The sequence below is a fragment of the Flavobacterium davisii genome (genome assembly GCF_042182265.1).
Classification (GTDB): Bacteria; Bacteroidota; Bacteroidia; order Flavobacteriales; family Flavobacteriaceae; genus Flavobacterium; species Flavobacterium davisii.
The window spans coordinates 2,822,227-3,052,912 of record NZ_CP097869.1; the positions used below are offsets into that span (position 1 = coordinate 2,822,227).

The following is a 230,686-nucleotide window of genomic DNA, read 5'->3' on the forward strand; positions in this document are numbered from 1 at the left end:
AAAAATTTTTTAGCATCATCAAATGTTTCTATTCCTCTTTGTATTAAAAGAGTGGCCACTATAGCATCTACTTGGAGTACATCTTGTAAAGCTTGTATTTTTTCTAATTCTGGCTTAGATTTTAATGTCCAACGCATAACTATAGATTATGATATTAAAACGGTATGCAGTTCCTTTTGTACTTTAAAAAGTCCTCTTCTATAAAATTAATAAAAATAAGCGTTTATTTAGTCGAATATAACACAAAAAAAGGCTATTACTTCTTTACTATTTTAAAGAAAGTGCTTGTTTTTCAAATTTAACACCATCCCAACCAAATTTAATAAAATTTCGTATATTTTGATGATCTTGTTCTTCTGGTTTTGCTAGTACGTCATAGTAAAATTTCCCGAAAAGCTTTAACGTTTGTTCTTTATTTAATTCATGTAAAAGGGCAAAAGAAAATATTTTACAAGAACCATTATTTTCTCCTATTTGATTCATTTGATTTCCGTTTTTGAAAGCTACTGGAGTAAACACATAATTTACATCAATATGGGCTATTACTTCTTCAAAAGAAATATTTTCTTCTTTTATTATTTTTTGAATTAAAAGATCCATTATTTTTTATTTTTTAATTGAGTTAAAGATAAAAAAGCTATTCGAAAAAATGGTCATTTTATCATTTTGACCATCGGAATTTAATTAATACTTATCTTAACAATCGGCCATATTTACGGCAACTGCCAATCCTCCTTCCGAGGTTTCTTTATATTTATTATTCATATCTTTAGCTGTTTCCCACATGGTATTTACAACTTTATCTAATGGAACCTTTGCATTTTTAGGATCTGTTTCTAATGCTAATTCTGCGGCATTAATTGCTTTAATAGCGCCCATTGTATTTCGTTCTATACAAGGAATTTGAACAAGTCCACCAATAGGGTCACAAGTGAGTCCTAAATGATGTTCCATAGCAATTTCTGCTGCCATTAAAACTTGTTCGGGTGTACCTCCCATTAGTTCGCATAAAGCACCTGCCGCCATAGCTGAAGAAACGCCTATTTCCGCTTGACATCCTCCCATAGCTGCTGATATAGTAGCTCCTTTTTTGAAAATAGAACCAATTTCACCCGCTACCATCAAAAATTGTTTAATTTGACTGTCATTAGCTTGATGATTTTCGATAACCATATAATACATTAATACCGCAGGAATTACCCCTGAACTTCCATTGGTAGGGGCTGTAACAACACGACCTAGTGAAGCATTTACTTCATTTACTGCTAATGCAAAGCAAGAGACCCATTTAAGTATTTGTCTAAACTTTACTTCTGTGTTACGAATCGTTTCTAACCATTCTTGCGGTGAATTATAACTGGAGTTTCTGATGAGATTTTGGTGCATATCATAAGCTCTTCTCCTTACATTTAATCCGCCTGGTAAAATACCTTCTGTATGACAACCAATATACATACATTCTAACATCGTATTCCAAACTCTTATCAATTCGTGATGTATTTGATCTTCTGTACGAATTGATTTTTCATTATCATAAACTATCTCAGATATTTTCCTATTTTGTTGTTGACAATAGTTTAATAATTCTGTTGCATAATTTATAGGATAAGGAAATGTTTTTTTCACTTCTTCTTTTTCTTTAGCTGAGCTTCTTTCTTCTTTCACCACAAATCCGCCTCCTATTGAATAAAAAGTGGATTCATATTTCCCATTTTCATAAAAAGCTGTAAAAGTCAAACCATTAGCGTGAAAAGGTAAGAAGTTTTTATTAAATATAATATCTAATTTTGGATTGAATTTTATGGCAAATTCATTCGCTAATTTTAATTCATTTGCAGTATTAATCTGATGAATAATGCCCTCAATATCTTGAACTGGAATATATTCTGGATCTTGTCCGCTAAGACCTAACATTACAGCTAAATCTGTTGCATGTCCTACTCCTGTTAATGAAAGTGATCCATATAAATCAACTTGTACCTTATTCGTCTTATTTAGAATGTTTGCTTCTTTAACTTCATTTAAAAATTGTTCAGCCGCACGCCAAGGACCTAAAGTATGCGAACTTGAAGGCCCTACTCCTATTTTTAACATATCAAATACTGAAATACACTCTTCCATAATTTTCTAGTTTAGCCCACAAAGATAAGGTTCCTATTCTTTACAAAAAAGCGTTAATTTTTTAAAAAATATAAATAGAGATATCATATTATGGCCTATTTTTGTGGTAAAAAAACACCATAATGATCAAAAACATTAGAGTTCAAGAATATAAAGCACTAGCTTACAGAATATTACTTGTATATACTTTTTACTCCTTAGTTCGAGTTCTTTTCACTCTTTTCAATCTAAAATTTTTAAAAATAGATTCATTAGAACAGTTTTTTAAATTAGCATTTCATGGGTTGATATTTGATACTACTGCTATATTATACGTAAATTCCTTGTTTATATTACTCTCCATATTTCCTTTATGGATCAATACAAACAAAGGCTACCAAAAACTATTATTTTATGTCTATTTTATTACTAACTTAATAGCCTATGCCACTAATTTTATTGACTTTATATACTACAAATACATCTACTCAAGAACCACTATTGCTATTTTAGATATTGCTAAGCATGAATCGAATAAAGGAAATATGTTTTTCAGATTTATTGTAAGTTATTGGTATGTTTATCTACTCTTTTTTATAACGGCTTTTATCTGGATTAAATTATACAAGTTAGTTAAAGTTCAAGAAGAAAAAGTTCAACATAATTGGAAATACTTTTTAACTTCAAAAATTGGAGTGATAATTATTTTAATCTTATCAATAGGAGGAATACGAGGAGATTTCAAAAAAAGTACTCGTCCTATTAACCTTATAGATGCCAATCAATACGTTAGCAAACCACAACATGCGGATATAATTTTAAACACACCTTTTGCTTTAATTAGAACATTCCGTACAACAACTTTTCAAAAAGTTAATTACACAATTAATGATACTATATTAAATAGTCAAATACAACCAATCAAACAATATCACAACTATAATCCTTCCAAACCTAATATTGTCGTATTTATAACAGAAAGTTTTGGTCGTGAATATTGGGGATGTATGAATAAAAACACGCGTATCCCTCATTTTAAAAGTTACACCCCTTTTTTAGATGAATTAGCTAAAGAAAGTTTAATCTTTACTAATGCCTATGCCAATGGGAGTAAATCCATCCATGGAATGTCTTCTGTTATTGCAGGAATTCCATCCTTTAGAGATGCTTTCACCTCTTCCCCTTATCCTAATCAAAAAATTCAATCCTTAGTTTCTTGTCTAAAAGAATTAGGTTATGATACTTCTTTTTTTCATGGAGCACCTAATGGATCTATGGGATTTCTTGGATTTGGAAATATTTTAGGTTTTGATCATTATTACGGAAAAACGGAGTTTAATGATGATACGCAACATGACGGAGTATGGGGCATTTGGGACGAACCTTTTATGCAGTTCATGAAAAAAACATTAGATCAAAAGAAAACACCTTTTTTTAGTACCATATTTACCGTTTCATCGCACGAACCTTATATAGTTCCTAAAAAATACGAAGGTAAATTTCCTAAAGGAACCATTCCAATACACCAATGTGTAGGATATACAGATTATGCTTTTAAACGTTTTTTTGAGGAAGCTAAAAAACAACCTTGGTTTAAAAATACACTATTCATTATAACCGCAGATCATACTAATCTTACAGCATATCCTGAATATGACAAAATTGTAAATAGACAAGCTGTACCTATCCTTATCTACAAGCCAGATGGAAGTCTAAAAGGCGAAAATAATGATTTTGCTCAACAAATAGATATTTATCCTACTGTATTAGATATGATTGGATACTCAAAACCTTTTAGAAGCTGGGGAAGAAGTTTAGCAAGTAAAACAAACATATCTCCTTTTACAATAAATTTTAATGGTAATAGCTACCAATTACAAAGAGGCAATTATATTTGTACTTTTGATGGTAATCAAGGTATTCATTTTTACGACAAAAATGATAAAGCACTAGAAAAAGAACTTACCATTAAACCCAATCAAGAAATGCTAGAAACGGCAGAAATTTGCAAAGCATTAATTAAAGATTATTTTGATAGAATTATAGATAAAAAATTAGCACAATAATGAAAAAGAAAATAATATTATTCATAGCAATATTAGGAGGAATTATAGGTGGAAAATACGTATATGACATGCACCTCAATCACAATTTTGAAACTATTACAGAAGGAAAAGTATACAAAAGTGGTGTAATACCTCCCGATGAAATAGAAGATTATGTAAAAAAGTATAAAATAAAATCAATTGTAGACTTACGATTTCCAGGAACTGAAGATTTAGAAAACAACCCAGAAGTCCCTTCTGAATTAACAGCAGAAAAAGAAGCTATTACAAAAATACCTGGTCTTAACTATTACAATAACGGTTCTGATCAAGTTCCTACACAAGAAAATCTACAGACCTTTTATAAAATCATGGATAATCCTAAAAATTATCCCGTTTTAATTCATTGTTATCACGGTGTAGGTAGAGCTGAGTTATATTCAGCACTTTACAGAATAGAATACGAAAACTGGGATAAAGATAAAGCCCGTACTTCCACTAGAATGTTAACCAAATATTCTTCTTTTGATTTAGGAAAACCAAAAGGTGATTTTCTTCACAATTACAAAAAAAGAAAAGATACAATAAAATAATAATTTACATACTCAAGTCCTTTAAAAATCAGATTCGTAAATCAATTTTATTAATAAAATCAAGGTTAGAAACTTATTTAACTTTTCTATTTAAAACCTCGTTTTTAAAACTGTTGTTCTAAAAAACGGGGTTTAATATTTTTTAAAATATTCTATAAAGACAGATTTACAAATAAAAACATTATTTACATAATTTCAGTATTATTTCTTTTCCTTGCTTCTCTTGATTAAAACTTATTTCTTTAAATTCTCTTTTTTTTGTTTTTTCATTATAAAAACCATACCAATAAAATTTTACAGTTTTATCATTTATCATTTTTATATATGCTATTGGCTCATCATTTAAATATTCTTTCCAATTTAAATTACGTCCAATATTTCCAATATCTTCAGGGATTTCTTTTAACTTATAAGATACCCCATTTTCAATATCATTTTTTTTAATTTCTGACATATCAATATATATCTGATTATAAAGAACTACTAAAGAAGCCTCTTTATCTTTTATATTTAAATTTCCAAGCCCATTTTTACAATCAACTTGCCATTTTCCATTGATTGAATATTTTTTGTTTAAATTTTTATTTTGATAAAATGTAAAAAAATATTCCTTCGAATTAAAGCTTTGTTCTTCATTAGCATTTTTAATTTTTTTATCAATTAAAAATGACCAATTTCCTTGTTCTTTTTTATAGTATTTTTGTATGAAAGGGAATCCAATACTAAAATCTTCTTCACTTTGAATATTTATATATTCTTTAGGGATGAATGTACTTATTATTAAAAAATCGTTTTCAAATTTTACTTTAGCTTTGAGTATTTGATCAATTTTTTTTTCATCACTTGATGAATAATAATTAACTGAATTTAATTCTTCATATAAGGGTTTAATATTGTTATTTACTTCAAATTTATCGTAATAATCAATGTTTTGTTTAGAAATAGGAAGATAATAAATTGTGAATTTTCCTAAATTTTTAATGAATGTAGTTGAGTATATAACTTTTTTCTCTGAATCAAAATGAAGTTTTTTTTCTGCATTAAAATTATCTACAATAGATGATTTTGAACTTTCTTTTTTTGACTTTATTTCAGAAGTTTTTGTTTGTCCATTGCAACTAATAAAAGTAAGCACGACTAATAAATTTTTGAAAAAGTTTTTTATTTTCATTTTACATTACCTTTTCTTGTTTAGTCAAATTTAATTTTTATTCAAATTAATATTCAAAACTTTATTCTTAAAAGCTTTCTGCTTCATTTTAATTTTTATCTAGAAATCAGATATGATTCCCAAAAAGTTATGGCTATTAGTTATTTAATATCATCTAACTTAGAATACGTTTCTTTCCATTTTCCATTAGATTGAATCTTGATAACAAATGTATTTATTTTGCAACATCCAGAAGGATGACCAAATTTCAAATTTCTCCCTTTATTATTAATTTCTATAGGAAATAATCTAATATCATCAGTTAGCTGTAAATCCAATTCAAATTGTCCTTTAGAGTTTTGTTTGTAATAAGCATATTGAGGACCTCCATTACTTCCTTCATAATTTATTATTGCAAAATCTTCTAGACCATCAAAATTAAAATCTAGTAATATAAAATCGTGATATTGTTCAATCCCTTCTGAAGTTTTTATCAATTCCTGTTTAGGATTAAAATAGGAATGAATTGAAGAGTTTAAATTGTTCTTTTTTGTATATAACATCTCTGGTACAAAATCAATTTCTTGATTTTTATTTGTTTCGATATTTTTTATAGTAATATTAATTTTTTGTTTTTCATTGTCTTCGTCATTATTGATTGTTGAAACTTGAAACTTAAATTTGAATTTTTTAGATATTGAAAGATTTTCAATATCATTATTTCTTGATTTTGAAACAATATTTGAAGAAAATAATTGAGGAAACTGTTTATAAAAAAAATCATATTTGCCGATTAAAGGACTATTTGTTTTTAATTTTTTTAGAAAATTCCATTTTTTCTCTGAAAGATTATATTGATAAAAATAAATTTCGGTATTTTTTTTAAAAAACATTGCTTCTTCCGATTCTCCATTTGATACATCTAAGTATATTTTAGGTATATAAACTGCAAAAATGTTATATAAATTCAATTTTTTTGTGACTATTTTTTCAATTTCTGAGCTCTTTCCAATTTCATTTGTATTAGGATCTTGAAGATAGTTCAACCAATAATTGCGTAAACTTATGTCTTTTGGTACATAACTTATGGCAAACCATTGTACCTCTTTATTTCTATAATTATAATAATAACGATATGGATGCTCAGATATATCAGAATCACCAAATGAAATCATATAACCATTAAAATATTTTTTATCAAAAAAATCAACAGGCACTTGTTCCTTATTGGTATTTTGATTTTGTGTATTGTCTTTATAGGTTTTCAGTTTTTTGCTATTTGTAACTTGGCCGTTACAAGCAGTAATCAAAAAGCTGAATAAAAGAATTTTAATTATTTGTTTCATCACTCTATATTTTATCTCCATTGCTATCAAATTTTGTTTTCATATAATTCAGGTTCAACCTTTTTCTCAAAAAAAAGATACTATATCTATTTTTGTAAGCCCACTCCATTATATGTTGTATTTCATAGCAACTTCAAAATAAGATCAAATTTTTTTCAAAAATTCTCCTTCGTGTTTTTAGTGTCGTCTTGGCTTTCGGGTTAATCTCTATCATCTAAATTGATAATTCCTGCTGATTCTATTTTGGTGTTTATAGGCATTTTTAAAAGTTTATTATTTTTATCTAATATATAAATAGCACTTAATTCATTGTTTTTAGCAGTCCTTAAACAAAACGCTTTTTTATTATTATCTTTTTTAATTATGATATTTGTATCAATAATTAAATTTTTGTTGATTTTAAGTGTATCGCATAAGATTTCATCTTTCTTTGACAAAATATATACGTCTTTAATTTCATTTGTTTTAATATCGATAATGTTTATTGTTTCCAATTGATATTTGTAATCAATATTTACATAAGTTTTTCCTTGCGAATAAGTTGCTCCATTCAAATTGAATAAATTGTCTAAATTTTTAGAATGATATAAATCTTCTTTAATTTTTATTCTGTCTGTCTTAAATGTTGTTCCTAAAGAATTTGTTTTATTATTATTTTCAAAAGAAAATAAATCTGGAAATAAATTTGAAAAATAATTATTGTCGTGATAAGCAGGAAGGGTTTGAGACTTTACATCTCTTAGTTTTTTCCAAACTTTATTATTTTGATCAAAAATATAAATTTCTGCAATTGTATTACTTTTAAGATATACAGCTTCTAATGAACAAGGATTACCTGTCAAATATTCTTTTTTTACTGTGTATGAAAAAATATTATACGATTTAAGATTGTTATCCAAAAGATTGCTAATATTTTTATTTTCTGTTTCTGCATCGTCATATTCGTATTTGTATTTTTTAAAATACCCCTCTGTCCAAAAAAAACTCAATGAATCTGTTCTTGGCACAAAATGCAGTGTAAACAATCCTTCTTTATTGCAATCAAGATAACTCATTATAGGATGTTCTGATAAAGATGATCCATCAATGTTTAAAGTATATCCTTTTAGATACTTTTTGTCTAAAAAATTAATATTTTGTTCTAAATTATCACCTTTATTAGTTACTTGTCTGATTTCAACTTTCTTATTATTTTGTCCATTACAAGAAATAATCAAAAAACTAATTATTACAAGTTTTATTATTTGCTTCATACTTTTAAATTTTATTTGTCATACAGAATCACTTATCATCATTGATATTTGTTTATAAAAAACTCGTTGATAGTTGCGATTTCATAATACTAAATTTTATTACCATTTTCATCAAATTTTGTTTTCATATAATCTTCAGCTTTTACTCTATAACTTCCCAAATTAAAAAAATTATTTGAGCCTTCACCTTTTGTAGCTGCTTCTATATGGCAATGCCAATACTCTTTCTCAATACCATGTCCTTTAACCCCATTTGGCAACCCGCTATAAGAAGCATTGCCTGTACTTCCAGATTTCGCTACTCTTTGCCCATGCTTTACTTTATCTCCTTCTTGTACATAAATCTCATCTAAATGACAATATAAAATAAAAATTTCGTTGCCATCCTTATCTTTAGATTTTATCATCAGAGTATTTCCTAAACTATGCTCTTTGTATTCATTTGTTTTAAATGTATCAACAATTTTTCCCACAGTGCCACACATTAAAGAATGTACATCTTTATATATAGGACCTGACAAAATATCTATCCCTTTATGACCACGAGTTGAATTATAGCCATAACGGTTGTTATTTTTACCTCCATTATCACTACTTATTTCTGGATTATCCCAAACATCTGCATAGTTAAAACATTGTGAAAAATCATCAGGACAAGTATCATTATTACAACCACAACTATATCCAAATTCTTTTAGAAAACCTTTTTTAATATGTAAATCTGATTTTTCTTCCAACTCTTCTTTAAGAAACTTTTCATAATTCGCTTTACAATCTTCTTTTGTTTTTGTAGGCTGACCATAAGGAGAATCGGGAAGACTTGCCCAACAAAGAGCTGACAACAAAACTGCTTTTTCATAATTATTATCTAAAATCATTTTAATAATGTCCCCATTTTGTCCTTTAAAGCGTTTTCTTCTTTCTTTTGCTATGTTCTCCTTTTCGTAATCTCTAATTTTTTTTTCTTTATCTTTCCAATATGTTGGATTATAAAAATTATTAGGCCTCTCATCTTGGTAACTATGTTTTAAAATTACTACACATAATTTGTCTTGAGATTCTTGATTGAAATTTGGAATATTATATTTGGTTCTATAAGTGGCTAGACCATCATAAGTGTCAGCCACTATTTGATAAGCTCCAGCAGCAGAGGAAGAATATTTTCCAGAAGTTATTACCTCATGTGGATGGTCATTCATATCAGAAAACTGTTTACCACTGTATTGTCTTGTATAGCCTTTTTCTCCATCTGTTCCTTCACCAACTCTTAACATCCTTAAAAAAGCCCTAATCTTAGCTTCGCACTCACATTTTTTCCCTATCTCAAAATACTCCCCATCTTTTTTCAAAAATTCCCCTTCGTGTTTTTTAACGTTACCTTGGCATTCTGCCTGTAGCCATAGGTATTCGGTCGGTACTTTGTAGGTGTCGAAAGTGATTTTTTCGCCTTTTTCATACGAGGCATTTGCTAATGCTTTTACAATATCCTCAGCTTTAGAAAATTTTTTATTTTTAGCTAATTCGTCTTTTATTTTTTTAATAATTACGCCAGCAACCGTTTTTTTCTTGGCATCAGTACTAGTGTCATTTTTACCTCCAAAAGTATATGTATACTGTCCGTCTTTTATTCCAGCCAGTTTTTCTTTCCACTTTTTTAAATCCTCATCAGATTTAGGACGGAGTTTAATTTTTATTTTAGCTTCTCCTTTTTCTACTGTAGCTTTTAATGTGGTTAGTTCTGCACCCTCTTTTTTCGCTTCTTGAACGGGTAAATCCGCAACTTTAGCTATTAAAATTTCTTCTTTTTCTTTTATTTTAATGTTTACTTCTTTCCCATCTAGCAATACGGTTTTTGCTACTACATATATTTCTTCTTCTAGTGGGGCATTCTTGATTTTAACAAAATTAGCCCCTAGCTTATAGAGGGCTTTTTCCCTCCGGGATTTCAATGGTGTGGGGTTTGTCTCTTAGGGCAGTTCCTTGGGTTTCTACCCAATCCCATATTTCACCTAAGGTTTCGGAAATAGGGTTTAATAAGCCACTTTCCTCTTTCTTGCTTTTTGGTTTTTCTTCAGCTGGAGAACCTTTGGCTTTTTTTATTTCTACGTTTACTGTTGCGTATTTTTGTTTTGTAATATTACTTCCTTTTTTTTGTACAAATCCTTGTCTTGTCTTTTGGGTTATATATAAGTGGAGCAAAGCAAGAGGCATATTATAAGAGGCTGTCCAAAAAGACAGCCTCTTACTTATTTTGATACAATTCTAGATTTGTGTACGTAACCTTTTTTGCCATCTTTTGTCTCAATGTAATACCAGTCTATATTTTCTTTTTCATCTTGCTCAATAGGTTTAAGGACTTTAATATGTTCACCAGAATTAATTTTTACTATTATGTCTGAATTTGAATTTGATTCACTCCTTAAATTAGTATATCCATCTTTGTCGTAAATTACATAATTTTGATAAGCTTTATTTATTAAATTAAATATTTTTTCGATATGTGAATAAGAAGGGTCATAATAATTTTCAACATCTATTTTCCCATTTAGACTTTTAAAATATTTTAATTGTTCCTTTGACGATTCTAATTCTTCTATATTAAATATATAACCATTTTTGGCAAGTGTTTTAACTGCGCTGAAATCTTCTTGTTCTATGGCTTTAGACATTAGTGTTTGTAAATTTGATACATCCAATTTATATTTTTTTATAAAATAGTCTAACCATTCTCCATTTATGAAACTTTCCGAATTTGTAAAAGTTTCGTTATTAATTAAAGTTTCTAAATTTTCAGAATCGAAATTTTCAGGATTTGAATTTTCAAATAAAATAAGCTTTGATTTGAATTCTTTTATTTCAGTTATATCCTTACTAAGGTCTTTTGGAGTAAAATCAATATTGCTACCTTCGTTAAAAAGTTCATTAAAATCAATTTTTGTATTTGTCATAATAGTGTTTTTTGTATTTAAATTTTCACATTTAAGAAAGAAATCAAAATCAGATGGATTAAATTTTAATTCAACTGGATTTTCAATATCATTAGTGATGTCAAATAGTCTTCTTTTAGCTACATCAATAATCAACCAGCCAATGCTATTTTCTTTATTAACTCCAGATTCTGACTCTACAAATAATCTAACAGTAATTTTGTTATCTTCATTTTTGTCAATTTCTGCTTTTATTTTTGATTTAAAAGGATTTGATATACTAGAGTTTTTGATAAGTGTAACAAGTATATTATCACAATTTATGCCTTTTTCAAAACCTTGTTTGATACCAGTTGATTCTTTTTTTACTTCGTTCCTACAAGAAAGTAGAAAAAGAATGATTACTAAATGGGTAAAAAAAATTCTTCTCATTTTAAAATTTATTTATTTGAAAGTTTCAACAATTCTTGCTTTAATGCCTTTTAATTTTTCTTTGTAAATTTCTTGTGCATCAAGATCATTTGCATTATACCACCTTGCATAATTTCCATTATATCTTTTGATATATTCTGCTTTGTATTCCATACCAGCTAATACTGAAGGAAGTTTTACAAATGTTTTTGGTTTATCCTTTTGTTGTTTGTTTCCTCCCTCTTCACTTAAGGCTTTGCCTTCAAACGAACTCCAAGTTCCAATAGGTGTATGTTCAGGATGATTTTTAAATGTAGTTGAATCCCAGCCGTAATATGGAGCTTTGCCAAATACTTCCATACCCCCAGTTCCACAATGTTGATATTGACCAGAGGTAAAATGAGTGGTTTCTAAACGATACATTTTTTCAACGATTGTAGCTATATCTTCACCATAATTGTCATATATGACACGTAAAGCTATTTTTGCATCTTCAATATCGAATAATTTTAATTCAGGTAGCTTATCCACTAATACAAAAACTTTTATTTCTTCTTTGTAGCTTGATTCTTTAACTAACACGGTTCCTGAAGAGGTGGAAAAACCTCTTCTTCCATAAACGCCTGTTAGTTCAGGAATAATCTCTTCTAGATAGTTGTTTATTGAGTGATAAATATATTTATAATTTTCTTTATCTTGATTAGGGTACATATTTTTACAATTAGGATGAACTATACCCTTTTCTCCTCTGATACCAATACACCCAACTAACCCAGCTGAATTCCAAGGGTCTATAGATATTGAACTTCTTGTACCAATATTCATTGCCCCTGATTGATATTCTTTTTTAAGATCTTTAACAGATGGAAGATTACTCGAATTATCTTCTACAATTCGATAACGATAACTAGTTTTTCCTTTATTCGATCCAATTTTATATCTAAGTCTGTAAAGATTTCCGGTGCTATTTGGAGGGGTTGGACCTTTGTCACCATAGTTTTTATTGTTTCCTAGTGTATGCCTTGCAACTTCTAAAACCGTAGGTTCAGCATTTTCGTGAGTATTGAATTTTATATCTTGTTTAAGTTTTTTTACTGCTTCTCCAACTGTATTCCCTCTATAAATATAGGCTTTGTACGTAGGGAATGCACTTTTTACTTTTCCTTTTACTTTAATTTTTTTACAATAAATTTTATTGTTTATTATATACTCCTCTATTCCATTATACCCTCCGAAATCGGGATAAGAAACAATATCACCATTTTTATCCACTTCGATTTCTGTTGCTATTTCACTGGTTATGTATATTACTGCTTCTTCACCATTACCAATCACAGGTTTAAATTTCTCTTTTTTCACCCCCTTCGTTTTCCCCACAATAGCGGGGCTTTTTCCCTCTGGGATTTCAATGGTGTGGGGTTTGTCTCTTAGGGCAGTTCCTTGGGTTTCTACCCAATCCCATATTTCGCCTAAGGCTTTGGAAATAGGGTTTAATAAGCCACTTTCCTCTTTCTTGCTTTTTGGTTTTTCTTCAGCTGGAGAACCTTTGGCTTTTTTTATTCCCGTAGACTGAGAAGGGGGTTTATTTTCTGTAGGTAATGGATTTTGTATATCTACGTTTGCTGTTGTGTGCTTTTTATTTTTGTAATATTCTACTGTTACATAAAACTCTAGTTCTCTTATATCTGCTTCTCCTTGCATGGCTTTCTTCATCAAGGCTTTGGTTAGCATAAAGTCTACTACAACATTACCATATAAATCTACTTTTGCCTTCTTTGTATCAATGAGTTTGTTAGAGGCATTGTGTCCGCTGCCTTTTGCGTCGTCTTCCCATAAGGTAAATAAAATTTCTTTGTTAAACATATTTACACAATGCGCTTTGGCTCGTAGTTTTTCTGTAAAACTAAAAACACTTCCTTTACTATCGTCTACATAGGTTAGGTCTACTTTGCATATTTTGGGGATTCTGCTGGCTTTGGGGGTTATGATTAATCCGCCTCCTTCGGGTTGGTATAAATAGGCTTCTAATCGGTAGGTTTCTCCTGCCGAAGATTCGCCAAAGGTAAAACTGCTGTCTCCTTTTTTCTTAACATGGGTGGTGGTAAATCTTCCATCGCTTCTTTTTTTGAATAGCTCCCAAGTAACGTTGGCTTTTTCTCTTTCGGATAAGGGGGTATTGGGGTACCATTCGGATATGTGGTAGGTCATTTTTTCGCCTACTGTGGGCGAGGTTACGCCTGATATTACAGATATTCCTTTTTTCATTATAAATCTGTTTTTTAGTTAGTTTTCAATGTTTAAAAATATTTTGTTAAACATTTGGTTGTTTTGTCAAATTTAAATATTCTTATCAATTTTTGTGCTTTTTATTTATTATTATTTTGATATTTGTGTTATTGTGTAGAAAATCAATCTCATTTTAATTGATAAGGAATTGAAGAAAATAAAATAGTGGAGGCTTTTTTTTATTTATAAAAAAGACGGAATGATATTATGATATTATGTCTTTTCTATTTCCTTTATTTTATCTCAGATATGCCTCCTTTATTTTTTAGTTTGTCAAGGAACATTTAGTAAAAAAGAATTGACAAACTACGATTAGATTAAGGCTTTTGCTCCCTATCTTCAAGAAAGTTTTTTGTCTTTTCATCTCGCACATAAAGTCTAATGCGGAATTTGGAACTAAATATAAAGAAGTCTTCTTTAAAATAGATTCAATAAAAAAACTCCAAAATAGCTAATGCTTTTTTGGAGTTATTATTTTAGTAACTAATATTTATTAAGATAGAGCTACTTTTACTTGATCTGCTGCTTCTTGGAATTGAACTGCTGATAAAATCGGCATACCTGAATTATCAATTAGTTCTTTTGCTATTTCAGCATTAGTACCTTGTAAACGTACAATAATAGGAACATTAATAGCATCTCCCATATTTTTATAAGCATCTACTACACCTTGTGCCACACGATCACAACGAACAATACCTCCAAAGATATTAATTAATATAGCTTTTACATTCGGGTCTTTTAGAATAATACGAAAAGCTGTCTCTACACGTTTAGCATCTGCTGTACCTCCTACATCCAAAAAGTTTGCTGGCTCATAACCTGCATATTTAATTAAATCCATAGTAGCCATTGCTAAACCAGCACCATTTACCATACATCCTACAGTACCATCTAAATCAACATAATTTAATCCTGCTTCTTTAGCTTCTACTTCAATTGGACGCTCTTCAGTAATATCACGCATTTCAGCTAAATCAGCATGACGATATAATGCGTTATCATCTAAAGACACTTTTGCGTCCACAGCCATTATCTTATTATCTGATGTTTTTAAAACAGGATTAATTTCAAACATTGAAGAATCCGATCCAACGTACGCTTTGTATAAAGCATCAACAAATTTCACCATTTCTTTGAATGCTTCACCTGATAAACCTAAGTTAAAAGCAATTTTTCTAGCCTGAAAACCTTGTAAACCAACAGCTGGATCAATTTCTTCTGTAAAAATTTTGTCAGGAGTATGCTCTGCTACCTCTTCTATATCCATACCTCCTTCAGTAGAATACATGATCATATTACGACCTGTTCCTCTGTTTAGTAATACAGACATATAAAACTCCTTCGTTTCACTTTCACCTGGATAGTAAACGTCTTCTGCCACCAAAACTTTATGAACTCTTTTTCCTGTTGGAGGTGTTTGAGGAGTTATCAAATCCATTCCAATGATTTGACCTGCTAATTCTTTTACTTGATCTAAGTTTTTAGCCAACTTAACACCACCACCTTTACCACGACCACCCGCATGGATTTGTGCTTTTATCACATGCCATCCTGTACCTGTTTCATCTGTAAGTTGTTTTGCTTTAGCAACCGCTTCTTCAGCATTATTTGCTACATAACCACGCTGAACACGTACTCCGTAGCTTGCTAATATCTGTTTCCCTTGATATTCGTGTAAATTCATAATATTTCTTTTGACTTTTATAAAGTGCCACAAAAATAATAATTTTAAAAAGAAAAATATAATCCAAATCAACTTTTATTTAAAGTTATTAAATATTAAGTTTACTTCATTTCTAATCTTTAAATTCATCTTTTATTTAAGGATCCTATTAAATAAAAATGTTACAAAAAAAACATTTTGTTGTAATTTTATTTTAAATCCCTATTTATTTTCTTCAAAAAAAAGAACTTTATACTTTTATCAAAATTTTAAAAATGGAAGAAATTAATTTATTACAAATCGAACAGTCATACGGAGCTCCTTTATATATTTATCATGCAGAAAAAATTGAAAATCAGTATAACCGACTAATCAATGCTTTTAACAAAGTAGAAAAGCTTCAAATAAATTATGCTGTCAAAGCCTTATCAAACCTTTCCATTTTAAAAGTATTTAACAAATTAAATTCAGGACTTGATACGGTTTCTATACAGGAAGTTCAACTTGGACTATTAGCTGGCTTTACACCTGAAAAAATAATCTTCACCCCTAATGGCGTTTCTTTACAAGAAATAGAAACTGCTTCTGAATTAGGTGTTCAAATCAACATTGACAATTTATCTATTCTAGAACAATTTGGCAACAAACATCCAAAAACTCCTGTATGTATACGTATAAATCCTCATATTATGGCTGGAGGCAATGCTAATATTTCGGTTGGACATATTGACAGTAAATTTGGAATATCTATACATCAATTACCTCATATTCTTAGAATTGTAAAAAATACTGGCATGCACATTAATGGATTACACATGCACACAGGTTCTGATATTTTAGATATAGAAGTTTTCTTAGAAGCAACTGAAATATTATTTGAAATAGCCAAAAATTTTAATAAATTAGATTTTATAGATTTGGGAAGTGGTTTTAAGGTAGCTTACAAAAAAGGGGACATAGAAACAGACATTGAGGAATTAGGAAAAAAATTAAGCAAACGTTTCAATACTTTTGAAAAAGAATATGGAAGAGAATTAACTCTAATGTTTGAACCAGGTAAATTTTTAGTTAGCGAAGCTGGAATCTTTTTAACAAAAGTTAATGTAGTTAAACAAACTACTTCTACTGTATTTGCAGGAGTCGATTCTGGTTTTAATCACTTGATACGCCCAATGCTTTATGGATCTGAGCATCAAATTATAAATATATCCAATCCAAAAGGGAAAGAACGTTTTTATACCATAGTAGGATACATTTGCGAAACCGATACTTTTGCTACCAATAAAAAAATATCAGAAATTAAAGAAGGGGATATTTTAGCTTTTAAAAATGCTGGAGCCTATGCTTTCACGATGGCCTCTAACTACAATTCTCGCTTTAAACCTGCAGAGGTATTATGGAAAGATCAAACTGCTTATTTAATACGTCAACATGAGACTTTAGATGATTTGATACGAAATCAAATTGTAATCGAATTTTAAAACAACGATCAACATTTTACAACATCTTTTTTTATAAAAGATCAATTAAACTTGAATTTATTGAAAAATTTTGTTTCACAACGAAGTCTAATGCGGAATCTGGGTTTAATTAAATTATACTAAAAAGGTCGCAATTCAGCCATTCGACCAAAAGGAAACTCAAATGAAATGAACGGGCAAAGCTAAGTCACACAATGTTAACAATACGACTTAGCTTCACTTGTTCGAACAAAAGGTTTAAATACCCTACCCCAACCTTTAACTTGGCAAGACTAACGATATTTTATTTAAGCATACTTGCTACAAATGAACAATTGTTACTTTTTCATATATCTTTATTTTTCTAATCAAAGAATATAAAATCCAAAAGAGCCCCTATACAAAAGAATACTCTTTGGGTATGCTATATGATTTTTTATTACTTTTGTAAAAAAAAGTATGTATAAAATTTTAGCAAAAATCAATAAAATCATTTTACCTAGTTTTAGCAAACAACAACTAGATCCTGCTAAGGCTAAAAAATGGCAGTTAGCTATATTAGCTTATCGTTACTACATAACAACAAGAGCTCTTACTAATAAGCAATAGCGGAGAATATTGGTTTACCTGCTAATTTCTTACGTCCATCTAAAAAAGTCAATTCCATAAGAAAATTACACTGAATAACCTCCCCTCCTAATTTTTCTACCAATTCACAAACCGCTTTAGCAGTACCTCCTGTTGCTAACACGTCGTCATGTATTAAAACTTTATCTCCCTTTTCAATAGCATCAATGTGCATTTCTAAAACATCTTGCCCGTATTCTAACTCATAACGAGCAGAAACGGTTTTATAGGGTAATTTATTTTTTTTCCTTACAGGAACAAAACCTACATTTAACTCCTGAGCTAACATCATTCCAAAGAAAAACCCTCTAGACTCTACTCCCACTACTTTATCAATTTGAATATTTTTTAATTCTAATAAAAGTTTTTCAAGAACTTCATGTCTTGCTGAGGGATTTAATAAGAGCGGCGTAATATCTTTAAACAAAATACCTTCTTTCGGAAAGTCCTGAATATCACGAAAATACTGATCTAAACTCATTTTTTACAAATTTTATTTTGCAAGATAAATAAAATTTTCTACATTTGCACCCGCAATCAGGAAGTTTAATAAATGATCTGATTGATTTAACGGCCTCGTGGCGCAACTGAATAGCGCATCTGATTACGGCTCAGAAGGTTACAGGTTTGAATCCTGTCGAGGTCACAAAAAACAAATACTTATATTGGCCTCGTGGCGCAACTGAATAGCGCATCTGATTACGGCTCAGAAGGTTACAGGTTTGAATCCTGTCGAGGTCACAAAAAAACAAATACTTATTATTGGCCTCGTGGCGCAACTGAATAGCGCATCTGATTACGGCTCAGAAGGTTACAGGTTTGAATCCTGTCGAGGTCACAAAGCCCACTTTAAGTGGGCTTCTTTATACATATACTTCACTGTTTCTATAATTTTAGAAAATCAAATAAAAAACTCATTTATCTCTAAAATCTTTAACAAATTTTAAAAAGTGATTAACCCCCTCATTTAATCCAAAAAAACTACATTTGTATTTTGCTTAATTTTATGCAACATACAGAGGAAAATATTGAAATTATAGGTGCTCGCGCGCACAATCTAAAAAATATAGACATCAGCATTCCACGAGAAAAACTAGTTGTCATAACAGGCTTATCTGGTTCTGGAAAATCATCACTAGCATTTGACACTATTTATGCAGAGGGTCAGCGTCGTTATATCGAAACATTTTCAGCCTATGCTCGTCAATTTTTAGGAGGATTAGAACGCCCTGATGTAGACAAAATAGACGGACTTTCACCTGTTATTGCTATTGAACAAAAAACAACCAGCAAAAGCCCCCGTTCTACTGTAGGAACAATTACTGAAATCTACGATTTTCTCCGTTTACTTTTTGCTCGTGCAGGCGACGCTTACAGTTATAATACTGGTGAAAAAATGGTTTCTTATTCTGATGAACAAATCAAAGATTTGATTCTTAACAATTTCAACCAAAAGCGAATAAATATCTTAGCACCAGTCATTCGAGCTCGTAAAGGCCATTATGCTGAATTATTTCAACAAATAGCCAAACAAGGCTTCTTAAAAGTACGCGTAAACGGACAGGTTCAAGACATTGTAACAGGAATGAAATTAGATCGCTACAAAACTCACGATATAGAAATTGTTATTGATCGATTGGTTGTAGATCATTCCTCAGATAGTGAAAAGCGATTAACAGAAAGTATAAAAACAGCTATGTATCATGGAGAAAATGTACTCCTTATTTTAGATCAAGATTCAGGAGCAATCAGATACTTTAGCCGAAACTTAATGTGCCCTTCTACTGGAATTTCTTATCAAAATCCAGAACCCAATTTATTTTCTTTCAACTCACCCAAAGGAGCCTGTGACCATTGTAATGGATTAGGATTGGTAAATGAAATTAATTTAAAAAAAATCATTCCCGATCCAAAAAATTCAATCAAAAACGGAGGAATTACAGCAATAGGCGAATATAAATCCACTTGGATTTTCAAACAACTAGAAACTATAGGTGAAAAATTTGGCTTCAAACTGAGCGATCCCATAGAAAAAATTTCTTCTGATGCCATGAATATGATTTTGAATGGTGGAAATGAAAAATTTACTATCACTTCAAAAACAGCAGGTGTAACAAAAGAATATAAAATAGAATTTGAAGGAATTGCTAATTTCATCAAAAACCAACACAACGAAACAGAATCTACCTCTATAAAACGTTGGGCTAAAGATTTTATGGATGAAGTAAACTGCCCAGAATGCAATGGATCTCGCTTAAAAAAAGAAGCACTCTATTTTAAAATTAACGATAAAAATATACAAGATTTATCAAACACAGATATAACCGATTTAAGTCAATGGTTTAACCAATTAGAAAACCATTTAACAGAAAAACAAAAAACAATCGCTTCTGAAATAGTAAAAGAAATCAAAACACGTTTACAATTTTTAGTTGATGTAGGTTTAAATTACCTTTCTTTAAGCAGAAGCTCCAAATCTCTCTCAGGAGGCGAAGCGCAACGTATTAGATTAGCCACACAAATTGGATCACAATTAGTAGGGGTACTATATATTTTAGACGAACCAAGTATCGGCTTACACCAAAGAGATAATGAAAAACTAATCCATTCCTTAGAACAACTACGTGATATAGGCAACTCTGTTTTAGTCGTAGAACACGACAAAGACATGATTGAAAGAGCAGATCATGTAATAGATATAGGCCCTAAAGCCGGACGTTACGGTGGACAAATCATCAGCCAAGGAACACCACAAAACTTACTAAAACAAGACACCATTACGGCTCAATTTATGAGCGGTAAAATGAAAATAGAAATTCCTGAAAAACGTCGTGAAGGAAATGGAAAAAAAATCAAGCTCACAGGCGCAACAGGCAACAATCTAAAAAATATTTCCGTAGAATTTCCATTAGGCCAATTAATCTGCGTAACAGGTGTATCTGGATCAGGTAAATCAACCTTAATTAACGAAACCCTCTACCCTATTCTAAACCAACATTTTTTCAATGCGGTAAAAAAACCACAACCTTATAAAAAAATAGAAGGGTTAGAACATATAGATAAAGTAATAGACATTGATCAGAGTCCAATAGGCCGAACTCCCAGATCTAACCCAGCCACTTATACTGATGTTTTTTCAGAAATCCGATCTTTATACACCCAAACCCCTGAAGCACAAATAAGAGGATACAAACCTGGTCGTTTTAGCTTTAATGTAGCGGGTGGACGCTGTGAAACTTGCGAAGGAAGCGGTGTGCGTACTATTGAAATGAGTTTTCTTCCTGATGTATATGTAGAATGTGAAACTTGCCAAGGAAAACGTTTTAACAGAGAAACTTTAGAAATTCGATATAAAAGTAAATCTATTTCAGATGTACTAGACATGACTGTAGATGAAGCCGTTGTTTTTTTTGAAAACATACCCAAAATATATCGAAAAATCAAAACAATTCAAGATGTAGGACTAGGCTATATTACACTAGGACAACAAAGTACAACCCTTTCTGGTGGTGAAGCACAACGAATTAAACTAGCTACCGAACTTTCCAAAAAAGATACTGGAAATACTTTTTATATAATGGATGAACCTACTACTGGCTTACATTTTGAAGATATCCGAGTATTAATGAATGTAATTCAAAAACTAGTTGACAAAGGAAATAGTGTATTAATTATAGAGCACAACCTGGATGTTATAAAACTGGCTGACTACATTATAGATGTAGGATATGAGGGCGGAAAAGGAGGAGGCGAAATCATAGCAAAGGGAACACCCGAAGAAATAATTAAAAATAAAAAAAGTTATACTGCTCAATTCTTAAAAAAAGAATTATCTTAGTCGGCTGATTTTTTTAAAAATTGTAACAATAATAATTGAGTCTAAAATCAAAAAAGACTCACAATAACAAGACGATGAAAGAAATATTTTCAAATGAAGACGAAAGAATCCAAGACAAACTAAAACAAAAAACTTGGAACGAAATACGCTCAAATGATTCTTGGGCTATTTTTAAAATCATGTCTGAATTCGTAAATGGTTACGAAACAATGGCACGTATAGGGCCTTGTGTATCTATTTTTGGTTCAGCAAGAACAAAACCTGAAGACAAATATTATCAATTAGCTGAACGAATTGCTTATAAAATTACCAAGGCTGGATATGGCGTTATCACGGGTGGTGGCCCAGGTATTATGGAAGCAGGTAACAAAGGAGCACATCGTGGAGAAGGGATATCAGTTGGCTTAAACATTGAACTCCCTTTTGAACAACATTACAACCCTTATATAGACAAGGATAAAAATTTAAATTTTGATTATTTCTTTGTTCGCAAAGTAATGTTTGTAAAATACTCTCAAGGTTTTGTTGTAATGCCTGGTGGCTTTGGCACTTTAGACGAACTTTTTGAAGCTATTACCTTAATTCAAACCAAAAAGATCGGTCGTTTTCCCATTATCCTTGTTGGAACAGAATTTTGGAGTGGATTACTTGATTGGATTAAAAATACCATGATAGACAAACAAAAAAATGCAAATCCTGAAGACATGAACTTAATAAAAGTTGTTGACTCAGAAGATGAGGTAGTAGAAGCTTTAGATAGCTTCTATAAAAAATACGATCTATCTCCTAATTTTTAAACGAAAAATATTCACTCTTAAGTAATATTACAAATAACAAGGCTGCCCGAAAACAAACTAATAATTGCCCACCTCCTTCCCTTCCTTAGAAGAAGTTCTATTATCAAAATTTGTTTTTTTATCAAGCTGTTTTGTAAGCAAAGGAAGCCTGTCCAAATTCATTTACAGAACTTTGACAGGCTACCATTTTAGAATAATTGTGGTATGTTTATTTAGCCGCTAAAACGTCCAATTGCTCAATAGATGGTGGAGAAGCTAATAATTCAGGTGCATTTTCCATTAGCGCCTTTGCAATCTTACCACCAAGATGTGCTTGTCTGCCTTCTTCATCTGAAAAAGTGTCAAAAATTCCAAATGTAGAAGAGTCAATGCGGAACGCATACCACGTAATAGTACCGGCTTCTTCATTAGCAAGTGGTAACGCACTTGTAATAAACTCTTCAACATTTTTTTCATTTCCTGCTTTTGCTTCCAGTCGAACTAATAATCCTAACTTTTTCATGTCTTATTATTTTTAAATTAAACTAATTTTGTTTTAACAAATCTAGCTCATTTAAGCTTGTGATGTTTTTTTATTTAGCTCAAAAACTTATGAAAAAAGGTCAAGTTTTCTTCATGTTGTTTGGACTGTAACCAAATTCATTTTTAAAGGCTGTGCTAAAATTTGATAAGCTGTCATAGCCAAAGTCCATATAGATTTCTGATGGTGTCGCTTCATTATTAAGCAATAATTTTTTGGCTTTGTTTAGCCGTTTTAGTTGAAACCATTTTCCTGGAGACTCTTGATATAATTGTATAAATTTTCGCTTAAAAGTAGACAGACTCATATTACATAGAAAAGCGATCTCTTCAATATTCAAACTCGTGTACAGATTTTCTTCAATGACCATTTTAAAAGATAATTCTCTTTCATTGATTAACAATGAATGTAGATAAACAAAAAAACTTTGCCCATATTTATCAACCAGATACAACATAATTTCTTTAAATTTCAATTCCAGAATCTTTTGAGAGATTGTTTGATTCAAGCCATAAATTTGTTGAATAGAATTAATAAAATGGATAATAAAATTGTCTTTTTGTATAAGGAAATAGGGACTACTGGTAGGTGTTTTATTAAAGTCCCTTGGGTTGAATAAATGTCCATATTTCAGTAAAAAATCATTAATGTTTTTTTGAGAAAAGAAAAAGAGAAGGCAACTATAACTATTTGTCCCTACAAGTTCTGTTGTTAAAAAATTCCCCGATGCAAGGAGTAAGGATTGTGTATCATCTATCGAAACGATGTCATTCGAAAAGTGAATGTCCTTTTGTCCGTCCAATAAAAAACTGAATACATTTTTGTTTAGTTTAATTTTATTTTTGGAAACATGTTTATACACCTCGTAGTTAGCAATTTGCAGATCTGAAGTGTCCGTGTAGTTATTTTCAAATAAATCTCCTGGAAAATTTGTAACATCCATAATAGTGTTGTCTTAAAAAACATTTTGGCATGGCAAAAATATGAATTTTCTATTTCAAAAATTGTTTGCTCAAGTTTGGTTGAAGAGGTCGTTTAGCCTTGCACACAACTACTATATGTATTCCATTTTATAAATCCCTAATAAAACAAACACTTTACATCATGAATATTCCTAAGTACACTCAATTGTATCGGAATGAGTTGAAGTTGAAAAACTATTCCGAAAATACTATTAAGAACTACAGCTGCCAAGTTGAGTTGCTTTTAAGAAACCACAACGGACAATTTACAGAGCCTTCAAAATTAACGAGCAATCAATCAAAAATTGGTTGCTCCAATTTAAAACCAAAAACACAATGTGTCACGCGTTATCTGCTTTGAAGTTGTTTTATCAAAAAGTTATAAAACAACCGATGAAATTCAAGTACATTCAATATCCACGCTCGGAGCGTAAACTTCCAAAAATTATGGATAAGGATTTTTTCTTTTTAAAAATAGCACCTCTACAAAAGCAACAAAAATGAGTGTTGGTTCTCGATGCGCTTCGCGCTCAATGTCATTAAGTTAAGCCTCTCGTTTCATCCCGACGCAAGGAGAAATCACATAAAGTAAACAACACAGCAGGCTCAAAAATTGAATTAGATTAAGCGACTCCTCCTTGCGTCGGAGTGACAAACAGAAAGGTGATTTATTCAAGAAAATTTTCATAATCTTGTCATTTCGACGTAAGGAGAAATCACATAAAGGAAACAACACAGCAGGCTCAAAAATTGAATTAGATTAAGCGACTCCTCCTTGCGTCGGAGTGATAAACAGAACGGTGATTTATTCAAGAAAATTTTCATAATCTTGTCATTTCGACATAAGGAGAAATCACATAAAGTAAACAACACAGCAGGCTCAAAAATTGAATTAGATTATGCGACTCCTCCTTGCGTCGGAGTGACAAACAGAACGGTGATTTATTCAAGAAAATTTTCATAATCTTGTCATTTCGACATAAGGAGAAATCACATAAAGTAAACAACACAGCACGCTCAAAAATTGAATTAGATTATGCGACTCCTCCTTGCGTCGGAGTGACAAACAGAACGGTGATTTATTCAAGAAAATTTTCATAATCTTGTCATTTCGACATAAGGAGAAATCACCGCTCGTGCGCGAATCCTTTCGCGTTCGTTTGTCAGTAATGAAATATCTAAGAGAAGCTGAAATCAAATATTCAACAAAGTGAAACGAATTTAGCTAGACAGATAAAAAATTAAAAAAAGAAACTATCCCATAAAATGTGTAAGTCAAAAAATAAAGGCTCAGATTGAATGTCTGAGCTTTTTTCATATAACCACTCATTTTAAACAGATTATTAGACTGTTTTAGATTCTTTTAGATTCTTTTAGATTCTAATTATACCTTCTGAGGTTCTAATTAATCCCTTTTAGATTATAATTAATCCCTTTTAGGTTCTAATTATACCTTCTGAGGTTCTAATTAATCCCTTTTAGATTATAATTAATCCCTTTTAGGTTCTAATTATACCTTCTGAGATTATAATTATACCTTCTGAGGTTCTAATTAATCCCTTTTAGATTATAATTATACCTTCTGAGGTTCTAATTAATCCCTTTTAGATTATAATTATACCTTCTGAGATTCTAATTAATCCATTTTAGATTCTAATTAATCCCTTTTTGATTATAATTATACCCTCTGAGGTTCTAATTATACCATTTTAGTTTTGAAATTACCTAAACCAAAACTCACTACAGAATATACGAATCAAGAGATATTACACGATATTATTACAGTAAATTTGAACCTTAAATGATATTACTTCGTCTATTCGCTACGCTCGGGTCTAATGCGTAATCTGGGTTTAAAAATAGTACCTCTACAAAAACAACAAAAATGAGTGTTCGTTCTCGATGCGCTTCGCGCTCAATGTCATTAAGTTAAGCCTCTCGTTTCATCCCGACGCAAGGAGAAATCACATAAAGTAAACAACACAGCAGGCTCAAAAATTGAATTAGATTAAGCGACTCCTCCTTGCGTCGGAGTGACAAACAGAAGGGTGATTTATTCAAGAAAATTTTCATAATCTTGTCATTTCGACGTAAGGAGAAATCACATAAAATAAACAACACAGCAGGCTCAAAAATTGAATTAGATTATGCGACTCCTCCTTGCGTCGGAGTGACAAACAGAAGGGTGATTTATTCAAGAAAATTTTCATAATCTTGTCATTTCGGCGTAAGTAGAAATCACATAAAGTAAACAACACAGCAGGCTCAAAAATTGAATTAGATTATGCGACTCCTCCTTGCGTCGGAGTGACAAACAGAACGGTGATTTATTCAAGAAAATTTTCATAATCTTGTCATTTCGGCGTAAGGAGAAATTACATAATCTTTTTAAAATCATCAATATAACAAAGTGATTTTTGAATTAAATTTCCTTAACTTAACGACATTGGCTTCGCGCTCAAACTAGCGGTGATTTCAATTATAGACAACCCGCTGTTCGAGTTGTTTTTAAAATGAAAAAAACGTATAGAGAACTTCCTTTTTTAATCCAGTATATTTTAAGTCTAAATGGTATTATTTTATGAAATGTTTCTCATTATGATTCTTTTTTTGATATTGATTGTGTGACACCTCCTTACCTAGCGACAAACAAGAGACTAAAAATAGAACCAAAAAGGTGCTTCTTTGAACCAAAAAGGTGCTTCTTTGAACCAAAAAGGGTCTTCTTTGAACCAAAAAGGTGCTTCTTTGAACCCAAAAGGTGCTTCTTTGAACCAAAAAGGGTCTTCGTTGAACCAAAAAGGTACTTCGTTGAACCAAAAAGGGTCTTCATTGAACCAAAAAGGTTCTTCTTTGAACCCAAAAGGTTCTTCGTTGAACCAAAAAGGGTCTTCATTGAACCCAAAAGGGTCTTCATTGAACCAAAAAGGGTCTTCGTTGAACCAAAAAGGGTCTTCGTTGAACCAAAAAACTAATCTATGGAACTTTTATGCTTATGGGGAATAAAATATAATAATATAGAACATCAAGGATTTAATACCATTTAAACCTCTGGTTTAAATGGTTTTTCTTTTAATAGTCATAATTGATTAATATTCAGTTGAAAGGATTCATAATTATTTCGAAAGTCTATTTTTCACGATTTATTTTCTTAAAAGCTTCTTTGGCTAAAAGTTCCGTTATGGTCTTATTAAAATCTTTTTCCTCCATATACCTGGCAAAAATATCTTCATTTTGATCGATGCGTTCAACAAATAATTGTTGCAAAACATTTTTAAACATCAAAGTAAATTTATCTTGTGGATTGGATTGTGCTGCTTGAATAATATCCTCATTTTGAATAGCCGATTCTACAATTTGATCAAAGAAATATTGATCGGCTTGGGTAAAATCAGTCCCGTAACGTTCATTTACTACATCTACAATTCTAGATATAGGAGTATATTCTTCTCGTACCATTCCTGTCGCAACATCCGTTGGGCCATCAAGTTGGTATTGCTTAGGGGTTTTTAAACTTATAGAGCCTTCACTAATTTTTTGTAAACGATAATATTCTAAACGAACTGTATCATCAAAATTATAGGCTGCCCCTGTATTTCGTTTGGGTAATTTGTTTGATAAATGTCTTAAGAAAATAAAAAGTTTTTCTAAATCTGAATCTTGATAAGGAATAATTTGACTTAAAAAAGCATACAAGTTTTTATAGGCTGTTATTTTACCTCTCCATAATTCTGCTTCTTCTTCTTGCTCTTGTAAAAAGTGTCTGAAATTTTCAACCGGAATATCTAAGATATGATTCATATCCTCGTGATCCTTATTGCTTTGTTTTTCCTTAGGTTTAAAATAGATTTCTGTAAAATGGTTTATATCATTATATGTAAATATATCTTCTACTAATAATTCTTGTTGAATGCGGTATAAATTATTAGGGTCTGCTTCCTGACCTAGTACAGCACCTTCATAATAGGTTTTAAAAGCGGCTTGAATTTCCTCGCGGTCATTTACAAAATCAAGTACAAAGGTGTCTTCTTTAAGCGGATGGGTACGATTTAAACGCGATAAAGTTTGTACTGCTTGAATACCCGACAAACGTTTATCTACATACATGGTATGCAAAAGCGGTTGATCAAACCCTGTTTGGTATTTATCGGCTACTAATAAGATACTGTATTCTGGAGTGGCAAAATGTTCGGGTAACTCTTTTTCTTTGATGCCCTTATTCATTTCCACTTCTGTATAAAGGGTATCGGGTAATTTATCGTCTTTGACTTCTCCCGAAAAAGCTACTAATGATTTTATATTATAGCCTTTGGCTTTAATTACTTCGTCAAAACTTTGCTTGTATCGAACCGCTTCTAATCGAGAACCAGTTACGACCATTGCTTTTGCTTTGCCTCCTATTTTATGGCGAGTCGATTGGTAAAAGTGCTCCACCATTACCTCTGTTTTTTGTGCAATATTGTGTGGATGCAAACGCATAAAACGACCTAAGGCTCTAGCTGCCTTCTTGCGTTCTACTTTAGGATCATCTTCAGAAGCTTTAATCAATTTGTAAAAAGTAGCATAAGACGTATAATTTTCTAAAACATCTAAGATAAAGCCTTCTTCAATGGCTTGACGCATGGTGTATTTGTGAAGCGGTTCGCCATTGGTAGCAAATAATTTTATGGTTTTATGTTTGGGCGTAGCCGTAAAAGCAAAGAAACTGATGTTTTTTTGTTGTCCGCGTTTTGCCATATTACGGTAAAGAGCTTCTAAACCTTGGGCTTCTTCCTCTTGTGCTTTTTCTTGCGCTTCTTGTGCTAAGGCTTCGCCACCCAGTACCTCTTTTAAATCGGCGGCGGTTTCTCCTGATTGTGAGCTGTGGGCTTCGTCAACTAAAATGGCGTAATTTTTTGTTTTTAATAAGCCTGTTGTTTCTTCTCCACGTTCTTCGGCTAGTTTTCGTAATTGATCGGTTACAAACGGAAACTTTTGTAAGGTGGTTATAATAATAGGAATACCATTTTCTAGAGCTTCGGCTAATTGTTTGGAGTCTTTATCTATTTTTAAAACAACGCCTTTTTTATGTTCAAACTGGTAAATAGTATCTTGTAATTGTCTGTCTAAAACCACACGATCTGTAATGACTATTACCGAATCGAACAAACGGGTATTATCTGCTTTATGTAAAGAAGATAAACGATGCGCTACCCAGGCTATGGTATTACTTTTGCCACTTCCTGCGGAATGTTCTATTAAATAATTAGTCCCAACATTATCACTCAAGGAAGTTGCAATCATACTGCGAACGGCTTGTAACTGATGATAACGAGGGAAAATCATGGTTTCTTTTTTTAATTTTCTTCCTTCGTCTGTGATTCTTTCCTCTACTTGCAAATGAATGAACTTTCCTAAAATATCCATTAGGCTATCTTTTTGCAAGACTTCTTTCCAGAGATAGGCTGTTTTATAACTCAAGCCTTCTAGATCTACAGGATTGCCCGCACCGCCTTCGTTGCCTTTGTTAAACGGAAGAAAATAAGTGGCCTCTTTAGCTAAACGCGTGGTCATTTCGACCTGATCTGTATCTACAGCAAAATGAACGAGTGTTCTTTTTTTAAACTCAAAGAGCAGTTCACGCGGATCCCGATCGTGACAATATTGTTTTTTAGCGTGGGTTATGTTTTGATGGGATAGTTGATTTTTAAGTTCTAAGGTTACCAACGGAATACCGTTTACACTTAAAACAACATCGATTGAATTTTGATTACGATTACTATAATAGAGCTGTCGTGTAATCCCGAATCTATTTTTATGATAGCGTTCTAAAACTTCTTCATTCATAGAATGCGAAGGTTTATAATATGCCAAGTGCAATTGTTTGCCATAACATTTAAAACCGTGGCGTAAAGTGGCCAAAATACCGTGAAGCTCAATCCATTTGGTTAAATCATATAAAATTTGATTCCCAGTATTGTCGCCTAAAATAGTTTGCAACTTTTCCCAGGTTGTAGGCTGGGTATCTTGTATAAAAGCGAGTGTCGTTTCAGGAAAAAAAGCTTTGTCTTTGTCGTAACTGCTGCTCGCTATCGTTTTGTAACCTGTAGCAAGCAATACGGTTTCTATACTTTTTTCAAAGGCTATTTCTTTAGTTTGGGTATTTCTCATACTTTACCTGAATGATTTAAATGATTGTTTGGTCTTGGTGTAATGGGATTTGTATTTACATCAAAACAGTTTGTTTCTGTACCTATAAAAGTATTAATTAATTCTTGTCGTACAGCAGGAATTCCTTCAAACGCGATAAAGCCAAAACCAAAGCGTCTAAAATGGCTGTTTTCCCTTTTCCGTTAACACCTGCAATTAAAGTAATGTTAGAATTGAATTTAAAATAATGGTCATCTTCTAATGCCCTGAAATTTTTTATACTTAACTCTCGAATTCGCATATTAATCTAAGTTTATTTTGCCATTAATTGCAGCAGATATAATGGTAGTTCGTTTTTCTTTTAATAATTCAATAGAACTTAACAACCTATTAGAAAGTTCCTCATTTTTAGTTAACATTATTTCTAAAAAGTCAGTGATATTTTGTTGTTCATCTATGGAAATTAATGGTATATCTATATGTTTAATAAAATCTTCCCAACTTGCTCTGGGCATTTTAGCTCCTGTTGTTGAAGAATTTACCAAATCAATAAAGTTTGTGCTAATCATCACATAAAACAAGAATTTAGAAACTAGTTTTTCATTTGGTCTTAATACAAGTAATTCTCCATAAACGCCACCTTCTTCTTTTGCTAAATATACTTTTCCTAAATATGGTCTCAGTTTGTTAAAAATTATATCATTCTTTTTAAATTTAGTTGTAATACCTTCATAGTTGAAACTTTCTAAATTGGTTAATTTACCACTAAAACCTATGATATTTTCAACAGCGATTTTATGTTCTACATCAGCGTAATTAAGTTCGTCAATTTTATTCACAAGGTACTTCAACTTCACTACTTCCCAATGTTCAGGAATTTCCCCCAGCCATTCTATGCCCGAATCCTTCATAGCTACAGTAGTATCTAAGCCTTTGGTTACCGCTTGATTGATAACGGCTTTTTTCTTTTCTTCAAGTAGCGCGATTAATTTTGTTTTCTTTTCAATTAAGGCATCTATTTTGGCAATTTCGCGGTCTAAATAGTTTACAATTTTGTTTTGTTGTTCGAGTGTTGGTATTGGTAATGGTAAATTGGCGTATTTCTCTCCATTGATATTACCTATTGTAGCTTCGATTACTGAATAATTTAACCATCCATTAAATTGACTCGTTTTTGTACAGTAAAAAATAAATTTAGGATTAACAATTAGTTCATTTAAGGAGTATTTAATTAAATATCCAGCATAACTACAGTTACCATCAAGTTCATTATATAAATATCCACGTCCTAATGTTCCACTTCTTGATAATAAAAAATCCCCTTTTTTTAGTTTGTATTCTAAAGCAAGATCTTCATCAATATAAACCCCATCAACAGAAAGTTTACCATCTTCGTCAATATCTGAAGTTCTTATAAACCTACTTCCATCGGTTGAATAATTTTCAGCTGAAAGATTTGCACCATATTTAGAAAAATCATTACAAATAAATTTAAGTGCGATAATATCCCCCTCTTTGGGTACATCAAAAAAAGAATCTTCTCGGAAATATTGTCTACTATTATTTGACATTAAATAACTTGATTTAATAATTCTAAAATTTCTTTTTCAACCTCACTCAATTCTTTATTAATCACATCTAACGAACGATTTTCACTCATTGTAAAGAAATAACGATTAAAATTGATTTCGTAGCCTACTTTATCTTTAGTACGATCCATCCAAGCATCCGGCACAAAAGGTAGTACTTCATTTTTAAAATAGTCTTGTATGTTTATTTTTAAAGGGATGTTTTCAAAATCACGTAAATCGACATCGGCTTCGTACTCGTTTTTGCCTTTAAGTACTTTTTCGGCTTCAGGATCTTTGGTCGTAAATACACTTCTAAATAAACTGAGTTCTCTAGCAGACCATTTTAGTTGGTTGATTTTTTTGATTTCTTTTAGTGTTTTATTCCAATCGAGTAAAGGTGCACGCCCTAGTTTTTTATCGATAGCTTGTACATCATCTAACAAATGAGGGCAAGCATCTAAGAAAGCCGTTTTAGCTTCTAAACTCATTTGGTATTTTAAACGCAAAGGACGCTCTATGGTTACTCTCGTAAAACCAAAATCGTCGTTGTCAAAAATTTTAGAATGCTCGGTATTAGTATGTAAACCGTATTCTTGGGTAATCATAGCAATATGATCGGGTTCCATTACCTGTATGATACCATCATTTACATCACCTTCTCCTATTTTACGGCGTTTGCTTCCTTGACTTTTACGCATAGGAATATAAAAATCGCGGGCATCAAACAACTGGATTTTACCTTTTCGGTCGTCTTTTTTTCTATTGGTCAATACCCATATATAGGTGGTAATGCCTGTGTTATAAAACATTTGTTCGGGTAAGGCAATGATACTTTCTAGCCAATCGTTTTCAATAATCCATTTGCGTATATCGCTTTCACCAGAGCCTGCTCCACCAGAAAACATAGGCGAACCACTAAACACGATTGCTAAACGCGAACCATATTTTTTATCTTGAGGGGCATACGGTTCAAACTTGCTAATCATGTGTTGCAAGAATAATAAAGCACCATCATTTACGCGGGGTAAACCTGCTGTAAATCGCCCAGTTTTGTCACGGCCTATTTGATCTTTTTGTTTTTTCCAATCTACCCCAAAAGGCGGATTGGCAATTAGGTAATCAAAGTTTTTATCAGGAAACTGATCTTCTATTAATGTATCACCATATTTTATGGTGTCTTCAAATTTTGAATTGGAATCGTTTTTAATCAATAAATCGGCTGCCGCTGTGGCAAATGCTCTTTTGTTATAGTCTTGTCCGTAAGCGACTAATATAGCATCTTCATTGAGCTCTTTTACGTGATTTTTAGCTTCAGATAGCATACCGCCAGTACCGCAAGTAGGGTCCATAATTTCGCGAATCACCGATTTGCCTTGTAGGAAGTTATCATCATCAATGAATAAAATATTCACCATCAGCTTGATGATTTCACGAGGTGTAAAGTGGTCCCCCGCAGTTTCATTTGCTAACTCATTGAATCGTCGAATTAAGTTTTCAAAAATCAAACCCATATCGCGGTTAGAAACCATAGTAGGATGCAAATTGACTTTAGCAAATTCGGATATGATTAAGTACAAAATATTAGCATCGTTCATCGCAAATATTTCTTTTTCAAAATCGAAAAACTCAAATATCTGCCTTACGTTGGGTGAAAACCCGTTAATGTAGCTTACTAAGTCTTGTGCGATATTATCTTGTGCGCCTTTTAACTTTTCGAACGTAAAGGGTGAGGTATTGTAAAATTTTTGCCCTGTAATTTTTTCTAGTTTAGAGGTTAAAATAGAAACCGGAATATCGTTGTTATATTTGGTTTTTAGGCTGTTGTATTCGTTTATTACTTCCTCTTTAGTGCTTTCTAACACCGAATCAAAACGACGTAATACGGTCATAGGTAACATCACACGTTCGTACTGTGGTGGTCTGTAAGGTCCACGTAATAAATCGGCTATATCCCAAATGAATTTTATATGTTGTTGGTGTGTGGTCATTGTTTTAAATGTAATATGTTTTTGGAAAAATCATTATTATTTCAAAAACATATCTTTGCTTTTTTTTGAAATAAAATATTTTAGCTTTTTAAAGTCCCAAATTTACAAAACATAGCTAGTAAAAAGCTATTGTAAAATATAAAAAAACTTTCAATTATACTTGATTCATATTATGGGACTTCTCCCTTGGGTCGAAGGGACAAAAAATGGGTTGCATTTTGATTGTTTTTTCCATCTGCAAGACAATTTTTTGTTCCTTTTTTGGTCTTTTTATCTCGCGCATAAAGTATAATACGCATTGGGAATTAAAGCCGATATCTTATCATTTATAGAGGAGAGACCATACAGACTATTACTTATGGGACTTCTCTCTTGGGTCGAAGGGACAAAAAATGGGTTGCATTTTGACTATTGTTTCCATCTGCAAGACAATTTTTTGTTCCTTTTTTGGTCTTTTTATCTCGCGCATAAAGTATAATACGCATTGGGAATTAAAGCCGATATCTTATCATTTATAGAGGAGAGACCATACAGACTATTACTTATGGGACTTCTCTCTTGGGTCGAAGGGACAAAAAATGGGTTGCATTTTGACTGTTGTTTCCATCTGCAAGACAATTTTTTGTTCCTTTTTTGGTCTTTTTATCTCGCGCATAAAGTATAATACGCATTGGGAATTAAGGCGTAAAAGGGCTAAAGATTTCGTTTCAATTTACTAATAGAAGGAATAAATTAAAGCAGATTCGTTTCTATTATTTTATAAAAATCATCAGGATTAAATGGTTTCGTAATAACATCCGTCATTCCATAAGATAATAGCATTTCTCTATTTTCATTTAAAGAAATAGCTGTTAGTGCAATAATAGGGGTTTCTTCATCAAATTTTCTAATTTTTTCTGTAGCAATTGTTCCATTTATACCTGGTAAATGAACATCCATTAAAGTAATATCATATTGATTTTTACGCATCATTTCAATAGAATCCTCACCAGTTTCACATAGTGTAACTAGCATCTTTTTCTTTTCTAGGATTTTCTTTGTAATCATTTGATTGATTTTATTGTCTTCTACAAGTAAAACTTTTTTGCCAATAAATACTTTATTATTTAATGTTTGATCTGATGTTTCTATTTCTTTGGTTCCTTTTTCTAATGTTAGGTCAAAATAAAATCGAGAACCTTTATCTACGGTACTCATTACTTTTATATCTCCTTTCATTAGAGCTACTAATCTTTTTACAATGGTAAGTCCTAATCCTGTTCCTCCATATTTTCTATTTATTTCTACAGAACCTTGTGAAAAACTTTCAAAAATTTCTTCTTGTTTATTTTCTGGTATTCCGATACCTGTATCCTTAATTTCGAAATGAATATCACATAAATTTTCACTTTCAGAAAGTAAGTTGGCAATAAATACGACCTCTCCATTTTTTGTAAATTTCAAGGCATTGTTTATTAGATTGATAAAAATTTGTGATATTTTAGTTGTATCCCCTATTAAATTTTGAGGAATTTTTTCATCTATTTCTAGCTTAAATAAGTTATTATTTTGGTCTGCTAATTCTTTTAAGGATTTATGTATATTATTAATTAGTTCTCTAAAATTAAAATTAATTAATTCTATTTCTATATTATTTGATTCAATTCTATTGATTTCTAGGATTTCATTTATATAAGTTAAAAGATAATTTCCAGAAAATTTTAAAGATTTTAAATATTCTATTTGGCTTTTTTTGGGGTTTTCTTCTAATAATAAATGGGATATACCATTTATAGCATTTAATGGGGTTCTTAATTCATGACTTACTGTAGACAAGAATTCTGTTCTAGCTTTGGATGCCTTTTCTATTCTTTCTTTTGCTATTTTTAGCTCATTATTTTTTTCTCTTAATAATTCATTAGATTTATTACGAATTATATTGTTTTTATAAAGGGAAAGGCTTAATAAAGAAAGAATTGTGATTAAGGCTATTGCTAAAATATTTATCAGCTTAGAAAATTGAGTTGCTTTTTCTTGACTTCGTTTGTCTTTGTCCATTTTTTCTATGGATTTCATAAGATCATCAACTTTTACCTGCTCGTTGATCAAATGCTGATTTTTAAGCTCTCCTACTCGTTCTAAAGAATCTTTTATACGAAGATGTTTTTTTAAAAATAGTAAAGAATTATTAGTTAAAGCATTTAATTCATAAATTTTACTTAATTCTTCTGTAGATCGTAATTCTAAACAAGCATTTTTTTCTTTTCTACTTAATAAATAGGATGTTTTTAAATATTCTAAAGCATCTACATATCTTCTTTCTTGACTTTTAATAAGTCCTAATTGAAAAAATATTTCTGATTTATTTCTTCTGATTTCTTTAGAATGAGGACTATTTAATAATTTTATCAAATTAGCTTCTGCTAATCTTAAATTATTTTGTTTGATATAAATTTTAGCTTTTTCTAAAAGTAAAACAACTTTAGCTTCTGGTAAATCAATATTATCGTAAACAGAATTTGCTTTGCTAAAATAAGCTTCTGCTTTTATATTATTTGCTTTATGTAAATGACAAATACCTATTTTAAAATAAGAAGAGGCTAATTTGGTAGACGGTTCTAAAGTATTATAAACAGAAATTGCCCGAATAAATTTTTCTATTGCATCATCGTATTTTTCGAAATCTAAATAAATGATTCCTAAAGTATAATATCCATTTGCAAGTGATGCGCTGTTTGCTCTTTTTTTAGCAAACACAATAGATTTATTGGCATTTTCTAAAGCTCTATCATAAATCTTAAACTCTTTAAATCGTATTGCTTTTTCAGAATAATAATAAGAACTGTCTACAGAAGTATTATCTGCACCACTATAAAATCCTAAAATTTGCGAATTAATAAAAAGGAATATATATCTAAATATTTTGTTCATAGGGAGTTGAAAAAAACTCTCTAAATATAATTATTTTTTGATAATATATTCAATTAAATTAATAATTCTTGATGAATAACCTATTTCGTTGTCATACCAGCCTACTACTTTTACCATTTTATCTATAACAGATGTTAATTGGGCATCAAATAAACAGGAATGAGGATTACCTAAAATATCAACGGATACAATAGGATCTTCTGTATAGGCTAAAATATTTTTCAATTCATTTTTAGAAGAATTAAGAAATGCTTTATTAATTTCTTCTATGCTTACTTCTTTTTTAACATTAAAAGTAATATCAGTAAGGGATCCATCAGGAACAGGAACTCTAATGCCACACCCTCCTATTTTTCCTTCTAAATCTGGAAATATTTTAGTTAGGGCTTTTGCAGCTCCTGTTGTTGTGGGTACTATAGATTGTGAAGCTCCTCTAGCCCTGCGTAAATCTTTATGTGGTTGATCATGTAAACTTTGATCTGTTGTAAATGAGTGTACAGTGGTAATATAAGCTTGTTCTATACCGCATAATTCTTGTATTACTTTTATCATGGGAGCGGCATTATTGGTAGTACAACTTGCATTAGAAACAATAATTTCACTTCCATCTAAAATATGTTCATTTACACCTAAAACTACTGTTTTAATTGTTTCTACTTCAGCTGGTGCTGATAATATTACCTTTTTAGCTCCTGCTTCAATATGCTCATATAGAGCTTCGTAGCTTTTAAATTTACCTGTACATTCAATAACAAAGTCTATTTTTAGATCTTTCCAATTTATTTTTTTTATTTCTTTCTCATGAAAAAAAATAAATTCTTTTGCTTCTACAAAGATTGATTTCTCACTATAAGATACATCAAAGGGTAAAACACCGTGTATGCTATCATATTTTAATAAATGAGACATGGTTCTATTGTCTGCGATATCATTAATAGCTACAACATCTATTTGAGGGTGATTGAGTAATAATCTAAATAGATTTCTACCAATACGACCAAAACCATTGATTGCAATTTTTATTTTTTTTTCAGATTCCAAATTCCAAATTGTAAGATTAGTAAACTAATTTTATTGTATCCTATTTTAAAGTATATGTTTTTCTGCATGGTAGCTAGAACGAACTAAAGCTCCACTTTCTACATGACGAAAACCTAATTCTTTCGCATATTTTTCATAATTCGCAAATTCTTCAGGAGTAATATATTGTTTTACTGGCAAATGTTTTTTACTTGGTTGTAAATATTGACCAATAGTAATGATATCCACATTTTGATTACGAATATCTCGAATCGTTTCATAAACTTCATCTTCTGTTTCTCCTAAACCAAGCATAATTCCTGACTTTGTTCGTCTAATCCCTTGATCTTTTAAATATTTTAAAACGGCTAAACTTCTATCGTATTTAGCTTGTATCCGAACTTCTCGGGTTAAACGACGAACTGTTTCCATATTATGAGACACAACTTCTGGATTTGCCTCAATAATCCTATCAATATTACGTTCCACTCCTTGAAAATCGGGAATTAAAGTTTCTAAAGTGGTTTCGGGGTTCATCCTACGGATTGCTTTAATTGTTTCGGCCCAAATAATAGACCCCATGTCTTTTATATCATCTCGATCAACACTTGTAATAACTGCATGCTTAATTTTCATGATTTTTATAGAACGCGCTACCTTTTCTGGTTCATCCCATTCAATATCTTCTGGGCGTCCTGTCTTTACTCCACAAAAACCACATGATCTTGTACAAACATTTCCTAAAATCATAAAAGTAGCCGTCCCTTCTCCCCAACATTCACCCATGTTAGGGCAACTTCCTGAAGTACAAATAGTATTCAGTTTATACTTATCTACTAAACCTCTGAGTTCGGTATATTTTTGACCAATAGGAAGTTTTACTTTAAGCCATTTAGGTTTTCCTGATGGGAGTATATTGGAAGTATTTATTGTATCCATTCTTTATTTATTTCGGTACAAAGATAATCATTGTTATAAATAATAAGATTTGATTTTTGTGTTAAAATAAGCTAAAAAAATAGATTTTTATTAAGATTTATCATTCTATAATAAGGCTCATTAAATCGAGCATTCTTTTCTGAATACATCTTTTCAAAATTATTATCAAAGACTTAAAACTCTATTTTTTATTGAGCAACTGACTATTAGTCTCTTTCTTTATTGTATGAGTATTTAAATATTAGAATTCTTTTGTTTTAAAAAAATTAGTATTTGTCATATACAAGAAAACATATTTAATAGAGAATTTTTTAAAAACAATCAAATAAAAACTTGGATATTTAAAAAATAATTGTATAAATTTGTGGTATAATTTAAAGCAGATAAATCAAAAATGAAACATATACTAAACAATACTTGGTGGTGGAATAACTTACGTCGAATATCGTGAGCAGCACCAGCTATGTAAAAGTTTAAGGAAACATATACAAAAAAGGCTTGTCAAATCACGACAAGCCTTTTTTTATTAACTGAATTTTAAAAAGCACAATAGAATTATGAAAATCTATTCATTAAAAACATCATTTAAACAAGTACTTGCCGATACTATTACACCTGTTAGTATTTACTTAAAGCTTAGAGATAAATTTCCGCATAGCATTTTATTAGAAAGTAATGATTATCATGCTAACGATAATAGTTTCTCATATATTTGTTGTAATCCCATTGCTAGCATAACGGTAAAGAATGAAAAAATCATTACTTCTTTTCCTGACGGAAATTCAGTTACACGATCTATTAATGATAAAAAGGATGTAATTATAGCTATTCAAAATTTTAAAGATAGCTTTAAAATAGAAAAAAACAATTTCAAATTTATCTCCAACGGTCTTTTTGGCTTTACCACTTACGATGCCGTTCGTTACTTTGAAAAAACAGAAATCACCCCTAAAGAAACCAATTTAAACTTACCCGATTTACATTATAGCGTATATCAAAATATTATTGCTATCAATCATTTTAAAAATGAGGCCTATTTATTTTGCCACAATATCAACGGTACAAATAATTTAGATGAGATAACGCAATACATTCAATCTAAAACTTTTGCTTCATATAATTTTACTCGTGAAGGAGAAATTACTTCTAATCTAACTGATGATTTTTTCAAACAAAATGTAACCCTAGCAAAAAAGCATTGTGCCCGTGGTGATGTATTTCAACTGGTATTATCACGTCGTTTCTCTCAAAAATTTAAGGGTGATGAATTTAATGTTTATCGAGCCTTACGAAGCATTAACCCCTCCCCTTATTTATTTTATTTTGACTATGGAAATTTTAAAATTATGGGATCCTCTCCAGAGGCTCAAATCATTATTCAAGACCGTAAAGCTGAAATTCATCCTATTGCTGGAACCTTCAAACGTACAGGTGATGACGAAAAAGATGCTATTCTGGCTAAGGAACTTTCTGAAGATCCAAAAGAAAACAGTGAACATGTAATGCTTGTAGATCTAGCTCGTAATGATTTAAGTCGTAATGGAAACAATGTACAAGTTGAAAAATATAGAGAAGTACAATACTTTTCACATGTTATCCATTTAGTATCAAAAGTAACAAGTCAATTACACGAATCAGCAAACACCATGCAAGTTGTAGCAGATACTTTTCCTGCAGGCACGCTTTCAGGTGCTCCTAAACACAAAGCCTTACAATTAATTAACGAAATTGAAAATATCAATCGTTCATTTTACGGTGGTGCAATAGGTTTTATGGATTTTGAAGGCAATTTTAATCACGCCATTATGATCCGTACATTCATTAGTCAAAATCATGAACTTCATTTTCAAGCTGGAGCTGGAATTGTAAATGATTCTATAGAAGAAAATGAAAAAAATGAAGTGTTTAATAAATTAGGAGCATTAAATAAAGCATTAGAACTCGCTGAAACAATATAAATAAAAATCTACCATTACATTAAAAATAGTAATTGTTCTTAAAATTAAAATAATATGAAAATAGTAGTCATAGATAATTACGATAGTTTTACCTATAACCTCGTGCATTACCTAGAAGATTTAAACTGTGAAGTTATAGTATATCGTAACGATGAATTTGAATTAGAAGAATTAGAAAAATTTCAGAAGATTCTTCTATCTCCTGGACCTGGTATACCTGATGAAGCCGGCTTATTAAAAAAAGTAATTGAAAAATATGCTGCTACTAAAAGTATTCTAGGAATTTGTCTAGGACAACAAGCTATAGGAGAAGTTTTTGGCGGAACATTAATAAACTTAGAAAAAGTATATCATGGTGTTGCTACAAAAGTAAAATTAACGGACTCAATAGACGAAGTTCTTTTTAGAGATTTACCTCAGGAATTTGAAGTAGGACGTTATCATTCATGGGTCGTATCTAATGACAATTTTCCAACAGTTTTAGAGGTTACTTCGATAGATCAAAACGGACAAATAATGTCTTTAAAACATAAAAAGTATGATATTCGTGGTGTACAATACCATCCTGAAAGTGTATTAACACCATTAGGTAAAAAAATATTAGAAAATTGGGTTAATTGGAAAGAATAACAAATAGGAAACCTATTTTGTGTTGTTCTATCCTTTATTCATAAAAAACAAAAAAGATCCTATCCAATTTTAAAAAAATATGAAAACAATCCTTAACAAATTATTTCAACACGAAACCTTATCAGCAACAGAAGCTTATTCTGTTTTAATCAATATTTCGAATGGAATTTACAATTCCAGTCAAATTGCTTCATTTTTAACTGTATTTATGATGCGTCCTATTACCATTAATGAACTTGCCGGTTTCCGTGAAGCGTTGTTAGAATTATGTATTTCTATTGATTTTTCAGATTATGAAACCATTGATTTATGCGGAACAGGTGGCGATGGCAAAGACACTTTTAATATTTCTACCTTAGCTTCTTTTATCTCTGCAGGTGCTGGTATTAAAGTAGCAAAACATGGGAATTACGGTGTTTCTTCTATTTCGGGATCAAGTAACGTGATGGAATATTTAGGTGTAAAATTTAGTAATAAAAGAGATTTTTTAACGAAATGTATAGAAGAAGCCAATATTGCTATTTTACATGCTCCTTTATTCCATCCTGCCATGAAACAAGTAGCCCCTATACGTAAGGAATTAGGTGTAAAAACGTTCTTTAATATGTTAGGTCCAATGGTCAATCCTAGTTTCCCTAAACATCAAATGGTAGGTGTTTTTAATTTAGAATTAGCTCGCATGTATGCCTATTTGTATCAAAGCACAGATACTAATTTTACAATTTTACATGGATTAGATGGTTATGACGAAATTTCTCTAACCAATGATACAAAAATAATTTCACGCGAAAAAGAGCAAATTCTTAAACCAGAAGATTTTAAAATTTCCAAATTAAATCCTCTTGACATTATAGGAGGAACAACCATAGAAGAATCAGCTAATTTATTTTACAAAATTATAGCTGGTAAAGGAAGTGATGCTCAAAACAATGTAGTCTGTGCAAATGCTGCTCTTGCCATTAGTACAATTAAAAATTGTTCTATTAATGAAGGATTTGAATTAGCTAAAGAAAGTCTCTTAAACGGAAAAGCATTAGAAAAATTAAAAAAAATTCAAGCTATTAGTGAAAACGATTTATCATAATTATGACTCAACCCACAATGAATTTGAAAATTTAATTATAACCAAAAAAAATTTTATTAATTAATCTTTGACTTGAAAAATAATAATGAATATACTAGATAAAATTATAGCTGATAAAAAAAGAGAAGTTGAACTTAAGAAATGTTTAATTTCAGCAAGTCAATTAGAAACTTTTCCTTTATTTGATTCTGCTACAAAATCATTAAGTAAAAACCTAAGAAATAATATTTTAGGAATTATTGCTGAACACAAGCGCAGATCACCTTCAAAACCTGTAATTAATCAAAATCTTTCCGTAGACGAAGTAAGTATAGGTTATCAAAATGCAGGCGCATCAGGGCTTTCTATTTTAACCGACGGGAAATACTTTGGAGGTTCTTTAGATGATTTAATTTTGGCAAAAGCCGCCACTTCTATACCTATTCTCCGCAAAGAATTTATTATTGACGAATACCAATTATTAGAAGCTAAAGCTTATGGTGCTGACGCTATTTTGTTAATTGCAGCAGTATTAACTCAGGAACAAATTAAACATTTATCCGAATTTGCACAATCTCTAGCTTTAGAAGTATTATTAGAAGTACACAACCAAGAAGAATTAGAAAAATCAATTATGCCTAGTTTAGATATGATTGGTGTAAACAATCGTAATCTAAAAACATTTGAAGTAAACCTAGATTACAGTAAAGAATTGGGAACTAAAATTCCAAATGAATTTGTAAAAGTTTCTGAAAGTGGAATTAGTCATATTGAGGCTATTAAAGAATTACAACCTTATGGATATCAAGGTTTTTTAATTGGTGAAAATTTCATGAAAACAGATAATCCAGGAGAATCATTACATCAGTTTATTAAAAATTTTAACTAACATTATAAACCTAATCATTTTATAACTCTTTTTTTAAAAAAACAACACAATGTCTATAAAAATTAAAATATGCGGCATGAAAGACTCCGAAAATATTCAGGAAATAGCCTCATTAAATCCTGACTACCTCGGTTTTATATTTTATGAAAAGAGCGAAAGAAACATTCAAATTAAGACGCTGCCTATTATTCCAGAAACGATTCAAAAAGTAGGTGTATTTGTAAATACACCTTTGGAAGCAATTATTAATAAAATACATCAATACAATTTAAACGTTCTTCAATTACACGGAAACGAATCTATTGAATTTTGCAAAACATTAAAAAAAGATTTACAAAAAATTTCAAGAAAAATCACTATTATAAAAGTCTTTTCAATTGGAGAAACATTTGATTTTAATCTTTTACTTCCTTATGAAAAAATATGTGATTATTTTTTATTTGATACCAAAGGCAAACAACATGGAGGTAATGGAATTGTTTTTAATTGGCAACTTTTAGAAAACTATCCATCCGAAAAACATTTTTTTTTAAGTGGAGGTATCGGAATAGATGAAATAGACTTAGTTCAAGAATTTTTAAAAACAAATATTGGAAAAAAATGTTATGCTATAGATGTAAATAGCAAATTTGAAAATAATACAGGATTAAAAGACGTTACTCGATGCAAACAACTGATTAACAAATTGAGATAAGTAATTGAATTATTCACTAAGAAAATATTTCCAATTTTCATCTATCATTTTAAAACTTTAAACTACAAAACATGAAATATACAGTTAACGAAAAAGGATTTTATGGCCATTTTGGAGGTGCTTTTGTCCCTGAAATGTTATATCCTAATGTAGAAGAATTACGCAAACATTATTTAAACATCATGGAGAGTGATGAATTTAGGTCTGAATATATTACACTATTACAAGAATATGTAGGCAGACCAACGCCTCTATATTTAGCTAAAAATTTATCCAAACAATACGGAGCCAAAATTTATTTAAAAAGAGAAGACTTATGTCATACAGGAGCTCATAAAATAAATAATACAATTGGTCAAATTTTATTAGCTAAACGTTTAGGTAAAAATCGAATCATTGCCGAAACAGGAGCAGGTCAACACGGAGTAGCTACTGCTACCGTATGCGCCCTAATGGGTTTACAATGTATCGTATACATGGGTGAAATAGACATTCAGCGTCAAGCACCTAACGTAGCTCGAATGAAAATGTTAGGTGCCGAAGTTCGTCCAGCTACTTCGGGTTCTAAAACGCTAAAAGACGCTACAAATGAAGCTATTCGCGATTGGATTAACAATCCACTCGATACATTTTATATCATAGGCTCTGTTGTAGGCCCTCATCCTTACCCAGATATGGTAGCTCGTTTTCAAAGTATTATTTCAGAAGAAATTAAAAAACAATTAAATGAAAAAGAAGGCGTTGAAAATCCTAATTATGTAATTGCTTGCGTAGGTGGAGGAAGTAATGCTGCCGGTGCTTTTTATCACTTTTTGGAAGATGAAAATATTCAATTAATTGCAGTAGAAGCCGCAGGAAAAGGTATTCATTCAGGAGAAAGTGCCGCTACTTCTATATTAGGCAAAGAAGGAATTATTCACGGGAGCAAAACTTTATTAATGCAAACAGAAGACGGACAAATTACTGAACCATACTCAATATCAGCTGGATTAGATTATCCAGGAGTAGGTCCCTTACATGCTCATTTATTTAAAAGCGGACGTGCCATCTTTATGTCTGCTACTGATGACCAAGCCATGAAAGCTGGATTAAATCTTTGTAAACAAGAGGGTATTATACCCGCCATTGAAAGCTCACATGCTTTAGCTATTCTTGATCAAAAAAGTTTTAATCCCGAAGACATAATTGTTATTAACCTTTCTGGACGAGGTGATAAAGATTTAAATACGTACATCAATTATTTTGGATTATAAGAACAAATTAATAAACATTTTATATTCTTCATTAAATTAAAACTATTAATAAATCGCAACCTTTTTATCTTAATTGAGGTTAAAAAAAATAAAAATGAATAGAATACAACATAAATTACAAGAAAACAAAAAAATATTATCTCTTTATTTTACAGCAGGTTATCCTAATTTAAATGACACCGCAAATATCATTAAAACCCTAGAAAAAAATGGAGTAGATATGATTGAAATTGGTTTACCTTTTAGCGATCCTCTAGCTGATGGTCCTACTATACAGGAAAGCTCTACTCTTGCATTAGAAAACGGAATGACTTCTGCTTTACTTTTTGAACAATTAAAAGATATACGCAAAACAGTATCCATTCCTTTACTTATCATGGGATATTTTAACCCAATAATGCAATATGGAGTAGAAAATTTTTGTAAAAAATGTGCTGAAATAGGAATAGATGGTCTAATTATTCCCGATTTACCATTAGAAATTTATGAACTAGAATACAGTTCTATTTTTGAAAAATATGATTTAGCAAATATCTTTTTAATTACTCCTCAAACTTCTGAAACTCGTATACGAAAAATAGATGCTTTGTCTAATACATTCATTTATATGGTCAGTACAGCTAGCGTAACAGGAAGTCAATCAGGTTTTGGTACTGAACAGATGAAATATTTTGAAAACATTGCCTTAATGAATTTACAAAATCCTCAGATCATTGGTTTTGGTATTTCTAACCACGAAACTTTCCAGCAAGCTACGACCTATCAAAAAGGTGCAATTATAGGCAGTGCATTTATTAAACATTTGAAAAAAAATGGAGTAAATACTATTGAAAATTTTGTTAATAGTCTGAATATATAATTTTATTGAAGAGAGATTCGATATTTTATGATAATTTTCTATTTAGAATAAAAATTTATTAATGTCCAAAAAAATCTTTTTTTAAATCAATATAATTCAAACTAAAGATTAAATCAGAAAACTGTGATTTAGTCAATCAAGTCCTCGTTTCTCTAAAAATGAGAAACGAGGGATCAAGAACCATCTGTAAATGGTGTTTTTTTTGGATCACATATTTTTTGGGAATGTCGATAACACTAATGCTGTCATTCAACATGGTTTACTTGAATTTGATTCAGCGTTTTAAGCGCAACATAGCATTTATATTTTCCATCCATTTTTAGTTCTTTCAAATAGTATTTTCTCCATCTATTTCGGTTACATTATCTAATATTTCAAAGGATTTTAAACCCAGATTACGCATTAGAAAAAATAAATTTTATAACTTACTGAAATAGAATGGTTTATTTATTTGATAATTCTAGTTCGTAATTTTATATAGTACTAACAATCAATAAAATATGTTTTTTTTAAAATCTCTAACGCGTGTAATCAGGGTTTAATTCAATATTTTCCCTAAAATAAATTGATTCCCGATATATAGTTTTAGAATTGTAATATTTTCTTAAATACGTTGAATTTAATTGAATCGTTAATTTAAATAATCTGCTAGATTTTAAACCTTATCTCTCTTTTAATTTCTGACATAAATAGAGGATAAAATGGTTGTATTTATTTAAGAATTTTAAAATAATAGGAAGTATCGTGGGCGATAAGGGATTCGAACCCCTGACCCCCTCGGTGTAAACGAGGTGCTCTGAACCAGCTGAGCTAATCGCCCGATAATTTTTTGAACGTTGTCTTGGACTGTTGTGGGCGATAAGGGATTCGAACCCCTGACCCCCTCGGTGTAAACGAGGTGCTCTGAACCAGCTGAGCTAATCGCCCGATAAATTTTTGAACGTTGTCTTGTGACTGTTGTGGGCGATAAGGGATTCGAACCCCTGACCCCCTCGGTGTAAACGAGGTGCTCTGAACCAGCTGAGCTAATCGCCCGATAAACTTTTGAACGTTGTCTTGTGACTGTTGTGGGCGATAAGGGATTCGAACCCCTGACCCCCTCGGTGTAAACGAGGTGCTCTGAACCAGCTGAGCTAATCGCCCGATAAATTTTTGAACGTTGTCTTGTGACTGTTGTGGGCGATAAGGGATTCGAACCCCTGACCCCCTCGGTGTAAACGAGGTGCTCTGAACCAGCTGAGCTAATCGCCCGATAAACTTTTGAACGTTGTCTTGTGACTGTTGTGGGCGATAAGGGATTCGAACCCCTGACCCCCTCGGTGTAAACGAGGTGCTCTGAACCAGCTGAGCTAATCGCCCGATAAACTTTTGAACGTTGTCTTGTGACTGTTGTGGGCGATAAGGGATTCGAACCCCTGACCCCCTCGGTGTAAACGAGGTGCTCTGAACCAGCTGAGCTAATCGCCCAATAACTTTTAGAAGAATACCTTCTGTTATTGTGGGTGCAAATATAAGATACTTTTTTTGTAAAACAATAAAAAAGTAAAGAATTTTACACAATTTCTGCTACTACAAATGTACTTCCTCCTATATAAATAAAATCATTCGCTTTTGCTAACTCCTTAACACGAATATAAGCATCTGAAACAGAATAAGCTATCTCATTAAATAGTAATCCGTAAGATTCAGCAACCGTTTTTAATTTTTCTGCATCCAAACCACGTGGTACATTGGGTTTTGTAAAAATATAATATGCTTCTTTAGGAAAAAGCGGTAAAATATCATTTAAATCCTTATCATTAACCACACCTAAAACAAAAAATAGACGATTATAAGTTTCTTTTTCTATTTGATTTAATACTATCTTTAATCCATGACTATTATGGGCGGTATCACAAATAACTTTGGGTTCTGTTTCTAATTGTTGCCAACGTCCTAACAAGTTCGTATTTTGTATTACATTTAGTAATCCTTTTTCTAATTGTGTATCTGTAATAGTAAAATATTCCCGAAGAATTTCAATTGTTTGTAAAACGGTCTTTATGTTATGTTTTTGGTAATCTCCCAATAATCCGCAAGGATATTCTTTAAACACTCGATCTGAAGCAAAATAAATAGCAGATTGCATATTTTTTGCTGTATTCAAAAAGACTGCCTTAGTTTCAGGTAAATATTCTCCAATTACTACAGGGATACCTGACTTGACAATACCTGCTTTTTCGGTCGCTATTGCCTCTAATGTAGTACCTAAAAACTGTACATGATCCCAACCTATATTTGTTATAACAGAGACTAAGGGTGTAATTATATTAGTAGAATCCAGCCGTCCTCCAAGACCTACTTCTATAACCGCAATATCAACATTTTCATCTGCAAAATATTGAAAAGCTAATCCTACTGTCATTTCAAAAAAGCTTAAGTGATTTTGTTGAAAAAAGGGTTTATTTTTTTGTATAAATTCAACCACATAATCTTCCTTTATCACTATTCCATTTATTTGAATACGTTCTTTATAATCTTTTAGATGAGGTGAAGTATACAACCCTACTTTATAACCCGCTTCCTGTAAAATAGACGCTAACATAGAAGAAGTAGATCCTTTACCATTAGTTCCGGCAATATGAATCGTTTTTATTTTTTTTTCGGGATTTCCTAAATGATTAGCTAATAAAATAGTATTTGTTAAGTCTTTTTTATAAGCTGTTGCTCCTTGTTGCTGATACATAGGAAGCTGTTCAAACATCCATTCAATCGTTTCTTGATATGTCATAAAAATCTAATGGGATTTATTGCCCTACTTCAAAATTAAAAACTATAAAACCTATTTGTCTTTCAGGAGCTTGTTGGTCTGCCTGCCATTTAAATGTTCTTGAAGCTTCTAAAGCTGGATTTACTAAACAAGGATGTGTATTGGTTGTTCCTTTTACATAACTAGCATTAATAACTTGACCATTCCTATTTACAGTAACTTGCACAACGACTCTTCCTGTTTCATTACAATCTTGCACTTTACGGGATTTAGAGGCTAAATTTCTTCCTTTTAACCCCCATCCGGCCCCTCCTATTCCTGAACCCGATCCATAAAATGAATTAGCGTATCTACTTCCATTTAAATCACCTTTATCCCCTGGTATATCATTATCTCCATTACTCTCATTGACACCTTTTGTTTTAGGTCCATTAATTAAACTAGATAAAGCGTCATCTGTTGACTTATTAGGCCGTTTGGATTCTTCTTTCTTTTCTATTATTGCTTTTTTTATAAGTGATTGCTTAATAACGGGAGCATCACTAGATTCATTATTTAAAATATTTTCTTCTTCATCCATAGCTTTTGATTCTACTATTTTAGGTTTTGATGAAGAAGCTATTATTTCTTTGGGTTGTATTTGCCCCTGTCCTACTTCGCTCGTTCCAAAATTAATTGTTATTCCATTTTCTGGTGGAGGATCTACATAAGTTAATCCAAAAAACAGAAACAAAAAGAGTAGGATAACAAAAATCACTGTAGTAATAGCAAATGATTTTTTTTCCTCTGGCGTTTCTAAAAACAACATATTATTTAGGTCTTACTGCTAAAACAATTTTTATCTGATTACGATTAGCTATATCCATAACATAAACTGCTTTTTCTATAGGTACTCCTTCAGCTACACGAAGCACAACTGATTTATTCTCTTTATTGAGAATTGTTAGCAATTTAGTTTCTATTTCATTTTGAGCAACAGGTTGTTTATCTATATAGTATTCTTTATCCTTATCTATGCTTATAGATATACTCTTATTATTGTCTGTTTTGCCTTTTGCTTTTGGCAAAACTAAATCTAGAGCATTTGTAGTAACCATAGTAGATGTTAACATAAAGAATATCAATAACAAAAAAACAATATCTGTCATGGATGACATATTAAACTCAGCCGAAACTTTATTTCTTCCTCTTAAATTCATAATTATCGTTCGTTTAACAAATCTAAAAATTCAACTGCATTTAATTCCATTTGATGTACTACTTTATCTGTTTTTACGACTAAATGGTTATAACCTACATAAGCTATTAAACCAACTATCAAACCTACTACTGTTGTCATCATAGCGGTATAAATACCTTCGGCTAACATTCCTACTTCTATTTGTCCTCCTCCACTTGCCATTTTATGAAATGCCATTACCATTCCGACAACCGTACCTAAAAAGCCCGTCATAGGTCCTGCTCCTGAAAGTGTAGCGAGCATACTCACATTTTTCTCTAATTTATAAACTTCTAGCTTTCCTGCATTTTCTATTGCTGTATTAATATCTTCTAAACGATTACCTATTCTTGAAATTCCTTTTTCAATCAACCGAGCAACTGGTGAATCAGTAGCTACACATAATAATTTAGCTGCATCTAACTTACCATTAGTAACATGATCTTTTATTAATAACATAAATTTATCATCTATTTTAGAAGCTTTATTAATAGCCATAAGTCGTTCAAAATACAAATACAATGCAAAGAACAACATAACAAATAAAGATAACATGATAATTTGACCAACTAATCCTCCAGAGGTTAATAATGCCCATATAGACAACGTTTTTTCTACTGGTATACTTTCTTGATTAACTTGATTAATACTTGTGGCAAGTGAATCTATTTGAAAAAATAAGCTCATATATTTTTTTTATTTTAAACGATTTTCTTTTGAAATAATTGTTTGGTAAATATAGCAGATTTTGATTTAATGTAAAAAATGATTCTAAAGAGTCTATTTATTGATTGGAATAATGTTTTATTTTTTGTTTCCTAATCTTGGTGTTTGAACAAAATAAATTGTTACAATAATTATAAAAAGAAAATTTACGACTATTTTTAACTATAAGTCTTACATGACATTAAACAATACTTAGTAATACATCCTAAAACCTAATGACTGACAAAGTGCATATTGTTTTTCAAATAAGGTTTCTGTTAAATCTACCACATCGTCTATCTCTTCTATTAGTGAAAAATAGAGATTATCTAACATAGTACTCAAAATAGGAACACGGTTAATGTATCCTGAAAGTGCTTTGGCTCCTGTAATATCTAAAAAATATTGAAAAGTTTCTTCCTCTAAATCCAATGGAAAGGTATTAGCAAAATGAATTATTTTACCTTTTAATTTTCCCTCAAAGAACTCCGCTATTTCCTCAAAAGTATAATAATAACTATCTATTTTAAGTTCGTTGGCTCTCCCTTGCATTACTAAATAAATAACAGTATAGTCTTTAAAATGCCTATCTTCATATAATAAGGTACTGATACTTTCTTCAAAACTTTCTATACTGTCAAAAGTTTTATATACATTCGTTATTCTATATTGAAAAGCAAGATTTTCCAATGAAGTTAGAATAATACTTGCTTTTTCTTCTGTTACGTCTTTAACAGATTCTAGGCAATATATCTGATTTTTTTGAGGCATAGCTACCATTATTTTATATATAAATCTATTTTATTTTCTTATTTTTTTCAATTCTAATACTAAAAGAATTGTTTTATTGTCTATAAAAGATGCAAATTTACTTAAACCATAAAATAATTCTATTTTTTCATATATTTTGATTTTATCTTAGTTCAATATTTTCAAAAAAGGATTTTTTTTAAATGATTTACAATAAATTGAGGTGCTTTTTTTTAAATCAGATTATACGTTACGCCCTGATTAAGCATTATACCATTTAAGGTTCAAATTTACTGTAATAATATCGTGTAATATCTCTTGATTCGTGTATCCTGTAGCGGGTTTTGGATTAGGTAATTTCAAAACTAAAATGGTATTAGTTTATTTTTAAGCAAATTTTAATGTGGATCTGGGTTTAGATATAGAACAAAAATCTTTATTTTTTGGGTAAATCAAAAAGTTTAACCCAGATTACGCATTAGAAAAAATAAATTTTATAACTTATTGAAATAGAATGGTTTATTTATTTAATAATTCTAGTTCGTAATTTTATATAGTACTAACAATCAATAAAATATGTTTTTTGAAAATCTCTAACGCGTAATCTGGGTTTAAATCACCTTATTAATAAGAAACGTATTAACTTCGTTATTAAATAAGAAAAGAAATTTACAAGTATTTTATGGCTCACATATTTTTTTTGGGGATTAGTTTGATTTAAGCAAATAATTTTTCCAGTCTAAATAAGAAAAATTTAATATCTGTAACACCTCTAAGATTTGCTCTAAAGAGTTTTATTTTAGAATTAAAAGATTCTGCATTTGCATTAGTATTTCTGTTGTTAAAGAAGCTTATAATTGTATCTAGATGGTTTTTAATACTATTTGAAGCAATATTAAAATGAGTAAAATTCAGTGATTTAGTTTTTCCAATCCATTGTTCTATTTTTTCCTTTGCTATGATTTTTGAAGTTGTTTCATATATCGCTCTAAACTCCATACAATGCTTGTAAGCCTCTTCTATTTTTGGATAAGATTCAAATAACAACTTAGCTCTCGCTCTTTGATTTTTTGTCCAGTCTGTTGGCAATTTGGTTATTATATACCTACTTCTTGCCAAAAGTTGTTTTGGGCTATCTCCATTTTCAAAGGTAAATGGCTTGTATTTTTCATCTTTATCTTTCGTCTCTTTTATAGCTTGATTTTCTTTCTTTATTTCTTCCCAACGATATTCTATTCTAAGATGTTGTAATGCTTGGGTTACTAATTTTACCACATGAAAACGGTCTGTAACGATATTGGCATTAGGAAAACAGATTTTTGCAACGAGATTCATATTACTAGCCATATCCAAAGTTATTTCCTTAACTAACTGTCTTTTTTCTAATGGGATTTTAAGAATGACATCTATAATATCCTGACTTTTTGTGCCTGATATCGAAGCAATAAGAGTTCTTTTTTTACCTATTCCTTTTTTATTGGTTAAGTAAGTATAGAGTTCTCCTTTTGACAAACTAACTTCATCTATACTGATATATTGACCAATATTTTGAGGATAAATCAAATAATCCTCAGCATGATTTTTTTGTTCCCATTCATTAAATCCGCTCACTTTTTTCTTATAGTGTCGTTGAAGAATGTAGCTCTTTACACCATAGTAACTAGCTATATTACTTATCGTATCTTCTCGGGTCTCGACCTGTACCTTTTAAAAAACCGGAGAGTTCAGTAGTTAATTTTGAACCCTCAGCTACAAAAGAATAATCGTTTTTCACCTCTTTAGATTTATTCACTTTTTCTCGCCAACGTCTGGTTCGAATTCCTAAATACACTGCCTTTCCACGAATAGGGAAATCTTGAACTAGCGTTCTCTCATTAAAACCTTTTGATTCATATTGAACAGGATTATCAACTGAATGTAGAGTATTCTTTTCGTCTAAATAAATAAAGAAACACTCTTTTTGAGTTGACAAATCGCCTAACTCTTTAAAATCTACAATATCAAAATAATCAAGTAAACCCTCAGGTAAAAAATGCTTTATAAATTCCAAATCCATCGATTAGATTGCTATTAATTAAAAAACAAATTTAATCAAATCCCCTGAAAATGTCTCTGACCCTATTTTATCTTTTACTTTGTTGAATTATTTTTAATATAAAACCATTTTAAAATCGTATCGCCAATTTTGTCATCTAATTTATCTCCATCAAAAATATTAATTTTACCTAAATAGCAACTGTTTTTTTCTCTATTGGTATATTTTCCAAAATCATCCTGTTTTATTTCGGTTGAATTACCACTTGTAGGATATAATAGCATTGCTTTTTGACTATCCCAATATTCATTATACGCGTACATTTGACGCAAATCTTGAACGGAAGGAAGTACATTATCTATATTTTTCCATTTTGTGTCAATTATAGCCATTTTTCCACATTTTTCAATAATTATATCTGGATGAATAGATTTTTTTTCCAGAAAAGGCCTAGCCTTTTGGCCTTTTATAATAATACCTTTCTTTTTAGCTGTTTGTTGTAAACGAACATATATATACTCTTTCCATAATAGGTTTATATCAAAGAGTAATACTAATATTTTTTGATTTTGATTTGTAATATTAGCATAATTTAGGATAATTGAACGAGCAATCGTTAATGCTTTTTCATAAGGTTCTGTTTTTCTATTACTAGGTATTTCATTAAAAACATTAGTAATATCTTGAATTTCTGTAATTTCAGGGAAATTAAGCTGAATCATTTTACATCTGCTATTTATGTATTTTCCAGGGGTACTTGAATTTATAATTTCTAAGGCTTGAGCTAAAATTTGATAAATCAAAAGGTCTTTATCATATACTTGATGAGTTGTGTATAAACGTTCTTTCTTGATTAAATTTTTAGCAATATGTCGCGCAAATTTCAATTTTCCTCTTAACTCTTTTATTTTACTAGTTTCCTTATTATAGGGTTTAATGAGTCCTTGATGAATAAGTATTTGTACTTCATTTAAAAACCATTCAAAATAAATATCTAATAAATCTGTTGTTTGTTTTGTTATGTTGGCTTCATCTATTTGTTGTATATTTAATTTACGGGTTAAACGAAGCATTTCTACTAAAGCTTTTTGCCATTTTTGTTTGTTAGCTTCTTCTTCTAATTCATGCTTATCTATTTTGGGCAAAATTTCTATTATCAAATCACAAACTTGAATTACTCCTACAAAATTTTGAAACGTGACTTTTTTTAATTCAATCTTAAAATATTTATTTTGATGTAGTTCGTTGAATTTAGCTAAAGCTTGAAAATGAGATTCTTCAATTTTGCAACCATCGTATTCTTGACCACAAATTAAGATACTATCTTCAAAGATCTGTATACTTTTAAATTTATTCATTTGTTCAAACTTTATTTTTCAGTGATATGATATATTAGCTTTTTTAATCATTTTATTTAATAATACATTTCTGTTTTGAAACGACTCGTTTGTGTGATTTAGTATTAATTCAACAAAGTATTACAACCTTTTGATTATTAAAATCTTTTTGGAGACTAAAAACAGTTTGAGAATTTAGACTTTTGAGTCGTGTAAATAATTTAGTTAATAAAATAGAGCGAGATTTCCATTTTTTTATTATTTCTATATTAAAAGGTAATATGTAATTTTTTGGTGGAATTTGATATGATGCTGTAAAAACAGACTTTATTTCTTCTGAATTAAGATCTAATTCTTGATTTTTTATTAAATCGCAAAAGTTTTTATAGGGTGTAAAAGAAAGCGAGTGGTTGTATTGTATTGAAGAGGTTCTTTTTGTGAAATTTATATTTTTTTCTGGATTTACACTTGATTTAATGAATAATATCATTTTGATTTTAGAAATAAAAATAGGCTTTGTTGCTACTATTTTTTGTAATACATTATACCATTTAAATAAGATAATAAGTATTGCCCCTTTTTTATCATTTAATTTTATTTCTTCATTTTTAATAATTAAAAAAACATATTTTATCTTGTTCTTAATAACCTGAATAAAATTCTTATAGAACATATTTTGATAAAATATGGTAAATAGTATTTGCTTATTAATTAATAAAGAGTCCAATTCTTCTTTAATATCTAGGTTTATTTTTATTAATAATTTCTATTGTTTTATCAATGATAGGATCTATTTTTTGGATACTTTAACCTATCGTATAAAATGAGATCAATTCTGATAGTTTGATTTTTTGTTTATGTTACTTTTAGATTACTTTACATTTCAAATAGAAAACAGTCAAACAACAATGCGTATATATTTAACTTTAAGTTAATTTATTCAAAAATACCTATAAAAAAACACTTTTGCAATTTTTAAAGCAAAGTATTTTTTTAAAACAAACAATTAATCCCTTCGAGATGAATTGAATATTTTATTATGTTTATTATAGTTCGTTTGTTCTTATTTCTCTGAAGAAATAAGGTCTTGTATTTATAAAATATTCAACAATAAAAAAATAGGAAATAGCTCTAAATACAAATTTTATACATTTAAAGACGAGTGCATAATCCATTTTTATCATAACTACATATACTATATCAGCCATTGCAGAAAAAACAATGGCTATTAAGATATTATTAAAGCAGAGGTTATTTATCACTAAATAATTATAGGTGCAAATTGAAATTAAGAAAGTTAGCACAGTTCCATACACAACAATAGCAATAGAATATTTCATATCTTCAAAATCCAATCCATTTAGTAAAAAATAGGTTAAAATCATTAAAAAAAAGGTTCCTAGTAACGAGAAATTAAAAGCTTTTTTATTAAAACCTATCTTCTTTGTTTCTTTAATTGTTAAAAAAAGAAGTAATAGATAGGGAAATAAATCCAATCCCATATTAAAGAATTGAATAAACTCTAGGTTAAATAACGTGAGTGCATCTGTAAAAAAGTAAACTATAAATATAAGTGATACGTATAATATATTTTGCTTTTCTTCTACAGCTAAATAACGAGCTATTAAGGCAGGTATAATGATTGGTCTACAAATAATTAATAAAAATTCATTATCTAATACCATGGCTATAACGGATAAAAAACAAGCTACTAGATATACATATAATGGTGCATTCTTTAACATAACATTGTATTAAACTCTTCTTCTGATAAAATAGTGATTCCTAATTGTGTTGCCTTTTCTAATTTGGCAGGTCCCATATTATTTCCTGCTATTACATAATGCGTTTTTGATGAAATACTACTTCCTACTTTTCCTCCATTATTTTCTATTAACTGTTTTAATTCGTCTCTTGAAAATTTTTCAAATACTCCTGATATTACAAAAATTTTTCCTTTTAGTAGATCTGATATTATCTCGGAGTCTGTTTCTGATAATTCTAGTTGTATTCCATAATTTTTTAAACGATTTAAGATCGTTAAATTATCTTCATTTTCAAAAAATTCTATTACACTTTGCGCTATCTTAACTCCTATTTCATCTACAGTAATCAACTCTTCTAATGTTGATTTTTGAAGATTTTCGATTGATTTATAATGTTTTACTAATTTTTTAGCTACTGTTTCTCCTACGTATCGAATGCCTAATGCGTATAATACTCGTTCAAAAGTAGTTTCTTTAGATTTCTGTATACCTGCTAATAAATTATCTGCTGATTTCTCTGCCATTCTATCCAAAATAATTATTTGATCTTTTTTAAGATCATATAAATCGGCATAGTTCGTAACTAATTTATTTTTGAATAATAATGCTACGGTTTCTCCTCCTAGACCTTCTATATCCATGGCTTTTCGGGATATATAATGTTGGATTCTTCCTATTATTTGAGGAGGACATCCATAATAATTAGGACAATAATGTTGTGCCTCTCCTTCTTTTCTAATTAATTCGGTTTGGCATTCTGGACAGTGTGTTATATAGATTGTTTTGTTTGAACTTGGGGATCGTTTTGATTCATTTACACCTACAATTTTAGGAATAATTTCTCCTCCTTTTTCTACAAAAACTTCGTCTTCTATTCTTATATCTAATTTTTCTATTTGATCTGCATTATGCAGAGAGGCTCTTTTTACAATTGTACCTGCTAATTGTATTGGTTCTAAATTAGCTACTGGTGTAATAGCTCCCGTTCTACCTACTTGATAGGATATTGAATTTAGTTTTGTTTTTACTTGTTCTGCTCTAAACTTATAAGCTATTGCCCAACGTGGCGATTTGGCAGTATAACCTAGTTCTTCTTGTTGATCTAAATTATTTACTTTTATTACGACTCCATCTGTTTCATAGGGCATTTCGTGACGATGAATATCCCAGTATTCTATAAAATCAAAAACCTCTTGCATAGAGAAAGCTAATTTGGATTGTACAGGTACTTTAAATCCCCAATTTCTTGCTTTTTCTAAACTTTCAAATTGTGTTCCGATAGGTAAATTATTGCCTATTAAGGAATATAATAAGCAATCTAATGGTCTTTTTGCTACTTCTGAACTATCTTGTAATTTTAAACTTCCTGAAGCTGTATTTCGAGGATTTGAATAGGGCGTTTCTCCTATCTCTATTAACTCTTGATTCATTCGTTCAAATCCAGCAAATGGCAAAATAATTTCGCCTCTGATTTCAAACCTATCAGGAAAGTCCCCTTGAAGCGTTAAAGGAACTGTTTTAATCGTTTTAATGTTGTGGGTTACATCATCTCCCTGAAAGCCATCACCACGTGTTACTGCACGCAATAGTTTTCCATTTTCATAGGTAATACTTATTGAAGCTCCATCATACTTAAGTTCGCATGTATACTGAACAGGAGTGTTACCTAATATTTTTTGTATTCGAGTTTCCCAATCTAAAAGATCTTCTTTTGAATAAGAATTATCCAAAGAATACATACGATATTCATGCTGAATCGTTGTAAAATTTTTTGTTATAGATCCTCCAACACGTTGAGTTGGAGAACTTGGATCATTATATTCGGGATGTTTTTCTTCTAGATCTTGTAGTTTTTTTAGTTTTATATCAAAATCGTAGTCTGATATAGTGGGATTATCTAAGATATAGTAGTTATAATTATGTTGATTTAGTTCGTTTCTAAGGGCTTGTATTTCTGAAAAAACATCCATAAAAAAAGGCTATTAAAGTAATAAAATACTAAAGTAGCCATTTAATTATAGTAAAGCAAAAAAATTACTCAATGATCCCATTTATTTGCATATACAGCTGTCCATCACTTAATATGGCTCCTTGTTCTATTAACTCAAATAATTCGTTATTACGTTCTTTTGTATATTCTTTTTTTCCACGCAGGAGCTCTACTTTTTCTGTAAATAAATGATCTCCTAACCATTTTAATCCTTCATTAGTTAAAAAATCCACCTCTATGTTGAGAGCTTTAATTACAATGGTTTGCATAAAGTATTCTTGGCAATGAAACAAAAAGATATGTCTTTTTGAAAAATGTTCTATAAATTTAGCATTTTTCAACACTCCTTCCCAAATTAGATCGGAAAAAACATCTAATTCTTGTTCTGCCACTTCAGTATTATTTACTTTTAACTGATCCCATTCTACTTTATCAATTTGTTGAGTAGCCAAAAAATTGGCAAATTCCTGATGTAGGGAATCAAATTGTTCTTTGGTAAGTCTCTTATATTTCAAATTAATAAAATTTAGTTATTTATAATAAAAATAAAAAAAAGTCCCAAAAGGGACTTTAAAAATATTATTTTTTTTTAAAATTAAGCTTGTTCAGCTATAATTTCAAATGGTAATTCAACGATAACTTCGCGGTGTAAACGAACAGTAGCGGTATATTTACCAATTCTTTTAACTACACCAGAAGTAATGAATTTTTTCTCGATAGCCTGACCATTTTTTTCTAAAACTTGTGCTATATCAGCATTTGTTACAGATCCGAATAATTTTTCACCACCTGCTTTAGCTGTAATTTTAATATCTAAAGCTTTAATAGCTTCTGCTTTAGCTTTAGCATCTGCTACTATTTTAGCTTCTTTATGAGCTTTTTGCTTTAAGTTTTCAGCTAAAACTTTTTTTGCAGAAGGAGTAGCTAATACTGCAAATCCTTGAGGAATTAAGAAGTTACGACCATAACCAGGTTTAACTGTTACGATATCATCTTTAAATCCTAAATTTTGAACGTCTTGTTTTAAGATAAGTTCCATGTTGTTGTCCTTTTTGTTTTAGAAGTTAGGTTCCTTTCGGAAACCAACAACTTTTTTGTTAGTTATTATTTTAATAAATCGGCTACGTATGGCATTAAAGCTAAATGACGAGCTCTTTTTACCGCTACAGACACTTTTCTTTGGTATTTTAAAGAAGTTCCTGTTAAACGACGAGGAAGGATTTTACCTTGCTCGTTTACAAATTTTAATAAGAAATCAGCATCTTTATAGTCTATATATTTGATTCCTGATTTTTTGAAACGACAATATTTTTTTTGTTTGTTCGTATCAATGTTTAAAGGCGTTAAATATCTGATATCTCCGTCTTTTTTTCCTTTTGCAGATTGTTCAATTGTAGACATATCAATTAAGCTTTTTTAGTTTTTAACTTCTCTCTTCTTCTCTCAGCCCAAGCTACAGCGTGTTTATCTAAACTTACTGTTAAGAAACGCATAACGCGCTCATCACGTCTGTACTCGATTTCTAAACCTGCTAAAACTTCACTAGAAGCTTCAAATTGGATTAATTGATAAAATCCAGATTTTTTGTTTTGGATTTCATACGCTAATTTTTTTAATCCCCAATCCTCTTTAGCAACAATCTTAGCACCTTTTGAAGTTAAAAAATCTTCAAATTTGCTTACTGTTTCCTTTACCTGAGTTTCAGATAAAACGGGATTCAAGATGAAAACAGTTTCATAATGATTCATAGTAATAAAATTTATTTGTTATAAAATTGGGTGCAAAATTAGTGATATTATTTAAAACAGCAAATATTTTATTACACTTTTCGACGAAATGACTGATTTTCACGAAAATAATTTGACATTTAAAAAAAATAAACTATTTTTAACCGTCCAATCTATTTTAAACTGTTTCCCATGAAGTTGAATTGTATTGTCGTAGATGACAGCTCTATCCAAAGAATTTTAGTTACGAAACTAGTAGAAGCTCACCCAAACTTAAATTTAGTTGGTGAATTTTCTAACGCGGTTGAAACGAAAGGTTCTTTAGCTATAAATGAAGTAGATTTATTGTTTCTAGATATAGAAATGCCTATCATTAATGGTTTTAACTTACTAGATGGTTTAAAAGAAAAACCACAAATTATTTTTATTACAGCTAAGGCAGAATATGCACTAAAAGCTTTTGATTATGAAGCTACAGACTATCTACAAAAACCACTCACCAAAGAACGTTTTAACATTGCTGTAAAAAGAGCTATGGATTTACACATGCTTAGAAAAGATCATAATGCTGAAGAAGAAGGTGAACATATTTATATCAAAAGTAATTTAAAAAAACTAAAAGTATATACTGCTAAAATAAAGTGGATTGAAGCTTTTGGTGACTATGTAAAAATAGTTACAGAGGAAGACAGTCATCTTGTTCTGTCTACTATGAAATCTTTTGAAAAAGATCTTTCAAGAGAAAAATTTGTTCGTGTTCATAAATCATTTATTATTAACATTGATAAAATAGAGAAATTCAATAGCAAATTTGCTGAAATTGGCGTTACAAAAATCCCTTTAAGCCGTAACAAAAAAGAAGAGTTAATGCGTGTACTAGAAGCATAATACTTAATTTACATCTACATTAACTCCTACCTTTATGGCTTTATAAATAGGAACTGCTTCAAAACTATTCAGTATCTTCTGAATAGTTTTTTTTGTATTACCCAAATGCTTGTCCTGCGGAATCTTTACTAAAATAGTTCTTATATATTCATTTCTAATTTTACCAATTGGAGGTTCTTCAGGACCTAACACAGGCATTTCTAAATTTTGTTTTATTACCTGATATAGCCACATAGACCCTTCTTTTAATTTTTCAAAATCCTTATGTTTTAAAGTTAACTTTATTAATTTATAAAAAGGCGGATATTTATATATATGTCGTTCATACAACTGTTCTTCATACATCCCTAAATAATTATGATCTGTAACTTGTTGTATTGTATTATGCATAGGATTATAACTTTGTATAACTACTTTTCCTTTTTTTTCGCTTCTACCTGCTCTACCTGCTACTTGCGTCATCATCTGATAACTTCGTTCATACGCTCTAAAATCAGGAAAATACAACATGTTATCCGCATTTAAGATCCCTACCAATGATACATTATCAAAATCTAATCCTTTAGCTAACATTTGAGTTCCTACCAAAATATCAATTTCTCTATTTTTGAAGCTGTCTAATAAACGTTCAAATGAATATTTACCCCGAGTTGTATCTTGATCCATTCGTTTGACATTTTTAGTTGGAAATAGATTTGCTAATTCCATTTCTATTTGTTCTGTCCCAAAGCCTTTAGAAGTTAGATCAATACTTGAACAAGCATGGCAGTTGGTTGGTTTTGCTATATTATAACTACAATAATGACAGCGCAATTGATTTTTAAATTTATGATACGTTAAACTCACATCACAATTTGGACACTGTGGAATATGTCCACAAGTCATACATTCTAAAACAGGAGAATATCCTCTTCTATTTTGAAAAAGAATAATTTGTTCTCCATTGTACAATGCTTCTTGTATTTTATCAATCAATATTTGGCTAAAATGCCCTGTCATTTTTTTTCGAAAATAATTATCTTTTAGATCCACTAAAATAATTTCAGGTAAAACGGCATTTCCAAATCGTTCAAAAAGTTCTACTATTCCGTATTTTCCTTTTTGCGTATTATAATAACTTTCGATACTAGGCGTAGCTGATCCTAAAACAACTTTAGCTTTTAATTGATGGGCTAAAACTATAGAAGCATCTCTAGCATGATAACGCGGTGCTGGATCTATTTGTTTATAGGTTTGCTCGTGTTCTTCATCTACAATAATGAGTCCTAATTTTTGAAAAGGCAAAAATAAAGCGGATCTAGCGCCTATTACTACTTGTGCTTTTTCTGAATTTACGAGTACATGATTCCAAACTTCTACTCTTTCATTATTTGAGTATTTAGAATGATAAACAGCTACTTTATTTCCAAAATGTTTGGTTAATCTTCCTACCAATTGAGTTGTTACTGCTATTTCAGGTAGTAAATAAAGAACTTGTTTTTCTTGTTTTAAATATTCTTCTATAATTTTTATATAAACTTCTGTTTTTCCTGATGCGGTTACACCATGTAACAAGCTAACTTCTTTGGTTTCTAAACTTTCTAAAATGTTTTTATACGCTTCTTCTTGAGCATCACTCAAATTAATCTGCTTTTGTTCTGTTTCAACAAAAGATATTCGATCTTGTTTTAAAAAATATTCTTCAAAAATTTGTTTGTCTACTAAAACTTTTAGAGTATTGGCCGTTATTCCTGAAAACGTAAGTAAATCTTTAGCAGCAATTGGTTTTTTTTGAGTCGCCATGAGTTGAAAATAACTCAAGACCAATTCTTTTTGTTTTTGTGCATTTTTAAGGATTTGTAATAATCCTTCTAACTGACTAGGTTCATTATAGTGTGCTATTAAACGGACGTATTTAATTAATTTGGGTTTATATTCTTCAATCATTTCTTCTTGAAGAGTTAAAATACCCTTATCCAATAGAGATTGGATAACAGGAAAAACTTTCTTTTTATTAAGAATTGCGGTGACTTCTGATATTTTTAAAGCCGTTTGATTGGAAAGTGCTTCTACGATCAAAAATTCGTCATCTGATAAATCCGAAGTATTCAGAACTTCTTTTTTTGCAGTAATTATGGTTTCACTTTCTAATATTAATGCAGATGGTAATGCTGCTTTGTATACTTCTCCCAAAGAACACATATAATAACTGGCTATCCATTTCCAAAATTCTATTTGAATAGTTGTTATAACAGGATTTTCATCTATAATTTGATGAATTTCTTTAGCTTCGTATAAAGTTGGTGCTATATGATTTTTACCAATTGTCAGACCTGTATAGAATTTGGTTTTACCGAAAGGCACAGCTACACGCATACCTATTTTTATAAAAGAAAATTCCGCTTCCGAAACTTCATAGGTAAAAGTTTGCGGAAGCGAAATAGGTATAATAACTTCTATAAAGTAACGCATGAATTAGTTTCTTATCCAAGTTTGGGAACGTCCGATAAGAGAAATTCCCATATAACCTCTTACGGTTAAACGATCTTTACCATTTAATTTTATAAAACATTTATAAATATTTCCTGATTCTGGATCTGTAATATTTCCTCCATTATACTCCTCTCCGTCTTTCTCAAGACCTTTAATAATCAACAAACCTAAAATGGGTTTATTTTTGTCAGAACCCTCACATTTTTCACATTTTCTATCGCGTTTTGCAGGATCTAAGATTTCAATTACTTTACCAAATACTTTCCCATTTGATTCAAAAATTTCAACTACCGACTTTGCCTTACCTGTTTTATCATCAATGGTTTTCCATTTTCCAAAAACAGATTGAGCGTTCATTTGTAAACAACTTAATAATAAAGTTAAAAGTGCAATTTTTTTCATTTTATTTTATTTTTTTTAGTTTTCGTATGGAGGCATCTAATTCAAAACCTAACAATAAGACCATACAATTGATCCAAAGATAAAAAAGGAATACTAAAAGTGTACCTATTGAACCATAAAGTTCATTATATTTTGAAAATTTAACAACCCATATACCAAAAAAGTAAGAAGATACTACAATTAATCCTGTTGTAAAAACAGTACCAATTGTAATAAGTCTCTTTTTTTTAGACTGTTTAATACCATATTTAAATAAAACAGCGGTTGCTAACAAGATCATAATGATGACAAAAGAATATCGTCCCATTTCTATCAACGAAATTTTATCAGAAACCCTTGAGCTCAGAACATCTTGTATAATGGTTTTTTGAATAATTATTTCTAAAAATACAATGGCTGATATTGTTATAATTAAAATAGTAGTAAGTATTAATGAAATAAGAAGTGCTACAAAATATTGTCTAAAATAAGCTCTTTTTACGGTTACATGTAAGGATGTTTCAAAGCCACTCATCACTGCATTTACTCCATTAGTCATTAAAAAAACAGATAAAAACACCCCCCAAGATAATAATCCTGTTTGACTATTATTAAGAATATCTTTTATAATATTTTCAATTGCATCAAAAGTTGTAGGCGGTACATTATCCCTTACAAACAATAAAAAATCATGTTGAAATCCTTTTATAGGGATGTATGGAATCAAGTTTAAGATAAATAAAGCAAAAGGAAACAATGCCATAAAAAAACTAAATGCAATAGCTGCTGCTCTATAACTGATTCCTCCTTGAAGAATCCCTACTAAGTAAAACTCTATTAATTCATAAAACGACAACCCGTTAAGCCAAGGTAGTTTTACATTATCTAAAACAACTATTAATTGTTTTATTAATGGGATTTTCAGAAGTGTTTCTTTCGTATTTTCCATTTTTTTATTTTACAGAAGCGTTATTCATTTATCGGAATTCAATATTATTAGCTATCAAACTGCTTTTAGAGATAAATCCATATTGTATACGGAATGTGTTAAGGCTCCTGAAGAAATATAATCTACCCCACATTGAGCATATTCTCGTATGGTTTTTTCATTAATATTACCTGATGATTCTGTTAAACATTTACCATCAATCATTTGAACTGCCGTACGGGTATCTTCAAAATTAAAATTATCAATTAAAATGCGATACACGCCTTCTGATTTTAAAATTTCTTGAATTTCTATCAGATTACGGGCTTCTACTATAATTTTCAAATCTAGGTTATGGGTTAATAAATAGTCTTTTGTTTTAGCTATTGCTGAAGTTATACCTCCTGCAAAATCAATATGATTGTCTTTTAACATAATCATATCATACAAAGCAAAACGATGGTTTTCTCCTCCTCCTATTTTCACAGCCCATTTTTCGCAAGCTCTAAAACCAGGAGTGGTTTTTCTTGTATCTAGAACTTTAGTCTTAGTTCCTTTTAATAATTCTACATAATGATTTGTTTTAGTCGCTATTGCGCTCATTCGCTGCATAGAATTAAGCACTAATCTTTCTGCTTTTAAAATAGATTGAGAATTACCTGTAACGTATAAAACAACATCTCCAAATTTTACTTGAGCTCCGTCTTGAATCAAAACATCTATTTTTAAATCTGGATCTATATGATTAAAAATCATCTGAGCAAACGCTACTCCTGCTATAATTCCTTTATCTTTAACTAAAAGTTTTGCTTTACCCACTTCTGTAGTAGGAATACAAGCTAAAGAACTATAATCTCCTGGTCCTATATCTTCTTTTATTCCTTTAGCTATTATATCTATAAGTTCCTCTTGAAACTGCTTTTCTGAAATCATATTAATCGTATTATAAAGAGGCTAAAAATAATGCAATTTTTGAAAAAAATGAATTAAAAATGAATGTTTCCTTTTTATTTTTAAATAGATTTCTATAGGACTCTTTCATTATCAATTATTTAATTCTTGATTTACTTTATACTTTTATGAATCTAAAATTAAGCTTAAAAGTTTCGTTCTTGAAGTGGTTTAAACTTTTTAAATGTTTTTTGCCTCCTATTTTATCTTTTTATTGATTTTGTAGTCCTCTATATTGTATAAAAAAGCTGAAATATGAAACAAAAGTCTTTATTTTTACTTCAATAAAAAAAGTTTAAATTACTTCATTTTAAATATTCTTATTTTTTATACTTTTTATAGATAAAAATAGTATATCTATATTTTTTTATAAAGTTTAAAAGTATATTAGCTCCATGAAAAATTACCTTTTTAGAGTTGCATTATTTTTTGTAATATTAAAATCTCATTCGCAGTATATTGCTGTCAATGATCAACATGATGCTAATGAGCTGGTATCCATTTTTTTAGGCGGTATAAAGTGCGGCACTGTTTCAAATGTTTCAATAAGTGGTGGTGAAAATTTTGGAATCAAAAGCATTGGTTACTTTGATCGTAATAACACTACTTTTCCATTACAAAACGGTATCATTTTAAGTACAGGTAAAGTTCTAAATGCTATGAAACCTAATACTGGTAACTTATCAGATGGTTCTATATCTTGGCAAGGTGATAATGACTTGATGCAAACATTAAATATTAATAATACATATAATGCTTCTATATTAGAATTTGATTATATTCCTTTTACCAACAAAATTTCATTTGATTATATTTTTGCATCCGAACAATATCTTTCCTCTCCTTCTGCAAACCAATGTGATTATACGGATGGATTTGCTTTTTTAATAAAACCAAACAATGGTAATCAAAGTTATCAAAATATAGCGTTAGTCCCTGGAACTAATATACCCGTAACTGTTCAAACTATTAGAGGTTCTGGAACAATTTGTCCAAAAAATAACGAGTCTTATTTTGATACTTTTAATGGTCTTGATGCTCCAATTACTTTTAACGGTCAAACCAAAATTTTAAAAGCAGAATCCTCTGTAGTAGCAGGTAATTCTTATCATATTAAATTAGTCATTGCTGATCAAGGAAATGAGAAATATGATTCTGCTATTTTTTTGGGAGGTGGTACTTTTCAGAGTGAAACGTTCTTAGGTAAAGATCATACAATAACTACCCAAAATCCTTATTGTAAAGGAGAAAAGGTAGAATTGGATGCCTCACAATACGGAACTAATAATACTTATACTTGGTACAAAAATGATATAGATACAGGAGTTCATACCCCTAAATTCTTAATTACTGATAATACGAATACAAACGAGGTTGAATATCGAGTTGACGTGATGATTAATGGAATTTGTACTTCTAAAGGCCGTATTAAAGTTCAATTTATTAATCTACCTTCTTTAACTCCTCAAAACTTAATAGAATGTGATCTTGATAAGGATGGCAAAGCTTATTTTGACTTAACAAAACTAAATAAAATAATAACTCAAAACGATCCTAATTTAGAAACTGTTTTTTCTGAAAGTGCGAATGGAATCTCTATTACAGATCCAACCCATTATCTTTCTTCTCCTAAAACTATTTTTGTTAAAATAAGTAACTCTTACTGTTCAATTGAAACAACCGTAAATCTTCAACTTTCTTCAATTACTTATACAAACAAAAGCTATACGAAATGTGATGAAGATGACCAAAAAGATGGCTATACTAATTTTCTATTAGATCAAGAATTAATTCCTATTATTTTTTCAAACTCTAACAAACAGGCACCTGTCTTTTTTTATACGAATGTAAGTGATGCTGAAAAAAAGCTTTTCCCTTTAAGCAATATTTTTTTTAATACAATAAAAGATGAGCAAAAAATTTATGCCCGAATAGAACAAAACAATTCTTGTGATGATATAATAGCGATAACCTTGAAAGTAAATTATATCAATCCTGATATTGTAAAAGATACTTATTTAACCATTTGTAAAAATGAAGCGGTAAAAATTGAAGCTCCTACAAATTTTACTCATTATCTTTGGAACACTCTCGATACCAATCCTGATATAACAATCAATAAAAAAGGGATCTATACTGTTACACTTACAGACATACAAGGCTGTCAATTCATTAAAAAATATTTAATTCACGAGTCAGCACCTGCTACTAATATAAATGCGATTATTAACGATTTTTCGGATCCTAATTCGTTAGAAATTGTTTACACCTCTAATGGAGGTAATTACGAGTTTTCTATAGACGGGGTCCAATATCAAAATTCTAATTTTTTTACTAATCTAGAACAAGGAGAATACCATATTTCGGTTAGAGATAAGAATGGATGTGAACCTACACTTTATAAAACAGTTTATATATTAGATTACCCCAAATTTTTCACCCCTAACAATGATGGGTATAATGATACGTGGTACGTTAAAGATTCTAATTTTAAAAAAAATATTAAAGAAATAGAAATTTTTGATCGTTATGGTAAACTCTTAAAACAATTAAATCCTAATCAAGCATGGGATGGAACTTATTTAGATAACAATTTACCTGCTGATGATTATTGGTTTACTATAAAACTATATAATAATAATACTATTAAAAATCATTTTAGCCTTAAACGATAAATGATTAGCTTTGTGGGTTTTTTATTCAATCCCAATGAAGGCAAAATTTTTAATATTATTTCAATTACTTACATTTACAGTAGTCGCTCAATTTAGTAAAACTCATTATTTACCGCCTGTTTCATCTGGTGAAGTAATTGCTGGTGAACAATATATGTATATTTCTACACCGAGTACCTCTCCTGTTAGTTTTAACATTACAGCCTTAGGAGGTAATGTTATAACTGGAACTGTTACAAGAAATTCACCTTATATCCATAAAATAGGTTATGGTAATAATACTCAAGCTCATGTAAGTTCTTCTTTTGCGCATACCATTCTTAAGAATAAAGGTTATATAATTGAAGCACAAGACTTAGTAGCTGTTTCTATAAGAATACGATCAGAAAACAGTTATCATGCTAGTTCTATCGTTTCAAAAGGGATTGCTGCATTGGGTAAGGAATTTAGATTAGGTGCATTTTTAAACGATCGTGTACCGACTTATGATAACTCTCATTATACATTTGCTTCTATTCTTGCTACTGAAAATAATACTCGAATTAAATTTAGTAACATAAAACCGAATACAAGATTAATTAACAATAACGAAGGAAACACCCCTAGTGATATAATTTTAAATAATGGTGAAAGCTTTGTTATTGCCCTAAAAGGATCTAGTTTTCAACCTCGTAATGCTCTTATTGGTACATTAATATCTGCGGATAAGCCTATTGCAGTTAATACAGGTTCTTTTGCTGGTTCTAATGGCGATTCTCAAAATCTAGATATGGGATTTGATCAAATTGTTTCAGCTGAAACAATCAATAGAATTTCCCCTGAAATTATTAATGGAACAGCAGCCAATCCAACAGAATATATTTTTATAAAAAGTGATGGTTGGGATCTTGCTGAAAGAATATTATTAATTGCTCATAAAGACAATACAGAAATTTTTTTAAATAATAGCAATACACCTGATTATATTTTAAATTCAGGAGAATATGTAACAATAAATGGGTCTCAATTTTCAGTAAATAATAATCTATATGTAAAATCTACCAAAAACCTTTTTGCTTATCAATCTGTAGGCTCTCTAAAAGAATATAATGAAAATGGTAGCAAAGACTTTGCTAATCAAGAAATGTTTTTTGTTCCTCCATTAAGCTGTCAAACCCCAAATAATATAAATAATATTCCATTTATTGATAACCTTGGCGATTATCAATTTAATGGTCGGATTACAATAGTAACCAAAGCAGGTGCAATTCTAACCTTTAATATAAATGGTGTTGATTACGATTTAAAAAATCTTCCTAGTAAAGATATATCAGGTCCTAATCCTGTTAGTGGCAATACAAATTATGTTACTTACACAATAAAAAACTTAACAGGCAATCTAGGTGTTTTTTCAACAAACGAGTTATATATTGCTGCTTATGGTAATAATGGAGCTGCTACATTTGGAGGATATTATTCTGGTTTTACCTTCAAACCTGAAATTACTTTGGAAAAAGTATCCTTATCTGCTGATAATTGTATTCCCAATATTAAACTAGCAATAAGTACTGCTTCTTCTTTCGATACTTTCCAATGGCATGATCAAGACGGTCCTATTTTAGGGGCTAACGCAAATACGTATATACCTACTAAACCAGGATATTATAAAGTAAAAGCAAGTATTTCTACTTGTGGTATTTTTTCTCCATTAGAATCTGACAATATTCCCGTTAGTAATTGTCCTGATAACAATAATGGTTTAATTAACGACAATATTGATATTGATTTAGATAATGATGGCATCTTAAATTGTACAGAATCTTACGGAAATCAAGCTATCAATACAAGTCTTAACGCTGGTGTTATCCCTTTTAGTTCAACAAATTATATTACTAAAACAATTATTGATGGCGATAAAACCACTACACCATCAGTGGGTAATCCAAATGGTACCATTATAACCGAAGTTGAAAAAGGCAAACAAAATAGTGTAACGTATCAAATACAATTTGACCAACCCACAAGTATTGAATTAAAATACCCCAACAATATCCAAGTGAGCGAATCTCTAAATGGGGATACAGAATATATAATCAATAGTGATATTAACAGAACTTTAACTATTTTAAATCCAGATAATCAAATTTTAATTGACACCAACTTTGATGGAATCTATGAAAATGGTGTAAAACAATTTTCTTCTTTTGAAATTCGTTTTAGACGCAATAGTACTACTCCTTTACAGTCAGGCTCAGGGACTTTTAAAATAGCAGGAAAAAATATTAACATATTAAAAATCAAACATAAAAATTTATCTGATTTAGTTTCAGCCAAGTCCAGTTTAAATTTAGAAGCCTCTTGTGTACCCAAAGATTCTGATGGTGACACAATTCCTGATAAAGAAGATATAGATAGCGATAATGATGGTATAAGTGATCGTATAGAAGCGCAAAATAATACTCCAATAGCTATATCGAATACAGATACTAATCATAATGGATTAGACAACGCTTTTGAACCTGGATTAACACCATTTGATAACGATAAAGATGGTGTTCCTGATTATCTTGATTTAGATTCAGATAACGATGGAATATTAGATTCCGAAGAAAAAGAAAAAGATTTTGATAACGATGGGATAAATAACTATCGTGACTTAGACGCTGATAATGATTCATGTTTTGATGTAAAAGAGGCTGGATTTATCGATGCCAATACAGATGGTATATTAGGTAATATTACACCTCCTCTAGTAGATAAAAAAGGTAGAGTTATAGGTTTTATAGGATATACAATCCCTAATACTATCTACTTACAATCCGCTCCTATAAGTATAACAGATCAGCCAAAACCGGGTAAAGGATGTCTTTTAGAAAAAACTAAAATTTCTTTAACATCAAACGCTGATACTTTTCAATGGCAAATCTCTACCGATAATGGTGTTAATTGGAATAATTTATCAAACACAGGTAGTTATTCTGGTGTCAATACTTCTGAATTAGAAATAAAAAATTTATCTAACGCAATGACAAATCATTTATTTAGAGTTCAATTAAATCGTTTAGGTAATGCTTGTGATACCTTTTCAGATAATACAGGATTAGTTATATACCCTCTTCCTTCATTAAAAAATAATCAACGATTAATTCAATGTACTGACTCGACAAATGGTGTCGCTCAGTTTAATTTAGATAAAGTTCAAATTTTAATTTCTGATAATTATGCTAATGAAACTTTTAGTTATTTTCATACACAAGCAGGTGCTCTAACAAATGATATTAAGGATCAAATAAAAAATCATGAAACATATACAAATCAAATACAGTCATTAGAAACCATTTGGGCTAGAGTAGTCAATTCTAATAATTGTTTTAATGCAATTTCTTTTGAAATTTATGTATCAACAGCAAAGGCATCCTTCATAATACCTGAAGCTATTATTACAGAATGCGATGATTATTTGGATGCAAATCATGATGATTATGACGGAATAACTTCTTTTGATTTATCTAAAAACTACAACGCTATAACATCTCTATTTAATAATCCTGACATAGAAGTATATTTTTATAAAAATGAAAATGATTATTATCAACAATTTTCAAATGGTAAATCATTAGCTATTGATAAAAATAATTTTAAGTCCTTTAGAAATACAAATAAAGGAGGTGGAGATAAAATATGGGTTCGAGTAGAAAATAAAATAACAAAAGCTTGCTTAGGAATACCGCTACAATTTGAATTAAAGGTAGAAGCTAAACCCAATATTGACACCAACATTTCAGGCTTATCTAATACATACACCTGCACTGACGACCCTGATTTCAATATTACTTTACAATCTGGACTTCCAATAGGAAGTGATCACCAAAATTTTTCTTACGAATGGTCAAAAGATGGTGTTACAATTCCTTTTAATACAGAATCTATTTCTGTAAATCAAATAGGAACTTATAAAGTAAAAGTTATTAATAAAACACCATTAGCTTGTTTCAGAGAAAGGACGATCAAAGTAGCAGAGTCCACCACTGCAATACTTAATGGTAATCCTATCATTCAAGATTTAGTTGATAATAATGCTATTACTGTAAATGTATTAGGTAGCGGCGAATATGTTTTCACATTAGATGATGTAAATGCACCTACTCAAAAAACAGGTCATTTTGATCATTTAATACCTGGTATTCATAGAGTGTATGTCATTGATTTAAATGGATGTAAAATATTAGAAATTCCTTTCTCCATATTAGGATTTCCTGCTTTTTTTACACCAAATAATGATGGTTATAATGATTATTGGAACGTTATAGGTGCTGATTTTATGTTTAACGCTGATGCTAAAATTCTAATTTTTGATCGCTTTGGTAAATTACTAAAAGAAATTTCCCCATCCCAATCTGGATGGGATGGAACTTATTTAGGAAAACCAGTCCCTGCTGACGATTATTGGTTTACAACACAATTAAAAGATGGTAGAATAAGCAAAGGTCATTTTTCTGTTAAGAGATAAATAACAATTTTTAAAGGGCGTCCAAAAGCAAATAATCTTTTTAATAAAAAGTCACTTAATATTAATTATAAAACTCTTCCTTATCATTGAGTTGATAAATTAAGTGTAGATTCTTTACTTTTAGGACCCCCTTTTTATTTTTTGTCCTATTTATAGAAGACCCTTTCTATATGATTAAATTCAAATTCCGAATTAAACTCGACGAAGTGAATTGGCAAAGTAAATCTTTTCTCTTTATTTTCTTCCAATTCAAGCACCTACTCCAATTTTAATCATCAAAATAGATTCCTGTTTTTTTCTAAAATTTTCCTTAAGCACTTGAATTTATTGAAATTTTTTGGTTCACAACGAAATCTAATCCTGAATCTGGGTTTAAAAAAAAACGTACCTCAACAATACAAAAACTCTTCATCTATGAATAAAAGGGAAAATAAAATACTCTATCTTTTTAACGTTGATGCAATTTTATTACATTGAAAATAAAAAAAGAATACTTTTTCAGATTTTAATCATAAATGATTATTCCTAAATCTAACATTTAAAAATTAGACTTCTTTTAATTTTATTATCTCATAAAATAATTTGAAATATATACACTTAAACTGTAACAATTCATAAAAACGACTAACTAATAAGTAGTATGAATACTGAATTAGAAAAATCATTTGTGAGTCAACTAAAAGATAACCAAAATTTGGTTCACAAAATTTGTAGGCTTTACACCCAAAATGAAGAAGAGCATAACGATTTATTTCAAGAAATTACAATTCAATTATGGAAAGCCTATCCTCAATTTAGAGGCGATTCTAAATTTTCAACTTGGGCTTATCGAGTAGCTCTCAACACAGCTATTACTTTATATAGAAAATCATCTAAGTCAATACATACTGTTGAATTTGAAACAGGTAGGCATTTTGTACTACAAGAAGATTATAATTATCAAGAAGAGGAAAATTTAAAATTACTATATAAGGCAGTATATCAACTTAATGATATAGAAAAGGCGCTTGTATTTATGTATCTAGAGGATAAAGATTATACTGAAATTTCTGAAACATTAGGTATTAGTGAAGTAAATGCAAGGGTAAAAATGAATCGTATTAAAACGAAATTAAAACAAATAATTAATCCGTAACGATAGAAGGAAAATGGAAGAATTGGATTTATTAAAGAAAAATTGGAATAATACAAATAATTTTCCAAAAATGACTGAAGAAAATATTTATGCTATGTTACATAAAAATTCTTCTTCTGCGGTCAAATGGATTTTTATCATTAGCGTAATTGAATTTTTATTAGGTATAATATTAAGTTTTTCTTTTTCTTTAAACAAAAATAGCAAAGAAGATCTTTTTTTAGAAAAAATACATCTACCTGAAATTTATTTAAATATCGTAACGGGGATATCTTATATAGTTATATTGTACTTCATCTACAATTTTTATATATCATACAAAAAAATAGAAGTGCTTAACTCTACTAAACAATTAATGAAAAACATCTTTATTGTTAGAAAAATCGTTAAGCAATACATTATTTTTAATCTAAGTCTTTTTGCCATAATACATTCTTACTTATTTGGGTATGGTGTATATATAGGGATTTCGGACCATTTTAATAAAAATTCAGCTACTACTCATCTAAATGAATATATCATCTTAATGATTTCTATTTTTATATCTCTTTTATTAACAGGTTTAATGATTGGGATATTTTTATTAATCTATAATTTTTTATATGGCAGATTACTACGTAAATTAAAGAAAAACTACCATGAACTAGAAAAAATAAGTTAAATTCAAATTCCGCATTAGATTTCGTGATGAAGATAAAAAAGCAAAGAAAAATACAAGATTTTTTTTTCTTGCTGATATGGGCTCGCAAAAACTCTAATTTAACGCGTTGTTTGTCACTTCGACAGGGTTAAATTAAGTGTTTTTTATTTCCAAAAAGCTTCAAATATTCTAAATTTTAACAAATTTAAAAACCCGTTTTTAACAAAAAAGTCAAAACGGGTTTTTATTTAAAAAAACGGAATGTTTTTTCGGTATAAGAAAAATCTAAATCTTTAAAATTTGGTCTTATACTAAATTGTTAGCTACTAAATATTCCGCTATTTGTACAGCATTAGTCGCTGCTCCTTTTCTTAAATTATCAGCTACAATCCACAAATTAAGTGTATTAGGTTGGCTCTCGTCTCGACGAATTCTCCCTACAAAAACATCATTTTTCCCCTCTGCGTATAACGGCATTGGAAAAGTAAAAGTATCTATATTATCTTGTACAGTAACGCCTGACATTGCATGTAAAATAGCGCGAACTTCTGAAACTTCAAAATCTTTCTTAAACTCTACGTTTACAGCCTCACTATGACCTCCTACTACAGGGACTCTTACAGCTGTAGCTGTAACAGCTATTGTTTTATCTTCTAATATTTTTTGGGTTTCACGAACTAACTTCATTTCTTCTTTTGTATAGCCGTTTTCCTCAAAAATATCACATTGTGGAATTAAATTACGATGAATAGGATATTTATAAGCCATTTCTTCTTTTATACCCGCATATTCATTTTCTAACTGTCTTACAGCTTTTACTCCTGTTCCTGTAATAGATTGATAGGTTGAAACGATAACACGCTTAATATCATATTTTTTGTGTAAAGGAGCTAATACCATTACCATTTGAATTGTTGAACAGTTAGGATTTGCGATAATCTTATCATCCTTAGTTAAAACTGTTGCATTAATTTCGGGTACTATAAGCTTTTTAGTAGGATCCATACGCCAAGCAGAAGAATTATCTATAACAGTTGTTCCTACAGCGGCAAATTGAGGTGCCCATTCTTTAGAGGTTTCTCCACCAGCAGAAAAAATAGCTATTTCTGGCTTCATAGCAACCGCTGTTTGCATTCCTACTACTTTATATAATTTCCCTTTAAATTCTATTTCTTTTCCAATTGATTTTTCAGAAGCCACAGGAATTAACTCTGTAATTGGAAAATTACGTTCTGCTAAAACTTGTAGCATCACTTCTCCTACCATACCGGTAGCACCTACAACAGCTATTTTCATTATCTTGTGTATGTTAATTTTGCGTAGCAAATGTACATAATAATTGTTCTCAAACTATTTTAAAGGACTATTTTATAAGAAATTCTTAACATTTAAAAAAACTATTTTATACTCTATAGACAAGAATATTTTTATTACAAATTTTATAATTGAACATCATAAGTATCTCGTTAAATTAGAACTAAAAGTACAAGTAGCCATACTATTAAACTCTTTTAATTTTATGTTTTTTACTAGATAAAAAACTATTCCCAACGTGTCTTTGATTGGTTTCCTTTTTCTAATATCTCGTTTATTTTATTCCTTTCCCAAGTACTATTAAAAATCTTGTTCATAAATACCATTTTTAATGTCTTAATAAAAATTAAGAATGCCCAACAAGAAATTACAAATTGATTCAACCATCGTAATGGGAAAAAATTAAAGGATATTCCAAAATATTTTTTTAACATATATAATGCTAAAGCTATTCCAAAAATAAATAAATGTGTATAATATTTTTTAATTTGTTTTAGCTCTTCCGCTGCTATTTCAATTTTAGTTTTTTCTATTATTTTATCGCTTTTCATACTAATCCCATTTTTTATTTTGCAAATCTTCTTTTCTTAAAATTTCTTTAATTTTACGTTCTTCCCAATTCCTACCATATCCAAAAACTTCTATAGCGTTAAAGAGTAGTCCCATACCCCAACCTACTGTAGGAAACCAAAACCAATTAAAATGGGACGTTTTAAGATTAATTAGTATTAAAAAAGGAATTATACAGCAATAGGAAATCAAATTACCATAAAAGGATTTCATTTTTTCTACTCTTTCTTTGGCTTTTGTAAATGCTAAATTTTCATTATAAATATCTTGTGTTTCCATGATAGCAACTTGTTTTGTTAAAATAGGGAGATATACCCTAAATAAAATATTATTTTGTTTAATCAATACTTTTCGGGAAGAAATTAATCCATAACGATTGATAATATTCTGTAGCCCTACTCCTTTTCGTTCTTGTAATACTTCCTTTTTCTGTAGATTATTTTCAACTACTAAATAATCATTTTCTATAAATATTTTAATATACAATGGCTTTTTATCACTTACTACATTATGCTTTATTGTATTTTCTAAAAGTAATTGTAATGAGAGAGGAACTACTTTAGCTTCTATATTATCAAAATTTAGAGGCAATTCAAAATGCAAACTATTTTCAAACCTCATTTTCAGTAAATTCATATAGGTTTTTGCAAAAGATAGTTCTTCTTCGACAGATATTAATTCTTTATCTTTTTGTTCTAAAACATAGCGATAAATTTTAGATAATAGAGTAGTAAATCGTTGTGCTTGCGCTGGATTTTCTTCAATTAGGGAACTTAAAACATTTAAACTATTAAATAAAAAATGAGGATCAATTTGGTTTTTTAACGTTTCAAATTTCGCAGAAGCCGTACCTGCAATTACCTTTTGCTCCTTAAGTTTATGTTCTTGATAATTTTTATAAAAATGAAGTAAATATAAGCCCAAGGTAACAATTAAAGTAATAACCATAGAAGTTACATAATTAGCGGCTTTTTCATTTTTTATAAATTCAATAAAAGTTGCGTCATCCATCATAACACTTTCAAAAATTCTTAAAAGAAAAATCATGAATAATGAAACACTAAATGAAGTTATACTTCCTAAAATAAGTCGTTTTGAAGAAAATCTGTTTTCTTTAAACAAATGATCAAAGAGTACAAAAACTAAGGCATTAGCATAGTATAAACTCATTCCGTAAAGAAAAGCGTAAAAAAGACTCCATTTTATATAAGTCCAAGTTATAATAGCACCATTAATATAATTAATAAATAATAATATTAATCCTATAAGAAAACTAATTAAAATAGCCGTAGGTATTGTCTTAATCCATTTGTTCATTGGTTTCTTTTTATTATATTATTATTTACAGGTAACTGCTATTTGTTTTGCTCTTTCAGCTCCCCATTTTGGATGTAAAGGAGATTCTGGTTTAAAATTAGCAAAAAGTTCTAATGAACGATTTATTTCTATACACAATGGTTTTGTATCAGCCCCTGTCCATTTAGCCCCTCCTAATTCAAAATTTGCTTTTCCAAAAACAGCTCGTGGGTTATTAGGATTAATCGCCAAAGCATTTTGATATTCTGTCATTATTAAAGGCGCATATTTCACAGAGTTATTCATAGGATCTTGTATTAAAGTTACAGTATAAATTAAGGCTTGTAAAACATTAATTTCATCGTTTTTAGAACTTTTAAGCTTAGCACCTTCTAACGCTATTTGTGCTTTATCAATTAGAGCTGCTACTTTTTCTTTATTCATCGGATTAAATGCCTCTGTACAATTAATTAATGCTAGATAATAATCCGGTAGCCATTCTTTTTTTTCGGCTAATGCTATTCTTTCAAAAATAGCAGAGGCTTCTATTATTTTTCCTTCTTTCCAAATAGTTAATGCTTTTCCCATGCCTTGCTCAAATTTTCCTTCTTGTCCAAAAATTGCTGAACTTATTACACATACTAAAAAGGTTAAAAAACGTATCATATCTTTTAAAGTTTAATTGTTTATATCTAATTTCATTTTTAATTTCTATTTCAAAAATACTTTATGACTTACTCTTAAAAAATGAATTGTAACTGAACTGTATTTTTTTTTGGATGAATTGTCATTTATTTTATAAACACAATACTATTTGTTATTGTATACTATAAATTTTCTAATTGATTACTTTTTTTATTCTTACTTAATGTCCAGAAAAAGCCTACAAAGAAAAAGCGATCAGCAGGTTGACGAATGGCTTCTCTTTGAAAAATACCGTTTGAATCGGGTTTTGAAGCATATTCATAACCAAAAACATTATCGCGCCCTAAAACATTGGAAATTGAAAAATAAAATATTTTTTGAGTTGTTAATAAGTAGGCCCAACTAAAGCTTAAATTATTATAAGCTTTTGTTTTAGCATTCATAAAATAAGGTTCATTCGGATTATTATAAGGCCTTCCTGTAGTAAAACTATTCGTTATACTTAATTGTGATTTCCATTTTTCAACCCAATACTTACCAATTAATGATACAGTATGACTAGCCACAAAACTAGGAGTTACCGCATACAAATAATTCTTAAAATCACGTTTACTATTAATATAGCTATAACTTATCCAATACTCTAGTTTTTTAAATGTGTTAGTATCTCTCCAAAAAATATCTATTCCCTTAGCATTTCCATAGCCATCATTAGTAAATACTGAATTGTATAAAGGTTGTATAGTATTGTATTTTATAAGATCTTGGTATTTTTTAAAATATAATTCGGCACGAAATGTTCTTTTATTAGCGATATGCCAATAATTTAAAATATAATGTTGTGTTTTTTCAAAATCTAACGAAGTATCGTACTTTAAATAATCTTGTTTAGGCGTTTGATGAAAATCACCATAAGCAAAGGAAAATTGCCCTTCATTTGAAATTTTATAAGCAAAAGAAGCTCTTGGTTCTAATACCGTTTTATTTAGCAAATCATTGTGCATAAAACGGGCTCCTAACTTCAAGGCAAATTTATCTGATAAATATAAATCTGATTCTGCAAATAATGCTTGTATTTGACTTTTATAACCTGATTCATACTGTATTCCGTTTTTAACACGGTATTTTTCATTGAAGTACGTGTAAAAATGATCTCCTCCAAAAGAAAAACTAAATATATTTGATATTTTTTTATCGACTTTAAATTTTAAATGAGTGGCTAATTCTTTTGTTATTACATCATCTTGATTTAATAACATTTCTACGTTATTTCTCCCCATACTTCCTCCTATAGTAAACGTCCATCCATTATTATTTTTTTTCTTGTAAGAAGAATTTAGATATAAATTGTTATTTTGATTTCCAATTCTTTTAGAAATTAATGTCCCTATTTCAATCTGATTTAAATCAAATGATGAATAGTCTAAAGCTGCATAAAGTTTAAAAATTCCATTATCTTCTTTTTTTCGAAAAATGCTTTCTCCTCCAAATGTTTGATAAGGCTTATTCCAATCTATTCTTTGAGTCACTAATCTTTGATAAGGATTCAAATTAACGTAAGAGGTATTAAAACTAAATGAAGTATTTTTCCATTTTTTAGTTTTACCTACTGATGCTCCTATTGACATTATTCCTATGTCTGTTTTTTCTATTTCTGCTTCATTAATCGTATTCATTAATAGGACACTTGATAAAGCGTCTCCAAATTCGGCAGAATATCCTCCTGTGGAAAACGTCATTCCATTAAACAATAAAGGTGAAAATCGACTTCTAGTAGGTAAGTTATTAGGTGTAACCCCATAAGGTTGGGCTACTTTAATTCCATCTATATATGTTTGTGTTTCCTCACTTTCTCCTCCTCTAACTAACAAACGACCGCTTTCGCCATTTATTTGTGCTCCAGGCATTGTTTGAAAAGCCGCTACTACATTTCCTAACGCACCTGCTGTAGTTAATATATCTAACGGTTTTAGCACTGATGATTTGCTATTATCTCCTGCCTTAATAGTACCAGCAGTAATTACAACAGAGTCTAAAGCATTTATTGATGTTTTTAAAGTATATGTCTTTATTTGAACTTTTTCTATTATTATTTGAATTTTTAATTCTTCAAATCCTAATTGGTTTATAATTAAATTCTGCAATCCTTTTTCATTGGTTTCAAAATAAAAAGTTCCATTATCTAAAGTAGTAGTACCATCATAACTCCCTTCTATGAAAACATTAGCACCTGAAATAGCTTGTTGTTTTTTATCAATTACTTTCCCTTCTATCTTTGTTTGAGAAAAAGAAAAAATGGTAAAAAAAATCATAAAATAAATTACTAAATTTCTCATCGTTTTACTTGTTTTACAATTCAAAATTGAAAAACTTTAAACTTTAAAAAAATAAATGAATACTGAATTGTATTTTTTTATGACTGAACTGTTTTTAACCCAAATTCCGCATTAGGCTTCGTTGTAAAACAAAATTTTTTAATAAATTCAAGATATATTGTAAATAAATTAAAACCATACAATCCAACTATTCTAATCAACTTGATTTTTATAAATTATAATATGGTTTGAAAATGTATATTTGTAAATCCCTTACAGAATCATGGTCATTTTCCATTTCTTATAAGGATTAAAAACAAATATTTTAAAAGATAAATATTTTAAAATTATATTTTTTACTATGTCATTTACCCTCTTTTATAAAAAATTATTTTTAGGAAAGCATCATAAAAAAGATAAACCGAAACATGATCCTATTAAGAAACGTATACTGAATATTCTTTCTATATGGGATAATGATCATCAGGATGATAGTGGTATTGAAAAAATCGTTCGTTTATTATTATCTTCTTCTCAGCTTCTTTTTCCTGGAATTTATATAAAACAGCTTGTTCATAAAATAAATTTTGAATATGAAGATATTAGCATAGATTTTTATGTATTAGCCAAAGTTACTTTTCCTCTTATTATATTAATAAATGGATGGCAAAATAATATATTTATAATCAGCGTAATGATTTATCTTTTGTTGGAAACTTTTTTTTATATACCAACTTTAATATTTGCATCTGATTTATTTTCAAGACCTCGCTCTTATAAGCGATCTATGCTCTTATTATTTTTAAACTATGCTGAAGTTGTTATTGGATTTGGAGCATTATATGCTATAGGTAACCAAATGAATAAACCTTTCAAACATTGGTTCGAGCCTATTTATTTCAGTCTTATAACATCTAATTCTATCGGATATGGTGATTTTCATCCCATTTCTTTATTAGGAAAAATATTAGTTAGTATACAGTCAATGTTTTTCTTATCTTTTGTTGTCCTATTTCTAAATTTCTTTTCTACTAAAGTTAAAGTTAAAGGTTATTTTGATCACGAAGGAGAACCCTAATTGTGGGATTTTTTGTTATTATGTATAGGTTTTACTAAATTTGACTATTTACTGTTTTCTTCTATTAAACTTATTTTTTAATCAAAAAATATTCCTATCAAAACAAAAAACAACTTAATCTCCCAACTCTATTGCCTTTAAATTAGCTTTTTGAATAGCCTTACTAACAATAGTCTTTAAATTATTTTCATCAAAAATTAGGATTGCTTGTTCCGTTGTTCCTCCTTTTGAAGCTACTTTTTTTATTAATTCATCATTAGATAATCCAAAAGATGCTTGTAAATTAACGGCTCCTAAAAAAGTTTGATGTACCAATAATTCAGCTTCTGCAGTAGAAAATCCCAACTCTTTTGCAGCTTGTATCATAGCGTTCATAAAATAAAATACATAAGCTGGCCCGCTACCTGATACTGCTGTTGCAGGGTTTAACATTTGTTCATTTTCTACATAAATAGATTTTCCTGTTGTGTTAATTAAATTTTGAATAATAAATAATTCTTTCCTATCAACCGCATCTGATGCAGAAAAAACAGTCATTCCCTGCCCTATCTGCGTTCCTAAATTAGGCATAGAACGTATAATTTTATCTATTTGTAATAACTGCGTTATTTTTTGAATAGAAATACCAGCCATTACAGACAAAACAATTGTTTCTTTATTTAATTTTCCTCTTAAAACACTTGCAACTTTTTCAAATTCTTGAGGTTTTACAGCTAATATAAGAATATCTATCTCTTGATTGGAAGGAAATTTATTTACAAAAAAACGATCTAAAGGAATAGAGAAACAATCTTGAATTTTAGGTAATGTACGTGTATAAACCAATATATCTTCTTTTCGTATAAAATGTGATTTAATAAAACTACTGGCAAAAGTCTTTCCTAAATTACCATATCCTACTATTGCTATTTTCATTTTTTTATTTTTAAAAACTAGGGAAATTATACGTACTAAATACGATAAGAATATTTATTTTAAAAAATATCCAAACGTCCTTTTCCTTCACGAATCACTTCTGGTTCTGAACCGGATAAATCTATTACAGTAGAAGCATGATTATCTCCATAACCTCCATCAATAACTAAATCAACAATATTTTGCCATTTTTCAAAAATTAATTCGGGATCTGTTGTATATTCTATAATTTCATCCTCATCATGGATTGATGTAGAAACAATAGGATTACCTAATTGTTTTACAATTTCAATGGCTATTGTATTATCTGGTACACGAATACCAACTGTTGTTTTTTTCTTAAACTCTTTTGGTAAACTATTATTTCCTGGTAAAATAAAAGTATAAGGACCTGGCAATGCTCTTTTTAGTATTTTAAAAGTAGAAGTATCTATTTGTTTAATATAATCTGATATATGACTTAAATCACTACAAATAAATGAAAAGTTAGCTTTTTCTAGTTTAACTCCTTTTATCTTAGCAATTCGTTCCAGCGCTTTTGTATTCGTAATATCACACCCTAACCCATACACTGTATCTGTTGGATAAATAATAAGCCCTCCTTCTTTTAAAACCTTAACAACTTTCATTATTTCTTTTTCACTAGGGTTTTGGGGATAAATCTTTAGAAATTGAGCCATATTGTCTTAATTAATAATTAGTTAAATAAATATTCTTATACAAAGTAAAAATTACAATTTTTTAGTTAAAAAAAAACTAAATTTATTTAAAATTCAAATTCTTATTTTTTCATAAAAAAGAAAATATCCAAAAAAGTTGTTATAATTTATTAATAAAGACATGTAACATTAAAAATTATTTTTTACTTTAAGTGCGTATTGACTCCACTTTTTTCTATTGGATATTTTCTTTTATTATTATTCTTCTTTTTGTCCCATCATCATTAAATAGGCTTTCAAAAAAGAATCCAAATTACCGTTCATTACACCCTCTACATCACTTGTTTCGTACTGTGTTCGAACATCTTTTATTAATTTATAAGGGTGCATAACATAATTTCTTATTTGCGACCCCCATTCTATTTTCATCTTATTTGCCTCTATATCAGCCCTTTGCTCAAGACGTTTCTTTAACTCAATTTCATATAACTGAGAACGTAGCATTTGCATGGCTCTTTCACGATTATCGTGTTGCGAACGAGTTTCAGAACATTGTATTTGAATTCCAGTAGGCTTATGTAATAATTGCACCTTTGTTTCTACCTTATTTACATTTTGACCTCCAGCTCCGCTTGATCGTGCTGTAGTAATTTCAATTTCAGCAGGACTAATTTCAATTTCAATAGTATCATCTACTAAAGGGTATACATAAACAGATGCAAATGAAGTATGTCTTTTAGCATTACTATCAAATGGCGAAATACGAACCAAACGATGAACACCGTTTTCTCCCTTCAGATATCCAAAAGCAAAATCTCCTTCAAATTCTAAAGTAACAGTCTTAATACCTGCCACATCGCCTTCTTGAAAGTTTAATTCTTTAACCTTATATCCATTTTTTTCTCCCCACATCAGGTACATACGCATGAGCATACTGGCCCAATCACAACTTTCTGTTCCTCCTGCTCCTGCTGTAATTTGTAATACGGCACTCATTACATCACCTTCATCAGAGAGCATATTACGAAACTCGATATTCTCAATATGTTCAATAGACTGAAAATAGAGATCATCTAATTCTTCCTCTGAAAACGCCCCTTCTTTATAAAAATCAAATGCTATTTGAAGTTCATCAACTAATACAACTGCTTTATTATAATCTTCGACCCATTTCTTTTTAGAACGTAAATTTCTTACAATAATTTCAGCTTCTTTTGCATTATTCCAAAAATCTGGAGCAAATGTTTTTTCTTCCTCATTTGTAATTTCAATCATTTTGGCATCTATGTCAAAGATACCTCCTCAACGCACCTAGGCGTTCTACAATACCTTTAATTTGATCGGCATTTGTCATAATAAATTTCTATTTTTGGAGTTTTTAAAAAAAATTAAAATACTATTTTTGTATTTTCTTGGAACATTATCTGTAAAAATACAGAGTCATTTCCTAAGCAAAAGTACCAATCCTTTTATAATTATGGAAATAAATTTGGTAAGTGATACCGTTACAAAGCCTACACAAGAAATGTTACATGCTATGTACAATGCAAAAGTCGGCGATGATGTATATAAACAAGACCCAACAGTTAATGCTCTAGAAAATAAAGTAGCCCATTTATTTGGAATGGAAGCAGCTCTTTTTTTTCCATCTGGTACAATGGCTAATCAAACAGCCTTAAAACTAAACACACAACCAGGAGATGAAATTATTTGCGATCGTTGGTCGCATATTTATCTATACGAAGCAGGAGGTACTGCCTTTAATAGTGGTTGTTCTTTAAGCTTAATTGAAGGACAAAGAGGTATGATAAACGCTAATCAAGTACAAAAAGTTATTAATGATCCTGAATTTTATCATGCTCCAAAAACCAGTCTTGTCAGCATTGAAAACACAACAAATAAAGGAGGAGGTGCTTGTTATGATATTCAAACTTTAAAAGAAATAAAACAAGTCTGCATTCAAAATAATCTCAAATATCACTTAGATGGTGCTCGTATTTGGAATGCTTTAGTTGCTAAAGAACAATCTCCAAGACAATTTGGAGAGCTTTTTGATACAATATCTGTATGCCTTTCAAAAGGATTAGGTGCTCCAGTAGGATCTTTGCTTATTTCAGATGAAAAAACAATTAAACGGGCACTTCGTATTCGTAAAATATTCGGAGGAGGTATGCGCCAATCAGGTTACTTAGCAGCCGCTGGCATTTATGCTCTAGACAATCACGTAGAACGATTAAAAATAGACCATAAAAGAGCGCAAGAACTCGCTTTTATGCTAAGACAATTACCTTGGATAGCTTCTGTAGAACCAGTAGAAACCAATATTGTCATTTTTTCTATTCATCCCTATTTGGATGAAAAAATGATTCTGGAAAAATTAAAAAGTAGAGCTATACATATAAGTTCAATGGGACAAGGAAAATTACGTATGGTAACTCATTTGGATTATCGTCAGGTAATGCACGAATATGTAATGGATATACTTCCAAAAGTTACCATGTAAACCCTTTACTCAAAAAAAATTCGTTAAATTACAACCTTATAAAATATTTATTTTTCAAAACACTGTTATACTAATTCTATCTCATTCTAAAAAATACACTTTGCTATAAAATGCAACAGTTCCCTTTTCTATTGATACCCTCATGTATTAATATTCTCAATTTTTTCTATTTTAAATAACTCTATTTTTTTTATTTTTTTTCTTACAGATATAGTACTTTTAACACCTAAAAATAAATTTTAAAAACTATTATGACAAATAAAATACCTGTAACCATAATAACAGGTTTTCTTGGATCAGGAAAAACTACAATTATTCGTAACTTATTAGAAAACAACAACGGAAAGCGATTAGCTGTCATTGTAAATGAATTTGGAGAAATGGGAATTGATGGTGAATTGCTAAAATCATGCTGTAGTTTTGAAGAAGATATTTTAGAGCTAAACAATGGCTGTGTTTGTTGCACTGTACAAGATGAATTCTTACCAATTATGCTTGAATTAATGGAACGAAAAGAGTCTATAGACCATATTATAATTGAAACTTCGGGTCTTGCGCTACCAAAACCATTATTACACGCATTTAATTGGCCTGAATTAAAACCTCAAATTACTGTAGACGCTGTAGTTACTATAGTTGATGCTGTAGGACAAGCAACAGGCGAAATTTGTGATCGTGCTAGAGTTGAAGCACAACGCCTAGCAGATGATTCACTAGATCATGAAACGCCTATTGAAGAATTATTTGAAGATCAATTATCCTGTGCAGATTTAATTGTGATGACTAAAAAGGACTTACTTAATCAAGACCAATTTGAAGAAACACAAGCTATTATTGCTAATAAAATTAGACCTCATGTAAAAATAGTTAGCGCTAATAAAGGATCACTAAGTTCTGATATTCTACTTGGCATAGGAGCTCAAGCCGAAAATGATTTAGAAAGTCGTCATTCACACCATGAAGAAGATCACGCTAATGGACATGAACATGACCACGATGATCATATTGACTCAGTTGTAGTAGATATAACGGCTCCTCATACACAAGAAACTTTAATAGCAACGCTAAAGCAAATTATTGAAGAACATGAAATATACAGAATAAAAGGTTTTATTAATATTCCTGAAAAACCAATGCGCATGGTTTTACAAGGTGTATCTAAACGTTTTGATAGCTATTTTGATCGTAAATGGAAAGAAAATGAAACCCGAAAAACAAGTTTAGTTCTCATCGGAGATGAATTAAAACATAAAAATTTACAAGAAATTATCAACGAAAGATTAAATTAAAAATATATTCAAAATAAAGAGGACTTAAAAATAAATAAAATTATCGTTTGTATTCCTTCTGTTACTTCTCATAAATCAACAAGAAAAAACTTAAGAAAAAAACAATATTCTTTCTTTTTAGTCCCCTTTTATTTTTTAATTATAAATCATATAAATGCATTTAATACCTACCATTCCTGGAGGCTGGAATCCTAATGAGGACGGCGTTTTTTACATAGAACAATCTAAAGGTGATATTGTTTTTTTATCTGCTGCGGATACTGAAATAAATTCTTTAAACAATGCTTATAAAGAACTGATTAAGAGTTTAAATAAAACAAAAACACCTACTCTAAGAATGAGTAACCTTACTTATCTAAAACAAGAATTAACCATAGATAAATATGTTGAAGAAGTAATTGGCCAATCAAAACTTGTTATATGCAGATTACTTGGTGGTATTAGTTATTATCCTTATTTAGTAGAATCTATCCAAACAGAATGTAAAAAAAAGAACATACCAGTACTTTTTTTATCAGGCTATGATACGCCAGATCTTGAATTAATAAATCTATCCAATGTTAATCTCTCTATTTCCGATTTAGTTTGGAAATATTTTTGTGCTGGAGGAAAAGATAATTTAATAGAACTATTACGTTTTCTTCTACATCATTTTTTTCAAGGAAAAGAATTAACTTATAAAAGCCCTCAACGCACACCGGATTTATTTTTATATAATTTAGAAACGGGCATCTTAACCAAAGAACAAGCCTTTAGTACCGCATTTAATACCATCATTTTAGTATATAAATCACATTATTTATCCGATAATTTAGAACCTGTACAGGCTATTTACAAAGAGTTAAAGAAAAAGAACCTTTTTCCTATCATAGCCTTTATCAATAATCTCCGAGATAAAAACACTTGCGATGAATTATATGAATTACTAACTCAAGCTCAAAATCATCCTTTAAGTTCGATCATTAACACCACTAGCTTCTCAATAAAAGCACTAACAGAAAACGATCATGATTTCATCTTTCAAAAACTAAATATTCCCGTCATTCAAGCTATTTTTGCGTCTTGTACTAAAACTATATGGGAAGATAATTTGTTTGGATTAACACCTACTGATGTGGCAATAAATGTAGCCTTACCTGAATTAGATGGACGAATTATAACTACAGCCGTTTCTTTTAAAGTAGCTTTAGGTAAAGATGCAACAACTGATTCCGATATCTTAAAATACGAAACACACTCTGAAGGAGTAGATTTTGTTGTAGATTTTGCAATCCGTTGGCATGAATTACAATCTAAGATAAATTCAGAAAAACGCATTGCTTTAATCATGCCCAATTATCCAAACAAAGATAGTCGTTTGGCTAATGGAGTTGGACTCGATACTCCTGAAAGTATTATAAGCATTATCCGAGCTCTTAAAGAAAACGGATATGATTTGGGCAATTTTATTCCCAATTCCAGTGCGGAATTAATTCAACTAATAACACATTATATAACGAATGATATAGACACTACACAAATTCGTCCTTTTCAAGTTTCATTATCAATAAAAGACTTTTATACACACTATAACGTCCTTTCACCTAAACTAAAAGTACAACTTGAAAAACAATGGGGAAAACCAGAAAATTCTCCCTTTTGTAAAGATGAAAAATTTGTTATTGCAGGTTTTCTATTAGGTAATATCTTTATAAGCATTCAACCTGCAAGAGGCTATAATCAAGATGAAAAAGCTATTTATCATTCACCTGATTTACCTCCAAGTTATCATTATTTAGCCTATTATTTTTGGGTAAACCATATTTTTAAAGCAAATGCTATTATACATGTTGGCAAACATGGAAATTTAGAATGGTTACCAGGTAAAAGTGTTGCTCTAAGTAAAGAAAGCTGTTATCCCAGATTACTACTAGAAGCCATTCCGCATTTTTATCCCTTCATCGTAAATGATCCAGGAGAAGGAACCCAAGCCAAACGGCGTAATCAAGCAATCATTTTAGATCATCTTATTCCTCCTATGACTCGTGCAGAAAATTATGGTGTTTTAACAAAATTAGAACACCTAATAGATGAATACTACGAGGCCTTTACATTGGATAATAAACGAGCTACTTCTTTAAAAAAACAAATCAAAACATTAGTTCAAGAAACACATTTAGATACCGATTTAAAAACTTCTGTAAACGATATAGACGTATTATTAGTAAAATTAGATAGTTATTTATGTGATTTAAAAGAAGCTCAAATTAGAGATGGTTTACATATTTTTGGAAAAGTTCCTGAAAACAATCAATTATTAGATTTACTCATTGCCTTACACCGTTTACCTTCAGGAAAAACAAAAGGAATAACACAAGCTTTAGCAATTGATTTAAAATTAGATTTTGATCCCTTACAATGTAATTATGCTGATCCTTTCCAAAAAGAAATCCAACAAGTTTATTGTCGGACTATTGGAGATGTCGTTGAACAACTAGAATATATATCGCGAACTTGTTTATCTTCTTTTTTGTTAAATAAAAACAAAACAGGTTATTTTTATTTTGATGAGGTTCTACAATTTATAATGGATACTACTTATCCTAAAATACAACAAACTACTAATGAAATTACTAATTTAATAAATGGATTAAACGGAAAATATATTCCTTCAGGAAGTTCAGGAGCTCCTACAAGAGGACGTTTAGATGTATTACCAACCGGCAGAAACTTTTATTCCGTAGATGTACGTACTATTCCTTCTCCAACAGCTTATACATTAGGAATTAAAAGTGCTAATTTAATTATTGAACGTTATTTACAAGAAAACGGTGAATATCCTGAAACTATTGGATTATCTGTTTGGGGAACATCGACTATGCGAACAGGAGGAGATGACATTGCACAAGCTTTTTCTTTAATGGGGGTTAAACCTATTTGGGAAGGAGCAAATCGAAGAGTTATTGATTTTGAAATCATTTCACCTCTAAACCTCAAACGACCAAGAATAGATGTCATGCTACGCATTTCAGGTTTTTTTAGAGATGCTTTTCCTGATGTTATTTCTTTATTCAATAGAATTGTTGAACGATTGGCTGAATTAGACGAAGATCCCGAGATAAATCCAATTAGAAAACGTTTTCTAAAAGAAAAATCAGAATGGATAAACAAAGGTATTACAGATGAAAAAGCTCATAAAAGGGCTTTATTTCGTGTTTTTGGATCTAAACCTGGCGCATACGGAGCAGGATTACAAGCTGTTATTGATGAAAAAAATTGGCAAACCAAAGAAGATTTAGCAAAAGTATATATGCAATGGAGTGGTTATGCTTATGGTAGTAACAGAATAGGAGAATCTGCACATGAAGTCTTTGAACAACGTTTATCAGACCTTCAAATTGTAATGCACAATCAGGATAATAGAGAACATGACCTCTTAGACTCTGATGATTATTATCAATTTCAAGGCGGTTTGAGTAATGCTGTACAAGTAATTAGCGGCAAACAACCCAAAATCTATTTTGGTGATCATTCGCGCCCTGATAATCCAAAAGTAAAAACACTTAAAGAAGAATTACTAAAAGTATATCGCTCACGCGTAGTAAATCCAAAATGGATTGAAGGTATAAAACGACATGGTTATAAAGGTGCTTTTGAAATGGCAGCCACTATGGACTATCTATTTGCCTATGATGCAACTACCGATATGATTGATGATTTCATGTACGAAGGAATTACACAGGAATATTTATTTAATCCCGAAAACAAAAAATTCATTGAACAAGTAAATCCATGGGCTTTAAAAGATATGACAGAACGTATGTTGGAAGCTATCCAACGCGGTATGTGGAAAGATCCTCAACCAGAAACAATCGAAAAATTACAACAACTTTTTATAGATGTGGAATAAAGACTGTTTTTTTATAAGATGTATTTTGACTAAATTTGAAGATGTTTGCGCGTTTTTCACAGACTGACGTTGTATGACTCTTTAAGACAACATAACAACTATGACAAAAACAAAAATACTAATTGCAGGAATTGGAGGAGTAGGCGGCTACTTTGGTGGACTTTTGGCAAATCATTTTTATAATAATGAAAATATTGAAATCAACTTTTTTGCTCGAGGACAACACTTAAAAGAGATTCAAGACAAGGGTTTGAAAGTAATAAAAGGAAATAATGTATTGATTGCCAAACCAACCTTAGCTACAGACAATCCAACCGAAATTGGCATTTCAGACTTTATCATTGTAGCCACAAAAAGCTACGACCTTGAATTAGCTATGCAGCAATTAAAGCCTTGCATAAATCAAGACACCATCATTTTACCATTGCTTAATGGTGTAGATAGTAAAGAACGAATTAAAACCATTTTTCCCAACAACCTTGTTTTAGATGGTTGTGCTTATATAGTTTCCCGTTTAAAACAAGTTGGCGTAATTGAAAATAGCGGTAACATTCAAACACTTTATTTCGGGCTTGACAACCTTATTAATGACCGATTACTGTTGCTCGAAAATTTATTAAAAGAAGCAAACATAGAAGCATTTCTATCAAAAAATATTTCAACAATTATTTGGGAAAAATTTATATTTATTTCACCGACAGCAACGGTTACTTCTTATTTTGATAAGTCTATAGGGGAACTTATTATTGACAATGAAAAACTTAAAACGACTACGACACTAATAAAAGAAGTAATACAAATAGCAAAAGCAAAACAGATTTTTATTTCGGACAACATCACAGAAAAAACTGTAAACAAATTAAAAGCATTACCTTTTGAAACAACATCATCAATGCACACTGACTTTAAAAACAACAAGCCTAAAAACGAATTAAAATCATTAACTGAATATGTTATTAACGAAGGACAAAAATATAATTTAGAAACACCCGTTTATAAACAGATACATACAGAACTCAAAAAGAAAAGTAATATATAATCTAGTAAATCAGTTGAGTTGTATTTTAAACTCTTTTCATTCCTTAAAGTCTTTATGAGATCCCTCCTTGCGTCGGGATGAAGAGCGTCGAATCATTTTTTATAGTGAATAATACTATTTAAATTTTGAATTTACTGGGATATTACTTACCTTTAGGCATGCCAAAGAAAATCCAAATAGCAATAAAAGAAGATGTTGATTTTTTAGATAAATTACTAGTAAAGACATCTGGATCTTTGAAAAAAGACAGAATAAAGACTTTGATTCTAATTAAGAAAGGAAAATATGTTTTTTATAGTTCCATTGCTAAAAAATTAGGGAGAACCGAGAAGACTGTACGAGGTTGGGCACAGGAGTATCTGAAAAGCGGTATTTCTGAAATGTTAAGTGTTAGAAGTGGAGGAAATAATACAAAGAAAATATCTGAGAAAATGGCCAATGCTATTGAGCAGAAATTGAATGATCCAAAAACAACAATAACATCGTATGTTGAATTGTTGAAGATTCTCGAAAAAGAGCTTAACGAATCGGTTAATTATGGTGCTTTATATGCTCATTGCAAACGCAAGCATCAATCAAAATTGAAAGTTGCAAGAAAATCCCACTATAAAAAGGATGAAAACGCAGAGGCGTTTTTTAAAAAACCTTGAAAACAAATTTGAAGAGTGTAGAATTATTCTTAATAAAAATAACTTTGAATCTGTAAACCTCTATTTTCAGGATGAAAGTCGTTTCGGTTTGATTACAAAACAGAAAAGAGTTATTACCGCAAAAGGAATAAAAGCCATCGGTACTTATAAACATAGCTATCTTTATAATTGGCTCTGGGGAAGTTTTTCCCCCATAACAGGTGAGAGTTTTTGTATGACAACACAAAGTGTTTGCAAAGAATTATTTGTAAAATATCTGGAAGATTTCAGCAATCACAAGCCAACAGAGTTAAAGATTATGATAATTGATAATGCCGCATTTCATTCCACAAAGGATGTGATAATTCCTGACAATATATTTCTTTTGCCAATTCCACCATATTGCCCAGAACTTAACCCTGCTGAGAAAATGTGGCAATGGATGAAAGATAAAATTGCAATGAAAATTTATGATACTTTAGACGACTTAAACCAAAAAATGGAAGAATTGATTAAAATATCTGATGATAAAACAATTAAATCAATAACAGGCTATCCGTTTTACATGAATGCTTTTTACAGTGTTTTCAAAGTTTAAACGGTATAAATCCCTTTTCTGTTTGTCACTCCGACGCAAGGAGGAGTCACATAATCTAATTCATTTTTTGAGCGTGCTGTGTTGTTTACTTTATGTGATCCCTCCTTGCGTCGGGATGACAAGAGCGCCGAATCATTTTTATAGTGAATAAATGGCTCACATATTTTTTTTGGGATTAGTTTGATTTAACGCAGATTCCGCATTAGACTTCATGCGCGAGATGAATAGGCAAAAAAGGAACAAAAAAATTCTTGTAGATAAGGAGCAAAAGCCGTAATCCAGTCATAGTTTATCACTTTGACCTCAAGGGAGAAATTACATTTATTTAGCGTAAGTTCGACTTAAGAAAACTTTTAACTTGCTAATAAACAGTTCTTTCATATTTCTTTGAGGAACTTTTTGTGACTTTATGTAATAGCTATACAACGAAAAACACAAAGAAAGCACTAACGGAAGCGCAAAGATCTCATGTAATACACTAAGAACCAATGCTTTTCATATCGAACTCACGTTAATTTATATTTTAAAAGTACCATTTTACATACTACTTTTTTTTAAATCTCCTTATATAAGGATTTTTATTATTTTACTTCGGGTTGTTTCTTTCTTTTATACAAAAATAATTGCCATTTTTCTTCGGCTACTCCTGCTTTGTCCATTTCAGCACGACCTAAAATGAAAAATAAATCGGAAAGTCTGTTAATATACGCTGGAATATAATCATCTACTTCATCTTCTTTCATTAAACTTACTAATAAACGTTCTCCACGACGTATTTGTGTACGTACTACATGACATAGAGCTGAAATTTCATTCCCTCCTGGAAGCAAAAAATAATCTGATTTAGTTGTCATGGCTGATTCTAACTCATCAATCCAATTTTCACAAAAAAAAGGACCATCCTCTGGTTTTGGATTAGGATTTATTTTTTTACAGTCTGATGGCCGTGCTAAATGGGACATCATATCCATCATATCTTTCTGAATTTTGTGTAGGTTCGACTGCCATTCATGTGTAACTCCTAACTTGGCACGTAATAAACCTATAGTAGAATTTACCTCATCTAATGTTCCATAACAATCTACACGAACATCATCTTTATATACACGACTTCCACCAAATAAGCCGGTTTTACCTGTATCTCCTTTCTTAGTATATATTTTCATATCTTAAATTTATTTCTGAATAGTTTATTCTTTCTTGTTTTTCAATAATTTATCTTTTGCTTTTATTTTTATTTTAATAAACTATAGATTCATAATTTACTTTCATTTGATTTGCCAATTTTTTAGCTAAAGCTAATTTTACAAAACCTTTTTCGGTATCAATAACTGTAGTGTGTTTATTTATTTTTAGATATGTCTTAAAATAAGAAACGGCTTCTTCAAATGGGTTTTGAGTTTTTCCTTCATTTACTTTACCATCAGTCATGATATATAAAAGTGTTTCTTTTTCTAAGTTTTTTGATTTTAAAAGTTGTTTTACTAAATAGAATCCTGCCCTCAAGTTTGTTTTTCCTCCTGAACGTAATTGTTCTATTTGCGCAATAAAATAGTCTATATTTTGTGTAAATTTTAAAATAATTGTAGCTGTTCCATTTTGTAGTGCCACAGCAGAAAGCCATATTTTTTTATTTTTAAATTTTAAGAGTGTTTCTGAAATCATTCCTTTAATAAACGAAATTTGTTGATCTTTAATCATTGAACTACTAGAATCTATCAAAAATACTAAATGAATTTTGGCTTTTGAAATTGTTTTTTTATAGTGGATTTTAATTTTTTTAGTGATTAGATACTCTTTTACTGTATTTAGTATATTAATAGTTGTTGAAGTTTTACCAAAAATTTGGGTTTTATTTTTTTGAATAATTGGACGCTCAAAAACGAATCTTTTTGTGGATTGAGTTTCTGGGGTATTAATTTTTAAAAACTGATTTGTGGCTGTAGCTTGTAGCAAATAATCTTTTAATTCTGTACTTCTATTTTCTGCTCCATTATCTTTATTTTCTGCTCCATTATCTTTATTTTCTGCTTCATTCTCTTTATTCTCTTCTTTGTTTCCTTTTGCTTGATTATTTTCGGGAAAATATTTTGCTCTATGATTCAAAACTAAAGGTGCTATTTTTTCTAAGTGTACGGTGGTTACTTCTTTGTAATTTTGAAAAGCGGCATAAGCTCGACTCGCTTTCATTAATAAAATATCTGCTCGCAACCCTTCCACTTGATGAGCAATACATATTTCGGCTATATTCTCTCTTATTTCATTAGAAAGATAAATATTTGAAAGTTCTCTTCTGGCACTTGTTATTTGATCAGCTAATTTTTTTTCTTGATCTTCAAATTGGATACAAAATAGATTTGAATCTAAATCAAAATTCAAACGGCGGTTTACAATTTCTATTCTAGTTTGTTTATCAGTTGGTGTTTTTATAGTTACGGCTAATCCAAAACGATCTAATAATTGCGGTCGTAAATCACCTTCTTCAGGATTCATAGTTCCTACTAAACAAAATCTACTATCCAACCATTTAGAAATGGAATCACGTTCTAAAAAATAACCTCCACTAGAGGAAGCGTCTAATAAAATATCTATTAAATAATCATTCAATAAATTTACTTCGTCAATATATAAAATACCTTGATGTGCTTTAGATAATAAGCCTTTTTGTACTTCTATCTTTTTATCGTTGATCAAAGTTTCTAATTGAATAGAACCCAAAACACGATCTTCTGTAGCACCTATGGGCAAATTAATAAATGGGAAATGGGTTGTTATATTTTTCATTAGATTTTGTAAGGCTCGAACAGTAGTTGTTTTACCTGTTCCTTTATCACCTTGAACTAAAACGCCCCCTAATGATGGATCAATCATACATAAGAGCAAAGCCAATTTAAAATCATCTTGTCCGTAGATAGCTGTAAAAGGAAAACTTTTTTGTTCCATCATATTTAACTATTTATAGCATTATAAATCCAAAGAAGTCCGATAAATATAGAAAAAATCCCGACAATAGCATTCATTATTTTAAAGGCTATTTGATTTCGTTCAATAAAGCGAGAAACTGAAAAAGTTAAAACACAACTGTAAGTAGTCATGGCAATAATAATTCCTATGCTTTGCAAAATAATAATTCCTATGGCTGTATAAGAGTCTTTAGATGCCATAACTAATGCAATAGAACAAGCACCTCCAGTACCTGCTAATCCGTGTAACATTCCTACCCAAAAGGTACGACTCAATAGATTCATAGAAATTTCTTCGCCTTGTTTACCGTGTATGTGCAAAACGTTTGTAGTATGTTCATGATCTGGAATAGCTCTATGATCTGCCATTATTTTTTTAAGCTGATGATTCCGACGAATTGCTGATATTCCTAACCAAATCATTACAGGTCCTACTAATATTTCGGCATAAGTAGAAAGATTAAGTGGCAATGTAGATTTTAACAACAATGCAAAAGCACTAAAAATTAATAGAGATACTGAATGTCCCATAGCCCATTGAGAAGAACGCCATAAAAGTTTGCCTAAGCTAATTTTGTTACTTTTTCGTTCTGATGCTAATACTGAAACCGCCACCATGTGATCGGGTTCAAAAGAATGTTGTATCCCTAATAGAAGTGAATCTGTAAATAAATAGCCTATCATTTTGTATTCTTTTTTATAAATTTATATTTTATTAATAACTGATTAATTCAAACGGTTCGAATATTCTCGAAGAAATAGTTTTGTATACTGGAATTTGTTCATCACATTAATTTTGCTTTTTGACTTACTTTTTACATCTAATTGTTATATTTTTTTTATAAGGTTTATTTTTAGTTTTTGTTGTAATATTTTTTTTTATCCTTTTATGATAGTATTCTTTTTTCTTTGTTACTTACTGTGTTTGATTAAACCCAAATTACGTTTTGGAAACTTATTCCATATAAAATGACTTGAATCAAAAAAATAGTTTTTTGTCTTCCCTATAGTACAACTCTTATTTTGGTCTATTTTCATTTTCTTTTTTATACTCATCACAAACTATATCGCGTAATCTGGTTTAAAATATCTGCTAACTAATTACCTCATCATTTGCGTTAATCAAAAAAACCTTTAATTCTATATTTGGAATATGTTTTTTACAAACGTCATAACAATGTTGTTGTAATGATTGAAAAAAGGGTTCTTCCATTGTAAAATCAAAAATTTCAGTAAGTCTTCTTGCCATATTTAGATTTAAAATAGGGGTACATTTTTTGTCTGTATAACCACATTTTCTAGCCATTTGATAAATAAATTCTTTATCCCAAGTCGATTTTCCACTGTGAGTATCTAATTCACCTTGCGCCAATTTAGCTGCTTTACCTATCATGATTCCTATATTTACTTTTTTTAACGAAACTGAATTAATTTTTGTCAAAGTATCACCAATCCAATTCCCGTATTGTATGAAAGCGATGTCGGGTAAATAAGAAAATTGCTGTTTTAATAAGTTTTCGGATCGCCCTCCTGAATTAATGACAATTTCAGTACAACCATTTGCTATAGCCACATCTATTCCTTGCGTAATACTGGCAATATAGGCGGAAGAACTAAATGCTTTAACAATTCCTGTTGTTCCTAAAATTGAAATTCCGTTTAAAATTCCGATTCGGGAATTGAGCGTTTTTTGGGCTATTTCTTCCCCATTTTCTACAAAAATTTCAACATTTATTCCTTTATCGCATTGTAATTTATGTTTTATAAAATTGAGCGTATCTGTAATCATTTTTCTTGGAACAGGATTAATTGCGGGTTCTCCTACTGCAATGGCTAATCCTGGTAAAGTAACTATTCCTACTCCTTTTCCTTGTAAAAAACGAATTTCTTTTGTTTCATTTAATGAAATAGTACAACCAATAGTGGCTCCGTGTGTAACATCAGGATCATCTCCTGCATCCTTAATGGTTGTACAGGTTACGGATTCTGAATCTAAAAAACAAGAGGTTATAACAAAGGTTGCTTTTTGCCCTAAAGGTAAGGTAATGGTTACTTCTTTAATTTCTCTTTGTTCTAAAAGACTTATAAGAGCGGCTTTAGCACAGGCTGTAGCACAGGCTCCTGTGGTATAACCATTGCGTAAAGGTCCTTCAGGTACTGGAAGTAGAGCCATTTTTTATTTTTTTAAAAGTATAGAGTTAAACAAATCCATTTCATTTGAAACAAGTATAAAACTACTCGGTATAGGTTTTCTTTTGATAATGATAATGGGGATATTACAAATTTTAGCGGCCTTTATCTTTATTGATAAATACCCAGATTCACCACTTTCTTTAGTCAGGATAACATCACAATTATATTTTTTTATAATATTAATTTCATCATTCAGATCATTATTTGGAAATTCTAAAATCATTTTTTTTATTGGAAAACCCGATTTTTTTGCTATTTCTAATGACGTTTTTTTGGGTAAAATTCTAAAATAAGTAGTTTTTTTTTCCCAATAAGATTTTAATTTTTCTATAGTTTGTACTCCTGTTAAAGCCAGTAAGGTAGAAAAGGCATTGTTATTTAGATAATCTATTACTTCTTGATAATTTTTTTTATAAATGATCTTGTCTGAAATTATTCTTTCGGGGTATTTTCTTTCAAAACGAATAACGGGAATTGACAAGATACGATGTGCTTCTTCTATACATTCATGTAATAATTCAGCAAAGGGATGAGAGGCATCAATAATCGTTTGAATGTTATTTTTTTGGCAAAATTGAATGAGTTCATTGGGTGTAAATACACCAAAACGGTAAATTCCAAATTGATTATTTTTATCAAATTCAATCTCTGTTTTGGTAGAATAATAGTAAACTAAAGCTTCTTTTTCTAGAAGCTTTGTTACTTTTTTTCCTTCTGTAGTACCTCCAAAAACTAATAGCATTTTTATTAAATTCCGAAATTGTTTAGTTGAATTATTGATTGATTTTTACTTCTTTTCCTGTTCTAAAAATATGTTTCCATTCAGGATTGTATAAAAAGGAACGATTTTTTCTGGCTCCAATAGCTGCTCCAACAATGACTAAGGTTGTTAAGGTAAGTTTGTTATCACGAATTATTTGTGCTAATTCAGTAAGTTTTCCTATAAATACTTTTTCATCTTGCCACGTAACTCTATACAAAACAGCTACTGGTGTATCCTCTGGATAATGTTCTAATAATTGTTCTTGAACTGATTTGGCAATGGTAGCACTCAAAAAGATACACATAGTGGCTTGGTGTTTTGCCATTTCATTTAACTTTTCATTTTTAGGAAGAGGCGTTTTTCCTTCTCCTCTAGTTAAAATAATACTTTGTACTACTTCGGGAATGGTAAATTCTGATTTTAAATAAGCGGCAGCGGCTTGAAATGATGAAATGCCTGGAACAATGGAATAATCCATTTGTTTTTCATCAAAAATGGTCATTTGTTCTTGAATTGCTCCGTATATAGATGGATCACCCGATTGCAAACGAACAATTAAATTACCTTTGGCATAGTGCGTACTCATAATTTCTATTTGTTCTTCTAAAGTCATACTCGCTGAATTACGTACAATAGCATTTGGTTTTGCATAATGTGTTAATTCTATTGGTATAAGGCTTCCTGCATATAAAATTAAATCGGCTTCTTCTAATAATTCTTTTCCTTTTACAGAAATTAAATCGGCTGCTCCAGGCCCTGCTCCTACAATTATTATTTCAGCCTTTCGTTGTGCCTTTTTATCTAATGATAGAGCTATTGTATGTTTTTTACCTGAAACTAAGTGTATTTTTTTCTTTTCTAAAATTACTTCGTCATTTTGTGCTAATAGCATTGCAGATGACTCTGCAACACTATAAACGCCCAATTTGCTCATAACTATTTCTGATGGATTTAGAACCTTTTTTGAATTTAACTCGTTTGCCGTAAAAGTGATAAATGGTATTTGTAAGGTATTGGCTAAATTTAAAAAGGCTTCTTCATCATGTTTTACATCCAAAGAACCTAATGATTTTATAGATTCTACTGCTATGTTTTGTTGTTTTAATTCATTTTTAAATGATGTTTCTAACAAATCGGATTCAATTCCTCTAGAACAGCCCATACCCATAGTAATAACGGGGGCATAATAATATAAAGCGGGAATTGGAGCTTCATAAGTAGTATAAGTTACGGCTATAAAAAGTTCATATTTAGAAAAATTAATAGCATCATAATGATAATAAATAGTTACAAAATCGGGTTTATTTCTTTCTAAAAAAGTACAACCTCTATCTTTTATATCTAATAATAATGCCGTGGGTTTATTATTAACAAATAAGGAAATGATGGCATTCATTTCTAAGGTGCTTTTACTTTTCCAATTATATTCTTTTGATAATGTATCTAGGGCCCAAATATTTTGTGTATCACTAGAAGTTGTAATAACTGCTTGTGCTCCTAGTACTTTGGAAAGATTTTGGGTTATTGCATTAGCTCCTCCTAAATGTCCCGAAAGTACTGATTGCACAAATTTCCCTGCATCATCTATATTAATAATAGCGGGGTCTTTTATTTTATTTTGAATATAAGGAGCAATACTTCTTACACAAATACCTAGTGCTCCAATAAAAATAAAGGAATCAAATTTTTGAAAATTATTTTCTAAAAAAGAACTAATAGATTCTATTTCTGTTACATTATTATTTTTTCTAGTCGATACTAATATGGATTTTTGAAATTCTTTTTGAATAATTACTCCTAATTCAATTCCTTTATCAGTACTTGCTATAATTGCTGTTTTATTCATTTTTCTTTTTTTCTGCTGTTAATATAGTAATTGGATTATGGCTATCTAAATTAATTTCTATAGGGTCTAATAAATGGTAGTTAAACTTTTTGATCGTTTTAATAAAGGTTTCTTTGCTTTCTTTTTTTACAGCATTTATTACAATTTTCCCTCCTGATATGAGGTATTTGTCTATCAAGGAAATGAGTGCTTCTAACTTGTTACCGTGTCCTCCAATAAAAACACTATCAGGAGTAGGAATTGTTTTTAAATCTACTTTAAAAAAATCATGGATTATCTTCGTTATTCCAGGCGTAGAATGTTTTTTAGTGTTAATATCAAAAATTATACTACATTCTTCTCGTTTTTCAAAAGCTATGATATTTAAATGAGGAAATTGCGTTTTTGCTTCAATAGATACGGATCCTGTACAAAATCCTATATCCCAAAGGGTTTTTCTATTATATAAATCTAACTGGGATAGGCTAATTAAACGTATAGGCATTTTGGTAATCATATTAGGGCGATTTTCTAAACCTATAAATTCAACATCGCTAATTCCCATTTTTTTTTGTTTTTCTTCTTCTTTTATCAGTAGTATACAATTTAGTGGATCAAATGTTTTTTTAGCCGCTTCTATTAAACTTAAAGAGGTTATTTTTTCTTGTTCAGCGTCTAATGCTTCACCGACTATCATTTTATAATGATCAAAATTGTAGTCTAACATTCGTTGAGCTATTGTATTCGGATTTTTAGTAGTGTCTGTTAAAATTCCGATTAAGCTTGATTGTTTAATGAGTGCTATATCTAGTTCTTGCCATGAGCGTCCATGGACTGATGTATTGACTATATTTTGATATGATATAGTATTTTTGTGGCATAATAGCTGTAAACTGTTAAAGGTAGGATATACTTTTATATTAGCGTTAGGGTGATATTTTTTAATGGTATTGGCAAAACCATAAAATAACGGATCTCCTGAAGCAAAAACAATGATAGGTTTAGTTGCTTTTTTGTATTCATTAAAAAGAGTTGTTATGTTTTTGTTTATTTCAATCCAATGATGGATAATGGGTAATTTATTCTGAACCAATTCATAATGTCTTTTTCCTCCTGAAAAAAAGTGGTTTTCTTTTAATATTTTTTTTACCTCATCACTTAAAATAAAATGAGGATTATTAGAAATTCCAATCACATAATAATCTATAATTGACAATTGACTATTATCAACATTAAGTGTTGATGCAAAGGATAAATTATTACTCATACTATTACTCATTAATCAATTATTCTAACAACAGTATCTTTTTCTTTTCTTTTTTCCCAACGAAGTAGTTCTAATTCAGGTTGTGTATAAAACGTATCAACATATCCCACACATAAATAAGCAATTAACTTGTTTTCTTTTGGAGCATTTAAAATATTTTTAACTTTTTCTTCATTTAAAATACTTACCCAACCTATTCCTATATTTAAAGAGCGTGCTGTTAGCCACATATTTTGAACCGCACATACGACACTATATAATCCCATTTCAGGCATACTCGTTTGACCTAATACAGGGTTATTAGAGGGTTTATAAAATACCGCTATGTTTACAGGAGATTCTATAATTCCTTCTAATTTTAGTTTTATATATTCTTTTTGTTTCTCATCTTGAAAACAAGCAATGGCTTTATGATTTTCTTCGTCAAAACTTTGTTTTATCTGTTCTTTAACGGTCTTATTTTTTATAATTAAAAACTCCCATGGTTGCGAAAAACCGACAGATGGAGCATGTAAGGCAGAAAACAATAATTTATCTAGTAAATCATTATCAATGGTCTTATCTAAAAATCTATTGCCTCTTACATCTCTCCTATTTAGAATAATTTCTTCCAATAAGTTGGCTTCTTCTTTACTGAAGAGTTTTCCTTTTTTCATTTTATTTACTATTTATTGTATGAACTGTAAAGGCAGCATTTACGATACTTGCTGCTACATTACTACCTCCTTTACGTTCTCTAATAATCACATAAGGAATAGTTGTTAAAGCTTGTAATTTTAGTTTTGATTCTATTACGTTAACAAATCCTACTGGAACACCAATTACGCCCACAGGGTTTCCTTTTCCTTCTAATATCTGTTCGCATAATTCAAATAGTGCTGTAGGTGCATTTCCTATTACATATAAAGCATTGGGGTGTTTTTTTAGTGCTAATCGGATTCCTGCTTGACTACGGGTTATATTTTCTTGTTCGGCTACTATTGTTGCTTCTGGATCATTAAGATAGCAGAGCACTTGGTTTTTGTATTTATTTGAAAATTCTTTTGTTATACCTGATTGTACCATCGTTACATCGGTAATAATGGTTCCTCCGTTTTGGAGATAATCATTCCATTTTTTGATAGAATCATTATTAGATAAATATAAATTTTCATATTCAAAATCGGCTGTAGTATGTATACAACGCATGACAGCCCATCTGTCTTCTTTAGAAAGATCGGTTCTTTTCAAATTTTGTTCAATTTGTCGAAAACTTTCATCTTGTATTTCTTGACCTGTATGGGGTTTTCGAGCTAAATATCCTCTTGGTGTTACTAAGAAATTTTGGAATTGATAGGTTTGTGAATTACCTATCATTACAAGTGAAAACATATCTACTATTTGAGTATCAAATTCCCCTAAAGTAGTTAGGATAATATGTTCATCAGGACGTGTAACTTGACGAATTACAGCAACTGGAGTTGAAGGACTACGATGCTCTAAAAAAATTTCTTTAAAACGATTAAGCTGCCAAAAACGTTTTTTGCTTCTTGGATTATATAATGATGTCACAAAATCACCTTTGGCAGCTGCTTGAATTCTATTTTCTATTGTAGTCCAAGGAGTCATTAAGTCAGATAATGAAATACAACAAAAATCATGTCCCAGAGGGGCTCCTAATTTTCCAGCCGAGGCTATAAATGCGCTGATTCCTGGAATAGTTTGTAGGTCTATTTCTTTATCTGTTTGTGTACTGGCGTATTGGTAAACTAAAGATGCCATGGCATAAATACCTGCATCTCCTGAACTGATTACTACCACCTGTTTTCCTTTTTCACAAATATTAACCGCTAATTCTGCTCGAGCTTCTTCTTCTGTTAGTTCTTTTCCTATACATTCACAATTTTCTTTTAGTAAATGTTCTATAAATTGAAAGTAATAATGATAGCCTATCACCACATCAGCATTAGCCAAAACACTTTGTGCTAAAGGCAAAATATATTCTTGGCTTCCAGGTCCAATACCTACTACGCTTAATTTCATTTTCTTTTTTTTATAATTAACAATGAGAAATAAGGTATTTCTCTGTTTTTAATATCTTCTATATCGGTTGTAATGTATTGTTTGGTAGTACCTAATCGTTCACCATACAAAACTGTTAAATTATTGGATTCTAGAATATTCATTAAATTATGAATTATACTCCGTACTTTAATAAGTACTACTGTTTCATAATCTTTTAGTATCTTTTCTAGCTCATTATCGTTTTTAATTCGGGGGATAATGGCTATTTTTTCGTTTAATATAGCTAAAGGAACTTTATGTTCTGCTGTTCCTAATATAAATGAAGGTAGTCCTGCTATAATTTCAACATTTAGTTCTTTTTTTTGAATGTGTTCTAGTAGATAGGCAAATGTGCTATAAAATAAACTATCTCCTTCGCTTACAAAAGCAATAGTTAATCCTTCATTGTAATCTTTTAGTATAGATTGAAAAGTGGCTAAATAAGTTGCTTCTGCTTGACTTCTATCATCTGACATTTGAAGAAACATTCCTACTAACTTTTTTTCATCTAACTGATGGTATTGCAGAATAGGTAAAGAAAAGCTTGTTGTTTTTCCATTAGCCAATAAAGAGCCTGGATAATAAATTTTATCTGCATTTTGAAGTACTTTTAACCCTTTTAGGGTTATTAATTCGGGATCTCCTGGTCCTAATGAAACGGCATATATTTTTCCTTTCTTCATTGATTATTTCTTTACCAACTTTCTGTCGTTATTTGTTTTATTTAAATTCCTAATATTTTTTTTAAGGTTGTCAAACGGGATTTTTTAGTGACGATTTTATCTTCTTCTTCAAATAGGATTCCTTTTACGGCCAAATGATGGCCTATTTGCTCCTTACCTACTTCGGTTTCAAAACCTATAATTTGCGTTCGATATTTGCATAATTGACAGTTCATATTAGGATTTCCTTCTTCGGCTTCTTTTATACGTTCATCAATTGTTTGCAATAATAATTCATGGCATTCAAAGGAAGCGGTATAAAAATATTCTGTTTTTGAGTCTTTAGCAAATTCTTCAACTTGGGTATATATTTTTTTTAGCAATACTCCTGTGAACAGGAATACTGGTAATACGATAACTCGTTTAAAAGGAAGTGTATCTACTAAAGTTAAACTTTCTTTTAATAATGGTTGAGTTACTCCTATATAAGTAGTAGTTGCAAAACCAAACCCCATGCCTTCCCATAGCATTCGAGTCATTTTTGCTATATCTGAATTAGCATCAGGATCAGCGGTTCCGCGTCCTACGACTAATAAACAGGTATCTTTTCGATCTATAGTTGTTAATTTGGTTTCAACTTTTTCTATTAATTTTTTGGAGAGTTGTAGTATTGAGGGGGTTATTCCAAAATGTTTTCCTAATATAATTTTCAAATCAGGATATTGACTTTGTATGGTATTCATTTCGTAAGGAATGTCATTTTTAGCATGACTTCCAGCAAAAAGAATAGCAGGAATGGCAATTATTTTTCTAACTCCTTTAGTATAAAGACGTTCTACTGCTGCTGCATAAATGGGATGTGAAAATTCTAAAAAACCATAATCTACCTCATAATTAGGATAACGCAGCTTTAAAAGACGTACTAGCTCTTTAAATCCAGTAACGCCTTCTGGATCTCTGCTTCCATGTCCACAAATTAAAATTCCTTTTTTAGTATTCATTTTCTTGTACTATTTTAATTGGATTATGATCTATAGGAAAAGCATATTTTCCTAGTATAAAAACGACAGGCATTGGCACTGTTTTGATTTCTAATTTTTCCTCCATTTCATCTAAAGTTCCACTAAAAATGGTTTCGTCTTCTTGAGATACTTTCGAAATTGCGGATATATATAAGGTTTCATCAGGTGTAATTTTTTTAAAAGTGGTAATTACTTCTTTCAAATTTTTATACCCCATATACATGATAAGTGTAGTTCCTGTTTTTAGCATATTAGCTAATGCCTCTAACTGTTCTAAATCGTATGTAGCGGTATGGCCTGTACAAAACAGAACTGAATTCGTTTTGTTTCGTTCTGTAAGTGGAATATGTTGTGAGTTAGCAGCGGCAATTCCTGCTGTGATTCCAGGAATAACTTCAAAGGGAATATTTTTTTGGGTTAGAAATCGAATTTCTTCTGCTACTCTTCCATAAATAAAGGAATCACCGGACTTTAAACGGACAATTTTTTTTCCTTCTTGAGCATATTTAAAAAATAGCTCATGAATCGTATCTTGACGTTTCATGGCATCTTCTACATCTCCGTATTTTCGACCTACATATATTTTTTTGGCATTAGAGGATGTTAGATCTAGAATTTCTGATGATATTAAATTATCATATAGAATAATATCTGCCTTTTGAATTCTTTTAACGGCTTTTACTGTAAGTAACTCAGGATCTCCTGGACCAGCGCCTACAATACTTATAGTAATTGGTATTTGATATTCTAAATCCATATTTTTATTGTTCATTTAATAAGTCTAACGGATTGGGATACTTAAATGAATAGTTTAATTTTGTTTTGAGTTTATCTGAATTTATAATTTTATAGGATTCATTCGGACTAATAACAAATGTAGGTTTTTCTAAACCTATTTTTTCAGCTGCAAGTTCATAATATTCTTTCCGCTTAGGATGGATGTCGGTACTAGCATTAAATATTTCACCCCAAATTTCTTTAGCTATAATGGTTTGGATAATATTAATACAATCATCTTGATGAATTACGTTTATAGGCGCCTCTCCATTTTCCACTCCTTTTTTGCCTGCTAAAAAACGCCCTGGCATTCGATCATAACCGATTAATCCAGAAAAACGAATTATGGTGGTTTTAAACTGGATTTGATTTAAAAGCATTTTTTCTACTATTAATAAAGCTTTTCCACTATCTTTTTGAGGCATTCGTATTTCTTCTTCTGTTACGATTTCATTTGTATCAGGATAAACAGATGTAGAACTTATAAAAAGTATTTTTTGTATTTTACTTTTTAGTATTTCTGGTATTAATTGTTCAAATTGTTTGGTATGAAATAGAATAATATCAGCTCTTCTCTTAGGTGGAAAATTAATTATCAGAATATCCGAATCTAAAAATTCTGTTATTTCTTGTCCTTCAATATCGGTATCTGTTACTGAAATGAAGTAAGGTAAAATTCCTTTTTGTTTTAATAAAGGAATTTTATCAAGATTTGTAGTAGAGCCTTTTATTTCATAGCCTTTTTTTATTAGACTTTCTGCTAGAGGTAATCCTAACCAACCGCAACCTAATAGACTTATTTTTTGTCTTTTCATTCGCTTTCTGTTATTCTTATTCTTGAACGAAGATACAAATCAAAATAAAGGAAAAGGATAATTCCTAGGAATCCTATACCTATTAAATTATTTTGTAAATCGTTTAATTCTAAATTAGAATTAAAAAGAGTTATTATTTTATAAATGGGAATAATAAAACACATTATGGTTATTAATATGTTTAATTTAAAACGATGTTTTTGAATCTTAGTCCGGTCAAATGTTTTTAATAATTTACTTAATAAGTAGGAATCTATTGTTCCTGTAAACATTAATCCTATGGAAAAGACAACGCCTCCTACTACTGAAAATAACCAATGATGAGTTCCTGAAACGGCTAATCCAAAGGCAGCAATTTGTGATGATGTGTCAAATATAAAACCAAAGATAACTCCTGTTATAAATACTGTAATGGGATGGATACTTTTATCTAAGAATTTAGGTATTAAGTATTTTTTTATATTCAAAGAATAGGTTGTTTCTGACTGTAATAATGTTATTATATTCCTAATTCCCATAGTAAATAGTAAAAACATAGGCAACCAATTAAGTAAGGAATCAACCCAAATAGGGACTTCAAAATTATTTTTCAGATAACTCAATACCAATGCTATTAGTGTAACCATTACACCATGTCCTAAAGTAAATAGGGTTCCAACCCATTTAGACCAAGTATCATTTTTTTCATGTAGTCGATACGTATAATTATCTATTACGGTAATATGGTCTGGATCTAGACCATGTCGTAAACCTAAAATAAATAAAATAAGTAAGGCTGATAAGTTGTTGCTTAATAGTTCCATGAGTTGATAACTTAATTTTTAGAAGAAATAGGAAATGCTTCCTTTTATAAAAAAGGGGGTTCCGGGTGTATTATGAAAATCTGTCACTGCTTCTGTTTCATTTTTCAATCGTGATTTATCATAAAATTGTGCTTCATCCCATTTTACATTAAATATATTTTCAGTAGAAAGGCTCATTTCATATCGTGGTCTAGTATATCTAATAACTAAATCTGTTATGGTATAAGGCTTAGAAAATATAGATCCGTCTTCAACAGCAGGACGTTCTCCCATAAAACGATAGCGTAAACTGGCGTTAATACCATTCTCTAACTTTAAAGTTAAGCCTCCTGTTGAGTTCCATCTAGTATATAAAGGAATCAGATTTTCTTCTTTGGGAGCTTCTTTTAAAAAACTATATGCGTAATTTAAGTTCGTATCTGCCCATAAAAAATCTGTGAATTGGATTTTTAAAGAGGCATCTATCCCGTATTTTCTACTGGAACCTAAGTTTTCAAAGCTTCCATCATCTGAAATAAATTTAAATTCGGAACCACTATCAGTCCACCAAGCTGTAAAATTGAAAATAGATTTTTTGTATAGCTTCATTATAAGGCCTAAATCAAGACTTTGAGACTGCGGAACAGGATTACTGGCAGTGGGATCTTTACTGACTGCTGTATGTGCATAATTGGAATGAAAACCTATACCCCATTTTGTAAATATTGTCAAATTAGAGGTAGGATTAAAATATAATTGTGCCTTTGGGTTAAAACGGTAGACCGCTTTTTTGCCTGAATTATTATCATTTATTTTGTCTTTTAAATAAAAATCGAAAAGCTCATTTCTAAAGCCTAATTTGAGTGACCATTTAGGAGCAAACTGCCAATCTTCGTCTACATATAAACTATAATTAGTAATTGCTACATGATCATTTGCTGCTTTGCTCAAAAACGCTCTTTTTAAGACATAATCTCTCCCTAATCCTAATATATCGGTTCGAGTAACAAACCCGACTTCTGAATATAATTTTGTTGTTCCTACATTATCTAATCTATTATAAACACTTTTTAATCCAAACAAATCTCTTTTTTCCCACTGTAATATTTCATCTCCGTTAATAGGATCGTTCATAAAAAAAGTGAAATTTGAAAACAAGTCGAATATGTTTTTGGAATAATAGAATTGATTTTTCCAAGATTGAGTTTCATTTAACTTTGTATCTAATATTAGATTTGTATTAAGTCTTGAAGCTATTCCTCCTTCAGAATCATCTATAGAACCATATCTAGATAAAGTCCCCTTTTCTATGGCTCTTAAAGGTAATTGTCCAGAAGCATTCCAGCTACTTGAAAAATAGGATCCTGACAATACAAGGGCTGTTTTATTGGTAAGTTGAGCATTGTATCTTCCAAAAAAATTAAATCTTTTAAATTTTAATTTGCTTTCAAAAAAACCATCTGTATAATTGTATTCTGAAGCAAAATAAGCATTATCATTCCACTTAGAAACTAAATGTTTTTGATCTAGCACTTGAAGCATTGCTAAAACTCTTTGGGTATTAAATAAACCTGATTCTAGTTTAATATTATTTTTTTCTAAACGATATTTAGAATTAAATTGAGCTGCTCCTGCTACTGAAAAATCACCAAGACTTGCTTCATAAGGTCCTTTAAAAAAATGAACGTTTCCTATGGTTTCAGGAATCATAAAGTGCATATCTGCATACCCTTGTCCATGTGCATGAGAAGGCAAATTAGCTGGTATTCCATCCATTTGAATAGAAAAATCTGTTCCGTGATCATTATCTGTTCCTCTAACAAAAATTTGTTCTGCTTTTCCTCCACCTGCATGTTGTGCAATAAATAATCCAGGAACTGCTCTCAGTAAATCTTGTCCTGATTTTATTGGTTGTAATTGTAAACTAATTTGATCTATTTTATTTTCTTGCTTTTTGGCAAACGCTGTTGTAATTACTAGTTCTTCTAGATTCATTACATTATGTAATAAGGAAACATTTAGTAATTTTTGTTCGTTCTTTTTAAAATTTATTTTTAAACTAATTGAATCATATCCTATATGAGTAATAATAATCGTTTTTAATCCCTCTGAACTAAATTGTAATGTATATGAGCCATTTTCTTCTGATACGGTACTTTCTCCTGATTCTTTTACTTTAATGGTTGCTCCTACAATTTTTGTTTGATTTGTGGCATCTAAAATAAAACCATGAATCGTACTTTGTGCTTTTATGTTAGAAAAAAAGAATAAGAATGAAAAAATACAAAACCAATTAAATAGTTTTGTGAAAAAATTATTTTTCTTTTTTTTAGGTTCGATTATACTATTTGAAGAAAATAATAGGTCTTTTTTTAACAATATATTTTTTAGAATATGAGTTGTAACTATTCCTCTTGAAGTTTCAATATCTACTTCCTTATACCAAGTATTTTCGGGTTGGATATTTACAACAGGTCCTTTTTTACAAAAACCTTGACATTTAGTTCGAATGGTATGAACTTCATCGTTTAATTCTTGTTCTGTCAGAGTTTTTCGAAGTACTTGAATGTTTTCTTCTGCTCCATTATCTGTACAACAAGTACCATTACATAAATAAATAATTTTTTTAATCTTTGATAGATCCTTTGACATCTTAATTTTTTTTTCGTTAATAATCCCGTTAACTGATTATAAACGACCATAGAAAAAGGACGTGTGAAATAAAGGAAGCATTATATTCACTCATTAGCCTTTACTCCGAAAGCCGCGAATCAATGCAAAGGCAGGTCTTCTGACTTGTTCCAATTATAACGCCTTCCCGTTTTTATTTTGAAATGAAAATAGTGGCTAATTGTTATAATCTTTTTTTAGAACTTACAGCAGCGGGTACTGTTCCAGATTTACACTGGATTCCCTTTTAATTTGTTTTCATTTCTTGAAAACAAAACCATTGCGGTTACGAAAGTACAAAAAACTAAATCATCGTGATACATTATTAAAAAAAATAAAAAATACTACATTTTATTAATAATATAGTTACAATTGAAATTAATGCAACGGCATGATTTATAAAGGATACTTTTTTAAATTCGGAATGCTTAATTATTCGAGTATTTATTCCTATAAATGGTTTTTCAACTAGTTTTCCATAATATATATTAGGTCCTCCAAAACGACAATTCATGATAGCTGCTAAAGCTGATTCTGGATAACCTGAATTAGGGCTTGCGTGTTGGTTTCCAAATTTTAATACAAAAGAAAACAAGTTAGGTTTTCCGCTGATTATAATCATCAAAAAAGCCGTAATTCGAGCTGGCACATAGTTTACTACATCATCTAATCGAGCCGCAAATTTTCCAAAATAAAAATACCTATCGCTTTTATAACCAATCATAGAGTCCAAAGTATTGATCATTTTATAGGTCATCATGAATGGTAATCCTCCGATAGCGTAATAAAAAAGTGGTGCAATTACGCCATCACTCAAGTTTTCAGATAAAGTTTCAAAAACGGCTATTCTTATTTGATTTTCTGAAAGTGTCGTAGTATCTCTTCCTACAATCCAAGATAGTCGTTTTCTTCCTGCTTCTATTCCTTTTTCTTCTAATGTATTAAATACTTCTTTTCCTTCTTGGATTAAACTTTTGTTAGCCAAGCCATAAAAAATGAAAAGACAGGCAAATAGACTATAAAGAATGGGATTAAATTCTAATAAAATATTTGATAAAAAATAAAAAAATAAAAAGACAAAACTACATAATACAAATGTTAGAAAAATTCCTTTTATAAATCGAAATTTTCCTTTATTTAAAAGTTTTTCTCCTAAATAAATTGTCGTACCAAAAAGTCTGATAGGATGTGGTAACCATCTAGGATCTCCTAATAATAAATCTAATAAATAACCTATAACCAAAGGTCCTAAAAAAATAATTAAAGAATGATCCATTGATTAATAGCGTTTATTAAAAGTTGATTTTCTGGTGGTTTTTGAGTAGCTAATCTAAAATATTGTGATGAAAGTCCTTTAAAATTACTGGCATCTCGAATAAGTAATTGATGATTCTTTAGAAGATATTCCTTTAGTTCTGAAGCTGTTTTTATATTTGTTTTACACAAGAAAAAATTAGTTTTTGTTGGATAAACTTCTATATCTTTAATTTGCTGTAAGGTGTTTGCAAATTGAGTAGTATCTGCTATTATTTTTTCTATAGGTAATACAATATTAGAAGCATTTTTAACTATATATTTTCCCGCTTCAATTGCCATAGTGTTTACAGACCAAGGCATTTTAAAGGTTTCTATTGCTTGAATATTTTGTTTTTGACTCATCATATAGCCTAATCGCAAACCGGGTATAGAATATGTTTTAGTTAATGACTTTACTATCAATAAGTTTGAAAAATTAGAAATTTCATCAATCATAGAAATTTTACTTTTTGTAAAGTCTACATAAGCTTCATCTATTACAAACAAGACTTTGGGATTATTTTCTAAAAGAGAATGAAGTATTTTTTTTTCAAAAATAAATCCTGTTGGGTTATTTGGATTACCTAAAAAAACAGCTTGTGTAGAAAAATGATATTTTTCGTGTACATCTGACCATTTTATATAATCTAATGTTATGTCATAGCTAGAACAAGCGTCATTATATTCTGCAAATGATGGTATAATGATGGTGGCTGATTTTTTTTGTAAAAAGTGTGCAATCAAATAAAATGCTTCGGTAGCACCATTCGTTACTAATAGTTGATTTGGTTTTAATTGGTGCCAACTCGCTAATTCCTTTTGTAATGATTCTGCATTGGCTTCAGGATAACTTGTAATTTTATCCCAATGTTGAAAAAGATGTTCTTTTAATCCTTTAGGAGGATCTTCATAAAAAACATTGGAGCTAAAATTTACTTTAATCTTTCCTTTATATAAATAACCATCGTCTCCGTGTCCTAAAATCATGCTTCTTTTTCTTTAAGAACTTTATAAATATAATGAATGTCTATATGATCTCTCAAATGTTGTGCTAACAAATCATATTGTTCTTCTTTAAAAGATTTATAATCAAATATAGTAGTTGTTAAATCTTTTTTTGTTTGTAAAAGTAAATCATTAATTACAATATCATTATCCAATATGCCATGAATATAGGTTCCCCAACATTTATCTGATAGGTAATAGCCATCATTTGTTTTATTATCAAAAGTGTTTAAAGGTGATTTTGTATTTTCTACTGTGGAAACCCCCATGTGTATTTCATAACCTTTGCATATTTCTTGGTATTCTTTAAACTGAAATTGCACTTGCCGAGTTGTTTTTTCTTGTGTAAGAATTGTTTCTATAGGAAGTATTCCTAAACCTGCCATACATTCTATTGTACCTTCAATATGATTAGGATCTTCTATTGTTTGTCCCATCATTTGATAACCACCGCAAATCCCTATCACAATTTTATTATTTTTATAGCTATTTATAATGGCTTTTGCAACGCCATTATTTTTTATATCAATTAAATCTGAAATAGTATTTTTGCTCCCTGGAATAATTATAATATCTGCTTTTTCTATTTCTGAAGGTATTTTACTATAAAATAAATTTACATTTTCATGATGTTCTAGGACATTAAAATCAGTATAATTAGACAGTTTATTCAGTAAAATAACAGCAATATTTATTTTATTTTCTTTAACTAAAGAAGGTTTATTTTGAAGACTAACAGAATCTTCTTCTTCTATGTAAATATCTTTTCTATAAGGTACTATTCCTACGACAGGAATACCACAAAGATCTTCTATTATTTTTTTACCCTCTTCAAAAAGACGTGAATCGCCTCTAAATTTATTAATAATAATTCCTTTTAGTAAAGCTTTTTCCTCAGCTGTTAATAAGGCAACACTTCCATAAACGCTGGCAAATACTCCTCCTCTATCAATATCTGCAATTAAAAAAGTAGACGCATTTGCGTATTTTGCCATCCGCATATTCGTTATATCTCGATGTTTTAGGTTTAGCTCTGAAATACTTCCAGCCCCTTCAAGTACTATAGGATTGTATTTTTCTGATAATCGTTCATAAGCCGCTTGTGCTTCTTTTAATAATTCTTGTTTATCATTTCCCATGAAGTAATCAAAAGCGGATTGATTTCCTAGTGGTTTTCCATTTAAAACAACTTGTGAGCTTTTATCATTAGTAGGTTTTAATAAAATAGGATTCATGTCTGTATTACAATCAATGCCACATGCCTCTGCTTGAACTGCCTGAGCACGACCTATTTCAAGTCCTTCTGGTGTAGCAAAACTGTTGAGTGACATGTTTTGTGATTTAAAAGGAGCTGGAGTGTAGCCATCTTGTTTAAAAATACGGCAAAATCCTGTATTAATAATACTTTTACCTACATCAGAGGCTGTACCAACAAACATTATAGGTTTTAATTTCTGCATAAAATTCATTCAATATAGAGGGTTGTTTTCCAATATTTTGCAACTAAATCTTTAACTTTTAATTCAATTGATTTTAAACGATAGGGATCTATAATTAACCCCATAAATGTTCCACTATGAGCAACAAATAAACCACAATTATTTTCTATAGCAAAATCATGTAACAAACTAAATTTTTTTTTGGGTATTACAGACTGGTTAATAATAGCACTTTTTGTAATACATTTAAAAAAGGTTGAGTAATCTTTGTTTTTAGCACTCTTTTTTAAAGTCAAATAAATATTTTGAAATTCTTCTATTTGATTTTTAGAATATTTTCGGTCTTGGGATGTTTTAATTGTATCAATATTTCGATCTGGATCTGAATCAAAATATAACATAGCATAAGGAATAGAGGCTAAAGTATCTAATATTTCTCCTGTTTTTTGATTAAATAATAAAGAATTTAAATCTAAACAAGGATCTGTAGGATCTATTTTAGAAGCTATTTTATAAAGAAAATGATTTGAATATTGCGTTTTATATAATTCATTTAAAGCTAATAAAATTCCCAATATATCTGTAGAACTAGAAGACAAACCTTTTCCTATTTTAAAATTTCTTTCTTGCTTAAAATAAATTGTATCAACAGGTGTATTTCCTTTTTTTTTTATGAGTGAATGAAATAATTCTAATGCTTTTGCAGATTTAGCGCCTAATTTTGTTTCTTCTTCAATAGGTTCTGTACTTACAATAGTCGTTGTTTTGAATAGTTTAGAAGACTTATTGCTTACTAAAAATGGTTGATTTTTATCAAAATTCCCTTGAAGGAGTTCTCCCACTTTAGCGTAAGTAGTAATCTTAATTGTCATTTTATTTTTCTTTATAGATTTACAAAGATAAAAATTGGGAATTGATTTTTATCTTTGAAATTATGAAACCTCAATTTCTCATAGCAGCTCCATCTAGTAACTCTGGAAAGACAACCATTACTCTAGGGTTATTACGATTATTAAAAAATAAAGGATATAATGTACAAGCGTTTAAATGCGGTCCTGATTATATTGATACTAAACATCATACGAAAGCCGCAGGTCAGCCAAGCATTAATTTAGATACTTATATGATGAATGAACATCATGTCAAAACATTGTATCACAAATATAGTCAGGAAGCGGATATTTCTATTATAGAGGGTGTAATGGGGCTTTTTGATGGAGCAAACCGCATGCAAGGAAGTAGTGCTGAAATTGCTATTTTATTAGATATACCCGTCATTTTAGTTGTTAATGCTAAATCTATGGCTTACAGCATAGCACCATTATTATTTGGACTTAAAAATTTTAACCCAAATATAAAAATTGCAGGTGTTATCTTTAATTTTGTTAATACTGAAAGTCATTATTCGTTCCTAAAGGATGCTTGCAATGATGTAGGAATTGATGCGTTAGGCTATCTCCCTTCTAATCCTGAAATAAACATTCCTTCACGTCATCTGGGACTGTTCATATCTCCTGAAAATGATTATGAATTAATAATTGAAAATGCGGCAAAACACTTAGCTCAATTTATTGATATAAGTCGAATTTTATCAATCGGCGAAACGTCTCAATCTAATTACGAAAAAACTATTTATACGGATGAAAATACCAATAAAAGCAACCCTTTTTTAAAGAACTATAAAATAGCAGTAGCTCATGATGATGCTTTTAATTTTACCTATTTTGAAAACATAAAAGCTTTAAAAAAAATGGGAGAAATCATCTATTTTAGTCCTCTAAAAGATGCTGAAATGCCAGAAGCGGATGTACTGTATTTAGCTGGAGGTTATCCCGAATTATATTTAGATCAATTAGCTACCAATACAGCCATGCGTGAATCTATTTTTGATTTTTGTTCTAATGGAGGAAAAGTAATAGCCGAATGTGGTGGCATGATGTATTTAGGTGATCAAATAATTGATTCAAAAGGAGTTGGTTATTCTATGGTAGGTTTTTTACCCATACAAACTTCAATGGAAAAAGCCCAACTTTCTTTGGGATATCGAGAAGTACAACTTAATAACCAAACAATTAAAGGACATGAGTTTCATTATTCTAAAGTAATCCAAAAGGGAGACATAGCAACTATTGGGAACGTTTTTAATGCTAAAGGAATAGCAGTGCCTACACCTATTTATATGCTAAAAAATGTGGTGGCATCTTATATTCATTTTTATTGGGGAGATTCTGATATTATTAGTTACTTTTTTTAATTTTTCTTAAAACAGATCTTAATTTTAAAAACAATCAAAAAAAAACGGTATATTAATTACATAGAATAAAATATATCTTAATTTATCCTATCTCACTAATAAATAACTTATCTGTTCTTCATTCTCTATAAACCTTGAAAAAGAAATTTTGAGCGTACCTAATTTCACCTTAAAATAAATACTCAACTTTTTTAGATTCAAAGTCCCTTTTATTTGCAATAAATTTCTAATATGGATTTTAGTTTAACCCAAATTCAGCATTAGACCCGAGCGTAGCGAATAGACGAAGTAAATCTATTCCACTTTATTTTTCTTCAAATTCAAGCACGTACTCAAATTTTAATCATCAAAATAGTTCACGATTTCTTCTTCTAAAATTTTCCGTGAGCACTTGAATTTATTGAAAAATTTTGTTTCACAACCAAGTCTAATGCGGAATCTGGATTTAAAAAACACAAACCCCATTTTAAAACAAAGTATTAAAATGGGGTTTAGATTGAAAAGTAAGGAGGTATTGAACTTTAATTTATTGATAACATTTTATTTGTGAGTGTACTATTAAATTAATTCTTAACGTCAATCTACTCATTTCTTTTCATATTGTTTTGACTTAAGCATTTTCGAAACGGTTTGATAATGAGCGATTGTTTCTTTTACCAACTGATTATCTAAATTATTTTTGGGTTTTTCATCATACATTATTTGAAACTCTTTTGGTAAATTAGATGGTTGTAAAACTAAGTCAAATTGTTTCACTTTTTGTTTTGGTGAAATAATCGTAAGTATATCATTTTTAATGTAACCTAAATCTTGGTAAGTTGCAATAAAAGCTCTTGGTTTATAATCAATTGAGTAAACATCTTGACCATAAAATTTACTTGTATAATGAAACCCTAATCGTCCGAATAAAGTAGGCATAATATCAATTTGTGACATCAATATGGGATTTATAACTCCTTTTTTAGTCGGTTCAAATATCATAGCAGGTATTCTATATTTATCCATAGGTAATTCTGTCTTACCTGCACTTGATGCACAATGATCCGCAATAATTACAAAAATGGTATTCTGATACCACGCTTGTTTTTTTGCCATATTAAAAAATTGACGTAACGCATAATCCGTATATTTTACTCCTCCTTCTCGCGATTTTGCATCATTAGGAATATCTATTTTACCTGCTGGGTAGGTAAAAGGTCTATGATTACTTACTGTCATCCAATGATTAAAAAAGGGGGTTCCCGTTTTAGCTTCTGTATTCATTACTTCAATAGCTTTTTTAGCCATATCTTCATCACAAACTCCCCAAACATTAGAAAAAGTTATTTCATTAGATTTAAAAGTCTTTTTATCAACTATTTCGTATCCATTTCCTCCAAAAAAGTCCTCCATATTGTCAAAATAAGCATCTCCTCCATAAAGATATTTTACGATATATCCTTTTTCTTTAAAAATACTACCTGTCGAAAACTTATTTTTATTATCCTTCCTTTTTACAATACTTTCGCCTGGTGATGGTGGAAGGCATAGAGTAACAGCCTCTAACCCTCTTATTGTTCTATTTCCAACGGCATATAAATTAGTAAATTGTGTACTTTGAGTAGCTAAACTATCTAAAAACGGTGTTACATTTAACTCATTTCCATAACATTTCATAAAGTCGGCACTTAAACTTTCTATTGTTATTAAAACTACATTTTTCTTTGTTTCTGGTAACTTAGAAATAATCTGTCTTTCAGAAGTCTTATTTTTCAAATCTCCCAATTGTCCTTTTAATAACGCAAATGCCTCTTCTTCTGAAATAGTTTTATAAAATTTTTGATAATCTAACTCACTATTTCTAAATGCTAAATAGAAACGATAAAGCCCATTTGCTTGTAATTCATTAGCAAAAACATTAGAAGAAGTTTCTTGTTTTGCTAAAATAGGAATTAAAAAAGTACTTAGTATTGCTAAAAAAATATAACCACTGGTTGATTTTATTTTATCATTAAAAGAAGGTAAATTATTTAAAAAATCATCTGATTTTTTAATAATTTGATAAGTAAAAAAGGCTGTAATGAATCCAACTCCCGTAAATAAAGGAATAATGGGATAAGATTCCATAATATTTTTAATTACTTCATTCGTATACACTAAATAATCAACAGCTATAAAGTTATAACGTACACCAAATTCATTCCAAAAGAAAAATTCACTAATAGTATTTTGCACAATGATTAGTACTACTATAAATATTGTCATTGAAAACAAAACGATACGTATCCTCTTCCTATAGTTAGGAAGGAAAAGCATCAATCCAAAAAATAACGTTTTAAGAGCTATAAAACTTATACCAATTTCAGGTAAAACACCTCCGTATTCGTTTAAAATGGTATTACCAAAACTTACATATAACAAAAGAGCACAAAAGAAACCAAAAATTATATATCCCCAAGGTTTTTCATATTTAGCATTTGACAAAAACAATAAATAAATCCATAATAAACCCGAGGCTATAACGAAAACAAAAAAATCAGAAATTAATCCTGTCAAAAAAATTTTAGCTAATTCTTTCCAGGTAAAACTGGCAGACGTAATAGGATGAAATAAGAGTATAATTCTTAAAACTAAGTTGCTAAGTAAAAATAGATTCAGTAACTGTTTGTAGGGCGATTTTTTTTCAAAAAAATTCATTTCATTTTAAATTTTAGCAAAATTAACTATTAAATTTGTCATAGTATAAATTTTATATAATGAATTCTGCACATTTACATTTATTAATAAATCACTTCCCTCTAATTGGATTATTCTTTGGTATTACTATTTTAATTTATGGAATTTTCAAAAGAAATCCTTTGATCTTAAATATAGCCTATACGATCTTTATTTTTTCAATGATAATGGGGAAATTATCAATGATAACGGGAGATAAAGCAGAACACTTTTTAGAAAACACAAATGGTTTCCCTCATGATTTAATAGAAGTTCATGAAGAAAAAGCAGAAATTTTTATGAAAATAATATATTCTTTGGGTTTGATTGCCTTTATAGGAGTAATTGCGAATTATAAAAAACATCCTAAAAAATATTGGATTGCTTTTATAATATTAGCTATTGCAAGCGTAAATATATTTTTTTCACAACTAGTAGGATCTTCTGGAGGAAAAATTTATCATGATGAAATTTATCAAAATCTTACCAATATGAACATTAAAAATAACGAACCTTAAATCGGCGGAGTTTTATTTTTTTAAACCTTTTCTACTTCTATAAAAGTCTCCTAATTATAAATAAAATCAATTAAGATATAATCAATAAGAAGCGAAAATAATATCTTTTATTTCAAATATATCTAAAATTAAACACAAATTATCGTTTTAAATTTATCATAGATAAAGATAACTTTGAATCTAAAAAAACATACTTTGATGTAATAAACTACCTCAACGGTAAAATTTATGTATTTTATCTTCTTTTCTTCTTCATTACAAAATCTATCCCATAATCTACAATCTACTTTAAATTTATACCATTTAAAATCCAAATTTAGTATAATAATTATCGTGTAATATCTCTTGATTCGTGTATTCTGTAGTGAGTTTTGGTTTAGGTAATTTCAAAACTAAAATAATATTGTACCTCTATAAAAGTTAGATTTTTTAAAAAAAAGAATGAACGTTCATTTATTTTTGTATTTTTGTCTCATCAAATAAATTAAATATAATAGAAAAATAATTGAGGGAATTTTCTTTAAATCACAGTTAATTCTTTTCCTATTAGGAAAACCTCATCATAACGAAACTTGTTTTTTTATTAGAGGAGAAACAAATAATTTTAATAAACTAAATGCAAGCATGACAGAACAGGAATTAATATTAGATATGCAATCTATGCTTCAGGAAAAAATGGAGAAAGATTATGCGAAAGGGAAGACAAAAAGGGATGCACATCCTAAATGTTTAGCTTTATTAAAGGGGCATTTTAAAATAATAGAAAATTTACCTAATAACTTACAAATAGGTCTATTTCAACCAGGTAAAAGTTATAAATCATTTATCAGAATATCCAATGCAAGCGGACGAGTACAATCTGACAAAATAAAAGATTTTAGAGGATTTGCGATTAAACTAATTGAGGTCGATGGAAAGCGATTTGACACAACAGAAAAACAGACACAGGATTTTCTTATGATATCACTCCCTATAATGCCTCTTGGTACTATTAAACTTTTCAGAGATGCTGTTTATTATGCTATAAAATGGAATCCTTTGGTTTTAGCCCTAAAGATGATCTTTTCGGGTAATGGTAAAATATTAAAAGCTCTCAATAACGCTAAGAAAAACGAAGCCAATCCTTTGGATTTGACCTACTGGAGTACAACACCTTATATGTATGGAAATAAACAGATAAAATTTAAAATAGTCCCTACTTCCACTAGTAAAAGTGAATTACCCAAAATACTTAGTGATAACTATCTCACTAAAAATATGGAAAGTCATTTACAAAAAAACATTGTCAAATTTGACTTTTTTATACAGCCTTTTGTAAACGAGAAAAACACTCCCATAGAAAATGCTGGAATTGAATGGAACAGTCCTTTTATAAAAGTAGCAGAAATTGAAATACCTATTCAAGATTTAAACACGGAAGAACGTTTTGAACTAGCTGAACAATTATCATTTTCTCCTTCTAATTCTTTAGAAGCACACAAGCCAATCGGAGGAATAAACCGTGCAAGAATAGAAATTTATAAAGCTTTATCAAAATTTCGTCATCAACGCGATAACAAAACAATAATAGAACCGACATTAAACAATTTTAATATTTAATAATAATTATTTAAACAATGAATAAATTTAAATCAATTAGTTTTATAGTATTACGCTATTTACTGGCAATTTTCATGATAAATGCTGGTATTCAACATTTTATTAAACCTGATTTTTACCTCCCTTTTGTACCTAATTTCTTCCCTTTTAAAGAATTTATCATATTAGGATCAGGCGTTATAGAATTAGCTCTAGGCATACTACTTGTATTTAAAAACAATCTCGCAAAATACGGCGGATTAGGCATTTTTTTATTAATGTTAACTTTTTTACCTATACATATTAAAGATGTATTAGTAGAAAATCCTTCTATAGGATCTCACAAATTAGCCATCATACGTTTACCGTTTCAATTTATATTTTTAGCATGGTCGTGGGCTATTTGGAAATATCTAAAACAAGAAAATTAAAATTTTAATAAATATATATATCATGAAAAGAAAACACATTTATCTTCTATTAAGTATTTTAGGCCTTTGTTATACTTGGTTTTTTAATATCCAATATTTTCAAACAGCAATAGATCCTTCTTTATTAAACTTTTTTGAAGATGCAAAATGCAGCCTTCCAGCCCAATCATTAGACGCTGATTTAAAAGTTGTTGTTTTAACATTTTTTGCCTTTTATATACCTGATGCTATTCGTTTAAAAATTAAATACTGGTGGACTTTAATACCACTTACTTTCTTAATTGCTATAGCATTTACATTTCCTCTTTATTTATTTTTAAGAGAAATAGCGCTTGAAAAAGAAAATAATTAGTTTATAAATATTTTTACTTACAACACTTTATTTTAGAATAAAGTAAGTACAAACCTTTATGAATCTATTTTAGCTATAGTGTACAAAAAAATTATATACATTGTAATTCTATATAAAATTGTGGCACTATAGCTATTAATAGTTTCTCATATAAATCTTTTAAGTTATTGAATTATTTTTTCCAATAAAAAAATAAGTATTAAATGAAAAAAACAGCTATTATACTTGGAGCAACAGGACTTACTGGAAGCTATTTATTAGATTTATTATTAAAGAGTGAAGATTACGAAAAAGTAAAAATATTCACCCGAAAAAGCACTGGTAAAAAACATCCAAAATTGGAAGAATTCATAGGTGATATACTTTCTTTGGAAAAATTTTCTAAAGATTTCAAAGCAGATGAGGTTTTCTGTTGTATTGGTACCACAAAAGCTCAAACACCTAATAAAGATCAATATTACGCTATTGATTATGGAATTCCTGTTAGCGCAGCTAAATTATCTGAACAAAATCAAATTTCTACTTTTAGTGTCATTTCTGCTATTGGCTCAAACCCAAAATCTTCTGTTTTTTATAGCCAGACTAAAGGTAAAATGGAAGAAAGTGTTTTAAAACACAATATTTCTAACATACTTATTTACAGACCTTCTTTAATTTACGGAAAAAGAAAAGACAAACGTCTTGCTGAAAAAATAGCCACTATATTAATCAACGGATTACAATTTCTTTTTATAGGTAAAATGAAAAAATACCGTGCTATCACAGGTCAAGAATTAGCTAATGTTTTATTTTTAGGCGTAAAAAGAACAGGGCATCAGATTATTGAAAGAGATGATTTTCTTTAATTTAAAAGTAAAAATAGTATCTCTATATAATACTAAACAAACATTTTAAAAACATTTTATTTCATAATTCCCAAGTTTACTGAATCATTTTTAGATATAAAATTATTATCAACAGCAACTCTCACTCAAAAAATATCTTATTTTTACTACCTTTGATAATTAATTTAAATGTACGATGAAAGTTTCCGTAGCTCTATGTACTTATAATGGTGAAAAATTCCTTAATGAGCAGATTAACTCAATACTCAAACAAACAAAAGAAGTTAATGAAATAATCATTTGTGACGACTGCTCTACTGATCAGACCATGGATATTTTAAAAGAATACCAATTAAAATATCCTAATATTTTTAAAATTTTCAAAAACGAAACAAATCTTCGTAGCGTAAAAAATTTTGAAAAAGCGATCCAACTTTGTTCAGGAGATCTAATTTTTCTATCAGATCAAGACGACATTTGGTGCCCTAATAAAGTTGATGACTATATCCTTTTTTTCCAAAACAATCCTAAAATAAATGTTATAGCATCTAATGGTTATTATATGGATGAAAATTCAAAATCTCATAAAAAATATGCTATATGGGACGTACCTCGCTTCCTTGAAAATAAAGGTATAGAATTTAATTTCCACAGATTAATAAGTCTCACAGGTAACATTGCCACAGGGGCTTCAATGGCTTTTAAAAAGGAAATAATACCCGATATAATTCCTTTTCCTACTATTCAAAACTTTCATCATGACGAATGGATCGCTATTATTTCCAGTTCAAAAAATCAATTCGCTTTTTTACACAACAAATATTTTTATTATAGAATCCATTCCAATCAACAAGTTGGCGGTGTCTTTTATAAAAAAAATAAGTCTCAAAAAACGATGCTTATTGATCTTTTTAATATAAACAATCCAGCAAGTAATTTTACAGGTTATAAAAAGAGGATTAAAAAAATAATTTCAAATATCGAGCGTGATAGTTTACTAGAACAATCAAATCCTAAATATTCCTTTTTATTTGAGAAAAACAAAAAGGAATTAATCAATCTTTATCATTACAATAAGACCCTAATGAAGAATAAATTTCCTTTAAGATTTTTTTTATTAAAAATATCTGATAAAATTTTAAATAAAAGAAAATTCGACTACTAACAAAGTCATTCTTTAAAAACTATTTAACACTAACAGCCAACTAATTTCAATATCTGCATTTATTAGCTAAAAAGTACAATTTTAGAATTAATATTTATTTCTTATTTATTCATTTTGCTATTCTTTATTACTTTTTTAGATAGTAGATAAGAAATATTTAACAAAATGAATAATAATCAAAAATATAATTTTATTAAAACATATAAAAAATGATAAAAGTAAGTGTTTGTATGATTACCTATAATCATGAAAAATACATAAAACAAGCCATTGAAAGTATTTTAATGCAAAAAACTAACTTTGATTTTGAATTGATTATTTCAAATGATAATTCTAATGATACCACTCATAAAATTATTTTAGATCTTTTAAAAGAACATATTGACTCAAAAAAAATAAAATATTTACACAATAAAAAGAATCTAGGAATGATGCCTAATTTCATTCAAGCTATTCAAAATTGTAAAGGTGAATATATAGCACTTTGTGAAGGTGATGATTATTGGACTGATTCTGAAAAATTACAAAAACAAGTAGATTTTTTAGATACCAACAAAAATTTCGCAATATGTTTTCACCCTGTCAATATTGATTATCAAAATGAAATAATTGAAGATAATATTACAAAAAAAGTAAGAAATCACACTTCCATTTATGACTTAGCTTCTGGTAATTATATTCATACTTGCTCCGTATTATATAGAAATAACCTCTATGATAGTTTCCCTGAATATTTTCACTCTACACCTGTTGGCGATTATTTTTTACATCTTTTGAATGCTCAATACGGGGATATCTATCGTTTAGAAGAAACAATGGGAAATTATAGAGTCCATGATACTTCTTATTGGTCATCTAAGAAACAAAATGAAAGAGAAGTAATTTGGATTGAATTTCTAAAGAACATTAAGCCTTCTTTTCCAAAAAAAATTCAAAAAATATTAGATAAACAAATAAAAACACATCAACCTAAAAAAGTAAGTTGGTTTAAAAAAACAAGAAGAGCTTTTAAAGATATTTTTTTTCAAAAAATTCAACTATTTAATTTTAGAAAAAAATATGATTTAATAATAGTAGATGACATTCTTCCATCTACCCTTTCACCATGGAGAAATTTAGAATATAATGAGCTAATTAAAAATTTTGATAATTCTATCATATATACAGATACTAGTACTTATGTTTCATACTCACAAGGTAAAACCTTTAATGAAAATCTAAATTCGTTAGAAAAGCTATACCCTTTTGTTAAAAATAAAGTAAAAAAGTTAAAGCGAACCTCAAATATGAACTGCAACCTTTTTTACACAATATTTTACAATAATATAAATAAGCATTTTGATTTTTTAGAAGCAAACAAAATCCCTTTTGCTTTTACCCTATATCCAGGAGGAGGCTTTGTAATAAATAATGAAGAAATTGATGAACGTCTAAAAAAAATATTTAGTTCTAAATTTTTCAAAGGTGTCATAGTAAATCAATACATAACAAAGGAATATCTCTTAAAAAAACGATTAGTAGATCCTGAAAAAATAAAACTTATTTTTGGAGTTCCAATTTCAATTGAAAAAACCTCTACAAAAATTGAAAAATCGACAAAAAAAAACAAATATTTTATTTTTTGCCAATAAGTATACAAAAAATGGAGAGGATAAAGGTTTTGATGATTTTCAATTAATAGCTAAAGAACTTATTTCCAAATCTACTAATTATAATTTCATCGTCATTGGCAACTTTAATTACAATGATTTAAAAATAAATGATCTACAAAATCATTTCGATTTTAAAGGTATTCTTGACGAAAAACTATTTAATGAAGAATTAAAAAAAACACATATAATAATTTCTCCTAATAAACCTTTTAAAATTGCAAAAGGAAATTTTGATGGTTTTCCACTGGCAACATGTATAAGTGCATCTATTTATGAAAATGTATTAATACTTTCTGATTACTTCAATGAAGCTGAAAAAATAAATCTAATAGATGGGGTTGATTTTATAAAGTTTGATTCAAATATAAATAAGATAGTAAATGAAATAGAGATATTAAAAATAGATCCTGAAAAAATGAATACTATAGCTATAAATGGGAAAAATAAATTATTAAATTTGTATGATTTTAATAATCAAATCATACCTAGGATTAATTTTATAAAAAACATATTAAATTGATAAACGTCACTAAAACCTTTTTACCTAATCAAGAAGAATATATCAACTATCTAAATCGTGCCTGGGAAAAAGTATGGTTAACTAATAGAGGAGAACTAACTATTGAATTAGAAAACAAGTTAAAAAATCATTTAGGAGTCAGTAATATAATAATTACTAACAATGGTACAATTCCTATTCAGATTGCTTTAAAAATTCTTGGAAATAACAGTGAAATCATTACCACTCCTTTTTCATACGTAGCTACAACTTCTTCAATTATTTGGGAAAATTGCACTCCTGTTTTTGTTGATATACATCCAGAATATTTGACAATTGATGAAAACAAAATAGAAAACGCAATCACTCCAAAAACTACTGCTATCTTAGCTACTCATGTATTCGGTAATCCGTGTGAGGTAAAAAAGATCGAAGAAATTGCAAAAAAACATAATCTTCATATAATATACGATGCCGCTCATGCATTTGGTGTACAATACGAAAATCAATCTATTTTTAATTTTGGAGACGTAAGTACCTGTAGTTTTTCATGCAACAAAAATATTCCATACGGGAGAGGGAGGAGCTATGTTTTGTAATAATCATGAACTGAATCACAAACTATTTTATAGTCATAATTTTGGACATAATGGCTCCATGGATTTTCATGGATTGGGTATAAATGCTAAAATTTCAGAATTGCAATCAGCTATGGGATTAGCTGTTTTTGATCATATTGATGAAATTTTTGAAGAACGCAAAAAAATAGTCGAATATTATGATATAAATTTGAATTTAAATAAGCTACAAAGACTAAAAATTCGTAAAACACTATTTGGAACTATAGCTATTATCCTGTCATTTTTGATACCGAAAATACACTCCTTAAAGTTCAAAAAGAACTAAATAAAAAAAATATAATCCCTCGAAGGTATTTTTATCCATCATTAAACAAAATAAATTATGTTAATGGTACAGAAATGCCTATTTCAGAATCTATAGCCTCTAGAATTTTATGTCTTCCTCTGTATGTAGGTCTAAAAGAAAATGAATTAAAATTAATTATATCAATAATCAATTCAGTATGTTAATAGTAGGTGCCAAAGGTTTTGCAAAAGAAGTATTAGAAATCCTTCATCAAAACAATAGTCTTGAAAATGTTGTTTTTTTTGACAATGTAAATCCTGAAATAAAAGGAAACCTATACGGAATTTATCCAATTCTAAAATCTTTTAATGCAGCAAAAGATTTTTTTGAAACACAAACAAATAAATTTACAATTGGAATAGGAAATCCAATATTAAGAAAAAATCTCTATGAAAAATTTACTGAATTAGGCGGAGAATTTACTTCTACAATAAGCTCAAAATCTATAATAGGAAATTTTGGGAATACAATTGAAGAAGGTTGTAATATAATGTCAGGAACTGTTATAACAAATGATGTAACAATAAAAAAAGGAGGTTTAATTAATCTAAATTGCACTATTGGACACGATTGTATTATTCAAGAATATGTAGAAATCTGTCCAGGGGTTAACATTTCTGGAAACTGTAATATTGGCAGTTATACTTTTATAGGTACTAATAGTACAATTTTACCCAAAATTACGATTGGAAAAAATGTAATAGTAGCTGCTGGATCAGTAGTTACTAAAGATATTCCTGATAATTGTATGGTTGCCGGCATACCAGCTGTTATAAAAAAAGAGATTCTCCCTTTAGAATTTTAAATTATGAACATCAACACCGAAATACACAACGCCTTTGAGGTTATTAAAAATGGAGGCATCATCCTCTACCCTACCGATACTGTTTGGGGAATAGGTTGCGACGCTACCAATCCTGATGCTATCAAAAAAATTTATGCTTTAAAACAACGAGAAGAAAGCAAAAGTATGATTGTCTTAGTTAATGGAGATCGTATGATTTACAACATTTTCAACAACTTACCCGAAGTGGCTTGGCAAATTTTAGATGTTTCTGAAAAACCTACTACTTTGGTATTAGACAACCCAAGGAATGTGGCTCCTAACATCATTGCTGAGGACAAAACATTAGGTATGCGTATCGTTACCGAACCTTTTTGTTTTAAACTTATGGAACGTATGAAAAAACCATTAGTTTCTACCTCCGCCAATATTTCAGGACAACCCACTCCTATTTCTTTTAAAGAAATTAGCCCCGAAATTATTAAAGGTGTAGACTATATAGTAAATTTGCATCAAGAAAAGATTTGTAATAACCTTCTACTATCATAAAAATAACAAATGATAGTCAGGTAAAAATTATTCGCAAGTAATTTTTAACTCCAAATCTAAAAGTTTAAAGAAATAAAAACTCCTTTAAACTACATACCTTAAATTAGTGTTAATGAATTACAAAGAACATTTAGATCACAAAATATTTGAAATTGTATCACAAGCCTCTCAATTACTAAACTTAGAATGCTATGTAATTGGCGGTTTTGTACGTGATATTATCCTACAACGTAATCATAAAAAAGATATTGATATAGTGGCTGTCGGGAGCGGAATTGAACTTGCCTTAAAAGTTTCAGAACTCATCCCTAACAATCCTAAAGTTCAAGTTTTTAAAAATTATGGTACTGCCATGCTTCGATATGAAGACATGGATATTGAATTTGTGGGGGCTAGAAAAGAAAGCTATAATTTTGATAGTCGTAAGCCCGTTGTAGAAAATGGAAGTCTAAGAGATGATCAAGAACGAAGAGATTTTACAATCAACGCATTAGCTTTTTCACTAAATACGCCTAATTTTGGAGATTTAGTCGACCCATTTGATGGTGTACTTGATTTAGAAAAAAAAATCATCCGTACACCTCTAGATCCCGATATAACATATAGTGATGATCCATTACGTATGATGCGAGCTATTCGTTTTGCCTCTCAATTAAATTTCAACATTGAAACAAAATCATTAGAATCAATAAAAAGAAACAAAGAACGCATTCATATCATTTCTGGAGAAAGAATTGTAGATGAATTAAATAAAATCTTACTTTCTTCAAAACCTTCTATCGGATTTTTATTATTACATCAAACAGGATTATTAGACATTATTTTACCTGAATTAACCGCTCTAAATAATGTAGAAGAAGTAGAAGGTCATACACACAAAAACAACTTTTATCATTCATTAGAAGTAGTAGATAATATTTGCCCTAACACGGATGATTTATGGCTAAGATGGTCTGCTTTATTACATGATATTGGAAAAGCTCCTACTAAAAAATTTCATAAACGACAAGGTTGGACTTTTCATGGACATGAATTTTAGGAGGAAAAATGGTAAAAAATATTTTTATCCGATTACACATGCCCCTGAATCATAAAATGAAGTTCGTACAAAAAATGGTTCAAATGAGTTCACGTCCAATAGTCTTAGCGCAAGATGTCGTAACTGACAGTGCTGTTAGAAGACTCGTTTTTGATGCAGGTGAAGACGTTGAAAGTCTAATGATCTTATGCGAAGCAGATATTACCACAAAAAATCCAAAAAAATTTCAAAAATATCATAACAATTTTAAAATTGTCCGTGAAAAAATTGTTGAAGTTGAAGAACGTGATCGTATAAGAATTTTTCAACCTCCCATCACAGGGAAGAAATCATGGAAATTTTTGATCTAAAACCTTCTAAGGAAATCGGTATCCTAAAAGAAGCCGTAAAGGAAGCTATTTTAGAAGGAGAAATCCCCAATGAATATCAACCCGCATTAGATTTTGTTTTAGAAAAAGCTAAAAAAATGGGACTAAAAAGGATTCAATAACCATATACAAAATCATACATGACTTAAATCATACGTTTTAATATTTTTTTTTTATGATTTTGTATTTAAAAAAATAAAATGAAATTTATAAAAATAGCAAAAACAGCACTTATTTTAGTATACCTAGTCGTTATAGCCGGCGCATTGGTTAGAATGACAGGTTCTGGTATGGGATGTCCAGATTGGCCAAAATGTTTTGGTTACTATATCCCTCCAACTAACATCAAAGAATTAACTTGGACAAAGAACAGAGTATTCAAAAAAGGACAAGTTATCATAAAAAATGAACAATTATTAATAGCAAAAGAAGACTGTATAACAGGAAATCAATTTGACCCTACACAATGGAATAAATATACAAAACATGACTATGCAGAGTTCAACCCAACTCACACTTGGGTTGAATACATCAATAGACTCTTCGGAGCCTTATCTGGTTTTGCCTGTTTAGTTATGGCTTTTTATTCATTTAACTATTGGAAAAAAAATAAATTAATTCCTCTTTTATCATGGCTTGTTGTTTTTATGATGGGTTTTCAAGCATGGCTTGGAGCCACCGTTGTCTATTCTGTACTCAATCCCGTAAAAATAACACTTCACATGGTAATGGCTCTAATAATTATAGCCATCATAATTTATATAATATCTTTAGCTCATACAAAACCTAATCAAAAGCAACTAGATCCTATTTTCGAAATCTAATATGGGTAACAATTACCATGACATTAATACAGGTTATATTAGGAACACAAGTTAGACAATTTATAGATGAACAAATAAAATCCGGAATAGAAAATCCAACATTATGGTTATCCAATCCTCAAATAACATTTTATATCCACAGAAGTTTTTCTATTTTAGTGCTAATGGCCAATCTATTTTTATTTTTACGAAACAAAAAACTAAATCTTGGATTTAAAGAAATGAATTGGGTACTATCCCTATTAATTTTTGAAATTATTTCTGGTATTTTTATATACTACCTAAATTTCCCTTTTGGTTCGCAGACTATACATCTCGTTTTAGCCTCCATACTTTTCGGAGTTCAGTTTCATATATTACTCCAATTCAAACAAAAAAACAACATCCCTTTTTAAATACAATTTATAAGGACTAAAATAAAATTAGTCCTTATTTCCTCATATATAATAGAAAGTATAAATATACTTCTTCACTAAAAAGTAATGAAGTACTTTCCTATTCAAAATTGTTTTTACTATCTTAAAAATAAAAGTATAAAGCAACATATTCTAAAATTATTTTGAATACGCCACTTAACTTATTATTTTTACCAAACTAAACATATATCGCATGTCACACACCATATTGTCACTCCAAAATGTCACTATTTATCAGAAGGTAATAAAATTTTATCAGATATAAATCTAAATATTAGTCCAGGAGAATTTATTTACATTATTGGTAAAACGGGTTCTGGAAAAAGTAGTTAATGAAAACACTTTATGCTGATTTACCCCCTCACACAAGGTGAAGGAACTATAGTAGATTACGATTTACATGGTCTTATAGACAATGATATTCCTTTCTTAAGGAGAAAAATAGGTATTGTTTTTCAAGACTTTAAACTACTTCCTGACAGAAGTATAAATGCTAATCTACACTTTGTCCTAAAAGCTACTGGTTGGACAAATGAATTCGATATGAAAACTAAAATTGATGAAGTTCTAGAAAAAGTTGGTCTTTTAAATCTAGCTAATAAAATGCCCCACCAATTATCAGGAGGAGAACAACAACGTGTAGCGATTGCCCGTGCTCTACTGAATGACCCTGATTTAATTCTAGCAGATGAGCCAACGGGTAATCTAGATCCACAAACCAGTATGGAAGTCATGGAAGTCCTTCGCAAAATCAATCAAAACGGAAAAACCATTGTAATGGCTACACACGATTATGCTCTATTAATGAAATACCCTTCCAAAACATTAAAGTGTGAAGAAGGAGCTATTTTTGAAGTGATACAAAAAACAAACTAAAATGTTTAAAAAATCTTTCCTGTTATTATCCTTTTTCTTCTCTTTTTTATCAAACGCACAAGAAGAAAAGAATTTCAGTATTCGATATCAAAACTATCTAAAAGGCGATATTGATTTTATCGCCAATAGTATTATCGGAAAAAAATCAGGAAAAAATGCAAATGATCCCTATAATAAGATAGATTCAAATGCAAAACTCAATGATCAAGTCAACATGGCTTATATAGATGTAGATCAAGATCCCGAAACTTTTTCATCTAGTTCCGCTCTATTAGAACCCAATCATCCTAATGATAAAGTTGTTTTTGCTGGATTGTACTGGTGTGCTACACTGCCTGATAGAACCAATTCTATACAACCTATCAATAAAATAGCCATCAAAACACCACAATCTGAAAACTTTTACAGTAAATGGAAGTATCATATATGATGCTAAAGAACATAACAAACACAATGCTAATGCACCATACTTATGCTTTTCAGATATAACAAATGAAATTTAAAAAAAACCTTGGGGTAGTTACACTGTAGCTAATATTCAGGCTAGTCAAGAGCAAATTGAAGGAGGTAGTGCCGCTGGTTGGGTTCTTTATATAGTTTATGAATCCGATATAATCCCCTATCACCAAATTAGCTTATATGATGGTTTTTCCTATATTTATAACAAGCCTGTTCAAATCAATTTCAAGGATTTTGTTACACCTAAAATAGAAAAAATCACCCAAAACTTACTATTGCAGCTTTAGAAGGCGATTTAAACCTTGAAGGTGACAACATAAGAATCAACACCTCAAATAGTAATAAATGGTTTTATATTAGTAATTCTCTACGAAGTGGGCTATTCTACTTTACTCCGAGAGCGCACCACTCATGATGCGATGGAAGCTTTAGCGGAAGGGGAGGAGATAAATTTTATATAACTAATATAGGCTTCAGTATAGAAATAGACGAAGACTTTGCCCGAAAAAAAATTGAATCAATTACCTCTATAGCCAATCCTATTGAGCAAAAGAAAACGGAAATAATAGAGCAAAAAGAAAACAGCAAAATCCTAACTAAAACCATTACAACTACTTCAAAAGAAAATAGCTCCTCTGTAAAAAAAATCACTAATAATCCATTAACCTCCATAGAAGTTATTAGAAAGCCTAAAGAAATAAAAACTTATATATTTCATTCTAATATAGCACCCGAAGGCTATTATATAGTGGCTAATGCTTATCAAAATATCCACTATGCACATGATTTTGCAAATAAAATAAGTACTAAAAAAATAAAACCTTTCATTTTCAAAAATCCCGACAATCAATTATACTATCTAACTTTAGGTCACTATAACTCACAAACAACAGCTGAAAAAGCCTATTATAATAATATAAACAATAGCTATTTTCAAGAGTATTGGATTGCTAAAATTCAACACACAACAAACCTACAAAATTTTAAAAAGAAACCTAGAGTTGAAAAAGAAATTGCAACCATAAAAGTTAATCATACTAATTCTATCCTAAAAAAAGGCTATTATTTAGTTTCCAATGTATTTGAAATTCCCTCAAATGCCACAAAATATTTAGACTTACTTAAAAAACAAGGATTTACTCCGTCTTATTTTATTAATCCAATAAATAATTATCATTATACTTATCTTGATTATTATACTGATTTAGAAAAAATAAAAAACGATTATTTCTCTAATTACAACAATCGTTTTTTTGATGAATATTGGATAATGGAAATTATATTAGAATAAGAAAACTGACAAATATCATTTTACTTCCCTTTACTGTAGACTACCTTTGATTATGTAAACTATTAGGTATGTCAACATCATTAATACAAAAATACAATGTGCCTGGACCTCGATACACAAGTTATCCAACTGTTCCTTATTGGGAAAATGAGCAATTTAGTGTTAACGAATGGACAAAAACAGTATTAAAATCATTTCAAGAAAGCAATCAAAAAGAAGGTATTAGTCTATATATCCACCTTCCTTTTGTGAAAGCCTTTGTACCTTTTGTGGTTGTCATAAACGCATTACAAAACGTCATGAAGTAGAAAAACCCTATATAGAAGCTTTATTAAAGGAATGGAATTTATATTGTAATCTTTTTCAAGAAACTCCCATTATAAAGGAAATCCACTTAGGAGGTGGTACGCCTACTTTCTTTTCAAAGGAAAATCTTTCCTTACTGATTAATGGCATTTTATCAAAAGCTAAAATAGCTCCTAATCATGAATTTAGTTTTGAAGGACATCCTAATAACACAACCCGCTCCCATTTACAAACTCTTTATGATTTAGGTTTTCGTAGAGTAAGTTTTGGTGTACAAGATTATAGTCAACAAGTACAAAAAGCCATTAATAGGATTCAACCTTTTCAAAATGTAGCCAAAGTAACTTTATGGGCACGAGAAATAGGATACACTTCTATATCACATGATTTAGTTTTGGCCTCCCTTTTCAAGGAGTAGAAAATATTATTGACACTATTGAAAAAACAAAATCCCTTTTACCTGAACGATTAGCCTTTTATAGTTATGCTCATGTTCCTTGGATAAAAGGAAGTGGACAAAGAGGATTTAATGACGAAGATGTTCCTAAAGACGAGGAAAAAAGAAAATTATATGAAATAGGAAAACAACTTTTATATAAAAAAGGATATCATGAAATAGGAATGGACCATTTTGCTCGAAAAAAAGATTCTCTATATATAGCTTCACAAGAAGGAAAACTACACCGTAATTTTATGGGCTATACAGCCTCAAAAACACAATTAATGATCGGTTTAGGAGCTTCTTCTATTAGTGATAGTTGGTATAGTTTTTCTCAAAACGAAAAAACAGTTGAAGAATATTATACTTCTTTAGCAAATGATGAACTCCCTGTATCTAAGGGGCATATATTATCAAAAGAAGATTTAGTTATTCGTAAACACATACTTAATTTAATGTGTCAATTTACCACATCATGGAATACTAAGCACTTATATTTGGACGATATTTCAACCATTTTGGAACAATTAAAGGAAATGGAATTAGACGGATTGGTTATTCTTCAACCTAACGCCATAACTGTTACTGAAAAAGGAAAACCTTTTGTTCGTAATATTTGTATGGCATTTGATCTAAGATTAAAAAAAAAACACCTCAAACACAATTATTTTCTATGACTATTTAATTTTTTAAATAAAAAAACTTTCATTCTATTAAATCTTTCTACATTTAATTATTTATTTTAAAAACTGTAATAATTAAATTTGTCATAATTCTAAATAAAAACAATGAAAAAAATAACTTTAAGTTTAGGTCTTTTACTATGCCTTATAAGCTGCAAAAAAAATGATACGCTTCAAGATAATAATAGCACTAAAAATGATACGCTTTGCAAAAGTAGATACAACAGCTAATAAGGAGGCTAATATTGATGATGAATTAATTGAAAAGGCTAGTAACACATCTATTTACAAAGCTTTTGATGGTAAAAACTATTCTATCTACCATACTGAAAAAGAAGGTAAAAGAGTTGCTATTATCACACTAGATGAAAAAAGAACTCGCTATTTTACCCCAAAAAGAAGCTTGGGCCAAAGGAGCTATTTATGAAGATAGTAAATATATAGTAGAAAGTAATGGAGACAAAACCGTTTTTAAAATAGATAATAAAGATCAAAAACTTGTCCTATTAAGTCCTATAAACACAATCGCTATTAATGGAGAAAATAAAAATGATCAAATAGAATTATCTTACATCAATACTGAAAAATTAAACCTATTACGTATTACCAAATCGGGAAAAACAACCATATACAAACAAACCGAAGCTTGGTCTAAAGGTGCTGATTATGTAAATGGAACCGATACTGTACATTGTCAAGGAAATAAAAAAAACCAACACTTATTAAAATCAAATCAAACGGAAAAGAAACCAAATTTTGAAAAATAAATCAAACAAAAGGTTCTTTTATATTAAAAAGAAAAAGATTGCTCTTATTTTATAAGCAATCTTTTTTTCTAAACCTTTTCAACCCAAACTTCAAGAAAGCGTTGTTCTTTGACAAATGAGAGCTAACTTGTACTTACGAGCGAAGCTTATGTATAAAGTTGTCTTGTATAGAATAATTTTAGCTAAGATATTACATTTACTCCCACTTTAAAAAAAGAAAGTTTATCAAAGTTTCGAAAAAATGCAACAACAAGATGTAGCAAAATATTTGTTATTTTTTTGCTACATAATTGAAAATGAAACCAAAAAATAATATAAAATCATTAGGAGGGCTAACTCCAGAAGAAGTTGCGCTTTTATTAGGTATTAGTCATGCACAATGGGCACTATATGAATTGGGGTTTAAGTAATACTAATATAAAAACATTATTTTTCATCACCCTTTAAAATAAAAATGATAAAATCTCTATAATCTTTATAAATCTACAGCATGTATTTGAATAAAAAAATATTATTTTGGCATTATGATGAATGCAAATGAAATTATAGCTGTAAAAGATTTATTAGCTACACCAAAAAATATTACAATTATACCTCATCGCAATCCAGATGGTGATGCTATGGGGTCAACATTAGGCTTATATCACTTTCTAAAAAAATTAGGACATAAGGCTACAGTAATAGCTCCCAATGATTTTCCTAGTTTTTTAGCTTGGCTACCTAGTTCCGAGCAGGTATTAATTTATGAAAAAGATAGTCTACGTTCTCAAAAAGAGCTAAATTCTTCCGATTTAATTTTTACACTCGATTTCAATGCCTTACACAGAACAGGTGATTTAATGGAAAGTTTTTTATCCACACTTGATAAAACTTTTATCATGATTGATCATCATCAATTACCTGACTCTTATGCCCTTTATCAATATTCTGATACCTCTATGAGTTCTACTTGTGAAATGATCTATCATTTTATTCATTTTATAGGATATGAAAAACTAATAGATACGACTATTGCTACTTGTATTTATACTGGATTAGTAACAGATACGGGTTCTTTTCGATTTTCTTCTACCACAAGTACTACGCATAAAGTAGCTGCCGATTTGATAAAAAAAGGAATTAAAAATGCCGAAATACACAATAATCTATTTGATACTAGTTCCTATGATAGATTACAATTATTAGGAAAAGCCTTGCAGAATATGCAACTAATGGAAAATCACAAAACTCTTATATTACATTAAGCCAAGAAGAATTAAATCATTTTTCACATCAAAGGAGATACAGAAGGCTTTGTAAATTATGGTCTTAGTATAAAAGGATAGACTTTACCGCCATTTTTATAGAAACAAAGAAGAAGGAATCATTAAAATTTCATTCCGTTCTCAAGGAAGCTTTGATGTTAACCAATTTGCACGAAATTATTTTAATGGAGGTGGACATTTGAATGCTGCTGCGGAAAATCAACTTTAAGTTTAGAAGAAACTGTAAATAAATTTATCAGCATTGTTAAAGACACAAGAAAATGAAAAGATTAAAAATCATTACATTAATAATCCTTAACATGAATTTAGTAACTTGTTGTACACAAAAACAAGAAGCTAGAAAACCTATATCTCATAAAACAGGTGAGTTCATGAAACAATCTATTGATCGTAATAAAAAACTAAACAAAAATGAAGAAGAAATAATCATTAACATTAAAAAAAAGACACTACCCATCAATATACAAGTTCTACAAAAGGATATTGGTATTTTTATAATATTAAAAATACAACCCAACAACCTAAACCTACTAAAGGAGATCTTGTTTTTTTTAATTATGAAATTAAAGATATAAAAGGGAACATAATTTATACTCAAACTGAACTAAAACCACAGACTTACAAAGTAGAGACCAACAAGATTTTATTAAAGGTCTGCAGACGGAATAAAACTAATGCAAAAAGGAGAACAAGTAACCTTCTTATTACCATCCCATTTAGCTTTTGGATACCATGGAGATAACAATAAAATAGGAACTAATCAACCTTTAATTTGTACTATTATTCTTCATGATATTAAAAAAGAAAAAAATAACAAAACAAACCCTCCTATAGATATAGAAAAAAATAATAACTAAAAATCAATTATTAACTAAAATGAGAAAAATGATAAGTTTAATTTTAAGTCTTTTTACTTTTTTATTTTCTTTTTCATCTTGTAATTCAAAAGGTGAAAAACAAACAGGCGAAGGATTATTTGCCGAAATAGAAACGAGTAAAGGAAAAATTGTAGTCGAACTAGAATTTGAAAAAACCCCTATCACAGTAGCCAACTTTGTTTCTTTAGCTGAAGGAAAAAATCCTATGGTAAATACAAAATACACAGGAAAACCTTTTTACAATGGTCTAAAATTTCACCGTGTAATTGCTGATTTTATGATTCAAGGTGGAGATCCTGATGGTAATGGTAGTGGCGGACCTGGATATAAATTTAAAGATGAAATTGTATCCGATTTAAAACACACAGGACCTGGAATCCTTTCTATGGCTAATGCAGGACCAGGTACTAACGGAAGCCAATTTTTTATTACCCATAAGGCCACACCTTGGTTAGATGGTCGCCATACTGTTTTTGGTCATGTCGTAACAGGGCAAGATATAGTAAATAAAATTGCTCAAGACGATGTAATAAACAAAATAACAATTATAAGAAAAGGGGCAAAAGCTAAAAAATTTGATGCCGCAAAAATTTTCAGAGAAAGCGTTGACAAAGAAATAAAAGCCCAAAAAGAAATGGAAACTAAATTACTAAAAGTTAAAGCCGATAAAACTGCTTATTTTGCCCAAGCAAAAGTAAATGCCAACAAATCAGATACTGGCTTAACTTACCAAATAGTTACCAAAGGAACAGGTAAAAAACCAGAAGCAGGATCTACCGTATATGTTCATTATGCTGGTTATTTTGAAGATGGAACTCTATTTGACACTAGTTACGAACAAGTAGCCAAAACTTTTGGCAAATTAGATGAACGTAGAGCAGCAGCTAAAGGCTACCAACCTTTCCCTTTTCAAATTGGTAAAAAAGATGGCTTAATCCCAGGTTTCTTAGAAGGATTAGAAAAAATGAATATCGGAGACAAAGCTGTTTTATTCATCCCTTCAAATCTAGGTTACGGAGCACAAGGTGCTGGTGGAATAATTCCTCCTAATACTAATTTAATTTTTGAACTTGAATTATTAGATAAAATGCCAGATGCTAACGCTAATAGTAAATAAAATAGCAAAAAAATAATTACTTTAGCAAATACTATAACGAAAAAGGACTCTAATAATAGACTCCACCCAAAAGTTTAGACAAATTTAAACTTAATTTTGATAATAATGAGCTCGATATTTAATCGGGCTCATTCCTTTTAAATTAGACTTGACTCTTTCGTTGTTATAGTAATTTATATATTGTTTTATTTCCTTTTTTAACTGTTCAATACTTACTAAACTTTTTTATATAAAAAAGTTCAGATTTAAGTGTACCAAAGAAATTTTCAATAATAGCATTATCTAAACAAATTCATAAATAAATATTTAAGTCCTTACTAACTCCTCTTATTTATAATAAAACCAAATTACGCATTAAAGATTTATTCTATATAAATGACTTTGAATCTAAAAAAGTGCTTTGTTTTTTGACTTCAATCAAAATATCTTAAAAGATTATAATCTTATTTCAATCAAAGCGAAACTCAAATAAAATAAATCACATAACTCCAACAATATAACCTCTTCTTTCGAAATCACAAATTACACCTTAAACTGGTTCTTTTTAGACACCTCATTTAGTAGAAAAAATTGCGTGTCTCTTGATCTTCTTTATTCTTCTATATTTATATCGAATCTGCTTAAATCCAAATTCAGCATTAGAAATCTATTCAACTTTATTTTATTCAAATTCAAGCACATAATCAAATTTTATTTATCGAAATAGTTCACTATTTCATCTTCTACAATTTTCCGTGAGTACTTAATTTATTGAAATTTTTTGCTTCAAAACGAAGCCTAATCCGGAATTCTATCCAACTTAGCTAAAATTATTCTATACAAGACAACATGGTGTTTGATCATTGATTGTCTAAAAGAGCTTCCAAATAGAAGCCTTTTTACATTTCATCCAAAACTTTGGGAGGGGATAAATTCACCGTTTTATACATAGGCTTCGCTGGCAAGTGCAAGTTAGCTCTCATTTGTCAAAGAACAATACTTTCTTGAAATCTGGGTTAAAAAATGTCCCCCTTTTTTACAACAATAGCTTTAAAAAGGGGGACAAAATTCAGAAATAAGCAGATTTTTAAGCTTCTTTTATGGATACATTTTATTTCTGAATGTAACTATTTAACTTTAGAATAAATTATATCAACATCATAATTTATAAATTATCTTTTCAAATGTGTATCAAAATAATCCGCAATTTTAGCATACATGTGAATTCTATCTCTTCCTCCTACATTATGCTCATGATTAGGATACAAAAAATAATCTACCTGTTTACCCGCTTTAATACATGCCTCAATAAAATTCATACTATTTTGTTGTACGACAACAGGATCTTGTGCACCATGAATAATTAATAAACGTCCTTTTAAATTTTTAGCTTTATCCAATAAAGATGTTTTAGCATACCCTTCTGGATTTTCCTGTGGTGTATCCATATAACGTTCTCCATACATTATCTCATAATACTTCCAATCAATTACTGGACCACCAGCAACACCTACCTTAAAAGTATCAACTTGGCTTGTCATTAGGCTAGTCGTCATAAATCCACCAAAACTCCATCCAAAAACGCCAATTTTATCTTGATTCACAAATGATTTTGATTTTAAAAATTTAATCCCTTCCATTTGATCTGCCATTTCATTTACTCCTAACTGACGATGATTTATATCACAGAATTTTTTACCACGAGAATCACTCCCTCTGTTATCCATAGTAAACACCACATAACCATTTTGTGCCATATAATAATCAAAATACCCCGCTCCTCCTAACCAACGATTATTAACTAATTGCGCATGTGAACCTCCGTAAACATATATCATTACAGGATATTTTTTAGTAGCATCAAAATTAGCTGGATAAATAATTCTCCCATTTAAAGGTGTCTTACCATCAGCTGATGTAATTGTTACTAACTCCATTTTAGGCATATCTATTTTTCCTTCAAAAGGATTATTCGATTTTACCAATTCCGTTTCTTTTTTTGTTTTGATATCAATAACTGAAATTTTATTAGGAATTAGCGTATTACTATATTGATCTAATACCATAGTACCATCTGAAGAAACAGAAGCTATATGTGTTCCTGATACCGTTGTTAATTGTATTGTATTACCTGTTTTTAAATCAACTTGATATAGTTGTCGGTCTAATCCATTATTAGCAGTTCCTATATAATTAAGTTTTTCTGACTTTTCATCAAACCCTAAGAGTTCTTTTACTATTACCTCTTTATAACCTAAATTTTTTAACAACTTTCCTTCCGTATTATATAAATACATCTGATTAAACCCATTGTAATCTGTTTGATAAATAAATTCTGAAGAATTATTCGGTACAAAAGTCAATGAATGTTGTGGTTCAATCCAAGTCAAAGCTTTTTCTTCAAATAAAGTTTTTACAAAAACTCCTGTTTGTGCATCGTATTTATTAAATTTTAGATGATTTTGTTGTCGATTTAAAATTCCAATAAAAATATATTTCCCTGTTGGTTCCCATGAAACCATCGTTAAATATTGATCTTTGGGTTCTCCCGTTTGAATCGTTATTTTTTTATGTGAAGCTACATCAAAAACAACTACCGTAACATTTTCACTGGTCATCCCCACCATTGGGTATTTAATTTCCTTATTAACTGCTTCTGGCTCATTCCAATTAGTTAACGGATAATTAGCAACCATCGTTTCATCTTTCCTGTAATAAGCTAATTGGGTTCCTGCTTGATTCCACCATATACCGCCATCAATACCAAATTCTTGACGATGTACATAATCAGAACCATTAACAATACCTTTATTTGTATCGTTAGTAACATCTATAACATTTCCTGAAGAAGTTGTAATTCTTATATTATTATCTTTTAACCAAGCTACGTTTCCATTGGATGCAAATTTTGCTTGACTTCCTTCATTACTATAAGTTAATACATTTAAAACCTTCTTATTAACAATATCATAAGTAACTTTATAATTATTTTTTTTACCTGCTATTTCTGTTTCAAAAGTATCAACCGTTTTCCATTCAATAATCGTTGGAAAACTTTTTAACGAAAACTCATCTAAATTTATTTTATTTTTTAAAGCCGCTTCAAAATCATTTTTTGTAACTAAAACTGTTTCTTTCCAACCATTAGAAGCACTTTTTTCTAATAAACTTGAAAAATCAGGACTTACGTAGGTAATTGCTCTCGAATTTTTACGCCATTGCTGGGCTAATTGTGTACTTGGTGCAAATTTTCTTCCACCTGTAACAGTTTCCTCAATAGTCAACTTTTGTGCAAATGTCATACTCCCTATCAAAAGTAAACTAAAAGTGTATTTTTTCATTAATTATTTTTTTTGAATTATTTCCAAAAATAAGAATACTTAATAAATTTAAATATTAATCAAAAGTTTTAGTTTTTTTTTCGGTATATAAATATATTATAATACTTTTATAGAAAATTTTAAAAAAAATGGACATCATAGATAAAAAATTATTGAAATTACTTCAAGAAGATAGTAAACAAACAACAAAGGAACTTTCTGGAAAACTCAATTTATCCGTTACAGCAGTGTATGAACGTATAAAAAAATTAGAAAAAGACGGTACTATTAAAAAATACGTAGCACTCGTTGATCGAAAAAAAATCAATAAAAATTATGTTGTTTTTTGTCACATTAAACTAATACAACACAATCATGAGTTTATTGCTGATTTTGAAAATGCCATATTAAAATTAGATGAAGTCCTAGAATGCTTTCATGTCAGTGGTGATTATGATTATATTTTAAAAATTTGTGTTGCGGATATGGAAGAATATCGAGAGTTTATGGTTACCAAATTAACATCTATTAAACATATCGGAAGTACACATTCCTCATTCATGATTGGAGAAGTAAAAAGCACAACAGTATATGATATTTAGATAAAATAGTACTTTAAACTATTATTGTCGTTCTAACTAAATCATTCTTTTTTTTAAAACATCAAATACTTACAGAAAACCTATTTAATCATAAAACCATATATAAAAGAAAAAAATTGAAACCTTTTTAGAAATCCTTGATAATTAAAAAGGAAGTACGTGCTTAAATTTAAATTAAAGTCAAAAAAAATGTTTCAACTCAAATTACGCGATAGACTTTATAATGAGGATGAAAAGGTAAAGAAAATAAAAATACACGGATTTTTTTCCTCCTAGACATGACTATTTTAAAAAGGAACAACTTAAGGTGTAGCCTATCTTTTCAACCAAAAAAATTACATTATCAATATTATGATTTTTACTATTATATAAGTAACAAAATTTCGATCTTTTAGAACCATTTAATTAAGAACAAAAAGAATCTATTTTTTAGATTCAAATTCTTTTTTGTTTATTAATAAATTATTAACACATAATCCCGTTTTAATACTACAAAAATAGAATCATTAAAAGTTTTTATAAATGAAAAAAGAAAATATATTTTGTCGTTCCTAATTAGAATTAAATATCACAAATTATCTCATTTTTTTCTATTATAAATTATTAATTTTGCAATCAACTTTTTTAAAACAACATAAAATAGATATTATGAGCTCATTTGACGTAGTTGTAATAGGTTCTGGGCCTGGTGGATATGTAGCAGCAATTCGTTGTGCGCAACTAGGAATGAAAACGGCTATTATTGAAAAATATGCCACTCTTGGAGGTACTTGTTTAAATGTAGGATGTATCCCTTCAAAAGCATTACTAGCTTCATCTCATCATTATGAAGAATTACAACATTTTGCAGATCACGGAATCGAGGTTTCTGGGGATGTAAAGATTAATCTTCAAAAAATGATTGAACGCAAACAATCTGTCGTTGATCAGACATGCGGTGGAGTTAAATTTTTAATGGATAAAAACAACATTACCGTGTTTCAAGGAGTTGGATCGTTTGAAAATGCAACTACTTTGAACATAACAAAGGAAGATGGTTCTATTGAAAAAATTGAAGCAAAAAATACAATTATTGCCACAGGCTCCAAACCATCTAGCCTTCCATTCATAAAAATTGACAAAGAAAGAATTATTACTTCTACTGAAGCTTTAAAATTACCCGAAGTTCCTAAACATTTAATTATCATTGGTGGCGGTGTAATCGGATTAGAATTAGGCCAAGTTTATTTACGCCTAGGAGCTCAAGTATCAGTAGTAGAATTCATGGATAGAATTATTCCGGGTATGGACGGTGCTTTATCAAAAGAATTGACTAAAGTATTAAAAAAACAAGGAATGAAATTCTATACTTCACACAAAGTTAAAGAAGTATCTCGTAACGGAAATGACGTAATCGTAAAAGCAGATAATGCAAAAGGACAAGAATTAATCCTTGAAGGAGACTACGCTTTAGTAGCAGTAGGACGTCGTCCTTACACAGATGGTTTAAATACGGAAAAAGCAGGTGTAAAACTTACAGAAAGAGGGCAAGTAGAAGTTAACGATCATTTACAAACTACAAGTTCAAACATCTATGCTATTGGCGATGTAATCCGCGGCACCATGTTAGCGCATAAAGCAGAGGAAGAAGGCGTTATGGTAGCAGAATATTTAGCAGGTCAAAAACCTCATATTGATTATAACTTAATCCCTGGGGTAGTTTATACATGGCCAGAAGTGGCAGCAGTAGGTAAAACAGAAGAACAATTAAAAGCTGAAGGCAAAAACTACAAAACTGGTAATTTCCCATTCAAAGCTTTAGGACGTGCTCGTGCAAGTGCTGACACTGATGGTTTTATCAAGATTTTAGCAGATACTGCTACTGACGAAGTATTAGGCGTACATATAATTGGTGCCCGTGCAGCAGATTTAATAGCAGAGGCTGTTACAGCTATGGAATTCCGTGCAAGCGCAGAAGACATCTCCAGAATGTCGCATGCCCATCCTACTTTTGCCGAAGCAATTAAAGAAGCCGCTTTAGACGCTACTAACAAGAGAGCTTTGCACATTTAAAACTCATTTAAATATATCTCGTTAAAGGCTGTCCAAAAGACAGCCTTTTTTATATTACTAAAACATTCGGACACCTATCGAAGGCAGTTTTCATATAAGTAATTCCCAGAAAAAAAGGGTTCGCCTCTTAGAACACCTTCTTTTTTATAAAAAAAATTAAATATTTACACCTCAAACCAAAACCTACCCAACTAACTAACAACAACTTACAAAAAAACAACAAAAAAAGAAAAAAAAACCTACAAAAAACCTTGTTTATCTAGAAAAGATATGTAAATTTGCAACGCAATCAAGCAATCACAAATACGTGAGGGGGAGATACTCAAGCGGCCAACGAGGACGGACTGTAAATCCGTTGGGAAACCTTCGCAGGTTCGAATCCTGCTCTCCCCACTAAAAAAACCGGTAAATATAATTTATCGGTTTTTTTTATACCTCAACACAAAAAGAATCAAGAACAAAAGTTGGGGATTAAGCAAAAAGATTGAATAATCTGAATAAGAAGAAACCCATATCTCCTAACCTTCCTAAATAGGTCAGAGTCATTTTCAGAGGATTTGACTATATGCAAAAAAGTTAGATAAGTAATGGATTTAAAATTTTTAAAGTTTTTCCACATTCAACAATCTTTTATTCTTCATCACAAACAAAAAACTACTATCCCCCTCAACAAACACAACATTTACAAAATACTCATAATCTACAAAAATCTCAAATAAATACAAAAAAACACTTACCAAAAATCATTTAGTAAGTGTTTCATCTAATCTAACTCCTTACAAGAAATCTTAGATTGACTTTTTTTTAATCAAAACTATTTATTACCCTTTTCGTAATCCGCAATAAATTGCGCTATCCCAATATCCGTCAAAGGATGTTTTAACAAACCTGTAATAGCAGACAAAGGCCCCGTCATAACATCCGCTCCTATTTTTGCACAATTTACAATATGCATCGTATGACGAACCGAAGCTGCTAGAATTTGTGTTTCAAAAGCATAGTTATCATAAATATCACGAATTTCTGATATTAAATTCAATCCATCTGTAGACACATCATCTAAACGTCCCAAAAAAGGTGAAACATAAGTAGCCCCAGCTTTTGCTGCTAACAATGCCTGCCCTGCTGAAAAAACTAATGTTACATTCGTTTTAATCCCTCTATCTGAAAAATATTTACAAGCTTTAATCCCTTCTTTAGTCATTGGTAACTTAACCACAATTTGCTCATGCAATTCTGCTAATTCTTCACCTTCTTTTATCATTCCTTCTAAATCCATCGCATTCACTTCTGCACTCACATCACCCTCTACTATATTACAGATATCAACATAATGTTTTAAAATATTATTTTTACCTGTAATACCTTCTTTCGCCATTAAGGAAGGATTGGTTGTTACACCATCTAAAATACCTAACGCTTGTGCTTCTTTAATTTGATCTAAATTGGCCGTGTCAATAAAAAACTTCATCTCTTTTTTTTTATGTTAAATTATAGTTGTGTTTAAAGCAAAATTACAAATTCAATTTTAATATAAATAATAATCACTCTAAACAATTCCGTCAAAATATAATAACAAACCTAAAGCTTATAATGATTCATCAACATTTTTTCATACACCTTGTCTGGCAATATTCTTTTTAAAAAAATGGATGTTTTTTGCATAAAAGCTCCTACTTTATAATGTATTTTAGGCTTTGAAGTACAAATTACACTCAAAACCGCTTTTGCCATTTCCATAGGATCATGTCCTCCATCAACATGATCATTCATTTCTTTCAAAGTATCACCATACACTTTTTCATAAACAGACCCTTTTATCAGAGGAGCATGATAACGTCCTGCCGCAATATTCGTTGCAAAATCTCCTGGCGCAATATTCGTTATTTCTATACCAAATTGCTTTGTTTCCATACGCAAAGCTTCTGTTAGCAATTCTAAAGCACCTTTAGAGGCTGAATAAATCCCTCTATACGGCAGCCCCATATAAGCTGCTATAGAAGTTATATTAATAATCAAACCTGATTTTTGTAAACGCATTTGCGGCAAAACAGCTTTAATAACCTCAATAGGTCCAAAAAAATTAGTTTCAAAATGAGCACGCATTTCTTTCGTCGGAATTTCCTCTATAGGCCCCGTAATACCTACACCTGCATTATTAATCAATACATCTATCCTACCCGATTCAGCAACAATTCTTTTTATCGCTTCATTTATAGTATTTACATCCCTGACATCCAATACAACTAATGGAATTTTAGAATTTTGATTTTTTTCTGGATTTCTACTCGTTCCATACACCATATACCCCTTATCCTGTAAAAACTCTCCCACTGCTCTTCCTATACCGGAAGATCCTCCTGTAATAACTATTACTTTTTTATTCATTATTTTTATCTCCCTTTTTTCTATTCTTTATCTAATTGATATACCTAAACCAGGACACTCGCTCAAAACAACCTTACCCATTATTACTTCTGACCCATGAGCTATATCCGATGCTAACAAATTAGCACCATCTAAATCTACATAATCCACTAAAGGAGCTAATACTGCACCAGCAGAAATACCAACGGTGGACTCTGTCATACAACCTATCATTATCTTGTACTGTCTTTTCCTAGCTTCTGTAATAATTTTCAGAGCAGGGGTTAAACCTCCACATTTAACCAACTTTATATTTATACTTTTATAATGTTCTTCTAATTGTTTTAAATCCAAACTATCTTGAAAATCTTCATCTGCCATCCAATTAGCTTTACCTAGCCTATTCAAAATATTATATTGCCCAACTTTCATAGGTTGTTCCAAATAAACAAACTCAGAAATAAACTCTTGTTTTTCCAACCATTCACAATCTTCTTTTGTAAAACTCCCATTTGAGTCAATAGCTATACTTTTTTTCATTTGAGATAACAAATAAAGAGTTTCTCTTTCCAACCCTTTGCATTTCACTTTAAAATTATTCCAAGAAGACGCATTTATTTTTGCTTGTTGATTTTTTAATGAATCCACACTAATTGTAATAGAAGATTCGGGTATGACATCAGATTTTATCTTATTTAACTCTAAAAAACTTTTTTTTTCGAGTTTCCCGTACAAATCCCAATAAGCACAATCTAAAGCAGAACAAACAAAAGCAGAAAGAGAAGACTTAGAAATTATCTCATAAAACGCGAGAGGATGAACTATTTTTTGAGTTTCAACAATAGTTTTTATCTTTTTCAGTTCTTCGATTAAATTTTCAATTTTAATTTGATAATAATCTATTTCGGTACATTCTCCATACCCTGTAGTATTTGATTTTTTTAAAACTACAATCAAAGCATTTCTATAAGAATAATTCCCATAAGCTATAGAAAAAGTTTCTTTTAACGGTAATTTAATCTTTTGCCAAGTTAATTGCATGCAGTAAAATTTTGTCTAAAATAAAAAATCCCGAATAAATCGGGATTATATAGTGTAAACATTTTCTGGTCAAAAAAGGCAAGCGACCTACATCGCACCGCTACAACCGCTTACCTTTGCTGCGTTCCCACCCTGGAGGAGTTTGCAGGAGCTGGTCGTGTAGGACTTGCCGTTGCAAATATACAACCTTTTTATATTTTTGCAAGCATTTTTGAGAAACAAAATACCTTTTGTATATTGTCATTGAAAAAAAACATACAATGAAAAAATATAACTTACTAACAATCATATCATTACTAGTAATAGGAACTGGTTGCGAAGGTGATAAAAAAAATTTATTTTCTATTGATGAGTCGCAATTTAAAGCTCTTTATCACCCAGGTGATGAAATTCCCATCATTATAACCAATAAAAATGAGAAGAATATTGATTCTGTTTCTTTTTTTAGCAACGAAAAAAGAATTGGATCAACAAAAGGAAATAACACCTTTAAATATATCTTAAATGAAGCAAAATTAGGTTATCAAAACCTAAAAGCTATTGTATATTACGAAGGAGATGTACAAGAATTAACATCTAGAGTAGAATTAGTTTCAAAAGAAGAGCCTAAACTTTTAAAATATCAGTTAATTGCTACTTATCCTCATGATTTAAAGGCTTATACACAAGGATTAGAGTTTTACAAAGGTTTTTTATATGAAGGCACAGGTAACGGCTCAGGTGTATCTACTGGTCAAAAAGGAATTTCTAGTCTTCGAAAAACAGATTATAAAACAGGGAAAGTTATTCAAAAAATAGAGTTACCTGAATCTATTTTTGGAGAAGGTATTACTTTTTTAAATAATAAAATTTACCAATTAACTTGGTTAAATAATGAGGGATACGTGTATGATGCTAATACATTTAAAAAAGAAAAAACTTTCCAATATTTTAAAAAAATGGAGGGATGGGGATTAACCACAGATGGCAAAAATTTTTATATGACTGATAGTTCTGAAAGAATTAGCATTATAAATCCTAATACTTTTAAAGAAGTAGATCATATCAATGTATATACTAATAGTACAAAAGTACCTGCTATTAACGAGTTAGAATGGATAAATGGCAAGATATACGCTAATGTTTACCAAAAAGATGCTATTGTTATTATTAACCCTGTATCAGGTGCTGTAGAATCGGTAATCGACTTAAGTGAATTAAAAACAAAAGTAACGCAACATCCTGATTTGGATGTATTAAATGGTATAGCTTATAATTCGAGTAACAAAACTTTATTTGTTACGGGCAAAAATTGGGATAAAATATTTGAAATCAAAATCATAGAGTAGCTGTTTTCATTCATTTTACAAAATGTTTTCATTCGTATCATTTAATTTCATTTAGTTCCTTTGTTCTAGTTTTGGTTAGCTCGAACGAAGGAACTAAATAACGAAATTCCTATAATACTGATTATAAAAATGTTACTATTCTAAAACTAAATATTGATTTATTATTTTTCTTATCTTTTTCAACCACTATAAAATATAAATTAAAAATCTGCTTCTGTTTCTATAGTTAAACTGTTAAGAGTTATCGGATGCACAAAAGTTATAGATTTAGCATGCAAGTACAAACGATCCGCTTTCTTACCGTATAAATCATCACCTACTATTGCTGTATTTAACCCTGAAGGATGTGAGGCATGTACTCTTAACTGATGGGTACGTCCTGTTATTGGATAAAAGTTCACTCTTGTTTTATTATTTTGAACTGAAATTTTTTCCCAACTGGTTTGAGCTGGCTTACCATGTTCATAACAAACCATTTGTCTTGGACGATCTTCTAGATCTACTCGTAATGGTAAATCTATGAATCCGCTATCACTATTAAGCAAACCATCTAAAATGGCTTCATAACATTTTTTTACTGTTCGCTTAATAAATTGACTTTGTAATGCTATATAAATTTCTTCTGTTTTAGCTATTAACATAATTCCTGAAGTTGACATATCTAAACGATGAACAACTAGAGGCCCTGTAGCTTTTGGGTATTTTTTTTTAATTCGTTCATATACAGAATCTGACACTAGTTTACCTGGTACGGACAAAAATTCTGCTGGTTTATTAATTGCCAACATATAATCATCTTCGTATATAATTTTAATATCTTTTCCTTCTGCTGGATTATTATAAAATGGATTTTCATCTATTTCAAGCCCCTCTAACATGTGCCCTAATAAAATAGGTTCGCATTTTCCTTTGCATGCAGGATAAAACTGTTTGTGCTTTCGTACCTCACTCTTAGGCGATTGTCCCCACCAAAATTCAGCCATACATAAAGGCTTTAACTGCTTTTTAAAAGCATAATGTAATAACTTAGGTGCGGCACACTCCCCCGCACCAGCAGGAGGATTATTATTAAAAATTTCACCTATACTTTTTGTTTTTCCAAATCGATTTAAAAAAGAATATTCTGCAAATAATCGTTGTTGTGTTTGAGCTGATAATTTTTTTCGTTGTTCTTTTAATAATAAAATTTGATTTTCAAAATATTGTTTTTTTTCTTTTGCTTCCTCTTTTTTAAAATTCCAATATTTTGTCATTTTCTTTAATAAAATGGCTTCATTTTTACTCTGTTCACTCAACTGTATAAAATACAATCCTTGTTCCTCTTTGGTCATTGTAAGTAAAGCTTGATTGCGCAAATCCTCTCGTTTACTTTTTTGTTCTTTAATGTATTGCTTTTGCTTTTGAATATCTTTTTCTGCTTCTTCATTTATTTGTTTTAAAAGAGACAATGATTCAAGATAATCAAATTTTGTTTCTGCTAAATTAATCTGTTCATTCAACTCATTAATCTTAGCTTCTTCTTCTTTATAAAAACTTGAAGCATCTAACATATCATATACAGTAGGAACGAAATAATTAAGTTGATTTTGTTCTGCTAATTTACCTGAAAATGCCCATAAATACCCTATTTCTCCTGCTAAATTTTGACATACCAAAACACCAAACATTTTACCTATAACAAGTCCCTCTTGTCCTTCTTTTAAACCAAAATTATGTTCAAAATCATTTTGATTTTCTAAATATGTTTGCAGTTCTTGACTAGCTATTATGCTTAACTCGTGTGGATCATAATAGAATGGAAATGTAAACTTTTTAGGTAATATTATACTTGATATATCCCTCTTAAAGGACTGAAAAAACATTAAATTTTGCATGGGACAAAGATAGGTTAAAGCATCTAAAAAACGATAAAGACAAAAGTTTTCTAAATATGATTCTAGCATTTAAATCAAAACTATTTTTATAGTAGATTTGGATTTCTATTTTTATAATTCTACTTTTGATTGACTTGAAAAAATAACTTATGAATCACTTATTAGCTATTATTTGGAATCCAGTAGATGGCATTTCAATAGGCAATTTTACAATCCGTTTTTATAGTTTAATGTTTGTAATTGCATTTTCTTTAGGAATTGCCATTATGAAAAAAATCTTTATAAGAGAAGGTGAATCAATTGAAAAATTAGATTCTCTTTTTATTTGGATGGTAGTTTCTGTTTTACTAGGAGCCCGCTTAGGACATGTTTTCTTTTATGACTGGAGTTATTACAAAAACCATTTAGAAGAAATATTATTACCTTTTCGTTTTAGCCCTGAATTTGAATTTACTGGTTTTCAAGGATTAGCCAGCCATGGAGCTGCTATATCTGTAATTGCTTGCATGTATTTTTATTCTAAAAATATCATCAAAAGGCCTTTTTTATGGGTATTAGACAGAATCGTAATACCTGTAGCAAGCGGAGCAGTATTTGTTCGATTAGGCAACTTTTTTAATTCAGAAATTGTGGGTGATCAAACTCAATCTATATTTGGAATAAAGTTTGTGCAAGATGCCATTTCTAAAAATGAAGCTATTAGCTCTACTGGCATCACAAATTACAGAGAAGCCTATACAGAACTAACCACAAACCCTAAATATGCTTCTTTAATAGAAAGTATTCCTGCTAAACATCCTTCACAATTGTACGAAGCTTTTGGCTATATTTTTGTCTTTGCCTTGCTATTTTACATGTACTGGAAAACAGATGCTAGAAACAAACAGGGCTTATTATTTGGTACCTTTTTAATTACTTTATTTACTATACGAATCATTGTGGAATCTGTTAAAGAAAGTCAAGGCGGTTTTGAAAATATATTAGGTATTATGAGTACTGGTCAATGGTTGAGTGTTCCTTTCATTCTTATAGGTATTTACCTAGTAACCAAAGCTTCTAAAAAATAATTGCTATTAAAATTTTAAAAAGGCTGTACAAAAAGTAGAAAATCAACATTTAGTTTGTCGTTCCAACGCCAGAAAGAATGTTATAATTTTATCATTTTTTGATCTATATTATAAGATTACTGACTTTTAGACAGCCTTCTAACATTACCAATATTTACTATTCTTTCTCTACTTTTAGTCCAGATTATGTGATAAACTTTGTGATGAAGATAGATAAAGTTACGACCTTTTATACAATCTATATTAAGATCAAAAAACAAAATCCTTTTTATTTCTAATACTATAAAAAGCAGTCTCTTAAATCTTTCTTATTGCATCTATAATAACAATATATATAATCCTCTTTAAACTTTATTCAAATTTTTATTGACATTAAGTATACAATCAAAAGGAGAAAATAATAGTTTATTTCCTATTCTTACAATCTTAGCATTCTAAATTTAGTCTAAATTCCGCATTAGACTCGAAATGAATTAGCGAAGTAAAATCTGTTTTTCTTTATTTCCTTACAATTCGAATACATAGACTAATTTTTATTATAAAAAGTGTCTGCTATTACTTTTTAAATTTTTCGTGAATACTTGAATTTGTATGAATTTTGTTTTACAACGAAGTCTAATAGTTAAACCCAGATTCAGCATTAGAAATCTATTCAACTTTATTTTTCTTCAAATTCAAGCACGTACTCAAATTTCAATCATCAAAATAGTTCACTATTTCTTCTTCTAAAATTTTCCGTGAGCATTTGAATTTATTGAAAAATTTTGTTTCACAATGAAGTCTAATGCGGAATCTGGGTTAAAAAAAGAAAATATGCTTTATCTAAAAAAAGAATTCTAACTATATTTGTTCTTTTTAAAACAACACACAAAATGCAGTTAACAGAATTAAATGCTATATCACCTATTGATGGTCGTTATAGAAATAAAACGATTGGTCTTTCTCCATTTTTTTCAGAAGAAGCCTTAATTAAATACCGTGTTTTAATAGAAGTTGAATATTTTATAGCACTCGTTGAAGCAGGTATACCACAGCTTAAAGATATTTCAAATACTACTTTTTCTGCATTACGAAAAATTTATCAAAATTTTTCAACTGACGACGCATTATGGATAAAAAACACTGAAAAAACAACTAATCATGATGTAAAGGCTGTTGAATACTTTATAAAAGAACAATTTGACAGATTGGGGTTAGAACAATATAAAGAGTTCATTCATTTTGGGCTTACGTCACAAGATATTAACAATACTGCTATTCCTCTTTCTACAAAAGATGCTTTTGAACAAGTTTATTTACCAAGTCTAACTCGTATTATTGAAAAATTAAAAGAATTAGCAATAGAATGGAAAGACGTAGCTATGCTTGCTCGTACACATGGACAACCTGCCTCTCCTACTCGTTTAGGAAAAGAAATCTTTGTTTTTGTTCAACGTTTAGAAGAACAATTGAAATTATTATATAAGATTCCTTTCGCAGCTAAATTTGGAGGCGCTACAGGTAATTACAATGCTCATAAAATTGCCTATCCTAACCATGATTGGAAGGCTTTTGGATCTTATTTTGTAGAGCAAACACTTGGTTTACAACATTCCTTTCCTACAACACAAATAGAACATTACGATCATTTGGCTGCTTTCTTTGATACTTTAAAAAGAATCAATACAATTTTGATTGATTTGGATCGAGATATTTGGACGTATGTTTCAATGGATTATTTTAAGCAAAAGATAAAAGCTGGTGAAATTGGATCAAGTGCTATGCCTCATAAGGTAAATCCTATTGATTTTGAAAATTCAGAAGGTAATTTGGGTATAGCTAATGCTATTTTTGAGCATTTATCTGCCAAATTACCCATTTCAAGATTACAACGTGATTTAACAGACAGTACGGTTCTTAGAAATGTAGGTGTTCCTTTAGGGCATTCTCTCATTGCTTTTGAAGCTACACTTAAAGGACTCAATAAATTACTATTAAATGAAGAAAAATTTGCAGAGGATTTAGAAAAAAACTGGGCTGTTGTGGCAGAAGCTATTCAAACAATTCTTAGAAGAGAAGCCTACCCTAATCCTTACGAGGCCTTAAAAGACCTTACTCGAACGAATACTGTTATTAATAAAAACGCTATACACGCTTTTATTGATACATTAAACGTTTCGGATACTATTAAAAATGAACTTAAAGCTATTACTCCTAGTAATTATTTAGGGATTTAATTTTTTAACAAAACTTTTCCAAAAGGTGTCCAAAAAGTAATATCATATCAATTTTTGTTTAGAAAATAAACAGAATAAAATACTTATAAGCAACGTGATAATAATTTCATCTAGTTCGTTCGAGTATTTTTTAGTTAACTAAACGATATTAAACAACAAAATTTTCAACTTTTAGGACACCTTCTGTTTATATTTTATTTTCAACCTTATTTCCGTATTAGACTCGAGCGGAGTGAATGGAGAAGTCCCTCTATTACAGCAAGCATGTACTTCAATGTCAATCTTCAAAATAGTATCCTATTTCTTCTTCTAAAATTTTCCTTAAAAATTTAAATTTATTGATTTTTTGTTTCAAAACGAGGTTTAATACGCAATATGGATTAAAGAAAAAGGCTCTTTAAAAATTTAAAAATCAACGCATCGTTTATCATTCCAACACAAGGAGGAGTCTTATAATCAATAGCATATAATTTCTCCCTCTAATCGAACAATTATTCAAAAATTACCATTTAGCTTGTCACTGCTACGTAAAAAGGAGTCCTAGAATCAAACTCTTTTTTGTACATGTTGTATTATTCACTTTATATGATTCCTCCTTTCTCTTAGATGACAAGATTACCTCTTTTGAAACAGTCTCATCTTTCGTTCTATTTTTATGTATTAATTTCAAGATCTTTTATATAATCTTCATTTTCATAAAAAAATCGTTCAAAAGCATCCATTTGTTCATAAAAAAAATCAAAAACACGATCCCAAGTTGACTTATTATTAATACTAATTTCTAAGAGTTCTACCCAAATACGGCTTACCACTTTCCCATTTTCAAGGTAATAATTACGTTCAAAAATGGCTTCTGGTAAATAGTCTTCTAATAATATATTTTTCAAAGATTCTACCTTTTCAAAATATATTTTCCTCTTTTCTTCATCTCTAGGCTCTATTTCTAATAAAACTTGTGCTTTTTTATTATCTATAAAGAATTTAAAACTAACATCTTTTATTTTTGTGTTGTACAATAACCATTTTCTAGGATAGGCTTCTGCAAATTTTGTCCAAAATTCTTTCTTTATTTGTATACTTTCTTCTTTACTATACATAGTTAAAAACATTTAATAATTGTATATCTCCAAAAATAGTTTTATTTTTAGTAGATTAAATATAGCACCATTTACGACACGATTGATTATATAGTATTATTAAAACTAGATCCAAATGGAATTTTCCAATTTTTTAAAATACATTCCAAAAATAGCAAAAGAAACACTTCCCGCAATAAAGTCACATTCCAAAATGATTCCTCCAGAACGAATCAAACTTTTAGAAGGACTAAATATAGAAAACATTCTTTCTAGAAAAGCTGCTGTTATGATGTTATTTTATCCTAAAAACCATTTAACTCACTTAGCTTTAATAGTTAGAAACGCATATCCTGGGGTACATTCTTCACAAATAGCTTTTCCTGGTGGAAAAGTCGAGCCATTTGACAAAAACTTATCAGAAACTGCTTTAAGAGAAACTTTTGAAGAAATTGGGGTATCTAAGGATCAAATAGAAGTAATAAGATCTTTTACAAAAGTATATATTCCTCCTAGTAATTATTTAGTTTCGCCTTTTTTAGGGATTTGTCATGAAGAAATTATATTCAAACCAAACCCAGAAGAAGTTAGTGATATAATAGAGTTACCCTTACAACATTTTTTAAATGATGATAATATTATTCATCTGAATATGAACACTTCTTACGCAAATGAAATTGAGGTTCCAGCTTTTAAAATAGATGGGTATATCATTTGGGGAGCAACGGCTATGATGATGAGCGAATTGAAAGATATCATAAAAAAAGTCTTATAATTTTTTTTTTCATACATTTGCCTGCTCCAAATTAAAAAAATATGGGATTATTTAAACGAAATCCTTTCGGACATATATTATTTATTAAAAGATGGATTATTATTCTATTCGGAATTTGTACCCATCGTAGGTACCGAGGATTTAACCAACTTAACATTGAGGGATCAGAAATCATACGTAATTTACCCAATACGAATGTATTATTTATATCCAATCATCAGACTTATTTTGCTGATGTGGTGGCTATGTTTCATGTTTTTAATGCCAGTTTAAAAGGACGTGAAAACAATATAAAAAATATTTGGTACTTATGGAAACCTAAATTAAATCTTTATTACATAGGGGCTAAAGAAACACTAGATGCTAATTTGCTTACTAAAATCATGTCCTATGTAGGTGCTATATCTGTAGAAAGAACTTGGCGAGCAGATGGTAAAGATTTAGAAAAACACGAACAAAAGCAAGTTAACTTATCTGATTTTCGAAATATTGAAATTGCTTTGAATGATGGTTGGGTCATTACTTTTCCTCAAGGTACCACTAAATCCTTTAAACCTGTAAGAAAAGGAACTGCCCATATTATAAAAGAATACAAACCTATTGTTGTTCCTATTGTAATAGATGGTTTTAGAAGATCTTTTGACAAAAAAGGTCTGATAACCAAAAAGAAAGGAATTCTACAGAGTTTTACAATTAAAGAACCTTTACAAATAGATTATGACAACGAATCTATTGAGTCTATCGTAGAAAAAATTGAATTTGCTATAGAACAACACCCTTCTTTTTTAAAAGTTTTATCTATAGAAGAAATTAAAGAACAAGAAGAGCTTAATAAATTAAGAAAGTGGCATATAGATTAAATAGAATAGGCAACTAAAAGTCAACAAGCTTATTTGTATCTTAGATTTCATTTATGTATTAGTCATTATACTTTTATATTAGAATAAGTAACAAAATATTACATTTAACAAAAGGCTCAGATTCTAAAAATCCAAGCCTTAACTTTTTAACTTACATATATATTTTTTATGCTTTTTTAGAATCGTTAGTTGTGTTCATAAGTTCCATTAATTTCATACCTAATAAACCACTAACGCCTCCATCCGTTCCATTTGAACCTGAAATTAATACCTCTGGAATTACTTTAATATTTCCTTTACCTATTTCTTCTGTAATTTTATATTTAGTAAAATTATCACCTCCCATTGCGGAAACTTGTAATTGATATGATTCTGCTGTAGACTTACCAATAGCCATAATTTTTTCCGCTTCTGCTAAACCTGTTTTTGATATTTTTTCGGCTTCTGCACTTGCATTTAATTTGGTTGCTTCTGCTTGAGCGGCTGCTTTTGCTTTAGTTGCTTCTGCCTCCGCAATAGCGCGCATTTTCGTTGCTTCTGCTTCCGCATTTACATTTAATTTTAAACTAGCAGCATCCCCTTCTGCTTTTTTAACGGTGGCATCTGCTGTACGCTGTGCTATTTCTACACTTTGAGCTGCACGAACAATTTCTTTTTGCATATCTGCAATAGCTGTTTCTTTTTCAACTCCTTGGCGTTGTTCTTGTGCCATTTTTTGTGTTTGGTAGGTTTTTTGCTCTTCTTCTGCTATTTTTCTATCCGTTAATGTTTTCATTAATGATTCAGGAGGAATAATATCTCCAATTAAGGTATCAACTGCGTTTACATTATATTCATCTAAAACCGTTTTTATATGCCCCTTTGCTGATTCCTGACGTTCTTTACGTGTACTTAAGAATGATATTACATCACTATCTTGTGCTGAATTACGAAAATAATTTCCTATCGTTGGTTCTAATACTTGAGAAACTAAATTAGTCATGCTACCAAAGCGAGCAATAACCTTAGGTGCTTCGTTTGCAGGCACATGAATAATTTGTGACACATCTAAATTAAACGGGAAACCATCTTTTGAACGTACTGTTATAGTTGATAAATTTTTATCTAAATCATGTGATTCACTACGTGCATTTGCCCAATTTAAAACCAAATTAGTTGTTGGCACTAATTCTAATTTAGTAGTATACCTATTTAATGCGTATTTACCTGGCCCAAGAGGTTCCATCCATACACCTCGTTGTCCTTTAGAAACAATATTACCATGCTTAAAGGTTTCTCCAGTAACATCTTGTCCATCTTCTCCTATATAGGAAATTACAACACCTACGTGACCAATTGGAACATCAGTCATAGGATTTTGTTCTATCTGTATTGCCCAAGGGTTTATATAATAAGATCCTGCTAACATCACTTGTGGTTGCAAACCACGATTCCCTCCTTGGTCTAAAAAACGATCAAAATTTTGAAAATTATTATGTCCATCCGCAAATTTTCCAGCAATTTGACCGTGAGGTATAGGCTCTCCATCAAGTGCTGTTACAATTCCCACCATGTTTTCAAAAATCTTAATTTGGTCTACAATAACGATCTCAAATAAATACGTATTAATACGATACGATCCACTCGTAATAAAGGCTGTTTGACGACCTTTTTGCCCTCCTTTATCCAAAAAGCCCGTAGCATCTTGGTAATTATCACATTCAACTCTGCGTGCTAAAATTCTACCTGTAGGAATTTCTTTCCCATCTTTACTTAATATTAAACCTATTTTACCTTCTGGGATAATCGTAAATGCGGTCATATCAACTGAATATTGCCAGATCCACATCCCCCAATACAATCCTGGAGCCAACGTTTGTGCCTGAAACCCCGCTTCTCCTTTTGTTGCTATGATTCGACCATCTGGTAACGATTTATCCGTCCCAAACAACACAAACTTTTTGGTTACTAAACCTATCTTATCTTCTGGTACAATGACCATTCCAAAGAATACTCTTAAAACAAATTTGTAAAACACAATAGTTAATACCAACGGTAATAACCACCATAATGAAGCAATTGATGTCATAAATAATTAGTTTGAATAATACATTTTAATAAAATTTAATCAGATAAAAGGAAGTTTATCTTTCATTTATTACCAATAGAAATTCTTACTGCAGTAAAAATTTAGAATTTCTTTTTTTAATTAGTAACACTGTCGTATCATTTTTACATTGATTAAATTTAAATACGTTAATTATACGTTTGTCGAAAATAAAAGTTACACAAAATAACAAAACATTTACACAAAAACATAAAAGACTAAATATCAATACTTTATTCAAAAAAAAGAAATAATATTCCCTTCCTATCTTATTACATAAAATAGAATTAACATTTTTTTATCACACATTTGTATATACAAATGTTATTTTTTTTTACATTTGCTGTATCAAATTTCTATAGAAATGAAAATAGAAGAAGAAATTAAAAGTACAGTCACCTTATCGCTAGCAAAAAGGGTACTTCTAAATCTTACGTTCACCCGAAATGTAGTAGGAGATAAATTTTTGGAATTATTAAAACCCTATGACCTATCGAGTGAGCAATATAATGTATTAAGAATTTTAAGAGGTCAAAAAGGAAAACCTGCTAATATGGCTTGCATACAAGAACGTATGTTAGCTAAAACTAGTAACACCACCCGATTGGTTGACAAATTATTAATAAAAGAACTAGTTGTACGTAAAGTTTGTTCTGAGAATAAAAGAAAAATGGAAATTACAATTACAGAAAAAGGACTAGAAGTTTTAGAAGCTTTAGATCCTTTAGTATTGGCACACGAAAATGAATTTGCAGATAAATTAACACCTGCAGAATTAGAAATTTTTAATGAATTATTAGAAAAATACAGAAGTTAAATAATGAATAATTTTATTGAACACCAAAATTGGCGATATGCCACCAAAAAATTTGATTCTTCTAAGAAAGTAAATGAATCTGATTTAAACATATTAAAAGAGGCTATTCGATTAAGCACTTCTTCTTATGGTCTTCAACCTTATAAGGTACTAATCATTGATAATCCAATAATTCGTGAAGAATTAAAAGCATATTCTTGGAATCAATCACAAGTAACAGATGCTTCTCATCTATTCGTTTTTGCTAACTATACTAATTTAGATGAAACTATTATTGAGAATTACATAAAAAGAATAAGCGACATTAGAGAGATATCACAAGAAAATTTAGCTGGTTATGCTGATTTTATGAAAAGTAAAATTTTGAGCTTAACTACTAGTGAACAAGCTTTTTGGACTTCTAAACAAACTTATTTAGCTCTTGGTAATCTGTTAAATGCTGCTGCAGAACTAAAAATAGATGTAACTCCTATGGAAGGTTTTGAAGCGGATAAATACAATGAAATACTGCATTTAAATTCTCAAAATTTAAATGCAAGTTTAGTCGCAACTATAGGTTATAGACATGAAGAAGACATAACTCAGTATAATAAAAAAGTAAGAAAATCAAACGAAGAATTATTTATTAATATCTAAAACTAAAATGAAAATGAAAATTTTAAAATCTTTTGCCTTAGCAATATTAGTAACTGTAGGTGGTATTTTTACTACCAGTGCTCAAACTTCAAAAAAAGTAGACGCATCAAAAAGTAAAGTTTTATGGTTAGCCAAAAAATTTGGCGGTCAACATGATGGAGATATAAAACTAAAAGAAGGTCAATTAATTTTTAATGGTAAAGAATTAAAAGGAGGAAATTTTACGGTAGACATGACTACTATTAACACTTTAGATTTACAAGGTGAATGGAAAAACAAACTAGACATACACCTTAAAGATGGTGACTTTTTTGCTGTTGATAAATTTCCTACTTCAACTTTGGTGTTCAAAAAAATCGGAAAAAAATCTACCAATATGTATGCTGTAGAAGCTGATTTAACTATAAAAGGGATTACAAATCCTATCAAATTTGATCTAATAACGAATAAAGGTGTTGCAAATGCAACCCTAATGGTAGACCGAACTAAATATGATGTAAAATATGCTTCTAAAAACTTTGGTGCTTTAGCAGACAAAACGATTGATGACGAATTTGAATTAAAAGTTCAATTAAAATACTAATAAAAATCTATATTTAATCAAAGAGGGTGTCTGAAAAGTCAAAATTTAACATCTAGTCTATCACTTCAGCAACGGGAGAAGTCACATTATCAGTATCATGTGATTTCTCCCTATGACCGAAATGAAAGGGTGATACTTTTAGAACACCTTCTTTTTCTATTTTCTATAATGCTCTAAACGTCTTCTTTTGACTTCCAAATAATCTTTATCTTCTCCTTATTCTACTATTTTTTAGTACATAAGCCTAACGCAATGCAAAAAAGTCGAAATTACGGAACAAAACCTTTATTTTTTACTTTTGTTTAAAAAAATCAAATCACTTCTATTCTAAATCTTCTACATAAAAACTAGATAAAAAGGCTATTGATTTTTCAATATCATAATGTAATATTCTATCTTCTTTTACAAGAGGAACTTCTTCTCTGTATAATTTCAAGAAACTTTCTAAAAAATCACTCGTTTTTAAAGGTTTTCTGAAATCTATGGCTTGTGAAGCATTCATTAGTTCAATGGCCAAAATACGCTCTAGATTTTCCATTATCTTAAAGCACTTAGTTGCTGCATTAGCCCCCATAGAAACATGATCTTCTTGTCCATTACTAGAAACTATACTATCTGTACTAGCTGGAGTTGTTAACTGTTTGTTTTGACTTACAATACTAGCGGCAGTATACTGTGGAATCATAAATCCTGAATTTAATCCTGGATCCGTCACTAAAAAAGCGGGCAAGTCGCGTAAACCTGAAATTAATTGATAAGTTCTTCTTTCTGAAATATTTCCTAATTCAGCTAAAGCCATACCAAGAAAATCTAAAACCAAAGCTAAAGGCTGACCATGAAAGTTTCCTCCTGAAATAATTAAATCTTCTTCTACAAAAATATTAGGGTTATCAGTAACTGAATTAATTTCAGTTTTAAAAACTTTTTTCACATAATCAATTGTATCTTTTGAAGCACCGTGTACTTGTGGAATACAACGGAAAGAATAAGGATCTTGTACCTGTTTTTTGGGTTGTGCAATAATTTGACTACCCTCTAATAATTCTTGAAAACGTTGAGCAGTCACAATTTGTCCTTTATGAGGTCGAACCATGTGAATTAAATCATTAAATGGTTCGATTCTACCGTCAAAACCTTCTAATGAAATGGCTGCTATTACATCCGCAAGGTAACTATACTTTAATGCTTTTAATAGAAGATAGCTGCCATAAGCACTCATAAACTGTGTACCATTTAGCAATGCCAACCCTTCTTTCGATTGTAAAATAATAGGTTGCCAATTCATTTTTTCAAGTACTTTCATTGCTGGCTGGCGAAATCCGTCTACGTACACTTCCCCTTCCCCTATTAAAGGTAAACATAAATGAGCTAAAGGGGCTAAATCTCCCGAAGCACCTAATGATCCTTGGGTATAAACTATAGGAAAAATATCATTATTATAAAAATCTATCAATCGTTCTACTGTTGCTAATTGCACTCCTGAGTGTCCGTAACTTAAAGATTTAACTTTTAATAACAACATAATTTTCACAATTTCCTGTGGGACTTCATCCCCTGTTCCACAAGCATGTGATTTCATTAGATTTTCTTGAAGTTTCGATAAATTTTCATTTGAAATTTTCACATTACATAAAGAACCAAAACCTGTATTTATACCATAAATTGGTTCTTTATTTTCATTCATTTTTTTATCTAAATATTCACGACATTTTACAATATTTAATCGTGCTTCTTCTGACAATGCTAATTTTTGATTTTGCGAAATGATTTCTTGTAATGTTTCTAATGAAAATACATCGGAAGAAATATAATGAGTAGTGTCCATTTTATTCTAAAATTTGTTGCCCAAAATTCCATAAAAAAGATTAAATTTCAAAAAGAAGTTTGTTATTTCAAATAAAAAAATAGTTCCTATTTAAATGTAGTTACAAACACGTGTAACAAAATATTCCTTTTTGTCCTATTCTTTTTCAATTATAAGTTCTTTTTTTTAAATAAAATTATTCTATTCTTATTATTTCGCTTTGTTATCTGAGTAGTATAAATAAAAATTAAATGTGTTCGAAAGGAATAAAAACGAAGAAATAAAACATTTTTTACGCTATTTGAGATAATAATAACACCAAACTTTTATTTAAAAACCTTAATTTTGCAATCAATTTTTTACAAACTACTTTAAAATGAAAAACACAGCATTAACTCATATTCACGAGAATTTAGGAGCTAAGATGGTTCCTTTTGCAGGATTTAATATGCCTGTACAATACGAAGGTGTAAATATTGAACACGAAACGGTTCGTAATGGCGTAGGTGTATTTGATGTTTCTCACATGGGTGAGTTTTTTCTTAAAGGAGAAAATGCTTTAGCATTAATCCAAAAGGTAACTTCAAACGATGCTTCTAAATTAGTTAATGGTAAAGCACAATATTCATGCTTACCAAACAATGAAGGAGGTATTGTAGATGACTTAATCGTATACAAAATAGCGGACAATCATTATATGCTAGTGGTAAATGCTTCTAATATTGAAAAAGATTGGAACTGGATTTCGTCACATAATGATTTAGGAGTTACAATGGAAAATCATTCTGATGCTTATTCATTGTTAGCTATTCAAGGTCCTAAAGCGGCTGAAGCTATGCAAAGTCTAACTTCAATTGATTTAGCTAATATGGGCTATTACACTTTTCAAATGGGTGAATTTGCAGGTGTACATGACGTAATTGTGTCTGCTACTGGTTATACAGGTTCTGGAGGGTTTGAAATTTATTTCAAAAATGAAGATGCAGAAATTATTTGGAATAAAGTTTTTGAAGCAGGTGCCTCTTTTGGTATTAAACCTATTGGACTGGCTGCACGCGATACTTTACGCTTAGAAATGGGTTTTTGCTTATACGGAAATGATATTAATGATACAACATCTCCTCTTGAAGCAGGTTTAGGATGGATTACAAAATTTGAAAAAGAATTTACAAATTCTTTAAACTTAAAAAAGCAAAAAGAGGAAGGGATAACACGCAAATTAGTTGGTTTTGAATTATTAGAAAGAGGTATTCCTCGTCATGATTATGAAATTGTAGATGCTAATGGAACTGTTATTGGTGTTGTAACATCGGGTACTCAATCGCCTTCTTTAAACAAAGGAATTGGTATGGGGTACGTTCCTTCAACTTTATCTGCTCCTGAGACTGAAATTTTTATTCGAATTAGAAATAAAGATGTTGCTGCAAAAGTAGTTAAGCTACCTTTTTATAAAAAATAAAGAGATTATTTCTTCCTTCTAAGTTCAAAATAAAAGATAACTTATATTATTTTGAACTTAGATGGGAAGAATTTTATTTTTTTAACTCAAAATAGCGGTTCGGATAATCTGAAATTAGCCCATCTACTCCATACGAAATTACCTTTTCCATTTCTTCCTTTTTATTAACTGTCCAAGGAATTACTTTTATATTTTTTGCGTGCAAAAAGTCTACTTTTTGTTTATCTAACAAAATAAATTCTGGACTATAAACAGTTGGTTTAAAACCTAATTTTTTTAAATTTTTATTAATAGAAAATTTATTTTCGACTAAAAGAACTGTTTTAATTTCAGCATATTTTTGATGCAAATATTGTAAAGTTCTAACATCAAAAGACTGAATATACGTTTTATCTGTAATATTTTTATCTTTTAAGACTCCAATCAATAAGTCTACAAATTCATTTGGTAACGGATGGAATATACCATCTCCTTTGGGATCTGACTTTGTTTCTATGTTATAAAAAATTTTTCTTTCTGGGTATTTTTTTTGAATATAATCTTCAACAAAATCAATTACTTCATTTAATAAAGGCTTATGTGTTTTTATTTTTTCTTGTTCTAAAAATCTAGGATGAATTTTGCTCCCACAATCATATTTTTTTATTTCATCATAATTCATTTGAAACAAATTAAAAGACTGTTCTTTGGATACTTCAATAGTCTGATTCATTTTATCTAAACATATTTCGCATGATAAAAATGGCTCATGTGATAATAAAACTTCTTTATCTTTACTTATTACAACATCCATTTCTAGGGTAGTAACTCCTAAATCAATCGCTTTTTTCATTGCCTGTATTGAATTTTCGGGAAGTAATCCTCGGCACCCTCGATGTCCTTGGATATCAAACTCTTGCGCTTGACTTAGCAAGGGTAAAACGAGAATAAGCATTATTTTTTTCATATTTTTTTAATAGCTTCAATTAAACAATCAATATCTTCTAGAGTATTATATTTAGAAAATGAAATTCGAATATTAGGTCTTCTCAAATGGTCATTTGAAATAAATGCTTCTAAAACATGTGAAGGTTTTGAACTTCCTGATTGGCAAGCACTCCCTCTAGAAATAGCTATACCATTCATATCCATTAAAAAGACAATCATTCCTGATTTATTTTCATCTAATGGTAAGATGATATTTACAATGTTATGTTGAGTTAATTCAGGATTTCCAACAAAAATACTTTCTGAAAAATGATTTTGAAATTGTTTGATTAAATAGTCTTTTAATCCTTTAATATATTCTTTATTGGTTTCTAAATTGGTTAATGAAATTTCTAAGGCTTTTGCCATTCCTACTATATTATGAATACTTTCGGTACCAGCTCTAAGCCCTTTTTCTTGCTCTCCTCCATAAAATAGGGGTTCTAAAACAATATTTTTTTTAATGAATAGAAAACCAACTCCTTTAGGACCATGAAATTTATGTGCACTAGCTACTAAAAAATCAATTGAAATAGTTGATAAATCTACAACTGTTTTGCCTATACCTTGGACTGCATCTGTATGAAAATAGGCATTGTTTTTTTTAGCTAAATCAGCCACTTTTTTTAGATCTAAAACCGTTCCTATTTCATTATTAACGTGCATTAATGAAATTAGGGTTTTTATATCATAACGTAATAAATCTTCTAAATGACTATAATTAATTGTTCCATCTGGATTAATAGAAACGAAATCTACTTGTATTTCCATTTCTTTTTGCAACACTTTTACTGTATGCAAAACGGCATGATGTTCTATTTTAGTAGTAATAATTCTTTTTACGCCTAAAGTTTTTATTGCAGAACGAAGGATTAAATTATTAGCTTCTGTTGCACAAGATGTAAAAATAATTTCTTGCGCATTACATTTAAGATTTTTTGCAATTGTTTTCCGAGCTAATTCAAGTTCATTTTTTGCTTCTCTTCCTATTTGATGAGAAGATGATGGATTTCCGTATTGAGTGCTTAATATTCGGGTCATTTCTGTAATAACCTCAGGATATAATTCTGTTGTAGAAGCGTTATCTAAATATACTTTTTTCATTTTTAAATCTTAAACAGATTAAAAAAATAGCTTATTCATTTATTGCTATTTTTTTTAATTATCGTTTGTTTTTATTCCTTTCAAATTTAATGATTTTATATATTTGATCCTGAAAATATTTTGGAATTAAGGAAGATTATGTACACAAATTATCACCTTCTTTTTCTGAATTAATCTTTATTTTTTCCTTTAAATGAAAAAAATTTTATTACTATCGGATACTCATGGACACATAGATGAATCTATATTAAAACATGTAAATTGGGCAGATGAAGTCTGGCATGCTGGAGATATAGGAAATCTAATCGTTACGGATACTCTAAAAAAATACAAACCATTACGTGCTGTTTATGGTAATATTGATGGCACAAATGCTCGAATGGAATTCCCTCTACACAATCGCTTTTATTGTGAAAAAGTAGATGTTTTAATTACACACATTGGCGGTTATCCTAATAAGTATAATCCTGAAATTAAAGAAGAGCTCTATAAAAATCCTCCTAAATTATTTATTTGTGGTCATTCTCATATTCTAAAAGTCCAATATGATAAAAAATTAAATCTTTTGCACATGAATCCTGGAGCTTGTGGTAAAAGTGGTTTTCATCAAATGCGAACTATGTTACGTTTTGTTATTGATGATGAATCTATTAAGGAATTAGAAGTTATTGAACTAGGGGCTAGGTAGTTTTTTTATTTATATCCTTTTTTCTTCTTCTAATTTTTTTTGTTTCACAACGAAGTTTAACGCCATATTTGGGATTAACCCGGATATGGCGTTAGAAATTTATTACAAATAAATAAGGAATTTAACTCTAAAAAAGGGTGTTTATTGTATATTCATATTAGATTGATTCAAAAGTTCGCCATCTTATCGTTTATACAAAAGGAGAAATAACATACTATTACTTATAAGAATTTTCCCTTTAGTGAGATTACATTTTTTTCTAGATTTATAAGAAAATGGTTTTGCATTTTTTTTATCCTTCCCTTTTCATTTTCACTACTAAGTCGAATGTGTAATTCTATCTAACTTAATTTAAGGAATTGATAAAGAAGTAGTTTCGATTCCGTATTTTTTAATCATTTTTTTAATTTGTATCGTTTTTTTATTCTTCATTTCTTGAATATATTGGTCTGTATTTATTGGTATATAATGTTGTTTTTTGACTATCATATTCCAAATTATAACTGCTATTTTTCTTGCTGTTGCTGTAATTGCAGCACCTCTTCCTTTTTTAAAAGAAATCCTTTTAAAGAACATAACGAGGTAACCTTCTTTTTTTCTTTCAATTGTATTTGCCGCATTTCTTAATGTCAATGCAAATTTATTTTTCCCTTTTGGAGTTCTGCTACTCAAAACCTTACCTCCACTAATTTTATTATTTGGAGCTAACCTGAGCCAATTCACAAATTGCTTGGAGGTCTTGAATTTATATATATCGGTGCCTATTTCGGCTAAAAAACTAGTAACGGTTCCTGAGCAAACTGATTCTATAGCAAAGAGATCTACTCCAAAAAGTTTTAAACTATATTTCTGTACATCAAATTTGGGTTGGTTTTTCCCTTTATTCTGTTTCTTTACCAATTCGATATCTTCTGATAAAACAATTTCTCTGGTTTGATTTTTCAGCACTTGATCAATACGAGTATCGGTGTTTTTTATTTTATCTTGAATAAGTCTGTAAATATCATAACAATCGGAAAGCTCATGTAGGTATTCATTGTTTATTTTACCTTGCAAAGCGTCGGCTATTTCTTCTTTGCTTTTTTTAACTCGTTTGTCGCAATATTCAGCTAATTTTTCACCTGAAGTTTCACCTGATAGTATCATCTCAATTACTCTTATTCCAGAAACTCCTGTGATGTCACTTATCACAACGTCGAGTCTGAAGTTCATTAAACGTAATGCTTTTTGCATTTTGTTTACAAAGCTTGAACTTTGTTCAATCAAACTAGAACGATGTCTATGAAGTGTTCTTATCTGCAAAGTGGTTTCAGAGGGCAAAAAAGAACCTCGTAATAGCCCTAAAGAATGAAGTTTCTGTATCCATTGTGCATCTTTCACATCTGTCTTTGCTTTAAGGTTTTTTGTTTGAGTCCCTTGAACCAAAAGAACTTCAAAACCATTTCCCTGCAAGATCATAAACAATGATTGCCAATAACTCCCTGTGGACTCCAAAGCAACACTACGAATCTTGTTCTCTTGAAGATAAGCTACCAAAGCGCATAATCCTGATTGATAAACATTAAATTCTCTAATTTGATTTTCATCCTGTCCTATGGCTACAAAATGAGAACGTGACCCAACATCAATTCCTGCAGCATTGGGATTTACAATTTGCATTTTTTCGAAACTTTTCATAAAATATCTTTTTATTAAAATGCGAGGAAATGTAATATCTTTGCTTAAATTATTCTATACGAGATAACATGGTGTTTCATCATTGATTGTCTCAAAGGGCTTCCAAATGGAAGCCTTTTTACATTTCAGCCAAAATCTGGGAGGGGATAAATTCACCATTTTATACATAGGCTTTGCTCGCAAGTGCAAGTTAGCTCTCATTTGTCAAAGAACAATACTTTCTTGAAATTTGGGTTAAATAAAAAATGAGTTATACTAAATCTTAAACATTCTTATTTTTTCTTTAAACGCTCTTTAAAAACTTTTTCAAATTTTTCTAATTTAGGTTGAATAACATATTGACAGTAACTTTTAGTCTTATTATTTTCGTAATAATTTTGGTGATAATTTTCAGCTTTTGTGAAGCCTTTAAATGGCTCTAATGTAGTTACAATTTTAGCTCTATATGCTTTTGATTTTTCTAATGCTGCCAATAAATCTTTTGCTTTATTTTTTTGGTTTTCATTAGCATAAAAAATAACAGAACGATATTGAGATCCTACATCTGCACCTTGCCGATTTAGAGTGGTGGGATCGTGTACTGTAAAGAATATTTTAAAAATTTCATCTAAATTAGTTTTTGTCGTATCGTATTTTACCTGAACTACTTCCGCAAAACCTGTTTCTCCTGTAGACACTTCTTGATAGGTAGGATTTAGAATAGTTCCTCCTGAATATCCCGATTCAGCTGAAATAACACCATCTAGATTATCAAAAACAGCTTCAATACACCAAAAACAACCACCTCCTAATGTAATGGTTTCAATATTATTTTTTTTTGTTTGAGCTGCAACTATCATGTTAAAAAAACTGATTAAAATAATGATTGTCTTTTTCATATTTTTATTTTTTTATTTTTTTATTTTAGAATCGGGTTCAAAATCTAAAGCTATTGAATTCATACAATAGCGTTTCCCAGTAGGTTCTGGACCATCATCAAATAAATGACCTAAATGGCCATCACAACGACTACATAAGGCTTCTATTCTACTCATTCCATGTGACTTATCATCTTTAAAAACGATACTTTTTTTATTTACTTGTTCAAAAAAACTAGGCCATCCACATGAGCTTGCAAATTTAGCGTCTGATCGAAATAATGTATTTCCACAAGCGGCACAATAATAAGTTCCTTTTCCTGTATAATTCCAATATTTTCCTGTAAAGGAAGCTTCTGTATGTGCTTTTCTAGATACTAAATACAAATCTTCTGATAAAATAGACTTCCATTCTTTGTCACTCAATTTTAATTTATCAGTAGCTGTATGAGAATAATATGGGTTTTTTATTTTTCCGTTTTGAGCATTCATACTGTTTAACATAGTAAGTAGTAAAAAGAGAATACTTTTTTTTAAAATCGTAATCATAGTGGTTCTTTTATATTGTATACCAAAGGTAAGTGTGTTCAAATTTGTTAAATGTAAACTAGGTTACATCTATCAATTTCTTAACATAGTATTGTCATTTTTTAAAACTTAATATTTTTAATTAAGAACGAAAAAGGTGCTCAATTTATGAGCACCTAATCAAACAAACTTAACTAAAAAATAACACTTTACTATACGAAGCATTATCCGTTTCTATTAACCAAAAGCCTTTTTTAGCGATATAACTTTTGAAAAATAATGTTTTTGTTTTATCTAATGAGTTTAGATATTTTCGCAATGATTCTGAACTATTTATAAAATAAAGGGTTTCTTTATCCATTCTAAATTCTTTGAATAGATCTATAATTAAATTAGATCGTATTCCATTTTCGTAAATACCATTTTGATCTGAATTAAATTTTAAAAAATGATCTGATCTTTTTTCTCCTGTATCATTTTGTATTGCAATTACATCTGAATAATTCAAATCTTTTGAACTTACAGTACATAAGACCTCATCTTTGCGTATTCGTAATGACAAGTTGATATTAGAGCTATCTTGTCTTTGATTAAAACCTGTTATGTCTGTTATTTCTTGTACTGATTCCCAAATTAATTTTCCTTTAGTATCAAATTTAAATACATATAATCCTAATGGTATATTAGTATTTTCACCTAATTCTTTTGGTTCATTTCCAAAAATACCAAATACATATACATGTCCTGTACTTTTATCAATTACGTAATTATTTATTGCTAATTCAGAAAGTTTTTTATTTTTTTTATCATCAATTATTGTACCACCTCCATTGTCAGCAAATAATAAAAAATATTTAGGTACATCTATTAGGTATGAAAAATCACCAATTTTAGTTCCATTCAAATCATATACGCTTCTATAAATTGTTGCTGATTTATAGTTTTTATTGATTGATTTGGTAATAAAACTAATATTATCTTCATTTATACGAACATCAAAATTTACTCCTTCTGAATAAACAGTTGTTGTTTTATTTTCAATTTTATTCAAATCAGGCTTAATTAACTTATTTTGAGTTGCTTGACCTGAAAACAAATCGACTACTTTTAAAAATAAATCATCATTTTTAAGGTCGACTTTTTCGCTGTTTTTTTGATTAACTATTGAAAGTCCATAGATATCATTAAAATATCTAAAGTTTTCATTAATCTTAAAAAAATTACTTGAGGAACCATCTAAATTAAGTTTGTATTCTTTTGGAAACTCATTTTTATCTGAAATTTTACCTATTAAAAAAGCGGTTTCTATTGGTGAAAAAACACAATTGGCTAATCTTTCATTTGAAATTAATTTTTGTGTAAATCCATCTTTATCTAAAGCCCATATATCCTGTATTTCATTTTTATATACTTTATTTACGGGCTTTCCTTGAATTATAACAACTTTATCTTGGTTAGGTAAATAAACATACTCTAATGGTTGTTTTTCTTCTTTATATGAAATTTCAGAAATTACTTTTTGTCCAAAACTAGTACTTACTGCACCACAGGCTAAAATAATTAAACTTCGCATTTTATTAAAATCCTTGTTTAAATGTTACACCAAAAGTAAATGTTCTAGTTAAACCATCAGGACGAACTTGACGTATTACAAACGGAGCTGCTAAAGATGTTTCGATACTACTATTAGCACCCAACTTATAATTTGCAATAATATTTCCATTAAGTGTTAAACCATTGGAATTGGCTATTGTAACTTTTTGATTAAATTGATCTATATATGAATCATTTCCTAAATGGTAAATAAATAATAAATTAGGTTTTAATGTTAATTGCTCATTTGCCAACAATATTTTATAACTCGATCTAAATAATACATCTGGTTTTCTATGCAATAAGTTAGAGGAAACAAATTCTTGCGTTGGAGATAAATTACTTAAGTAAGAATTTTTATTGTCATTTAATGGTATTTGAGCTGCTAAATTAAAATCCCATTTTTTTAGTCCTGCTTCAATACCACCTATTATATCATAGGTTCCTAAACTTGACTGATAAGGCATAGGTAAAGAAATATTACTAATTTTATCATTCGCATTTGTCAACGGAATTTTAACTCCTAATAATCCTGACCATTTTAATTGGTCTGAATCATTTAATCTATAATTGGCTGTTACAAATAAATCTCCTACATTGGCTCTTTTTCCAAAATCTCCACTTGCTGCTAAACCTGTAATTTTTACATTCATAGCAAATTTGTCTGTAAATAAGCGCGTATAAGCTAAATGCGATGATAAAATATTTACATTTTGTTCACCTAAACCATAACCTGCATTAAGCTCTATATAATTTTTTACATCTTTATTTGTAGTTTTAAAAGGATTTCCTACAGAACAAAATCCAGCATCGCTACATCCTTGTGCTGTTAAAGATTGGGCACCAACACCTAATAATAAGAATAGTGTAATTTTTATTTTAGCATTCATACTTTTGTGTTATTTATTGATTATTTGTTTATTATTTATTTTTTTTATTATTAATTATTTTAGCAAGGCTGTTGCAAAAATATGATCGTATTGCTGGCAATGAATTAAAACATAACGATATTCTTTTATATTAATTCCCGATGGTATTAAATAGGTAGTTGTTTCATTATTCATAAAATTACCTAGATTAATAACGGAATTTGTTGTATCAGATTTAGATAAATAAACTCTTAGGTCTGGTCCTGATGATACCATAACATCCGACAATTTTAATTTATACTGTTCTTTATCTAAAAATAAATCTACTTTACCTACAGCTGAAATTCCCGAAGTAGGCAAAAAATTTCCTGTTTGCAACAAAACTGCTGATTCGCTAACTTTCAGAGTTGTATTTTGTTTTACTAATACGCCTTCTTGCTCACAAGAAAAAATTAAAAAAGACAATCCAAGAAGTATTTTTTTTTTCATATTTATTATAATTCAATTTATTTATTTGCAAAAAGATTCTTTCTTTTTTCTTGTAATTATATAGTTTATATTATCTATAGTATATTAACACAAAATTAGTTTTCAAAACGACGACTAAATGTTAACTAGATTACATTATATAAATTTGTTTCAATTTTTTTTTTTCTATTAATTTGTCACATGATAAATCCATCAGCACACGGTTGGGTACACAAATTTTTCTTTGAGCAATCCTCACAAGAGCAGTTTAATATATTTGATTCTGAAAGCTTTTATATAGCTACTAGAAACAGTGGCTTTTTAGTAGGTTATACAACTTGTTTCATAACACCTATACCCATTGAAATTGATTCACTTACTATAGAAGAAATTTCAAAAATTGCTTTACTAAATTCTTTATTTGGAATTTATCAAATCATAAAAAAGAATAATAACAGCATACAATTTACTCAAGATATTATTACATTTTATCAAGAATTACATCCAATAGATTCTGGGCTTTTTGACTTTTTTTTACCAAATGATAGTTTTGAAAGTAAATTAGAAAAAATCATTTCTAATCGTATCAAGACAAATGATAATATTATTAGTAAAAATTTTTCACATATCGTAACAAATGCTTTATTATTCATTGATGTACTAGCATTCAAAAAATACATTGAAAACGGTTATTTACCTAAAAAATATCTAAAAAAAATTGAAGAAATAATTGTAAACGTTATTTCATTAGCATTAAATACGAAAACTACAAAATCTGCATATGATGATCTTTTGCAAAGATTATTTGATTCTTCTGTTCGCTATTCTAAATTTAACAGAACAAATACGAAAACGACTTTAGAAAATATTGATCTTTCCTATCTAATAGATGATTACGAAAAATTCTACCTCATGGATCTTACCAATATGGCATTATGGAATGACGGTCAAATGGATGAATCTGAACGTCATTTTTTAAAACTTTTAAATCATCAATTAAATCTTTCAGATTCTTTTGTTAGTAAAAGTATTAATGACATGGATCTATTTTTAGGTCTTCACAAAAAACGTATTCCTTATTTTAATTATTCAAATCCTGTTAAACATTTTTATGACCAAACTAGTTTAAATATTCAAACATTAATACAAAGAAATAAGAAACGTCTTTTAATTGAACTATCACAAAGCAAAGAACTCGTTATATTATTATCACAATCTACCACAAGGGAACTTAATCCCGAAGAAAAGAAAAAAGTTAAGAACCAAATATTAGACATTTGTAAAACAATTCCCTCACTTACCATTTTTCTAGTACCTGGAGGTAGTTTATTATTACCTATACTTATAAAATTTATTCCTAAGCTTCTTCCTTCTGCTTTTAATGAAAATTTAGATAAACACTAATTAGTTAGTTGTTTCTTCTAACCATGCACTCATCATCCAGATGGTTTTTTCTTGTTCTTTTATAAAATCACTCATCATAGAGCTAGTTCCTTCATCATCTATGATATCTGAGTTCTTTAAAATCTTACGTTCTATTACTAATAAAGTCGTAATGGATTCTACAATTAGCTTAATAGCTTTTTCATCATTAGAAATATTTTTACCAGCTATAAGTTCACTATTTTTTAAATAATCTTCAAAAGTATGATAAGGTATAGCTCCTAAAGTTAAAATGCGTTCAGCTATCATATCAATTTTAAGCTGTGAATCATTATATAACTCTTCAAATTTTAGATGTAAATCGAAAAATCTTTTTCCACGTATATTCCAATGTAAACCTCTCAGGTTTTGATAATAAATTTGAAAATTAGATAATAACATATTCAATTGAATTGTTAATTCTTTTGTTTCTTCTACTGGTAATCCTAAGTTATTTATTTTCATTTCAGTCTGTTATTTAATTATTTTTATCTCTTTTTCATTATTAAATTTTGACAAAATTATTTTTAATCATTACGGATTAATCTTATCTTTAACAACAAAATAAATACAAAATGTTAAATTGTATCATTTATTCAATAAAGCATTCCTTTTCAGTTCAAAAGTATTTTTATTTAACTACTTTATACTATAAAATAAATTGATTCTATTTATATTTGTATAAAAAAATCTTATCAAATGACTATTACACAATTACAGTATGTATTGGCTGTAGCAGAACATAAAAATTTTACACAAGCAGCTGAAAAATGTTTTGTAACGCAACCTACACTGAGTATGCAGATTCAAAAAATTGAGGAAGAACTGGATATTATCATTTTTGACAGAACAAAGAAACCTATTCAACTTACTGAAGTTGGAAGAAAAATTGTAGAGCAAGCTAAGAATATAGTAAATGAAGCTGATCGAATTCAGGATATTGTTGATCAAGAAAAGGGTTTCATAGGAGGTGAATTTAGAATTGGTATTATACCAACGGTAATGCCTACCTTATTACCTATGTTTTTAAATAATTTTATAAAAAAATATCCAAAAGTTAAACTAATTATAGAGGAATTAAATACAGCTGAAATAATAACTAAATTAAAAAATGGTCATTTAGATGCTGCAATAGCTGCTACTCCTTTAGAAGAAGAAAAAATTAAAGAAGTTGTACTATACTATGAACCTTTTATGGTTTATGTTCCTGAAAGTCATAGTAAATTTAGCAAAACGGAATTGGAAATTGAAGATTTAAATGTTGAAGAAATTTTGTTATTACAAGATGGTCATTGCTTTAGAGATGGTATTTTAAATCTTTGTCAAAACAAAAATATATCTAAAGAGAATAAATTTCAATTAGAAAGTGGTAGTTTTGAAACACTTATACGATTAGCAAACGAAGGACTAGGTGTTACTTTACTTCCTTATTTACATACTCTTGACTTATCCGAGAAAGAAAAATTAAAATTACGTCATTTTAAAGATCCTAAACCATCAAGAGAAGTGAGTTTGTTAATCCCAAAAAATGAATTGAAAATTCATATTATAGATGCTTTACGTAATGTAATTTCAGGAGTTTTAAGAGGAGCCATTGCTTTTCAAAATGTTGAAATTATTAGCCCTCTTTCAAAAAAATAAAAGTGTTTGCTATTTAAACTAAAAACTTCTTTTTTTTAAAAAAAATAACTTTTTACATCTACCAATTCAAATTATCAAATTAAAAACATACAAAAAAGCTATCCTTTATTTTATAGGATAGCTTTTGATAATTATGTTATAACTTTATTTTAATCCCGCTAAACTCTGTTCGATAGTAAGAATTTTAGCCAAAGCATCCGCTTCTTTTTTACGTTCATTAGTAATTACTTGTTCAGGAGCCCCTAAAACAAATTTTTCATTAGAAAGTTTACCTTGAACAGATTTTAAAAAACCTTTCGTATAATTTAACTCTTCTGTTAATTTTTTTATTTCAGCCTCAATATCAATCCCCTCGCCTACTGGAATAAAAAATTCATTTGATTTTACACGATAAGATAACGCTCCATTTACTTTTTCTGAAACATATTCTAAACTAGATATATTTCCTAATTTTGTAATTACGCTGTCAAAAAAAGTAGAAGCTTTTTCATTATTTACCACCTTTAATTCAATAGCATCTTTAAACGATATATTTTTATCTTTCCGGATAGTACGTATTCCTGATATTACCTCTGTTGTAAAATCAAAATCTGCAATTAATTTTTCATCATATAGCTTTACTTCTGGCCATTGAGAAATAATTAATGCTTCTTCAGGAGTTCTATCTGCAATATATTGCCAAATTTCTTCTGTTAAAAATGGCATAAACGGATGTAACAATTTTAAGTTAGCTTCTAACATTTCAATTGCTTTATCAAAAGTAGTTTTATCAATAGGTTGTTGATACCCTGGTTTAATCATTTCTAAAAACCAAGAACAAAAATCATCCCAAACTAATTTATAAATAGCCATTAAAGCATCGGATATTCTATATTTCTCAAAATTATCTTCTATTTCAGCTAATGTTTTTTGTAATTTGGCTTCATACCAAGCAATTGCTGATTTAGAAGCTTCAGGTTGTTCAATATCTGCTACTTCCCAACCTTTGATTAAACGAAAAGCATTCCATATTTTATTCGCAAATCCTTTCCCTTGATTACACAATTCTTCATCAAACAAAATATCGTTACCAGCAGATGCACTTAATAACAAACCACAACGAACTCCATCAGCTCCAAATTTCTCGATTAAATCTAATGGATCTGGTGAATTTCCTAACGACTTAGACATTTTGCGCCCTTGTTTATCACGTACTAAACCTGTTAAATAAACATTAGTGAACGGTTTAGCATCTGCATACTCATAACCTGCTATAATCATACGAGCTACCCAAAAGAATAAAATATCGGGACCTGTAACTAAATCATTGGTAGGATAATAGTATTTAAAATCTTCATTTTCAGTATCTAACATACCACCAAAAACAGCTATTGGCCATAACCATGAAGAAAACCAAGTATCTAATGCGTCTTGATCTTGCTTTAAATCCTTTATGGTTAATTGTACGTTATTAGTTACTTTTTGAGCTAATAATAAAGCTTCTTCCTTCGTTTCTGCTACTACAAAATCTTCCTTCCCTTCACCATAATAGTAAGCTGGAATTTGTTGCCCCCACCATAACTGACGTGAGATATTCCAATCGCGAATGTTTTCCATCCAATGACGATACGTATTATTAAAACGAGAAGGATATAATTTTACTTCTTCTGTTTCTAATACTGCTTTAATAGCTGGTTTAACTAATTCCTCCATTCGTAAGAACCACTGATCAGATAATCTTGGTTCAATAACTGCTTTGGTTCTTTCGGAAGTACCTACTTTATTTAAGTGATTTTCTACTTTAGATAAAGCACCAATAATTTCCAATTCCTTTGTAATTTCTTCACGTACAACAAAACGATCTTTACCTTGATAATGTAGTCCAAAAGAGTTCAAAGTAGCATCTTCATTAAAAATATCAATAATTTCTAATTTATGTTTATCTCCTAATTCTTTATCATTCACATCGTGAGCAGGCGTTACTTTCAAACAACCTGTTCCAAATTCCATATCCACATAATCATCGAAAATAATTGGGATAACACGATTACAAATAGGTACAATTGCCTTTTTCCCTTTTAAATGTTGGTAGCGTTCATCTTCTGGATGAATACAGATGGCCGTATCACCTAGAATAGTTTCAGGACGAGTAGTTGCTATAATTACACATTCTTCACTTCCTTCAATTTGATATTTTAAATGATATAATTTACCTTGACGTTCTTCATAAATAACTTCTTCATCAGAAAGCGTAGTTTTAGCTTCTGGATCCCAATTTACCATACGATAACCACGATAAATCATCCCTTTATTATATAAATCCACAAATGATTTGATAACCGAAGCTGTCATGTCATCATCCATAGTAAACTTAGTGCGATCCCAATCACAAGAACAACCTAATTGCTTTAATTGTTCTAGGATAGTTCCTCCATATTTTTCTGTCCATTCCCAAGCATGTTTTAAAAAATCTTCACGTGATAAATCATTTTTATTAATACCTTCAGATTTTAATTTAGCAACCACTTTAGCTTCGGTAGCAATAGACGCATGATCCGTTCCAGGAACCCAACAAGCGTTGAATCCTTTTAAACGAGCACGGCGAATTAATACATCTTGAATAGTATTATTTAACATGTGTCCCATGTGCAACACGCCTGTTACATTAGGTGGCGGAATAGTAATTGTATAAGGTTTTCTATGGTCTGGTGTAGAACGGAAATACTTGTTTTCCATCCAATAGTCATACCATTTTTTTTCTACTGACTTTGGATCGAATTGTGCTGGTATCATATTATGAATTTTATTTTTAAATTTTTAAATTTTAAAATGTTATGAATAGCTAAATAATTTCAATGAAAACAACCGCAATACAGTTAAAACATCGAAATATTAAGGATTACTGACACAAAAGACAGACTCGTTCCTGTAGAAAAATAGAAGTATTTTTTTGGTACACTTTTTGTATTTTTATGCAAAAGTAAATAAACCACTTAAAAATAAAAAGTTTAAATTTTTTTTTTGTAGGTTTACCTAAAAGAAAGTATTTTTATCCATTCTAAATTAAACCAAATGAAGCGAACTTTATTTTTTACGATACTAGCATTATTAAGTTTTTCCTTACAAGCTCAAAGTGGAGCTAAAATAGAATTTAAAACAAATGAAATTGATTATGGTACTATTAGTAAGTCCAGTGATAACGGTATTCGTTTTTTTGAATTTACTAATACAGGAGATGCTCCACTTATTATAAAAAATGTACAGTCTACTTGTGGATGTACAATTCCTTCTTTTTCTAAAGACCCTGTTGATCCTGGAAAATCTGGAAAAATCGAAGTAAAATACAATATGAATCCAGGACCTATTCGTAAATCAATCATGGTAGAAAGTAACGCTATTAATACGGAAAGTGGCCTAACCCCTTTAAAAATAAAAGGAATTGTAGAACTTTAGTTAATTTTATTAAACATAAAAAATATAAAAAGAAGGTGTCCTAAAAGGTCAAAATCTTGTCATTTAGACCAAGGGAGCCCTGAAAGTTTTACTCCAATAGACGAAGCAAATCGTACTGATAATGCAACTTCTCCTTTCGTCGAAGTCACAGATTAGACGTTAAATTTTGACTTTTCAAACACCTTCTTAGACACTTAGTACTTTATTGTTATTTATGCAAAAAAGTCCTTATACCATTTATACTATTTTATTTCTTTATAAATTCTCTTGCTTTTTCTAAATCCTCAGGTGTATCTATGCCTATGCTTCCATGAGTAGTTTCAACCATACGAATGCGTTTACCATATTCTAAATAACGTAATTGCTCTAATTTTTCTGAAGCTTCTAATGACAGCATAGGTAAACGGTAAAAATCCATTAAAGCCTCTTTTCTAAAACCATAAATCCCAATATGCTTCATATACCTAACTCCTACATTTTTCTCTCGTGGATAAGGAATTATTGAACGTGAAAAATACAATGCAAAACCTTGTTGATCCACAATAACTTTAACATTATTCGGATTTTCAATTTCTACTTTATCTTCTATTTCAAACATTAAAGAAGCTAAATCTACTTTTCTATCTACATCTTCTTTAAAAATTTTAATAATCTTTTTTAACGGTTCCGCATCAATAAAAGGTTCATCTCCTTGTACATTAATTACTATATCTACTTCCAAGTTTTCAACAGCTTCTGCTATACGATCACTCCCACTTTCATGCTCTTTGAGACTCATTATAGCTTTTCCTCCATTAGACACAATTTCATTATAAATCAGATCTGAATCTGTTACAACAAATACATCATCAAATAACTGAGCATCTACAGCAGATTCATAGGTACGAAGTATGACACTCTTACCTCCTAAATCTTGCATCAATTTAGCAGGAAAACGAGTTGAAGCATAACGAGCAGGTATTACGGCTATTATTTTCATTTTAACTTTTTTAAAAACATATACGACAGCAAATTCTATTCCAAAATTTTACAACTAAAACGAAATTATAAATACTTAACTATTAAAAAATTCATCTTTAAAACCGATCAGATATAATTTATCCTTTGCACGTGTCATAGCAGTATATAACCAACGTACAAAATCTCTATCTATATCACCAGACAAATAAGGTTGTTCTATAAAAACTGTATTCCATTGTCCCCCTTGCGATTTATGACATGTAATAGCATACGAAAATTTTACTTGAAGTGCATTAAAATATTCATTACTTTTTACCTTTTGATATTTTTTATATAGTGCCCGTTCATTTTCATAATCCTTCATAATTTCTTGATAAAGTTGAGTAGATTCTTCATATGTTAAAGAGGGCGACTCGCTCGTAATAGTATTTAATAATAAAATAGTATCCAAAGGACGTTGATTGGGATAATCAACCATTCTTATTTTTACTATAGCAAATCTAAAACCATATAATTCCTTTATAGAGCGAATTTCTAAGACCTCAATAATATCGCCATTTGCAATAAATCCTGCTTCATCTGAATCTTTCAACCAAAAATAATTATTTTTTACAACCATTAAAAAATCTCCCGAAGACAACTCACTCTCTTTACTCAAAATTTTAGCTCGTATCTGCTGATTGTACTGATTGGCTCTTTTATTAGAACGAACAATAAAAGTTGTATCCTCTATACTATAATTACTATAAGACTGATTAATTGCATCTTGTATATCATATCCATCTGTAAGTCTAATAATATCCTTAAATCCTTTTAACTTAAATTGAAAATTTGTAATAAAAGACTCCTTCAACAATTCTCTTAATTCAGTAGCATTGTATAATATACCTGAATTAGTTTCTTGACGCATGACTTCATCTAATTCTATAGAATAAACCTCTTTATCATAATTCAAACCTAAAGTCTCTATATTTAAAGCAGGTGAAATATCCAAATTAACAGGTGGTAACTGAGCTGTATCACCTATAAAAATCATTTTACAATTTTTTCCTGAATATACATACGAAATCAAATCATCCAATAACGATCCTTTTTCATACATTTTAGAATCTGTATCTACATCGGAAATCATAGATGATTCATCTACAATAAAAATAGTGTTAGTATGCTTATTAGTTTGCATCGTAAAACGAACCCCTCCTCCACTTCCTTTCTTAGGAAAATAAATTTTTTTGTGTATAGTAAAAGCTTGTTTATCCGAATAATTAGTAATTACCTTCGCAGCTCTACCTGTAGGAGCTAATAAAACATATTTTTTTTCAACTTCTGCTAAATGATTTACTATCGTAGAAATTAGAGTCGTTTTACCCGTACCCGCATATCCTTTTAATACAAACAGTTCATTCTTATTAGAACTTTCTATAAACTCAGCCACCTTCCCCAAAAAAACATCCTGTTTTACAGTAGGTTGAAAGGGAAAATTTTTTCGTAAAATACTGTAAAATAATGTAGAACTCATAGTTATAGTTAATCTTTTTAAAAGAGGTCAAATATAAAACATATCAACAAAGAAATTATATCCATAAAGCACAAATCAACTCAGTATATTAAAAAAATATTCATAAATGAGCTCCAAAATATTAACAATCTAATGTCTTCAAAAACGTTTCTTTAACAAAAAAATCGTAGTTTTGTCTCTATTAAGGGTATAGATAAGAATGCAAACATCAACTAATACAATACTTAACAAAAAATATAAAAAATTAATACTTCAAATTTCATTACATGAGGTACTATTTTGTTTATACGATACTTTAGAATCTAAAATAGAAATTTTTGGTGATTATATTTTAACTCCAAATAATACATTAAAAGAAACAGAAGAAGAAATTTTAGATCTAATACGTCAAAGTACTATTTTACAAACAGGTTTTGACGATGTTCTAATATTGCATGACAACGGATTAAATAGTTTCGTTCCGCAAACACTTTTTAACGAACAATATCTAAAATCTTATTTACAATACAATATAAAAGTATCTCCAAATGATTTTGTAACCTATGACGAAGTAATAGGTAATGATATGAACAATATATACATTCCTTTTATAAAACTTAATAATGCACTAGCCCAACTATATGGTCAATTTCATTACAAACATACTTCTACCATACTCGTCAAAAAAATTTTAGAAATCAGCAAAAATGTAGGAGAACCTCAAATTTTCGTTCACATCCAAGAAAAACAATTTCAAATTATAATTGTAAAAAATCAAAAATTATTACTCTACAATTCATTCGAATATAACAAAACAGAAGACTTTATATATCACCTATTATTCACAGCCGAACAATTAAAATTAAACCCAGAATCTGTTATCGTTAAACTACTTGGAAAAATCACAAAAAACAACGAATTATTTGAAATAGCATATAAATACATCCGAAATGTAAGTCTGTATACCGAAAACTTACAATTAGACCAATCAATATCCGAAGACAACTATTTAAAAAATTTTATTTTAATACACGCATGCGAATAATTTCAGGAAAATACAAAGGTAGACGCTTAATTGCACCTAAAAATCTACCCGTAAGACCTACAACAGATATGGCTAAAGAATCTCTCTTCAACATATTAAATAACTACTTTAATTTTAATGGCTTACGCGTATTAGATCTATTCAGCGGAACTGGTAATATAAGTTACGAATTTTCATCTAGAGGAGCAGAAAACATTATCAGTGTAGACGGAGACTTTGGTTGTATAAATTATATAAAAAAAACAGCTAAAGAATTTGATATGAATATTACCCCAATAAAAAGTGATGTCTTCAAATTCTTAGAAAAAAACAAAAACAATTACGACATTATTTTTGCCGATCCTCCTTACGATTTAGATCAAAAAAACTTTGAAAAAATATTAGATCTCATTTTTGAAAACAATCTACTTGATACAGACGGAATGCTTATCATAGAACATTCAAAACATACTAAACTATCAAATAAAGAAAATTTTTCATTCGAAAAAACCTACGGAGGATCAGTTTTTACTTTTTTTGAGTTTGAGCAAGAAGAAGATGATGAATACGATGAAGAAGAATTAATAGACGAATAAACAAAAGAATACATCTATCAACTATTTTTTTTTAATTATACATATACTATTTTTGTAACAATAAAAAATCAATAAACATTCACATAGTCCAATATAAATAGAAATGGGAAGAGCGTTTGAATTTAGAAAAGCACGAAAAATGAAACGTTGGTCTGCAATGGCCAAAACGTTTACAAAAATTGGTAAAGACATTGTAATGGCCGTAAAAGAAGGTGGTCCAAATCCTGAAACCAACTCTCGACTAAGAGCTGTTATACAAAATGCTAAAGCCGCTAACATGCCTAAAGACAATGTAGAGCGCGCCATAAAAAAAGCAAGCGACAAAGATACAGCTAATTATAAAGAAGTACTATTTGAAGGCTATGCACCACACGGAATAGCTATATTAATAGAAACCGCAACAGACAACAATAACAGAACAGTAGCTAATATCAGAAGTTATTTCAACAAATGCAATGGAACCCTAGGAACACAAGGATCAGTCGAATTCATGTTTGACCATACCTGCAACTTTAGAATCCCTTCCGAAGGACAAGATGTAGAAGAATTAGAATTAGAAATGATCGACTTTGGTGTAGAAGAAATATTTGCCGATGAAGACGGAATAGTCATGTATGCACCTTTTGAAAGCTTTGGAGCCATACAAAAAGAATTAGAAAACAGAGGCATAGAAGTCTTATCTTCTGGATTCGAAAGAATTCCACAAGTAACTAAAGAATTAACACCAGAACAAATAGCGGATATTGAAAAATTACTTGAAAAAATAGAAGAAGATGATGACGTGATGAATGTATTTCATACCATGCAAGAGTAATAAAACTCAATTATATAATTAAAAGAGACTATCCAAAATGCACTGCCCCCAAAAAGTTAGATACTATTTGGGGGTATTTTTTTTTATGGAAAGAAAAGTCAAATATGATTATGAGCCAAACTTCACTGTGTAAAAGAAGTTTAAAAAAATATCAAGCAATAACTATTGTAGCCAAAGAAAATGACATGGGAAAAACCAGTCTTAAAGATTGGATTAGTCGCTATCAAGAATTTGGCAATGAAGGTATTTTACCAACACAGAAAAATAAAAAATTATAACGCAGAATTTAAATTAAAAGTTCTGAAAACTATTAAAAACAAGGCGTTATCTTTGAGTAAAGCTTACTTGTTGTTCAATATTCCGTCAAGTACCATTATAAGACACTGGCACATTCGTTATATTGAAGAAAGTTTAACAGGCTTAAAACCAAAAGCAGACCAATCGTTATAAATTTTAAAAGAAAAAAAAGAAAAACAGACAAACCGTTAACAAGAGAAGAAGCACTTCTTTTAGAAAATGAAGCCTTACGCTGTGAACTTGAATATTTAAAAAAGTTACAAGCCTTGATTCAGACCAAAGAAAAAGAAATCAAATCCCCTGAAAATGTCTCTGCCCCCTTTTTGCTTAATCCCCAACTTTTGTTGTTAATTCCACGGTAGCTTGCTACGCCCGCTCACGCGGTAATTGCGGTATTCCATTAGCAATTTCTATAAAAGAAAAACCCCTCATCGTATAGATGAAGGGTTTTAAAGAAAGGCAGCGATCTACTCTCCCACAATATGCAGTACCATCGACGCTGGCGGGCTTAACTTCTCTGTTCGAAATGGGAAGAGGTGAGCCCCGCCGCAATAACCACCTTAAGATTTTAAAGGCATTAGCTAATAGCCATAAGCCACTAGTTTGTGCTTTTCCATTAAACTCTTGGCTTATGCCTTTTGCCTAATGGCTAATATTTTAACATATTGAGATAAATATTCAAATTTGTTTATAATCCTTTTTAGGTAAAGAAAGAATTTACGAGCCCCCAGTGGTTCCCCCTTTGGGGGTTAGGGGGCTCTTACAATAAGCTTACGGGTTATTAGTACTACTTGACTCTGACATTACTGCCTTTACATCTATAGCCTATCAACGTGGTCATCTTCCACGACCCTTAAAAGAAATCTCATCTTGTGGTGGGTTTCGCGCTTATATGCTTTCAGCGCTTATCCCTTCCCAACGTAGCTACTCTGCGGTGCTCCTGGCGGAACAACAGATACACCAGCGGTTGGTCCAACTCGGTCCTCTCGTACTAGAGTCAGATCCACTCAAATTTCTAACGCCCACAGTAGATAGAGACCGAACTGTCTCACGACGTTCTGAACCCAGCTCGCGTGCCACTTTAATGGGCGAACAGCCCAACCCTTGGGACCTTCTCCAGCCCCAGGATGTGACGAGCCGACATCGAGGTGCCAAACCCCCCCGTCGATGTGAGCTCTTGGGGGAGATCAGCCTGTTATCCCCGGCGTACCTTTTATCCTTTGAGCGATGGCCCTTCCATGCGGAACCACCGGATCACTATGCTCTACTTTCGTACCTGATCGACCTGTATGTCTCTCAGTCAAGCTCCCTTTTGCCATTGCACTCTACGCACGGTTACCAAGCGTGCTGAGGGAACCTTTAGAAGCCTCCGTTACTCTTTTGGAGGCGACCACCCCAGTCAAACTACCCACCAAGCAATGTCCTCCTTTTTTAGGAGTTAGACCTCAGATAAGCAAAGGGTGGTATTTCAACAATGACTCCACAACGCCTGGCGACGCCATTTCACAGTCTCCCACCTATCCTACACATCACTTATCCAAGACCAATACTAAGCTATAGTAAAGGTGCACAGGGTCTTTTCGTCCCACTGCGGGTAATCGGCATCTTCACCGATACTACAATTTCACCGAGCTCATGGCTGAGACAGTGTCCAGATCGTTACACCATTCGTGCAGGTCGGAACTTACCCGACAAGGAATTTCGCTACCTTAGGACCGTTATAGTTACGGCCGCCGTTTACTGGGGCTTCAATTCAATGCTTCTCCGAAGATAACATCTCCTCTTAACCTTCCAGCACCGGGCAGGTGTCAGGCCCTATACGTCATCTTACGATTTTGCAGAGCCCTGTGTTTTTGATAAACAGTCGCCTGGACCTTTTCACTGCGGCCAGCTTGCGCTGGCGACCTTTCTCCCGAAGTTACAGGTCTATTTTGCCTAATTCCTTAGCCATGAATCTCTCGAGCGCCTTAGGATACTCTCCTCAACTACCTGTGTCGGTTTACGGTACGGGTACTTATAATCTATGTTTAGAAGGTTTTCTTGGCAGCCTTTAGGTACACTATCCCTTCATCCGAAGAATCCGAGTACTATCGCATTTCACCAGTCCCAGCGGATTTGCCTACCGGGCCTTTAGCTAAGTGCTTTAACGAACTATTCCGTCAGTTCGCGGTACTTTCACCACTGCGTCACTCCATCACAATTATAACTAGTACGGGAATATTAACCCGTTGGCCATCGACTACTCCTTTCGGATTTGCCTTAGGACCCGACTAACCCGCAGCTGATTAGCATAGCTGCGGAAACCTTAGTTTTTCGGCGGGGGTGTTTCTCGCACCCCTTATCGTTACTTATGCCTACATTTTCTTTTCTAACCTCTCCAGCATCCCTCACGAGACACCTTCAGCGATGTTAGAATGCTCCCCTACCACAGAATATTCTGTCCATAGCTTCGGTAGTATACTTATGCCCGATTATTATCCATGCTCGATCGCTCGACTAGTGAGCTGTTACGCACTCTTTAAATGAATGGCTGCTTCCAAGCCAACATCCTAGCTGTCGATGCAATCAAACCGCGTTTGTTCAACTTAGCATACATTTGGGGACCTTAGCTGATGGTCTGGGTTCTTTCCCTCTCGGACTTGGACCTTAGCACCCAAGCCCTCACTGCTCAATATATTATATAGCATTCGGAGTTTGTCAGGAATTGGTAGGCGGTGAAGCCCCCGCATCCAATCAGTAGCTCTACCTCTATATAACTTAACTTGAGCGCTGCACCTAAATGCATTTCGGGGAGTACGAGCTATTTCCGAGTTTGATTGGCCTTTCACCCCTACCCACAGATCATCCCAAGACTTTTCAACGTCAACGGGTTCGGACCTCCACTTTGGGTTAACAAAGCTTCATCCTGTCCATGGGTAGATCACACGGTTTCGCGTCTACCACTACTGACTTAAGCGTATAAATACGCTTTCAATCCCTTAGATTGAATCGCGCCCTATTCAGACTCGCTTTCGCTACGGATCCGTGACTTAATCACTTAACCTTGCCAGCAACGGTAACTCGTAGGCTCATTATGCAAAAGGCACGCCGTCACAGCTTATGCTGCTCCGACCGCTTGTAGGCGTATGGTTTCAGGTTCTATTTCACTCCGTTATTCACGGTTCTTTTCACCTTTCCCTCACGGTACTGGTTCACTATCGGTCTCTCAGGAGTATTTAGCCTTAGCGGATGGTCCCGCCAGATTCAGACAGGGTTTCACGTGCCCCGCCCTACTCAGGATACCACTATTCTTTATATTCTTTACTTATACGGGACTATCACCCTCTTGGGTTAACCTTTCCAGGTTATTCTAATTCAGTTTACAAGAAATATTGTGGTCCTACAACCCCGTTATTGCCGTAACAACAACGGTTTGGGCTAATGCGCTTTCGCTCGCCACTACTTACGCAATCACTTTTGTTTTCTTCTCCTCCGCCTACTTAGATGTTTCAGTTCAGCGGGTTCGCCTCCTATCGGATACTATGTCTTCAACATAGTGGGTTGCCCCATTGGGATATCTGCGGATCAATTCGTATGTGCCGATCCCCGCAGCTTTTCGCAGCTTATCACGTCCTTCTTCGCCTCTGAGAGCCTAGGCATTCCCCATACGCCCTTATTTTGCTTATTGTTTTCTTTATTCTTTTAGCCATTAGTCAATAGCCATAAGCCACTAGTGCCTATTGCTTTTTTACTAATCACTAAAGATGTTCTTTCTACTTGTTTGTATGTTTATCTCAATATGTCAATGAACTTTGAGCCCCCTCCAGCTCCCCCGAAGGGGGAGAGCCGATTGCTCTATGTTCCTCCCCTTTGGGAAGGTTAGGAGGGGCTGTTGTGGAGAATATCGGAGTCGAACCGATGACCTCCTGCGTGCAAGGCAGGCGCTCTAGCCAGCTGAGCTAATCCCCCATTGTCTATTTTGAATGTTGAATTATTTTTTTTGAATTATTTTTCAAATTCATCATTTAAAATTTATAATTCAAAATTCGCTTCTAGAATTTCCTTTTTTATAACTTTAAATAGTAGTCCCGGGCAGACTCGAACTGCCGACCCCTACATTATCAGTGTAGTACTCTAACCAGCTGAGCTACGAGACTCTGTATTTTAAGCCTTTTCTTTTTTTTGAATTAACAGCGAGAGTAAGATTTTAATTTAATTTTAATTTTAAATCACATCCTTTTTTTTGTCTCTAGAAAGGAGGTGTTCCAGCCGCACCTTCCGGTACGGCTACCTTGTTACGACTTAGCCCTAGTTACCAGTTTTACCCTAGGCAGCTCCTTGCGGTCACCGACTTCAGGCACCCCCAGCTTCCATGGCTTGACGGGCGGTGTGTACAAGGCCCGGGAACGTATTCACCGCAGCATGGCTGATCTGCGATTACTAGCGAATCCAGCTTCACGGAGTCGAGTTGCAGACTCCGATCCGAACTGAGAACGGTTTTTTAGATTCGCGCCTACTTGCGTAGTGGCTGCTCTCTGTACCGTCCATTGTAGCACGTGTGTAGCCCAAGGCGTAAGGGCCGTGATGATTTGACGTCATCCCCACCTTCCTCACGGTTTGCACCGGCAGTCTTGTTAGAGTTCCCGACCTTACTCGATGGCAACTAACAACAGGGGTTGCGCTCGTTATAGGACTTAACCTGACACCTCACGGCACGAGCTGACGACAACCATGCAGCACCTTGAAAAACGTCCGAAGAAAGATCTGTTTCCAAATCTGTCGTTTCCCATTTAAGCCTTGGTAAGGTTCCTCGCGTATCATCGAATTAAACCACATGCTCCTCCGCTTGTGCGGGCCCCCGTCAATTCCTTTGAGTTTCACTCTTGCGAGCGTACTCCCCAGGTGGGATACTTATCACTTTCGCTTAGCCACTCAGGTTGCCCCAAACAGCTAGTATCCATCGTTTACGGCGTGGACTACCAGGGTATCTAATCCTGTTCGCTCCCCACGCTTTCGTCCATCAGCGTCAATACACTCGTAGTAACCTGCCTTCGCAATTGGTATTCCATGTAATCTCTAAGCATTTCACCGCTACACTACATATTCTAGTTACTTCCAAGTAATTCAAGTCTTACAGTATCAATGGCCGTTTGATCGTTGAGCGACCAGATTTCACCACTGACTTATAAAACCGCCTACGGACCCTTTAAACCCAATGATTCCGGATAACGCTTGGATCCTCCGTATTACCGCGGCTGCTGGCACGGAGTTAGCCGATCCTTATTCTTACAGTACCGTCAAGCTCCCTCGCAAGGGAGTGTTTCTTCCTGTACAAAAGCAGTTTACACACCATAGATGCGTCATCCTGCACGCGGCATGGCTGGGTCAGTCTTGCGACCATTGCCCAATATTCCTCACTGCTGCCTCCCGTAGGAGTCTGGTCCGTGTCTCAGTACCAGTGTGGGGGATCTCCCTCTCAGGACCCCTACCCATCGTGGCCATGGTAAGCCGTTACCTTACCATCTAGCTAATGGGACGCATGCTCATCTTGTACCGTTGGAACTTTAATCATAATGTGAGGCCACATCATAATACTATGGGGTATTAATCCAAATTTCTCTGGGCTATCCCCCTGTACAAGGTAGATTACATACGCGTTACGCACCCGTGCGCCGGTCTCAAAGGAGCAAGCTCCTTCTACCCCTCGACTTGCATGTGTTAAGCCTGCCGCTAGCGTTCATCCTGAGCCAGGATCAAACTCTTCATCGTATATCTTTTGTAACCCTAAGGTTAAATATTGTGGACAAAGAATGCTAGTTTTCTTACTCTCTTAAATTTTATTGTTTTAATATCTCTATTAAAACGTGCTGTCAATCCAATATGTCTATGAACTTTTTATTCTTATTTTTCGCTTTTGACTTAGCGTCTTAGCGGGTGCAAAGATAGTGTTTCTTTTAGTATTTCCAAGGGTTTTCTTATTTTTTTTCAAAAATTTTAAAATTCTTGGTTTTCAATCTATTTAGGAACTTTTGTACTTTGCGAGGATAAAAAATCCCCTGATCTACAGGGGAATTTTATGTCGATTCCAACTATTTTGGAATAAAGAAAGGCAGCGATCTACTCTCCCACAATATGCAGTACCATCGACGCTGGCGGGCTTAACTTCTCTGTTCGAAATGGGAAGAGGTGAGCCCCGCCGCAATAACCACCTTAAGGTTTTTAAAGGCATTAGCTAATAGCCATAAGCCACTAGTTTGTGCTTTTCCATTAAACTCTTGGCTTATGCCTTTTGCCTAATGGCTAATATTTTAACATATTGAGATAAATATTCAAATTTGTTTATAATCCTATTTAGGAATCGAAAGAATTTACGAGCCCCCAGTGGTTCCCCCTTTGGGGGTTAGGGGGCTCTTACAATAAGCTTACGGGTTATTAGTACTACTTGACTCTGACATTACTGCCTTTACATCTATAGCCTATCAACGTGGTCATCTTCCACGACCCTTAAAAGAAATCTCATCTTGTGGTGGGTTTCGCGCTTATATGCTTTCAGCGCTTATCCCTTCCCAACGTAGCTACTCTGCGGTGCTCCTGGCGGAACAACAGATACACCAGCGGTTGGTCCAACTCGGTCCTCTCGTACTAGAGTCAGATCCACTCAAATTTCTAACGCCCACAGTAGATAGAGACCGAACTGTCTCACGACGTTCTGAACCCAGCTCGCGTGCCACTTTAATGGGCGAACAGCCCAACCCTTGGGACCTTCTCCAGCCCCAGGATGTGACGAGCCGACATCGAGGTGCCAAACCCCCCCGTCGATGTGAGCTCTTGGGGGAGATCAGCCTGTTATCCCCGGCGTACCTTTTATCCTTTGAGCGATGGCCCTTCCATGCGGAACCACCGGATCACTATGCTCTACTTTCGTACCTGATCGACCTGTATGTCTCTCAGTCAAGCTCCCTTTTGCCATTGCACTCTACGCACGGTTACCAAGCGTGCTGAGGGAACCTTTAGAAGCCTCCGTTACTCTTTTGGAGGCGACCACCCCAGTCAAACTACCCACCAAGCAATGTCCTCCTTTTTTAGGAGTTAGACCTCAGATAAGCAAAGGGTGGTATTTCAACAATGACTCCACAACGCCTGGCGACGCCATTTCACAGTCTCCCACCTATCCTACACATCACTTATCCAAGACCAATACTAAGCTATAGTAAAGGTGCACAGGGTCTTTTCGTCCCACTGCGGGTAATCGGCATCTTCACCGATACTACAATTTCACCGAGCTCATGGCTGAGACAGTGTCCAGATCGTTACACCATTCGTGCAGGTCGGAACTTACCCGACAAGGAATTTCGCTACCTTAGGACCGTTATAGTTACGGCCGCCGTTTACTGGGGCTTCAATTCAATGCTTCTCCGAAGATAACATCTCCTCTTAACCTTCCAGCACCGGGCAGGTGTCAGGCCCTATACGTCATCTTACGATTTTGCAGAGCCCTGTGTTTTTGATAAACAGTCGCCTGGACCTTTTCACTGCGGCCAGCTTGCGCTGGCGACCTTTCTCCCGAAGTTACAGGTCTATTTTGCCTAATTCCTTAGCCATGAATCTCTCGAGCGCCTTAGGATACTCTCCTCAACTACCTGTGTCGGTTTACGGTACGGGTACTTATAATCTATGTTTAGAAGGTTTTCTTGGCAGCCTTTAGGTACACTATCCCTTCATCCGAAGAATCCGAGTACTATCGCATTTCACCAGTCCCAGCGGATTTGCCTACCGGGCCTTTAGCTAAGTGCTTTAACGAACTATTCCGTCAGTTCGCGGTACTTTCACCACTGCGTCACTCCATCACAATTATAACTAGTACGGGAATATTAACCCGTTGGCCATCGACTACTCCTTTCGGATTTGCCTTAGGACCCGACTAACCCGCAGCTGATTAGCATAGCTGCGGAAACCTTAGTTTTTCGGCGGGGGTGTTTCTCGCACCCCTTATCGTTACTTATGCCTACATTTTCTTTTCTAACCTCTCCAGCATCCCTCACGAGACACCTTCAGCGATGTTAGAATGCTCCCCTACCACAGAATATTCTGTCCATAGCTTCGGTAGTATACTTATGCCCGATTATTATCCATGCTCGATCGCTCGACTAGTGAGCTGTTACGCACTCTTTAAATGAATGGCTGCTTCCAAGCCAACATCCTAGCTGTCGATGCAATCAAACCGCGTTTGTTCAACTTAGCATACATTTGGGGACCTTAGCTGATGGTCTGGGTTCTTTCCCTCTCGGACTTGGACCTTAGCACCCAAGCCCTCACTGCTCAATATATTATATAGCATTCGGAGTTTGTCAGGAATTGGTAGGCGGTGAAGCCCCCGCATCCAATCAGTAGCTCTACCTCTATATAACTTAACTTGAGCGCTGCACCTAAATGCATTTCGGGGAGTACGAGCTATTTCCGAGTTTGATTGGCCTTTCACCCCTACCCACAGATCATCCCAAGACTTTTCAACGTCAACGGGTTCGGACCTCCACTTTGGGTTAACAAAGCTTCATCCTGTCCATGGGTAGATCACACGGTTTCGCGTCTACCACTACTGACTTAAGCGTATAAATACGCTTTCAATCCCTTAGATTGAATCGCGCCCTATTCAGACTCGCTTTCGCTACGGATCCGTGACTTAATCACTTAACCTTGCCAGCAACGGTAACTCGTAGGCTCATTATGCAAAAGGCACGCCGTCACAGCTTATGCTGCTCCGACCGCTTGTAGGCGTATGGTTTCAGGTTCTATTTCACTCCGTTATTCACGGTTCTTTTCACCTTTCCCTCACGGTACTGGTTCACTATCGGTCTCTCAGGAGTATTTAGCCTTAGCGGATGGTCCCGCCAGATTCAGACAGGGTTTCACGTGCCCCGCCCTACTCAGGATACCACTATTCTTTATATTCTTTACTTATACGGGACTATCACCCTCTTGGGTTAACCTTTCCAGGTTATTCTAATTCAGTTTACAAGAAATATTGTGGTCCTACAACCCCGTTATTGCCGTAACAACAACGGTTTGGGCTAATGCGCTTTCGCTCGCCACTACTTACGCAATCACTTTTGTTTTCTTCTCCTCCGCCTACTTAGATGTTTCAGTTCAGCGGGTTCGCCTCCTATCGGATACTATGTCTTCAACATAGTGGGTTGCCCCATTGGGATATCTGCGGATCAATTCGTATGTGCCGATCCCCGCAGCTTTTCGCAGCTTATCACGTCCTTCTTCGCCTCTGAGAGCCTAGGCATTCCCCATACGCCCTTATTTTGCTTATTGTTTTCTTTATTATTTTAGCCATTAGTCAATAGCCATAAGCCACTAGTGCCTATTGCTTTTTTACTAATCACTAAAGATGTTCTTTCTACTTGTTTGTATGTTTATCTCAATATGTCAATGAACTTTGAGCCCCCTCCAGCTCCCCCGAAGGGGGAGAGCCGATTGCTCTATGTTCCTCCCCTTTGGGGAGGTTAGGAGGGGCTGTTGTGGAGAATATCGGAGTCGAACCGATGACCTCCTGCGTGCAAGGCAGGCGCTCTAGCCAGCTGAGCTAATCCCCCATTGTCTATTTTGAATGTTGAATTATTTTTTTGAATTATTTTTCAAATTCATCATTTAAAATTTATAATTCAAAATTCGCTTCTAGAATTTCCTTTTTTATAACTTTAAATAGTAGTCCCGGGCAGACTCGAACTGCCGACCCCTACATTATCAGTGTAGTACTCTAACCAGCTGAGCTACGAGACTCTGTATTTTAAGCCTTTTCTTTTTTTTGAATTAACAGCGAGAGTAAGATTTTAATTTAATTTTAATTTTAAATCACATCCTTTTTTTTGTCTCTAGAAAGGAGGTGTTCCAGCCGCACCTTCCGGTACGGCTACCTTGTTACGACTTAGCCCTAGTTACCAGTTTTACCCTAGGCAGCTCCTTGCGGTCACCGACTTCAGGTACCCCCAGCTTCCATGGCTTGACGGGCGGTGTGTACAAGGCCCGGGAACGTATTCACCGCAGCATGGCTGATCTGCGATTACTAGCGAATCCAGCTTCACGGAGTCGAGTTGCAGACTCCGATCCGAACTGAGAACGGTTTTTTAGATTCGCGCCTACTTGCGTAGTGGCTGCTCTCTGTACCGTCCATTGTAGCACGTGTGTAGCCCAAGGCGTAAGGGCCGTGATGATTTGACGTCATCCCCACCTTCCTCACGGTTTGCACCGGCAGTCTTGTTAGAGTTCCCGACCTTACTCGATGGCAACTAACAACAGGGGTTGCGCTCGTTATAGGACTTAACCTGACACCTCACGGCACGAGCTGACGACAACCATGCAGCACCTTGAAAAACGTCCGAAGAAAGATCTGTTTCCAAATCTGTCGTTTCCCATTTAAGCCTTGGTAAGGTTCCTCGCGTATCATCGAATTAAACCACATGCTCCTCCGCTTGTGCGGGCCCCCGTCAATTCCTTTGAGTTTCACTCTTGCGAGCGTACTCCCCAGGTGGGATACTTATCACTTTCGCTTAGCCACTCAGGTTGCCCCAAACAGCTAGTATCCATCGTTTACGGCGTGGACTACCAGGGTATCTAATCCTGTTCGCTCCCCACGCTTTCGTCCATCAGCGTCAATATACTCGTAGTAACCTGCCTTCGCAATTGGTATTCCATGTAATCTCTAAGCATTTCACCGCTACACTACATATTCTAGTTACTTCCAAGTAATTCAAGTCTTACAGTATCAATGGCCGTTTGATCGTTGAGCGACCAGATTTCACCACTGACTTATAAAACCGCCTACGGACCCTTTAAACCCAATGATTCCGGATAACGCTTGGATCCTCCGTATTACCGCGGCTGCTGGCACGGAGTTAGCCGATCCTTATTCTTACAGTACCGTCAAGCTCCCTCGCAAGGGAGTGTTTCTTCCTGTACAAAAGCAGTTTACACACCATAGATGCGTCATCCTGCACGCGGCATGGCTGGGTCAGTCTTGCGACCATTGCCCAATATTCCTCACTGCTGCCTCCCGTAGGAGTCTGGTCCGTGTCTCAGTACCAGTGTGGGGGATCTCCCTCTCAGGACCCCTACCCATCGTGGCCATGGTAAGCCGTTACCTTACCATCTAGCTAATGGGACGCATGCTCATCTTGTACCGTTGGAACTTTAATCATAATGTGAGGCCACATCATAATACTATGGGGTATTAATCCAAATTTCTCTGGGCTATCCCCCTGTACAAGGTAGATTACATACGCGTTACGCACCCGTGCGCCGGTCTCAAAGGAGCAAGCTCCTTCTACCCCTCGACTTGCATGTGTTAAGCCTGCCGCTAGCGTTCATCCTGAGCCAGGATCAAACTCTTCATCGTATATCTTTTGTAACCCTAAGGTTAAATATTGTGGACAAAGAATGCTAGTTTTCTTACTCTCTTAAATTTTATTGTTTTAATATCTCTATTAAAACGTGCTGTCAATCCAATATGTCTATGAACTTTTTATTCTTATTTTTCGCTTTTGACTTAGCGTCTTAGCGGGTGCAAAGGTAAAAATTCTTTTTTAATTTGCAAGACTTTTTTGAAAACTTTTTTTGAAGTAAGCTTCGAAAAATATCTTAACAATAATCTAAAGAACTTCGCTGTTGCGGGTGCAAAGATACGCTCGTTTTTTTCTTTTTTCCTAGTGTTTTGTCTTATTTTTTTAGTTTTTTATTTTAATTGCTGTTTATCAAATAGTTAAAACCTTTTTTCAGCTTACGGAGGTAGATAGTTGAATGTAGATAATAAAAATACTTTTATATTGGGGCGATTCTAAAATTATATTTATTGTCTAAACTTGCATTCTTTTTAACAAAACAATACTATAATAAATGTTGTACTATTTAAGTTATTTTTTTAATTTAAAAAGAACTTTTCAAAATTGACAAAATTTCTAAATTGTTTCTAATATATCCGTATTGCCAACATTTATAAGTTAAATTAAAATCATGTCTTCGAATTTTATTAGATATTAGAATTGCTTATTATCTCTTTTTAGATTGGATCTAATAATGGAATTGTCTATCTTTAATTATGGAATTATATACGATTTTAATCTTTTATTAATTTTCTAACCGAATAAGTTTTCGATTTTATGATAATAAACTTTATTGTATAGTGACTAAAAGATTTTTTTAATAAAAAAGACTTCAATAAATGTGTTTGTTTTAAATTTTATATTAAGTTTATTTTGTATTGGGAATAATGCTTGTATAACGAGGGTAATTAATACAGAATTATCAAATCTGGTAGTTTATATTTTGAATCAGAATATTTAACCTAAATTTCAAGAAAGTATTGTTCTTTGTATTTTTATTTTTTCACCTCTTTTTCTTAATTATTAAAGTCTATTGCAAAATTTGGATTAAAACGAAACAATTTTATTACGTTAAGGATACATCTAATAGCTTAGCTTTTAAACAGACTTCAGAAACACCTATAATCTGGTAATCTGAGCATTAACAAAACTCTCAAAAAACATTCAAATCCACTTTTACTTCAATAATAAGTCTGTTTTTATTTTTTGTTCATTTTTAAGATATTATCAAATTGGAAACATTTAAAATAACTTTTACTAATAGGTAAAATAAACAGATATAGGTATTGTATCTATTTTTTTAAACTTATATATTTGCGTTCTTAAATTTTTAGTATGATTAAGATTACTTTACCAGACGGTTCAATTAGAGAGTACGCAAGTGGCGTGACTCCTATGGACGTGGCTAAATCGATTAGTGAAGGTTTGGCACGCAATGTTATTTCGGCAAGCTTTAACGGGACGACCGTTGAGACGGTTACCGAATTGACTACCGACGGTAACTTAACATTATTTACTTGGGATAACGTTGAGGGAAAAAAAGCTTTTTGGCACTCGACTTCGCACGTTATGGCGCAGGCTTTAGAGGAGCTTTACCCTGGAATCAAACTAACTATTGGCCCTGCTATTGAAAAAGGTTTTTATTACGATGTTGACTTTGGTGGGCATAAAATTACAGATACTGATTTCAAGAAGATTGAGGATCGTGTATTAGAAATCTCAAGAGAGAAACACGAATTCAAAATGCGTAGTGTGACTAAAGCGGAAGCCTTAGCGATGTATAAAGATAACGAATTCAAAACGGAATTGATTCAAAATCTTGAGGATGGCACTATCACTTTTTGTGACCACGCTACTTTTACCGATTTATGTCGTGGTGGCCATATTCCGAATACTGGAATTATTAAAGCTATGAAAATCCTTTCTGTTGCGGGTGCTTACTGGAGAGGTGATGAAAAAAACAAACAATTAACTCGTGTTTACGGAATTTCATTCCCTAAGCAAAAAGATTTGACCGACTATTTAGCTTTATTAGAAGAGGCAAAGCGTCGTGACCACAGAAAACTAGGAAAAGAGTTAGAATTATTCCACTTTTCACAACGCGTGGGTCAAGGTTTACCTTTATGGTTACCAAAAGGAGCTGCATTACGCGACCGTTTGGAACAATTTTTAAAGAAAGCACAAAAGAAAGCGGGTTACGAACAAGTTGTATCACCACATATTGGTCAGAAAGAATTGTATGTTACTTCTGGACATTATGCTAAATACGGTGCTGATAGTTTCCAACCGATAAATACTCCTGCTGAAGGCGAAGAGTTTTTATTAAAACCGATGAACTGTCCTCACCACTGTGAAATTTACAACGCAAAACCTTGGTCTTATAAAGATTTACCAAAGCGTTATGCTGAATTTGGAACTGTATATCGTTATGAACAATCTGGTGAATTACATGGTTTGACTCGTGTAAGAGGCTTTACTCAGGATGACGCACACTTATTCTGTACACCAGACCAATTAGATCTAGAATTTAAAAATGTAATAGATTTGGTATTATATGTATTTGGTTCTTTAGGATTTGAAAACTTTACAGCTCAAATTTCGTTAAGAGACCCAGAAAAGCCAGAAAAATACATTGGTACTGATGAAAATTGGGAAAAAGCAGAAAGTGCTATTATTAATGCTGCTAAAGAAAAAGGATTAAATACTGTAGTAGAATACGGTGAGGCTGCTTTCTATGGACCAAAACTTGACTTTATGGTTAAAGATGCTTTAGGAAGAAGTTGGCAATTAGGAACAATTCAGGTAGATTACAATTTACCTGAACGTTTTGACTTAACTTATAAGGGTTCTGACAATGAATTACACAGACCTGTAATGATCCACAGAGCTCCATTTGGATCTATGGAACGTTTTATTGCTATTTTATTAGAACACACTGCAGGAAATTTTCCTCTTTGGCTAATGCCTGATCAGGCTATAATCTTGTCTTTGAGTGAAAAATATGAAAATTATGCGAAAAAAGTTTCAGATTTGCTAGAAAATAACGAAATTCGCGCCCTAATAGACAACCGTAACGAAACAATTGGAAAAAAAATTCGTGAGGCGGAAACTAAAAAGTTCCCATTCATGCTAATTGTAGGTGAAGAAGAAGAAAAGAATGGAACTGTTTCTGTACGTCGTCATGGTCAAGAAGGAAAAGGTAATATAACCATAAAAATAGAAGATTTCATTACTTTAGTAAATGAGGAGGTAAGTAAATCTTTGAAAACATTTGAAGTTTAACTAAAAAATTAAAAGTTATCGCAATCAGGAACAACAGAGGTAATCAACCTCGCGTAGAAAAAAAGGATGAACACAGAATAAATCAGTATATTCGTGTTCCGGAAATTCGTTTAGTAGGAGACAATGTAGAACCAGGAGTAATAAAAACTTCTGATGCTTTACGTCTAGCAGATGAATTAGAACTTGATTTGGTTGAAATTTCTCCAAATGCAGAGCCTCCTGTTTGTAAAATAATGGACTATAAAAAGTTCTTATACGAGCAGAAGAGACGTGAAAAAGAATTAAAAGCTAAATCAACTCAAATCGTTATAAAAGAGATTCGTTTTGGACCTCAAACCGATGAGCATGATTATGAGTTTAAAAAGAAAAATGCAGAAAAATTTCTTAAGGATGGAGCTAAATTAAAAGCCTTTGTATTCTTCAAGGGACGTTCAATCATTTACAAGGAACAAGGTCAAATCTTACTATTAAGATTAGCTCAGGATCTTGAAGAGGTAGGAAAAGTTGAAGCAATGCCTGTTCTAGAGGGTAAACGTATGATTATGTTTATTACACCAAAGAAAAAAAGCAAATAGACTTAGACATTAGTAATAACTTTTGACTTTGGCTATTCACTCAAAATATAAGTAAGTTAAATTAAATAAATTTGGGAAATTATGCCTAAAATGAAAACTAAATCTAGTGCTAAGAAACGTTTTAAAGTTACTGGCTCTGGAAAAATTAAAAGAAAACACGCTTTTAAAAGTCACATTTTGACTAAAAAGTCTAAAAAACGTAAATTAGCGTTAACTCACTCTGCATTAGTTCATCAATCGGATGTGAAAAGTGTAAAAGAACAATTAAGAATTATTTAATAAGCGTTAGTCTAAAGTGGTTAACTATTAGTACAAATTACTATTAACTATCACTACTAATGCCTGAATAATTTAGGTTAAAAAAATTTAATAACCCTGGGGTGGGCTTTTAAGAGTCTGATAAATATCAGAACGCCTTACTTCAAAAAAAGTAAAAATTATGCCAAGATCAGTAAATTCAGTTGCTAAAAGAGCAAGAAGAAAAAAGATAATGAAGCAAGCCAAAGGTTTCTTTGGTAGAAGAAAAAACGTTTGGACAGTTGCTAAGAATGCGGTTGAAAAAGCAATGTTATATGCTTATAGAGATCGTAAAGCTAAGAAGAGAAGTTTCCGTTCTTTATGGATTATGCGTATTAACGCAGGTGCTCGTTTAGAAGGGATATCTTACTCTCAATTTATGGGCAAATTAAAAGCTAATAATATTGAGCTAAACCGTAAAGTTTTAGCTGATTTAGCTATGAATCACCCTGAAGCTTTCAAAGCTATTCTTAACAAAGTAAAATAATAACGTTTAACAATACATTTAACTTACTTAAAAAATCCCAGTCGCAAGATTGGGATTTTTGTATTATTCTATTATTTTTTCCAGCAAGTTTATGAAAAAAGACCTAAATAAAGGATTACACCCTAGAAATAAACACAACCAAGAGTATAATTTCAATCTATTAACTACTGCTTTTCCTGATTTAAAAAAACATATTAGCATTAATAAATATGGAAATGAAAGTATAGATTTTGCTAATCCTGATGCTGTTAGAAGCTTGAACAATGCTTTATTGAAATATTTTTATCAAATTAATTTTTACGATTTACCTAAAACTAATTTATATCCACCAATACCAGGCAGAGCTGATTATATACATTATATTGCCGATCTACTAGCTAAAGGAATTAATGGTACTTTACCTACGGGAAGTGGTATTAAGATACTAGATATAGGAACTGGTGCAAACTGTATTTATCCTATTTTGGGACATAAAATATACGGTTGGACTTTTGTAGCAACGGAAGTTGATAAACCCGCCTTATTAACTGCGGAAAAAATAATCCAAGAAAATGAGCTTTCTAAATATATTACTTTACGTTTTCAGGAAAACAAAAGAAATAGTTTTAAAAAAATTATTAAAACTAATGAAGTTTTTGACTGTGTAATTTGCAATCCTCCTTTTCATAATTCAAGAGAAGAGGCAACAAAAGGTAGTATAAGAAAGCTTCATAATTTAGGAAAAGAGACAGAAGGTAAAGTTGTTTTAAATTTTGGAGGCCAGAATAACGAGCTATGGTGTGAAGGGGGTGAAAAGGCTTTTATTACTAATATGATTTATGAAAGTGTTCATTTTAAGTCACAAGTTAAATGGTTCAGTTCATTAGTTTCTAAAAAAGAGCATTTAAAACATTTTGAAAGCATTTTAAAAAAACTGAAAGCTTCTTCCGAAATCATCTACATGAAACAAGGTAATAAAACTACAAGAATTTTAGCTTGGCGTTTTTTATGACGTTCTTTACTTAATTCTTTATTTTTAGCAGTTTTAACCCCAAATCAGTTAAAAGTTATTACAAATAAAGAACCTTTGAATCCAAAAAAACATCCTTTTTTTTCTCAATTAATTAGGTTTTCTTAAAAGTTCACAATCCTGTCTTTTTTATATAACAGAAGAAATAACAGCACAATATTGATATCTAAATTTTTCTCTTTGATCGAAGTGCTATATCTCTTTTAATGAGATTATATTGCTTAAAACCAAATTACGCAACTGTTTCATCTTCTAAAATTTTTTCGTGAGCTTTGAATTTATTGATTTTTTTGTTTCACAACGAAATCTAATACCATTTTAGTTTTGAAATTACCTAAACCAAAACTCACTACAGAATATACGAATCAAGAGATATTACACGATATTATTACAGTAAATTTGAACCTTAAATGGTATAATGTGGAATCTGGGACAAAATCTTATATTTTTATCTTTAATTTTCACATAACATCTTAGGTTTTTTGATGTTTCTTTTTAGCAGCTGGAAAAAGTATGTTATTTAAAATTAATCGAAAACCTGGTGAGTTCGGATGTAAATTTAAATCGGTTGGCTCATCCCCTACTCTATGTTGATAATCTTCGGGGTCATGCCCTCCATAAAAAGTAAAAAAACCTTTTCCTTTTTGGGCATGAATATAACGGGCTTCTCCATTTATTTGACATTCTCCCATTACTAAAACATTTGACTTAATTAATTCTTTATCAAATGCAGTAGTTTGTCCCATAAAACCTTTTACTAATGCTGTATGATTTTGACAAAGCATAGAGGGTATAACATCCCATTTAGCGGAATATTCTGAGAGTGTAAAATAATCTTTATCAAAAGGAACAATTGCTTGATGTTTTTCTGTTGTATCAATATTTGAAAATTCATATTTTTCAGGTCTTCTTTCAAGAAGAAAATCTTTGAAAGCAAAAGTTTTCGAATAATCTATTTTTTCTTGATAATTTGTTTCACTTGGATCTCCGTCAAACATTGTTTCGCAAATATCTATTCCTTCTGCTGAAAGTGCAATATCAAAGCTATCTGTTGCGGAGCACATAGCAAACATAAAGCCTCCTCCAATAACAAAATCGCGAATTTTTTTGGCAACGGCTAATTTTTCATTGGACACTTTTTCAAAACCTAATTTGGTAGCTAAATTTTCGGCATCTTTTTTTTGTTCTATATACCAAGGCATATTTTTATATGATCCGTAAAATTTACCATATTGACCTGTAAAATCTTCATGATGTAAATGTAACCAATCATATAGTAATAATTGATCACTTAATACTTCTTGATCGTACACTACTTTAAAAGGAATTTCGGCATAAGCTAAAACCATTGTTACGGCATCATCCCAAGGTTGTTTTCCTGGCGGAGAGTAGACCGCTATTTTAGGTGCTTTTTCTAATGTTACAGCTTCCATATTTTGAGATGGGGAAGCTATATCTGCCAATATTTGTTGTGTTTCATTATCTGAAATAACTTCAAAACTGACTCCTCTTATTTGACATTCTTTCCTAATTTCCTGTACATCTGGCAAAAGAAAGGATCCTCCTCTATAATTAAGGAGCCAACTTCCTTTATACCCTTTATCCAATATCCAATAGGTAATCCCATAGGCTTTCAAATGATTTTTTTGCGTGACTTCATCCATAGGAAGCAAAATAGAATTTGCTCTTATGGAAATATTAAAGATTGTAATTATAAAAATCAAAAAAGCTTTCATTGCACCTATTTATATCTATTATCAAATATAACAATATTAATCTTTTAATTAAAAAGGAACGTCACTATCATCATCAAAATTATTCATAGTGCTACCAAATGCTTCATTAGGCGAAGGCAAATTAGGCGTAATGAATGGATTAGAGTCTTCTAAATTCATTTTAGAAGGAAGATCGTCAAACTCACTCCCAAATTCATCTAAATTATCAAATTTACCAAGGTGTCCTAAAAATTTTAGTCGTATGTTTTCTAAACTACCGTTACGGTGTTTAGCAATAATAAATTCTCCTTGTCCTTGGGTAGGAGAACGTTCATCATCATCCCATTCTTCTATTTTATAGTATTCAGGACGATATATGAATGATACAATATCGGCATCTTGTTCGATTGCTCCTGATTCACGTAAATCAGATAATAAAGGACGCTTACTAGAACCACGTGTTTCTACAGCACGTGATAACTGAGATAAGGCTATAACGGGTACATCTAATTCTTTTGCTAATGCTTTTAAATTTCGGGAGATTGTTGAAATTTCTTGCTCTCTATTTCCTCCTCCTCCTTTTGCATTTCCTCCTGCTGTCATTAGTTGGAGGTAGTCAATAACTATAATTTTTATATCGTACTGTGATTTTAATCTTCTTGCTTTAGCTCGTAGATCAAAAATTGATAGAGATGGGGTATCATCTATAAAGAGAGGTGCTTTTTCTAGATCTCTAACTTTAACTGATAATTGTTCCCATTCGTGTTTTTCCAACTTACCCGTACGTAATTTTTCAGATGACAAGCCTGTTTCTGAAGAAATTAAACGAGTAATTAACTGAACGGATGACATCTCTAAGGAAAATACAGCTACTCCACTATTAAATTGAATTGCCATATTTCTTGCCATAGATAAGACAAATGCTGTTTTACCCATACCTGGACGGGCAGCAATAATGATTAAATCGGATGGCTGCCAACCTGAAGTAACTTTATCTAATGCGTGAAATCCTGTAGGGATACCGCTTAACCCTTCTTTTCCTGCTATTTGTTCAATTCTCTTTTTAGCTTGAATTACTAAGCTTTGAGCTGTTTCAGAACTTCGTTTGATATTACCTTGTGTAACTTCATAAAATTTGGCTTCTGAACTATCTAGTAATTCAAATACATCTGTAGTTTCATCATAGGCTTCTTCAATAATTTCAGAAGAAATTTTAATCAAACTTCTCTGAATATATTTTTGTAGAATAATACGGGAGTGAAATTCGATATGTGCAGAAGATGATATCTTTTGAGTAAGCTGAATAAGGTAATAATCGCCTCCTGCCACTTCTAACTTACCCATTTTTTTTAATTGAGCTGAAACAGTCAATAAATCAATTGGTTGAGAATCATTAAAAAGTGTAACGATGGCATCAAATATGTATTTATGAGCGTCTTTATAAAAAGCATCGGGTTGTAAGATATCAATTACTTCATCAACCCCTTTTTTATCAATCATCATGGCTCCTAAAACAGCCTCTTCTAAATCAATCGCTTGTGGTGGCAACTTCCCTTTTTCAAGGTTTATTATGGCTGTTTTGTCTACTTTAGCTGGGTTGATGTTTTTGAAATTTTCCATAATGCAAAGGTAGTTTGAAATCTCTAAAAAGAGAAGAAAAAAGACTCCTTAAAGTATTGAGAATTAATGTTAACAATTATTTTATTTTGTTAATAAGAGGTAAAAAAAATCCGAAACCATGGGTTTCGGATTTAAATATATTAAATTTTTATATTATTCTTGATAATGCCCCATTTTACTATACTTATCCATTCTTTGTGTTATTAACTCTTCTGTTGATAAGTTTTTTAATTCACCAAAAGCTTTTAACACATATTCTTTTACATTTTTAAAAGCGGTAGGTTTGTCACGATGTGCTCCACCAAGTGGCTCTGGAATAATTTCATCAATTAATCCATGCTCTTTCATATCTTTTGCAGTTAATTTAAGTGCTTCTGCTGCTTTTTCTTTATGCTCCCAACTTCTCCATAGGATAGACGAACAAGATTCGGGTGAAATTACGGAGTACCAAGTATTTTCCATCATATACACTTTATTTCCTACTCCTATTCCTAATGCTCCACCTGAAGCTCCTTCTCCTATAATTACTGTAATGATTGGTACTTTTAAACGAATCATTTCAAAAATATTTCGTGCAATGGCTTCTCCTTGCCCTCTTTCTTCTGCTTCTAAGCCTGGATAGGCTCCTGGAGTATCAACTAAGGTTAGAACTGGAATATTAAATTTTTCAGCCATACGCATCAATCGTAATGCTTTTCGATAACCTTCTGGATTTGCCATACCAAAATTACGCAACTGACGCATTTTTGTATTAATTCCTTTTTGTTGACCAATAATCATAAAAGACTGACCATTTATCTTACCCAATCCTCCTATCATGGCCTTATCATCTTTTACACCACGATCTCCAAATAATTCTAAGAATACACCACTTGTTAAATTTTCGATGTGTTCTAGGGTGTAAGGACGGTTAGGATGACGAGACATTTGAACACGTTGCCATGCTGTTAAATTTTCATATAAATTCTTTTTCGTCTCTTCTAACTTTTGAGCTAATTGCTCACATGTAGTTGATACATCTACTTGTGTATCTTCACCTATAAGCTGACATTTTTCAATTTGCTCTTCAAGTTCTTTAATAGGTAATTCAAAATCTAAATATTCCATAAGATTTTATATTTCTAGTTGAGTGAACAAAGATAAAATTTTAGATGGAGTTTTAAAGAATTATTTAATCTAAAGTATTTCTATTTCACACAAAACACTTACAAACAACAACTTATATTGCTATTTTATTCTTATTTTTTAGTATTCCATTCAATATTACGGTCGTTAGTATAATAAAAGCTCCTAAATAAAACTGGCTATTCATCTTTTCTTTATCTCCAAAAACCCATAAAGCTAAAATTATGCCGTATATAGGTTCTAGATTAATGGTTAACATTACAGTATAAGGACTCAAATATTTCATAACTTGAACGGAAGCTATAAATGCGTAGGCGGTGCACACAGAACTTAAAACAGCCATCCATAGTAAATCGTTCATAGATATTTGAAAAAACGAGTAATTAAAACTTCCTGTAAATAATAAGAAAAGAGAAAAAAATAAGATTCCGCCTAATAATTCGTAAAATGAAATAACAGTGGGTGTGTCATTTTTTGCTAATTTCCCATTAATAATTGAAAAGGAGGCGGATAAAAAAGCAGAAGTTAAAGCCAATAAAATTCCTTGAAAATATTTCATTTCTACTTTAAAAATTAAATACAAACCTGCAATTACCATTAATCCTAATGCGACTTCGTATAAAATTATTTTTCGTCTAAAAAAAATAGGCTCTAATAGGGAGGTAAAAAAAGCCCCTGTAGATAAACAAGCTAATGTTATGGATATATTGGAAACTTTGATTGCTTGAAAAAAAGTATACCAATGTAAAGCGATAACCAATCCTGCTAGAAGATATCGTATTAGGGATTGTATTGTAATTCTTAAACTAATTTTTGAGAAGAAAACATATATTAGGATAAAAAGAGCTGCTATACTCATTCTAAACCAAACTAATGGCAATGCTTCTAATGTAATCAGGGCACCTAGTACCGCTGTAAATCCCCATATAAAAACGATAAAATGGAGATGTAAATAACTTGTAAACGTTTTATCTTTTAGCATTTTTTAATAAATAATAAGCTAAAACACCAAATACTACATTGGGTAACCAAACGGCTATAAATGCTGGAAAGGAAGATTTTTCAGCCATTGTACCTAATATTTTGTCTAAAAAAATATAAGAAAAGGCAACTGCTATGCCTATTGCTAGATTTACTCCCATTCCACCTCGACGTTTCATAGAAGAAACGGCTACAGCTATTATGGTTAGCACAAAAGCAGAAACTGGTACACTATATTTCTTATATTTAACAACTAAATAAGCATTTATATTAGAAGAACCTCTTTGTTTTTCTTTTTCTATAAATTCATCTAATTCTGTAGGCATTAGAGTTTCTGCTATGTATATTACTGGTGTTAAATCTTCTATTTCAAAATTGAACTTGCAATTTTTACTTATTTCTGATTCTATTATATCGTCTAGTTCTCCAACTTTTCTTTTTGTATAATTGGATAGCGTATAATCTTTTGTTTTAGGGTTGTATGTAATTGAGGTTGCCGTAATTTTTTCAACTAATTTATTTTTATCAAATCGCTCATATACAAATGTGTAGGCTGTTTTTCCTTCAACATTTAGATTGGAAGCATAAACATACTCGTTTTTACTAATTTGTCTAAAGACATCATTTGTTTGGCGCATTTCTTCTCGTCCTCCTCCGATAAGATACATATAACGAAAGCTTCTAAAGCCTTCACTAGATTTTGGAACTAAAAAAAATCCCATGATTAAGGCAAATAGACAAACAATAGTGGCTCCTATTAAGTAGGGACGCAAAAAACGCTGAAACGAAATACCTGAACTCAAAATAGCAACGATTTCTGTATTATTAGCTAACTTTGAGGTAAACCAAATAATAGATAAAAACAAAAATATAGGAAAAAGCAAATTGGCAAAATAAATCACGAAATCGAGATAATAGACAGCTACTTTTGCAAAAGGTACTTTATTTTCTAATATTTTATTAATTTTTTCAGATATATCAATCGTAATACCGATTGGAATAAATAATAAAAGCATAGCTAAAAAGGTAAATAAGTACCTTTTTAGTATGTAACGATCTATTAGTGATAATTTTGAAAATAAATTTGAGAGCATTATAACCTTTGAGCCATTTGTTTAACCATTTTTTCTTTCCATTCACGAAAATCCCCTGCTAAGATATGTCTTCTTGCTTCACGAACTAGCCACATATAAAATCCTAAATTATGAATAGTTGCTATCTGTTTTCCAAGATATTCGTCTGCTGCAAATAAATGTCTTAAATAAGCTTTTGTATATTCAGTATCAACAAATGTATGTCCCATTTCATCAATTGGCGAAAAATCGTCGGCCCATTTTTTATTTTTTATATTAATAACGCCATTGGCTGTAAATAACATACCATTTCTGGCATTACGAGTAGGCATTACGCAATCAAACATATCAATTCCTAAAGCAATGTTTTCTAAAATGTTGATAGGAGTCCCTACTCCCATTAGATATCTTGGCTTTTCTTTAGGTAAAATAGCTGTAACAACTTCTGTCATAGCATACATTTCTTCTGCTGGCTCTCCTACTGACAATCCCCCTATAGCGTTTCCTGCTGCTCCAACATTGGCAATATACTCAGCAGACTGAGCTCTCAAATCCTTGTATGTACTTCCTTGAACAATAGGAAATAAAGTTTGCTCATAACCATACATAGCAGGTACTTTTTTTAGATGATCTACACATCTATCTAACCAACGATGAGTCATGTGCATACTACGTTTTGCATAACGATAGTCACAAGGATATGGTGTACATTCGTCAAAAGCCATGATAATATCAGCTCCTATAGAACGTTGGATTTCCATAACACTTTCGGGAGAAAAAAAATGGTAGGATCCATCTATGTGTGATTTAAATTTTACGCCCTCTTCTTTTATTTTACGATTTGCAGAAAGTGAGTATACCTGATAACCTCCTGAATCAGTAAGAATATTACGATCCCAATTCATAAATTTATGCAATCCTCCTGCTTGTTCCAATATTTTTGTTTGTGGGCGTAAATACAAATGATAAGTGTTTCCAAGAATTATATCGGGATTAATATCATTTTTTAATTCACGTTGATGTACTCCTTTTACAGAAGCAACAGTACCTACTGGCATAAAAATAGGGGTTTCAATAATGCCGTGATCCGTAATTACTTTACCTGCTCGTGCTTGTGTTTGTGGATCTGTATGTAATAATTCGAACTTCATAGTAACTTTTCTTCCAAATTTTAAAGCGCAAAGATAACCTATTGCTTTTAGATTTTAGATTACCTCTTTTAGATTTTTAAAATCTTTAACTAAAAAAGTCTTTACACAAGATTTGTCTTTCGAAAAAATATGAAGTAATTTTGACACCGATTCACAAAAACCTATTTTAAAAATGTCTGACATTCAACAACTAAATGATTTTACAACACAAGTAAGAAGAGACATTCTTCGTATGGTACATGCTGTAAGTTCAGGACATCCTGGTGGTTCATTAGGATGCGCTGAGTTCTTAACTGTATTGTACCAAAATCTAATGACCCGTAAACCAGGATTTGATATGGACGGAATTGGAGAAGATATTTTCTTTTTATCTAACGGTCATATTTCACCTGTTTTTTACAGTGTATTAGCTAGAAGTGGTTATTTTCCTGTTTCTGAATTGGCAACTTTCAGAAAACTAAATTCACGTTTACAAGGTCATCCAACAACTCACGAAGGACTACCAGGAGTGCGTATGGCATCTGGCTCTTTAGGGCAAGGATTATCAGTAGCTATAGGTGCTGCTCAATCTAAAAAATTAAATAACGATAACCATTTAGTCTATTTATTATGTGGTGATGGTGAATTACAAGAAGGACAAAACTGGGAAGCTATTATGTATGCTTCTGCAAAAAAAGTAGATAATGTAATTGCTACTGTTGATTATAATGGTCAACAAATTGATGGATCTACAGATGATGTCCTTTCACTAGGCAACTTAAAAGCTAAATTTGAAGCTTTTGATTGGGATGTTATTGAGATAAAAGAGGGAAACAACATTGAAGCTATTTTAGCTGGAATGACTGAAGCTAAAAATCGTACTGGTAAAGGGAAACCTATTTGTGTATTATTACATACCGTTATGGGGAATGGCGTAGACTTTATGATGCACACGCATGCTTGGCATGGTAAAGCGCCTAATGACGAGCAATTAGCTACTGGATTAGCTCAAAACGCGGAAACTTTAGGAGATTATTAATGCAGTAAGCAGTAAGCAGTAAGCAATAAGCGTACTGCCTAAAGCAATTAAATTATGAAAAAATATACAAATCAAGGAAGTAAAGACACGCGTTCTGGTTTTGGAGCGGGTATGACTGAATTAGGTCAAAAAAATGAAAATGTGGTAGCTCTTTGTGCCGATTTAATAGGATCATTAAAATTTGATGATTTTAAAAAAAATCATCCTGAACGCTTCTTTCAAATAGGCATTGCAGAGGCTAACATGATAGGCATTGCAGCAGGCTTAACAATTGGGGGAAAAATTCCATATACAGGTACTTTTGCTAACTTCTCTACAGGGCGTGTTTATGATCAAATTCGCCAATCTGTTGCTTATTCTGACAAAAATGTAAAAATTTGCGCCTCTCATGCGGGGTTAACATTGGGAGAAGATGGTGCTACTCACCAAATTTTAGAAGATATTGGATTAATGAAGATGTTACCAGGCATGACGGTGATTAACACTTGTGACTATAATCAAACGAAAGCTGCTACAATAGCTTTAGCAGATCATCATGGTCCTGCTTATTTACGCTTTGGTCGTCCTGTAGTACCTAATTTTACATCTCCTGATGAACCTTTTGTAATTGGAAAAGCTTTACACCTTAACGAAGGTACAGATGTTACTATTTTAGCAACAGGACATCTTGTATGGGAAGCCTTACAAGCTGCCGAATCATTAGAAGCTAATGGTATTTCTGCTGAAGTAATCAATATACATACTATTAAACCGTTAGATGAAGAGGCTATCTTACAATCAGTAGCAAAAACAGGATGTGTAGTAACAGCTGAAGAGCACAACATATTGGGTGGATTAGGTGAAAGTGTTTCTAGAGTATTGACATTAAACTTACCTGCTCCTCAAGAATTTGTAGCTGTCAAAGATTCGTTTGGCGAGTCAGGAACACCTGAACAACTAATGGAAAAATACCAGTTAAATGCCCCTGCTATTGTAGAGGCCGTTAAAAAGGTAATCAATAGAAAATAATTTTTTCACATAAAAAAACTATCCTAAAAGTTAACTAATCAACTACGAAGAGAAATAATGTAATTATGATTTTCTCTACACTCTTTGTCATTAACAAACTAAGTGCGATTATTTGGTACTTTTAGGATACTTTTTTATTCAATTCTAATAACTATTTCGGATCAAATAGAATTTAGGAAATTTAATTACACTAACTGATAGTATAAAAACTGAACCTAATTTAACCCAGATTACGCATTAGACCCGAGCGTAGCGAATAGACGAAGTAAATCTATTCCACTTTATTTTTCTTCAAATTCAAGCACGTACTCAAATTTTAATCATCAAAATAGTTCACTATTTCTTCTTCTAAAATTTTCCGTGAGCACTTGAATTTATTGAAAAATTTTGTTTCACAACCAAGTCTAATGCGGAATCTGGGTTTAACTAAAAATCTTAATAAAGAAAATCCGAAAACACACCAAAAACAAAGTATCTTTATCTATCGTTTGATGTTTTTTTCTAAATCCATTATTTTTCTACTTTATAAAAAGTCTTTAAAGAACGAACGATATATACCAGAATCTAAAGTTGTATATTATTTCAAACCCGAATTTTACATTAGAAATTTATTACAGAAAAGGGCTTTGACACTAAAAAAGATACTTTTTTCGTTTTCAATTAGATTGTCTTAAAAGTTCGTAATCTTAATCATTATAAAACAATAAAATGATATAACATTGATAATATGACTTCTCCCTTGAGGTAAAATTACGAACTACTCGTTAAATTACGGCTTTTGTCCCCACATCTGAGAGAAAATTTTTCCGTGCCTTTTTATTTTCTTTACCTTTTCATCTTTAGCACGAAATCGAATGCAGAATTTAGATCAAACGATTTCATATTTATTTTTATAAAAAAAGGACCTAGATAACAAAATCCAAGCCCTTAAGTTTTTAACTTCTTTTAACAAAAAAGATATTATTTTTTATTTAATGCTGCTGTCATATCTGATGAAATAGCAGAGCGTTCCATCTTTATTTTTCCAGCCATAGTTTCTACGATTACTGTAGTTTCTGCTAGTTCTGCTATTTTTCCGTGAATTCCACTTTTAGTAACAATCTTATCTCCTACATTTAATGAAGATTCAAATTCTTTTTCTTTTTTTATTTTTCGTTGCTGTGGCAATATTAAAAAAACAAACATTACTACAAACATTAATAAATAAGGTAAAAATTGTGTCATTTTATATTAATTTATCGTTTTATACTATCTAAAATACTAAAATTCACATAGTATTTTACTTACTATTTTCTACTAAGATATTGGCTTTAAAAGTTAAAATTTCGTTTCCTTGTTCCGTATTTGTTAAAAGAGCAACTGATTTAGTTTGTTGACCTGACTTACCTTTAGAATTAAAAATTATTTTGATCTCTCCTGATTCTCCTTTTTTTACGGGTGTTTTAGTCCACTCAGGAGCAGTACATCCACAAGAAGGGCGAACTTCTATTACATATAAATCATTTTTACCTGTGTTGGTAAATTTAAAGATATGTTCTACCTTATCACCTTGTTTGATGGTTCCAAAATCATGTTGAGCGCTATCAAATTCAATTTTAGGATATTCACCTGGTTTTAATTTCTTTTTCATGCTCTCTTCTTGCATAGAAAGCATACCTTGAGGCATAACTAAATTATTACTATTTACTTGTTGAACTTCAAATTCATCTTTTGATCTACAAGCAACTAATGAAAGGATTGTGAAAATTGCAAAACTGTATTTTTTCATATTCTTATTACATTAAGCCACGGCCTGACTTTTTTAATTTACCGTTTGTATTAAACTCTTTTACTAAATTATCTAAAATTCCGTTGATAAATATAGAGCTTTTTGGCGTAGAATACTCTTTTGCAATTTCTAAATATTCGTTAATTGTTACTTTAACAGGTATCGAAGGGAATTTTAATAATTCACAAATTGCCATTTTTAAAATAATAGTATCAATTTCAGCAATACGTTCTATTTCCCAATTAGGTGTTTTTTCTGAAAATTCTTTAGCAAGAGCTGTTTCGTTTAATGTCGTTTTACGGAAAAGTTGTGATACGAATTCGCGATCTTCAATGTCATTAAATAACTTAGGAACGAAAAATAAATCCTCTTCGTTTTTGATAGCTTTCAATTGTTTAAGTATAAAAGTATTAATCAAAGGAATATCGTCAATCCAAGTTAACTTATGATCTTCTAGATATTCATAAAGTTTAATATTTGGAGCTAAAATTTCGGTGAATAAATTAATGATAAAATCTTTGTCTTCTTGGAAATCATTGATGCGATTAGTCATATACTTCTTGTATAAATCGCTTTGTTTAATTTCAGTAGTAAAAATCTTAACATATTCCTCATGTATATGCCAGTCGTTAATTTTACGATCTGCTAATGCTACGGAAAGGGAGTTACTTTCTTCTAAAAGATGAAGAATTTTATTGTTAATAAATTTTAAATTGGGATTTTTTTCTTCTCTGGTGGCTAAATATTTTTTGCTAGATAAATCTAAAAACTCTTCCTCTTTATTTCGTATTTCTAATAATAAAGAAATGGTTACAAGATATAAGTCTTGCATATTGTCGATACTATTAAATAAGAATTTTTCTTCTTTTTCAATATTATCAGAATGGTTTTGATGCATTGCGTATATGGTTTGCATCACTTTTAGTCGGATATGTCTTCTATTTAACACCTTTGTAAGAACTTTTAAAAAATTAACGAAGCGAAAGTTTTTCTTTCGCTTCGCAAAAATACATATTTTTTAGAGATTAAAACACTTTATCGTAAAGAAGTAACTTAATAATTTTGTTACATTCGTAGTTTTTTAATCTATGAATTATTTAGCTAATTCTTTCTTTTTTAAATCAATACGATTTTGAGCTATTTTGAAAGCAGCTTCATGAGTTGTAATATTGTTAGCATTAGCATAGTCAAATATTTCTAAGGTAGTATTAAAAATATTTTCTGTTCTACGCATAGCTTCTTCTTTACCGTAATTAGCTATTTCGCCATATACATTAATAATACCACCAGCATTAATTAAAAAGTCAGGAGCGTATAAAATTCCTTTTTCTTTTAACATTTGTCCATGACGTAATTCATCTGCTAATTGGTTATTAGCAGCACCTGCAATTACTTGTGCTTGTAATTTACTGATTGTTTCGTCGTTTACTGTAGCGCCTAAAGCACAAGGTGCATAAATATCTACATCTACACTGTATAAATCGTCTCCTTGGAAAATTTTAGCACCGTATTTGTTTCCTATTTCACTTAAACGTGCTTCGTTAATATCCGAAATAATCACTTTTGCACCTTCTTTTGTCAAATAATCTACTAAAGTTTCTCCTACATGGCCTATCCCTTGCACTAAAACTTTTTTTCCGTCCAAATTTTCAGTACCAAATTTATACTTAGCAGCAGCCTTCATTCCCATATACACACCATACGCAGTAACGGGAGAAGGATTTCCTGATCCACCAATTGCTTCAGAAATACCTGTCACATGTGTTGTATGCTGACGTATTAAGTCCATATCTGGAGTTGTTGTACCAACGTCTTCAGCTGTAATATAACGTCCGCTTAATGAATGCACAAACTGACCGAATTTAGCAATCATTTCAGGTGTTTTATCAAGCTTTGAATCACCTATAATTACTGCTTTACCACCACCTAGATTTAAACCAGAAATAGCTGATTTAAAAGTCATTCCTCGAGACAAACGTAGTACATCATTTAATGCTTCCCATTCGTTTGTATATTTCCACATTCTAGTTCCTCCTAATGCAGGACCTAAAACCGTGTTATGGATACCAATTATTGCTTTTAAACCAGTATCTTTGTCATGGCAAAAAACAATTTGTTCGTGATTATCAAATGAAACTTGACCAAATACAGGGTCAACTTTATGTAATTCACTTGCTTTTACAGATTCAGTAATCATAATGAATGTTTTTAAAATAGTATGGTTTGTTTTTTTTACAACCGTTGCAAAATTACGCTTTTCTATTATTTTTTTGCAATTATAAGCTAAAATATTTACTTCTAATTACAAAAAATAAAATTTTATTATCATTAAATTACTGTTTAAATATTAATATTTTATTATGATATTTTCATCTAAACCCTTTTTATTTAAAAAAAATGAAAGAACTCCGTTACATTAACCCTTATTTTATAAAATATAAATATCATTTTTTTGGAGGAATTTTAATTACAATAATTGCTCAGTTTTTTTCATTGTATACTCCCGAGTTAATAGGAGATTCTATTACTAAAATAGAAGAATATTTTAGACATAATCAATCCAATTCAATTGAAATAAAAGAAAATCTAAAAAAATACATTATTTTAATTTTAGGAGCTACTTTATTTGCTGGTTTTTTAACTTTTCTAATGCGTCAAACTCTAATTGTCATGTCTCGTCACGTAGAATATGATATAAAGAATGAAGTTTTTAAAAAATATGAAATATTAAGTCAAAGTTTTTATACAGAAAACAGAACAGGTGACTTAATGAACCGAATTACAGAGGATATAGCAAGAGTACGAATGTACGTTGGACCTGCCGTTATGTACACAATTAACACAATAATACGATTTGCTATTGTTATTTTTTATATGATAAAAATATCTAAAATATTAACATTAGTTGTACTCTTACCATTACCAATATTAGCTTATTCTATTTTCAAAATAAGTTCTGAAATTAATAAAAAAAGTACTGTTTTTCAGCAAAATCTATCGAAGCTAACCAGCTTTATACAAGAATATTTCTCGGGAATTCGAGTTGTTAAATCCTATCATACTCTATTTTTCAAAGAATTAGAACTTCATGATTTTTCGCATATTAATTATGAAAAAAGTATTGATTTAGCTAAAACACAGGCTTTTTTTGCTCCTTTAATGTTATTGCTAATAGGTTTGAGTAATTTGTTCGTAATTTCAGTAGGAGGATATTTATATATTCAAGGTGACTTATTAAACCTAGGAGTTATTGCTAAATTTATCCTTTATATTAATATGCTAATTTGGCCTGTTACTTCTATCGGTTGGGTTTCCTCTTTAGTACAAGAAGCAGAAGCTTCACAGAAAAGAATAAATGAGTTTTTAAAAATCGAACCTGATATTCTAGATAATTTAACTATAAATACTCCTGTTTTAGCAAATAAAATAGATTTTAAAGAGGTTTCTTTTGGTTATCCAAATACTAAAGAGCTGGTGCTTAAAAACATTACTTTCACTATAAAAAAAGGAGAAAAAGTGGTTATATTAGGTTCTACAGGTTCTGGTAAAACAAGCCTTTTATCACTCATACCTAGATTGTATGATGTGTCAAAAGGCGCGATTTTTATAGATGGGATAAATATTAAAGAAATTCGATTAAAAAAACTAAGAGACGCAATTAGTGTAGTACCTCAAGATTCTTTTTTGTTTTCAGATACAATTTATAACAATATATGCTTTGGCAAAGAAAATGCTACTTTAGATAATGTGATAAGTGTGGCAAAACAAGCCGTTATCCATGACAATATAGAAGGATTTAAAGAAAAATACCAAACACTATTAGGTGAAAGAGGAATCACTCTTTCTGGAGGTCAAAAACAACGTGTATCCATAGCTCGCGCTCTAATTAAAGAAGCCAGTGTAATATTATTAGATGATAGTTTGTCTGCAATAGATACTGAGACAGAGGAGAAAATTCTGAATAATTTAGACAAAAAAACTGAAAACCAAACGATTATAATGGCAACACATCGTGTTTCATCTGCTAAGCATGCGGATAGAATTATAGTTTTAGAAAACGGATTAATTACTCAGCAAGGAACTCATAATCAACTGGTAAACAAAGAAGGATACTATAGAAATTTATATTTAAAACAATTAACTGAAAAAGATTTTTAATAAATATTTGGCTGTGAGTATTTTTTTTTTCAAATTTGGACATCGCAACACAAAATAATTTTGATAGAATGAGAATGAACGAAAACGAAATGTTAGAAAAAGAAGAAATTTTTTCTAAAGTATTACGTGCAGGAAGAAGAACTTATTTCTTTGATGTACGTTCTACAAAAGCAGATGACTACTACATTACAATTACAGAAAGTAAAAAGTTTACAGAAGACGATGGATCTTTCCATTTTAAAAAACACAAAATCTATCTGTATAAAGAGGATTTTACAGCCTTTAAAGATATTTTAGATGAAATGACATCTTATGTCTTAGACCAAAAAGGAGAAGAAGTCATTTCTGAACGTCATCAAAAAGATTTTAAAAAAGAGTACCACAGAGAAGGAGATAGCTCTAGAAGTTCTTTTACGGATATCGATTTTGATGATATCTAAAAAATAATGACTACATAATTAAAAGGGGATTTTAAAAATTCCCTTTTAAAAAAAAATTTCTTATAAGCGGACTTAAGAAGATCAAAACTCAAGAACTTCTTGCTAATTTATTCTTTATTTTTAAGACTTTTACTAAAAAAAAGCTATTCCCTTTTTTAGCATAAATTTCCAAGTCCCTTTTATAGTTGCTATTTCAAGAAGTAAAAAACGCAAAATAGAAACTATAAATTCCCTTCGAGTATTTAAAAACGTGCTCTAGAAATTGTTTTTATCAAAGTATGGAAAAACTAAATATCCACTTGCTAATTTAGCATACAATAAATTTAAACCCAGATTACGCATTAGACCCGAGCGTAGCGAATAAACGAAGTAAATCTATTCCACTTTATTTTTCTTCCAATTCAAGCACGTACTCAAATTTTAATCATCAAAATAGTTCACGATTTCTTCTTCTAAAATTTTCCGTGAGCACTTGAATTTATTGAAAAATTTTGTTTCACAACGAAGTCTAATGCAGAATCTGAGTTAAACCAAATCATACGTTAGAAATTTATTACAACAAATAAGGATTTTTTGAGCCTTAAAAAGTATTCCTTTTTGTCCGCAATTATAGTTTCCTTAAAAATTCACAATCTTGTCATTTATACAACAGGAGAGATAACATAAATTGATAATATCTGATTTCTGTATTTGGTCGAAGTAATAAAACTACACATCAAGTTATTGCTTTTTATATACCTTTGTTGCCGATAAAAATTTTCTGCATACTTCTTTTTCATCTCTTCATCACAAAATTTACCGTTGTCATCTAGGTTTAAATGAGAAAGGAGAATGATTCTTGGAATAATGAGTAAAAACTAACTTTAATACGTGGTTAATTCTATACTTTGATTTTGAAGAATTATTTTCTAAAGTTATTTTAAAAAATGAGTTTTTTAAGGAGTGTAAAGGTATCACTATATAAGAAGAAGGAGCCCTAAAAGTTGGTGCTTTTTCTTTTAGAGTGACAAATTTTTAAGTCGTTACTTTTTGAACACCTTCTTCTTAAAATTATTTTTTTTATTTGTAATTTTTAAAATCAAATAATATTATATCTTTTCTATGATACATTTTCAACATTAACCTCAGCTAGTGCTTTGTAGGTACCGTTGCTTAATTTTTCACGAATTGCTTCAAAAGCAGTTAATGTTTCCTCTATATCAGCAATAGTATGAGATGCCGTAGGTATCATACGTAATAAAATAATACCTTTAGGGATTACAGGGTATACTACAATTGATAAAAATATATTGTAGTTTTCTCTTAAATCGTTAACCATTACCATAGCTTCAGGTATAGAACCTTCTAAGTACACAGGCGTTACACAAGTATTTGTATCACCTATATTAAATCCTCTTGACTTTAAGCCATTTTGTAAATAATTCACATTTTCCCAAAGCTTTTCTTTTAGTTCAGGCATAGTACGTAATAATTCTAAACGCTTTAAAGCCCCTACAGTAAATATCATAGGTAATGACTTGGCAAACATTTGAGAACGCAAATTATACTTTAAATAATCAATAATATCTTGATCACCAGCTACAAAAGCTCCTATGCTAGCCATTGATTTAGCAAAGGTTGAAAAATAAATATCTATACCATCCTGACAGCCTTGTTCTTCACCTGCTCCAGCACCTGTTTTACCTAAAGTACCAAAACCGTGTGCGTCATCTACTAATAAGCGGAATTTGTATTTTTCTTTTAAAGCTACAATTTCTTTTAACTTACCTTGTTGTCCTCGCATTCCAAAAACACCTTCGGTAATAACTAAAATACCGCCTCCTAATTCATTAGCCATTTTGGTTGCGCGCTGTAAATTTTTCTCAAGGCTTTCTACATCATTATGTTTATAGGTAAATCGCTTACCCATGTGTAAACGAACTCCATCAATAATGCAACCATGAGAATCTACGTCATATACAATTACATCGTTTTTAGTTACTAAGGCATCAATAGTAGATACCATCCCTTGATATCCAAAATTTAGTAAATAAGCTGACTCTTTCTTAACAAAGGAAGCTAATTCGTCTTGTAATTGTTCGTGTAAGTCAGTATGCCCACTCATCATACGAGCTCCCATAGGATAGGCCGCTCCATATTGTTCTGCTGCTTCAGTATCAATTTTTCTAATTTCAGGATGATTAGCTAATCCTAAATAATCATTAATAGACCAATTTAAAATTTCTTTACCATGAAACTTCATGCGAGGACCTAGTTCGCCTTCAAGTTTAGGAAATACATAGTAACCTTCTGCTTGCGATGCCCATTTTCCTAATGGACCTTTATTGTTTTGAATTCTTTCGAATAAGTCTTTTACCATCTTATTATTAGATTAAAAAATCAGGGCAAAAATATAAATTAATACCGATTAAATTAAAAAATGGAGGAACAATAAATAAAAAAAGTCACACTTTAAACAGTATGACTTTTCTTGATAATTTTAAACGATCGATGTAATTCCCCAAAAACAAATAACGAAATAAAGCGTATTGTTTTACTAAAAATAAGAAGTGTTAAGAAGAAAACTACTCAATTAAATAATACGAAATATTTTTTAGTAAATCTTTACTCGCGTAGATCATTTAAAAATAAAAAAATGTTTATTTGACTAAGCAATGCTCTGCAAATTTAAGCAACTGTAGTTTTATTTAGTCACGGGTTTTCCGTACATTTTGTTAAATATTCAAAATAAAATACTAAGCTCAATAAAAGAATAGCCATACAAAATCTGTATGGCCATTTTTTAAATTTTAAACGATGATTTTATATCTCCCAAAAACAAAATAAAGATAAAGTGATGGTATTTATAAAAAACACCACGGTGTGGTTACTAAATTTACTTTATCAAAAATACGTTTAAAATTTTAGTTTGTTTACTTGATTAAGAACGTATGACAAATATAAAATATCGAAATTTAAAATCATTACGGTTTTACCATACATTTTGTTAAAAGTATATGATTGTAAGGAGAAGTATACACGTAAAAAGGTCTGATATTTATTCCATTTAATGGTCTTATTGTTGAAGATAAAAAGGAAAAAGAAGAAATCGTATAAAATAGATTTAACAACTATAAACTAATCATTTAACGCATTCCTTTACTCTTCAATCGAAGGGAGAAATCGCATTATCAGTGCTATACAATTCGGCTTAGCGTATTCATTTCGGCTCAAGCTTCTCTTTTTTGTATGAATGATAAGATTGCCGTCTTTTAGGAAAAACTAATCGAGCTCAACAAACAAGGTTCTTTTTTAGATTCAAAGTCACTTTTAAATATAAATTTCTAACATGGAATTTTGTTTATTTTTTCAAACAAAAAAAACCACAACGTTGATTTATAAAAAAACTCCTCGAAAATTGAGGAGTTTTTTTAATACGATTAACTTTAATTTTTAGCCTTTAATGCTTTGTATTTATCTGTCATATCAAGAGCATTATACATATTTAGCAATGTATTTTTAATGTCTTTATCACTTTCGAATAGTTCATAAGCTTTTTCTAAATGAGGAATTGCTGATTTGTATAAATTTTCTCTTTTAACCTTTAGGGCCTCATATTTTTTCATATCAGCTGCTGAAGTTCCTAATTTATTCATTTGATCTACTATTTCTTTTTCTCCATCTAATTTAAGAACACCTAAATTTAAGTACGCATTTTTATATTTTGGATCAATTTGAATGGCTTTTAAATAATAACCTTCTGCATCAATTTTTGCTTGTTTATCATTTGCTTGTCCTGAAATAACACCTAAATTATAAAATAAATCAGCATTATTAGGGTCTTTTGCTAGAGCTTCTTGTGCATATTTTTTATAGGTTGGATAATCGTTCGCTTTTAATGCCACTTCCATACCTGCTGTATACAACCCTGTATCTCCTGGATTTGCTTGTATCGCCTCTTCTACTGCTCTTTTAGCTGCGGCTAGATCCCCTTTTTGATTTAATATTAAAGCTATATTTTTAATTATTTCACCTCTTTTTGACGGAACATTTTCAGTTCGTGGAGATTCATGGGTTCCTATTTTTACAGAAAAATCTCTATCTTTCATCGAAGCAAAGGTTTCTTCCTGTCCGTTTGATTTATTTTTTGCCAAATAATTAGTGGCTTTCCCTGAATATTTCAGATCTTTTAACATTTTATAATGAGAAAGGGCTGAATCATAATCCTCGGCATTTATGGCGCTACTTGCTGCATAATACAACATTGTTGTATCTTTTTTATCTAAACCGTATACTTCGTATAATTTTTGAGCACTTTCTTTGTAACGTTTAGCATTTGAATCAGCAATTGCGCTATTGGTTAACAAACGTTTAACCTCAATCAAAGAGGATTCTGCTTGTGCTGTATATTTGTTTTTTCCAGAACTAACTTCTGTTGCTTTTAACTCGTTATAAGCTTTAGCAGCGGCTACTAAATTTTTTCCTTCTTCAATATTTTTTTTTGCTAATTCTAGATTTGTGTTTCCTAATATAAAATAATACTGGGCTTTTGTTGGATTGTCTAAATTTACAATCATGTAGTCTATTTTATCTAAGGATGCTTTAGCCTCAGTAGGATTTCCTGATTTCAGTGCTTTTTCAGCTGCTTTGAGATCCTCTTTTTGAGCAATTGTAGTGACTGACAAAAACAAAGCAGTTACTAATACTAAATTCTTTATTTTCATTTTGTTCTTAATTTTATATTATTCTTGATTTTCTGATTCAGTTCCTGTTTGGGGATCTGTTGTTAAATTATCATGTAATTCATCTGATTCTAAATTCATTTCTTCTTCATCTTCTTCTCTCATTACTTTACAAACTGCTGCAATAGAGTCTTTTCCTTTAATATTAATCAAACGAACTCCTTGTGTTGCGCGTCCCATAACACGTAAATCAGAGACTCTCATTCTAATGGTTAAGCCTGATTTATTAATAATCATTAAGTCATCATCATCTGTAACGTTATTGATGGCAATAAGTGAACCTGTTTTTTCGGTTATATTTAAGGTTTTTACTCCTTTTCCTCCACGATTTGTTATTCTGTACACATCTTCTCCATCATCATCGACTAATTTTGTACGTTTTCCATAACCGTTTTCAGTTACTACTAATATTTGAGAATCATTTACATGATCTCTATCAATAGATACCATTCCTATTACTTCATCTTTTTCATCAGCAAGAGTTACTCCTCTTACACCAGAAGCAGTTCTTCCCATTGGTCTGGTTTTTTCTTCTTCAAAACGAACTAATTTACCTGACTTAACGGCAATTAAAACTTGACTATTACCAGTTGTTAATTTTGCTTCTAATAACTCATCTCCATCTTTTATTGTTATGGCAGCTACTCCATTAGTACGCGGACGGGAATATTGTTCTAAAGAGGTTTTCTTAACTTGACCTTCTTTGGTCACCATGATTACATAATGACCATTGATGTACTCTTGATCTTTTAGATCTTTTGTACAAATAAAAGCCTTTACTTTGTCATCTTGTTCAATATTAATCAAGTTTTGTATAGCACGTCCTTTAGCTACTTTACTTCCTTCTGGAATTTCATATACTCGCATCCAGAAGCATTTTCCTTTTTGAGTAAAGAATAACATGTATTGATGATTGGTTGCTACATACATGTGTTCTAAGAAATCTTGATCGCGAGTTCCAGCTGATTTTTGTCCTACTCCACCTCTATTTTGAGTTTTGTATTCCGACAGCGGCGTACGTTTTATATAACCTGCATGTGATATCGTAATAACCACTTGTTCATCGGCAATTAAGTCTTCAATACTCATATCACCTCCTGAATACTCAATTATAGAACGACGTTCATCACCATATTTTTCTTTAATCTCTAATAATTCTTGTTTAATTAGATCCATACGAAGTTCTTTACTTGCTAATAACGCTTTTAATTCAGCTATCAACTTCATAATTTCTTCGTATTCTGCACGTAATTTATCTTGTTCAAGACCTGTTAACTGTCTTAAACGCATTTCTACAATAGCACGGGCTTGAATTTCAGAAAGGTTAAATCGTTCTATTAATTTACCGCGAGCTTCCTCCCCGTCTTTAGAAGAACGAATAAGGGCAATAACTTCATCTATATTATCAGAGGCTATGATAAGGCCTTCTAAAATATGAGCTCTTTCTTCTGCTTTACGTAAATCAAACTGTGCACGACGTGTAACAACATCATGACGATGTTCTACAAAATAATGTATTAATTCTTTTAAGTTTAACAGCTGAGGTCTTCCGTTAACTAATGCTATATTATTTACACTAAATGAAGACTGTAATTGTGTATACTTATATAAGGTGTTTAATACAACGTTAGGTACGGCATCTCTTTTTAGAATATAAACAATACGCATACCGTTTCTATCGGATTCGTCACGTATGGTGGCTATACCTTCAATTTTTTTATCATTTACCAAGTCAGCCGTTTTTTTAATCATTTCTGCCTTATTTACTTGGTAAGGTATTTCGGTTACAACAATTGCTTCACGTCCTTCTACTTCCTCAAAACCAACTTTAGCACGCATTACGACACGACCACGTCCTGTTTTAAAGGCTTCACGTACTCCATCCATTCCGTAAATAACCCCTCCTGTTGGAAAATCAGGTGCTTTAATATAAGTAGCTAATTCATCTACTTCTATATCGTTATTATCTATATAAGCCAAAGTTCCATTTATGACTTCCGATAAATTATGAGGTGCCATATTAGTAGCCATACCAACAGCAATACCAGATGCTCCATTTACAAGTAAATTGGGTACTTTAGTAGGCATTACTTTGGGTTCTTCTAGAGTATCGTCAAAGTTTAATTGAAAATCAACTGTTTCTTTATCAATATCAGCTAACATTTCTTCAGAGAACTTTTTCATTCTAGCCTCTGTATAACGCATAGCCGCTGGACTATCTCCATCTATTGATCCAAAGTTACCCTGACCATCTACCATTAAATAGCGTAAGCTCCAATCTTGCGCCATACGAACCATAGCATCATATACAGAAGAATCCCCGTGTGGATGATACTTACCTAACACTTCCCCTACAATTCTCGCTGATTTTTTATGTGGTCTATTAGAAAAAACTCCTAATTCATGCATTCCAAATAACACGCGACGGTGTACAGGTTTCAAACCATCTCTAACATCTGGCAACGCTCTTGACACAATAACTGACATCGAATAATCAATGTAAGCTGATTTCATTTCGTCTTCAATGTTAATTGGAATTAACTTTTCTCCCTCAGACATAAGTATTTACGTTAATTTATCAAATTTTTTACAAACGCGCTAATATACACATTTATCTGATTTTAGGCATACTAAATAAAGGGTTATTTTTTTTTTTTATTAACAAACAAACATCTTTTATTCGTTAATAAATACCTATTACAATACTTGTTGCATTCATTTTTTTTTTGTCTTTTAGCCTGACAGTAGAAGTGAAATGGAATGTTTTTTGCAATTCCATTTATAAATCATTAAATTTACAATTACTAATAACTGTAAGATATGGATGACAATTTTTCACCAAGAGTTAGAGAAGTAATTACTTTCAGTAAAGAGGAAGCATTGCGTTTAGGCCATGATTTTATTGGCACTGAGCACTTTATGCTTGGAATTTTAAGAGATGGCAACGGTTCTGCCATTCATATTTTAAACAACCTCTCTATTGATTTAGAGCACTTACGCAAAAAAGTAGAGATATTAAGCCCTACAAATCCTAATACTACTTTAGGTAATGATAAAAAAAATTTGCATCTAACGCGACAAGCTGAAAGGGCTTTAAAAACTACATTTTTAGAGGCCAAAGTTTTTCAAAGCACAACAATCAACACGGCTCATTTGCTTTTATGTATATTACGTAATGAAAATGATCCTACAACAAAGTTATTACACAAACTCAAAATTGATTACGATACAGCTAAAGAACAATATTTAACTATGATGCCAAACGAAGAAGATTTTCAAGACAATTTTCCTAAAAATGAATCATCTTATGGTGATGATTCAAGACAAGATGACAGCTTTAGTCAAGGTAATCCTTCTAACCCTGCCAATAAATCAAATAAAAAATCAAAAACACCTGTTTTAGATAATTTTGGACGTGATTTAACAGAAATGGCTGAAGAAGGTAAACTTGATCCCGTAGTAGGGCGTGAAAAAGAAATAGAGCGTGTTTCACAAATCTTAAGTAGAAGAAAGAAAAACAACCCCCTTTTAATAGGAGAACCTGGCGTTGGTAAATCAGCTATTGCGGAAGGTTTAGCTTTACGAATTGTACAAAAAAAGGTTTCTAGAATTTTATACAACAAAAGAGTTGTTACTTTAGACCTTGCCTCATTAGTGGCTGGCACCAAGTATCGCGGTCAGTTTGAGGAACGTATGAAAGCCGTTATGAATGAATTAGAAAAAAATGATGACATCATTCTTTTCATTGACGAAATTCACACCATTGTTGGAGCAGGTGGAGCAACAGGATCACTTGATGCCTCTAATATGTTTAAACCAGCTCTTGCAAGAGGAGAAATACAATGTATAGGCGCTACTACTTTAGATGAATATCGTCAGTACATCGAAAAAGATGGTGCATTAGAGCGTCGTTTTCAAAAAGTTATTGTAGACCCAACTTCTATTGAAGAAACTATTACTATCCTAAATAATATCAAAGGAAAATATGAAGATCACCACAATGTAATTTTTACATCGGAAGCAATTGAAGCTTGCGTTAAATTAACGGAACGTTATATGAGCGATCGTTTTCTTCCTGATAAAGCCATTGATGCTTTAGACGAAGCTGGTTCTCGTGTGCATATAACCAATATTGATGTTCCAAAACAAATTTTAGACTTAGAACGTCAATTAGACGAAGTACGTGAACTAAAAAACACGGTCGTAAAACGTCAAAAATACGAAGAAGCAGCCAAATTACGAGATGATGAAAAACGCATTGAAAAAGAATTAGCAATAGCTCAAGAACAATGGGAAGAAGATTCTAAAAACAATAGAATAAGTGTAACAGAAGACAACGTTGCTGATGTTGTGTCTATGATGACAGGGATTCCTGTAAACCGTATTGCCCAAACTGAAAGTAACAAATTGGCTCATTTACCAGAAATATTAGACAAAAAAGTAATAGGCCAAAAAGATGCTGTTAAAAAAATTGCACGTGCTATACAACGTAACCGCGCTGGGTTAAAAGATCCTAACAAACCAATAGGCTCATTCATATTCTTAGGCTCAACAGGAGTTGGTAAAACACAATTAGCAAAAGTCTTAGCTAAAGAATTATTTGATTCTGAAGAAGCTTTGGTTCGAATTGACATGAGCGAATACATGGAAAAATTTGCTATCTCTCGCTTAGTAGGAGCACCTCCAGGATATGTAGGATATGAAGAAGGAGGACAATTAACTGAAAAAGTGAGACGCAAACCCTACTGTGTAGTCCTTTTAGATGAAATTGAAAAAGCACATCCCGATGTTTTTAACATGATGCTACAAGTGTTAGACGATGGGTATTTAACAGATAGCTTAGGTAGAAAAATTGACTTTAGAAATACAATTATCATTATGACTTCTAACGTAGGAGCTCGTCAGCTAAAAGATTTTGGTCAAGGTGTTGGTTTTGGCACTGCGGCTAAACAAGCACAAGCAGATGATCATGCTAAAGGCGTTATTGAAGGAGCATTGAAAAAAACATTTGCGCCTGAGTTCTTAAACAGAATTGACGATGTTATTGTATTTAATGCTCTAGAAAAAGAAGACATCGATAAAATTATTAATATTGAGCTACAAAAATTATATGCTCGCATTAAAGAATTAGGATATGAATTACAATTAACCGAAGAAGCTAAAGCTTTTATTGCAGACAAAGGTTTTGATAAACAGTTTGGTGCACGTCCTTTAAAAAGAGCCATTCAAAAATATATAGAAGATGCTCTAGCAGAAGAAATTATTACCTCTAAAATACATGAAGGAGATATAATTGAGATGGATTTAGACAGTGGTTCACAAGAATTAAAAATTCAAGTAAAAAAATCTCAAAAGCCTACAGACTAGTAGGCTTTTTTATTCGAAAATAATTATTTATTGTTATCTTATTTTGATTATTTAAAAGTATGTCATCTAAAAAAGATATTATTGGAAGCGAGGAATGGTGCTCTTTTCCTGAGTTAGAAATTCCTTATATTAAAGCAAGAGTCGATTCTGGAGCCAAAACATCGGCTATGCACGCTACAAATATTACTCCTTTTTCTAAAAATGGAGAAAATTGGGTTAAGTTTGATGTTAATCCGCTTCAAGGTAATGTTAAAATAATTAGACATTGCGAAGCTAAATTAATAGATAAAAGAATTGTAAAAAGCTCTAGCGGCTATAGAGAACAACGTTATGTCATTAAAACAAACTTAAGCATTGGTAATGAAACCTTTCCTATTGAAGTAACTCTAGCAAATAGAGACTCTATGGGATTCCGTATGCTTTTAGGACGTGAGGCTATGGTCGGAAAAATGATGGTAGATCCTGAAGAAAAATACATTTTAGGACAACCCTCTTTTGATGAAATAAAATCTCATTATCATGTTAATAAAGAATCCAGTGCTAAACTGAGAATTGCCGTATTAGCTAGTAATCCTAATTTATATAGTAATTGCCGAATCATGGAAGCAGGTGAAATGCGTGGACATGAAATGGAATTTTTAAATATTAAAGAATGTTATATTAAATTGGATGCCACAACACCCGAAATTCATTATCGAGGAGGACGTGTTTTGGACAATTTTGATGCCGTTATTCCGCGCATTCGACCAAGTATTACGTATTATGGTTGTACTTTAATTCGGCAGTTTGAAGCCATGAAAGTTTTTACTCTTAACTCCGCAGCAGCTATTACGCAATCTAGAGATAAATTATTTTCGTTACAATTATTACTACAAAGTGGCATTGACATTCCCACCACAGGATTTGCCAATTCCCCTTTAGACACAAATGATTTAATCAAAATGGTAGGTGGCTCCCCTTTAATAATAAAATTATTAGAAGGTACACAAGGAAAAGGAGTTGTATTAGCGGAAACAAAAAAAGCAGCTGAATCAGTTATCAACGCATTTAAAAGTTTAAATGCTAACATCTTAGTACAAGAATTTATCAAAGAGGCTAATGGTAAAGATTTACGTCTATTTGTTGTAGATGGTAAAGTAGTAGCTGCCATGCAAAGAGAAGCAGCCCCTGGAGAGTTCAGAGCCAATATACACATGGGAGGAAGTGCATCTGTAATTA

Annotated in this window: 175 protein-coding genes, 15 tRNA genes, 6 rRNA genes, 1 other RNA gene, 8 pseudogenes and 1 riboswitch (2 of these 206 running past the window's edge); of the genes and pseudogenes, 85 read left to right on the forward strand and 120 right to left on the reverse strand. The window is 30.8% G+C overall.

The window, feature by feature from the left end; genetic code table 11:
• The 3 genes from recJ to NAB20_RS12070 all read right to left on the reverse strand — a co-directional run.
• A protein-coding gene (gene recJ, locus NAB20_RS12060; RefSeq protein WP_105196879.1) for a single-stranded-DNA-specific exonuclease RecJ crosses the window boundary here: on the reverse strand, positions 1 to 137 show its 5' end (the start). It extends 1,552 nt beyond the left edge of the window; the window shows 137 of its 1,689 coding nt (coding positions 1-137); the start codon lies at positions 135 to 137; its stop codon lies off the left edge, out of view.
• 130 nt (positions 138 to 267) lie between these two features.
• Complete coding sequence (locus tag NAB20_RS12065) at positions 268 to 600, reverse strand: HopJ type III effector protein (RefSeq protein WP_088393905.1); 333 nt, start codon at positions 598 to 600, stop codon at positions 268 to 270.
• A gap of 96 nt (positions 601 to 696) precedes the next feature.
• Positions 697 to 2,121: an L-serine ammonia-lyase gene (locus NAB20_RS12070; protein ID WP_375605187.1), complete on the reverse strand. Its 1,425-nt coding sequence runs from the start codon at positions 2,119 to 2,121 to the stop codon at positions 697 to 699.
• 122 nt (positions 2,122 to 2,243) lie between these two features.
• Between NAB20_RS12070 and NAB20_RS12075 the strand changes: the two genes are divergently transcribed.
• Positions 2,244 to 4,166 (forward strand): LTA synthase family protein, encoded by a 1,923-nt coding sequence (locus NAB20_RS12075; RefSeq protein WP_105196877.1) that lies wholly within the window; start codon positions 2,244 to 2,246, stop codon positions 4,164 to 4,166.
• Entirely contained in the window at positions 4,166 to 4,738 is a 573-nt protein-coding gene (locus NAB20_RS12080; protein WP_105196876.1) for a dual specificity protein phosphatase family protein, read from the forward strand. Before NAB20_RS12075 ends, NAB20_RS12080 begins: the two co-directional genes overlap by 1 nt.
• Positions 4,739 to 4,919: 181 nt before the next feature.
• Here the strand turns inward: NAB20_RS12080 and NAB20_RS12085 are convergent, their stop codons facing one another.
• From NAB20_RS12085 to sucC, 8 genes are all read right to left on the reverse strand, one after another.
• Positions 4,920 to 5,909, reverse strand: a complete 990-nt coding sequence (locus NAB20_RS12085; RefSeq protein WP_375605188.1) for a hypothetical protein — start codon at positions 5,907 to 5,909, stop codon at positions 4,920 to 4,922.
• A 140-nt stretch (positions 5,910 to 6,049) separates the two neighbouring features.
• Positions 6,050 to 7,234, reverse strand: a complete 1,185-nt coding sequence (locus NAB20_RS12090) for an XAC2610-related protein (RefSeq protein ID WP_375605189.1) — start codon at positions 7,232 to 7,234, stop codon at positions 6,050 to 6,052.
• A 200-nt stretch (positions 7,235 to 7,434) separates the two neighbouring features.
• Entirely contained in the window at positions 7,435 to 8,487 is a 1,053-nt protein-coding gene (locus NAB20_RS12095) for a hypothetical protein (RefSeq protein WP_375605190.1), read from the reverse strand.
• Between the two features lie 89 nt (positions 8,488 to 8,576).
• On the reverse strand, positions 8,577 to 10,436 hold the full coding sequence (locus NAB20_RS12100; RefSeq protein ID WP_375605191.1) for a peptidoglycan DD-metalloendopeptidase family protein: 1,860 nt from the start codon (positions 10,434 to 10,436) through the stop codon (positions 8,577 to 8,579).
• Positions 10,405 to 10,698, reverse strand: coding sequence for a hypothetical protein (locus NAB20_RS12105; protein ID WP_375605192.1), 294 nt, complete (start codon positions 10,696 to 10,698; stop codon positions 10,405 to 10,407). Before NAB20_RS12105 ends, NAB20_RS12100 begins: the two co-directional genes overlap by 32 nt.
• Before the next feature lie 35 nt (positions 10,699 to 10,733).
• Positions 10,734 to 11,846 (reverse strand): SH3 domain-containing protein, encoded by a 1,113-nt coding sequence (locus NAB20_RS12110; RefSeq protein ID WP_105196880.1) that lies wholly within the window; start codon positions 11,844 to 11,846, stop codon positions 10,734 to 10,736.
• 12 nt (positions 11,847 to 11,858) lie between these two features.
• Positions 11,859 to 14,090 (reverse strand): hypothetical protein, encoded by a 2,232-nt coding sequence (locus tag NAB20_RS12115; RefSeq protein ID WP_375605193.1) that lies wholly within the window; start codon positions 14,088 to 14,090, stop codon positions 11,859 to 11,861.
• Positions 14,091 to 14,604: 514 nt separating this feature from the next.
• Complete coding sequence (gene sucC, locus NAB20_RS12120) at positions 14,605 to 15,798, reverse strand: ADP-forming succinate--CoA ligase subunit beta (RefSeq protein WP_014164319.1); 1,194 nt, start codon at positions 15,796 to 15,798, stop codon at positions 14,605 to 14,607.
• A 254-nt stretch (positions 15,799 to 16,052) separates the two neighbouring features.
• Between sucC and lysA the strand changes: the two genes are divergently transcribed.
• The gene (lysA, locus tag NAB20_RS12125) at positions 16,053 to 17,258 is read left to right on the forward strand and encodes a diaminopimelate decarboxylase (RefSeq protein ID WP_088394786.1); all 1,206 of its coding nucleotides are present in this window, start codon (positions 16,053 to 16,055) and stop codon (positions 17,256 to 17,258) included.
• 438 nt (positions 17,259 to 17,696) lie between these two features.
• The gene (locus NAB20_RS12130) at positions 17,697 to 17,846 is read left to right on the forward strand and encodes an SsrA-binding protein (protein ID WP_088394349.1); all 150 of its coding nucleotides are present in this window, start codon (positions 17,697 to 17,699) and stop codon (positions 17,844 to 17,846) included.
• Here the strand turns inward: NAB20_RS12130 and NAB20_RS12135 are convergent.
• Entirely contained in the window at positions 17,833 to 18,345 is a 513-nt protein-coding gene (locus NAB20_RS12135; RefSeq protein WP_105195499.1) for an adenine phosphoribosyltransferase, read from the reverse strand. The genes NAB20_RS12130 and NAB20_RS12135 overlap by 14 nt on opposite strands.
• A gap of 91 nt (positions 18,346 to 18,436) precedes the next feature.
• Here NAB20_RS12135 and NAB20_RS12140 point away from each other — a divergent pair.
• The 5 genes from NAB20_RS12140 (at position 18,437) to NAB20_RS12160 (ending at position 22,499) form a co-directional block, all read left to right on the forward strand.
• Positions 18,437 to 18,510: transfer RNA gene (locus NAB20_RS12140), tRNA-Arg, on the forward strand.
• Between the two features lie 21 nt (positions 18,511 to 18,531).
• Positions 18,532 to 18,605: transfer RNA gene (locus NAB20_RS12145), tRNA-Arg, on the forward strand.
• 23 nt (positions 18,606 to 18,628) lie between these two features.
• Positions 18,629 to 18,702 (forward strand) — tRNA-Arg (locus NAB20_RS12150).
• 168 nt (positions 18,703 to 18,870) lie between these two features.
• Positions 18,871 to 21,702: an excinuclease ABC subunit UvrA gene (gene uvrA, locus NAB20_RS12155; protein ID WP_088394346.1), complete on the forward strand. Its 2,832-nt coding sequence runs from the start codon at positions 18,871 to 18,873 to the stop codon at positions 21,700 to 21,702.
• A 74-nt stretch (positions 21,703 to 21,776) separates the two neighbouring features.
• A complete protein-coding gene (locus NAB20_RS12160) occupies positions 21,777 to 22,499 on the forward strand; it encodes a TIGR00730 family Rossman fold protein (protein WP_105195500.1) in 723 nt (240 codons plus the stop codon).
• A gap of 208 nt (positions 22,500 to 22,707) precedes the next feature.
• On the opposite strand, the gene NAB20_RS12165 is transcribed toward NAB20_RS12160, so the two are convergent.
• Together NAB20_RS12165 and NAB20_RS12170 are read right to left on the reverse strand one after the other, a co-directional pair.
• On the reverse strand, positions 22,708 to 23,001 hold the full coding sequence (locus NAB20_RS12165; RefSeq protein ID WP_088394342.1) for a putative quinol monooxygenase: 294 nt from the start codon (positions 22,999 to 23,001) through the stop codon (positions 22,708 to 22,710).
• A gap of 100 nt (positions 23,002 to 23,101) precedes the next feature.
• Complete coding sequence (locus NAB20_RS12170; RefSeq protein ID WP_240668932.1) at positions 23,102 to 23,962, reverse strand: AraC family transcriptional regulator; 861 nt, start codon at positions 23,960 to 23,962, stop codon at positions 23,102 to 23,104.
• A 2,643-nt stretch (positions 23,963 to 26,605) separates the two neighbouring features.
• Here NAB20_RS12170 and NAB20_RS12175 point away from each other — a divergent pair.
• A complete protein-coding gene (locus tag NAB20_RS12175) occupies positions 26,606 to 26,956 on the forward strand; it encodes a hypothetical protein (RefSeq protein WP_375605194.1) in 351 nt (116 codons plus the stop codon).
• A gap of 154 nt (positions 26,957 to 27,110) precedes the next feature.
• Here NAB20_RS12175 and NAB20_RS12180 read toward each other — a convergent pair whose 3' ends face one another.
• The 7 genes from NAB20_RS12180 to lipA all read right to left on the reverse strand — a co-directional run bounded on the left by NAB20_RS12180 (position 27,111) and on the right by lipA (position 38,538).
• Entirely contained in the window at positions 27,111 to 30,131 is a 3,021-nt protein-coding gene (locus tag NAB20_RS12180; protein WP_375605195.1) for a type I restriction endonuclease subunit R, read from the reverse strand.
• A 97-nt stretch (positions 30,132 to 30,228) separates the two neighbouring features.
• On the reverse strand, positions 30,229 to 30,411 hold the full coding sequence (locus tag NAB20_RS12185) for an AAA family ATPase (protein ID WP_375605196.1): 183 nt from the start codon (positions 30,409 to 30,411) through the stop codon (positions 30,229 to 30,231).
• Between the two features lies 1 nt (position 30,412).
• Positions 30,413 to 31,681: a restriction endonuclease subunit S gene (locus tag NAB20_RS12190; protein WP_375605197.1), complete on the reverse strand. Its 1,269-nt coding sequence runs from the start codon at positions 31,679 to 31,681 to the stop codon at positions 30,413 to 30,415.
• The gene (locus tag NAB20_RS12195) at positions 31,681 to 33,669 is read right to left on the reverse strand and encodes an N-6 DNA methylase (RefSeq protein ID WP_375605198.1); all 1,989 of its coding nucleotides are present in this window, start codon (positions 33,667 to 33,669) and stop codon (positions 31,681 to 31,683) included. Before NAB20_RS12195 ends, NAB20_RS12190 begins: the two co-directional genes overlap by 1 nt.
• 732 nt (positions 33,670 to 34,401) lie before the next feature.
• Positions 34,402 to 36,579: an ATP-binding protein gene (locus tag NAB20_RS12200; protein ID WP_105195609.1), complete on the reverse strand. Its 2,178-nt coding sequence runs from the start codon at positions 36,577 to 36,579 to the stop codon at positions 34,402 to 34,404.
• Between the two features lie 30 nt (positions 36,580 to 36,609).
• Positions 36,610 to 37,620, reverse strand: coding sequence for a type I glyceraldehyde-3-phosphate dehydrogenase (gene gap / locus NAB20_RS12205; protein ID WP_164849071.1), 1,011 nt, complete (start codon positions 37,618 to 37,620; stop codon positions 36,610 to 36,612).
• Between the two features lie 45 nt (positions 37,621 to 37,665).
• Positions 37,666 to 38,538, reverse strand: coding sequence for a lipoyl synthase (lipA, locus tag NAB20_RS12210; protein ID WP_088393419.1), 873 nt, complete (start codon positions 38,536 to 38,538; stop codon positions 37,666 to 37,668).
• A 557-nt stretch (positions 38,539 to 39,095) separates the two neighbouring features.
• On the opposite strand from lipA, the gene NAB20_RS12215 reads away from it, so the two are divergent.
• The 7 genes from NAB20_RS12215 (at position 39,096) to trpA (ending at position 45,884) form a co-directional block, all read left to right on the forward strand.
• Positions 39,096 to 40,496 (forward strand): anthranilate synthase component I family protein, encoded by a 1,401-nt coding sequence (locus NAB20_RS12215; protein ID WP_375605199.1) that lies wholly within the window; start codon positions 39,096 to 39,098, stop codon positions 40,494 to 40,496.
• A 54-nt stretch (positions 40,497 to 40,550) separates the two neighbouring features.
• On the forward strand, positions 40,551 to 41,126 hold the full coding sequence (locus NAB20_RS12220) for an aminodeoxychorismate/anthranilate synthase component II (RefSeq protein WP_088393415.1): 576 nt from the start codon (positions 40,551 to 40,553) through the stop codon (positions 41,124 to 41,126).
• Between the two features lie 79 nt (positions 41,127 to 41,205).
• Positions 41,206 to 42,210, forward strand: a complete 1,005-nt coding sequence (gene trpD / locus NAB20_RS12225; RefSeq protein WP_105195611.1) for an anthranilate phosphoribosyltransferase — start codon at positions 41,206 to 41,208, stop codon at positions 42,208 to 42,210.
• A gap of 85 nt (positions 42,211 to 42,295) precedes the next feature.
• Positions 42,296 to 43,078, forward strand: a complete 783-nt coding sequence (gene trpC, locus NAB20_RS12230) for an indole-3-glycerol phosphate synthase TrpC (RefSeq protein WP_375605200.1) — start codon at positions 42,296 to 42,298, stop codon at positions 43,076 to 43,078.
• A 76-nt stretch (positions 43,079 to 43,154) separates the two neighbouring features.
• Positions 43,155 to 43,772, forward strand: a complete 618-nt coding sequence (locus NAB20_RS12235; protein WP_164849070.1) for a phosphoribosylanthranilate isomerase — start codon at positions 43,155 to 43,157, stop codon at positions 43,770 to 43,772.
• A gap of 71 nt (positions 43,773 to 43,843) precedes the next feature.
• Positions 43,844 to 45,025 (forward strand): tryptophan synthase subunit beta, encoded by a 1,182-nt coding sequence (gene trpB / locus NAB20_RS12240; protein WP_127822993.1) that lies wholly within the window; start codon positions 43,844 to 43,846, stop codon positions 45,023 to 45,025.
• 94 nt (positions 45,026 to 45,119) lie between these two features.
• On the forward strand, positions 45,120 to 45,884 hold the full coding sequence (gene trpA, locus NAB20_RS12245; protein ID WP_105195614.1) for a tryptophan synthase subunit alpha: 765 nt from the start codon (positions 45,120 to 45,122) through the stop codon (positions 45,882 to 45,884).
• Between the two features lie 745 nt (positions 45,885 to 46,629).
• Here trpA and NAB20_RS12250 read toward each other — a convergent pair.
• The 22 genes from NAB20_RS12250 to rpsF form a co-directional block, all read right to left on the reverse strand.
• Positions 46,630 to 46,704, reverse strand: a tRNA-Val gene (locus NAB20_RS12250).
• Between the two features lie 32 nt (positions 46,705 to 46,736).
• Positions 46,737 to 46,811 (reverse strand) — tRNA-Val (locus tag NAB20_RS12255).
• Positions 46,812 to 46,844: 33 nt separating this feature from the next.
• Positions 46,845 to 46,919, reverse strand: a tRNA-Val gene (locus tag NAB20_RS12260).
• Positions 46,920 to 46,952: 33 nt separating this feature from the next.
• A tRNA-Val gene (locus NAB20_RS12265) sits at positions 46,953 to 47,027 on the reverse strand.
• A gap of 33 nt (positions 47,028 to 47,060) precedes the next feature.
• A tRNA-Val gene (locus NAB20_RS12270) sits at positions 47,061 to 47,135 on the reverse strand.
• Between the two features lie 33 nt (positions 47,136 to 47,168).
• Positions 47,169 to 47,243, reverse strand: a tRNA-Val gene (locus NAB20_RS12275).
• Between the two features lie 33 nt (positions 47,244 to 47,276).
• Positions 47,277 to 47,351: transfer RNA gene (locus NAB20_RS12280), tRNA-Val, on the reverse strand.
• Positions 47,352 to 47,436: 85 nt separating this feature from the next.
• The gene (locus NAB20_RS12285; RefSeq protein WP_375605201.1) at positions 47,437 to 48,654 is read right to left on the reverse strand and encodes a bifunctional folylpolyglutamate synthase/dihydrofolate synthase; all 1,218 of its coding nucleotides are present in this window, start codon (positions 48,652 to 48,654) and stop codon (positions 47,437 to 47,439) included.
• Between the two features lie 16 nt (positions 48,655 to 48,670).
• On the reverse strand, positions 48,671 to 49,441 hold the full coding sequence (locus NAB20_RS12290; RefSeq protein ID WP_105195616.1) for an energy transducer TonB: 771 nt from the start codon (positions 49,439 to 49,441) through the stop codon (positions 48,671 to 48,673).
• Position 49,442: 1 nt separating this feature from the next.
• On the reverse strand, positions 49,443 to 49,832 hold the full coding sequence (locus NAB20_RS12295) for a biopolymer transporter ExbD (protein WP_088394601.1): 390 nt from the start codon (positions 49,830 to 49,832) through the stop codon (positions 49,443 to 49,445).
• A gap of 2 nt (positions 49,833 to 49,834) precedes the next feature.
• A complete protein-coding gene (locus NAB20_RS12300) occupies positions 49,835 to 50,539 on the reverse strand; it encodes a MotA/TolQ/ExbB proton channel family protein (protein ID WP_105195617.1) in 705 nt (234 codons plus the stop codon).
• A 231-nt stretch (positions 50,540 to 50,770) separates the two neighbouring features.
• Positions 50,771 to 51,328 (reverse strand): DUF6642 family protein, encoded by a 558-nt coding sequence (locus NAB20_RS12305; protein WP_105195619.1) that lies wholly within the window; start codon positions 51,326 to 51,328, stop codon positions 50,771 to 50,773.
• Positions 51,329 to 52,024: 696 nt separating this feature from the next.
• Positions 52,025 to 52,918, reverse strand: coding sequence for a transposase (locus NAB20_RS12310; RefSeq protein ID WP_375605202.1), 894 nt, complete (start codon positions 52,916 to 52,918; stop codon positions 52,025 to 52,027).
• A 58-nt stretch (positions 52,919 to 52,976) separates the two neighbouring features.
• Positions 52,977 to 53,363, reverse strand: coding sequence for a hypothetical protein (locus NAB20_RS12315; protein ID WP_088390055.1), 387 nt, complete (start codon positions 53,361 to 53,363; stop codon positions 52,977 to 52,979).
• 74 nt (positions 53,364 to 53,437) lie between these two features.
• Positions 53,438 to 54,700, reverse strand: coding sequence for an McrC family protein (locus NAB20_RS12320; protein WP_375605203.1), 1,263 nt, complete (start codon positions 54,698 to 54,700; stop codon positions 53,438 to 53,440).
• 109 nt (positions 54,701 to 54,809) lie between these two features.
• A complete protein-coding gene (locus NAB20_RS12325) occupies positions 54,810 to 55,352 on the reverse strand; it encodes a hypothetical protein (protein WP_127822988.1) in 543 nt (180 codons plus the stop codon).
• A 373-nt stretch (positions 55,353 to 55,725) separates the two neighbouring features.
• Positions 55,726 to 56,424 carry a hypothetical protein gene (locus NAB20_RS12330; protein ID WP_127822987.1) on the reverse strand — a complete coding sequence of 233 codons (699 nt, stop codon included), beginning with the start codon at positions 56,422 to 56,424 and terminating at the stop codon, positions 55,726 to 55,728.
• Positions 56,418 to 58,415, reverse strand: coding sequence for an NAD-dependent DNA ligase LigA (ligA, locus tag NAB20_RS12335; RefSeq protein WP_375605204.1), 1,998 nt, complete (start codon positions 58,413 to 58,415; stop codon positions 56,418 to 56,420). The genes NAB20_RS12330 and ligA overlap by 7 nt, the downstream gene beginning before the upstream one ends.
• A 64-nt stretch (positions 58,416 to 58,479) precedes the next feature.
• Positions 58,480 to 58,950: a DUF6495 family protein gene (locus NAB20_RS12340; protein WP_088394637.1), complete on the reverse strand. Its 471-nt coding sequence runs from the start codon at positions 58,948 to 58,950 to the stop codon at positions 58,480 to 58,482.
• An 80-nt stretch (positions 58,951 to 59,030) separates the two neighbouring features.
• Entirely contained in the window at positions 59,031 to 59,474 is a 444-nt protein-coding gene (gene rplI / locus NAB20_RS12345) for a 50S ribosomal protein L9 (RefSeq protein WP_105197031.1), read from the reverse strand.
• A 65-nt stretch (positions 59,475 to 59,539) separates the two neighbouring features.
• Entirely contained in the window at positions 59,540 to 59,836 is a 297-nt protein-coding gene (rpsR, locus tag NAB20_RS12350) for a 30S ribosomal protein S18 (protein WP_073311282.1), read from the reverse strand.
• Between the two features lie 5 nt (positions 59,837 to 59,841).
• On the reverse strand, positions 59,842 to 60,183 hold the full coding sequence (rpsF, locus tag NAB20_RS12355; protein ID WP_060382383.1) for a 30S ribosomal protein S6: 342 nt from the start codon (positions 60,181 to 60,183) through the stop codon (positions 59,842 to 59,844).
• A gap of 171 nt (positions 60,184 to 60,354) precedes the next feature.
• On the opposite strand from rpsF, the gene NAB20_RS12360 reads away from it, so the two are divergent.
• Positions 60,355 to 61,050, forward strand: a complete 696-nt coding sequence (locus tag NAB20_RS12360) for a LytTR family DNA-binding domain-containing protein (RefSeq protein ID WP_088392619.1) — start codon at positions 60,355 to 60,357, stop codon at positions 61,048 to 61,050.
• 3 nt (positions 61,051 to 61,053) lie between these two features.
• On the opposite strand, the gene priA is transcribed toward NAB20_RS12360, so the two are convergent.
• The 4 genes from priA to nadC are packed head-to-tail and all read right to left on the reverse strand — an operon-like array spanning position 61,054 to position 65,764.
• Entirely contained in the window at positions 61,054 to 63,501 is a 2,448-nt protein-coding gene (gene priA, locus NAB20_RS12365) for a primosomal protein N' (RefSeq protein WP_105197030.1), read from the reverse strand.
• A gap of 3 nt (positions 63,502 to 63,504) precedes the next feature.
• Positions 63,505 to 63,924 (reverse strand): DUF2147 domain-containing protein, encoded by a 420-nt coding sequence (locus tag NAB20_RS12370; protein ID WP_105197029.1) that lies wholly within the window; start codon positions 63,922 to 63,924, stop codon positions 63,505 to 63,507.
• Between the two features lies 1 nt (position 63,925).
• Positions 63,926 to 64,852 carry a YihY/virulence factor BrkB family protein gene (locus NAB20_RS12375; protein ID WP_105197028.1) on the reverse strand — a complete coding sequence of 309 codons (927 nt, stop codon included), beginning with the start codon at positions 64,850 to 64,852 and terminating at the stop codon, positions 63,926 to 63,928.
• 54 nt (positions 64,853 to 64,906) lie between these two features.
• The gene (nadC, locus tag NAB20_RS12380; RefSeq protein ID WP_105197027.1) at positions 64,907 to 65,764 is read right to left on the reverse strand and encodes a carboxylating nicotinate-nucleotide diphosphorylase; all 858 of its coding nucleotides are present in this window, start codon (positions 65,762 to 65,764) and stop codon (positions 64,907 to 64,909) included.
• Positions 65,765 to 66,177: 413 nt separating this feature from the next.
• On the opposite strand from nadC, the gene NAB20_RS12385 reads away from it, so the two are divergent.
• The 4 genes from NAB20_RS12385 to NAB20_RS12400 all read left to right on the forward strand — a co-directional run bounded on the left by NAB20_RS12385 (position 66,178) and on the right by NAB20_RS12400 (position 74,742).
• The gene (locus tag NAB20_RS12385; RefSeq protein WP_375605205.1) at positions 66,178 to 68,457 is read left to right on the forward strand and encodes a choice-of-anchor L domain-containing protein; all 2,280 of its coding nucleotides are present in this window, start codon (positions 66,178 to 66,180) and stop codon (positions 68,455 to 68,457) included.
• A gap of 34 nt (positions 68,458 to 68,491) precedes the next feature.
• Entirely contained in the window at positions 68,492 to 72,946 is a 4,455-nt protein-coding gene (locus NAB20_RS12390) for a T9SS type B sorting domain-containing protein (protein ID WP_375605206.1), read from the forward strand.
• Positions 72,947 to 73,586: 640 nt separating this feature from the next.
• Positions 73,587 to 74,081, forward strand: coding sequence for an RNA polymerase sigma factor (locus tag NAB20_RS12395; protein ID WP_088392633.1), 495 nt, complete (start codon positions 73,587 to 73,589; stop codon positions 74,079 to 74,081).
• A 13-nt stretch (positions 74,082 to 74,094) separates the two neighbouring features.
• Positions 74,095 to 74,742, forward strand: coding sequence for a hypothetical protein (locus NAB20_RS12400; protein ID WP_375605207.1), 648 nt, complete (start codon positions 74,095 to 74,097; stop codon positions 74,740 to 74,742).
• Positions 74,743 to 75,027: 285 nt separating this feature from the next.
• Here NAB20_RS12400 and NAB20_RS12405 read toward each other — a convergent pair whose 3' ends face one another.
• The 5 genes from NAB20_RS12405 to NAB20_RS12425 form a co-directional block, all read right to left on the reverse strand.
• Entirely contained in the window at positions 75,028 to 76,017 is a 990-nt protein-coding gene (locus tag NAB20_RS12405) for an aspartate-semialdehyde dehydrogenase (protein WP_375605208.1), read from the reverse strand.
• Between the two features lie 245 nt (positions 76,018 to 76,262).
• Positions 76,263 to 76,586, reverse strand: a complete 324-nt coding sequence (locus NAB20_RS12410; protein WP_375605209.1) for a 2TM domain-containing protein — start codon at positions 76,584 to 76,586, stop codon at positions 76,263 to 76,265.
• A gap of 1 nt (position 76,587) precedes the next feature.
• Positions 76,588 to 77,922, reverse strand: coding sequence for a 2TM domain-containing protein (locus NAB20_RS12415; protein WP_088394515.1), 1,335 nt, complete (start codon positions 77,920 to 77,922; stop codon positions 76,588 to 76,590).
• Positions 77,923 to 77,943: 21 nt separating this feature from the next.
• A complete protein-coding gene (locus NAB20_RS12420) occupies positions 77,944 to 78,567 on the reverse strand; it encodes a hypothetical protein (protein WP_088394517.1) in 624 nt (207 codons plus the stop codon).
• Positions 78,568 to 78,728: 161 nt separating this feature from the next.
• Positions 78,729 to 80,882, reverse strand: a complete 2,154-nt coding sequence (locus NAB20_RS12425; RefSeq protein WP_127822982.1) for a carboxypeptidase-like regulatory domain-containing protein — start codon at positions 80,880 to 80,882, stop codon at positions 78,729 to 78,731.
• A 340-nt stretch (positions 80,883 to 81,222) separates the two neighbouring features.
• Here NAB20_RS12425 and NAB20_RS12430 point away from each other — a divergent pair, with 340 nt between their 5' ends.
• Positions 81,223 to 81,939, forward strand: coding sequence for a potassium channel family protein (locus NAB20_RS12430; RefSeq protein WP_105196690.1), 717 nt, complete (start codon positions 81,223 to 81,225; stop codon positions 81,937 to 81,939).
• A gap of 114 nt (positions 81,940 to 82,053) precedes the next feature.
• Here NAB20_RS12430 and proC read toward each other — a convergent pair whose 3' ends face one another.
• From proC to prfB, 3 genes are all read right to left on the reverse strand, one after another.
• Entirely contained in the window at positions 82,054 to 82,854 is an 801-nt protein-coding gene (gene proC, locus NAB20_RS12435) for a pyrroline-5-carboxylate reductase (RefSeq protein WP_105196691.1), read from the reverse strand.
• Positions 82,855 to 82,913: 59 nt separating this feature from the next.
• Positions 82,914 to 83,534 carry an L-threonylcarbamoyladenylate synthase gene (locus NAB20_RS12440; RefSeq protein ID WP_375605210.1) on the reverse strand — a complete coding sequence of 207 codons (621 nt, stop codon included), beginning with the start codon at positions 83,532 to 83,534 and terminating at the stop codon, positions 82,914 to 82,916.
• Between the two features lie 237 nt (positions 83,535 to 83,771).
• Positions 83,772 to 84,867 (reverse strand): peptide chain release factor 2 gene (gene prfB, locus NAB20_RS12445; RefSeq protein WP_375605211.1). Its coding sequence is split into 2 segments (ribosomal slippage): positions 83,772 to 84,803 and positions 84,805 to 84,867, totalling 1,095 coding nucleotides; the frame shifts between segments, so codons are not numbered across the junction.
• 123 nt (positions 84,868 to 84,990) lie between these two features.
• Between prfB and NAB20_RS12450 the strand changes: the two genes are divergently transcribed.
• From NAB20_RS12450 to NAB20_RS12475, 6 genes are all read left to right on the forward strand, one after another.
• Positions 84,991 to 86,016: a low specificity L-threonine aldolase gene (locus NAB20_RS12450; RefSeq protein WP_105196717.1), complete on the forward strand. Its 1,026-nt coding sequence runs from the start codon at positions 84,991 to 84,993 to the stop codon at positions 86,014 to 86,016.
• 251 nt (positions 86,017 to 86,267) lie between these two features.
• A complete protein-coding gene (gene cobW, locus NAB20_RS12455; RefSeq protein ID WP_105196694.1) occupies positions 86,268 to 87,305 on the forward strand; it encodes a cobalamin biosynthesis protein CobW in 1,038 nt (345 codons plus the stop codon).
• 154 nt (positions 87,306 to 87,459) lie between these two features.
• A complete protein-coding gene (cobN, locus tag NAB20_RS12460) occupies positions 87,460 to 91,194 on the forward strand; it encodes a cobaltochelatase subunit CobN (protein WP_375605212.1) in 3,735 nt (1,244 codons plus the stop codon).
• Positions 91,195 to 91,294: 100 nt separating this feature from the next.
• Positions 91,295 to 92,233: a ketopantoate reductase family protein gene (locus NAB20_RS12465; protein ID WP_105196696.1), complete on the forward strand. Its 939-nt coding sequence runs from the start codon at positions 91,295 to 91,297 to the stop codon at positions 92,231 to 92,233.
• 125 nt (positions 92,234 to 92,358) lie between these two features.
• Positions 92,359 to 92,883 carry a transposase gene (locus NAB20_RS12470; RefSeq protein WP_375605126.1) on the forward strand — a complete coding sequence of 175 codons (525 nt, stop codon included), beginning with the start codon at positions 92,359 to 92,361 and terminating at the stop codon, positions 92,881 to 92,883.
• Complete coding sequence (locus tag NAB20_RS12475) at positions 92,849 to 93,460, forward strand: IS630 family transposase (protein ID WP_105196716.1); 612 nt, start codon at positions 92,849 to 92,851, stop codon at positions 93,458 to 93,460. Before NAB20_RS12470 ends, NAB20_RS12475 begins: the two co-directional genes overlap by 35 nt.
• A 581-nt stretch (positions 93,461 to 94,041) precedes the next feature.
• Here NAB20_RS12475 and NAB20_RS12480 read toward each other — a convergent pair.
• The 19 genes from NAB20_RS12480 to NAB20_RS12570 form a co-directional block, all read right to left on the reverse strand.
• Positions 94,042 to 94,626, reverse strand: coding sequence for a cob(I)yrinic acid a,c-diamide adenosyltransferase (locus NAB20_RS12480; RefSeq protein WP_088390833.1), 585 nt, complete (start codon positions 94,624 to 94,626; stop codon positions 94,042 to 94,044).
• Positions 94,627 to 94,699: 73 nt separating this feature from the next.
• Positions 94,700 to 96,406: an AAA family ATPase gene (locus NAB20_RS12485; RefSeq protein WP_375605213.1), complete on the reverse strand. Its 1,707-nt coding sequence runs from the start codon at positions 96,404 to 96,406 to the stop codon at positions 94,700 to 94,702.
• Between the two features lie 2 nt (positions 96,407 to 96,408).
• Entirely contained in the window at positions 96,409 to 97,107 is a 699-nt protein-coding gene (locus NAB20_RS12490; RefSeq protein ID WP_088390837.1) for a hypothetical protein, read from the reverse strand.
• A 409-nt stretch (positions 97,108 to 97,516) separates the two neighbouring features.
• The gene (locus tag NAB20_RS12495) at positions 97,517 to 98,596 is read right to left on the reverse strand and encodes a cobalt-precorrin-5B (C(1))-methyltransferase (RefSeq protein WP_105196698.1); all 1,080 of its coding nucleotides are present in this window, start codon (positions 98,594 to 98,596) and stop codon (positions 97,517 to 97,519) included.
• Positions 98,597 to 98,599: 3 nt separating this feature from the next.
• Positions 98,600 to 99,358: a precorrin-6A reductase gene (cobK, locus tag NAB20_RS12500; protein WP_127822977.1), complete on the reverse strand. Its 759-nt coding sequence runs from the start codon at positions 99,356 to 99,358 to the stop codon at positions 98,600 to 98,602.
• A 31-nt stretch (positions 99,359 to 99,389) separates the two neighbouring features.
• On the reverse strand, positions 99,390 to 101,225 hold the full coding sequence (gene cobM, locus NAB20_RS12505) for a precorrin-4 C(11)-methyltransferase (RefSeq protein WP_105196700.1): 1,836 nt from the start codon (positions 101,223 to 101,225) through the stop codon (positions 99,390 to 99,392).
• Positions 101,218 to 102,471, reverse strand: coding sequence for a precorrin-6y C5,15-methyltransferase (decarboxylating) subunit CbiE (cbiE, locus tag NAB20_RS12510; protein WP_127822975.1), 1,254 nt, complete (start codon positions 102,469 to 102,471; stop codon positions 101,218 to 101,220). The genes cobM and cbiE overlap by 8 nt, the downstream gene beginning before the upstream one ends.
• Positions 102,472 to 102,482: 11 nt before the next feature.
• Entirely contained in the window at positions 102,483 to 103,127 is a 645-nt protein-coding gene (gene bluB, locus NAB20_RS12515) for a 5,6-dimethylbenzimidazole synthase (protein ID WP_105196701.1), read from the reverse strand.
• Between the two features lies 1 nt (position 103,128).
• Positions 103,129 to 104,493, reverse strand: a complete 1,365-nt coding sequence (cobJ, locus tag NAB20_RS12520) for a precorrin-3B C(17)-methyltransferase (protein WP_088390847.1) — start codon at positions 104,491 to 104,493, stop codon at positions 103,129 to 103,131.
• Complete coding sequence (cobI, locus tag NAB20_RS12525; protein ID WP_088390849.1) at positions 104,490 to 105,197, reverse strand: precorrin-2 C(20)-methyltransferase; 708 nt, start codon at positions 105,195 to 105,197, stop codon at positions 104,490 to 104,492. Before cobI ends, cobJ begins: the two co-directional genes overlap by 4 nt.
• A 41-nt stretch (positions 105,198 to 105,238) precedes the next feature.
• Positions 105,239 to 106,177: a sirohydrochlorin chelatase gene (locus NAB20_RS12530; protein ID WP_375605214.1), complete on the reverse strand. Its 939-nt coding sequence runs from the start codon at positions 106,175 to 106,177 to the stop codon at positions 105,239 to 105,241.
• Positions 106,167 to 106,955 carry a uroporphyrinogen-III C-methyltransferase gene (gene cobA, locus NAB20_RS12535; RefSeq protein WP_105196719.1) on the reverse strand — a complete coding sequence of 263 codons (789 nt, stop codon included), beginning with the start codon at positions 106,953 to 106,955 and terminating at the stop codon, positions 106,167 to 106,169. Before cobA ends, NAB20_RS12530 begins: the two co-directional genes overlap by 11 nt.
• A gap of 4 nt (positions 106,956 to 106,959) precedes the next feature.
• Positions 106,960 to 107,790 (reverse strand): SDR family oxidoreductase, encoded by an 831-nt coding sequence (locus NAB20_RS12540; protein ID WP_088390853.1) that lies wholly within the window; start codon positions 107,788 to 107,790, stop codon positions 106,960 to 106,962.
• Positions 107,787 to 108,593, reverse strand: coding sequence for an NAD+ synthetase (locus NAB20_RS12545; protein ID WP_105196704.1), 807 nt, complete (start codon positions 108,591 to 108,593; stop codon positions 107,787 to 107,789). The genes NAB20_RS12540 and NAB20_RS12545 overlap by 4 nt, the downstream gene beginning before the upstream one ends.
• Before the next feature lie 18 nt (positions 108,594 to 108,611).
• Positions 108,612 to 111,224 carry a TonB-dependent receptor domain-containing protein gene (locus NAB20_RS12550; protein WP_375605215.1) on the reverse strand — a complete coding sequence of 871 codons (2,613 nt, stop codon included), beginning with the start codon at positions 111,222 to 111,224 and terminating at the stop codon, positions 108,612 to 108,614.
• Positions 111,225 to 111,335: 111 nt separating this feature from the next.
• A riboswitch (cobalamin riboswitch) is annotated at positions 111,336 to 111,539 on the reverse strand.
• Positions 111,540 to 111,567: 28 nt separating this feature from the next.
• On the reverse strand, positions 111,568 to 112,518 hold the full coding sequence (gene cbiB / locus NAB20_RS12555; RefSeq protein ID WP_375605216.1) for an adenosylcobinamide-phosphate synthase CbiB: 951 nt from the start codon (positions 112,516 to 112,518) through the stop codon (positions 111,568 to 111,570).
• Complete coding sequence (locus tag NAB20_RS12560; RefSeq protein WP_127822972.1) at positions 112,503 to 113,525, reverse strand: histidinol-phosphate transaminase; 1,023 nt, start codon at positions 113,523 to 113,525, stop codon at positions 112,503 to 112,505. The genes cbiB and NAB20_RS12560 overlap by 16 nt, the downstream gene beginning before the upstream one ends.
• Positions 113,522 to 115,003 (reverse strand): cobyric acid synthase, encoded by a 1,482-nt coding sequence (locus tag NAB20_RS12565; RefSeq protein ID WP_219845026.1) that lies wholly within the window; start codon positions 115,001 to 115,003, stop codon positions 113,522 to 113,524. The genes NAB20_RS12560 and NAB20_RS12565 overlap by 4 nt, the downstream gene beginning before the upstream one ends.
• A 5-nt stretch (positions 115,004 to 115,008) precedes the next feature.
• On the reverse strand, positions 115,009 to 115,854 hold the full coding sequence (locus tag NAB20_RS12570; RefSeq protein WP_105196708.1) for a hypothetical protein: 846 nt from the start codon (positions 115,852 to 115,854) through the stop codon (positions 115,009 to 115,011).
• Positions 115,855 to 115,916: 62 nt separating this feature from the next.
• On the opposite strand from NAB20_RS12570, the gene NAB20_RS12575 reads away from it, so the two are divergent.
• Complete coding sequence (locus tag NAB20_RS12575; RefSeq protein ID WP_375605217.1) at positions 115,917 to 117,236, forward strand: cobyrinate a,c-diamide synthase; 1,320 nt, start codon at positions 115,917 to 115,919, stop codon at positions 117,234 to 117,236.
• A 585-nt stretch (positions 117,237 to 117,821) separates the two neighbouring features.
• On the opposite strand, the gene NAB20_RS12580 is transcribed toward NAB20_RS12575, so the two are convergent.
• Positions 117,822 to 119,912, reverse strand: a complete 2,091-nt coding sequence (locus NAB20_RS12580; RefSeq protein ID WP_375605218.1) for an LTA synthase family protein — start codon at positions 119,910 to 119,912, stop codon at positions 117,822 to 117,824.
• A 59-nt stretch (positions 119,913 to 119,971) separates the two neighbouring features.
• On the opposite strand from NAB20_RS12580, the gene NAB20_RS12585 reads away from it, so the two are divergent.
• The 24 genes and pseudogenes from NAB20_RS12585 (at position 119,972) to NAB20_RS12700 (ending at position 139,937) form a co-directional block, all read left to right on the forward strand.
• On the forward strand, positions 119,972 to 120,448 hold the full coding sequence (locus tag NAB20_RS12585) for a hypothetical protein (protein ID WP_127822969.1): 477 nt from the start codon (positions 119,972 to 119,974) through the stop codon (positions 120,446 to 120,448).
• 624 nt (positions 120,449 to 121,072) lie between these two features.
• A complete protein-coding gene (locus tag NAB20_RS12590) occupies positions 121,073 to 122,047 on the forward strand; it encodes a catalase (RefSeq protein WP_127822968.1) in 975 nt (324 codons plus the stop codon).
• Between the two features lie 17 nt (positions 122,048 to 122,064).
• Complete coding sequence (locus NAB20_RS12595; protein WP_235819786.1) at positions 122,065 to 122,457, forward strand: hypothetical protein; 393 nt, start codon at positions 122,065 to 122,067, stop codon at positions 122,455 to 122,457.
• 22 nt (positions 122,458 to 122,479) lie between these two features.
• Positions 122,480 to 122,809, forward strand: a complete 330-nt coding sequence (locus NAB20_RS12600) for a DUF2834 domain-containing protein (protein ID WP_105196713.1) — start codon at positions 122,480 to 122,482, stop codon at positions 122,807 to 122,809.
• 203 nt (positions 122,810 to 123,012) lie between these two features.
• Entirely contained in the window at positions 123,013 to 123,654 is a 642-nt protein-coding gene (locus tag NAB20_RS12605) for an NAD-dependent epimerase/dehydratase family protein (protein WP_088393987.1), read from the forward strand.
• A 175-nt stretch (positions 123,655 to 123,829) separates the two neighbouring features.
• Positions 123,830 to 124,798 (forward strand): glycosyltransferase family 2 protein, encoded by a 969-nt coding sequence (locus NAB20_RS12610; protein WP_375605219.1) that lies wholly within the window; start codon positions 123,830 to 123,832, stop codon positions 124,796 to 124,798.
• A gap of 209 nt (positions 124,799 to 125,007) precedes the next feature.
• Positions 125,008 to 126,429 (forward strand): glycosyltransferase, encoded by a 1,422-nt coding sequence (locus NAB20_RS12615; RefSeq protein ID WP_375605220.1) that lies wholly within the window; start codon positions 125,008 to 125,010, stop codon positions 126,427 to 126,429.
• Positions 126,383 to 126,970 carry a hypothetical protein gene (locus NAB20_RS12620; protein ID WP_375605221.1) on the forward strand — a complete coding sequence of 196 codons (588 nt, stop codon included), beginning with the start codon at positions 126,383 to 126,385 and terminating at the stop codon, positions 126,968 to 126,970. Before NAB20_RS12615 ends, NAB20_RS12620 begins: the two co-directional genes overlap by 47 nt.
• Positions 126,967 to 128,040: pseudogene (locus NAB20_RS12625) on the forward strand (DegT/DnrJ/EryC1/StrS family aminotransferase). Before NAB20_RS12620 ends, NAB20_RS12625 begins: the two are co-directional and overlap by 4 nt.
• Positions 128,034 to 128,681, forward strand: a complete 648-nt coding sequence (locus tag NAB20_RS12630) for an acetyltransferase (protein ID WP_127822963.1) — start codon at positions 128,034 to 128,036, stop codon at positions 128,679 to 128,681. The pseudogene NAB20_RS12625 and the gene NAB20_RS12630 overlap by 7 nt, the downstream one beginning before the upstream one ends.
• A 3-nt stretch (positions 128,682 to 128,684) precedes the next feature.
• Positions 128,685 to 129,250: pseudogene (locus NAB20_RS12635) on the forward strand (L-threonylcarbamoyladenylate synthase).
• A 71-nt stretch (positions 129,251 to 129,321) separates the two neighbouring features.
• Positions 129,322 to 130,738 (forward strand): annotated as a pseudogene (locus NAB20_RS12640) (CCA tRNA nucleotidyltransferase).
• 78 nt (positions 130,739 to 130,816) lie between these two features.
• Positions 130,817 to 131,835: pseudogene (locus NAB20_RS12645) on the forward strand (heme A synthase).
• Positions 131,836 to 132,049: 214 nt separating this feature from the next.
• Positions 132,050 to 132,732 (forward strand): annotated as a pseudogene (locus tag NAB20_RS12650) (cell division ATP-binding protein FtsE).
• A 1-nt stretch (position 132,733) separates the two neighbouring features.
• Positions 132,734 to 133,162, forward strand: a complete 429-nt coding sequence (locus tag NAB20_RS12655; protein ID WP_375605222.1) for a hypothetical protein — start codon at positions 132,734 to 132,736, stop codon at positions 133,160 to 133,162.
• 777 nt (positions 133,163 to 133,939) lie between these two features.
• A complete protein-coding gene (locus NAB20_RS12660) occupies positions 133,940 to 134,482 on the forward strand; it encodes a hypothetical protein (protein WP_375605223.1) in 543 nt (180 codons plus the stop codon).
• Between the two features lie 68 nt (positions 134,483 to 134,550).
• Positions 134,551 to 135,912 (forward strand): annotated as a pseudogene (hemN, locus tag NAB20_RS12665) (oxygen-independent coproporphyrinogen III oxidase).
• 161 nt (positions 135,913 to 136,073) lie between these two features.
• Entirely contained in the window at positions 136,074 to 136,337 is a 264-nt protein-coding gene (locus NAB20_RS12670; RefSeq protein WP_375605224.1) for a hypothetical protein, read from the forward strand.
• On the forward strand, positions 136,276 to 136,677 hold the full coding sequence (locus NAB20_RS12675; protein WP_375605225.1) for a hypothetical protein: 402 nt from the start codon (positions 136,276 to 136,278) through the stop codon (positions 136,675 to 136,677). The genes NAB20_RS12670 and NAB20_RS12675 overlap by 62 nt, the downstream gene beginning before the upstream one ends.
• A 296-nt stretch (positions 136,678 to 136,973) precedes the next feature.
• Positions 136,974 to 137,087, forward strand: a complete 114-nt coding sequence (locus NAB20_RS12680; protein WP_123901302.1) for a helix-turn-helix domain-containing protein — start codon at positions 136,974 to 136,976, stop codon at positions 137,085 to 137,087.
• Positions 137,088 to 137,201: 114 nt separating this feature from the next.
• A pseudogene (locus NAB20_RS12685) lies at positions 137,202 to 138,206 on the forward strand (bifunctional oligoribonuclease/PAP phosphatase NrnA).
• Complete coding sequence (locus NAB20_RS12690; protein WP_375605226.1) at positions 138,203 to 138,517, forward strand: hypothetical protein; 315 nt, start codon at positions 138,203 to 138,205, stop codon at positions 138,515 to 138,517. Before NAB20_RS12685 ends, NAB20_RS12690 begins: the two are co-directional and overlap by 4 nt.
• Positions 138,518 to 138,616: 99 nt before the next feature.
• Positions 138,617 to 138,799, forward strand: coding sequence for a hypothetical protein (locus NAB20_RS12695; protein ID WP_375605227.1), 183 nt, complete (start codon positions 138,617 to 138,619; stop codon positions 138,797 to 138,799).
• Between the two features lie 19 nt (positions 138,800 to 138,818).
• On the forward strand, positions 138,819 to 139,937 hold the full coding sequence (locus NAB20_RS12700) for a peptidylprolyl isomerase (protein WP_105196827.1): 1,119 nt from the start codon (positions 138,819 to 138,821) through the stop codon (positions 139,935 to 139,937).
• Positions 139,938 to 140,027: 90 nt separating this feature from the next.
• Here the strand turns inward: NAB20_RS12700 and NAB20_RS12705 are convergent.
• Both NAB20_RS12705 and NAB20_RS12710 read right to left on the reverse strand, forming a co-directional pair.
• Positions 140,028 to 140,226 (reverse strand): annotated as a pseudogene (locus NAB20_RS12705) (IS3 family transposase); the annotation flags it as partial.
• An 862-nt stretch (positions 140,227 to 141,088) separates the two neighbouring features.
• A complete protein-coding gene (locus tag NAB20_RS12710; RefSeq protein ID WP_105196828.1) occupies positions 141,089 to 143,257 on the reverse strand; it encodes a DPP IV N-terminal domain-containing protein in 2,169 nt (722 codons plus the stop codon).
• 128 nt (positions 143,258 to 143,385) lie between these two features.
• On the opposite strand from NAB20_RS12710, the gene NAB20_RS12715 reads away from it, so the two are divergent.
• The 3 genes from NAB20_RS12715 (at position 143,386) to NAB20_RS12725 (ending at position 146,283) form a co-directional block, all read left to right on the forward strand.
• A complete protein-coding gene (locus NAB20_RS12715) occupies positions 143,386 to 143,838 on the forward strand; it encodes an Lrp/AsnC family transcriptional regulator (protein WP_105196829.1) in 453 nt (150 codons plus the stop codon).
• A 648-nt stretch (positions 143,839 to 144,486) separates the two neighbouring features.
• Positions 144,487 to 145,890: a dihydrolipoyl dehydrogenase gene (lpdA, locus tag NAB20_RS12720; protein ID WP_375605228.1), complete on the forward strand. Its 1,404-nt coding sequence runs from the start codon at positions 144,487 to 144,489 to the stop codon at positions 145,888 to 145,890.
• Positions 145,891 to 146,202: 312 nt separating this feature from the next.
• Positions 146,203 to 146,283 (forward strand) — tRNA-Tyr (locus tag NAB20_RS12725).
• A 421-nt stretch (positions 146,284 to 146,704) separates the two neighbouring features.
• Here the strand turns inward: NAB20_RS12725 and fsa are convergent.
• The 4 genes from fsa to ffs all read right to left on the reverse strand — a co-directional run bounded on the left by fsa (position 146,705) and on the right by ffs (position 149,470).
• Positions 146,705 to 147,361: a fructose-6-phosphate aldolase gene (fsa, locus tag NAB20_RS12730; RefSeq protein WP_088393817.1), complete on the reverse strand. Its 657-nt coding sequence runs from the start codon at positions 147,359 to 147,361 to the stop codon at positions 146,705 to 146,707.
• Positions 147,362 to 147,471: 110 nt separating this feature from the next.
• Positions 147,472 to 148,278: an SDR family oxidoreductase gene (locus NAB20_RS12735; RefSeq protein WP_375605229.1), complete on the reverse strand. Its 807-nt coding sequence runs from the start codon at positions 148,276 to 148,278 to the stop codon at positions 147,472 to 147,474.
• Between the two features lie 27 nt (positions 148,279 to 148,305).
• On the reverse strand, positions 148,306 to 149,298 hold the full coding sequence (locus NAB20_RS12740; protein WP_088393821.1) for an enolase C-terminal domain-like protein: 993 nt from the start codon (positions 149,296 to 149,298) through the stop codon (positions 148,306 to 148,308).
• 73 nt (positions 149,299 to 149,371) lie between these two features.
• An RNA gene (ffs, locus tag NAB20_RS12745) (signal recognition particle sRNA small type) lies at positions 149,372 to 149,470 on the reverse strand.
• Positions 149,471 to 149,558: 88 nt separating this feature from the next.
• Between ffs and NAB20_RS12750 the strand changes: the two genes are divergently transcribed.
• Entirely contained in the window at positions 149,559 to 150,626 is a 1,068-nt protein-coding gene (locus tag NAB20_RS12750; protein WP_105196519.1) for a glutaminyl-peptide cyclotransferase, read from the forward strand.
• 200 nt (positions 150,627 to 150,826) lie between these two features.
• Here NAB20_RS12750 and NAB20_RS12755 read toward each other — a convergent pair whose 3' ends face one another.
• Complete coding sequence (locus NAB20_RS12755) at positions 150,827 to 152,500, reverse strand: RluA family pseudouridine synthase (protein ID WP_105196521.1); 1,674 nt, start codon at positions 152,498 to 152,500, stop codon at positions 150,827 to 150,829.
• A gap of 149 nt (positions 152,501 to 152,649) precedes the next feature.
• Here NAB20_RS12755 and lgt point away from each other — a divergent pair, with 149 nt between their 5' ends.
• Together lgt and purB are read left to right on the forward strand one after the other, a co-directional pair.
• Positions 152,650 to 153,567 (forward strand): prolipoprotein diacylglyceryl transferase, encoded by a 918-nt coding sequence (gene lgt / locus NAB20_RS12760; protein WP_105196520.1) that lies wholly within the window; start codon positions 152,650 to 152,652, stop codon positions 153,565 to 153,567.
• A gap of 872 nt (positions 153,568 to 154,439) precedes the next feature.
• On the forward strand, positions 154,440 to 155,783 hold the full coding sequence (gene purB, locus NAB20_RS12765) for an adenylosuccinate lyase (RefSeq protein ID WP_105196904.1): 1,344 nt from the start codon (positions 154,440 to 154,442) through the stop codon (positions 155,781 to 155,783).
• Between the two features lie 653 nt (positions 155,784 to 156,436).
• Here the strand turns inward: purB and NAB20_RS12770 are convergent.
• Entirely contained in the window at positions 156,437 to 156,880 is a 444-nt protein-coding gene (locus tag NAB20_RS12770) for a DUF4268 domain-containing protein (RefSeq protein ID WP_088392873.1), read from the reverse strand.
• A 115-nt stretch (positions 156,881 to 156,995) separates the two neighbouring features.
• Here NAB20_RS12770 and NAB20_RS12775 point away from each other — a divergent pair, with 115 nt between their 5' ends.
• Together NAB20_RS12775 and NAB20_RS12780 are read left to right on the forward strand one after the other, a co-directional pair.
• Positions 156,996 to 157,634, forward strand: coding sequence for a CoA pyrophosphatase (locus tag NAB20_RS12775; protein ID WP_105196903.1), 639 nt, complete (start codon positions 156,996 to 156,998; stop codon positions 157,632 to 157,634).
• A gap of 41 nt (positions 157,635 to 157,675) precedes the next feature.
• Positions 157,676 to 158,494, forward strand: a complete 819-nt coding sequence (locus NAB20_RS12780; RefSeq protein WP_105196902.1) for a 1-acyl-sn-glycerol-3-phosphate acyltransferase — start codon at positions 157,676 to 157,678, stop codon at positions 158,492 to 158,494.
• Positions 158,495 to 158,660: 166 nt separating this feature from the next.
• On the opposite strand, the gene NAB20_RS12785 is transcribed toward NAB20_RS12780, so the two are convergent.
• The gene (locus tag NAB20_RS12785) at positions 158,661 to 160,562 is read right to left on the reverse strand and encodes an SPFH domain-containing protein (protein WP_127822954.1); all 1,902 of its coding nucleotides are present in this window, start codon (positions 160,560 to 160,562) and stop codon (positions 158,661 to 158,663) included.
• Positions 160,563 to 160,944: 382 nt separating this feature from the next.
• Between NAB20_RS12785 and NAB20_RS12790 the strand changes: the two genes are divergently transcribed.
• From NAB20_RS12790 to NAB20_RS12800, 3 genes are read left to right on the forward strand one after another with little or no spacing between them, the layout of a single operon-like run.
• A complete protein-coding gene (locus NAB20_RS12790) occupies positions 160,945 to 161,397 on the forward strand; it encodes a MarR family winged helix-turn-helix transcriptional regulator (protein ID WP_105196900.1) in 453 nt (150 codons plus the stop codon).
• A 3-nt stretch (positions 161,398 to 161,400) separates the two neighbouring features.
• Positions 161,401 to 162,033 carry an NAD(P)H-dependent oxidoreductase gene (locus NAB20_RS12795; protein WP_105196899.1) on the forward strand — a complete coding sequence of 211 codons (633 nt, stop codon included), beginning with the start codon at positions 161,401 to 161,403 and terminating at the stop codon, positions 162,031 to 162,033.
• 13 nt (positions 162,034 to 162,046) lie between these two features.
• On the forward strand, positions 162,047 to 162,616 hold the full coding sequence (locus NAB20_RS12800) for a YceI family protein (RefSeq protein ID WP_375605230.1): 570 nt from the start codon (positions 162,047 to 162,049) through the stop codon (positions 162,614 to 162,616).
• A gap of 322 nt (positions 162,617 to 162,938) precedes the next feature.
• On the opposite strand, the gene hutH is transcribed toward NAB20_RS12800, so the two are convergent.
• The gene (gene hutH, locus NAB20_RS12805; protein WP_088392857.1) at positions 162,939 to 164,441 is read right to left on the reverse strand and encodes a histidine ammonia-lyase; all 1,503 of its coding nucleotides are present in this window, start codon (positions 164,439 to 164,441) and stop codon (positions 162,939 to 162,941) included.
• A 355-nt stretch (positions 164,442 to 164,796) separates the two neighbouring features.
• Between hutH and gcvT the strand changes: the two genes are divergently transcribed.
• A complete protein-coding gene (gene gcvT, locus NAB20_RS12810) occupies positions 164,797 to 165,879 on the forward strand; it encodes a glycine cleavage system aminomethyltransferase GcvT (protein ID WP_235877714.1) in 1,083 nt (360 codons plus the stop codon).
• A gap of 73 nt (positions 165,880 to 165,952) precedes the next feature.
• On the opposite strand, the gene NAB20_RS12815 is transcribed toward gcvT, so the two are convergent.
• Both NAB20_RS12815 and NAB20_RS12820 read right to left on the reverse strand, forming a co-directional pair.
• Positions 165,953 to 166,825, reverse strand: a complete 873-nt coding sequence (locus NAB20_RS12815; protein WP_375605231.1) for a glycerophosphodiester phosphodiesterase — start codon at positions 166,823 to 166,825, stop codon at positions 165,953 to 165,955.
• Positions 166,822 to 167,949, reverse strand: a complete 1,128-nt coding sequence (locus NAB20_RS12820; protein WP_375605232.1) for a cysteine desulfurase family protein — start codon at positions 167,947 to 167,949, stop codon at positions 166,822 to 166,824. Before NAB20_RS12820 ends, NAB20_RS12815 begins: the two co-directional genes overlap by 4 nt.
• Positions 167,950 to 168,142: 193 nt before the next feature.
• Here NAB20_RS12820 and NAB20_RS12825 point away from each other — a divergent pair, with 193 nt between their 5' ends.
• Positions 168,143 to 168,637, forward strand: a complete 495-nt coding sequence (locus tag NAB20_RS12825) for a metallophosphoesterase (RefSeq protein ID WP_105196895.1) — start codon at positions 168,143 to 168,145, stop codon at positions 168,635 to 168,637.
• 351 nt (positions 168,638 to 168,988) lie between these two features.
• Here the strand turns inward: NAB20_RS12825 and NAB20_RS12830 are convergent, their stop codons facing one another.
• From NAB20_RS12830 to NAB20_RS12855, 6 genes are all read right to left on the reverse strand, one after another.
• The gene (locus NAB20_RS12830) at positions 168,989 to 170,314 is read right to left on the reverse strand and encodes an IS110 family transposase (RefSeq protein WP_127823170.1); all 1,326 of its coding nucleotides are present in this window, start codon (positions 170,312 to 170,314) and stop codon (positions 168,989 to 168,991) included.
• Between the two features lie 272 nt (positions 170,315 to 170,586).
• Entirely contained in the window at positions 170,587 to 171,192 is a 606-nt protein-coding gene (msrA, locus tag NAB20_RS12835; protein WP_088394914.1) for a peptide-methionine (S)-S-oxide reductase MsrA, read from the reverse strand.
• Positions 171,193 to 171,204: 12 nt separating this feature from the next.
• The gene (gene msrB / locus NAB20_RS12840; RefSeq protein ID WP_240668930.1) at positions 171,205 to 171,675 is read right to left on the reverse strand and encodes a peptide-methionine (R)-S-oxide reductase MsrB; all 471 of its coding nucleotides are present in this window, start codon (positions 171,673 to 171,675) and stop codon (positions 171,205 to 171,207) included.
• A 214-nt stretch (positions 171,676 to 171,889) separates the two neighbouring features.
• A complete protein-coding gene (locus NAB20_RS12845; protein WP_105196893.1) occupies positions 171,890 to 173,272 on the reverse strand; it encodes a hypothetical protein in 1,383 nt (460 codons plus the stop codon).
• 4 nt (positions 173,273 to 173,276) lie between these two features.
• Positions 173,277 to 174,182 (reverse strand): hypothetical protein, encoded by a 906-nt coding sequence (locus NAB20_RS12850; RefSeq protein WP_105196892.1) that lies wholly within the window; start codon positions 174,180 to 174,182, stop codon positions 173,277 to 173,279.
• A 54-nt stretch (positions 174,183 to 174,236) separates the two neighbouring features.
• On the reverse strand, positions 174,237 to 174,650 hold the full coding sequence (locus NAB20_RS12855) for a DM13 domain-containing protein (RefSeq protein WP_127822948.1): 414 nt from the start codon (positions 174,648 to 174,650) through the stop codon (positions 174,237 to 174,239).
• 180 nt (positions 174,651 to 174,830) lie between these two features.
• Between NAB20_RS12855 and NAB20_RS12860 the strand changes: the two genes are divergently transcribed.
• The gene (locus tag NAB20_RS12860) at positions 174,831 to 176,033 is read left to right on the forward strand and encodes an LETM1-related biofilm-associated protein (RefSeq protein WP_375605233.1); all 1,203 of its coding nucleotides are present in this window, start codon (positions 174,831 to 174,833) and stop codon (positions 176,031 to 176,033) included.
• On the opposite strand, the gene NAB20_RS12865 is transcribed toward NAB20_RS12860, so the two are convergent.
• Positions 176,034 to 176,516, reverse strand: coding sequence for a Dps family protein (locus tag NAB20_RS12865; RefSeq protein ID WP_105196889.1), 483 nt, complete (start codon positions 176,514 to 176,516; stop codon positions 176,034 to 176,036).
• 234 nt (positions 176,517 to 176,750) lie between these two features.
• Between NAB20_RS12865 and NAB20_RS12870 the strand changes: the two genes are divergently transcribed.
• Positions 176,751 to 177,692, forward strand: a complete 942-nt coding sequence (locus NAB20_RS12870; protein WP_105196888.1) for a LysR substrate-binding domain-containing protein — start codon at positions 176,751 to 176,753, stop codon at positions 177,690 to 177,692.
• A gap of 144 nt (positions 177,693 to 177,836) precedes the next feature.
• On the opposite strand, the gene NAB20_RS12875 is transcribed toward NAB20_RS12870, so the two are convergent.
• On the reverse strand, positions 177,837 to 180,464 hold the full coding sequence (locus tag NAB20_RS12875; RefSeq protein ID WP_375605234.1) for a valine--tRNA ligase: 2,628 nt from the start codon (positions 180,462 to 180,464) through the stop codon (positions 177,837 to 177,839).
• A gap of 279 nt (positions 180,465 to 180,743) precedes the next feature.
• Between NAB20_RS12875 and NAB20_RS12880 the strand changes: the two genes are divergently transcribed.
• Entirely contained in the window at positions 180,744 to 181,124 is a 381-nt protein-coding gene (locus NAB20_RS12880; protein WP_088394521.1) for a DUF1573 domain-containing protein, read from the forward strand.
• Positions 181,125 to 181,371: 247 nt separating this feature from the next.
• Here the strand turns inward: NAB20_RS12880 and kdsB are convergent, their stop codons facing one another.
• Positions 181,372 to 182,103 (reverse strand): 3-deoxy-manno-octulosonate cytidylyltransferase, encoded by a 732-nt coding sequence (gene kdsB / locus NAB20_RS12885; protein WP_088394389.1) that lies wholly within the window; start codon positions 182,101 to 182,103, stop codon positions 181,372 to 181,374.
• Positions 182,104 to 182,178: 75 nt separating this feature from the next.
• A complete protein-coding gene (locus tag NAB20_RS12890; protein WP_375605235.1) occupies positions 182,179 to 183,603 on the reverse strand; it encodes an ATP-dependent RecD-like DNA helicase in 1,425 nt (474 codons plus the stop codon).
• 199 nt (positions 183,604 to 183,802) lie between these two features.
• Between NAB20_RS12890 and NAB20_RS12895 the strand changes: the two genes are divergently transcribed.
• The 4 genes from NAB20_RS12895 (at position 183,803) to NAB20_RS12910 (ending at position 186,294) form a co-directional block, all read left to right on the forward strand.
• Positions 183,803 to 184,627 carry a DUF3822 family protein gene (locus NAB20_RS12895; protein ID WP_088394385.1) on the forward strand — a complete coding sequence of 275 codons (825 nt, stop codon included), beginning with the start codon at positions 183,803 to 183,805 and terminating at the stop codon, positions 184,625 to 184,627.
• Positions 184,618 to 185,202 (forward strand): 16S rRNA (guanine(966)-N(2))-methyltransferase RsmD, encoded by a 585-nt coding sequence (rsmD, locus tag NAB20_RS12900; protein ID WP_088394383.1) that lies wholly within the window; start codon positions 184,618 to 184,620, stop codon positions 185,200 to 185,202. The genes NAB20_RS12895 and rsmD overlap by 10 nt, the downstream gene beginning before the upstream one ends.
• Positions 185,203 to 185,305: 103 nt before the next feature.
• On the forward strand, positions 185,306 to 186,016 hold the full coding sequence (locus NAB20_RS12905; RefSeq protein ID WP_088394381.1) for a YebC/PmpR family DNA-binding transcriptional regulator: 711 nt from the start codon (positions 185,306 to 185,308) through the stop codon (positions 186,014 to 186,016).
• A 110-nt stretch (positions 186,017 to 186,126) separates the two neighbouring features.
• A complete protein-coding gene (locus NAB20_RS12910; protein ID WP_165764922.1) occupies positions 186,127 to 186,294 on the forward strand; it encodes a helix-turn-helix domain-containing protein in 168 nt (55 codons plus the stop codon).
• A 473-nt stretch (positions 186,295 to 186,767) separates the two neighbouring features.
• Here the strand turns inward: NAB20_RS12910 and rrf (NAB20_RS12915) are convergent.
• The 10 genes from rrf (NAB20_RS12915) to NAB20_RS12960 form a co-directional block, all read right to left on the reverse strand.
• Positions 186,768 to 186,876: ribosomal RNA gene (rrf, locus tag NAB20_RS12915) — 5S ribosomal RNA — on the reverse strand.
• Positions 186,877 to 187,074: 198 nt separating this feature from the next.
• Positions 187,075 to 189,980: ribosomal RNA gene (locus tag NAB20_RS12920) — 23S ribosomal RNA — on the reverse strand.
• Positions 189,981 to 190,187: 207 nt separating this feature from the next.
• Positions 190,188 to 190,261, reverse strand: a tRNA-Ala gene (locus NAB20_RS12925).
• 114 nt (positions 190,262 to 190,375) lie between these two features.
• A tRNA-Ile gene (locus NAB20_RS12930) sits at positions 190,376 to 190,449 on the reverse strand.
• A 96-nt stretch (positions 190,450 to 190,545) separates the two neighbouring features.
• Positions 190,546 to 192,061, reverse strand: a 16S ribosomal RNA gene (locus NAB20_RS12935).
• A gap of 335 nt (positions 192,062 to 192,396) precedes the next feature.
• A 5S ribosomal RNA gene (gene rrf, locus NAB20_RS12940) occupies positions 192,397 to 192,505 on the reverse strand.
• Positions 192,506 to 192,704: 199 nt separating this feature from the next.
• Positions 192,705 to 195,610 (reverse strand): 23S ribosomal RNA (locus tag NAB20_RS12945).
• Positions 195,611 to 195,817: 207 nt separating this feature from the next.
• Positions 195,818 to 195,891 (reverse strand) — tRNA-Ala (locus NAB20_RS12950).
• Between the two features lie 113 nt (positions 195,892 to 196,004).
• A tRNA-Ile gene (locus NAB20_RS12955) sits at positions 196,005 to 196,078 on the reverse strand.
• Positions 196,079 to 196,174: 96 nt separating this feature from the next.
• A 16S ribosomal RNA gene (locus tag NAB20_RS12960) occupies positions 196,175 to 197,690 on the reverse strand.
• The 16S, 23S and 5S rRNA genes sit together here with 4 tRNA genes alongside, the layout of an rRNA operon.
• A 1,318-nt stretch (positions 197,691 to 199,008) precedes the next feature.
• On the opposite strand from NAB20_RS12960, the gene thrS reads away from it, so the two are divergent.
• The 5 genes from thrS (at position 199,009) to rlmF (ending at position 203,305) form a co-directional block, all read left to right on the forward strand.
• The gene (gene thrS, locus NAB20_RS12965) at positions 199,009 to 200,955 is read left to right on the forward strand and encodes a threonine--tRNA ligase (RefSeq protein WP_375605236.1); all 1,947 of its coding nucleotides are present in this window, start codon (positions 199,009 to 199,011) and stop codon (positions 200,953 to 200,955) included.
• 77 nt (positions 200,956 to 201,032) lie between these two features.
• On the forward strand, positions 201,033 to 201,530 hold the full coding sequence (gene infC, locus NAB20_RS12970) for a translation initiation factor IF-3 (protein ID WP_219845013.1): 498 nt from the start codon (positions 201,033 to 201,035) through the stop codon (positions 201,528 to 201,530).
• A gap of 81 nt (positions 201,531 to 201,611) precedes the next feature.
• Positions 201,612 to 201,809 (forward strand): 50S ribosomal protein L35, encoded by a 198-nt coding sequence (gene rpmI, locus NAB20_RS12975; RefSeq protein ID WP_014164268.1) that lies wholly within the window; start codon positions 201,612 to 201,614, stop codon positions 201,807 to 201,809.
• Positions 201,810 to 201,969: 160 nt separating this feature from the next.
• Positions 201,970 to 202,314 carry a 50S ribosomal protein L20 gene (rplT, locus tag NAB20_RS12980; protein ID WP_088392779.1) on the forward strand — a complete coding sequence of 115 codons (345 nt, stop codon included), beginning with the start codon at positions 201,970 to 201,972 and terminating at the stop codon, positions 202,312 to 202,314.
• A 91-nt stretch (positions 202,315 to 202,405) separates the two neighbouring features.
• Positions 202,406 to 203,305 (forward strand): 23S rRNA (adenine(1618)-N(6))-methyltransferase RlmF, encoded by a 900-nt coding sequence (rlmF, locus tag NAB20_RS12985; RefSeq protein ID WP_105195364.1) that lies wholly within the window; start codon positions 202,406 to 202,408, stop codon positions 203,303 to 203,305.
• A gap of 491 nt (positions 203,306 to 203,796) precedes the next feature.
• Here the strand turns inward: rlmF and NAB20_RS12990 are convergent, their stop codons facing one another.
• The 6 genes from NAB20_RS12990 to tgt all read right to left on the reverse strand — a co-directional run bounded on the left by NAB20_RS12990 (position 203,797) and on the right by tgt (position 210,988).
• The gene (locus NAB20_RS12990; RefSeq protein WP_164849046.1) at positions 203,797 to 205,059 is read right to left on the reverse strand and encodes an asparagine synthetase B; all 1,263 of its coding nucleotides are present in this window, start codon (positions 205,057 to 205,059) and stop codon (positions 203,797 to 203,799) included.
• Positions 205,060 to 205,107: 48 nt separating this feature from the next.
• Positions 205,108 to 206,658, reverse strand: a complete 1,551-nt coding sequence (gene dnaB / locus NAB20_RS12995; RefSeq protein ID WP_088392773.1) for a replicative DNA helicase — start codon at positions 206,656 to 206,658, stop codon at positions 205,108 to 205,110.
• A gap of 153 nt (positions 206,659 to 206,811) precedes the next feature.
• A complete protein-coding gene (locus tag NAB20_RS13000) occupies positions 206,812 to 207,765 on the reverse strand; it encodes an acetyl-CoA carboxylase carboxyltransferase subunit alpha (protein ID WP_105195365.1) in 954 nt (317 codons plus the stop codon).
• A gap of 112 nt (positions 207,766 to 207,877) precedes the next feature.
• Positions 207,878 to 208,765: a DMT family transporter gene (locus NAB20_RS13005; protein WP_105195366.1), complete on the reverse strand. Its 888-nt coding sequence runs from the start codon at positions 208,763 to 208,765 to the stop codon at positions 207,878 to 207,880.
• Positions 208,752 to 209,858, reverse strand: a complete 1,107-nt coding sequence (locus NAB20_RS13010; protein WP_088392767.1) for an LptF/LptG family permease — start codon at positions 209,856 to 209,858, stop codon at positions 208,752 to 208,754. Before NAB20_RS13010 ends, NAB20_RS13005 begins: the two co-directional genes overlap by 14 nt.
• Positions 209,858 to 210,988 (reverse strand): tRNA guanosine(34) transglycosylase Tgt, encoded by a 1,131-nt coding sequence (tgt, locus tag NAB20_RS13015; protein WP_088392765.1) that lies wholly within the window; start codon positions 210,986 to 210,988, stop codon positions 209,858 to 209,860. The genes NAB20_RS13010 and tgt overlap by 1 nt, the downstream gene beginning before the upstream one ends.
• 172 nt (positions 210,989 to 211,160) lie before the next feature.
• Between tgt and NAB20_RS13020 the strand changes: the two genes are divergently transcribed.
• Both NAB20_RS13020 and NAB20_RS13025 read left to right on the forward strand, forming a co-directional pair.
• Positions 211,161 to 212,006, forward strand: coding sequence for a transketolase (locus NAB20_RS13020; RefSeq protein ID WP_088392763.1), 846 nt, complete (start codon positions 211,161 to 211,163; stop codon positions 212,004 to 212,006).
• 54 nt (positions 212,007 to 212,060) lie between these two features.
• Positions 212,061 to 213,014 (forward strand): transketolase family protein, encoded by a 954-nt coding sequence (locus NAB20_RS13025; RefSeq protein WP_127822849.1) that lies wholly within the window; start codon positions 212,061 to 212,063, stop codon positions 213,012 to 213,014.
• A gap of 960 nt (positions 213,015 to 213,974) precedes the next feature.
• Here the strand turns inward: NAB20_RS13025 and yajC are convergent.
• The 4 genes from yajC to NAB20_RS13045 form a co-directional block, all read right to left on the reverse strand.
• Positions 213,975 to 214,238 (reverse strand): preprotein translocase subunit YajC, encoded by a 264-nt coding sequence (gene yajC / locus NAB20_RS13030; RefSeq protein WP_088394095.1) that lies wholly within the window; start codon positions 214,236 to 214,238, stop codon positions 213,975 to 213,977.
• Between the two features lie 55 nt (positions 214,239 to 214,293).
• Positions 214,294 to 214,782, reverse strand: coding sequence for a DUF1573 domain-containing protein (locus NAB20_RS13035; protein ID WP_088394093.1), 489 nt, complete (start codon positions 214,780 to 214,782; stop codon positions 214,294 to 214,296).
• A 7-nt stretch (positions 214,783 to 214,789) separates the two neighbouring features.
• Positions 214,790 to 215,698 (reverse strand): transcription antitermination factor NusB, encoded by a 909-nt coding sequence (gene nusB / locus NAB20_RS13040; protein ID WP_088394099.1) that lies wholly within the window; start codon positions 215,696 to 215,698, stop codon positions 214,790 to 214,792.
• A 177-nt stretch (positions 215,699 to 215,875) separates the two neighbouring features.
• A complete protein-coding gene (locus NAB20_RS13045; RefSeq protein ID WP_088394091.1) occupies positions 215,876 to 216,979 on the reverse strand; it encodes a Glu/Leu/Phe/Val dehydrogenase dimerization domain-containing protein in 1,104 nt (367 codons plus the stop codon).
• A gap of 200 nt (positions 216,980 to 217,179) precedes the next feature.
• Between NAB20_RS13045 and NAB20_RS13050 the strand changes: the two genes are divergently transcribed.
• Both NAB20_RS13050 and NAB20_RS13055 read left to right on the forward strand, forming a co-directional pair.
• Positions 217,180 to 218,940, forward strand: a complete 1,761-nt coding sequence (locus NAB20_RS13050; protein ID WP_105197024.1) for an ABC transporter ATP-binding protein — start codon at positions 217,180 to 217,182, stop codon at positions 218,938 to 218,940.
• Between the two features lie 74 nt (positions 218,941 to 219,014).
• A complete protein-coding gene (locus NAB20_RS13055) occupies positions 219,015 to 219,380 on the forward strand; it encodes a PUR family DNA/RNA-binding protein (protein ID WP_164849052.1) in 366 nt (121 codons plus the stop codon).
• Between the two features lie 1,099 nt (positions 219,381 to 220,479).
• Here NAB20_RS13055 and NAB20_RS13060 read toward each other — a convergent pair.
• The 3 genes from NAB20_RS13060 to gyrA form a co-directional block, all read right to left on the reverse strand.
• A complete protein-coding gene (locus NAB20_RS13060) occupies positions 220,480 to 221,739 on the reverse strand; it encodes an aminotransferase class I/II-fold pyridoxal phosphate-dependent enzyme (RefSeq protein WP_088394928.1) in 1,260 nt (419 codons plus the stop codon).
• A gap of 1,066 nt (positions 221,740 to 222,805) precedes the next feature.
• Complete coding sequence (locus NAB20_RS13065) at positions 222,806 to 224,083, reverse strand: hypothetical protein (RefSeq protein ID WP_375605237.1); 1,278 nt, start codon at positions 224,081 to 224,083, stop codon at positions 222,806 to 222,808.
• 18 nt (positions 224,084 to 224,101) lie between these two features.
• A complete protein-coding gene (gene gyrA / locus NAB20_RS13070) occupies positions 224,102 to 226,660 on the reverse strand; it encodes a DNA gyrase subunit A (protein WP_105196565.1) in 2,559 nt (852 codons plus the stop codon).
• Between the two features lie 261 nt (positions 226,661 to 226,921).
• On the opposite strand from gyrA, the gene NAB20_RS13075 reads away from it, so the two are divergent.
• Positions 226,922 to 229,468: an ATP-dependent Clp protease ATP-binding subunit gene (locus NAB20_RS13075; protein ID WP_375605238.1), complete on the forward strand. Its 2,547-nt coding sequence runs from the start codon at positions 226,922 to 226,924 to the stop codon at positions 229,466 to 229,468.
• A gap of 59 nt (positions 229,469 to 229,527) precedes the next feature.
• On the forward strand, positions 229,528 to 230,686 hold the 5' portion of the coding sequence (gene rimK, locus NAB20_RS13080) for a 30S ribosomal protein S6--L-glutamate ligase (protein ID WP_105196567.1). 212 nt of this gene lie beyond the right edge of the window; 1,159 of the gene's 1,371 nt are visible here — the first part of the coding sequence; its start codon is at positions 229,528 to 229,530; its stop codon lies beyond the right edge, outside the window.

Bases quoted from the DNA above. Each gene is read 5' to 3' on its own strand.
- NAB20_RS12065 (WP_088393905.1), bottom strand. From the start codon at position 600: ATGGATCTTTTAATTCAAAAAATAATAAAAGAAGAAAATATTTCTTTT.
- NAB20_RS12070 (WP_375605187.1), bottom strand. From the start codon at position 2,121: ATGGAAGAGTGTATTTCAGTATTTGATATGTTAAAAATAGGAGTAGGG.
- NAB20_RS12075 (WP_105196877.1), top strand. From the start codon at position 2,244: ATGATCAAAAACATTAGAGTTCAAGAATATAAAGCACTAGCTTACAGA.
- NAB20_RS12080 (WP_105196876.1), top strand. From the start codon at position 4,166: ATGAAAAAGAAAATAATATTATTCATAGCAATATTAGGAGGAATTATA.
- NAB20_RS12085 (WP_375605188.1), bottom strand. From the start codon at position 5,909: ATGAAAATAAAAAACTTTTTCAAAAATTTATTAGTCGTGCTTACTTTT.
- NAB20_RS12090 (WP_375605189.1), bottom strand. From the start codon at position 7,234: ATGAAACAAATAATTAAAATTCTTTTATTCAGCTTTTTGATTACTGCT.
- NAB20_RS12095 (WP_375605190.1), bottom strand. From the start codon at position 8,487: ATGAAGCAAATAATAAAACTTGTAATAATTAGTTTTTTGATTATTTCT.
- NAB20_RS12105 (WP_375605192.1), bottom strand. From the start codon at position 10,698: ATGCCTCTTGCTTTGCTCCACTTATATATAACCCAAAAGACAAGACAA.
- NAB20_RS12110 (WP_105196880.1), bottom strand. From the start codon at position 11,846: ATGAGAAGAATTTTTTTTACCCATTTAGTAATCATTCTTTTTCTACTT.
- NAB20_RS12115 (WP_375605193.1), bottom strand. From the start codon at position 14,090: ATGAAAAAAGGAATATCTGTAATATCAGGCGTAACCTCGCCCACAGTA.
- sucC (WP_014164319.1), bottom strand. From the start codon at position 15,798: ATGAATTTACACGAATATCAAGGGAAACAGATATTAGCAAGCTACGGA.
- lysA (WP_088394786.1), top strand. From the start codon at position 16,053: ATGGAAGAAATTAATTTATTACAAATCGAACAGTCATACGGAGCTCCT.
- NAB20_RS12130 (WP_088394349.1), top strand. From the start codon at position 17,697: ATGTATAAAATTTTAGCAAAAATCAATAAAATCATTTTACCTAGTTTT.
- NAB20_RS12135 (WP_105195499.1), bottom strand. From the start codon at position 18,345: ATGAGTTTAGATCAGTATTTTCGTGATATTCAGGACTTTCCGAAAGAA.
- uvrA (WP_088394346.1), top strand. From the start codon at position 18,871: ATGCAACATACAGAGGAAAATATTGAAATTATAGGTGCTCGCGCGCAC.
- NAB20_RS12160 (WP_105195500.1), top strand. From the start codon at position 21,777: ATGAAAGAAATATTTTCAAATGAAGACGAAAGAATCCAAGACAAACTA.
- NAB20_RS12165 (WP_088394342.1), bottom strand. From the start codon at position 23,001: ATGAAAAAGTTAGGATTATTAGTTCGACTGGAAGCAAAAGCAGGAAAT.
- NAB20_RS12170 (WP_240668932.1), bottom strand. From the start codon at position 23,962: ATGGATGTTACAAATTTTCCAGGAGATTTATTTGAAAATAACTACACG.
- NAB20_RS12180 (WP_375605195.1), bottom strand. From the start codon at position 30,131: ATGAGAAATACCCAAACTAAAGAAATAGCCTTTGAAAAAAGTATAGAA.
- NAB20_RS12185 (WP_375605196.1), bottom strand. From the start codon at position 30,411: ATGCGAATTCGAGAGTTAAGTATAAAAAATTTCAGGGCATTAGAAGAT.
- NAB20_RS12190 (WP_375605197.1), bottom strand. From the start codon at position 31,681: ATGTCAAATAATAGTAGACAATATTTCCGAGAAGATTCTTTTTTTGAT.
- NAB20_RS12195 (WP_375605198.1), bottom strand. From the start codon at position 33,669: ATGACCACACACCAACAACATATAAAATTCATTTGGGATATAGCCGAT.
- NAB20_RS12200 (WP_105195609.1), bottom strand. From the start codon at position 36,579: ATGAACAAAATATTTAGATATATATTCCTTTTTATTAATTCGCAAATT.
- lipA (WP_088393419.1), bottom strand. From the start codon at position 38,538: ATGGATACAATAAATACTTCCAATATACTCCCATCAGGAAAACCTAAA.
- NAB20_RS12215 (WP_375605199.1), top strand. From the start codon at position 39,096: ATGAAAATCTATTCATTAAAAACATCATTTAAACAAGTACTTGCCGAT.
- NAB20_RS12220 (WP_088393415.1), top strand. From the start codon at position 40,551: ATGAAAATAGTAGTCATAGATAATTACGATAGTTTTACCTATAACCTC.
- trpD (WP_105195611.1), top strand. From the start codon at position 41,206: ATGAAAACAATCCTTAACAAATTATTTCAACACGAAACCTTATCAGCA.
- trpC (WP_375605200.1), top strand. From the start codon at position 42,296: ATGAATATACTAGATAAAATTATAGCTGATAAAAAAAGAGAAGTTGAA.
- NAB20_RS12235 (WP_164849070.1), top strand. From the start codon at position 43,155: ATGAAAGACTCCGAAAATATTCAGGAAATAGCCTCATTAAATCCTGAC.
- trpB (WP_127822993.1), top strand. From the start codon at position 43,844: ATGAAATATACAGTTAACGAAAAAGGATTTTATGGCCATTTTGGAGGT.
- trpA (WP_105195614.1), top strand. From the start codon at position 45,120: ATGAATAGAATACAACATAAATTACAAGAAAACAAAAAAATATTATCT.
- NAB20_RS12285 (WP_375605201.1), bottom strand. From the start codon at position 48,654: ATGACATATCAAGAAACGATTGAATGGATGTTTGAACAGCTTCCTATG.
- NAB20_RS12290 (WP_105195616.1), bottom strand. From the start codon at position 49,441: ATGTTGTTTTTAGAAACGCCAGAGGAAAAAAAATCATTTGCTATTACT.
- NAB20_RS12295 (WP_088394601.1), bottom strand. From the start codon at position 49,832: ATGAATTTAAGAGGAAGAAATAAAGTTTCGGCTGAGTTTAATATGTCA.
- NAB20_RS12300 (WP_105195617.1), bottom strand. From the start codon at position 50,539: ATGAGCTTATTTTTTCAAATAGATTCACTTGCCACAAGTATTAATCAA.
- NAB20_RS12305 (WP_105195619.1), bottom strand. From the start codon at position 51,328: ATGCCTCAAAAAAATCAGATATATTGCCTAGAATCTGTTAAAGACGTA.
- NAB20_RS12315 (WP_088390055.1), bottom strand. From the start codon at position 53,363: ATGGATTTGGAATTTATAAAGCATTTTTTACCTGAGGGTTTACTTGAT.
- NAB20_RS12320 (WP_375605203.1), bottom strand. From the start codon at position 54,700: ATGAATAAATTTAAAAGTATACAGATCTTTGAAGATAGTATCTTAATT.
- NAB20_RS12325 (WP_127822988.1), bottom strand. From the start codon at position 55,352: ATGTTCTATAAGAATTTTATTCAGGTTATTAAGAACAAGATAAAATAT.
- NAB20_RS12330 (WP_127822987.1), bottom strand. From the start codon at position 56,424: ATGTTAAAGAATGCACCATTATATGTATATCTAGTAGCTTGTTTTTTA.
- ligA (WP_375605204.1), bottom strand. From the start codon at position 58,415: ATGGATGTTTTTTCAGAAATACAAGCCCTTAGAAACGAACTAAATCAA.
- rplI (WP_105197031.1), bottom strand. From the start codon at position 59,474: ATGGAACTTATCTTAAAACAAGACGTTCAAAATTTAGGATTTAAAGAT.
- rpsR (WP_073311282.1), bottom strand. From the start codon at position 59,836: ATGTCTACAATTGAACAATCTGCAAAAGGAAAAAAAGACGGAGATATC.
- rpsF (WP_060382383.1), bottom strand. From the start codon at position 60,183: ATGAATCATTATGAAACTGTTTTCATCTTGAATCCCGTTTTATCTGAA.
- NAB20_RS12360 (WP_088392619.1), top strand. From the start codon at position 60,355: ATGAAGTTGAATTGTATTGTCGTAGATGACAGCTCTATCCAAAGAATT.
- priA (WP_105197030.1), bottom strand. From the start codon at position 63,501: ATGCGTTACTTTATAGAAGTTATTATACCTATTTCGCTTCCGCAAACT.
- NAB20_RS12370 (WP_105197029.1), bottom strand. From the start codon at position 63,924: ATGAAAAAAATTGCACTTTTAACTTTATTATTAAGTTGTTTACAAATG.
- NAB20_RS12375 (WP_105197028.1), bottom strand. From the start codon at position 64,852: ATGGAAAATACGAAAGAAACACTTCTGAAAATCCCATTAATAAAACAA.
- nadC (WP_105197027.1), bottom strand. From the start codon at position 65,764: ATGATTTCAGAAAAGCAGTTTCAAGAGGAACTTATAGATATAATAGCT.
- NAB20_RS12385 (WP_375605205.1), top strand. From the start codon at position 66,178: ATGAAAAATTACCTTTTTAGAGTTGCATTATTTTTTGTAATATTAAAA.
- NAB20_RS12390 (WP_375605206.1), top strand. From the start codon at position 68,492: ATGAAGGCAAAATTTTTAATATTATTTCAATTACTTACATTTACAGTA.
- NAB20_RS12395 (WP_088392633.1), top strand. From the start codon at position 73,587: ATGAATACTGAATTAGAAAAATCATTTGTGAGTCAACTAAAAGATAAC.
- NAB20_RS12400 (WP_375605207.1), top strand. From the start codon at position 74,095: ATGGAAGAATTGGATTTATTAAAGAAAAATTGGAATAATACAAATAAT.
- NAB20_RS12405 (WP_375605208.1), bottom strand. From the start codon at position 76,017: ATGAAAATAGCTGTTGTAGGTGCTACCGGTATGGTAGGAGAAGTGATG.
- NAB20_RS12410 (WP_375605209.1), bottom strand. From the start codon at position 76,586: ATGAAAAGCGATAAAATAATAGAAAAAACTAAAATTGAAATAGCAGCG.
- NAB20_RS12415 (WP_088394515.1), bottom strand. From the start codon at position 77,922: ATGAACAAATGGATTAAGACAATACCTACGGCTATTTTAATTAGTTTT.
- NAB20_RS12420 (WP_088394517.1), bottom strand. From the start codon at position 78,567: ATGATACGTTTTTTAACCTTTTTAGTATGTGTAATAAGTTCAGCAATT.
- NAB20_RS12425 (WP_127822982.1), bottom strand. From the start codon at position 80,882: ATGAGAAATTTAGTAATTTATTTTATGATTTTTTTTACCATTTTTTCT.
- NAB20_RS12430 (WP_105196690.1), top strand. From the start codon at position 81,223: ATGTCATTTACCCTCTTTTATAAAAAATTATTTTTAGGAAAGCATCAT.
- proC (WP_105196691.1), bottom strand. From the start codon at position 82,854: ATGAAAATAGCAATAGTAGGATATGGTAATTTAGGAAAGACTTTTGCC.
- NAB20_RS12440 (WP_375605210.1), bottom strand. From the start codon at position 83,534: ATGGCTCAATTTCTAAAGATTTATCCCCAAAACCCTAGTGAAAAAGAA.
- NAB20_RS12450 (WP_105196717.1), top strand. From the start codon at position 84,991: ATGGAAATAAATTTGGTAAGTGATACCGTTACAAAGCCTACACAAGAA.
- cobW (WP_105196694.1), top strand. From the start codon at position 86,268: ATGACAAATAAAATACCTGTAACCATAATAACAGGTTTTCTTGGATCA.
- cobN (WP_375605212.1), top strand. From the start codon at position 87,460: ATGCATTTAATACCTACCATTCCTGGAGGCTGGAATCCTAATGAGGAC.
- NAB20_RS12465 (WP_105196696.1), top strand. From the start codon at position 91,295: ATGACAAAAACAAAAATACTAATTGCAGGAATTGGAGGAGTAGGCGGC.
- NAB20_RS12475 (WP_105196716.1), top strand. From the start codon at position 92,849: ATGAAAACGCAGAGGCGTTTTTTAAAAAACCTTGAAAACAAATTTGAA.
- NAB20_RS12480 (WP_088390833.1), bottom strand. From the start codon at position 94,626: ATGAAAATATATACTAAGAAAGGAGATACAGGTAAAACCGGCTTATTT.
- NAB20_RS12485 (WP_375605213.1), bottom strand. From the start codon at position 96,406: ATGATGGAACAAAAAAGTTTTCCTTTTACAGCTATCTACGGACAAGAT.
- NAB20_RS12490 (WP_088390837.1), bottom strand. From the start codon at position 97,107: ATGATAGGCTATTTATTTACAGATTCACTTCTATTAGGGATACAACAT.
- NAB20_RS12495 (WP_105196698.1), bottom strand. From the start codon at position 98,596: ATGGCTCTACTTCCAGTACCTGAAGGACCTTTACGCAATGGTTATACC.
- cobK (WP_127822977.1), bottom strand. From the start codon at position 99,358: ATGCTATTAGTTTTTGGAGGTACTACAGAAGGAAAAAAAGTAACAAAG.
- cobM (WP_105196700.1), bottom strand. From the start codon at position 101,225: ATGAATAAAACAGCAATTATAGCAAGTACTGATAAAGGAATTGAATTA.
- cbiE (WP_127822975.1), bottom strand. From the start codon at position 102,471: ATGAGTAATAATTTATCCTTTGCATCAACACTTAATGTTGATAATAGT.
- bluB (WP_105196701.1), bottom strand. From the start codon at position 103,127: ATGAAAAAAGGAAAACTCTTCAGTAAAGAAGAAGCCAACTTATTGGAA.
- cobJ (WP_088390847.1), bottom strand. From the start codon at position 104,493: ATGAAATTAAGCGTAGTAGGTATTGGACCTGGAAGCCAAGAATATATT.
- cobI (WP_088390849.1), bottom strand. From the start codon at position 105,197: ATGAAGAAAGGAAAAATATATGCCGTTTCATTAGGACCAGGAGATCCC.
- NAB20_RS12530 (WP_375605214.1), bottom strand. From the start codon at position 106,177: ATGAATACTAAAAAAGGAATTTTAATTTGTGGACATGGAAGCAGAGAT.
- cobA (WP_105196719.1), bottom strand. From the start codon at position 106,955: ATGGATTTAGAATATCAAATACCAATTACTATAAGTATTGTAGGCGCT.
- NAB20_RS12540 (WP_088390853.1), bottom strand. From the start codon at position 107,790: ATGAAAAGACAAAAAATAAGTCTATTAGGTTGCGGTTGGTTAGGATTA.
- NAB20_RS12545 (WP_105196704.1), bottom strand. From the start codon at position 108,593: ATGGAACTATTAAGCAACAACTTATCAGCCTTACTTATTTTATTTATT.
- NAB20_RS12550 (WP_375605215.1), bottom strand. From the start codon at position 111,224: ATGTCAAAGGATCTATCAAAGATTAAAAAAATTATTTATTTATGTAAT.
- cbiB (WP_375605216.1), bottom strand. From the start codon at position 112,518: ATGGATCATTCTTTAATTATTTTTTTAGGACCTTTGGTTATAGGTTAT.
- NAB20_RS12560 (WP_127822972.1), bottom strand. From the start codon at position 113,525: ATGATTTTAGGACACGGAGACGATGGTTATTTATATAAAGGAAAGATT.
- NAB20_RS12565 (WP_219845026.1), bottom strand. From the start codon at position 115,003: ATGCAGAAATTAAAACCTATAATGTTTGTTGGTACAGCCTCTGATGTA.
- NAB20_RS12570 (WP_105196708.1), bottom strand. From the start codon at position 115,854: ATGACAATTAAGATTACTACTTACGCTAAAGTGGGAGAACTCCTTCAA.
- NAB20_RS12575 (WP_375605217.1), top strand. From the start codon at position 115,917: ATGAAACCTCAATTTCTCATAGCAGCTCCATCTAGTAACTCTGGAAAG.
- NAB20_RS12580 (WP_375605218.1), bottom strand. From the start codon at position 119,912: ATGAATTTTTTTGAAAAAAAATCGCCCTACAAACAGTTACTGAATCTA.
- NAB20_RS12585 (WP_127822969.1), top strand. From the start codon at position 119,972: ATGAATTCTGCACATTTACATTTATTAATAAATCACTTCCCTCTAATT.
- NAB20_RS12590 (WP_127822968.1), top strand. From the start codon at position 121,073: ATGACAGAACAGGAATTAATATTAGATATGCAATCTATGCTTCAGGAA.
- NAB20_RS12595 (WP_235819786.1), top strand. From the start codon at position 122,065: ATGAATAAATTTAAATCAATTAGTTTTATAGTATTACGCTATTTACTG.
- NAB20_RS12600 (WP_105196713.1), top strand. From the start codon at position 122,480: ATGAAAAGAAAACACATTTATCTTCTATTAAGTATTTTAGGCCTTTGT.
- NAB20_RS12605 (WP_088393987.1), top strand. From the start codon at position 123,013: ATGAAAAAAACAGCTATTATACTTGGAGCAACAGGACTTACTGGAAGC.
- NAB20_RS12610 (WP_375605219.1), top strand. From the start codon at position 123,830: ATGAAAGTTTCCGTAGCTCTATGTACTTATAATGGTGAAAAATTCCTT.
- NAB20_RS12615 (WP_375605220.1), top strand. From the start codon at position 125,008: ATGATAAAAGTAAGTGTTTGTATGATTACCTATAATCATGAAAAATAC.
- NAB20_RS12630 (WP_127822963.1), top strand. From the start codon at position 128,034: ATGTTAATAGTAGGTGCCAAAGGTTTTGCAAAAGAAGTATTAGAAATC.
- NAB20_RS12655 (WP_375605222.1), top strand. From the start codon at position 132,734: ATGTTTAAAAAATCTTTCCTGTTATTATCCTTTTTCTTCTCTTTTTTA.
- NAB20_RS12670 (WP_375605224.1), top strand. From the start codon at position 136,074: ATGATACGCTTCAAGATAATAATAGCACTAAAAATGATACGCTTTGCA.
- NAB20_RS12675 (WP_375605225.1), top strand. From the start codon at position 136,276: ATGAAAAAAGAACTCGCTATTTTACCCCAAAAAGAAGCTTGGGCCAAA.
- NAB20_RS12680 (WP_123901302.1), top strand. From the start codon at position 136,974: ATGAAACCAAAAAATAATATAAAATCATTAGGAGGGCTAACTCCAGAA.
- NAB20_RS12690 (WP_375605226.1), top strand. From the start codon at position 138,203: ATGAAAAGATTAAAAATCATTACATTAATAATCCTTAACATGAATTTA.
- NAB20_RS12695 (WP_375605227.1), top strand. From the start codon at position 138,617: ATGCAAAAAGGAGAACAAGTAACCTTCTTATTACCATCCCATTTAGCT.
- NAB20_RS12700 (WP_105196827.1), top strand. From the start codon at position 138,819: ATGAGAAAAATGATAAGTTTAATTTTAAGTCTTTTTACTTTTTTATTT.
- NAB20_RS12710 (WP_105196828.1), bottom strand. From the start codon at position 143,257: ATGAAAAAATACACTTTTAGTTTACTTTTGATAGGGAGTATGACATTT.
- NAB20_RS12715 (WP_105196829.1), top strand. From the start codon at position 143,386: ATGGACATCATAGATAAAAAATTATTGAAATTACTTCAAGAAGATAGT.
- lpdA (WP_375605228.1), top strand. From the start codon at position 144,487: ATGAGCTCATTTGACGTAGTTGTAATAGGTTCTGGGCCTGGTGGATAT.
- fsa (WP_088393817.1), bottom strand. From the start codon at position 147,361: ATGAAGTTTTTTATTGACACGGCCAATTTAGATCAAATTAAAGAAGCA.
- NAB20_RS12735 (WP_375605229.1), bottom strand. From the start codon at position 148,278: ATGAATAAAAAAGTAATAGTTATTACAGGAGGATCTTCCGGTATAGGA.
- NAB20_RS12740 (WP_088393821.1), bottom strand. From the start codon at position 149,298: ATGCAATTAACTTGGCAAAAGATTAAATTACCGTTAAAAGAAACTTTT.
- NAB20_RS12750 (WP_105196519.1), top strand. From the start codon at position 149,559: ATGAAAAAATATAACTTACTAACAATCATATCATTACTAGTAATAGGA.
- NAB20_RS12755 (WP_105196521.1), bottom strand. From the start codon at position 152,500: ATGCAAAATTTAATGTTTTTTCAGTCCTTTAAGAGGGATATATCAAGT.
- lgt (WP_105196520.1), top strand. From the start codon at position 152,650: ATGAATCACTTATTAGCTATTATTTGGAATCCAGTAGATGGCATTTCA.
- purB (WP_105196904.1), top strand. From the start codon at position 154,440: ATGCAGTTAACAGAATTAAATGCTATATCACCTATTGATGGTCGTTAT.
- NAB20_RS12770 (WP_088392873.1), bottom strand. From the start codon at position 156,880: ATGTATAGTAAAGAAGAAAGTATACAAATAAAGAAAGAATTTTGGACA.
- NAB20_RS12775 (WP_105196903.1), top strand. From the start codon at position 156,996: ATGGAATTTTCCAATTTTTTAAAATACATTCCAAAAATAGCAAAAGAA.
- NAB20_RS12780 (WP_105196902.1), top strand. From the start codon at position 157,676: ATGGGATTATTTAAACGAAATCCTTTCGGACATATATTATTTATTAAA.
- NAB20_RS12785 (WP_127822954.1), bottom strand. From the start codon at position 160,562: ATGACATCAATTGCTTCATTATGGTGGTTATTACCGTTGGTATTAACT.
- NAB20_RS12790 (WP_105196900.1), top strand. From the start codon at position 160,945: ATGAAAATAGAAGAAGAAATTAAAAGTACAGTCACCTTATCGCTAGCA.
- NAB20_RS12795 (WP_105196899.1), top strand. From the start codon at position 161,401: ATGAATAATTTTATTGAACACCAAAATTGGCGATATGCCACCAAAAAA.
- NAB20_RS12800 (WP_375605230.1), top strand. From the start codon at position 162,047: ATGAAAATTTTAAAATCTTTTGCCTTAGCAATATTAGTAACTGTAGGT.
- hutH (WP_088392857.1), bottom strand. From the start codon at position 164,441: ATGGACACTACTCATTATATTTCTTCCGATGTATTTTCATTAGAAACA.
- gcvT (WP_235877714.1), top strand. From the start codon at position 164,797: ATGAAAAACACAGCATTAACTCATATTCACGAGAATTTAGGAGCTAAG.
- NAB20_RS12815 (WP_375605231.1), bottom strand. From the start codon at position 166,825: ATGAAAAAAATAATGCTTATTCTCGTTTTACCCTTGCTAAGTCAAGCG.
- NAB20_RS12820 (WP_375605232.1), bottom strand. From the start codon at position 167,949: ATGAAAAAAGTATATTTAGATAACGCTTCTACAACAGAATTATATCCT.
- NAB20_RS12825 (WP_105196895.1), top strand. From the start codon at position 168,143: ATGAAAAAAATTTTATTACTATCGGATACTCATGGACACATAGATGAA.
- NAB20_RS12830 (WP_127823170.1), bottom strand. From the start codon at position 170,314: ATGAAAAGTTTCGAAAAAATGCAAATTGTAAATCCCAATGCTGCAGGA.
- msrA (WP_088394914.1), bottom strand. From the start codon at position 171,192: ATGAAAAAGACAATCATTATTTTAATCAGTTTTTTTAACATGATAGTT.
- msrB (WP_240668930.1), bottom strand. From the start codon at position 171,675: ATGTTAAACAGTATGAATGCTCAAAACGGAAAAATAAAAAACCCATAT.
- NAB20_RS12845 (WP_105196893.1), bottom strand. From the start codon at position 173,272: ATGCGAAGTTTAATTATTTTAGCCTGTGGTGCAGTAAGTACTAGTTTT.
- NAB20_RS12850 (WP_105196892.1), bottom strand. From the start codon at position 174,182: ATGAATGCTAAAATAAAAATTACACTATTCTTATTATTAGGTGTTGGT.
- NAB20_RS12855 (WP_127822948.1), bottom strand. From the start codon at position 174,650: ATGAAAAAAAAAATACTTCTTGGATTGTCTTTTTTAATTTTTTCTTGT.
- NAB20_RS12860 (WP_375605233.1), top strand. From the start codon at position 174,831: ATGATAAATCCATCAGCACACGGTTGGGTACACAAATTTTTCTTTGAG.
- NAB20_RS12865 (WP_105196889.1), bottom strand. From the start codon at position 176,516: ATGAAAATAAATAACTTAGGATTACCAGTAGAAGAAACAAAAGAATTA.
- NAB20_RS12870 (WP_105196888.1), top strand. From the start codon at position 176,751: ATGACTATTACACAATTACAGTATGTATTGGCTGTAGCAGAACATAAA.
- NAB20_RS12875 (WP_375605234.1), bottom strand. From the start codon at position 180,464: ATGATACCAGCACAATTCGATCCAAAGTCAGTAGAAAAAAAATGGTAT.
- NAB20_RS12880 (WP_088394521.1), top strand. From the start codon at position 180,744: ATGAAGCGAACTTTATTTTTTACGATACTAGCATTATTAAGTTTTTCC.
- kdsB (WP_088394389.1), bottom strand. From the start codon at position 182,103: ATGAAAATAATAGCCGTAATACCTGCTCGTTATGCTTCAACTCGTTTT.
- NAB20_RS12890 (WP_375605235.1), bottom strand. From the start codon at position 183,603: ATGAGTTCTACATTATTTTACAGTATTTTACGAAAAAATTTTCCCTTT.
- NAB20_RS12895 (WP_088394385.1), top strand. From the start codon at position 183,803: ATGCAAACATCAACTAATACAATACTTAACAAAAAATATAAAAAATTA.
- rsmD (WP_088394383.1), top strand. From the start codon at position 184,618: ATGCGAATAATTTCAGGAAAATACAAAGGTAGACGCTTAATTGCACCT.
- NAB20_RS12905 (WP_088394381.1), top strand. From the start codon at position 185,306: ATGGGAAGAGCGTTTGAATTTAGAAAAGCACGAAAAATGAAACGTTGG.
- NAB20_RS12910 (WP_165764922.1), top strand. From the start codon at position 186,127: ATGAGCCAAACTTCACTGTGTAAAAGAAGTTTAAAAAAATATCAAGCA.
- thrS (WP_375605236.1), top strand. From the start codon at position 199,009: ATGATTAAGATTACTTTACCAGACGGTTCAATTAGAGAGTACGCAAGT.
- rpmI (WP_014164268.1), top strand. From the start codon at position 201,612: ATGCCTAAAATGAAAACTAAATCTAGTGCTAAGAAACGTTTTAAAGTT.
- rplT (WP_088392779.1), top strand. From the start codon at position 201,970: ATGCCAAGATCAGTAAATTCAGTTGCTAAAAGAGCAAGAAGAAAAAAG.
- rlmF (WP_105195364.1), top strand. From the start codon at position 202,406: ATGAAAAAAGACCTAAATAAAGGATTACACCCTAGAAATAAACACAAC.
- NAB20_RS12990 (WP_164849046.1), bottom strand. From the start codon at position 205,059: ATGAAAGCTTTTTTGATTTTTATAATTACAATCTTTAATATTTCCATA.
- dnaB (WP_088392773.1), bottom strand. From the start codon at position 206,658: ATGGAAAATTTCAAAAACATCAACCCAGCTAAAGTAGACAAAACAGCC.
- NAB20_RS13000 (WP_105195365.1), bottom strand. From the start codon at position 207,765: ATGGAATATTTAGATTTTGAATTACCTATTAAAGAACTTGAAGAGCAA.
- NAB20_RS13005 (WP_105195366.1), bottom strand. From the start codon at position 208,765: ATGCTAAAAGATAAAACGTTTACAAGTTATTTACATCTCCATTTTATC.
- NAB20_RS13010 (WP_088392767.1), bottom strand. From the start codon at position 209,858: ATGCTCTCAAATTTATTTTCAAAATTATCACTAATAGATCGTTACATA.
- tgt (WP_088392765.1), bottom strand. From the start codon at position 210,988: ATGAAGTTCGAATTATTACATACAGATCCACAAACACAAGCACGAGCA.
- NAB20_RS13020 (WP_088392763.1), top strand. From the start codon at position 211,161: ATGTCTGACATTCAACAACTAAATGATTTTACAACACAAGTAAGAAGA.
- NAB20_RS13025 (WP_127822849.1), top strand. From the start codon at position 212,061: ATGAAAAAATATACAAATCAAGGAAGTAAAGACACGCGTTCTGGTTTT.
- yajC (WP_088394095.1), bottom strand. From the start codon at position 214,238: ATGACACAATTTTTACCTTATTTATTAATGTTTGTAGTAATGTTTGTT.
- NAB20_RS13035 (WP_088394093.1), bottom strand. From the start codon at position 214,782: ATGAAAAAATACAGTTTTGCAATTTTCACAATCCTTTCATTAGTTGCT.
- nusB (WP_088394099.1), bottom strand. From the start codon at position 215,698: ATGCAAACCATATACGCAATGCATCAAAACCATTCTGATAATATTGAA.
- NAB20_RS13045 (WP_088394091.1), bottom strand. From the start codon at position 216,979: ATGATTACTGAATCTGTAAAAGCAAGTGAATTACATAAAGTTGACCCT.
- NAB20_RS13050 (WP_105197024.1), top strand. From the start codon at position 217,180: ATGAAAGAACTCCGTTACATTAACCCTTATTTTATAAAATATAAATAT.
- NAB20_RS13055 (WP_164849052.1), top strand. From the start codon at position 219,015: ATGAACGAAAACGAAATGTTAGAAAAAGAAGAAATTTTTTCTAAAGTA.
- NAB20_RS13060 (WP_088394928.1), bottom strand. From the start codon at position 221,739: ATGGTAAAAGACTTATTCGAAAGAATTCAAAACAATAAAGGTCCATTA.
- NAB20_RS13065 (WP_375605237.1), bottom strand. From the start codon at position 224,083: ATGAAAATAAAGAATTTAGTATTAGTAACTGCTTTGTTTTTGTCAGTC.
- gyrA (WP_105196565.1), bottom strand. From the start codon at position 226,660: ATGTCTGAGGGAGAAAAGTTAATTCCAATTAACATTGAAGACGAAATG.
- NAB20_RS13075 (WP_375605238.1), top strand. From the start codon at position 226,922: ATGGATGACAATTTTTCACCAAGAGTTAGAGAAGTAATTACTTTCAGT.